This window comes from Methanosarcina sp. Kolksee, assembly GCF_000969945.1.
In the GTDB taxonomy this organism is placed as follows: Archaea; Halobacteriota; Methanosarcinia; order Methanosarcinales; family Methanosarcinaceae; genus Methanosarcina; species Methanosarcina vacuolata.
Genome location: NZ_CP009524.1, coordinates 1384114 through 1614799 on the forward strand (window position 1 = coordinate 1384114; position 230686 = coordinate 1614799).

Annotated in this window: 173 protein-coding genes and 5 pseudogenes (2 of these 178 running past the window's edge); 73 read left to right on the plus strand and 105 right to left on the minus strand. The window is 40.0% G+C overall.

From position 1 onward, the window contains the following. Positions 1-467, minus strand: partial view of a PKD domain-containing protein gene (locus MSKOL_RS05865; RefSeq protein ID WP_052725358.1) — the beginning only. It extends 1114 nt beyond the left edge of the window; 467 of the gene's 1581 nt are visible here — the first part of the coding sequence; it begins with the start codon at positions 465-467; its stop codon lies off the left edge, out of view. A gap of 317 nt (positions 468-784) precedes the next feature. After that, positions 785-904 (minus strand): annotated as a pseudogene (locus tag MSKOL_RS21575) (IS701 family transposase); the annotation flags it as partial. A 434-nt stretch (positions 905-1338) separates the two neighbouring features. On the opposite strand from MSKOL_RS21575, the gene MSKOL_RS19165 reads away from it, so the two are divergent. Then, positions 1339-1515, plus strand: coding sequence for a 4Fe-4S binding protein (locus tag MSKOL_RS19165; protein ID WP_082091042.1), 177 nt, complete (start codon positions 1339-1341; stop codon positions 1513-1515). Positions 1516-1597: 82 nt separating this feature from the next. On the opposite strand, the pseudogene MSKOL_RS05870 reads toward MSKOL_RS19165, so the two are convergent. From MSKOL_RS05870 to ade, 5 genes and pseudogenes are all read right to left on the minus strand, one after another. Further along, positions 1598-1803 (minus strand): annotated as a pseudogene (locus tag MSKOL_RS05870) (IS4 family transposase); the annotation flags it as partial. A 40-nt stretch (positions 1804-1843) separates the two neighbouring features. Further along, on the minus strand, positions 1844-2818 hold the full coding sequence (locus MSKOL_RS05875; RefSeq protein ID WP_048154310.1) for an acyltransferase family protein: 975 nt from the start codon (positions 2816-2818) through the stop codon (positions 1844-1846). A gap of 187 nt (positions 2819-3005) precedes the next feature. After that, the gene (locus MSKOL_RS05880) at positions 3006-3290 is read right to left on the minus strand and encodes a hypothetical protein (RefSeq protein WP_082091043.1); all 285 of its coding nucleotides are present in this window, start codon (positions 3288-3290) and stop codon (positions 3006-3008) included. A 368-nt stretch (positions 3291-3658) separates the two neighbouring features. Next, positions 3659-3919, minus strand: a complete 261-nt coding sequence (locus MSKOL_RS05885) for a hypothetical protein (protein ID WP_048154317.1) — start codon at positions 3917-3919, stop codon at positions 3659-3661. A 121-nt stretch (positions 3920-4040) separates the two neighbouring features. After that, positions 4041-5696 carry an adenine deaminase gene (ade, locus tag MSKOL_RS05890; RefSeq protein ID WP_048154321.1) on the minus strand — a complete coding sequence of 552 codons (1656 nt, stop codon included), beginning with the start codon at positions 5694-5696 and terminating at the stop codon, positions 4041-4043. Positions 5697-5907: 211 nt separating this feature from the next. Here ade and MSKOL_RS19170 point away from each other — a divergent pair, with 211 nt between their 5' ends. After that, positions 5908-6561 (plus strand): NUDIX hydrolase, encoded by a 654-nt coding sequence (locus tag MSKOL_RS19170; RefSeq protein ID WP_231592475.1) that lies wholly within the window; start codon positions 5908-5910, stop codon positions 6559-6561. Here MSKOL_RS19170 and MSKOL_RS05895 read toward each other — a convergent pair. After that, complete coding sequence (locus MSKOL_RS05895) at positions 6476-8848, minus strand: SIR2 family protein (protein WP_048154324.1); 2373 nt, start codon at positions 8846-8848, stop codon at positions 6476-6478. The two genes, MSKOL_RS19170 and MSKOL_RS05895, sit on opposite strands and share 86 nt — an antisense overlap. Positions 8849-9205: 357 nt before the next feature. Between MSKOL_RS05895 and MSKOL_RS18685 the strand changes: the two genes are divergently transcribed. Both MSKOL_RS18685 and MSKOL_RS05905 read left to right on the plus strand, forming a co-directional pair. After that, entirely contained in the window at positions 9206-12430 is a 3225-nt protein-coding gene (locus MSKOL_RS18685; RefSeq protein ID WP_052725359.1) for a RyR domain-containing protein, read from the plus strand. 254 nt (positions 12431-12684) lie between these two features. Next, the gene (locus tag MSKOL_RS05905) at positions 12685-13548 is read left to right on the plus strand and encodes a GNAT family N-acetyltransferase (RefSeq protein ID WP_048154327.1); all 864 of its coding nucleotides are present in this window, start codon (positions 12685-12687) and stop codon (positions 13546-13548) included. A 608-nt stretch (positions 13549-14156) separates the two neighbouring features. On the opposite strand, the gene MSKOL_RS19175 is transcribed toward MSKOL_RS05905, so the two are convergent. The 11 genes from MSKOL_RS19175 to MSKOL_RS05955 all read right to left on the minus strand — a co-directional run bounded on the left by MSKOL_RS19175 (position 14157) and on the right by MSKOL_RS05955 (position 22530). Further along, positions 14157-14294 carry a DNA-directed RNA polymerase subunit P gene (locus tag MSKOL_RS19175; RefSeq protein WP_011021777.1) on the minus strand — a complete coding sequence of 46 codons (138 nt, stop codon included), beginning with the start codon at positions 14292-14294 and terminating at the stop codon, positions 14157-14159. A gap of 20 nt (positions 14295-14314) precedes the next feature. Next, the gene (locus tag MSKOL_RS05910; RefSeq protein ID WP_048119323.1) at positions 14315-14599 is read right to left on the minus strand and encodes a 50S ribosomal protein L37ae; all 285 of its coding nucleotides are present in this window, start codon (positions 14597-14599) and stop codon (positions 14315-14317) included. Between the two features lie 170 nt (positions 14600-14769). Further along, positions 14770-15570 (minus strand): exosome complex protein Rrp42, encoded by an 801-nt coding sequence (rrp42, locus tag MSKOL_RS05915; protein WP_048119328.1) that lies wholly within the window; start codon positions 15568-15570, stop codon positions 14770-14772. Further along, on the minus strand, positions 15554-17083 hold the full coding sequence (rrp41, locus tag MSKOL_RS05920; protein WP_048154330.1) for an exosome complex exonuclease Rrp41: 1530 nt from the start codon (positions 17081-17083) through the stop codon (positions 15554-15556). The genes rrp42 and rrp41 overlap by 17 nt, the downstream gene beginning before the upstream one ends. Before the next feature lie 74 nt (positions 17084-17157). Next, entirely contained in the window at positions 17158-17940 is a 783-nt protein-coding gene (gene rrp4, locus MSKOL_RS05925; protein WP_048154333.1) for an exosome complex RNA-binding protein Rrp4, read from the minus strand. Positions 17941-17951: 11 nt separating this feature from the next. Next, positions 17952-18644 carry a ribosome assembly factor SBDS gene (locus tag MSKOL_RS05930; RefSeq protein ID WP_048119336.1) on the minus strand — a complete coding sequence of 231 codons (693 nt, stop codon included), beginning with the start codon at positions 18642-18644 and terminating at the stop codon, positions 17952-17954. A 78-nt stretch (positions 18645-18722) separates the two neighbouring features. Further along, a complete protein-coding gene (gene psmA, locus MSKOL_RS05935) occupies positions 18723-19472 on the minus strand; it encodes an archaeal proteasome endopeptidase complex subunit alpha (protein ID WP_048119339.1) in 750 nt (249 codons plus the stop codon). A gap of 947 nt (positions 19473-20419) precedes the next feature. Next, entirely contained in the window at positions 20420-20791 is a 372-nt protein-coding gene (locus MSKOL_RS05940) for an Rpp14/Pop5 family protein (protein ID WP_048154336.1), read from the minus strand. Next, positions 20788-21507 (minus strand): ribonuclease P protein component 3, encoded by a 720-nt coding sequence (gene rnp3 / locus MSKOL_RS05945; RefSeq protein ID WP_048154339.1) that lies wholly within the window; start codon positions 21505-21507, stop codon positions 20788-20790. Before rnp3 ends, MSKOL_RS05940 begins: the two co-directional genes overlap by 4 nt. Further along, a complete protein-coding gene (locus MSKOL_RS05950; protein WP_048119347.1) occupies positions 21500-21943 on the minus strand; it encodes an RNA-binding protein in 444 nt (147 codons plus the stop codon). The genes rnp3 and MSKOL_RS05950 overlap by 8 nt, the downstream gene beginning before the upstream one ends. Beyond that, on the minus strand, positions 21940-22530 hold the full coding sequence (locus MSKOL_RS05955) for a 50S ribosomal protein L15e (RefSeq protein WP_197078844.1): 591 nt from the start codon (positions 22528-22530) through the stop codon (positions 21940-21942). The genes MSKOL_RS05950 and MSKOL_RS05955 overlap by 4 nt, the downstream gene beginning before the upstream one ends. 805 nt (positions 22531-23335) lie before the next feature. On the opposite strand from MSKOL_RS05955, the gene MSKOL_RS05960 reads away from it, so the two are divergent. The 3 genes from MSKOL_RS05960 (at position 23336) to MSKOL_RS05970 (ending at position 27460) form a co-directional block, all read left to right on the plus strand. Beyond that, a complete protein-coding gene (locus tag MSKOL_RS05960) occupies positions 23336-25516 on the plus strand; it encodes a PAS domain S-box protein (protein WP_048154342.1) in 2181 nt (726 codons plus the stop codon). 210 nt (positions 25517-25726) lie between these two features. Further along, on the plus strand, positions 25727-26959 hold the full coding sequence (gene hacA / locus MSKOL_RS05965; protein WP_255351994.1) for a homoaconitase large subunit: 1233 nt from the start codon (positions 25727-25729) through the stop codon (positions 26957-26959). Between the two features lie 321 nt (positions 26960-27280). Next, positions 27281-27460 carry a hypothetical protein gene (locus tag MSKOL_RS05970; RefSeq protein ID WP_048119360.1) on the plus strand — a complete coding sequence of 60 codons (180 nt, stop codon included), beginning with the start codon at positions 27281-27283 and terminating at the stop codon, positions 27458-27460. Positions 27461-27728: 268 nt separating this feature from the next. Here MSKOL_RS05970 and MSKOL_RS05975 read toward each other — a convergent pair whose 3' ends face one another. From MSKOL_RS05975 to MSKOL_RS06050, 16 genes are all read right to left on the minus strand, one after another. After that, positions 27729-28727 carry a hypothetical protein gene (locus MSKOL_RS05975; protein ID WP_197078845.1) on the minus strand — a complete coding sequence of 333 codons (999 nt, stop codon included), beginning with the start codon at positions 28725-28727 and terminating at the stop codon, positions 27729-27731. A gap of 206 nt (positions 28728-28933) precedes the next feature. Further along, a complete protein-coding gene (flaJ, locus tag MSKOL_RS05980; RefSeq protein WP_231592477.1) occupies positions 28934-30499 on the minus strand; it encodes an archaellar assembly protein FlaJ in 1566 nt (521 codons plus the stop codon). After that, entirely contained in the window at positions 30496-32310 is a 1815-nt protein-coding gene (locus MSKOL_RS05985; protein WP_052725360.1) for a type II/IV secretion system ATPase subunit, read from the minus strand. The genes flaJ and MSKOL_RS05985 overlap by 4 nt, the downstream gene beginning before the upstream one ends. A gap of 61 nt (positions 32311-32371) precedes the next feature. Further along, a complete protein-coding gene (locus MSKOL_RS05990; RefSeq protein WP_048154351.1) occupies positions 32372-33157 on the minus strand; it encodes an ATPase domain-containing protein in 786 nt (261 codons plus the stop codon). Positions 33158-33326: 169 nt separating this feature from the next. Next, complete coding sequence (locus MSKOL_RS05995; protein WP_231592480.1) at positions 33327-33839, minus strand: hypothetical protein; 513 nt, start codon at positions 33837-33839, stop codon at positions 33327-33329. Continuing rightward, complete coding sequence (locus MSKOL_RS06000) at positions 33836-34504, minus strand: hypothetical protein (RefSeq protein WP_231592482.1); 669 nt, start codon at positions 34502-34504, stop codon at positions 33836-33838. Before MSKOL_RS06000 ends, MSKOL_RS05995 begins: the two co-directional genes overlap by 4 nt. Positions 34505-34666: 162 nt before the next feature. Beyond that, entirely contained in the window at positions 34667-35356 is a 690-nt protein-coding gene (locus MSKOL_RS06005; protein WP_048154354.1) for a hypothetical protein, read from the minus strand. 79 nt (positions 35357-35435) lie between these two features. Beyond that, the gene (locus MSKOL_RS06010) at positions 35436-36026 is read right to left on the minus strand and encodes an archaellin/type IV pilin N-terminal domain-containing protein (protein ID WP_052725361.1); all 591 of its coding nucleotides are present in this window, start codon (positions 36024-36026) and stop codon (positions 35436-35438) included. A gap of 535 nt (positions 36027-36561) precedes the next feature. Next, entirely contained in the window at positions 36562-37818 is a 1257-nt protein-coding gene (hmgA, locus tag MSKOL_RS06015; RefSeq protein WP_048154357.1) for a hydroxymethylglutaryl-CoA reductase (NADPH), read from the minus strand. 989 nt (positions 37819-38807) lie between these two features. Then, entirely contained in the window at positions 38808-39176 is a 369-nt protein-coding gene (locus MSKOL_RS06020; RefSeq protein ID WP_048119379.1) for a DsrE family protein, read from the minus strand. A gap of 792 nt (positions 39177-39968) precedes the next feature. Continuing rightward, on the minus strand, positions 39969-42578 hold the full coding sequence (locus MSKOL_RS06025) for a valine--tRNA ligase (RefSeq protein WP_048154360.1): 2610 nt from the start codon (positions 42576-42578) through the stop codon (positions 39969-39971). Positions 42579-43031: 453 nt separating this feature from the next. Continuing rightward, a complete protein-coding gene (locus tag MSKOL_RS06030) occupies positions 43032-43910 on the minus strand; it encodes an ABC transporter permease (RefSeq protein ID WP_048158185.1) in 879 nt (292 codons plus the stop codon). 14 nt (positions 43911-43924) lie between these two features. Further along, positions 43925-44869 carry an ABC transporter permease gene (locus MSKOL_RS06035; protein WP_048154363.1) on the minus strand — a complete coding sequence of 315 codons (945 nt, stop codon included), beginning with the start codon at positions 44867-44869 and terminating at the stop codon, positions 43925-43927. A gap of 49 nt (positions 44870-44918) precedes the next feature. Beyond that, entirely contained in the window at positions 44919-46469 is a 1551-nt protein-coding gene (locus tag MSKOL_RS06040) for an ABC transporter substrate-binding protein (protein ID WP_048154366.1), read from the minus strand. Positions 46470-46756: 287 nt separating this feature from the next. After that, the gene (locus MSKOL_RS06045) at positions 46757-47671 is read right to left on the minus strand and encodes an ABC transporter ATP-binding protein (protein ID WP_048154369.1); all 915 of its coding nucleotides are present in this window, start codon (positions 47669-47671) and stop codon (positions 46757-46759) included. 36 nt (positions 47672-47707) lie between these two features. Continuing rightward, positions 47708-48646 carry an ABC transporter ATP-binding protein gene (locus MSKOL_RS06050; RefSeq protein WP_082091044.1) on the minus strand — a complete coding sequence of 313 codons (939 nt, stop codon included), beginning with the start codon at positions 48644-48646 and terminating at the stop codon, positions 47708-47710. Between the two features lie 152 nt (positions 48647-48798). Here MSKOL_RS06050 and MSKOL_RS06055 point away from each other — a divergent pair, with 152 nt between their 5' ends. Continuing rightward, complete coding sequence (locus tag MSKOL_RS06055) at positions 48799-49605, plus strand: class I SAM-dependent methyltransferase (RefSeq protein WP_048158187.1); 807 nt, start codon at positions 48799-48801, stop codon at positions 49603-49605. Next, a complete protein-coding gene (locus MSKOL_RS06060; RefSeq protein ID WP_231592485.1) occupies positions 49602-50474 on the plus strand; it encodes a class I SAM-dependent methyltransferase in 873 nt (290 codons plus the stop codon). Before MSKOL_RS06055 ends, MSKOL_RS06060 begins: the two co-directional genes overlap by 4 nt. Positions 50475-50623: 149 nt before the next feature. Here the strand turns inward: MSKOL_RS06060 and MSKOL_RS06065 are convergent, their stop codons facing one another. Together MSKOL_RS06065 and MSKOL_RS06070 are read right to left on the minus strand one after the other, a co-directional pair. After that, the gene (locus tag MSKOL_RS06065; protein WP_048119397.1) at positions 50624-51388 is read right to left on the minus strand and encodes an HAD family hydrolase; all 765 of its coding nucleotides are present in this window, start codon (positions 51386-51388) and stop codon (positions 50624-50626) included. Positions 51389-51419: 31 nt separating this feature from the next. Continuing rightward, the gene (locus MSKOL_RS06070) at positions 51420-52367 is read right to left on the minus strand and encodes a phosphotransferase (protein ID WP_048119400.1); all 948 of its coding nucleotides are present in this window, start codon (positions 52365-52367) and stop codon (positions 51420-51422) included. A 1227-nt stretch (positions 52368-53594) separates the two neighbouring features. On the opposite strand from MSKOL_RS06070, the gene MSKOL_RS06075 reads away from it, so the two are divergent. From MSKOL_RS06075 to MSKOL_RS06085, 3 genes are all read left to right on the plus strand, one after another. Then, positions 53595-54971, plus strand: a complete 1377-nt coding sequence (locus MSKOL_RS06075) for a NosD domain-containing protein (RefSeq protein WP_231592487.1) — start codon at positions 53595-53597, stop codon at positions 54969-54971. A 96-nt stretch (positions 54972-55067) separates the two neighbouring features. After that, positions 55068-55814, plus strand: a complete 747-nt coding sequence (locus MSKOL_RS06080) for a class I SAM-dependent methyltransferase (RefSeq protein ID WP_082091046.1) — start codon at positions 55068-55070, stop codon at positions 55812-55814. Between the two features lie 338 nt (positions 55815-56152). Continuing rightward, entirely contained in the window at positions 56153-56761 is a 609-nt protein-coding gene (locus MSKOL_RS06085) for a tetratricopeptide repeat protein (protein ID WP_231592488.1), read from the plus strand. A gap of 50 nt (positions 56762-56811) precedes the next feature. Here MSKOL_RS06085 and MSKOL_RS06090 read toward each other — a convergent pair whose 3' ends face one another. Continuing rightward, positions 56812-57606, minus strand: coding sequence for an AAA family ATPase (locus MSKOL_RS06090; RefSeq protein ID WP_082091047.1), 795 nt, complete (start codon positions 57604-57606; stop codon positions 56812-56814). 476 nt (positions 57607-58082) lie between these two features. Then, a complete protein-coding gene (locus MSKOL_RS06095) occupies positions 58083-59546 on the minus strand; it encodes an asparagine synthetase B (RefSeq protein WP_048154377.1) in 1464 nt (487 codons plus the stop codon). Between the two features lie 680 nt (positions 59547-60226). On the opposite strand from MSKOL_RS06095, the gene MSKOL_RS06100 reads away from it, so the two are divergent. The 5 genes from MSKOL_RS06100 to MSKOL_RS06120 all read left to right on the plus strand — a co-directional run bounded on the left by MSKOL_RS06100 (position 60227) and on the right by MSKOL_RS06120 (position 66087). Beyond that, positions 60227-61090, plus strand: coding sequence for a nitrilase-related carbon-nitrogen hydrolase (locus MSKOL_RS06100; RefSeq protein WP_048119412.1), 864 nt, complete (start codon positions 60227-60229; stop codon positions 61088-61090). A 761-nt stretch (positions 61091-61851) separates the two neighbouring features. Beyond that, on the plus strand, positions 61852-62340 hold the full coding sequence (locus MSKOL_RS06105; RefSeq protein WP_332310039.1) for a MarR family transcriptional regulator: 489 nt from the start codon (positions 61852-61854) through the stop codon (positions 62338-62340). Positions 62341-62442: 102 nt separating this feature from the next. After that, on the plus strand, positions 62443-62658 hold the full coding sequence (locus tag MSKOL_RS06110; RefSeq protein ID WP_231592490.1) for a hypothetical protein: 216 nt from the start codon (positions 62443-62445) through the stop codon (positions 62656-62658). A 438-nt stretch (positions 62659-63096) separates the two neighbouring features. Continuing rightward, positions 63097-65409: a PGF-pre-PGF domain-containing protein gene (locus MSKOL_RS18690; RefSeq protein WP_052725362.1), complete on the plus strand. Its 2313-nt coding sequence runs from the start codon at positions 63097-63099 to the stop codon at positions 65407-65409. 282 nt (positions 65410-65691) lie between these two features. Continuing rightward, positions 65692-66087 (plus strand): secondary thiamine-phosphate synthase enzyme YjbQ, encoded by a 396-nt coding sequence (locus tag MSKOL_RS06120; protein WP_048119419.1) that lies wholly within the window; start codon positions 65692-65694, stop codon positions 66085-66087. Between the two features lie 174 nt (positions 66088-66261). Here MSKOL_RS06120 and MSKOL_RS06125 read toward each other — a convergent pair whose 3' ends face one another. The 3 genes from MSKOL_RS06125 to MSKOL_RS06135 form a co-directional block, all read right to left on the minus strand. After that, the gene (locus MSKOL_RS06125; RefSeq protein WP_048119422.1) at positions 66262-66759 is read right to left on the minus strand and encodes an inorganic diphosphatase; all 498 of its coding nucleotides are present in this window, start codon (positions 66757-66759) and stop codon (positions 66262-66264) included. Between the two features lie 724 nt (positions 66760-67483). Then, positions 67484-68113, minus strand: a complete 630-nt coding sequence (locus MSKOL_RS06130; RefSeq protein WP_048154382.1) for a hypothetical protein — start codon at positions 68111-68113, stop codon at positions 67484-67486. A gap of 786 nt (positions 68114-68899) precedes the next feature. Further along, a complete protein-coding gene (locus MSKOL_RS06135) occupies positions 68900-70711 on the minus strand; it encodes a KUP/HAK/KT family potassium transporter (RefSeq protein ID WP_048119428.1) in 1812 nt (603 codons plus the stop codon). A gap of 534 nt (positions 70712-71245) precedes the next feature. Here MSKOL_RS06135 and MSKOL_RS06140 point away from each other — a divergent pair. Further along, the gene (locus tag MSKOL_RS06140; RefSeq protein WP_048154385.1) at positions 71246-72703 is read left to right on the plus strand and encodes an MATE family efflux transporter; all 1458 of its coding nucleotides are present in this window, start codon (positions 71246-71248) and stop codon (positions 72701-72703) included. Positions 72704-73169: 466 nt separating this feature from the next. Further along, positions 73170-73490, plus strand: coding sequence for a hypothetical protein (locus tag MSKOL_RS06145; RefSeq protein ID WP_048119434.1), 321 nt, complete (start codon positions 73170-73172; stop codon positions 73488-73490). Positions 73491-73890: 400 nt separating this feature from the next. Here MSKOL_RS06145 and MSKOL_RS06150 read toward each other — a convergent pair whose 3' ends face one another. Continuing rightward, positions 73891-75111, minus strand: a complete 1221-nt coding sequence (locus MSKOL_RS06150; protein ID WP_156150979.1) for a hypothetical protein — start codon at positions 75109-75111, stop codon at positions 73891-73893. A 158-nt stretch (positions 75112-75269) separates the two neighbouring features. Then, positions 75270-76073, minus strand: coding sequence for a PGF-CTERM sorting domain-containing protein (locus MSKOL_RS06155; RefSeq protein WP_048119440.1), 804 nt, complete (start codon positions 76071-76073; stop codon positions 75270-75272). Positions 76074-76592: 519 nt separating this feature from the next. Between MSKOL_RS06155 and MSKOL_RS19855 the strand changes: the two genes are divergently transcribed. After that, the gene (locus MSKOL_RS19855; protein WP_156150980.1) at positions 76593-76781 is read left to right on the plus strand and encodes a hypothetical protein; all 189 of its coding nucleotides are present in this window, start codon (positions 76593-76595) and stop codon (positions 76779-76781) included. Between the two features lie 26 nt (positions 76782-76807). After that, on the plus strand, positions 76808-78070 hold the full coding sequence (locus tag MSKOL_RS06160) for a hypothetical protein (protein WP_048154391.1): 1263 nt from the start codon (positions 76808-76810) through the stop codon (positions 78068-78070). A 164-nt stretch (positions 78071-78234) separates the two neighbouring features. Here the strand turns inward: MSKOL_RS06160 and MSKOL_RS21580 are convergent, their stop codons facing one another. The 4 genes from MSKOL_RS21580 to MSKOL_RS06175 form a co-directional block, all read right to left on the minus strand. Further along, positions 78235-78429 (minus strand): ATP-binding protein, encoded by a 195-nt coding sequence (locus MSKOL_RS21580; RefSeq protein ID WP_369799540.1) that lies wholly within the window; start codon positions 78427-78429, stop codon positions 78235-78237. A gap of 136 nt (positions 78430-78565) precedes the next feature. Further along, positions 78566-79315, minus strand: a complete 750-nt coding sequence (locus tag MSKOL_RS06165) for an MIP/aquaporin family protein (RefSeq protein ID WP_048154394.1) — start codon at positions 79313-79315, stop codon at positions 78566-78568. 364 nt (positions 79316-79679) lie between these two features. Further along, the gene (locus MSKOL_RS06170; protein WP_048154406.1) at positions 79680-81179 is read right to left on the minus strand and encodes a DUF2193 domain-containing protein; all 1500 of its coding nucleotides are present in this window, start codon (positions 81177-81179) and stop codon (positions 79680-79682) included. Between the two features lie 461 nt (positions 81180-81640). After that, positions 81641-82291: a hypothetical protein gene (locus MSKOL_RS06175; protein WP_048158191.1), complete on the minus strand. Its 651-nt coding sequence runs from the start codon at positions 82289-82291 to the stop codon at positions 81641-81643. A gap of 436 nt (positions 82292-82727) precedes the next feature. On the opposite strand from MSKOL_RS06175, the gene MSKOL_RS06180 reads away from it, so the two are divergent. From MSKOL_RS06180 to MSKOL_RS06195, 4 genes are all read left to right on the plus strand, one after another. Continuing rightward, positions 82728-83225, plus strand: a complete 498-nt coding sequence (locus MSKOL_RS06180; RefSeq protein ID WP_048154409.1) for a pyruvoyl-dependent arginine decarboxylase — start codon at positions 82728-82730, stop codon at positions 83223-83225. 503 nt (positions 83226-83728) lie between these two features. Beyond that, on the plus strand, positions 83729-84766 hold the full coding sequence (locus tag MSKOL_RS06185; RefSeq protein ID WP_048154412.1) for a deoxyhypusine synthase: 1038 nt from the start codon (positions 83729-83731) through the stop codon (positions 84764-84766). A gap of 63 nt (positions 84767-84829) precedes the next feature. After that, entirely contained in the window at positions 84830-85351 is a 522-nt protein-coding gene (locus MSKOL_RS06190; RefSeq protein ID WP_048119462.1) for an ArsR family transcriptional regulator, read from the plus strand. Then, complete coding sequence (locus MSKOL_RS06195; RefSeq protein ID WP_197078878.1) at positions 85351-86139, plus strand: MarR family transcriptional regulator; 789 nt, start codon at positions 85351-85353, stop codon at positions 86137-86139. The genes MSKOL_RS06190 and MSKOL_RS06195 overlap by 1 nt, the downstream gene beginning before the upstream one ends. 86 nt (positions 86140-86225) lie before the next feature. Here MSKOL_RS06195 and MSKOL_RS06200 read toward each other — a convergent pair whose 3' ends face one another. Together MSKOL_RS06200 and MSKOL_RS20670 are read right to left on the minus strand one after the other, a co-directional pair. After that, complete coding sequence (locus MSKOL_RS06200; RefSeq protein ID WP_048154415.1) at positions 86226-86489, minus strand: hypothetical protein; 264 nt, start codon at positions 86487-86489, stop codon at positions 86226-86228. Positions 86490-87007: 518 nt separating this feature from the next. Further along, positions 87008-87181, minus strand: coding sequence for a hypothetical protein (locus tag MSKOL_RS20670; protein ID WP_197078846.1), 174 nt, complete (start codon positions 87179-87181; stop codon positions 87008-87010). Positions 87182-87227: 46 nt separating this feature from the next. Here MSKOL_RS20670 and MSKOL_RS06205 point away from each other — a divergent pair, with 46 nt between their 5' ends. Beyond that, the gene (locus MSKOL_RS06205) at positions 87228-87788 is read left to right on the plus strand and encodes a metallophosphoesterase (protein ID WP_048158192.1); all 561 of its coding nucleotides are present in this window, start codon (positions 87228-87230) and stop codon (positions 87786-87788) included. A gap of 150 nt (positions 87789-87938) precedes the next feature. On the opposite strand, the gene MSKOL_RS06210 is transcribed toward MSKOL_RS06205, so the two are convergent. The 11 genes and pseudogenes from MSKOL_RS06210 to MSKOL_RS06255 all read right to left on the minus strand — a co-directional run bounded on the left by MSKOL_RS06210 (position 87939) and on the right by MSKOL_RS06255 (position 99492). Continuing rightward, positions 87939-88160 (minus strand): hypothetical protein, encoded by a 222-nt coding sequence (locus MSKOL_RS06210; RefSeq protein ID WP_048154418.1) that lies wholly within the window; start codon positions 88158-88160, stop codon positions 87939-87941. A gap of 447 nt (positions 88161-88607) precedes the next feature. After that, positions 88608-90050, minus strand: coding sequence for an APC family permease (locus tag MSKOL_RS06215; protein WP_048154421.1), 1443 nt, complete (start codon positions 90048-90050; stop codon positions 88608-88610). A 268-nt stretch (positions 90051-90318) separates the two neighbouring features. Further along, positions 90319-91722 (minus strand): annotated as a pseudogene (gene mtbB, locus MSKOL_RS06220) ([dimethylamine--corrinoid protein] Co-methyltransferase). 89 nt (positions 91723-91811) lie between these two features. Then, a complete protein-coding gene (gene mtbC, locus MSKOL_RS06225) occupies positions 91812-92459 on the minus strand; it encodes a dimethylamine corrinoid protein MtbC (RefSeq protein WP_048154426.1) in 648 nt (215 codons plus the stop codon). 294 nt (positions 92460-92753) lie between these two features. Beyond that, positions 92754-92879, minus strand: a complete 126-nt coding sequence (locus MSKOL_RS21315; protein ID WP_255351971.1) for a hypothetical protein — start codon at positions 92877-92879, stop codon at positions 92754-92756. Between the two features lie 235 nt (positions 92880-93114). Beyond that, positions 93115-93753 (minus strand): GNAT family N-acetyltransferase, encoded by a 639-nt coding sequence (locus MSKOL_RS06230; protein WP_048154429.1) that lies wholly within the window; start codon positions 93751-93753, stop codon positions 93115-93117. A gap of 771 nt (positions 93754-94524) precedes the next feature. Further along, the gene (locus MSKOL_RS06235) at positions 94525-95229 is read right to left on the minus strand and encodes a hypothetical protein (RefSeq protein WP_048154432.1); all 705 of its coding nucleotides are present in this window, start codon (positions 95227-95229) and stop codon (positions 94525-94527) included. Positions 95230-95791: 562 nt separating this feature from the next. Continuing rightward, positions 95792-97420, minus strand: a complete 1629-nt coding sequence (locus MSKOL_RS06240) for an IS1634 family transposase (RefSeq protein ID WP_048154436.1) — start codon at positions 97418-97420, stop codon at positions 95792-95794. 62 nt (positions 97421-97482) lie between these two features. Then, positions 97483-97875 (minus strand): hypothetical protein, encoded by a 393-nt coding sequence (locus MSKOL_RS06245; RefSeq protein WP_048154441.1) that lies wholly within the window; start codon positions 97873-97875, stop codon positions 97483-97485. Positions 97876-98170: 295 nt separating this feature from the next. After that, positions 98171-98608 carry a hypothetical protein gene (locus MSKOL_RS06250; RefSeq protein ID WP_048154445.1) on the minus strand — a complete coding sequence of 146 codons (438 nt, stop codon included), beginning with the start codon at positions 98606-98608 and terminating at the stop codon, positions 98171-98173. Positions 98609-98889: 281 nt separating this feature from the next. Next, positions 98890-99492 carry a pentapeptide repeat-containing protein gene (locus tag MSKOL_RS06255; RefSeq protein ID WP_048154448.1) on the minus strand — a complete coding sequence of 201 codons (603 nt, stop codon included), beginning with the start codon at positions 99490-99492 and terminating at the stop codon, positions 98890-98892. Positions 99493-99731: 239 nt separating this feature from the next. Between MSKOL_RS06255 and MSKOL_RS06260 the strand changes: the two genes are divergently transcribed. Continuing rightward, entirely contained in the window at positions 99732-100373 is a 642-nt protein-coding gene (locus MSKOL_RS06260; RefSeq protein ID WP_048154450.1) for a sugar O-acetyltransferase, read from the plus strand. Between the two features lie 201 nt (positions 100374-100574). Beyond that, positions 100575-100970, plus strand: a complete 396-nt coding sequence (locus tag MSKOL_RS06265) for an SET domain-containing protein (RefSeq protein ID WP_048119519.1) — start codon at positions 100575-100577, stop codon at positions 100968-100970. 197 nt (positions 100971-101167) lie between these two features. Here the strand turns inward: MSKOL_RS06265 and cobN are convergent, their stop codons facing one another. Beyond that, the gene (cobN, locus tag MSKOL_RS06270; protein ID WP_048154454.1) at positions 101168-105826 is read right to left on the minus strand and encodes a cobaltochelatase subunit CobN; all 4659 of its coding nucleotides are present in this window, start codon (positions 105824-105826) and stop codon (positions 101168-101170) included. 1065 nt (positions 105827-106891) lie between these two features. Here cobN and MSKOL_RS06275 point away from each other — a divergent pair. The 5 genes from MSKOL_RS06275 (at position 106892) to MSKOL_RS06295 (ending at position 112710) form a co-directional block, all read left to right on the plus strand. Beyond that, on the plus strand, positions 106892-107587 hold the full coding sequence (locus tag MSKOL_RS06275; RefSeq protein ID WP_048119525.1) for an energy-coupling factor ABC transporter permease: 696 nt from the start codon (positions 106892-106894) through the stop codon (positions 107585-107587). After that, entirely contained in the window at positions 107584-107919 is a 336-nt protein-coding gene (locus tag MSKOL_RS06280; RefSeq protein ID WP_048119528.1) for an energy-coupling factor ABC transporter substrate-binding protein, read from the plus strand. The genes MSKOL_RS06275 and MSKOL_RS06280 overlap by 4 nt, the downstream gene beginning before the upstream one ends. A gap of 1369 nt (positions 107920-109288) precedes the next feature. Next, positions 109289-110431: a cation diffusion facilitator family transporter gene (locus MSKOL_RS06285; RefSeq protein ID WP_048158193.1), complete on the plus strand. Its 1143-nt coding sequence runs from the start codon at positions 109289-109291 to the stop codon at positions 110429-110431. Between the two features lie 123 nt (positions 110432-110554). Then, positions 110555-111337, plus strand: coding sequence for a cobalt ECF transporter T component CbiQ (cbiQ, locus tag MSKOL_RS06290; RefSeq protein WP_048154458.1), 783 nt, complete (start codon positions 110555-110557; stop codon positions 111335-111337). 11 nt (positions 111338-111348) lie between these two features. Beyond that, entirely contained in the window at positions 111349-112710 is a 1362-nt protein-coding gene (locus tag MSKOL_RS06295; protein WP_048119533.1) for an energy-coupling factor ABC transporter ATP-binding protein, read from the plus strand. Between the two features lie 293 nt (positions 112711-113003). On the opposite strand, the gene MSKOL_RS06300 is transcribed toward MSKOL_RS06295, so the two are convergent. Then, positions 113004-113183: an MM0924 family protein gene (locus MSKOL_RS06300; protein WP_048119535.1), complete on the minus strand. Its 180-nt coding sequence runs from the start codon at positions 113181-113183 to the stop codon at positions 113004-113006. A gap of 1129 nt (positions 113184-114312) precedes the next feature. On the opposite strand from MSKOL_RS06300, the gene MSKOL_RS06305 reads away from it, so the two are divergent. The 3 genes from MSKOL_RS06305 (at position 114313) to MSKOL_RS06315 (ending at position 117554) form a co-directional block, all read left to right on the plus strand. Further along, positions 114313-114681, plus strand: coding sequence for a DsrE family protein (locus MSKOL_RS06305; protein ID WP_048154462.1), 369 nt, complete (start codon positions 114313-114315; stop codon positions 114679-114681). Between the two features lie 650 nt (positions 114682-115331). Continuing rightward, complete coding sequence (gene mmrce1 / locus MSKOL_RS06310; protein ID WP_048154465.1) at positions 115332-116207, plus strand: MmRce1 family CPBP family CAAX prenyl protease; 876 nt, start codon at positions 115332-115334, stop codon at positions 116205-116207. Continuing rightward, complete coding sequence (locus MSKOL_RS06315) at positions 116208-117554, plus strand: MFS transporter (RefSeq protein WP_052725363.1); 1347 nt, start codon at positions 116208-116210, stop codon at positions 117552-117554. A 342-nt stretch (positions 117555-117896) separates the two neighbouring features. Here the strand turns inward: MSKOL_RS06315 and MSKOL_RS20970 are convergent, their stop codons facing one another. Next, complete coding sequence (locus MSKOL_RS20970; protein ID WP_231592492.1) at positions 117897-118352, minus strand: hypothetical protein; 456 nt, start codon at positions 118350-118352, stop codon at positions 117897-117899. Between the two features lie 71 nt (positions 118353-118423). Next, positions 118424-118837, minus strand: a complete 414-nt coding sequence (locus MSKOL_RS20975; RefSeq protein WP_231592494.1) for a hypothetical protein — start codon at positions 118835-118837, stop codon at positions 118424-118426. A 690-nt stretch (positions 118838-119527) separates the two neighbouring features. On the opposite strand from MSKOL_RS20975, the gene MSKOL_RS06325 reads away from it, so the two are divergent. Next, complete coding sequence (locus MSKOL_RS06325) at positions 119528-119962, plus strand: GNAT family N-acetyltransferase (protein ID WP_048119547.1); 435 nt, start codon at positions 119528-119530, stop codon at positions 119960-119962. Between the two features lie 183 nt (positions 119963-120145). Here MSKOL_RS06325 and leuS read toward each other — a convergent pair whose 3' ends face one another. The 3 genes from leuS to MSKOL_RS06345 all read right to left on the minus strand — a co-directional run bounded on the left by leuS (position 120146) and on the right by MSKOL_RS06345 (position 126307). Beyond that, on the minus strand, positions 120146-123046 hold the full coding sequence (leuS, locus tag MSKOL_RS06330; RefSeq protein ID WP_048154468.1) for a leucine--tRNA ligase: 2901 nt from the start codon (positions 123044-123046) through the stop codon (positions 120146-120148). A gap of 320 nt (positions 123047-123366) precedes the next feature. Continuing rightward, positions 123367-124584 carry a threonine synthase gene (gene thrC, locus MSKOL_RS06335; protein ID WP_048154470.1) on the minus strand — a complete coding sequence of 406 codons (1218 nt, stop codon included), beginning with the start codon at positions 124582-124584 and terminating at the stop codon, positions 123367-123369. Positions 124585-125431: 847 nt separating this feature from the next. Beyond that, complete coding sequence (locus MSKOL_RS06345; RefSeq protein WP_048154474.1) at positions 125432-126307, minus strand: PAS domain-containing protein; 876 nt, start codon at positions 126305-126307, stop codon at positions 125432-125434. Between the two features lie 97 nt (positions 126308-126404). Between MSKOL_RS06345 and MSKOL_RS19185 the strand changes: the two genes are divergently transcribed. Together MSKOL_RS19185 and anfO are read left to right on the plus strand one after the other, a co-directional pair. Next, the gene (locus tag MSKOL_RS19185) at positions 126405-126872 is read left to right on the plus strand and encodes a DUF2769 domain-containing protein (RefSeq protein WP_231592497.1); all 468 of its coding nucleotides are present in this window, start codon (positions 126405-126407) and stop codon (positions 126870-126872) included. Positions 126873-127560: 688 nt separating this feature from the next. Next, complete coding sequence (anfO, locus tag MSKOL_RS06355) at positions 127561-128190, plus strand: Fe-only nitrogenase accessory protein AnfO (RefSeq protein ID WP_048154476.1); 630 nt, start codon at positions 127561-127563, stop codon at positions 128188-128190. Positions 128191-128833: 643 nt separating this feature from the next. On the opposite strand, the gene MSKOL_RS06360 is transcribed toward anfO, so the two are convergent. Together MSKOL_RS06360 and MSKOL_RS06365 are read right to left on the minus strand one after the other, a co-directional pair. Next, positions 128834-130717, minus strand: a complete 1884-nt coding sequence (locus tag MSKOL_RS06360; RefSeq protein WP_048154479.1) for a hypothetical protein — start codon at positions 130715-130717, stop codon at positions 128834-128836. Positions 130718-130873: 156 nt separating this feature from the next. After that, a complete protein-coding gene (locus tag MSKOL_RS06365) occupies positions 130874-134680 on the minus strand; it encodes a hypothetical protein (protein ID WP_048154481.1) in 3807 nt (1268 codons plus the stop codon). A 747-nt stretch (positions 134681-135427) separates the two neighbouring features. Here MSKOL_RS06365 and MSKOL_RS06370 point away from each other — a divergent pair. Both MSKOL_RS06370 and MSKOL_RS06375 read left to right on the plus strand, forming a co-directional pair. Further along, complete coding sequence (locus MSKOL_RS06370) at positions 135428-135907, plus strand: hypothetical protein (protein ID WP_048154485.1); 480 nt, start codon at positions 135428-135430, stop codon at positions 135905-135907. Positions 135908-136574: 667 nt separating this feature from the next. Further along, positions 136575-137429 carry a PrsW family intramembrane metalloprotease gene (locus MSKOL_RS06375; RefSeq protein ID WP_048119573.1) on the plus strand — a complete coding sequence of 285 codons (855 nt, stop codon included), beginning with the start codon at positions 136575-136577 and terminating at the stop codon, positions 137427-137429. A gap of 380 nt (positions 137430-137809) precedes the next feature. On the opposite strand, the gene MSKOL_RS06380 is transcribed toward MSKOL_RS06375, so the two are convergent. Next, entirely contained in the window at positions 137810-140104 is a 2295-nt protein-coding gene (locus MSKOL_RS06380; RefSeq protein WP_048119575.1) for a CDC48 family AAA ATPase, read from the minus strand. Positions 140105-140860: 756 nt separating this feature from the next. Here MSKOL_RS06380 and MSKOL_RS06385 point away from each other — a divergent pair. The 4 genes from MSKOL_RS06385 to MSKOL_RS06400 all read left to right on the plus strand — a co-directional run bounded on the left by MSKOL_RS06385 (position 140861) and on the right by MSKOL_RS06400 (position 146383). Then, positions 140861-144217: a tetratricopeptide repeat protein gene (locus MSKOL_RS06385; protein WP_048154488.1), complete on the plus strand. Its 3357-nt coding sequence runs from the start codon at positions 140861-140863 to the stop codon at positions 144215-144217. Beyond that, positions 144214-144429 (plus strand): hypothetical protein, encoded by a 216-nt coding sequence (locus MSKOL_RS06390; protein WP_048154491.1) that lies wholly within the window; start codon positions 144214-144216, stop codon positions 144427-144429. The genes MSKOL_RS06385 and MSKOL_RS06390 overlap by 4 nt, the downstream gene beginning before the upstream one ends. Continuing rightward, positions 144426-144887, plus strand: a complete 462-nt coding sequence (locus tag MSKOL_RS06395) for a hypothetical protein (RefSeq protein ID WP_048154496.1) — start codon at positions 144426-144428, stop codon at positions 144885-144887. The genes MSKOL_RS06390 and MSKOL_RS06395 overlap by 4 nt, the downstream gene beginning before the upstream one ends. 140 nt (positions 144888-145027) lie before the next feature. Continuing rightward, positions 145028-146383, plus strand: coding sequence for an APC family permease (locus MSKOL_RS06400; RefSeq protein ID WP_048154497.1), 1356 nt, complete (start codon positions 145028-145030; stop codon positions 146381-146383). Positions 146384-146804: 421 nt separating this feature from the next. Here MSKOL_RS06400 and MSKOL_RS06405 read toward each other — a convergent pair whose 3' ends face one another. The 6 genes from MSKOL_RS06405 to MSKOL_RS06425 form a co-directional block, all read right to left on the minus strand. Further along, positions 146805-147404 (minus strand): O-methyltransferase, encoded by a 600-nt coding sequence (locus tag MSKOL_RS06405; protein ID WP_231592498.1) that lies wholly within the window; start codon positions 147402-147404, stop codon positions 146805-146807. Positions 147405-147851: 447 nt separating this feature from the next. Then, positions 147852-148007 (minus strand): hypothetical protein, encoded by a 156-nt coding sequence (locus tag MSKOL_RS19860; protein ID WP_156150981.1) that lies wholly within the window; start codon positions 148005-148007, stop codon positions 147852-147854. Positions 148008-148028: 21 nt separating this feature from the next. Continuing rightward, positions 148029-150227, minus strand: a complete 2199-nt coding sequence (locus MSKOL_RS06410; protein WP_048154502.1) for a DEAD/DEAH box helicase — start codon at positions 150225-150227, stop codon at positions 148029-148031. 496 nt (positions 150228-150723) lie between these two features. Then, complete coding sequence (locus MSKOL_RS06415; RefSeq protein WP_048154505.1) at positions 150724-152631, minus strand: threonine--tRNA ligase; 1908 nt, start codon at positions 152629-152631, stop codon at positions 150724-150726. A gap of 404 nt (positions 152632-153035) precedes the next feature. Next, positions 153036-154142, minus strand: coding sequence for an AI-2E family transporter (locus MSKOL_RS06420; RefSeq protein WP_048154508.1), 1107 nt, complete (start codon positions 154140-154142; stop codon positions 153036-153038). Positions 154143-154309: 167 nt separating this feature from the next. Next, positions 154310-156520: a phosphoadenosine phosphosulfate reductase family protein gene (locus MSKOL_RS06425; RefSeq protein ID WP_048154510.1), complete on the minus strand. Its 2211-nt coding sequence runs from the start codon at positions 156518-156520 to the stop codon at positions 154310-154312. Positions 156521-156864: 344 nt separating this feature from the next. On the opposite strand from MSKOL_RS06425, the gene MSKOL_RS19865 reads away from it, so the two are divergent. From MSKOL_RS19865 to MSKOL_RS06435, 3 genes are all read left to right on the plus strand, one after another. Next, positions 156865-157035, plus strand: coding sequence for a hypothetical protein (locus MSKOL_RS19865; RefSeq protein ID WP_156150982.1), 171 nt, complete (start codon positions 156865-156867; stop codon positions 157033-157035). 165 nt (positions 157036-157200) lie between these two features. Then, entirely contained in the window at positions 157201-158703 is a 1503-nt protein-coding gene (locus MSKOL_RS06430) for a right-handed parallel beta-helix repeat-containing protein (RefSeq protein ID WP_048154512.1), read from the plus strand. Between the two features lie 547 nt (positions 158704-159250). Beyond that, positions 159251-160072 carry a class I SAM-dependent methyltransferase gene (locus MSKOL_RS06435; protein WP_048154516.1) on the plus strand — a complete coding sequence of 274 codons (822 nt, stop codon included), beginning with the start codon at positions 159251-159253 and terminating at the stop codon, positions 160070-160072. A 333-nt stretch (positions 160073-160405) separates the two neighbouring features. Here the strand turns inward: MSKOL_RS06435 and MSKOL_RS06440 are convergent, their stop codons facing one another. Further along, on the minus strand, positions 160406-160672 hold the full coding sequence (locus tag MSKOL_RS06440) for a hypothetical protein (RefSeq protein ID WP_048123766.1): 267 nt from the start codon (positions 160670-160672) through the stop codon (positions 160406-160408). 417 nt (positions 160673-161089) lie between these two features. Continuing rightward, complete coding sequence (locus MSKOL_RS06445) at positions 161090-161479, minus strand: VOC family protein (RefSeq protein WP_048119611.1); 390 nt, start codon at positions 161477-161479, stop codon at positions 161090-161092. Positions 161480-162481: 1002 nt separating this feature from the next. Between MSKOL_RS06445 and MSKOL_RS20980 the strand changes: the two genes are divergently transcribed. Together MSKOL_RS20980 and MSKOL_RS06455 are read left to right on the plus strand one after the other, a co-directional pair. Beyond that, positions 162482-163159, plus strand: a complete 678-nt coding sequence (locus MSKOL_RS20980) for a hypothetical protein (protein ID WP_052725364.1) — start codon at positions 162482-162484, stop codon at positions 163157-163159. A 295-nt stretch (positions 163160-163454) separates the two neighbouring features. Next, complete coding sequence (locus tag MSKOL_RS06455) at positions 163455-164534, plus strand: cache domain-containing protein (protein ID WP_048154519.1); 1080 nt, start codon at positions 163455-163457, stop codon at positions 164532-164534. Positions 164535-164708: 174 nt separating this feature from the next. Here MSKOL_RS06455 and MSKOL_RS06460 read toward each other — a convergent pair whose 3' ends face one another. Continuing rightward, the gene (locus MSKOL_RS06460; RefSeq protein ID WP_052725365.1) at positions 164709-166367 is read right to left on the minus strand and encodes a PKD domain-containing protein; all 1659 of its coding nucleotides are present in this window, start codon (positions 166365-166367) and stop codon (positions 164709-164711) included. Continuing rightward, entirely contained in the window at positions 166360-167172 is an 813-nt protein-coding gene (locus MSKOL_RS06465) for a hypothetical protein (protein ID WP_048154521.1), read from the minus strand. Before MSKOL_RS06465 ends, MSKOL_RS06460 begins: the two co-directional genes overlap by 8 nt. Before the next feature lie 660 nt (positions 167173-167832). On the opposite strand from MSKOL_RS06465, the gene MSKOL_RS06470 reads away from it, so the two are divergent. Then, positions 167833-168864, plus strand: a complete 1032-nt coding sequence (locus MSKOL_RS06470) for a class I SAM-dependent methyltransferase family protein (RefSeq protein ID WP_048154526.1) — start codon at positions 167833-167835, stop codon at positions 168862-168864. A gap of 115 nt (positions 168865-168979) precedes the next feature. On the opposite strand, the pseudogene MSKOL_RS21585 reads toward MSKOL_RS06470, so the two are convergent. Further along, positions 168980-169472: pseudogene (locus MSKOL_RS21585) on the minus strand (DUF6141 family protein). Positions 169473-170518: 1046 nt separating this feature from the next. On the opposite strand from MSKOL_RS21585, the gene MSKOL_RS19875 reads away from it, so the two are divergent. The 3 genes from MSKOL_RS19875 to MSKOL_RS06490 all read left to right on the plus strand — a co-directional run bounded on the left by MSKOL_RS19875 (position 170519) and on the right by MSKOL_RS06490 (position 172917). After that, positions 170519-170668 carry a hypothetical protein gene (locus MSKOL_RS19875; RefSeq protein WP_156150983.1) on the plus strand — a complete coding sequence of 50 codons (150 nt, stop codon included), beginning with the start codon at positions 170519-170521 and terminating at the stop codon, positions 170666-170668. A 239-nt stretch (positions 170669-170907) separates the two neighbouring features. Then, complete coding sequence (locus tag MSKOL_RS06485; protein ID WP_048119624.1) at positions 170908-171477, plus strand: hypothetical protein; 570 nt, start codon at positions 170908-170910, stop codon at positions 171475-171477. 870 nt (positions 171478-172347) lie between these two features. Further along, the gene (locus MSKOL_RS06490) at positions 172348-172917 is read left to right on the plus strand and encodes a UPF0228 family protein (protein WP_048119627.1); all 570 of its coding nucleotides are present in this window, start codon (positions 172348-172350) and stop codon (positions 172915-172917) included. A 301-nt stretch (positions 172918-173218) separates the two neighbouring features. Here the strand turns inward: MSKOL_RS06490 and MSKOL_RS06495 are convergent, their stop codons facing one another. The 7 genes from MSKOL_RS06495 to MSKOL_RS06530 form a co-directional block, all read right to left on the minus strand. Further along, a complete protein-coding gene (locus MSKOL_RS06495; RefSeq protein WP_197078847.1) occupies positions 173219-173713 on the minus strand; it encodes a DUF6141 family protein in 495 nt (164 codons plus the stop codon). Positions 173714-174228: 515 nt separating this feature from the next. Beyond that, positions 174229-174819, minus strand: a complete 591-nt coding sequence (locus tag MSKOL_RS06500; RefSeq protein WP_082091049.1) for a DUF6141 family protein — start codon at positions 174817-174819, stop codon at positions 174229-174231. A gap of 172 nt (positions 174820-174991) precedes the next feature. Further along, positions 174992-175360, minus strand: a complete 369-nt coding sequence (locus MSKOL_RS06505) for a carboxymuconolactone decarboxylase family protein (RefSeq protein ID WP_082091050.1) — start codon at positions 175358-175360, stop codon at positions 174992-174994. Positions 175361-175589: 229 nt separating this feature from the next. Beyond that, a complete protein-coding gene (locus tag MSKOL_RS06510; RefSeq protein ID WP_048119630.1) occupies positions 175590-176057 on the minus strand; it encodes a DUF2124 family protein in 468 nt (155 codons plus the stop codon). Positions 176058-176304: 247 nt separating this feature from the next. Then, the gene (gene mch / locus MSKOL_RS06515) at positions 176305-177270 is read right to left on the minus strand and encodes a methenyltetrahydromethanopterin cyclohydrolase (protein WP_048154530.1); all 966 of its coding nucleotides are present in this window, start codon (positions 177268-177270) and stop codon (positions 176305-176307) included. 530 nt (positions 177271-177800) lie between these two features. Further along, entirely contained in the window at positions 177801-179006 is a 1206-nt protein-coding gene (locus MSKOL_RS06525) for a peptidase U32 family protein (protein ID WP_048158199.1), read from the minus strand. Positions 179007-179425: 419 nt separating this feature from the next. Continuing rightward, positions 179426-179686, minus strand: coding sequence for a hypothetical protein (locus tag MSKOL_RS06530; RefSeq protein ID WP_048154537.1), 261 nt, complete (start codon positions 179684-179686; stop codon positions 179426-179428). Positions 179687-180216: 530 nt separating this feature from the next. On the opposite strand from MSKOL_RS06530, the gene MSKOL_RS06535 reads away from it, so the two are divergent. The 5 genes from MSKOL_RS06535 (at position 180217) to MSKOL_RS06555 (ending at position 185991) form a co-directional block, all read left to right on the plus strand. After that, on the plus strand, positions 180217-180771 hold the full coding sequence (locus MSKOL_RS06535) for a helix-turn-helix domain-containing protein (protein WP_048154540.1): 555 nt from the start codon (positions 180217-180219) through the stop codon (positions 180769-180771). Between the two features lie 218 nt (positions 180772-180989). Further along, positions 180990-182669 carry an AMP-binding protein gene (locus MSKOL_RS06540; protein WP_048154543.1) on the plus strand — a complete coding sequence of 560 codons (1680 nt, stop codon included), beginning with the start codon at positions 180990-180992 and terminating at the stop codon, positions 182667-182669. 549 nt (positions 182670-183218) lie between these two features. Further along, entirely contained in the window at positions 183219-183467 is a 249-nt protein-coding gene (locus MSKOL_RS06545; protein WP_048116514.1) for a ferredoxin family protein, read from the plus strand. 20 nt (positions 183468-183487) lie between these two features. Then, entirely contained in the window at positions 183488-184543 is a 1056-nt protein-coding gene (locus MSKOL_RS06550) for a 3-methyl-2-oxobutanoate dehydrogenase subunit VorB (RefSeq protein WP_048119643.1), read from the plus strand. A 2-nt stretch (positions 184544-184545) separates the two neighbouring features. Beyond that, positions 184546-185991 (plus strand): 2-oxoacid:acceptor oxidoreductase family protein, encoded by a 1446-nt coding sequence (locus tag MSKOL_RS06555; RefSeq protein ID WP_048119648.1) that lies wholly within the window; start codon positions 184546-184548, stop codon positions 185989-185991. A 2262-nt stretch (positions 185992-188253) separates the two neighbouring features. On the opposite strand, the gene MSKOL_RS06560 is transcribed toward MSKOL_RS06555, so the two are convergent. The 3 genes from MSKOL_RS06560 to MSKOL_RS06570 all read right to left on the minus strand — a co-directional run bounded on the left by MSKOL_RS06560 (position 188254) and on the right by MSKOL_RS06570 (position 192771). Continuing rightward, positions 188254-189426: a type III PLP-dependent enzyme gene (locus tag MSKOL_RS06560; protein WP_048119649.1), complete on the minus strand. Its 1173-nt coding sequence runs from the start codon at positions 189424-189426 to the stop codon at positions 188254-188256. Between the two features lie 526 nt (positions 189427-189952). Next, positions 189953-191221: an APC family permease gene (locus MSKOL_RS06565; RefSeq protein WP_048154546.1), complete on the minus strand. Its 1269-nt coding sequence runs from the start codon at positions 191219-191221 to the stop codon at positions 189953-189955. Between the two features lie 368 nt (positions 191222-191589). Beyond that, entirely contained in the window at positions 191590-192771 is a 1182-nt protein-coding gene (locus MSKOL_RS06570) for an FprA family A-type flavoprotein (protein WP_048158200.1), read from the minus strand. A gap of 458 nt (positions 192772-193229) precedes the next feature. Here MSKOL_RS06570 and MSKOL_RS06575 point away from each other — a divergent pair, with 458 nt between their 5' ends. The 3 genes from MSKOL_RS06575 to MSKOL_RS06585 all read left to right on the plus strand — a co-directional run bounded on the left by MSKOL_RS06575 (position 193230) and on the right by MSKOL_RS06585 (position 196844). Continuing rightward, positions 193230-194750, plus strand: coding sequence for a glutamine synthetase family protein (locus MSKOL_RS06575; protein WP_048154550.1), 1521 nt, complete (start codon positions 193230-193232; stop codon positions 194748-194750). A gap of 560 nt (positions 194751-195310) precedes the next feature. Beyond that, positions 195311-196231 carry a D-aminoacyl-tRNA deacylase gene (locus MSKOL_RS06580; RefSeq protein WP_082091051.1) on the plus strand — a complete coding sequence of 307 codons (921 nt, stop codon included), beginning with the start codon at positions 195311-195313 and terminating at the stop codon, positions 196229-196231. Between the two features lie 250 nt (positions 196232-196481). Next, complete coding sequence (locus tag MSKOL_RS06585) at positions 196482-196844, plus strand: DUF3147 family protein (RefSeq protein ID WP_048154554.1); 363 nt, start codon at positions 196482-196484, stop codon at positions 196842-196844. 468 nt (positions 196845-197312) lie between these two features. On the opposite strand, the gene MSKOL_RS19190 is transcribed toward MSKOL_RS06585, so the two are convergent. Then, positions 197313-197537 (minus strand): hypothetical protein, encoded by a 225-nt coding sequence (locus MSKOL_RS19190; protein ID WP_082091052.1) that lies wholly within the window; start codon positions 197535-197537, stop codon positions 197313-197315. Between MSKOL_RS19190 and MSKOL_RS06590 the strand changes: the two genes are divergently transcribed. Both MSKOL_RS06590 and MSKOL_RS06595 read left to right on the plus strand, forming a co-directional pair. After that, positions 197536-200391, plus strand: a complete 2856-nt coding sequence (locus MSKOL_RS06590; protein WP_231592505.1) for a CheR family methyltransferase — start codon at positions 197536-197538, stop codon at positions 200389-200391. The two genes, MSKOL_RS19190 and MSKOL_RS06590, sit on opposite strands and share 2 nt — an antisense overlap. Positions 200392-201130: 739 nt before the next feature. Beyond that, positions 201131-203161 carry an MEDS domain-containing protein gene (locus tag MSKOL_RS06595; RefSeq protein ID WP_052725367.1) on the plus strand — a complete coding sequence of 677 codons (2031 nt, stop codon included), beginning with the start codon at positions 201131-201133 and terminating at the stop codon, positions 203159-203161. Between the two features lie 1238 nt (positions 203162-204399). Here the strand turns inward: MSKOL_RS06595 and MSKOL_RS06600 are convergent. Continuing rightward, entirely contained in the window at positions 204400-204588 is a 189-nt protein-coding gene (locus tag MSKOL_RS06600) for a DUF2173 family protein (protein ID WP_231592507.1), read from the minus strand. A 422-nt stretch (positions 204589-205010) separates the two neighbouring features. On the opposite strand from MSKOL_RS06600, the gene MSKOL_RS06605 reads away from it, so the two are divergent. From MSKOL_RS06605 to MSKOL_RS06625, 5 genes are all read left to right on the plus strand, one after another. Next, complete coding sequence (locus tag MSKOL_RS06605; protein WP_048119659.1) at positions 205011-205577, plus strand: hypothetical protein; 567 nt, start codon at positions 205011-205013, stop codon at positions 205575-205577. A gap of 491 nt (positions 205578-206068) precedes the next feature. Continuing rightward, positions 206069-206725, plus strand: coding sequence for a hypothetical protein (locus tag MSKOL_RS06610; protein ID WP_048154559.1), 657 nt, complete (start codon positions 206069-206071; stop codon positions 206723-206725). A gap of 24 nt (positions 206726-206749) precedes the next feature. Then, the gene (locus MSKOL_RS06615; protein WP_048154562.1) at positions 206750-207916 is read left to right on the plus strand and encodes a tRNA (guanine(10)-N(2))-dimethyltransferase; all 1167 of its coding nucleotides are present in this window, start codon (positions 206750-206752) and stop codon (positions 207914-207916) included. A 271-nt stretch (positions 207917-208187) separates the two neighbouring features. Beyond that, a complete protein-coding gene (locus MSKOL_RS06620; RefSeq protein WP_048154565.1) occupies positions 208188-208808 on the plus strand; it encodes a MarR family winged helix-turn-helix transcriptional regulator in 621 nt (206 codons plus the stop codon). Between the two features lie 56 nt (positions 208809-208864). Next, the gene (locus MSKOL_RS06625; RefSeq protein WP_048154568.1) at positions 208865-209560 is read left to right on the plus strand and encodes a DUF2110 family protein; all 696 of its coding nucleotides are present in this window, start codon (positions 208865-208867) and stop codon (positions 209558-209560) included. Positions 209561-209733: 173 nt separating this feature from the next. On the opposite strand, the gene MSKOL_RS06630 is transcribed toward MSKOL_RS06625, so the two are convergent. Together MSKOL_RS06630 and MSKOL_RS06635 are read right to left on the minus strand one after the other, a co-directional pair. After that, positions 209734-210471: a V4R domain-containing protein gene (locus tag MSKOL_RS06630; protein WP_048154571.1), complete on the minus strand. Its 738-nt coding sequence runs from the start codon at positions 210469-210471 to the stop codon at positions 209734-209736. 110 nt (positions 210472-210581) lie between these two features. After that, the gene (locus MSKOL_RS06635; RefSeq protein ID WP_048154574.1) at positions 210582-211790 is read right to left on the minus strand and encodes an aspartate aminotransferase family protein; all 1209 of its coding nucleotides are present in this window, start codon (positions 211788-211790) and stop codon (positions 210582-210584) included. A 340-nt stretch (positions 211791-212130) separates the two neighbouring features. On the opposite strand from MSKOL_RS06635, the gene MSKOL_RS06640 reads away from it, so the two are divergent. The 4 genes and pseudogenes from MSKOL_RS06640 (at position 212131) to MSKOL_RS19880 (ending at position 215726) form a co-directional block, all read left to right on the plus strand. Further along, entirely contained in the window at positions 212131-212877 is a 747-nt protein-coding gene (locus tag MSKOL_RS06640) for a transposase (protein ID WP_197078848.1), read from the plus strand. 355 nt (positions 212878-213232) lie between these two features. Beyond that, positions 213233-213724 (plus strand): annotated as a pseudogene (locus MSKOL_RS06645) (IS200/IS605 family accessory protein TnpB-related protein); the annotation flags it as partial. 612 nt (positions 213725-214336) lie between these two features. Continuing rightward, positions 214337-215437 (plus strand): endonuclease/exonuclease/phosphatase family protein, encoded by a 1101-nt coding sequence (locus MSKOL_RS06650; protein ID WP_052725370.1) that lies wholly within the window; start codon positions 214337-214339, stop codon positions 215435-215437. A 124-nt stretch (positions 215438-215561) separates the two neighbouring features. Continuing rightward, on the plus strand, positions 215562-215726 hold the full coding sequence (locus tag MSKOL_RS19880; RefSeq protein WP_156150984.1) for a hypothetical protein: 165 nt from the start codon (positions 215562-215564) through the stop codon (positions 215724-215726). Between the two features lie 14 nt (positions 215727-215740). Here the strand turns inward: MSKOL_RS19880 and MSKOL_RS06655 are convergent, their stop codons facing one another. From MSKOL_RS06655 to MSKOL_RS06695, 9 genes are all read right to left on the minus strand, one after another. Continuing rightward, a complete protein-coding gene (locus MSKOL_RS06655) occupies positions 215741-216856 on the minus strand; it encodes a hypothetical protein (protein ID WP_048154578.1) in 1116 nt (371 codons plus the stop codon). 296 nt (positions 216857-217152) lie between these two features. Continuing rightward, positions 217153-217836 carry a DUF72 domain-containing protein gene (locus MSKOL_RS06660; RefSeq protein ID WP_048154581.1) on the minus strand — a complete coding sequence of 228 codons (684 nt, stop codon included), beginning with the start codon at positions 217834-217836 and terminating at the stop codon, positions 217153-217155. 235 nt (positions 217837-218071) lie between these two features. Continuing rightward, on the minus strand, positions 218072-219124 hold the full coding sequence (locus MSKOL_RS06665; RefSeq protein WP_048154584.1) for a hypothetical protein: 1053 nt from the start codon (positions 219122-219124) through the stop codon (positions 218072-218074). A gap of 165 nt (positions 219125-219289) precedes the next feature. Continuing rightward, positions 219290-219880, minus strand: coding sequence for a M23 family metallopeptidase (locus MSKOL_RS06670; protein WP_048154587.1), 591 nt, complete (start codon positions 219878-219880; stop codon positions 219290-219292). A gap of 173 nt (positions 219881-220053) precedes the next feature. Further along, complete coding sequence (locus tag MSKOL_RS06675; protein ID WP_082091054.1) at positions 220054-222123, minus strand: NosD domain-containing protein; 2070 nt, start codon at positions 222121-222123, stop codon at positions 220054-220056. Between the two features lie 604 nt (positions 222124-222727). Further along, positions 222728-224989, minus strand: coding sequence for a PGF-pre-PGF domain-containing protein (locus tag MSKOL_RS06680; RefSeq protein ID WP_048154589.1), 2262 nt, complete (start codon positions 224987-224989; stop codon positions 222728-222730). Positions 224990-225201: 212 nt separating this feature from the next. Next, positions 225202-228315 carry a right-handed parallel beta-helix repeat-containing protein gene (locus MSKOL_RS06685; RefSeq protein ID WP_048154592.1) on the minus strand — a complete coding sequence of 1038 codons (3114 nt, stop codon included), beginning with the start codon at positions 228313-228315 and terminating at the stop codon, positions 225202-225204. Between the two features lie 671 nt (positions 228316-228986). Next, the gene (locus MSKOL_RS06690) at positions 228987-230573 is read right to left on the minus strand and encodes a histone deacetylase (protein ID WP_048119690.1); all 1587 of its coding nucleotides are present in this window, start codon (positions 230571-230573) and stop codon (positions 228987-228989) included. 2 nt (positions 230574-230575) lie between these two features. Continuing rightward, positions 230576-230686, minus strand: partial view of a hydantoinase/oxoprolinase family protein gene (locus tag MSKOL_RS06695; protein ID WP_048119692.1) — the end only. It continues 1596 nt past the right edge of the window; 111 of the gene's 1707 nt are visible here — the last part of the coding sequence; the start codon falls outside the window, past its right edge; it ends in the stop codon at positions 230576-230578.

Genomic DNA, 230686 nt, shown 5'->3' on the forward strand with positions numbered 1-230686 from the left:
GCGTTTGAAGTTACTGAGTTATTGCTCAGGGTGTTATTTTCTGACTTAGACAGACAGATCCCGATTTTGTTCTCCGATATAATGTTGTTATTTATGATACAGTTTTGAGCACCATTCAGGTAAATTCCACATTTACTGTTGGTTACTGAGAAACCGCTGATTGTCACATTGCTGGCAACTACTTTGAATACGTCACTCTCTTTATCCATTCCGGTAATAACTGTATTGTAAGGAGTTTTTGAGTCCGAGATTATTGTTAGGTTATCCTGATTGATTTGAACGCTTTCATTATATTCTCCGGGCATCACAAAGATAGTATCGCCTGGCAAGGCATTATCTACTGCTTCCTGAATTGATTCTCTTGGGGAAACATAAATATTTTCTGCTGCGCAGGTTTCTGAAATAGGAACCAAAACCAGAAATATTGTAAATAAGCAGACTCGCCTGAGAGTTCGAATTTTTGTCATATTAACCCACACTTCAATCCAGGAATTTACAGAATTATTTTTTAAAAGGATACATATAAAATTGTTGATTAAAAAAAATATTGAAAAATAGAAATTTTAATTAAAAGCTTTTAAAAAAACTTATTTGGAAAAATGAGGCTTTCCAGATTTTTGTGTTCAAACAACCACGTAACTAAAATTCTATAGTTAGATGTAAAATTAAAATCTTGTATAAACTTTCTCTAATTTATGAATTTAGATTACAGGGTCAGGTGTGAACTACCCCTTCCTAAACTCTTCGCAAAGCTCAGAGTTTTGAGGAAGGGGTTTCTTGGTTCATTCATGTCAATGGTTTTTGTTCTAACAAATTTGATGAGATTTGTAGAAGGCCAGGGGGAATTTGAGATGAAATGGCTTAAAAACTGGTCATTGGAACGCTTACAACAGTAGATTGCTATTTTACTCGTATCTTGTAATGTAGAATGATTCTATAAAGAAACAATATAAAGAAACAAATTCGAAGTTTTCGGCTCTTCGTTTTTTTGTGTGGCTATCCTCATAATGTCTTCATAAAAACCAATGCGATCTCGAATTGAAAATCATCATATCCACAGGGAATAACTAAGAGCCTCATTCTGTCCATGTAAGGATATTCTAATTTTATCATTTCCTCACCTGCTGACAGTAGAATATTCGAAGATTAATAAAATGTATAAATTTTTATATTATTAAGTCAGAATAAGGAAATGGGTTTCCGGATATACAAATACCTGATGCCATCTGTGCTTACTGAAAATTTAATTTAGCCTTCAGACTACCAGAACCTACAACTGTCTTTACATAAAATTCAGTGAATGAATTAACATACTGATAAAATAGGGAGTAAAAAGACATGGTAGCAAAAATTAATCCCGAATCCTGCGCTAGTTGTGGAAGCTGTATAGGCGAATGTCCTGCATGTGCAATTTCCCTCAATGACGATGATGTTTCATTTGTGATTGAAGATAAATGCAATGACTGCGGCGTATGTTTAGATGTATGCGTACATGGGGCAATTACCATCATATAAAACTCTAAAAACTTATATGAATGCGTGGGCTACTCTAAAAACAAGCCAAGATCAAGTTGTCGAAGTTAATATATTAACCAACCTGAATGAGAAAATCCTGAAAATTTTCGAGCTTTTTGCTGTGTTTTCTTCCAGGATCTTTTGCAAGCTCCTCTATGCCGTGAATAACACACTGATGAAGAAACTCAACAAGTTCAGGAATGAACCGATAGTACCAGTTGCTGTCGCTTAGGGTTTTATTTGCTTCTTTTTCATATCTCTTTTCAAACCGGTAAGTGTACGCTGCAAGGTCCAGAGGGTTCATTGCCTGCAACGCTAAAAACAAAAACTATCTTTCGTCGGGAAAGTACCCGGATTTTTGCCCTTTTGAAATGATGAGGTAAATAAATAATCCAAGAGACAAGAAAGTTATTGTGTAATATATTGATTTATCTGCATATTTACTTATAAAGTGTTTTGTGGTCAGTATTATCATGTCATGCCAGAGATATATAGACAGGCTATGCACTCCGATAGGTTGTAACAATCTTATTTTTTTAACTTTTAGTTTAACAACATAATTTAATAAGTATTGGGCTAGCGAGATGTTTAATACGATAAAAGATCCTGCCACAACTATCGCAGGCAGTTTGTCAAAAAAATTGAATATATAAATGCAACCGGTAAAAGCCGCAACGGGTAGTATGTGCATTCCACCGAGTTTATTTTGATATTTATTTCCAATATGGCCCAGATAAAAGAATAGGAAATATGCGTAAGTCCTCATATCTCCCAGGTAGTATAAAGGATTAGGTTGATTAGGGCCGGAAATTGGATATTTCCCCAAAAAGAAAAAATAGAGCCACCATAGGGATATGAGGGAACTACCAAGCAGAATGAACCAGTTGGGGGTATGTAGCTTATATGTTATCCACAATATAATTATCATTATAAATAAGGATAAGACATACCATAAATGGAAATACGGCCGAAAAAAAATGTCAATAAGTGTGTTGAATGAAACTGTTCCTGTAATAACAATGTATGTAATTGAAGCAAATAGCCAAGGAGTGAGCATCCTATACTGATATTTTTTATATAGTTTTTTGATAGATACTTGTTTGATCCATTCTTTACGGATTAGAAACCCTGAGACCGATAAAAATAATGGAATGTGACAACCATAGATTATATACCTTACAATGTTGTTGTTCAGGCTGCCGGTGAGAACATGACCGATAATAACAATAATTACAAGAATTCCTTTGAGGATATCTATCCCAGAATAATGCTCTTTAACTGTTATTGTAGGCTCGGCAACCATTTATATATTATCTCCATGTGATCTTATGTATCCTCTTCAAATTGAGCGGAAAGATAGGCCGCAATTCTACCGGCTTCAAGAACCTTCTTCCTGGTAGTTTTTCTACCATGCAAAAAAATACAATCAAGTTTTTGACGCATTTCCTCGTCACTGAATATTTTGTTTTTAAAGAAGAGAGCTTTTCCAGTCAGCTTTTAGAAACATTAAATGTTTTCATCATATCAAATGCTTCAGCATTAAAGCAGTACGTTTTTTCTTTTCCACACAAAAGCACATCTAAAATGGTTTTCCGGTCCTTATCTGGAACTGTAAAATAAGCAGTATAATGAGGATTACAAAGAATCTGAGTATAATAATTGATACCATTGACTCTTGCACCTGTATCATCAATCTGCTGATAAGGCGTAGTTTTAAGACCTTCCAGAAAAATCTCGGTTTTCTCCTGATAAAAGAGATCAATATCTTTTGTCAAGATTCGAGAAATAGTGGCTTTATATATATGAACACCAATATTTTCCAGGAATTCATGTATTTTTGGCTCTGAAACATTAGCAACATGATTAAGAGTTATTATAAGAGACTTGATCCTGGGACCAAATTCACCCTTGATACCTTGTGGTAATTTTCCTGCATATGTTTTGTGCTCAGAAGGAGAATTAAAAATCTCTATCCTGCAGTTGGTGTTTACAGGCTTTATTGATACATCCTGAATTGTTATGTCTCTATAACCTTCAAGATACGCATCACTTGGTAAAATGGATCTATCAACGTTACATGTTTCAGTTTGATGAACCTCTATTTTGTCCAGTTTAGATTTAGACTCTTTATCCTATGTAAGTTTTATATTTTCTCTCTCTTTTTCAGAAGAAATGTCTTCATTCTTTTTGAGCCACGAATCTTAGGTTTGGCTTTTTCACCTTTGAGTAAGTTGATTTCATCTCGAAGCTTCTGGACCTCTGTCTTGAAGAACTCAATTTCTTCATTCTGGGTTTCAATGATAGCAAACAAAATGCGAAAAGCTTTGGCATATCTTTCATCTTTAATTTCATCAAGGTTGATATCCAGTGAAGCAAGCAATTGTTTTAAAGCTTCGAGTTCCATTTTTGTACTCCATAAGATGATAAGGGAAAATAGAACAACTATTATATTTTTGATGCGGTTGAAAACATGTTATTGCTTTTATCCTTACACGTACAATTTGAAGAGGATACCAAAATTTTGCTTATTCACTCACAAAAAGTTCGACAAATTCGAATTTTGTCACATCAAATAGGCCTTTATCTCCCAATTTAAGTTCAGGAATTACCAGAAGCGACATAAATGAAAGTGTCATAAAAGGTGACATAAGCGAGGTTCCCAATTTTTTGGCTTCTTCATTTAACTGCTCGTACCTTGCAGCTACTTCTTTTCCGTCCAGAGTGCTCATGAGGCCTGAAACCTCCAGCGGAAGATCAATAAGATTTTCTTTGGTCCCGACAACGATTCCCCCCTGGTTTTCCACCAGCCTGTTGACAGCTTCAACTATATCTTCGTCCGTTGCTCCGACTGCAATTATATTATGACTATCATGGGCAATGCTGCTTGCAATAGCTCCTTTTTTCAGGCCTATATTTTTAATGAAACCAATCTGAACAGGGTCATCAGCATACCTGCTCAGGACAACCATTTTCAAAATATCCCTTGCCGGGTCTGAAACTAGATTTCCGTTTTCCAGTTTTGGAATAGCCAGTTCCTGGCCTGTGACCAGTTCTCCATCCTGGGCAACTATTACCCGGATTTTTTTCATTTGTCCGCCGTTATTCTCAGAAGCAGGCAAAGCCAGTTTTACATCATCAATTGAGATTTTGCTTCTGTTGAATACGTTTTTTGCAGGAGCTTTGTCAACTGAAAAAAGGACCTTTCCATCATCGTAAACGCAATTTCCGTCTATAAAGGTCTTCAGCACATTGAATGATTTGAGTTCATCTACGATAATAAAATCGGCAGGGCCTCCCTCGCGCAGCAGTCCAACATTAAGACCATAGTGTTCCACAGGATTTATCACTGCTGTCTTTATGAGATTATAGATATCAAGCCCTTTTTCTTGCCCGCGCCTGAGAAGCTTATCGATATGTCCCTCATATATCAGAGTATCAGGATGTGAATCATCGGTGCAGAGCATAACCGATTCGGTATATTCGTCTATCAATTTGTACAGAGTCTCGAAATTCCTGGCTGAACTTCCTTCCCGGATCAGTATTTTCATCCCGAGCTTTATTTTTTCAACCGCTTCTTCATAAGCAAAAGATTCGTGGTCTGTGGAAATTCCTGCGCTAACGTATTTCTGGAGATCGGCTCCCCTCAAACCGGGAGCATGCCCGTCTATATTTTTGCCGTACTTTTTAGCGGATTCCAGTTTGGCTATTACATCAGGGAATTCCAGAACCACCCCAGGGAAGTTCATCATCTCAGAAAGGTAATGAAGATCTTTCCTTGCCAGCAGCCGGTCAACAGCCTCCGCGTCCAGCACCGCTCCTGCGGATTCAAAAGGCGTAGCCGGCACACACGACGGCACTCCAAAAAAGACCTTCAAAGGTACTTTTCTGGCATCCTCAAGCATGTAATCAATGCCTTCTTCTCCCATGACGTTTGCAATCTCATGAGGGTCGCTAACAACTGCAACCGTACCTCTTGCAACCGCCATCCGGGCAAAAACCGAAGGCACGGTCATCGAACTTTCAATATGCACATGGGCATCTACAAGCCCTGGAAGGATATACTGTTCAATATCGTGCTCTTTCTCCTCAATACTGATGATCTTCCCGTTTTCAACGGCAATTTCACCTTTGAACTTCCGCCTGGAAATAGCATCAACAATAATTCCCTGGTATGTTTGCATGGTGATTCATTGCAGCCACAAATTTATAAATTTTTTCAAATAAGCTGATGCTGGACTGTGTCGATGTTTTGAAAATTCTGTAAGAAGACATATAAGGATAAAGCAATGTACCTATTGTAAAAATAAAGATATGTCCAACATCTTTGAGTTTCATCGAATCACATATGAGCAGGAAATTTTAGATAATTATCATACGTGTGAGGATTACTATATGACAAATCTTTTTCTAAGTAACTCCATGAGCATTTATGAAATAGATTCCCTGGCACGTAAATATTGCTCGGAAAAGCAATGGGGAATGGGTACATTTATAGCAGTCTTTGACCCCTCCTTAGGCAACGCTTTGATGGTTAAAACAGGGAAATATGCCATGGATGCCGCTGGAGGTACCCCGTGGAATCTTCCTGGAGGAGAGGTTGAACCAGGTGAATTGCCCAGTCATGCCGCTATACGAGAACTAAAAGAAGAAACTGGTTTATCTTCTCCTTCGGATTTACGTTTTGCTGCCTGGCTAGAAAGACCATATTTTCTATCGCGACATGGAACTACTGGAGAGTTGATAATCTTATTTTGTGGAGTAGATAGAACCAATGGATCTGGACTTCGTCCAGCACCGCCAGAAATAGTGCAGTGTGGATTTTATCACTTCAATTTACGTGAATGGCTTAATGTACCTTCAAAAGGAAGTGGTAACCATCCTCTATCGCCACTTCCTCGACATTGGGTCTATTGGACTTTGATAGCTCAAATGATGCTCAAATATCCGAAAATGTTTCCAATTATCCACGAGTACTCTTCATCTGAGGATATGGCACTTCCTCCAGAGGGATTGGACTATGCAGAGGGATTGAACTATAAATTTTAAAACAACAAATGAGATTATCATCGCCAATGTTCGTAGCGATTTTCTCTCCTTGAGATCCCAAGTTTATAATTCTATTTAGGCTCTCCTGATCATTAATTTCATATGCTTTATCATACGCATCAATGAGCATATCCATTATGTTTTCAAGACGAAGTCGATCGTTTTTGTATTTATCTTGTTCGTCCTCAGACTGGAAAAGTGATTCTATAATATTAAGCAAATTGGACAAACAATTTTGAATTTCCTCTTGATTCTCGGCCAAAGAAAGAAGCTCCTGCCAAACACGAGCCTGTTGATGCGAGTCCTTTTTCTTTGCCCAGTAACCTAAGACTTTTTTGAATTCCTTATTAGCTTTATATGTCTCTCCTTTAAACCCCAGTAGTTGAGCTCTGCGGAAACGAAGTTCAATTTTGTCCCTTGTAGGTTCACCACTGCCAGCTTTTACTTGTTTGAGATAATCTCGAGTTCTACTTGATTCTTCCCATGCTACATCCAACCAGTGATCCCTGACTTTTGATTTGCTGTGGAGTAAACGCAAACGATGAACCAGAAGTAAATTACGTGACGGTTGAAAACAACTGCGTGGGTCTCCAATTCTAGCATGGAGGGCTAAAGCTTCATTCAACGATTTTTCTGCTTCTTGAAACATACTGTCAGTCCTCTCTGCAAGTTGAGAAATTATCAAACCCTGTGCATTGAGAATGGATGCTTTTCTAGCTACATCTCCAGCACGAGATGCGAAATCAGAAGCTTTATAGCAACATTCAATTCCCTTAATTTTATCTTCGAATGTTCCTTTTCGTCCCAATCCATAGACTAACCCTCGGAGGAAAAGTAGATAAGCCATTAATCGAGGATAATCGTAAGCCCTCTTTTGCTTCTGTAATTCAGGCTTTATCGTCACTAATTCTTGTTCAATTTTATCAAGTTCGTCCAGGGCAATGTCAAAATCCCGCTTTATTCGGAGAATGTTTGCCAGTTCAAGATGTGCTTCAACCATTGCCACAAGATCTCCCTGACTCCTAAATTTTCCCATAGCCTTCAGAAGATCTTCTTTGCTAGGTTTTTCCTCATCACTTCTACGAGTGATCGAGTAAGTTGTAGCACGCAATTTTTCTACTTCCGCCTTCTCTTTATCATCTTTAGCGCACTCATCAGCGTATTTTAATTCTAGATCAGCATTTGTTAAGTTACGTACTCTAATCCATAACATTGCTGCACATAGATGACGCTTGAAATCGGTAATATTTTTAACCCAGGAAAGAGAAGACTTTCTTTCACGTTTAAGGTTATTAAAATCTGCTTGAAAACTCTCTAATTTGCTATTCAACTTTAGGTACTCTGGGAACTCATCAGAACTAACTAATTCTTTGAGGATTTTTTTTATGAAGGAACTGCTGTTACCTTCGATAAGAAAAGAGCGTGGCTCTCGTTTTATGAGAACTTCTCTCAATGAAATATCTTCCCATTTTGCAGCCGATAAGTTTTTTGATGCTTCTTTTAACAGATTATTCCTCTGACTCTGATAATCACTGGAACTAGAGGTGTACTTTAACGTAGTCTCAGGTAGAAACTTGAACCAATATACTTTTTGGTCTGAATCTGTCCTTAGCAATTCAGGATGTACACTGAAATGGTCATTTCCGCTGTAACCAAGGAAGATGAAATCTCTTTCTTGCAAGCAAGTAGACAACACTTTTGCTGTGTTTTCACCAAGTCCAAGTCCAACTCTATTAAGAGTAAAACGGATCGATTTATATTTTGACAACCCTGCTTTATTCGGCTCGATAGAACCATGAAGCTTAAATAAGTGTGAGCTAAAGTCTACTGGCTGATTTTTTAAAAAGTTTTGATAGTGTTTCTCATAAAATATTGGCTGACATGCAATTCCTATGTTTTCGCAAGCCTTCTCAATCAATGTGTCAACGTTTGTCGTGAATACACAATGTCCCTTGAGCAAAGCCAAAGCCAAAAAGTAGTGATTAGAGTTAGGTATTCCAGAATCTAATGAGTTATAAAATTTGAGAGAGTTATTGCCGTGTATCTGCTGAATCACCTGAAGCAATACTTCAGGCCTTAATCTGTCGATTATCAAACCAACATCTTCATTGTCCTTATCAGCCCAGGTGGATGGGCCAATACTGCCGAGAAATTGCTTACTGAAGCCTTTAAAATCTTCCAGTCCAGAATTGACAGATATACCCGCACCGACAAAAAACGCTAACTTCTTCTTCGGTGCGGTTATTGCCTCATAAAGTAAATTACTCGGGTCGTTCTCAGAACTCATATCTCATTCCTTCTATCTTACGAAGAGTCACTTAATTTGTGGCAACTGACATAACCTGTTACGCATGTTGAGTCTTAAATTTCAAATATTCCAAACAGAAGCAGGTAATGTTAATGTTTATTGATAAGTTACCTGAAATTAATTTTACATGATGATATAGTTGACTAATTTTCTCAGTTGCGACACAAAATATTTTTTGAGACGACAGCTTTAATTCTATTTTTCCAGTTGAGTACTTAATTGCTTAAAACGAGGTAAACCTCCTTTTCTGTTGAAATTAAAACATAAACTTATTTATTCTTTAAAAACTACGATCAAATATATAAAATAAAGACAGATCAAAAGGAAAAACTTCCGATGACAAAAAAGGAATCTAAAATTGTGGTAGCTGGAGACGTAACTGTTGATTGGTTTATGTATCCTGTCAAAGCCCGTGATAAAGGTGATAACTGGTGTTTACATGACGCATCCCATGCAGATGTACTCCCTGGAGGAGCAGCGTTATTGACCAGTTTTATTAAACAGTTAATTGAAGAAGAGGGAATATTAGCCACCGTGACGGGACCAGAGTTACCAGAAAAAAAGCTACGTAATTTTTCACCGGAAAAAATAATCCATTCAAATGCTATATTGGGTAATTTCAAAACTTCAGGTGATAAAAAGACTGAAGTTTTACGTATAAAAGAGTTATCAGGATATATTGGACCTCAAGAAAACAAACTACCATCGTGGACACCAAGTGTTTCAAATGACGCCAATATAGAGATAGTTATACTTGACGACGCGGGAAATGGATTTCGAGAGATGGAAAAGTTATGGCCTGAAGCCTTAGAGTCTGTCGAGAATCCAATTATTATATATAAAATGAGCCTTCCTCTTCTTAAAGGCAAACTTTGGGAAAAAATATCTGAAAAATATCATGAGAATCTCATTGTAATTATAAATGCGAATGATCTTCGAAAAACGGCTGGAATCCATTTAAGCAAGTCTTTATCATGGGATCGCACTGCTAAAGATTTAGTGTTTGAGCTGCAAAGATCAGATGCACTTAATTCATTGCGTCAATGTCCTTATCTTGTTGTGTCGTTTGGAACTGATGGAGCTATCCTTTATCATAGAAGGAAAAAAGGAGAAGATGAAGCCTTCATTGTATTTGATCCATGCCTCCTTGAGGACTCTTTTGCATCAAATATTGATGGAACCATGATGGGTCTCACGTCGATCTTCACTGCAACATTGGCTAAACAACTGATAAAAGAAGGCATCTGTGGGCTCACAGACGGAATCAAGCAGGGACTTGCTAATTCACGCGCACTCCTTGAAATAGGATACAAAATAAATAATAATTCTAAAAAAATTATAATAAATCCCAAAAACCCTTCTCCCGTATACAAATTTCTTATAGCAAGCTTCTTAAAATTAGATATTTATGAAAATAATCTTAGATATCCATCGTTAAATGAGATTTTGAAAGAGAGTACAAAACATAATTACGCCAGTAGTTCTATCGAACTGCCTACTGATCTTAAAAATGCAGATCCAAAGTTCTGGCGAATTCTTGATAATGAGACTCTCCATATACGACAGCTTGTAGCTAGGGAAATCGTCCTGAAGGGAAATGCTAAAGGATTGGAAAATGTACCTATTTGCAGATTTGGTGAGATTGAAACCATTGACCGCGCCGAAATTGAGAGTTACAGCGCAATTAAGGAACTAATAACTGAATTCCTCTCAAACCCAAACCCCAAAAATCCTCTCTGTTTTGCTGTTTTTGGCCCTCCTGGTTCTGGTAAATCTTTAGGTGTCAAACAAATACTCAAAAGCATTGATCCGAAAGAAAACAGACTCAAAATTATATCATTTAATATCTCCCAATTTGATGATTATCAAGATTTAATCAGTGCATTTCACAAGGTACGAGACATAGCTCTTTCAGACAAGATACCATTTGTGTTTTTCGACGAATTTGATTCTGATAAGGACCGACAATCTCTAGGCTGGCTAAAATACTTTCTGGCTCCTATGCAGGACGGTGAATTCAAAGACGGAGATACAGTACATCCCATTGGAAATGCGATTTTTGTGTTTGCTGGTGGGACGAGATATACTTTTGAGAACTTCGTCCAAAATACTCATGACAACGGCCAGACTACCAATCTTCCACCATCTGATGATGTGAAGGCTGATAAAAACTGTGACCAAAGCGTTGAAAACGAATCTGTGGATAAAGTGTTTAAAGATGCGAAGGGACCCGATTTCGTTAGTAGACTCCGAGGTTTTATAAATGTCATGGGACCTAATCGTCAGCGCACAAAGTATGATGACGATGATACTTTCATTATTCGAAGGGCGAAAGTGTTGAGAGTATTATTGGAGAAAGATCAAACAGCTTCCGGTCTTTTTAACTCAAAAAAGGAAATAAGTATTGATGCAGGCGTCCTGAGAGCAATGCTAAACGTGACTAAGTATAAGCATGGTACTCGTTCCATGACTGCTCTTATTGAAATGAGTCGTCTGGCGGGTAAAAACAGATTCGATCTCTCTGCGCTTCCAGTAAAGAAACAGCTTGACATGCACGTAGACGCTGATGAATTCTTATTTTTGGCGGAAAAAGAACGATATCAATCTATGCTCATATCTCAGGATCTTCCTAATCCCAAAGAGACTTCCTACCTCAAAAGGGAAAGTGAAATTGTCGAATCTGTGGCTTCATCTATGGCAACATTTATTCACGGGAGTTTTGAAGAACTCAAAACTGCTGCTGAAGATATTCCCAATAAACTTTGGGCCATCAATAACGGTATCCGAAAAGTAAGAGGTACGAGTCTGTCTATACCAGATATAACCGGAGAAGAGATTGAAACATTTGCTCGTCTTGAATATGAGCGGTTACGTCGAATTCGAAGATTTGAAGAATTATCGAACGGTAAAGCAAACATGTCTCAGAATAATTCTATTCTGTGGCTGAATGATTTTAATCAACTCGATGACGATGAAAAAGATGAGTATAGACAGCGAGTCTATAAAATTCCTCCTATACTCAAAAAAGCTGGATATGAGATATATCGTTTGAAAAAGGTTGAAGAAATCACCGATCCTAAAGTTGTCGAGCGTCTTGCTCTATTTCATCATACCAAATATGTTGAATATAGAAAGAGTAAAGGGGAAACTTCTGACACGAATCCGTCACTGGTTGAGTTTGATAAATTACCACCAGATATCCGAGAAGCAAATTTTGATAATATAAGAAAGATTCCTGAAAAATTGAGCTGGATTGACTATAAAATACGATACTTTGAATTGGCTAATGAACAAAAAGAGATGACTCTGACGCCAGAAGAAATCAAAAAATTGGCAATAAGGGAACACGATCGCTGGGTCTGGCAAAAGATCATGCAGGGCTGGGTTTATAAAGAAGGCAAAAAGGATTTTGTCAATAAAACCAGCCCATTTATTGTTCCGTGGAACAAGCTTCCAACTGATATCCGAGAAAACGATTTTAATTCTGTTCGCCTTATTCCAGAACTGCTCAAAGAGGCTGGATACGAAGCCTACAAGCCTGATTCCGAGAAAAGCGACTGAAAAATGTTTATCTCCCTGGACCTAATATGAGAATGCAAAAGTATAATGAACTATATTTATAATACAAAAATATAATTAACGCTTGATATAATGTAAAAATATAATTATATTTATATACAATGCAAAAATATAATAACTATGAATATGATACGAAAATATAATAAGATTTAAACATAATACAAATATATAATAAAACATATATACAATACAAAAGTACAATGAGATATATATACAATACAAAAGTACAATAATACATGGAAAAAAGTCATATAGAGATAGAAGGGCTAAAAATCCGGAAAATGAGGCGGGATGAAGCCGAATTCGTGATCCAGATGGAAGCCGGCGAAGGGTGGATCCCTGGTATCCATGACGGGGAAATTTTTTATGAAACAGATCCTGATGGTTTTTTTATTGCAGAGGTTGAAGGAGAACCTGTAGGTTGTGTCTCTGCTGTTGCATATGACGATTACTATGGTTTTCTTGGACTTTATGTGGTTAAACCCGAATTCAGGAATAAAGGAGTAGGTGTTAAATTAACTGAAAAATGTCTGGAGCGTATGGGCAACAGAAATATTGGGCTTGATGCGGTAGTGGAAAACGAAAAGAAGTACCAGAATTTTATGAATTTCAAGTCCTTTTATAGCAACCTTCGCTTTGAGGGAAGAGGTGGAGGCGAAGTTCCGGATGGGCTTGTAAACGTCTCAGACGTGCCATTTGAAAGCCTGCTTGAGTACGACAGGGAAATGTTTCCGGCTCCAAGAGCTACTTTTCTGGAAAACTGGATTAAACAACCTGATTCTTATGCCTTTGCAGCCGTTGAAACAGGAAAGCTGAAAGGATACGGCGTTATAAGGAAATGCCAGATCGGATACAAAATAGGCCCTCTTTTTGCCGATGACCCGATAACAGCGGAGAAAATCTTTCTGGCTCTCAAGGCCTCTATTCCATATGAAGCTGTGTATGTTATAGATGTTCCGGAACCAAATAAAAAAGCACTGGAAATTACCAGAAAATACGGAATGGATGTAGTATTCACAACTATCCGGATGTACAGCCAGGGAGAACCTGGTATAAACCTTGAAAAAGTTTACGGGAGCACGACTCTGGAACTAGGGTGAATGTTTCTAATGTCAACCTGTGAAAAAAATCAAAATTATTTTCCAGGAAACGCACATGAAATTCTTCTAATCACAGGCACAAAGAAATGAAAGTACCTGAAAGAACTTTCATGCCAAATATCCTTATACCTGAGGATATTATGAAAAGGAATTAAAGTCCATGAGATTTACAAGTTTCTAAAAAAAAGTACTAAGCATAGCAACTATTTATTGCTATTACCTGGGATTCTGTTCCAAAATCTAGTGATTTTTGCATTTTTGGATTGAAAATCTGAATTCGCAAGAAGAATCCAGTTATCATCAAAACCAATATTCGATATCTAAAGACTTCAATTCTTAAGTCGTATCACAAGGATTGTGACTAATTACAAGGTCCAATGATTTTGAACTTTACATTCATCACTAGATTTTGGTACTGAGTCTTACCTGGGTAGAAAAAATCAAAACAAAGTCTGATGTATATTCTGTCTGAATATAGAGCGCCTAGTTTTGCCCTACGCATTGAATTCTACGCATCGAATTATTAGATAGGAGGGCTACATTCACAGAAGCCCATTTTTTATCTAATACTTTCCGTTCTACTCGTCAGCCGGGTTAAACCAGCATCCTTACTCGGCTTTAATGCGTTTAATGGTTGTAGGACGCTCTTTTACCAGGATTCTGTGTCCGCAGTACGGACACCTTATACCTGTGTACTCGTAGTCGATTTCCACTTTCTGTTTACATCGAGTGCACTTATAACCCATACAACCACAACCCTAAGATATTACTTTGCCTCAGCAACATTCTTCATCGTCCGCAGCAGAGTCTGGCCAACACTGGTATAGGGAATATAAGTTCCGCCAGCGAAGGTATGTCCGCATTTGCTGCATTTCCAGATGCCGGTCCCAATTCTCTTTACGGTAGGCCTGGCACATTTTGCACATACATGCGGGGCTCGCATGCGTTCTTCCAGGTCTGCAACAAGTTTTCTGTCCTTTCTTCCATATCTGGCACCGAATCTGCCTGCTGACCTGGAAATCCTTCCTTTCTTAGTAAACTTTTTTGCCATCGTTAAAACTCCCTAAAATGAAAACGTTTATAAGTGATTGAATTCAGAACCTGCTGGCCCGCGGGGCAAGTCCCTGAGACCAGATTGCCAGGTTATATAATCACCTCTTGCACGTATACTTAGACCGTAATACTGCATTTAATATTTATATTTAATTAATCCTTGCCTGGTCATTCCTTCTTTACCAGTTCTTCCAGATAAAGTTCCCTGATTTCGGCTGCCTTTTCGCATGCCATATCTATTGCTTCCAGCACCTCAGCCTCTGTGAACGGAACAGGGCCCATTTTTTGCATGCCTGCGATAGACCCATCCAAACTTGAGACCACCGTTAATTTCGTCTCACAAACAGCTTCCTCATCCAGTGACGGATCCACCATAAGCTTTGAGCCTATCTTGGCAAGAGTCACGCCCACAGGCACCTCTTTCATTGCAAGGGGTACATCCGCACCGATTCCCTGCTGCTCGTTAGGGACAATTGTAGTCATAAGGGCTGCAATAGCAGCGAGACAGGCCGCATCAATGACATTTCCGTCATCATTGAGTACATGGACATCTATATAGATGATCCAGACGGATTCTCCAATGCTTATGCAAAGCTTCTTTATATCAATTGCGCCTGATTCCCTGATTCCCCTGTCTACAACCCTTGCCATTTCAATTGCTTCTTCTCTGGGTGGGCCTGGCTCAAACTCTGGGGAAGCAATAGGGTTGAGTTCCAGATTAGTAATAATTACGCCTTCATCGTGAGAGTCCTGAAACGGAGTTCCTGGCTGAAGCTTAACTCCTACAAGAATCTGGGTATCTCCCAGGGTTACCTTTGCCGAGCCCTCGGCTTTCGAGATAACATTCGTTTCGAGCTTGATATCTCTGAAATCTTTAAATCCGCGCCCATCCTGGCGCTTTCCCTTAATCATAAGGTTGTAAATATAATCCTTCTTAAGCGTAGCAATAATTTCACTCATCGGTTTCACCTCTGCTTCCGGATTCAGATGGGTCTTTTACTACCTTCCAGGGCCCTTTGCATTCTTCTTCAGGCTCTTCTTCTACGGGCTGTTCGACAGGAGCCCCTTTCCTGGACTTAGCTTTGGACTCAATCTCTGGTTCGGATTCAAAAGTTTCTTCTGAAGCAGCTTCTTCAATCCCGGTTTCTTCTTCAAGCTGCACTTCTTCTTCAACCTCTGCCTCCTCTTCAAGCTGAGTTTCGGCTTCCTCTTCAGCAAATTCCTCTATCTCGGGCTCGGCTTCGACTTTTTCTCCGGAAACAGTTTCTTCAAACTCAGCTTCCTCTTCTTCACCTTCCTCTTCTTCACCTTCCTCTTCTTCACCTTCCTCTTCTTCACCTTCCTCTTCTTCAACTTCCTCTTCTTCAGCTTCCTCTTCTTCAACTTCCTCTTCTTCAACTTCCTCTTCTTCAACTTCCTCTTCTTCAGCTTCCTCTTCTTCAACTTCCTCTTCTTCAACTTCCTCTTCAGCTTCTTCTTCAGCTTCTTCTTCAGCTTCAATTACTTCTTCTATAGCTTCTCCTTCTATTACTTCAGCCTCGGCATCTTTAATGATCTCTTCAAGCTTCTCGCACTCGGGAGCTTCTTCATTAACAGCACAGGCTTCAACGGTTTCTTCGGAGAGCCCCTCTTCAGGTTCCTCAGCTTCCTCAACAATCTCTTCTACAAATGCTGCTTCGGAAGCATATTCAAGAGAAGGTTCAGTTTCTACAACTTCGAGCTCAGCCTCTTTAGCCTCTTCAGCGGTTTCGACTTCAGGTTCTTCAACAGGAGTCTCAAACTTTTTCCTCAGCACTGACTGCTGAATTTCAAGGATTTCTTTGCAGCCTTTCTTAACAAGCTCGAAGCCTTTTCGAATTTCATCAGGAGTTAGATTACCGTCCATCTGAAGCAGGGTAATTTCTCCATCCTGGGTCATTGCAACAGGAAAATCAGCCTCGCCATAATTGTCCTCTTCTTTATTGAGGTCAAGCACTATCTGCCCGTTGACTTTTCCAAAAGCACAGGAAGTAATCAGGCCTTTCATAGGAATGCCTGCATCTGCAAGCGCTATGCTTGAGGCATTAATTGCTGCTGTCCTTGTCCCTGCATCAGCCTGAAGTACTTCCACAAAAATATCGATTGCAGTTTTCGGGAAAAGCTCTGCCATAATCACCGGTTCAAAAGCTTCCCTGGAAACTTTTGAAATTTCAATGCTCCGTCTGCTGGGTCCGGGTCTGGCGCGGTCTTCAGTGGAAAAAGAAGCCATATTATATTTATAACGGATAACTGCAGTATCTGCGCGCTGTGAACGACGGGGATGAACTTCTCTTGGACCAAACACGCCTACGAGAACTTTGTTCCTTCCCCATTCAAGATAACATGAACCGTCGGCTCGCGAAAGAACGCCGATCTCAATTTTCATGGGCCTGATCTCATCCGCATGCCTCCCGTCAAGGCGCAGCCCATCGTCAGTGATTAATTTTACAGATTTACCACTCATACTTTAATCTCCAAAAAACTCCTAACAACTACTTTACAGAAGCTTCCCTAAAATCTCTCATGCCTATCCAGAACTCAGTTATTTGGATCCAGCAACACATCGATCTTCCTGTAAATCTCTTCGGAATGATCTTCTTTTGGCAACTTTATCTCTTTCTTACCGCTTTTAAAAAACTTGGCGGGCTTTGATTCTTTCTGCTTGCTCCGCTCATTTTTCAAAAAGTTATAGATCCTATCCGTCAATCCGGAACGTTGGGCTTCGGCTTCGATCTTCCGGAGAGCCTTACTTAAAAGCTCTACATCGTCATCCTTTCCATCAATCCATATTCTGCCGTTCTGGCCAACGAAAATGCTGCAGTTTGTTTCTTTCTTCAGCATTGAGATCATGGAACCACCGTGCCCTATCACACGTGGGACTTTCACAGGCTCAACTTCGACGATCTGGCCTGATTTTAGTTTATGGAAGCTTGAATCTCTAAGGGCAAGCTCAACTTTCATGGAATTGTCTACATCTTTTACTCTAAGGATTATAGAGTCACCTACATCCAGAACTTCATGCATCTCCCGGGATTCTATTCTTCTGGGATACTCGGACACATGGAACAGACCGTCATAAGGAGAAGCAATGTCCATTATCCAGTTGGATGGCGTAACCACAATAACGATCCCGATCACCACATCATTTGCGGAAGGGATATAAACTCCCGCAAGAGGGATCACTCCAACTTTATCTTCTTTGAGATTTTCAATACCACAAAATAAAGAATAGATTTTGTCGTTCTTGACATAAGTCCCGTATCCGGCTTTTTTCGAATTCTCGGATATCAGGTCACCAGGGATCACTATTTTTTTATCCATCCAACATCCTCTTATAAAAGTTTAGTTTGAGCCTCTCCCTTCGTAAGATGATTTATAAGAGCGTAAAAATCAGTTTGGACTCCTGCCGGAATTCTTACCACTGCAATCCAGGAGCCGTCACGCTGCCATTCTTCTTTCGTAATGTTTCCTATCTTAGAAATATCTCCGTATGCTTTGGGAGCATATTCGGGAGGGATTTTCACAGCAACATTGACCTCTTCAAAGCGTATAGGTATAAGCGGGCGAATGGCTTTCATTGTGATGTTGACCAGCTGATCCACGCTTTTTAAGGGGTCTATATGCACCTTTGCCTCCTCCATCGCTTTTTCGATCCGTGCGGGAGGATGAGGTGCTTTTGTCTGGGGGTTTATTGCATTCCTGGAAATGGTATAAATAACTTTTTTCTTTTTTTCCTCAAGCATGCGTTTTCTCTGTTCAGCAGTGAGCTGAAGCTCCCCGCTTTTCAGGATCACGGCAGCAATCTGGAAGGGATCCGTTGTCTCAAAAGCATTGAGAATATCGGACTCTGCTGCTCGGTCCCCTCGGTTTGCGTCTTCGAAGATAGTTTCAACCGCCAGAATGTCTTCAAGGCTTACGTCTTCTCCTCGCTTATAGGCCAGAGCTCCTTCGGGCTCGACCAGGACTTCGAAGTGTTTGCTGCCTCTTTTAAGCCGCGCAGTCACTGCCTCGTCCAGGGACACCATTTTCAAATACCTTCTCCAAAATATAATTTTGAGAATCCGAAGATTCTCTGAGTACTCAATCTCAACTATATATAGATTTTATTCTTTGTTCTCAGTTTCCTTGTGTTTTGCAAGGATCTGCTGAACATAATTCTCAACTTCTTCAGGAACTAATTTCCTGAATTTCTTGTCCTGAAGCGACACAATACCTACCTCAAGGGTAGATGCATCGAACTTGCCTTCGGCAGCTCTATAGAGTGCATCCATACCTAGAAGGATGGCCGCATCAATATTCATGTCTTGCCTGTACTCTGCTTCAAAGACCTCAACGACTGCATTTCTGCCTGCGCCTATAGCTGTCGCCTTGTATTCCAGAAGAGCACCGCTCGGGTCAGTCTCAAAGAGCCTTGGCAGGTTGTCATCCACACCTGCAATCAGAAGTGCAGTCCCATATGGGCGAACTCCACCGTATTGGGTGTAGGTTTGCTTGTGGTCGCAGATTTTCTTGGAGATAACCTCCACACCTATGGGTTCATCATAAGAAACCCTGTTAACCTGCGCTTCTACACGAGCTCTGTCAACAAGGGAGCGGGCGTCTGCCACAAGCCCTGAGGTCGCAGCTCCTATGTGGTCGTCAATCTGAAAAATCTTTTCGATTGATTCGGCTTCTACAAGCCTGCTGGTTATTCGCTTGTCAACGAGCAGCACTACCCCGTCAGCTGCCTTGATCCCCACGGCTGTTGTTCCCCTCTTGACCGCTTCGCGGGCATATTCTACCTGAAAAAGTCTTCCATCAGGGCTGAAAACCGTAATTGCCCTGTCATAGCCCATCTGTGGTGCCATCTGCATATTCCGTATCTCCCTTAATTTTTATTGTATATTGTTATTATCTTCCCGGCAAGAAACCGGTCTTTTTTCCTTTAAGGATCTCTGTCCGCAGGCTCGTAGCTAAATCACCGCCCTCCCCAAAAAGGCTTTGGTCAGTGATTGTGAACTGCTGCGAGGATATCCGAAAATTCAGGAGCTTTAAGTCCCCGACCCAGCATTCAGGTAAGGAAACCGACTTTTGATTTCCTATAACGTATTTCTTCCTTATTAGAGTTTTTTACCTTTTATTCGGAACTTCCAATCCTGAAATACTTTTTTCGGACGAAAACTGCGGGAAATTCCCCAGTTACAGGGAATTCAAAGGCACTTCTACCCTGCAAAACTTCTACCATACAAAGTACGTTTTCCAGAATCTGGGTTCGCGCACTTCAGGAGCCTTTTTAATGGTTTTTAAGGTCCAGTTTCAATGTTAACTAAGTCTGCTAATAAAGTGTATTTACTCAGTTATAATGCTTGTGAGACCCGAAATTTTCTGTTGCTTAGAGTCGTATTTTGAGCCCTCTATAAAAGGGTTTTTGCTTCCACCGCTTCATTCTATACAGGGTTTCAATCTACGTTCCAATCAGACTCGTAATTGTATGAATTTTCTTCGGACCAGTTATTTTTTTGTCATATCAATGAACGTTATATTTGTTACGCTAATATACTCATTAATATACTCATTCATCATAGTATATATCAGACAGCGTCCTGATAGTTTATTATAATAGTTTCCTTAAAGCCTCAAAGCCGAAGATTTTCAACCCTGGCACAAAGCCATTAATCGGAAAAGCTGCTTGATTTACTTTCCCTAATCCTGAAAATTTGAAGCTCTCAAATCACCGGGCGTTAACATTCTCCAATTCTAAGTTCAGTTTTTCTGAGCCCTGCAGTTTAGCTTTCCAGAATCTTGCCCAGGTCATTATTCTTCAGATGTTTTGGATTTTCCTGATTTCTGGCTCAAAGGTCGTATTCTGAAGAAATTTCTCGGTTGCCCTTTTAATCGTGCCTGAAGTTCCAAGTATATGCACAGTTGCCCTTTTTCCATTGACCCGTGTGAGAGTTGCCAGGGATGCTCTCGTTTCTTTTACTTTCGTATGAGAGCACTGGATAATACCTTTAGATTCTTCAAAACCGAGCACTTTGATATCACATTCACTTGCAGTAACGTCTCCAAGCAAGGAAGACGCCGAGGACATGACCTCTTTGACCAGGTCACTTCTGCTGACTGGCACTTCGGAAATCAGCTCAAAGGCCAGATAGCGTTTTTTCGTACGAAGCGAAGGAAGAAGGCGTTTCAACAGTAATCTCCCTCCTCAAGCACCTCAATACCTTCTCTAATATAGCCGGGACCAGGGCGGTTCCTTGAGATTATTCTTTCAGGCACAACAGTAATGGCTTCAAGGGCTTCTTCTTCTTCAAGCCCGCAGACTTCAGCCAGAGCAAGGGTCTCCATGGGAGAGCGAAGGTCAAAACAGGACATAGCACCACTTGAAAGAACAAGGGAAACATCGTACTTTCTGGCAAGGTCAAGGTTTGCTCTTAAATCCGATAACAAACGAACGCGCCTTGGCCCTCTTGAATGAAGGAGGGGCCTTATTGTCAGGCCGATTGCGACATCGTTTTCAGCTGCGGCCTTTGCAAGCACCTGGTTTAACCCACTGCTTTTAGCAAAAGCCGGGTGGTTCAGGATATCTACTCTCGGGTTTTCCAGAGCAGCCCTGTTGACGTTTTCTGAACCTCCGTGCACTATCAGGACATCCACGGACTTCCTGAATTTTCCAATAAGCCCGTGAAGTTTCGAGGGATTTTCCTCCACAAGCTCTATTCCCTTGAAAACCTCAAATCCGTTAGTAAAGGGCAATACAGGTTGTGATTGAGGAAGTTTATCAGAATGGTTTGCAAGCGCAATCCCGCTGTACCCTAAATGCCGGGCAAAAGCAGAAAGTTGCTCAACAGTATTTTCTCCATCAGGCACTGCATGAACGCAAAAGTCATAGAATTTAGGTTTACCCAAACAACTCCTCCACAATAGCTCCGGCTTTTTCCCGGTTTTTCGGATAAGTCTCGATCTTGACTTTTGCAGTGATCGCATCCGAGGAATCAGTCAGCCTCACCTGCTGTAAGTATGCAGCCTGCTTGTCAAAGCGGAGATGGAAGACCTGATCGTCGTCCAGCCTCTCGGGCATTTCTTCCCTCAGCTTTGCTACGTCTTCTTCGGAAAAGTTCTCTCGTACGAAGCGGGCAAAACTAAGACAGTCTGCCTTTCTTTTGAGCTGTACGCTCAGGATAGTAATGGGATTTCCATGATGCCCTTCGGCCTGGAGCTCTTCAATCAGTTTGCTTCCTTCCCGGACGCCGGCACCGGATAAAAAAAAGTCCAGAGCCGCACGGACTCTGGATACGTCTTCGGTTGCGTGGGCGATCACACGCAGTATTATGTGATGAATCACTTGCCTCGACTCTGGTTTGCACGGATACTCGGTCTGGTCTTTTCAGTACCTTTTCCGCGTGTAGACATGCCTCTGCCCTTCCGGCCGGCACTGGTCTTACCCCTTGCGGCCCTGTCTCTGACGGAAGGATCGCATACCCAGTTAAGGCTCTTATCGCTCTTTATTACTGGGTGGAAGGGGTCTACAAGAATAACTTCAAACCACTTGTTCTTTCCGTCCTCCCCTACCCAGTAGGAGTTCAGGACTTCAAGGTTCGGGTATTTGCGGTCTGCACGGGCTTCGGCAATTCTCTGAATGCTCATGCCGCCTGTGATCTTGTTTACTCCCATTCTCTGAGTTCTTCTACCTCGGTTGAACCTAGTTTTACCAAGCCCTCCGCGGCGTACTTTTACTCTAGCGACGACAATGCCTTGCTTGGCTTTGTATCCAAGGGAGCGTGCCCTGTCGATTCGAGTTGGTCTTTCTATTCTGGTCACAGATCCCTGCTTTCTCCATACCTGCATGCGCTCCCAGCGGAGGTCATTCACGTAAGTTTCATCAGGGTTTTTCCATGCATCACGTACATATGTATAAAATGATTTTACCAATTTAAACACCAGGTTTCACTTTTGTTTCACGGTTCAGCCCTGCCTGCAGGACCACATTCCAACGGGACCGAATCCCGAAAATGAAACATGCGATAAACTGAACCATTTGATTTAAAGCTTTGCCCGTACAAAGCTCGATTAAGTGAAAAATCCACAAAAAAGAGAAAAATCCACAAAAAAGAGAAAAATCCACAAAAAAGAACGAAATCCACAAAAAAGAACGAAATCCACAAAATAGAGGAAAGAGGGGACATATAGGATCCTCTTCAAATTGTATGGATAAAAGTAAATTTCATGTATTTGCTGGAAATATAGAAATTTAAAAACATAATCAAGTCTGAAAACAACATCAAGCGATGCATCAAACTTTATAACTGTATGATAAAATGGTTATATATTTTTCGGGTTGGAAAATTATCCATTGAATTTGAAGAGGATACAAAAACATAAATTATGGTGAATATAATATAATTACTAAAGTTCCTGGGGAAGTAGGAAAGTAAGAGAATTCGATAAAACTCTCCAATTCATATATTCCTTACAAAATTGGGAGTTAAGGTTGAAAATTCTCTATTGAATTTGAAGAGATACGATTCTTGTAGAAATGAGAGAAATATCGAGACAGGAAATTACCCAATTGTAGAAATAAAAATGGTTTTGATACAATCTGTCATCAAAGTCGAGTTAAATCTATTATATTCAAATAATATTATATATTTATATAGTTGCAGTAGAAACACTTTAACGTTAATGAATCATCGACAGTAGGCATATTGCCTTCCTAGAGAGGAGCCTGAAGGGGCATATGAAACCAAAAACTGAAAAACTTCTAGCAAATAATCCGAATCCTGTGCTTAGTGTCGATAAGGATGGTACTATTCTTTACTCAAATGAAGCTAGTGAACCCTTATTGCAGGAGTGGGGCACGAAAATAGGAGAAAAACTGCCGTCTTCTATCGAAGATTTAGTGCTAAAAACAGTTTTCAGGAATAGTCCGGAAACAAAGGAAGTTAGAGTGGGAAAAAGAGTATACCTGATCAATTTTTACCCTTTCCCGGAAGAAGGGTGTGTCAACGTTTATGGATTTGATATAAGTAACCGTGCGGGCCTTGAAGAAAAACTGTGGGAATGTGAGGAAAAGTACCGCAGCATCGTAGAGACAGCAAACGAGGGTGTCTGGATTACCGACACTGAAGCAGTTACTACTTTTGTGAATCAAAAAATGGCAGAAATGCTCGGGTACACAACGGAAGAAATGATCGGGAAATCAGCCTTTGACTTTATCTATAAAGATGACATGGAAAATTTGCTTATCAGGATAAAATCCTTACAGACAGGCAGCAAAGAAAAAGGGTACGAAATGAAGTTCTGCCGCAAGGATGGCGGTATTGTCTGGTCGTTTGTGAGCTCTACGCCTCTTCTTGACGCAGAGGAAAAACATATCGGTAATATGAATATGCATTCTGATATTACCCAGCGCAAGAAAGCTGAAGAAGAGCTTAAAAGAACAAATGAGAAACTGGAGAAGTGGAACCAGGAAACAATAAACGAACGCCAACGTCTTTATAACGTGCTGGATACGCTGCCGGCAATGATAATCCTATTAACGTCTGACTATCATATCGCCTTTGCCAACCGCAGGTTCCGTAAAAGGTTCGGGGACCCAGGTGGCCGGCATTGCTATGAATATTATTTTGGATTCACCCAGCCGTGTGAATTCTGCGAATCACATAAAGTACTTGAAACCGGTCAACCTCATCATTGGGAGGTAAGCGGGCCGGATGGAAGCTTTTATGATGCCTATAATTTGCCGTTCACTGACGTTGACGGTTCTCCCATGATCCTTGAGATGGACATTGATGTCACCGAGCAAAAAAAAGCAGAAGAAAGACTTCAAGAAAGTGAGGAGAGATACCGCAACATTGTAGAGACAGCAAACGAAGGCATAAGCATAATTGATGCTGAAGAGAGAATTACTTTCGTCAATAAGCAGATTGAAGATATGTTTGGTTACAGTTCAGAAGAACTCGTTGGCAGGCCTATGTGGGACTTTCTCAGTGATGAAAGTAAGGTTACTATCAAACATACTTTAAAAAAAGGATGGGAAAACGTCAATGAGAGTCTTGAAATTCAATTTATGCGTAAAGATGGCTCAGTTATATGGACTCATACAAATTCCAAATCTATTTTTGATAAAGATGGCAAGTTTTTAGGAACTCTGAACCTTCATACTGACATCACCAAGCGAAAGGAAGTTGAAGAAGCTCTCAAAAACTTTGAGATTGCTCGTAAGAAGGAAATCCATCATAGAATCAAGAATAACCTTCAGGTAATCTCATCATTACTGGACCTTCAAGCTGAAAAGTTCAGAAATCGAAAGAATATCAATGAATCGGAAGTCCTGGAAGCCTTCAGGGAGAGCCAGGACCGAGTGATATCAATGGCCCTTATCCATGAAGAACTGTATAGAGGTGAAGAGCTCGATAAACTTAACTTTTCGCTATACATTAAGGAACTCGCTGACGCTCTTTTCTCGACTTACAGACTTGGTAATTTTGATGTCAGCTTAAGTATGGACCTGGAAGAAAATATATTACTTGACATGGACACAGCAGTTCCGTTAGGAATAATTGTCAATGAGCTTGTTTCCAATTCTCTTAAATACGCATTTCTCAACAGGGACAAAGGAGAAATCCAAATCAAGTTTCATAAAGATAATAACAGAGAAAATAGAAGCAACATAGAAGAAAGCAAAAGCGAAGAATATAAGACTACAAGTTTTATATTAACAATTTCCGATAACGGTGTGGGCATTTCTGAAGACCTTGATATCAAAGAACTTGATAGCCTGGGGCTTCAGCTTGTAATTTTCCTTGTCGACCAGCTAGATGGAAAACTTGAACTGAAAAAAGGAAATGGGACAGAGTTCATTATCAGGTTCACTGTAGTAGAAAAAAATAATCATCAGCATCAGCGCCACACTTAAATGAGTAAAGAGTAATTTATTTTGGCTTGTAGAAAACCTATCTAAACCAGCTTCAAGAGGCTGAAAAGATTTAATTTATATTTGTAATATTCGGATTCTATTCTTAATGTTAGATATTTACAGTTATTTCTTTATAGTGGTTCAGGAATCTGAATTTTTCATACTTCATTATCATTTGATTATCAAAAAGGAGACTTACTTTTGGGAACAATTAGTGAAAAAATTTTTTCCCGGGCAGCGGGAGCAGAGGCAAAAGCAAATGATTTTGTCCTTGCAGATATTGATTACGCAATGGCGCATGACGGCACCTCAGTACTTGCAGTTAATGCTTTTAAGGAAATGGAAATGGAGAAGGTCTGGGACCCCTCAAGGATTGTAATTCCTTTCGACCACATCGCGCCTGCAAATAATGAAACATCAGCTACTTTGCAAAAAGAAATAAGGGAATGGGTAAAGGAACAGGGGATTCCGAATTTTTATGAGCTTGGAGAAGGAATCTGTCATCAGGTACTCCCCGAAAATGGATTTGCACTGCCTGGAAAACTGGTTGTGGGCGCTGATTCGCATTCCTGCACCTATGGGGCTTTCGGGGCTTTTGCCACAGGCGTGGGAGCTACCGATATGGCTGAAATTTTTGCTACAGGTAAGCTCTGGTTTAAGGTGCCTGAGAGTTTCAGGTTCACGGTTGAAGGAAGGCTTGGAAAAGGGGTTTATGCAAAAGACCTGACCCTTTACCTTATAGGGAAGACTGGTATCGATGGTGCCACCTATAAGGCTGTAGAGTTTTACGGACAGGCTATCTCCGAATTATCGGTTTCCGGAAGAATGACCCTCTGCAATATGGCAATCGAAATGGGAGCAAAAACAGGGATTGTTCCACCTGACGAGAAAACCTTCGATTTCCTGAAAAATAGGGCAGTTGCTCCCTATGAGCCGGTTTATGCCGACAAGGACGCGGTCTATGTAAAAGAATCTGTCTTCTCTGCCGAGGATATTGAACCTCAGGTAGCCTGCCCGCATCAGGTTGACAATGTAAAACCTGTAGGAGATGTTGCAGGTACCCACGTAGACCAGGTTTTCATAGGGACGTGCACAAATGGCAGACTTGAAGACCTTGAGGTCGCAGCAGCAATTCTTAAAGGAAAAAAGGTTACAGTCAGGACTATTGTAATTCCTGCATCTCGCACGACTCTCCTTGCAGCAATTGAGAACGGAACAATGGAAACTCTGCTCAAAGCAGGCATCACGCTTGCAACCCCTGGATGTGGGCCCTGTCTTGGCGCCCACCAGGGAGTGCTCGGAGAGGGAGAAGTCTGCCTTTCAACCGCAAACCGAAACTTTAAGGGCAGGATGGGAAAAGGTGGTTTTATCTACCTTGCATCCCCTGCAACCGCAGCAGCCTCGGCACTGGCAGGAGAAATTACTGATCCAAGGACAGTTTGAATCTGAGTATTGAATGCCAAAGAATTCGATGTGAGCAGCCGGGCAGAATCGTTTGAAACCTGATACATAGTTCTCAGGATTTTAAACTATCCTGCTTATCAGATTATTTTCTACCTATTCCGGATTTTCTATCTATTCCTGATCTTCTATCTATTCCTGATCTTCTATCTATTATCTCTTAATATCTATTTTCTGTCTTTCCGAGGTATCTGTACAAAAATTCTAATTATATCCAGCGGGCATTTATACCATGAATCGTATATATTTTGGACAGGAGGGAAAACTATTACTGAAGAACTTAGTCACGATAACCTTTCACATTTGATTGAGCACTGGATCGAGCACAACGAAAGCCACATTGAAAGTTTCAAAGAATGGGCTCAGAGAGCCAAAAAAGATGGTTTTCTTGAAGCTTCCGAGGATATCCTTGAAGCTGCCAGTAAAATGGAGGAAGCAAATAAACATCTTAATAAAGCAAAAGAAGGACTTTTCCATAAGTGAAAAAAGCAAGAGCAAACTCTTAAGAACTTCCTTCTAAAGCTGTATCTTAAGAACTATTTCCTTCTAAAGCTGTATCTTAAGAACTGTTTCCTTCTAAAGCTGTATCTTAAGAACTATTCTTTAAGAGCTCTGTGGCAGGATTTTCGCGTGGCGGGATTTCTGTCACTATTTTTGAGTTTCCTGGCATAAAGGTGCTTTCAGGTGCCTTTATTTGTTTATTCCTTTGATTTGAAGAGTTACATGCTTATTTTTATATTTAATCAAACTTTCAGGGCCATGCTTCGGTAAGGATGCCTTTTACTTCCTTTAAATCTGCAATAAGTTCTGAAACACTTGATTCCCCAATATACTTCATGAAATTTTGCTCTTCCTCAGGGCACAGGTCTTCGCTTTCCAGCAACTCTTGAATCAGGTTATTTCCAAAAATGCCAGGAGCAGGGTTTTCACTTTCAGTTTTTCTCTTTTCAGGAATTTTATCTTCTTTATCATTATCTTCTAAAGCAAGTCTTTTATTTTCTCCGTTTTCATAATTTTCTAAATCAGCCTCGACAGTTTCTGGTTTGTCTGTATTTTCCAGAAAAGCAATTTCTTCAGCTTTTTTTCTCATATCATCGAAATCAGCTCTTTCATCGCCTTTCACATCATTTTTTTCGCTGGCAGAATCTGCTTCTTCTTTAACCCCTATCTCTGTTATATTGGCCTCTTCGATTTCAACGGTTTCTTTTGATTCAAGAGATTTATCGGAGCCTTCAACTTTTTTACCTGTTTGGCTATTTATCCTCTCTGAAATTCCGGCATATTCTTTTTGCAAAGAATCAGTTTCAACTTCAAGAGATCTGGATACTTCTTGATGCATATTTCTGCGAAGCGGCGGAAAGATTTCCTCTCTCCAGATAAACTCAGATATTTCTTCTCTTTTTTCGTCTTCGGTTTCTTGACGCTGATCAGTCCGGGACTCAAATTCTTTCTTTTCAATCCGGGATTCAAGTTCTTTCTTTTCAATTCGGGATTCCAATTCTTTCTTTTCAACCCAGGATTCAAGTTCTTTCTTTTCAATCTGGGATTCCAATTCTTTCTTTTCCCTAAACAGTTTCCTGATTTTGATTTCAACCTCCTTTTTACTTTTTATCAAATCCCCAAGTTCCATATCATCTTGGCTCCCAGGCTTAGATATCAAATGCTTCAATTCGTTAACTTTTAGAAATTTGAATCCATTGATTTTTAGATTTTTTAGCCCTTTAATTCTCAAGTTATTTAATGCATCCATTCTGTTACCTCCCACCAACCCTGAATTTTTCTTTTAGCTCTTTTAGTTCAAATTTACATTTAGTTCAAATTTATATTTAGTTCAAATTTATATTTAGTTCAAATTTATATTTAGTTCAAATTTATATTTAGTTCAAATTTACATTTAGTTCAAATTTATATTTAGTTCAAATTTATATTTAGTTCAAATCTACATTTTTCAATTTATCACATCTGAAATGTAAATACCCCTGATACAACTGGCGGGACAATGATCATGCATAGCCCGGAAATTCCTGACATCAAGCCTCCATAGAAAAAGAGCTTACAGTTTCCTCCACCCTCGACAATTTTTACTACAAGAGTATTTGAAATTGTTAGAATAAGCACCACGGAAAGGGTAAATGTGTAAAGCAACGGTATGCTTTCAGTAACATTGAACATGCTCATCCCCATTCCGGAAGCGCCTCCCTGAATCGAAGAATAAGACTCATTCATTCCAGAAACAAGCCCGCTAAATTTGGAAATTATCTCGATTATAAAGATTAGAAGCCCGATCATAACAACATGGAGAGTTATGGCAAGGCCGCGAAAACCGGAACTAACAAGCTGTCTTTTCATCCTGAGAAGTACAATAGAAAGACTTGAGGATGAGACTATTTCTCCTATTTCGGCAGGGTCTCCTCCAAGCTCAACTGCGTCCGTGAAGATCCTTGAGCATCGGTTGATCAGTTCGGAACCTGTTTCTCCTATGAATTTATCCCAGCAGAGCTTCGATTTAAGTCCCAGGGAAAGCCCTGCATGTAATTCTTCAACCCCAGGCCTGAGGCCGCCTATAGTTTCTTTATCAAGGTCCTCCATTGCACTTCTGATAGTAATTCCTGTTGTTCCTGCAAGGGTGCCCAGAGTCTTCACAAATGCAGGAAAACTACTATCCCTTTCATTGACATTTCGGTCGTCTATCATTGCAAAGAAACCTATCGGGAGCGTAAAGAAAGTTATTGCAAGCAAAATATACTGGAGATCTGTACCGATTAGAATGAGAACAACGACCGAAATTGCTCCCAGCGGAAGCAAAATCCGACTCAAAAACCTGATAATTTCCTGTTCCTTTGACCGCCTGCTCAGGGTATGAAGCTTTTTTTCAGCAGGAGCGGCTTTATATATGATAAAAAGCGCAATCCCACAGATAAAAACAGTTAGTAATACAACAAGAAAAGCAATCGTTCCTATATTTGTTATATTATAGATCATGACTGAAACAAGAATTATAGTAACAACAAGGGTTACGGACACCATCAGGGCAGTATATCCATCGGTCCATTTTTTCAGAGATTCGATACTTCTTTCATATTCATTGGAAAATATTTCTTCTCTTGTTAGTTTTTCTTGCTTCAGAAAGTTTTTTTCCGGTTCTCCAGACGAAAGAATATTTGACATTCGTCCAAAAAGTTTTGAAAGGTACTCGTCCTGCAATCGCTGAGAGATATATTTGCAGGCTTTTGCATATGCATAGCCCCATTTTGAGGCAAGGTTATGAATCTGCCTGAAATATTTTGAAGCTTCATACTCTTTCTGAGAGCCTGCATAATCGAAAATCCTGTCTCTTTCAATATCGGCCGTTGAAATCGCTGCCATATAAGTGAGAAGGAAGAGCATATCATCATTGACTCTTTCAACAACCTTTGTGTCCTTCAGTTGCCGTGCAAGATTAAAGTAGCCCTCAAACCCGTGCTGGTCAGCTTCTGCTTTCAGGTAAGCAAGTTTCTCCTCAGGTCTCATGATATTTCTCATGATATTAAACCAGCCTCCTCAATCTGGATCAAAGTATTGAAGAGATCGTAGAAGTTGGTAATTTTCGCCTGATGGATCTTCTTGAGAATTTTTCCTTTCTTTTCAAGTTCGGAATATATTTTTCGGACCTGGTTTTCCGGAATTCCCATACGTGGAGCAATTTTTTGCTCCAGCAAATATGAATTATTTTTTCCCGTAAATTTGAAAGTATCTGTTGCAGGGTCCCACTTAAATATGTCCATGAAATTGAAAGCCTGATTAAAGGAATCATAGCCTACGATTTCGTTTATGCTCAGGACTCTTCTTCCCATCCCTTTTCCAGGGATATTTACCGCGCTCTGGATGATAACCACATTCAGGTTATCTACATAGTTCTTGGGAACATTGATCGGGTCTCCTGTTAGCCTCTGAATGAGTTTTTCGACGGACGCGGCATGGAAAGTAGACATTACAGGGTGCCCTGTTTGCATAGCCTGAAAAGCAATGCTGCCTTCTACTCCACGGATTTCTCCGATTATAATCTCATTCGGGCGCTGGCGAAGGGCAGCTTTTAACAGGTCAAACATCGAGACATCAGACCCGCTATCCTCTCTTGTAGTCCTTGTAACCTCTCTGGTCCAGTTCTTGTGGGGAACCTGCAGTTCCGGCGTGTCTTCAATAGAAACTATTTTTGACTCCGGGGGGAGAAAAGTAGTTATTGCATTCATCATAGTGGTCTTTCCGGAAGCCGTTTCCCCCGAAATAAAGCAGTTCATCCCTGCCCTCAGCATCATCCACATATATGCAGCCATAATGTAGTCAATTGTCCCAAAGTCAATAAGCTCAAGAATAGAAATCGGAGTTCCCATAAATTTCCTTATGGTAAAATTGCTCCCCCTTCTGGATACATCTTCTCCGAACACAATGTTAATCCTTGACCCGTCCGGAAGAGCGGTATCAACTATAGGATCTCGATATGTGATTGGCTTTCCTACCTTCTCGGACATCTGTATTATAAAAGAGTTAAGTTCCTCAGTCTCCTGAAACGTAATTGCTGTTTTAAGGGACGAAAATACCTTATGCTCGACGAAAACCCTCCCAAGCCCACTGCAACTTATATCTTCTATATTTGAGTCCAGCAACAGAGGTTCGAGCATTCCCATTCCGATCTTGTCCCTTATCATAAGATATTTGATAGCTTGAAATTCTTCAGGAGTTACCCGGATGTTTTCCCATTTTTTCATTTTGAAGACTTTACCGGCTTCTTTTAAATTTCCAATCAATCCGAGCCTCAATTTGTCATTTTTCTCTCTCGTGACTGTTTTATTTCCCTCAAGACCTTTACTTTTTTTTTCTGCACTTTCGTTTACGTGTTCTTCTATAATGCAAACCTTTTCAAGGGCCCTTTCCAGAAGTTTTTTCTTTTCTTCCAGGTCCTTAGTATCAACATCCTCATCATGTATAACGTCGATAAGCAGCTTTTCTACAGCCTCAAGTGTGCTGTTCATATCCTGAAAAAGACAGGGTTCTATCGGGATATAGTAATTTCTTATGTCTTCTTTATCAGGATAAATGTGAACAGCAAGTCCCTTTCCAATAGGATAAATTAGGTTTGGGTGTCTGATACCTTTCATAGCTCTTGAGATCTTTAAATGGAACTCCGGGATTTCGACTTGTTCCAGAGGAAGTCGGCATATATAATCAAGAATGTGACTATTTTCTTCCCTGCCCACAAATTCCCGCAATTCTGAAGTAAGTCTCAAACGTACATCCTCTCTGGAGCGCTTTCCATTTACCGGTGCAGGCAACGGGTTAAAAGGTAGAGCGTCCATTTTAAGTCCTCATTCGAGCCTTCTTTCTTAAGAGCATTTTTTCCGGATGTTTTTTCCTCTTTCAGGCTTTGACTTTCGAAACTGGAATTATTTTAAGCCCACACTCACTGTTCACATCAAAACTTAACATGTTTCCAGTAGTTTTTCTGGCACCCCTCAACTTCTGAATTTCCATAGTCTTTATCAGTTTATCTCCGACCTGTTCAATTCTCAGTTCCAGGCATGAATCGCAAACGGATCTTAGTCTGTAAAGCACTTCCTGGGAGAATGCATACCCATGAACACTTATTAAAATAGTCTTTCCTTTATCACAAAGTTTTACACATTCCCTAAAAAAATTCAATAAGGTATTTTCAGAAGTGTTAACCGCTAAAATCGTTAAAGAATCGATCAGGATAAGTTCTTCGTCACAGTCGTTTACGCATTTGAGCATCTTCTCTAGCAGATTATTACTTAGATCGGGATTTTCTTCAACATAGCTTGCATTTATTTCAAAAATCTTTGACCTGCCGATTATGAAATAATCTGATATGTCCTGATTCAGGCTTTCCATATTATTCAACAGGTTTCGGGAGGTTTTTTCTGTCGTCAAAGCTAAAACTTTTTTATCCTGGTTGAGAGCTCCCAACATAATCTGCTGCATGAAAATTGATTTTCCACTACCTTTTGCTCCTTCGAGAAGGCATAAAGAACCTGCGGGTATGCCTCCTTCCAGTTTCTTATCAATTTCCAGATTTCCTGAGGATATGAATTCTAAGGGTTTCTTCTCAGTTTCCGATTTATCTGATACCTCTTCACAAAATGCTTCATTTTCAAGAAATAAAGCCTCTTCCGAACTTACTCCCATACTTTTCCTCTCTCCCTTTTTTCAAAGATCAACTAATTTTTTATCTCCTTAGTTATCTAATTCAACTCATTGACTTAGCCTGAATAATTCTGGCCTATCAAACCAGTTATCTAATTCTGGCATATCAAATTAGTACTCTAAATCTGGCCTATCAAACCAATTCTCTAATTCATGCGTTAAAATATCCTGAAGCCTTTACTCCATTTGGGGCAGCCACCAGCAGCCAGTTTACACTCTTGTTTTCCAGGGAATCTTCGAGCAAAATCTGCAGTTCCATCTCCTCACCCGGATCGAGAATTCCGGGATTTACCAGATCTGGACTTATATTTCCCACAGTCCATTTGTTTTCTAATGCGTCTGAATCTCCCTGGTAAGGAACCCACATGGTTTTTGCAATGCCGGATGTGTTGGAGTACTTCACGATCACGTCCATATAATCATAGTCTCCTACCTTTGTGGAGCCCGTATTATTAAGGGACACGAAAATACCGGCCTCATTTGCAGAGATATTTGTAATTTCGATGTCGGTTTTCATTATCTCATTCTCATTTTCCTGCATTTCCATTACTGAATTTGCAAGAACGTCTGCCATGTAAAACCCCCCGCTTGAGCAGACATAAGATGCCAGGAGGAGAATTGCAACCGAAAGCATTGATGCAATAACCGTTCCGAACCCCATCATGACACCGTAAAATAGGCCTCTTCAGAAACCCCATTGTATGAACTAAATTTAATGAAATACTTCACTCTGCTGACAGGCACATCAACCGGCTTTAATCTGATCTGCAGTGTTTCCCCTTTGTCCCAGTTATCGTCATTGTTTTGCTCTATTGAGTAGTTCCAACAAGGAGCCAGACTTCCATTCTCATCATATGGTATTCTTTCAAATTTCCCGACCTCCCCAAAAAAAAGGTCCGATCTCGGTATCAAACCGGAAGATATCCCCTTAGGTCCCACGTTTTTAACCCATATGTGAACCTCTGAACCATCATCGGCAGTTGTCTCATGTAATATTTCAAAATCGGTCTGGATCTGGTCTCCCATTGCATTAGTACGGCTGATTATAGGGTCTCCTGCAGAAATTACAGACGGGTATACAACTGAAACAAATGAAAATGCACAGATAATGGATGCTATTGTTAGAATCGCAGAGCTTATCGCTTCCCCACTCATTCTTCGACCCCGCCTTACTTTCTGGTTTCCCTTATCAGTTTGAATAAACTCAGGTAAGTTTGAAAAAACATAAACCAATTTGAATGAGCATATAGCAGTTAGATAATAGTGATATCTCAACCTGTTTATGTCAGAAATATCGATTATGCCAGTATCATTGATTCTGTCTGACAATAACGGTTAAATTATACAGTATTTACCTAAGTTTACTGACACTAATTAAATTATACAGTATTTGCCTTAGTTTACTGACACTAATAATGATTAACTAGTATTAATTTGAACATTTGATCTGCTTTTCAGTCAATTTGATGGTTCGTACATCTAGTCGGTTTCTTAGTTCGTACATTTAATTATAGAAAAATCCTGTCTTCCTTTTTTGTCTTCTCTCCAGCCGGAATCTTCGTAAAGAGGCTTTATTCCATTTTTGAATTCTCTTGGGTCGAGAATTGCACTCAATTGCGAAAGCACTGTAATATTATCTTTCATGCTAACCTTATCTTCACATGCAGGCTCTTCAATGGAAAGGTTTGCAATATTTTTGATAACATATCTGGTCTCTTCATAAAGCGGTCCTGTAAGTGAATACAGGTCAAGCAGGACTTCCAAATTGCTGTGCCCAACTGTCCGGATGGCATAATCCACCCAGCGCATGAGCTCGACAAGGGTAAACGTATCGATTTTTCGAGCTGAAATTTCAGGTTCAATAGCCTGCATTTCCTTTGTAGGAGTTTTCTGTTGTGGAATATTTCCTTCGGGAACTTCATCTGGAGAAAGGGTTCTGACCGGTTCCTGGGCACTTTCCTTATTTTTATCATTTTTTTCTTCATCAGCAGGCGGTTGAGTCTCCACTTCTGCCCCTTTTCCTTTTGTTTCAAGCCTTGGAACTCCATTTTTCTTGCCATTGAAAAAGGGATTTTCATTTCTGTTTACAAGGTCCCTTATATCCACGAGTAATTCCTTTATCTCCCCTTTTACGATTTTAAGTTCAGTTTCCATATCTGCTACTCTTTTCTCCAGTTCCATATTAACCACCAAAAGAAAAAATTAATTCTTCAATTTTTGGATAAAAGAAGGGGGAAAGTGCCCCCTAATCCCTTAGGGGTTACTTCAGAACCATAACTGGATCGATCTGTGCCGGAGTTACTCTTGTGATTGGAACAATTGCTCCAACCTTTGGTTTTATCTCCAGACTGAATTCTCTGTTTACTGCCTGATCTTTATTACCCTGCAGCATTGAATCTTCAGGAACTGTGATTACTAATTGAACTTTCTCATGTTGTTCTAGCAACGTGTCGCCATCTCCGCTCCCTATAAATTCCTGACTCCACTCCACATCTGGGTCATATGTACTATTGTCAGCATAACTTACCACTAGCATTCCGACTTTACTGTCATTTCCTATATCCACAGGAGCCTGCCCTGCTGTAAGCTGAAGGGTGACAGTAATATTATCTACTTTTGAATTATCACCACTTCTTGCAATCACATCACCTGCAAGTTCAACTGAAGAAGTAGTCTGTTTCACACCCTCATCGATAGTCTTCTTGGCGGTATCGGAGGTGGTAAATCCTGCCCCGAGCACTACATAAGAAAACACTGCTGCCACAACTACAAAAGCAGTCAGCACAATTGCTGATTCGAGCCCTGTGAAGGCTTTATCATCTTTTCTAAAAATGCTAAAAATTCCTTTCATTCTAGTTCACTCCAAATGTTATTTTTGAATGAAAGTATATAGAGAAATTAAAGGGTCATGTTCTCAGCATATCTATTTCTCAAGTTTACAAATTTTTGATGGGAAACGAGACATTCAGGAGCTGATCCACATGGTTCCCTATTAATTACCCCCATACACATACCCATAAATTTCCAATAGATACTAACATCTTCTGATTTATTAACTTTTCTTAAAAATTGGAAAAGATGGTAAATGAAGATATATTAATAAAGAATTATAGAAAAGCTGTCTACAAATTTGATAATTGTTCTTAAATTTGAAGTTACTCCCAAATTTGAAACTGTTCTGAGAAATATCAAAATCTCCGTAAATCAGTGGAAGTGTACCGAAAACAAGAGAAAAATTTGAGTTTGAGGATTTTATCCCCAAACTCTATCCAACGTTATCATAAGCCTTTTTAAAAAAGGCTTGACCGAAAACCCTGTCGCCATTTGAGTTTGAGAACCTTATCCCCGACCCCTATCCGGCGTGATCAACCGGCGCAACGGTTGCGTTAGAACTTTCCACGACCTAGCTGAGCATGGGCACGGGCAAGATGTCCTGCAGCCTGAGCTCCTATAAGGTTAATTTCTCCTGCAAGCACGGCAGAAGCTACGATTTCCGCAAATTTCTTAGAGTTTACTCCGGGAACGTCACCTGCGCCTGCAACGTCAAGAATGTTCAGGCAATCTCTCTGGGTCCCAAGACCAGTGCCTCCACCAACGGTTCCCACAGGCAGAGCAGGTAGAGTAACAGAGCAGTGAATTTCGTCATATTTCGTAAGCTCCATGCTCGTAATTGCAGTGCTCCCTTCAACAACATGGGCCGCATCCTGTCCGCAGGCCAGATAAATCGCAGCAATAATATTTGCAGCATGGGCATTGAAGCCAAGCGCACCTGCTCTTGCCGAACCAAGCAGGTTTTTGCTGTAGTTTACTTCAAACATGGATTCAGGTGTACATTTCAGGGTCTCCTTGACAATTTCCTTTGGAATCGTAACCTCAGCTACAACGGTTTTTCCTCTTCCGAGAATTGTGCTTATGGAAGCAGGTTTTTTGTCCGTACACATATTTCCTGAAATGGTAATGGAATGTGCACCGAATTCGTCTTCGATAAGGTGCATCACCGCGTCGGTAGCTATAGTCACCATGTTCATGCCCATAGCGTCTTTTGTATCATACGAGAACCTGAGGTGTACATATGTGCCGACTATGAAGGGTTTTACAGAAAGCAATTTTCCAAAACGTGTCGTTTTCTCGGCAGTGGCTTTCATCTTCTCGAAAATCTCAGGACATTTTACCCACTCATAAAATTCTTTAGCTCTGATAACACTCTCAAACTTAAAAACAGGCGCTCTCGTCATTTCGTCTTCAAAGACCCTGACATTGGCTCCTCCTGATTTTGTGATAACCGAACAGCCGCGATTTACGCTGGCAACTAGAGCTCCTTCAGTTGTAGCAAGAGGGATGTAGTACTCGGAATTCGCATATTCGCCATTTACCTTCAAAAGTCCAGCAACTCCGAGAGGAATCTGAACTGCGCCTATCATATTCTCAATATTCTTTTTCGATGCTGCTTCAACATCAATGGAAAAATTCTGGATATGTTCAAACTCAAGTTTTGCAAACTCCTGTATTGCGAGTCGTCTGATTTTTACTGAAGTCACAGAGTCTGCAAACTCCTCAATCTTACGAAGAGCCACATCTCCATCCAGAACCTTTTGTAAAAGAACTTTTTCTTCTTCACTTAATTCATAATCCTGTAAAAACATGAAATCACCTGCTGAAATTTTTTTCTTTTTATTCCTAAAAAATTAATTGACTGAAGGGCTAAAATCTTCAATATTAAATAACCACTTTAAAGTCGTATACTTAGGCTGAAATCTTCAATATTAAATAACCACTTTAAAGTCGTATACTTAGGCTGAAATCTTCAATATTAAATAACCATTTTGAAGTATTATACTTAAGTTGTATACTTTATATTAAAATCCATTTTTACCCTTATTATGTGCACAAACGCTCTCTTGTTTGATTTGCGTTTTTATATTTTTATTCTAATATGTGCATATTGACATATAATTCATTCCTCAATGTGATATTTTCTGTTAGCCCTGAACAGTATAAAAAATAAAGTACATATAAAAAGCTCTATCGGTCTAAACTATATCGAAAAAGATCATGGCATTTTAGAAAATTTAAGATTTACAGAAAAATTCTCAGACCCGGTTACAGCTCCATTAAACCGGAAAAGACGAAAAATTGCAGATTAGCTCTCTCAGAAAATCCCTTGGTTTTCTATGACCTCTAAGTGATTTAAGACAGAAAAACTGCAATTTTAAATCCACCCATTTGTGTAAAGATTAACGCTGTTTACCCCTAACTTAGCCCTCTTGAGAGAACGAAGCGAGCGAAAAGGGCACTGTCCTCCCGAGACAGGACTCGGGTGATGGAACTTGGGTGATGGAACTTGGGTAACAGAACTTGGACCGCAAGAAGAGCACTTTCATCCCGAGATGAAACTGGTGTGGGTAAGTAAAGAGCAAAAGGGATTCTAAAACGGTTAAAATTGAATGAAGTGGAAATTACATATTCTATAAGCCGGTTTCAGGTTTATATTTCGTAGAAGGACAGGTTGGGGGCAGGCTAGAATTATTAGGTTGAAGAAAACCTGACTTAGAAAAAGCTGCAATAAAACACATGTAATTGCTTAAGGCTGTTATTGCTTAAACATCTCATTTAATTTTAGAATTTGTAAGGCTCAGAAAGTAATGATTAACTGGTTTTCTTCAGTGTATCTCAGAAAGAGTTCCGCTACCTCTTTTGAGCAGATAAAGTCGATTCCAGGGATCAATTCTTCTTTTTTAAGCCCGATCATATCCGAGGCAAGCTGACAGCACCGAAACTGCACTCCCATATCTATACATTCCTGTACAGTGTCATCGTACTTGGGCGATCCTCTTATTTTATCTTTCTTTGCAAGTAGCACCCCCATAGGCCCCCACAGAATAACCAGCACGTCGAGCCCTTTACTCCTGTAGTACTTCGCAAACTTGAGAGTTTCCTTAGGGCTGGTGCTTTCGTACACCATATTTTTTAGCAGCAATAATACTTTTTTGACTTTTGTCATAAAAACTCCAGGTTTGAATAATACATTTCTGAAACAGATTACCTGGATGTATATAAAGTTTCACATTGAAAACTTGCATAAAATAATTCTATTTCTCTTTATATTAACTGGCAAAATTTAGATACTTATACATGATTAACTAACTCGATTGCAACATAAAATAATATATCCACTTCAACACTTTTAATCTAACCTGAACTTTTGTTGTAACAAAAATTTTTAAAGTTTATGGCTAATTGTGAATGCCCATATTTGAGAGTTCGGCTTGGTAGAAATCCTCAATTTAAGCTGGACATCTTTGGATTTGTTCGTAATATTATACACTGTGAGTCTATTTTTCATCTTTGAAAATGATATTTTAGAATGAGAAAAAATCTGAGAAAATCAGTTGAACAGCCGGCGTGCAGAATTAAGGCCGAAATTTGAATTAAGTAATTGTCACATAAAGATGAAATTAGTAGGCAGAGTTTTCATAAACTCAATCTTTAATTGGTGACGTTGATCTTAAAAATCAAGGAGCCAAATCAAAACCTGCGCATAGAAAACCTGCGCATAGAAAACCTGTGTATAGAAAACCTGTGCAGAGTCTATTCTATGATAACTCATAAAGAAGGAGTTTGAGTTAAGGGAATCGAACCGGAGGATATCCTGTCTTCAGTTTTTCATACCCCCGGCTTTTCGTACCCCCAGCTTTTCATGCCCCAGATTATCATACCTCAGCTATTAGTAAAAAGCTGGAAATAATAAGCATCGTCCGAATACCGAAGTTTTCATAAAAAGGTAAGCAAAAGCTTACCTTACGATTACAACAACCGCACCTCTGACTTCGATCACATCAACTTCCCTGCCGCCGGAAATCACTTCTTTCTTTATCTCTACGGCTTCGGGCTCGAGCTCGATCGGTTTGTCGTCTACATTAACGGTTATTTTTCCTGAGGCTGCCTGGGATTCAATTGCAGCAGGACTTTCAGCCTTGAGAGCTTTCACGATAGCACCTGCATCTTTTCTGAATCTGGGGCCCAGGATACCCATATTGGGCTTAACTTCTACTGGTACGTATTCAAAGGAAGGAGCCCCTTTCATCAACTCAACTTTCGAGTTTGTGGCACCTGCGAGATCTCCTGTGTCAATATTTGTATTGTATATCTCAAGCTTTTTCAGGGGAGCGTTAAGTGCCATTCCCAGTTCGGACTTGTATCTGCGGACCTCACCTGTGATCTCTTTAATCAATTCACCTGCAGCTTCAGCTTCTTCATTTATGAAGCTTTCATCAACTGCTGGCCAGGCCTGTTCATGGACGCTTTCGTCACTAAACCTGGAGTACAGCTCTTCTGCAAAGAAGGGTATAAAAGGCGCAAGCAGAAGCGAGAGCGTTTTTATTGTCCTGTAGAGCACATACTGAGCTGCTCTTCTGCCTTCGGGCTCATCGCCATAAAGCCTGCCTTTTACGAGCTCCAGATAGTTGTCAGCAAGAACTTCCCAGGCAAAACCTCTTATGGCCTTGAAAGTAGAATCAAACTGGTAATCATCAAGCTCCTTTGTTGCGGTATCTACAAGCCTGTTGAGTTTACTCAGCAGCCACCTGTCAATTATAAGGAGGGAGTCAGTCGGGAATTTGTCAGCATCATCCTGTCCGAAGTCTTTCAAGTGAGACATTGAGAATCGGTAGATACTCCACAGTTTCTGAAGGAAACGAGAAGCTGAAACCACATCTTTCCAGCGGAACATTACATCCGAACCTGTGGAGCCACCAACTGCGCCCCACTGCCTGAAAGCATCGGCGCTGTACTGTGTGGTTACTTCTTCAGGAGAGATAACGTTTCCAAGGGACTTGCTCATCTTATGTCCGTCAGGCCCGAGCACCATACCATTAATCACTATAGAGTCCCAGGGTCTCTTGCCTTCAAGAGCCAGGCTCCGCAGGATTGTGTAAAAGGCCCAGGTCCTGATGATATCGTGACCCTGTGGACGGATCTGCGCAGGCAGGCGGAGTTCGTGCTCGCTTTCCCAGCCCGTGACGTGTAATGCAGTGATAGAGGAGTCCATCCAGGTGTCGAGGACATCGGTTTCAGGCTCAAACTCGGTTGATCCGCAGGCGCAGGCTTTCTTTGGGACAGCCTCATTCGGGTCAATAGGAAGCCAGCTTTCTTCTGCAACCATTACTTCCCCGCACTTCTTGCAGTACCAGATTGGTATTGGGGTTGCAAAGATCCTCTGTCTGGAGATGCACCAGTCCCATTCCATTGTGCCTGTCCAGTTCTGAAGCCTGACTTTCATGTATTCAGGATACCATTTGATCTCATCTGCAGCTTTCAGGATGCCGTCGTTGTCGATCTTTACGAACCACTGGGGCTCCGAAAGAATTTCAATCGGGGTGTCACAGCGCCAGCAGAGCCCGACATTCTGCTCAAGAGATTTCTGGTCATAGAGGAAACCTGCAGCTTTCAGGTCTGCAATGACAGCTTCCCTGCACTCGGCAATGTTCAGGCCTTCATACTTGCCTGCCGCTTTTGTCATCTTGCCCTGTTTGTCGATGGCCTTTATGAGGGGAAGTTCGTATTTCACCCACCAGCGTACGTCCTGCTTATCCCCAAAAGTACAGATCATTACGGCGCCTGTACCGAATTCAGGCTCAACATCCTCATCGGCAATTAGAGTCACTTTCTGGCCAAAGAGCGGGACTGTAATTTCCTGACCTACATACTGGCTGTAACGCTTGTCTTCAGGGTTTACTGCAACTGCAACACAGGCTGCCATAAGTTCCGGCCTGGTGGTTGCAATATCTACCTTGTCGAAATGGACGAAGTTAAGCTTTGTTTGCCTTGTTTCATACTCGACTTCTGCAAAAGCAATGGCAGTTTCGCAGCGGGGGCACCAGTTGACAGGATGTTCTTCATGATAGATATAATCATGATTATACATCCTGACAAAGGATTTCTGCGTTTTTACGAAGTATGAAGGGTCCATAGTAATAAATTCGTTACTCCAATCTACGGAAAAGCCCAGGCGCAGCATTGTTTTGCGCATCTTATCGATATTTCCTGTAGTCAGTTCCCTGCACATCTTGCGGAACTCGGCCCGTGGGACCTGGTTTTTCGTTATTTTATGAATTTCTTCAACCTTGACTTCGGTTGGCAGGCCGTGACAGTCCCAGCCCTGTGGGAACATTACATTGTACCCGCGCATACGTTTGTATCGGGCAACAAAGTCGATATAGCACCAGTTAAGCGCGTTTCCGATATGGAAATTACCTGTAGGATAAGGAGGTGGGGTGTCGATAATATATTGGGGACGGGGGTCTTCTCCCCAGTTGAAATGGTACATGGAGAGGTCCCACTTCTCCATCCACTTTTCCTCAACCTCACTTGCATTATACTCTTTTGGGATTTCTGATTCTGTCATAAAGACACTCCATGATTGGGAAATAGTGTAAGAATTCTTGGGGTTTAGAGTGCTTGCGATTATTTAAATATATCTGGTTTTGGATAGAGTGGAGATTTCTTACTTTTTAATGCCTATCCAGTATTTTACAGGAATATACTTTTTGATTTTGCTGATTGCATTTTTATCCGAAAAAACAAATTTGTCAGAGTACAATAAGATATCAATGTATAAAGGTGGCTAATTATTCAAAGTGGCTAATTACTCTGAAACTTTTTGCAAGTACTGGATACTGCAAAAGAACCGGATACTGCAAATATTTTTTCCTATTTTGTTTTTATACATTAATTGGAAAAGCCATAATCATCATAATTTTGGGCAAAAAATAATTTTTAGAGGTTGAAATGCTGTCGCTAGGATAAAAACGAATTTTTAGAGGTTGAACTTTTCGTTTTTATTTCCTTTGCCTTCCAGTTAAAATTCTATCGTATCAGACCGGGGATCTGTAATAGATCTCAGTTCGGAACCGATGAGATTTACTGCAAGAACAAACAGCATGATCATGCTTCCTGAAGATAAAGCCATCATAGGTGCAGTCTGAAGGTATACAAGTCCATCTTTCAGTATTGTTCCCAGTTCCGGGGTAGGAGGCTGAATCCCAAGCCCTAAAAATCCAAGCCCGGAAATTGAAATAATCTTGGACCCCAATCCAAGCGTTGCGATCTCAATAATAGGTCCATAACTGTTGGGAAGAATGTGGCGGAAAAGAATGTATTTATCAGATGCTCCAATTGCCCTGGCTGCCTCAACGAACCCGCTATTTTTCAGCGACAGAGTGGATCCCCTGATTAATCGTGCATACTTTGCCCAGCCAGGAATGGAAAGTGATAGAATAATTCCTGCAGGACTTGGGCCTACAACTCCCACAATCGCAATTGAAAGAACTATACTGGGGAAAGCAAGAAAGATATCTGCCAATCGCATCAAGAAAGCATCGCACCTGCTGAAATAACCTGCATACATTCCTATGACAATTCCTGCAGGCACGATAATTAGAGTTGAAATAACGGCAATGAAGAATGAAGTCTGTGCACCATATAATATACGGCTTAAAATACACCTTCCAAACTGGTCCGTCCCAAGGGGAAAAGATGCTGATGGAGGAGATAACTTTTCTTCAAGATGCATCTCTGCAGGGTCATGCGGGGAAATCACCGGAGCCATTAAAGCCATCACGGAGATAAGAATAAACAGCAGGGCTCCTATTGTAAGCGTTATATTGCTCCGCAAAACTCCCCATACTCTTTTCATTTCGGAAACTGCCAGTTTTTCATCAAAGTATGAGTGTTCCATATATATTCTCCTCATTATTCTCCCTGAGCCCGGACTGATGGGTCAAGATAAAACTGAACAAGGTCGACAAAGAGATTAATAAGCACTACAATCACCGCGAAGGTGAGCATACATCCCTGCATCACCATGATGTCCATCGAAGAAACAGAGTTAACAAGAAGTCTCCCAAGTCCTGGCAGTGCAAAAATACTTTCAATGGTAACTGCCCCTCCGAAAATCCATCCGAACTGGGTTCCCATGTATATAATGACCGGGAGAAGTGCATTCCTTAGGGCGTGTCGTTGAATAATTTTTCTGCGGTTGAGCCCCTTTGCACGTGCTGTCCTTATATAATCCTGCTCAAGCGTTTCAATCATACTTGTCCTCATGATACGCGCTGTAATTGCAATAAGGCCAACCGAAAGGGTAAGGGACGGTAGGATGAAATATTCTATTCCTCCTGTTCCTGCAACCGGAAAGATGCCAAGATGGATACCTCCGATGAGCATAAAGACTATAGCAATAAAATACTCAGGACTCGAGAGGCAGACTATTGAAGTAAGCCTGCAGAGATGATCTACAGGACCGTTCTGTCTCAGAGCTGCTGCAATTCCAAGCGGGATAGCTATGATAGCCGAGAATAACATTGAGAGAGAGGCTAGATAGAAGGTCGTTGGCAGAGCATATCTGATCTCTTCAAGAGTGCTCCTTTTTGTCTGATAGGAATATCCCAGGTCTCCATGCACAACCCTTGAAATCCATTTTAGATAGCTAACATACCAGGGGTCGTCAAGCCCCATCTCTTTATGAAGTATGGCTACTGCCTCTTTAGGTGGACTTTCGGTACCAAGAGTAGCTCTGAGCGTAATTTCAGCTGGGTCCCCTGGTGAAAGAGAAATTACTGTAAAAGTGATGAGAGATATCCCTACCATGACCTGTATCATTTGAAACAGACGGTTCAGTATAATTCTACGTATCATTCTTACTCAAACTCTTTTAAATGAAAAAGTGGTGGGTAGAATACCCACATCAGGAAATTGAAACATTCTGAAGGTCGAAAGAGCACTCTGTAGGATGGAGACGATATCCCTTTATGTTCGAAGTTGTGACGTCGATATTAACGTAGTAGTTAAGATACGCAACCGGCGCTTCTTCGACAACAATTGCCTGAACTTCATCATAGAGTTTTTTTCTGGCAGCTTCATCGGAAGTGGTTCTGGCCTGCTCAATCAACTGATCTACAGTATCGTTGTGCCAGCGATATGCTCCCCAACCGTCGATTGATGTGCCACTTGAATGATAGTCCGTCATCATTATCTCATCAGGATCAGGTACGAAAAATAGTCCCCTTCCTACGAGGTAAATATCAAAATCTCCTTTATTCCTCTGGGTATTTGCGGCATCGGTATTGAGGACCTTAAGTTCTGTCTCTATGCCTACTTTCTTAAGCTGCTGCTGGATCACCTCAGCGATCGACGGCAGTTCTGCTCTTTCAGAATAAGTAACTAATGTAATCTTCATAGGCTTGCCGTTTTTATCACGGGTCCCATCACCATCCGAGTCGGTCCATCCTGCTTCATCAAGGAGTGTTTTTGCTTTATCCACGTCGTAAGTATAAGGGGCAATATCCTTGTTTGCCCAGTAAAACTGAGGAGGGAAAAGTCCTGATGCTGTGGTTCCGTATCCGTAAAGGACAGAATTCACTATTGCTTCCCGATCTATAGCATAATTAACAGCCTGACGTACCTTTTTATCGTTGAAGGGTTCCTTTTCTGTATTGAACGTTATCATCCTTACACGAGCAATCGGCTCTTCAAGGACCGTATAATCAGCCTTTTCTGTATATTTGTCAGCAACATCAGGAGAAAGAATCATTGCTATCTGAATGTCCTTACTGTCAAGGAGCATCTTTCTTGTAAGTACTTCAGGAATTATCCGGTATACCACCTTATCAACTGAAGCAACGTGTCCCCAGTAATTGGGATTCTTAACAATGACAATTTCTTCTTCCGGTTTCCAGGATTCAAAGATGAAAGGCCCTGTGCCGATAGGCTTTGTGACATTTCCGCTTGCATCATAAGATCCGGGGGCAAGAGCAGCACTTTCTCCTTTGGAAAGATAAGCAGGAAGTGCAGGGAAAGTTGAATTAAGGTTGATTACTAATGTCAGGTCATCAGGAACCTCAATTGATGTTACAGGAATTTTTCCGAATGTTGATGCCGACTGGATAAAGGACCTTTCAAGAGATTTTTTCATTATTTCGGCTGTGAAAGGTGTCCCATCATGGAATAGAACGCCCTCTCTCAATTTGAATGTCCATTTTTTTCCATCATTGGAGACTTCCCATGATTTTGCAAGATTTGGGATAATCTTTCCTTCATAATCAACTCCTACGAGAGTTTCTACGTACCCGAGCCTTTGAGGAACAGTCCCCGATATGTGAGGATCAATAGAGGTGGGACTCCATTGGCCTGAGATGGACAATGTTTGATTATCTCCTTTTTGTTCTTTGTCTGTACAGCCGGCTCCCAGGACAACGAGAACCAGTAAAATAAAGAGAATTCCCTCTTTTCTTTTCATATTTACCAATCACACCTGATACTGTTATGTATCAACATCAAACTCCACAAAAATTTACATATATAGAAAACTCTGGAGTTATCATCTTAATTTTGGGTAACCTGGTGGGACAATCCAGGATGATTTGTTGGACAATCCAGGATGATTTGTTGAACAATCCAGGATAATTTGTTGAACAATCCAGGATGATTTGTTGGACAATCCAGGATAATTTATTGGGGGAAGCACCCTGGAATTGTGGTTGTACCGCTAAAACCTATTAGGGGATATCGAGAGTGTACGATTAATCAAGTAGGCGAAAAATTATGGCAACGCACCCGTCTATCTTCGTATTCCATCATTTCAGGGCTGTGAAGGCATTTTTCTGTCTTTTTCGGGCAGAATTGATAATATACGCATGAACCTGGAACCTTTGTCCCTTGAGGTTCAGATGGTGGCAAGGAATCGGAATCAGAGATTGATGTGATTCTGCGGGTAAATGGGTGGTATGGCCTGTCCAGAATATCCTTCCCCTCTTCTACTATCTGCCCGGCAAACATTACAGCAGTCCTGTCACCAATAGCGTGTGCAAGCCCCTGGTCGTGAGTAATGAAGAGAAGGGCACATCCGAGGTCTTGCTGGAGTGTTTTCAGGAGGTGTATAATAGATGCCTGGGTAGACACGTCGAGCATTGAAGTCGGTTCGTCACATATGAGAAGTGAAGGCTCAAGTGCGATAGCACGAGCAATAACAGCACGTTGCAGTTCTCCACCGCTGAGCTGGTGAGGATATCTGGCTGCCTGCTCAGGTTCGAGCCCAACGAGCCTAAGAAGCCTTTTTAGATCTTCTTCCATCGGCCTTCCGCGCAACGACTCAGGATGTATGCGGAAAGGTTCGCAGATTGAGTAAGCTATCGTCCACCTGGGGTCCAGGGAGCTTTCAGGCTGTTGAGGTACAATTTGAATTTTTTTCCGGATAGAACGGAGCTCTTTCTCTTTCATCCCCGTAAGAGCCTGGCCCTCAAAGAATATCTCTCCCCGTGTTGGAGGAATAAGCAAGAGAAGCAGTCTTGAGAGAGTAGACTTTCCACATCCGCTTTCTCCTACAAGAGTAAGGGTTTCTCCTGCTTCTATCCTGATATTTACATTGTCAACAGCGATGATCCTGTTTTTTCCTGGGGAATTGGGAGCGAATATCTTGGTCAGGCCTCTTCCTTCAATCATGCGACTTTCTCCCTTCAATCATGCGCTTTCTTCCCTTCAATCATACAGCCAGCACCTGACAGCCGACCCTTCCAGAAGATGAATTAGAGGAGGTTCGACCCTGCACTTTTCTATTGCAGATGTGCATCGAAACCGGAATTTGCAGCCTCCATCGTTTTCTTCTGAATCTCCTGTTCCGGATGGTATAGGGTGAAGACCGTTTTCAGGGAGCGAACGAAGTAGCCCTCTGGAATAAGGATGCAGTGGCCCGTCAAAAAACTCCCGCCTCCCTCTGATTTCCACTATCCTCCCGGAATACATAACTGCAATCCTGTCCGCGAGGTTTTTGGCAAATGGGAGATCGTGTGTGATGATAATCAGAGTAATTCCTTCATCACGTAAAATCCGAAGAAGGTAGGTGATAGCCTGCTTATTCATTATGTCTATACCCTTTGTAGGTTCGTCTGCAATAAGCACTTCCGGGTGGCCTGAAATTCCCATAGCTACAAGTGAGCGTTGAAGCATTCCACCACTGAATGAATAAGGATAGGAGTCTATTCTTTCCTCTGGGGGAGCTATTCTGATAAATTGGAGAAGTTCAAGGACCTTCTTTCTAATTTTATTTTTATCCTTTTCTATATGGAGAGAGATCGGTTCTCCAATCTGTTTCCCCACAGTCATAGAAGGATTCATTGCTCCTGTAGGGTTCTGAGGAACCCATGCAATCTTTCTGCCGCGGATCATTTCAAGTTCAGTTTCAGAAAGGGTTAGAAGATCCTCTCCATGATATCGTATAACTCCGTTTACAGTGCAATTTGCAGGCAACAGCCCTAGTAGCGCCAGACCCAGTACCGATTTTCCGCTACCGCTCTCTCCTATAACTGCAAGTGTCTCGGACTGTTCGATGTTAATGTCAACCCCATCAACTGCCCGGATGACGGTGCTTGAAACGGGAAAATGTACATACAGCTGTTGAACATCAAGAATCATGGTCATCTTGCTACATCTGCGTATCTTTTGTTATGACAATTACAGGGTGTATGTTGTTACTATTTATATTTCTTTTCATATATTTCACTATAATAAACAAATAAGTTATTATATCTTAATACTAATTTTTAGTTAATTAACATTTTTGAAGGAATAATATGGTTATGCAGATCGATTGGGAGACAGCCTGGGCTGCAGGCATCGATGAGATGAATAGGCTTTCTACCACAAACTACTGGAATCAAAGGGCAGAGGATTATTCTGATATGGTACTGGCAAGTGACTGTAATCATGGACGGAATATTCTCAACCTGTTTGAAAAGGAAGGGCTGCTGCAGAAGGATTGGCATATTTTAGATATCGCATCAGGCCCAGGAGCAATAACGATACCATTTGCAGAGAGGGTATGCCGGGTGACCGCTGTCGAGCCTGCGGAGAAGATGGCAGCAGCATTGATATCATATGCGCAGAACAGAGGGATTTCCAATGTTGAGGTAATCCTTAAGACCTGGCAGGAAGTGGATGAGGCAGCTTATCCGAAAAACTATGATCTGGTTATCTGCTGTCATGCGCTCTGGCAATTTTCGGACATCCTTTCGCAGATCCGACGGATGGAAGCAGTATCCAGAGGGTATTGTTGTCTTGCTCATGGATTTGAAGCTCCTTCAGAGACCCTCAAACTAATGGAAGCTCTTGGGATCAATGAGGGTGAATTTGATCAGTTTATCACAGTTTTCAATATTCTCAATGATTCTGGAGTGTACCCGAACGTTGATGTGATCGATTACACACTTAATCGGTCGGTTACCTCGGCAGTTACTTCGGTTGAGAAACTTGTTGAGAAACATCGGCCTCTGGACTCTAGGGACAGAGAGATTATTCAGGAATACGTGCACAATCACGCTAATGAGGGCATGTATCAGGTTAGAGGCAGGATGGGTTTACTATGGTGGAAGGTAGCATGACTTCCGGCTCACTTACAGCTCCTGTAGACTGGGTCAGATGCTGGGAAGACAGTTATGATACCCGGTCTAAAATTATGTTCAGGGACTATGAACTAAATGACTGGAATGAAAGGGCAGAGGATTATTCAGAATCCAGGCGGACAAATAATTACGAGTTCGGAGAGTCAGTATACTCTACACTTGCCCTACATGGAGTTGTTTCTCCTCGTTCAAGGGTCCTTGAAGTTGGTGCAGGTCCGGGAACGTTTGTAATACCCTTTGCAAAGAAAGTTGATCATATAACTGCTATTGAGCCTGCAGAGGGAATGATCCATATGATCTCTCAAAATGCTGTGGAAGCCGGAGTGGATAACTATGATATTATCCCAAAAATCTGGCAGGATGTGAACATCGAAGATATCAGGGGACGGTATGACCTTACTATCACTTCAACAGTCATATGGATGTTTCGTGACATTATGACCCAGATAAGCCGGATGGAAGAGGTTACACAGGGGCACTGCTGTGTGGTTTGTGGGGTAGGCACAGGGCAGACATTTGAAGCCGAACTCTGGAAGAAAATCATGGGTAATACACCTCATCCTCAGTACCCGGAATACCCTTTGATCTATAATCTCCTTTACACGTGTGGAAGAGTCCCTCATGTTAGGTTTATCAATTATACAAGTCTGAGGTCACCTGAGAACATGCTCAGAATGTACAGGGTTTTCTACTCAATCTACACAGAGGTCACACCTGAAGTTGAGGAGACTATTCGAGAGGCACTGTATCGTGACTCCGGAGAAGGTCCATGTGTCAGGAAATACCGCTCCGCTGTGGTCTGGTGGAATCCGTCTGTTCGAAGAAAAGAGTTTACAGGTATTGCCTGAGGATTTCTGGCAGTTTACATAAAAAGTGTGAAGGATAAAAAATGTGCAGGAAGAAAAATAAGAGAACAGTAAATATGAATGATTGGGAGAATCACTGAGCGAATCTTCTTCCCAATATTACTTTTTTAAAGACAGAAAATTTTATGGAATCAATCTGTCAATCCGAATTGCTCCCAGGCTTCTTTAATATTCATGGTGCGCATTCCCAGTTTTTTTGCAGGCGCTAGCTCGTTTTCGTCAGAGTCTCCTATTGACATGACACATTTTGGTTCGAGTTCAAGGCCCATCCTTTTGAGCGCAGTCATAAAAAGCCTGAGGTCAGGTTTTTTATACCCTACATCCGATGAGAATATAACAAAGTCAAAATAATCGTGGAGCCCGAGAAACCTGAGTTCCAGTTCAGAAAAAACTCTTTGCCCATTGGAGATTACACATTTGGGAATGTTTATGCAATGTTCAATCAGTTTGATGCTCTGAGGGAAAGCCCGGAGTTTCCTTATAGAAGCTGCCCGAAAGACCCTTGAAGCTTCTACTCCCAGGCTGTTTTCGTCAATATTCCAGACCGAATTTTCCCGGCAGATCTCTGCAAAGATTTCCTCTACCTTGATCTCTGGGTACACTTCCCTGGAAATCTCCATTTTCTGTCTGACCTTAAACATGTACGTATCCCAAAGCTTTTCGGGCTCGATTTTCACTCCCTGATAGGCAAGCCATGCGCTCAGTACTTTATATGTCTCCAGGCTATGCTCGTCAGTATGAATGTCAATAAGGGTCTCATAGCAGTCAAAGATAACCCCTTTTATATGGCAGCTCTCAAATGCCTCCTCTCCCTTTGCAAGAGAATGACTAAGAAATGTAACTTCATCCTTGCTTACCTCAGGTCCGTAATTCTCCGATATGTTCTTTCCTCCCATATCCCTTTTGCTTAAGTTTCTACTTCATGTTTTATCTGTAATTAATTGCCTTTAAACATTCACATGCTTCTCTAATGAGATAATTTCTATAGTCGCTCTGGTGGAGTCTTGCCGAGCGAAGGAGCCCTATACTCATGAAAAAAGGCAAAGTTCTGGTAATATAGTAAAAATCTTTTTCATTGCTGCTGTATTCCCAGAGGAAATTTCCGATATACGGTTCAGCTTTCTCTCCTCCCCCCATATGCAGCTCGAACTCGTTTTTAAGTTCTGCAGCTAGAATTCCGAGATCTCTTACAGGATGTGCCTCAAACCAGGAGCTTTCAAAATCAAGGGCATAAGGTTTGTCTTTGCAGAAAATATAATTGGAAAGGTTTACATCCCTGTGAACCATGCATCCGTATTCCCTGTCTAGCAGGGGGCTATACCACCATTCTCCAAGTAATTTATTGAAAGTTTCTCTAGTGTCATGGTCCAGTTTCAGATGGCCCAGGACATCATGATAATTTCTGAATTCATTTTCCTTATTATAGGAAGATTTTGTGTTATCATGTAGCTGTCGGAGCATATGCGCAACTGCAGCAAGCCTCTCATATCGCTTTTCTTCGTGCCTGATACACCAGCCCAGAGATTTTCCAGGTATATGTTCCGTTACAAGGACGCAATTGAACTTCTTATTGATTGCAAGAGGTCTTGCAACATTTATTACCGACGCAGCCTTTCTAAGGTTCCGGTACTCATTCATCATGCCTTTATATGGATTATAATCTTTCAACTGACCAGTAGGTTCGGCAAAAAACTTTGCCATAACGCTGAAGTGTTCACTCTTGAACTGGTACCTGCAGACCGTATGGGAAGAGTTGTATTTAAAAACATTAACAGAGCAATTTTTATTCCGTAGCCTATCCCCAACAACTTCTTCAACAAGCCAGTCCCTAAAAGGATCACCAGGGTTTAAAGTATTAACATGGCGGGATGCCAATTCAAATTACCCCCACTTATCCATAAATACTTCACAATTGTATCTTTTCTTCGCGATGTGCTCTTATATCCAGGTATATTTTTGTTAGAGAGCAGATGCCAGCTTTATTTTTGATATTCTGTAATAATGACAATAGTATACTATATTTGGATAAACAATATACTGATATATATTATATTGTTGTTGGTGTTTAAATATAAGGATCTTATCCGCTCTCAAGTTCGGGCTCGCCTACATCAAACCATTTGTTGTATTCTCTTTCCTCTCAGTAGCTCCTGTAGAGCGAGTCACTCAGGAATACTCAAAAAATGCACATGAAATTCTTCGAATAACATGCACAAAAAATAAAAGAACTCTCTCCCTACCTTTTTTACCCTTCAACTTCGTCATTATCTTGGGCAGGAAGGTTGTACTTATTTTGGTTCTTGAAGCCGTCAAAAAACTGGCCAGTGAATTGCCATCAAAGGCTCAAACGTGACTTTGATCACGGATGCCAAATCGCCTTCGAGACAATCACACTGCCTATACAAAATATGGGGTAATGTAAATTGGTGGGAATAATTAACAAACCTATATTCGGCATGTTGACATTTCATTTTTGATCATTTTTACTAATGGCGATTTTGAAATGATGACCCTTTATTCAGTCGAATAACCCGCTAGCTTGCTGGGGGGCGCACCAGCGCAACTTTGCTTTTGTCATTTATCACTCAATATCATCAAGTTTAGCGTACACTTACATCGTATTTTTATTTTTAATTTGTGTTGAACTAAACCCAGCATATTTATATTACTTTATACATTATTCCCCCTGTTCTGGCAATTTGGATGAAATATTCTATAAAGATAAAGCAAATTGTATGCATAAACGCATGTGGGTTTCTGTATATTTTTTAATAAGGATCGAGTAAAGCAATCTTATACGCTATTGTAAAAGGACTTACTTTAGATAACAACAGAATTCACTTTAGATAACAACAGAATTCACTTTAGATAACAACAGAATTCACTTTAGATAACAACATAACCCACTTTAGATAACAACATAACTCACTTTAGATAACAAAAAACTCACTTTAGATAACAAAAAACTCACTTTATATAAATAAGAGCATTTACACGGATAATTATCCGTGACTTAGACAGCCACTTAAGCAAATTTGATTAGAAAATTTCATCTTTTTTTGAGTGGATGGAGGGATTAGAATAAGTAAATTAATTACCTTGTTGTTAGTTTTTTTTATCCTGATATTAAGCTCTGGTATTGGAACTGCAAATGAAATCTTTGTCAAGTCAGGAGAGTCCATACAGGCTGCTGTAAACAGTGCGGTTTCAGGTGATGTGATAATTGTAAAGCCTGGAACCTATACCGAGAACATAAATGTAACCGTACATAACCTGGTAATAAAATCAGAGTCCGGAAATCCTGTAAATACAATAATAATGGCTAAAAACCCGGCCTTAGATGTGTTCAATGTAGAGTCAGACAAGGTTACGATTAGCGGGTTTAAAATAATGGAGGCACATAAAGACCATGCAGGGGTCTATATGTATAAGTGCAAAAACTGCACCATTGAGAACAGTAGATTGCTGAATAATACTGTTGGAGTGTACCTGGAGAATTCGGATTATAATCTAATTCTCAATAACCTGATTGGAAAAGGAGATAAGGGAGTTGTCGCTCAGCAGTCTAACTATAACACAATCTCCGGAAACCGAGCTTCAAAAAACAGGTACGGATTCTATGTTCCAAATTCTGAGGGGAATGTAATCTCAAATAATACGCTCTCTGAAAACAAAGATTATGGGCTCGTGCTTTCAACTGGAGTAGGCAATACCCTCTCAGAAAATAATGCTTCAGATAACGGTAGAGGCATTTACCTGGGCAATTCGGATAACAATAAGATCTCAGGAAATACTATCACTTCAAATGAGGTTTTTGGGCTTTTTATCTGTCCTAAAAGTGACAAGAATAGTGTTCTTAATAACTACTTCAATAATACTGTCAATGCCGTACCTAATAACGGAACCGACAACATATACTATATAGAAAAAACCCCGGGAACTAACATTGTTGGTGGATCTTATCTTGCAGGAAACTACTGGTCACAACCCAATGGACTGGGCCCCTCGGAAATCACGCCTGATACAGATGGGGATGGCATTGCTGATAAGGTCTACAAGATTGAAAACAGTGATTACGTCGATCGCATGCCTCTTGTAGCCGCTAAAGTAAAGAATCCGATTCTTCCTGTTGCAAATTTCAGTACCAATGTAACTAGTGGTCACCCTCCTCTTTCAGTCCAGTTTACCGATCTTTCGACAAATGAAAGCGAAAGAAAATGGGATTTTGAAAGTGATGAAAATATTGATTCGACGGACGAAAACCCGGTTCATACATTTACAGAGCCTGGGGCCTATACCGTTAATCTTACCGCAAGCAACGAAAACGGAACTGCTTCAAAAAGTTACATAATAGTTGTTCTTGAGGGAAGCGATACTCAAGATACCGAGCTGAATAAAATTACGAGTTTACCTGGTTTTGAATTGATTTATGGAATTTTCGGTTTTCTTGCGGTCTTCCTGTATAGAAAAAGAGGATAAATTCTGAAGATGAAAAAGGCTAAGGAAACTTAAGGAATCAAGAAAAAACATGAGTCATTGAAGGGAGTGGGGATTTAATGGGGTTATGGGGATTTAATGGGGTTATGGGAGAGCTTTGACAGGTATGCAGAAGAATATGATGTCTGGTATGAGAAATATAAGCCTGCATATGAATCCGAACTTCTTGCCCTGAGAACTTTTCTAGCCGAAAATCCCGAGAAATTAAAAGCTCTTGAAATTGGAGCTGGTACAGGTAGGTTCGCTTCGGCTCTTGGGGTTGGACTCGGGCTTGAACCGGCAAGAGCTATGGCAATACTTGCAAAGCAACGCAGGCTGGAAGTCATGCTTGGAGTTTCTGAGTTTCTGCCCTTTAAAAGAGAGAAACTTGATCTTGTTTTAATCGTTACCACACTTGCTTTTTTTAAAAATCCGAACCAGGCACTCAGGGGAGCTCTGAGGGTATTGAAACCAGGCGGGCAAATACTAGCCGGAATCCTTGATAGGGATAGCCCACAGGGCCGCTGTCTCGAATCCGGAACTAAAAAAGGCAGTTTTTCTTCGAAAGCGCATTTTTTTTCGACAGCAGAGTTATCGACATACTTACTGGAAGTCGGTTTTGAAACTCTTGAAGTTTGCCAGACCCTTTTCAGGCAGCCTGAAAAAATTGAAAGTATTGAGTTTCCGGAAGAAGAACATGGGAAGGGAAGATTTGTAGTGCTTTCTGCCAAAAAACCTGTTCAAGTACAGAAAACCTGTTCAAGTACAAAAAACCTGTTCAAGTACAGAAAACCTGTTCAAGAACATGAAAATCAAAAACTAATTCATCAGTCATTCAAAAACTAATTCATTGGGCATCGGTTAAGAAATAATTTCGGCTCTTCGTTGTTTTGTGTGGCTATCCTCATAATGTTTTCATAAAAACCAATGCGATCTCGAATTGAAAATCATCTTACCCACAGGGAATGACGAAGAACCAAAAATAGATTGTATTCCTCCATCTGAGCTTAAGAATCGGCTGTACTTCTTCAGTTACAGGTAGCTTTTTTATATTAGGGAAAATTCGAATCAGAAAAAGTATATCTCATTGAAAACAAAAAATGCAAAATACCAGTTTTAGCTCTGGTTCCATGCGTGAAATGTAAAAACAACCAGGTGTGGTAAAAACCCGAAAGGGGTCCGGAATGAGCTTTCACTGGAAAAGCGAGGATTCCTATATGACAGAAGAAAATGTGAGTGAAAAGATGGATAAAGCAAAGCAAAAGGAGTCGCAAGCGGCAGAAAAAACCGAAGAACCAGAGGATCTCAGGCAGCTCCTTGTCAAAGCTGGTGAGATTGGCAGTTACGAAGACAAACTCAGGCTGTACGATAAAGCCTTAACTCTGGACCCTTTGTTTCTCGATGCCTGGATCCAGAAAGGTTTCGCCCTGGACAGGATGGGGAAATCAAAGGAAGCTCTTGACTGCTATGACAGGGCTCTTGAAATCGATCCTGAAAATCTGGGGATCAGGTGCCTCAAGGGTTTTGCCTTTAACAATCTGAACGAATTTGAGAAATCTATTGAATCTTATGATGAGGTTCTGAAAGTAAATCCTGAAGATGTATTTTCTTTATGTCAGAAAGGTTCAGCTCTGGAAAGCCTTGGAAGATATGGGGAAGCTATGAAGTGTTATGACAACGCGCTTGATATCGATCCGACTGATGTTCTTATCAGAGAAAAGAAATTGAGGCTTCTGGAAGTTATTTATAAAAAAGGAACTTTAACTGACTCTCCGGACAGCAGCTTCAATTGAATTAAGAACTTTTGAAATATGAGAAGAAAATGAGGGCCGGCAAGCAGCCTTTACTTTTTGCTCTTGCTAGCTTCCTCTTCTTTCCTGATCTCTTCAACAACTTCCATCAGTTTTTCCTTAATTTTTGCTATAGCGTCAACAGCTTCGCCGCCTACCTCAATAGGAGCCCGTTTCTCCAGGTCGGCCTGCATTAACATGGTGTCAAAGGGAATTTCTCCAAGTACCTGGATGCCCATCTCTTCAAGTTTATCGTTAACTTTTCCCGAGCCTCCTTTATTAATTACGGCAGCAAGGTGTTTTATCCCTATTTCGGAAGACAGCTTTTTTATTCTCTCAGCCGTTTCAAGCGATCTTGCTCCAGGCTCAACTACAACGATCATGAGGTCCATTCCTCTTGTAGTGCCCCTTCCGAGATGTTCAATTCCGGCTTCCATATCAAGGATTACTGCACTCTTTTCCTTGAGCATAAGGTGCCTGAGAAGAGCCCTCAGGAAAGCCGAGGCAGGACACATGCATCCGCTTCCTCCGCGGTCTACGGTTCCCATGACAAGCATTCTAACTCCATCGGGCCCTATAACTCCGTACTTACTCGCAATATCATCGACTTTAGGGTTGTAGATGAAAGCTCCACCTTCGGCGCCTGCCCTTTCCTGAATCAGGTCTTTGAATTCTGTCAGGGGCTTTGGGGGATTTTCGACCCCAAGCGAAGATGCCAGGTTCATATCCGGGTCTGCATCTATTGCCAGTACCTCGTATCCGTCCCTTGCAAGCAGTCTGGCCAGAGTGCCTGAAAGAGTTGTTTTTCCAACGCCGCCTTTTCCGGTAATTGCTATTTTTATGAAGATTCCCCCTGAACATTAATTTAGATTTAAATGTTTTAGATTAATTGTTAATTCAGGTTAATTGTTAATTCAGGTTAATTGTTAATTCAGGTTAATTGTTGATTCAGGTTAATTGTTGATTCAGGTTAATTGTTGATTCAGGTTAATTGTTGATTCAGGTTAATTGTTGATTCAGGTTAATTGTTGATTCAGGTTAATTGTTGATTCAGGTTAATTGTTGATTCAGATTAACTATAGTGGTTTTCTAAGCAGGGATATAGTCATCAAGCTGTTTATACTTGTTTATTTATCTCTGGCTTCATCCCGTTATTCCTTAGAGAGTATTATTTAAAGTCTTTTCGTTTTATATGAATCAAAAAGATATTTAAAAATAGTTAAAAGTTATTTTGATAAATTATAAAGACCACATTTATCAGGTAAAAAATTAATTATCCTATTCAGTGGGCCTATTCAGTAGGCCTATTCAGCAGGGAACTCCTTTACCTGAATATGAAATCGAATCCCTCGTCTTCAGCAACCTGTTTCAGGTACTTTTCGATATGGTTTCCTTCCTTTTTTGAAAATCCTGCCTCGCGGGCAAGCCTGTCAAGTATTTTTTGAACTCCTGTCCCATACTGGATTGCTTTCTTTTCTTTCCAGAGAAGTTCCGATGGTAGCAAACTGTCTGCTGCTTTTCTCAGGATATATTTTCTTATATACAGGCTATCTCTTTTAAGGACTTTAAGTTCAGGGCTGATTGCAAGTCCTGTTTTTATTACCTCTTTATCCAGAAAAGGCACCCTGAGCTCCACAGAGTTGGCCATGGTAACCATATCGTCCCTCTCAAGGTTTATAGTTGAAATGTTTTTAAGGTCTGAGTAGATCGCTCTGTCAAGTACCTCGGGACCCTGCTCAAGGAAACCTTCGTGCCTGCTGTAACCTCCAAAAAGTTCGTCTGCGCCCTGACCCGTGAGAAGGACTCGTTTACCATCTTCTTTTGCAGTTTTCGCTACAAAATAGAGTGGAAGCCCGATTGCAATTTTCATAGGGTCAGTCGATTCCGTCGAATAGATCACATCCGGGATTGCAGCTTTTATTTCTTCAGGAGAAAGGAGATGGGTCTTGAGGGAATCACTCATGCCAGCAATTTCAGCCGCAAGCTGAGCCTGGGCAAGGTCATGGGAATTTGGAAGCCCAACGGCATAAAGAGAAATTGAGGGATCAATGTTTTTTGCAAGGGCAGCTAAAAAGGTACTGTCAATACCACCTGAAAACGCAATTCCTGCGGTTTTTGTAAGCCTTATCTCTACAGCTTTTTCAAGGGCCGTCCTCAGGCGGGAAGCAGCTTCGTGCTCTTCTGAGATTCTTTCTTGCGGAGGCTCAATTGTAAGGGATTTTTCTTCAAGCCCCCCATTTCTTATATTGAAAGCCATGACTCTGCCAGGCGGGAAGAGTTTTATCTGGTTTCCCTGGAAAAAAGCTTTTTTTTCGGAAGCAAAAGCAATTTTAGGCTTTTCTGCTCCTTTTTCTAGAGAATAAAAAAGAGGTTTGACTCCTACAGGGTCTCTGGCGAGTACAAGTTCGTTATCCAGGGCATAAGCCAGAGCGTAATCTCCATTTACTCTGGAAAGTACGGAAAAGATCGCATTTGTAGGCGTTTCTCCTTCCTTTATCTTTGTTTCTATGAGGGCAAAAAGTAATTCAGTGTCTGAATCAGTTTTTATGCCCTGTTCAGCTGCAAGTTCCCTGAAATTGAAAATTTCTCCATTGAGTACCAGAGCCCCTTTTCCAACCAGAGGCTGGGGCATGTCGCCTGTTATTTTAAGCAAGGTATTTCCTATACTCAGTCCTTTAGCCTCATAGGTTCCACAAGCATCAGGCCCTCTATGCTCCAGGGCTGCAAGCATTCTTTTTGTTTCTTCATTTGTATCAGGAGTTCCTGCTGCTCCTGCTATTCCGCACATGTTTACTCCTTTTTTCGTTATCTTCGGTGTATACACGCGCTCTATCTCTATTTATCATTTTTCCATATTAAAAAGGACATACTAATCCGAAGCGGTAAAAACTGTGAATTTAGGAATGACAAAAAATTTACAAATTATTTAGCATGAAAATGCTGCTATCTGCAAGCATTTTCATTGGTTGTGCATGTTATTCGAAGAGTATCATGTACGTTTTCTAAAAAAGCTTTTTAGGATACTTCACACAAAAAAACATGCCGTATCATATTTTATATACAAAGATTGTGTCTGAGTTCCATTCACAATATAAATATAGCTAAAATATAAATTGGTTACTTAACAAAGGTTATTGGGAAAGTTTTCCATCCCCGCAGCAAGTTGCAGGATATTTAACTGAAATATAAGTATTGATTCAAAAAGTAAGGAAGAAATAAGATCCCTAACTGATGACCAATGAATTGAAATTCACTTTTTTCAATTCGTCTCTTCAAATTCATAGTCTCTTCAAATTCATAGTCTCTTCAAATTCATAGTCTCTTAAATTCATAGTCTCTTCAAATTCATAGTCTCTTCAAATTCATAGTCTCTTCAAATTCATAGTCTCTTCAAATTCATATTATTTACTTGAAATTTTACTTCAAAGGATTCAAGCCGTTTGCTAACGGTTAGCTGGTGTTTATGACATGAAAGTTGCCTGTATACAGATGGACGTGCTGCAATGCAGAAAACAGGAAAACCTTGAGAAAGCTCTGCATATGGCCCTTAAAGCTGTAAGAAAAGGAGCCGAACTTATTGTTTTACCCGAGGTCTTCTCAACAGGGTTTTGCTACGAGTATCTTGACCATGCAGCAGAGACCTTGCCTTCTCCTCTCCTTGAAAACCTGGCCTGTTTTTCCGAGGCCAATGACTGTATTATCATGGGCTCAGTAATTGAAAAAGTCGCTTCGGAAGAGACTTCTAACAGTGGAACACCTGCGGATTTTGAAAATTCTACTCTTTCGGATTCCAGTAATTCCCCATTTTACTACAATCTCGGCTTTTGCTTTGAGTCAGGAACCCTTGCAGGTAGTTACCGGAAAACTCATCCTTTCAAAAACGAAAACAACTATTTCTCAAAAGGCGACTCTATAGAGCCCATTTCTCTTAAAAAGCAAAACCTGAAAATCGGTTTTGAGATCTGCTATGAACTCCGCTTTCCCGAGGTTGCAAGAAAACTTTCCCTTGCCGGTTCTGACCTGCTTGTGACCACAGCCGCATTCCCCAATCCAAGGTCTGAACACTGGAATATTCTCGCAAAGGCCAGGGCGATTGAAAACCAGATCCCACATATTGCCTGTAACAGGATAGGTTCTGCTCCTGACTGCAGTTATTTCGGCAACTCCATGATAATCGATGCCTGGGGTGAGGTAAAAGCTGATGCCGGCAATAAAGAATGCGTAATAGTGCATGACCTTGACCTGTCCAGGAAGAATGAAGTTCGTAAAATGATTCCCGTTTTTGAGAATCGGAGAATTGAGCTTTATTCTGAAGATCTAAAGATTATTTAATTTTCTTTCGATAATAATTTCTGTAACTGTATTACTTACTCATCTTAACGGAAATTGGTTCATCCTAATTGGTTGAATCTTATTTTTCAATTTTGGTAGAGTCTTAGTTGTTAATTTCTCTTATTGACAGCTAAAGTTTTTAACTTCACTGATCTGTTAATTTTCACTTTCCTTTGTAAACTATCAATCAGATAACATCATGTCCAACCAGGGGTTTCTTTCATTATGTCCAATTCAATGGAAATTTCATCACCATTTTTAAACTCTTCAGAATACTTCTTGTTTAAGAAAACAGGTAGTTCCAAACGTTATTAAGAGTAAGATTTATAGTTATCATTGTTATGCCGTAACATTATTACATAATTACAGAATTATAAATTTATGTAGTGATTGTTACACTTATTATCACTAGATTTTGTAACTGAGTCTTTTTTACAATTAACTAATGGAACACAGGAATAAATTTGATAGTATAAGGGCGGCTGATGCTTAAATATACAATAATTGCAAAATCATAAAATATAAATAAACCCAGTTCCTTTTTAGTTTGAAATCTAACAGTAAGATACCAAATAGTAAGATTAAAAACAGCCATTCGGATGATAGAGATATTAAAATCCAGTCAAACTCAAGAAAATAAGTAAAGACCATTAGAACCAGCAGATTCAACTAAGAAACACCTCGCAAACAAATCTACTGGATAAAAAAATGTCTCGTAAAAGACCTCTAATGGTTACTATCCTGCCTTTATCATCCGAATTATGACTGCAAAATTCCTTACTGTGATAACAATGAAGGAAGAAAAGATAAAAGAAACAGTAAAACTCCAGTTTGAGATAATTAATCTGTTTCAAAAAAATTTTGCTAAAATATTTCACAAAGCAGGGGACATTCCGTATAGCCTCAATAAAAATCAGAATCGAGCAATTATGATTATTGGGTCAACAGACAATATTATGCCTACAACCCTGGGAAAATGCCTTGATCTTCAGAAGGGAAGCTTGACAAGTATGATCGATGCTCTGGAAAGAGAAGGGCTTGTCTACAGGAAAAAAGACCCCCAGGACCGGAGAAAAAACCTTATTTCTCTCACCGAAAAGGGAAATGCTTACAGGGAATGGTTCATAGGAAAACTTGAAGAAAATGTCTCCGATATTCTCAGAAGGCTGGATGAAGAAGACATCCTTGCATATAAGGAGAGCCTGCAAATAATGTTTACAACGCTGAAGAAGCTTGATGATACTGCCTGAACAAAAATACTGCTGAAGGGGGGCAATGGAAATCAAATTCTCAAACTCAAGAAGCTGGGGTTTACAGAAAATACAGCAAAAATTTATGCCGGATTCCTGAGTTTGAATGAAACTACTGCCAAGGAAATCCATGAATTTACCAGTGCCAAGACTAAAAATCTATCCTTAAGGTTTTACAAGACTGTGCTGGGGGCAATAAGGCCGAAAAAATATGTGAAAGTTAAAAAACTCCTGCTTTTTTTTAGAAGCATAGGCCCGAAGCAGTTGGCCGAAAGGCTCAAAGCTGAACTCTTTCTGTCTCTTAACGACTCTTTATGAAAACTTAACGGACCTCAATTCTACAAAGACTCAAAAACTTCCTTATATAGGCCAGGGACCTGTTTTTAAATCTCCAAAGGTGTGGAAGCTTTATAATAAAGAGAAGTGAAACTGTTGGATATATACAGTACGCGCCAGAGGAACTACATTTGTAACTATATTTTAATAAGGTAAAAGTTACTTACACTTTTATTAAGAAAGCCAGTTCTATAAAGGAAAATATAGATATTTGATGAATAGGATACTGGATAAATCCGACTGGATGACTATAAATGCAAAGTCAATATATTTAATTTTATATCTATAACTGGGTACTGGTACTCCGTTTTCATTCAAATTGAGTTATGCCTTTAAAAGTTCAGTTGAGTCGTTGCGTTACTCTAATAATAAAATGCAGATAGTACAACTAAGTTAGTAAAGTACGGGCACTGAGCAAAAATGAAGATAAATAAACATCAATTTATAGCCATACTCCTTGTAGCTATCTTAATAGCATTTATACCCCTTGCATCAGCAGCTCCTGCAGGAACATCTGAGTCCACAGTAGTAGCAGCCGCAAAAAGCTGGATTGGAGTTAAATCCGTACATGGCGGCAACAGCCGATCGGGCATTGATTGTTCTCACTTAGTGTATCAAGTATACAAGCAAGCCGGAGCCAAAGACATTGTATTTCAAACTGTTCCTAATATGAAAAAAAATGCATATTATGTTACTACAGATTCTCCGACGCCTGGTGATGTAATTTTTTGGAAAAAAGACATTACTGAAAACAACAGGAATTACTGGCTTATCAGCCATGTAGGAATATACATAGGGAATGGGCAATTCATCGATACATCTTTTGATACAAAAACCGTTACCACAGAAAGTATTAGTGGCGTGTATCAAGAAGGATTGCCGTACTATGCTAGATGGGACCCCGGTGGAAGCGATGATACAGATAACGATGAAACTCCTGATGATAACGATGTAAATCCGCCGGTTGCTGCATTTTCTATGTCCACTACATCGGGACAAGCTCCATTGAATGTAGTATTTACTGACAAAAGTACAGACGCAACTTCCTGGTCCTGGAGTTTTGGAGACGGAAGTACTTCAGCAGAGAAAAACCCAAATCATACATACTCTGAAGCTGGAGACTATAGTGTTGTCCTGACTGTAAACAATGAAAAGGGCTCAAGTTCAGATACTCAAAAAGTAGTTGTTCAGAGTGAACCAACTCCAGAAATAATTCTTCCTGTAGCGGACTTTGATGCAGATAACACAAGTGGCTCTGCTCCTCTTTCTGTTCAATTTACAGATTTATCGCAAAATGCAAATGGGTGGGACTGGAATTTTGGAGACGGAGATACCTCAACTGAGCAAAATCCAGCTTATACCTATGGTTCAGCCGGAAACTATACTGTTGTCCTGACCGCAAATAATGAAAATGGTTCGAGCTCGAAATCTCTAAATATAACTGTTGAGGAAGAACCGGGTCAAGAAGAAATCCTTCCTGTAGCGGACTTTGATGCAGATACCACGAGCGGCTCTGCACGTCTCTCTGTTCAATTTACAGATCTGTCGCAAAATGCAAACGAATGGTACTGGAACTTTGGAGACGGAACTAATTCAACCGAGCAAAATCCAATGCACACTTATTCCTCTCCCGGAAACTATGATGTCAACCTGACAGTAGTTAATGAAAACAAAACGGCCTCAGAAATCAATACAATAAATGTACTGGAAGAAAGCAATTCCAGCGACAGTAACAGCGATAGTGATAGCAACAGTGAAAGCGATAGTGACAGTGATAGTGACAGTGACAGTAGCAGTGGTAGCAGTAGTGGAGGACACAGCCACAAGAGCGGAAGTAGCAGTGGTGGCGTTGGCGGGTCTCCTGAACCAGCGAAGAACGTCCAGGTAAAAGAGGTTTTACAGACTTTTATTGCCAGTGGAAGGGATGTGGATTTTAATTTTACAAATAATGCAACCTGTGTTGAATCGATAACATTCAGGTCAACAAAAACCGTTGGAAAGACCACTACAATAGTAGAGGAACTGAAAAATAAGTCAAGCCTGGTTTCCAAGCTTCCTGAAGGTATCGTCTACAAGTCATTCAATATATGGGTTGGAAACGGTGGTTATGGCACCTCAAAGAATATTGAGAGTCCATCTGTCAATTTTAAAGTTAATACCTCATGGGTAGACGAGAACAACATAAACAGGTCCTCGATTATACTTGATTGGTACGATGACGAGAAAAAAGAATGGACGGAACTGCCAGTAAGTCTAACAGGTGAAGATGATCAGTTCTTGCATTTCACAGCAAACGTACCTGGCTACTCGTCCTTCGCAATAACAGGCACAAAAAACGAAGGCAACACAATAGCTGCAGAACCTGCTCAAAAAGCCACAAATAATACTACAGGCAGCAATGCAGGTATTAATGCAATTAGTAGTACAAGCAATAATGTAAGCAGCAATGTAAGTAACAATGCAAGCATAAATGCAAGCATCAATGCAATTAGTAGTACAATCAGTAATACAATCAGTAATGCAATTAGTAGTACAATCAGCAATGCAATTAATAGTACAATCAGTAATGCAATTAATAGTACAATCAGTCATGTAATTAGCAGTACAGGCAGCAATGCAAGTACTATTGAAAATAAGGTAGCTGAAGTAAGTAAAAGCATTCCTGGATTTAGTATGATCAGTGGCATTGTATGTCTATTATGTGTTTTCCTGTATAGAAATAAGGGAAAATAAAGCAGTGTGAACTGTAGTAAGGCGGTGAGGGTTATTAATCCAACCAGGCAATCAAGTATATCTGCCTTTTATGGTCAAATTTGAAAAATTACCCTCCTGATTACTTTTTTAGATTCCCATCTTTTTTGAGTTTTATTTTCCGGAGTACTTATTGAGTATTATTTTTCAGGATACTATTTTTTCCGTATCATATCCAGCTTTCTGAATATATTGCGTTGAATCAATGCATTTTTAGTAAGAAAAGACTGAAATATAATCTGGAAAGCTTTAGAGGTAAAGACTTTGCAACTCAAAATTGAGACGTCCAAACGTATTGAACTGGTTGATATCACTTCGCAAGTTCAGGAAGAAGTAATGAAATGCGAAATAACTGAAGGCATATGCCTTATCAGTACACGACATACTACCGCAGGCATCATAATAAACGAGAACGAAAGCGGGCTGAAAGAGGATATTCTGGATCTTTTAAATAAGCTTGTTCCTGCCGGCGCAGGTTACAGGCATGACCGTATAGATAACAATGCAGATTCCCATCTCAAAGCAGTACTGCTTGGAGCAAGCGAAGCCCTGCCTGTTTCGGCAGGAAAGCTTGAGCTTGGGACGTGGCAGAGAATCTTTTTTGCCGAAATGGATGGGCCGAGAAGCAGGACAGTTAATGTTACGCTTTTAAAGGCTTAACACAATGACGAATAAACTTAGAATCGGTAAAAAACTGAAAACGGATCAAAAATAAAGTGAGGATTCAAAAATCAAGTAACTTCGTCAACTATTTTTCTTCACCTTTCTACAAGGAAGACCCCGAATCACATGAACTGCAATTAATAACAATGGTTTTCCTGCTTTTCGTCTGCTTTATATTTTCTGCTCAGCGTATCGATCTTTAGCTTCCTGAAGTACAGTAATTGCTGTTTCGAGGCTTTTCCAACCTATAACTTTCACTTGTTTTTTATCTAAATTCTTATAAGTTTGGAAAAAGTGAGTGATTTCTTTAAATAAATGAGGCGGAACCTGGTCAACCGACTCAATATAATTCCACATTGGATCATTTTTTGGAACGCATAGGATTTTCTGATCTCTTCCTTTATAATCTTCCATGTCAAATAATGCTACAAGATATACATCGATTACACAGCCCGGAAATGTGGGTTCCCAGGTTAAAACCATAGCATCTAAAGGGTCGCCATCAAGGGACAGAGTATCGGGGAAAAAACCATAATCCGAAGGATATACCATTGAAGAAGAAAGCATTCTGTCGAATTTAATCAGTCTCTTTTCTTTATCATATTCGAATTTGTTCCGGTTCCCTTTTGGAATTTCAACGATTACACTTTCGACCTGTCTTTCAGTCATATCAACACTTCCAACTATTTATTGCTTCCAGATACTCCCCTAAAAAAACTTCCAATTGTGTTTATGAATTAATGTACCTGCTGGAAAATTGACAAAGCTATTTTGAATCCATCCACCTAAAAACATATCTCAAGGTAGCACTTATGAAACCACCTCTACCTATAGTAACGTCTGTAATTGTTGCAACAAAAAACTTCATTATACCTCATTGGGTAGTTGCATTATTTAGCCTCGTGACTATACCAGAATAGTATACACATTAAAACCTCAATACTCGATGTAGAAGCCATCAACATAAATGGTTTAGACTATAAAGTACAGGCGGATCTCATCACCAATCGGTTACCTCTTTCCTTACATTAAATAAATAGTTTACTCAAGAGCCTCATCTAGCGAAGTATAATTATTATCATCTTTGATTTCTGTCTGTTTCATCCTTTGATTTCTGTCTGTTTCATCCCTTGCAATCAACCCATAAAATCCGGCATTTTACCGGCTGATAGAGAAAGGCGATTGCCGGAATTAGCTTCTGTTCTGAGGGTTTGAATGTGGTTGAGAGTAAGTGTACCCCATGAATAGATTGTTCTGAAACGCCATGCTTACAGGGTTAATTGCCTGTTTTAGCCGGGATTCTGCGCCCTTTTGGTGTAAATTTAAATAGATCTATTATGGAGAATTTCGATAAATCCTTCAAAGAATACCCATGAAAGGTTTATCGAAATTCTCAGAAACCAATTATTTTATAGATTGTAATCAGGCTCAGAGATAGAGATATAATAAAATTAATTGCTCCACTAAATGAAAATTTTCTAAAGCCCGTTCTGATACTCCTGAATAAAATGCCAGCAAACATGACTATAAGAGATATTATCAGTAAGGGCCGGTAGGAAGGTTGTTCGGATGGAGTTATCATTCCTGAGACTATTTTGACATCTGTTTGAAAATCAGCGTTACTTATTTTGATATGATATATCCCTGATGCTTTCGGCATAAATGAAAAGAAATCGATGGTTTGTTGTGTCGTAGCTTCTTTTTGTGTTCCAGTCTCATCAGATGGAGCAGGAGTAAAGCTTTTTTCCCAGAAAAGCTCTTTTTTTTGCGGATCAACTAAAGATATATTCAGCAATTCGGAATTTAAATCCCTTTCTTCTGTTTTGAATACAACAGTTACTTTTTCATTTTCAGTTAATAATATATTGGCTTCAAGGTCTTTTGATGGCCCTATTGACTCGTTTAAAATATTATCGCCCGAGATATATTCTGCCACAAAAGGAAGGGTAATTAACAAAAAAAAATTTATTAAGGCAACTAGCCAAATAATCCTGATAATGTAAGTAAATATGTTATCTGACATTTTACCCGCCTGTTTACCTTTAATAGAGCTTAAAGATTCATACAGAAATAATTCATTATGTCTGTTTCAGGTTGATTTTTTTGCAGACAATACAGCCATTACGAAAATCTATCCACACAATCCTATTACCATAAATAATAGAATAGTATTGGTGGTGATCTGAGTTTCAGCATTAAAATAGTGTAATAGTATAAGATACTTTGTAACATTATAATACGATTTTATAATTATTTTCAAAGGGTATTTTGGAGAGCCACAACTATTAGATCTTTACAGGCTGTCTGACAATTTAGGAACGATAATCAAAGTTGCGCTGGCGCACCCCGCTGCAAGCAATGGGGTATGTTCGCGCCACTGCTCGGAATTTCGTTAAAGGAAATAATAAGCCTAAACGGTTTAGTTTGAGCAGAAGTTAACAACTGAAAAATGGAATTGATATATAATATAATTATCAACGGTTGCCGGGGAAGTTTACATTCACGCAGCAAGCTAGTATCTAAGCAATTTAGTTATGGATCATTATAATTAAGAACGGGACTACAGATGAAGTATTGTCTATGTATTGAAGTATCATAACTAAGTTGCCATGATACTAGCGGGGTATTCGACTTAAATAAAACCTGTAGAAAAAACAAAGAGAATCATGAAACTAAGGTTTCTGGTTACTACCCCAGTCTCATGCGGACAAGACATATTCTCGTCTTAAATCCAGGTTGAAAGCCCGGAATGTACATGTCCATTTTTAATTCGTTTTTAATCCATTTTTAATCTGTTTTTAATCCGTTTTTACATTTCGAACCTTGTCATAACTCCATGTAGTTCATCAGTAGGGAGCTTGTAAAACTGGACAAATGATGGAGATATCTTTTTAATTATGGAAAAGACTCTCCAAATTATATTGTTAGTAAAGATATCTTCTACTCCGTAGAAAATAGTTTTTTCACCAACGCCCTGATCTTTAAGAATCTGTTCAACATCAACAATCTCCATATATCCCGCTCGTATTTCCAAAATTTTTAACCCTTTTGCCGGTTCTTTTGTGAACGAGCTTTCTATTCCGAAAGGACTGTCAGACTTAATAATGGAGATAAAAATGTTATTTTCGTAAATGATGTTGTTTCTAAACATTACATGGGAAATATACTGGGGAATTCTTTCGATGTCGCGTGTAAAGAAAAGGGCAGTACCCATGATTTTGTTTTGAGTAGCATATACCTGATTGTATTTTTCAAGAAAGTCCTTGGACTTCATGAGCTTCATCAACTTATACAGCTTCTTTTGTCCCGACGTATATATAAGTATGAGGGAGAGGATGAACATTGCTATGATGACTGACCAGTAGCCTCCGTGAGGGATTTTATAGCTATTTGAGAGAAGGAACACTATATCAATAAACGTTATAAATAGCGAAAGAAGAGCTTTGGTTCTGTTTTTTCTGTGATAAAATATCGAAGTCATCATTATGCCTGTAATAGACATAGTCCCTGTAACCGCCAGGCCGTATGCAGCTGCAAGTCTGCTCGATTCTCTGAATATAAGCATCATAAATAATACAGAAACGAGGAGTAACCAGTTTACGGTACTTATGTAAATTTGGGACTTCAACAAACCGGAGGTATAATCAATCTTTAACATTGGAATTATCCGGGTTGTTATTCCCTGATATACTATAGAGAACATTCCACTGATCATAGCCTGAGAAGCGATAATTGTAGCTACGACACTGAGGAGAAGGAATGGGATATAAAGTATGTTTGCCTGCTGATTTATCATCTCATACAAAAAATTTGTCGAACCCGGGTTTCGGATAAGAAATGCACCCTGCCCGAGATAATTCAAAACCAGTGCTACAAATACGAATCTCCAGGCTTTTAAGATTGGTTCTCTTCCCAGGTGTCCCATATCGGCATATAATGCTTCACCTCCTGTAGCACACAGGATGACTTCGGAGAGTACAAAAAATCCTATAATTCCATTGTCCATAAGGAACCTGATGGCATAATAAGGGTTGATGGCTTTAAGTACTTCCGGGGTGTAAAAAATAGAGGCAATACCTGAGAACCCAATGGCTGCAAACCATAAAATCATTACAGGCCCAAAAACCCATGTAATTTTTTCTATTCCTTTGCTCTGAACTGAAAAAAGTCCTATTGCAATTACAGCAGAAATAAGTATGATAGTGCCCTGACCTATATTTTCAAACTGAGGAATGATTCGCAAGCCTTCGACCGCGCTCAGAATACTTATTGCAGGGGTAATTACTCCATCTCCCATAAGGAAAGACGTTCCTATATAAGCTAACAATGTGACCAGAGCTACATTCCTACTTGACTTGAGCAGAGGGACGAGTATTTCTTTTAAGACTATTGTACCTCCTTCCCCTTTTTTACCCAAGCTCATTGCAAGCCAGGCATATTCCATAGTCACAAGTACTATAAGTGTCCAGATAATTAACGACAAAACTCCTATTATGTGAGTGTGCGTAGGTCTTGTTAGAAGGAAAATAACGGTTAAAGTATAAATTGGACTTGTCCCAATATCTCCAAAAACAAGCCCCATAGACTTTACTACTTCTTTGAACTCTGACTTGGAAAACATAATATTCACCTTTTTTGTTCCAGAAATTTGCACAAAGATACAATTTGAAATAAAAGTTCCATGCGTTAAGCCCTAAGACTATTAATCGTGATTTCTTCTATCCTGTAAGAAAAAGGAAACTGATTAATTTTAAAACTTTGACTTCCAAATATTACTGTTTTCATATTGTTTTCATCTCTATATGTAGTCAATAAGCCTAACAGTAAATAGAGGTTCAATAAAAGATGGTTCTGAGTATTACTTTTTTATATATAAAGCTCATGACCCTCTCCATATAAATGAAGATTTCACATCTCAGGCCTTGTTATAACTCAGGGAAGTTCTTCAGTATGGAGTCTATATAACTGAACAAAAGAAAGTGACAGTTTTTTTAATCCATCATGATCTAAGAAAAAATTTGTTCCATTATATCCCACCTGGATAATAAGTAAAAAGGGTCCGGCACGTAAGGAAGCATTAAAGGCAGAAGAGAGCAGAAAAGAACCAGCAAAGTACACTTGATTTTAAAGGCAAGGGGAAAAACGGCGGGAGAGAATGAGCAGTGGATCAGTAATCAGAAGCGAGGATGCCGACGAACAATCATGGGACAGGCGGGGAGAAAAAGAAGGAGTTCTTCAAAAAAGTACAGAAGGAGTGAATATTCTCCTCGGTGACCCCCGAAAAGCCGTTGTCAAGCTCTCAATTCCCATAATAGTTGCCATGTCTGTCCAGACCATATACAGCTTTACTGATACCTTCTGGGTTTCCGGGCTTGGAGCTGATGCCCTGGCTGCTGTTGGATTTGCTTTTCCGTTTTATGTAATCCAGATGGCGCTTACTGGCGGGTTAGGGGTTGGAGGAGGAGCTGCAATTTCTCGGCGCATAGGAGCCAGGGACAAAACAGGCGCAGATAATGTTGCAGTTCATGCTTTCGTGATAATGCTTATTCTCACAGTTGTTCTTACTGTTCTTGGACTTGCGCTTATAAAGGATCTTTTCATGTACAGCGGAGCCGGAAAAACAACCGAGCTCGGAGTTCAGTATGCCAGGGTGATTTTTGCAGGCAGTTTTGTTTTTTTCTTTACAAATATTGCGAATTCTATCCTGAGGAGTGAAGGAGATTCAAAAAGAGCTATGAGATCCATGGTTCTTGGTTCAGTCCTTAATGTAGTGCTTGACCCTATTTTTATATACACTCTGGGTCTTGGGGTTGCAGGGGCAGCCTTAGCTACAGTTATTTCTTTTGCCAGTTCGGGACTGCTGATGCTCTACTGGTTTTTTATTAAAAAAGATACCTATGTTTCTTTCAGATTTCGTTCTTTTAAATTCGACAAATCAATCATCATGGATATTTTCCGAGTAGGAATTCCCTCGTCTATAGAACAGTTTGCTCTGGCACTGACCGCCCTTATAATGAACTTTGTTATAGCAACCGTTGGCAGTACGGATGGAGTGGCAGTTTACTCCACAGCCTGGAGAGTGACAAGTATTGCAGTTGCTCCCCTCATAGGAATTTCAATTGCTTTAGTCTCGATCAGTGGGGCTGCCTTTGGGGAGAAAAACTTTAAAAAAGCACAGAATACCCTTATCTATGCAATTGAAGTTGGTTTTCTCGTAGAAACGATAATTGCCGTTGTAGTATATCTTTTTGCTTCAGATATTACTGCTGTCTTTACACATACCGAAAACGCAGCCCGTATAGCTCCTGAACTGACAAGTCTCCTTAAAATTATGACTTTTTTCTATCCAGTCGTCACCTTTGGAATGCTCTCAGGTTCTCTTTTCCAGGGTGCAGGAAAAGGCACAAGCGCCCTTGCTGCTACCCTTCTGCGGAGCCTTGTTATGACTCTTTTCTTTTCCTTACTTTTTGCTTTCGGATTTGGCTGGGGCCTGCCTGGGGTATGGTGGGGATTGGTTGTGGGTACAGTGATTGGGTCAATGATTGCTTTTGTTTGGGTGTGGATGTACTTGAAATGTATGATCAAAGAGGGGGCAATGGGAGGAAAGTGCTGAATGGAAAATTATGCATATTCCTGCGTGAAGTTATGCTCGTAAGCAAATATTCCCAAAATGCGACTTTTCTATGTAAAGTTTCATGATGATAAATGGGGAGTTAGCTCAATATATCTCGATATGTTGATCTATTAACGAGTTTTTCTTTTCCCATGAAAGGTATTTGTAGGGATCTATCTATATAAAGAATTTAACCCGTTTATGGTTCTTATAAATGGTCGTTTATGGGAACCTGCAGGAGATTTAACGCCGTGAAGTTTCTGAGGAAATACACAAATTTTGTTTGATCTTGTGTATTTTCAGGAGTTCTGCCGCAGATATTGTAAAAAACTTGACTAATTATTGAGAAATGAACAGGTTTTAGGCTAAAACTCGTGCATCTTTTGGATCGAAATCTTTTGGAATAAGACAACTTTACAAAATATAACAAATGATTTAAATAAAACCAGTTAATACTTAATTACATATGCCCTCTGTAAATAGTGATCTTTCAAAAAGAATTAATGAAAACGATTTTTTAGATTACAAATTACATGATGAATATGAAAAAAGAATATTTGAATTTGAACTTTTAAACTACAAACTTGACTTATTTCTATATACATTTGTTGTTGCTCTATCCATTGTTTTTGTTTTTTTAAGTATTTTCTCATTTTTTTGGTTAAAAGAGAATTTAATTCCAATAATCGCGACAACCATTATTTTCGGATATATTGCTGTTTATACAACTTTACTAATAAGAAAGAAAAAAAGAAAGTTCAAATTTTTCTTGGTGAAAGAGCAGTAATGGGTATTGCAACAGTTAATTCTTTTTGGCAAATACATAGGTTTTAATGTAAAACCTGTGTATGCAGGAAATTGAATAATAGAGATTTTTAATCTAGATTCCTGCAAAAAAAGGAAAATTTTTAAGCACCAACTTGATTGCAAAAGGTGGCAGTGTCTCAAATTTGCTGTAAATTTGAAGTCAAGTTTTTGCGTACTATGCCGATAATTGATCTGTCAACATAGAATTTTCTACTCAATAACTTCTTAAAATTCATGATTTTACCGAAAAATTGAGGCTCTTCGTTGTTTTGTGTGGATATCCTTGTAATGTCTTCATAAAAACCAATGCGATCTCGAATTGAAAATCGTCTTATCCACAGGGAATGACGAAGAGCCAAAATTGAAACACTGCCTTTTACTTAACGTCTTTTTAAGATAAATGCCACTAATAATGCAAGTACCAGGCTCGTCAGTCTAAATCCAGGTAGAGATTCTTCTTCTATAGGAGACGATTTTTTTTCGACCTTTATAGGTAGATTAAGCGTATAATCTTCGGCGTTTTCAGTATCTTCCCCGAAATAATAAACAACCCTTCCCTCAACATTAAAGTCTCCGGGCTGGTTGGTTTCAATCCTTACTTCAATGTCCCTTCCCTGTCCGGGTTCAAGCTCGTAGGTTGTCGTATACTGTCCTGCGCCAGATTGGACAAACTCCGAGGAAGAAACACTCATTCCTGAGGGTGGAATTATTATGACCTGGACGTGCATAACAGGTTTTGTGATAAGATTAACGGCTGAAAGCTTAAGCAGAATGTCTTCTCCAGAAACAACCCTGGTCTTTTCACCGTGAAGATTGACACTTGCAGAGGGCTGTGCAGCAGATTTTGAATTTTCAGTTGATTCTGAACTTTCCAAAGCCTCTTTTTTTACAGATTCAGATTGTACATATGTGTTATTCTCTATTATAGTGTACTCTGAATGTTCTATATGATACGAATTTCCTGTACGATGTGAAGAATCGTTCTCTGTATCCTCTGCGACTTCTATCTCTCCTGAAGTTTGGTTTTCCGTACCTTCGGTTCCTACTTCCTCATCACCTGAAGACTGATTTTCCTGGTTCTCGGAAGATATCGTTTCGTTATTTTCCGAAGAATTTGTTTCGGTTTCATTATCAGGTTCTATTATTGTATTTCCCGAGGAATTTGTTTCGGTTTCATTATCAGGTTCTATTTTTGTATTTTCCGAGGAATTTGCTTCGGTCTCATTTTCAGGTTCTATTTTTGTATTTTCCGATGAAGTTGCTTCGGTTTCATTATCAGATTCTATTTTTGTATTTTCCGATGAATTTGTTTCGGTTTCATTATCAGATTCTATTTTTGTATTTTCAGGGGGCTGAGTTCCTTCACTTTCAGTCTCATCATTTCCTGAACTTTGCATGTCTGCATATTCTGAGGACTGTGACTGCTCTTCGGAATTTTGTGCCTCCTCTGAAGGCTGTTCTTCTTCATAAACCTCTATTTTGTTCTCGTAAGAATCTGCCGAAGCCTCAGATGAAGCATATACACACGAAACGCTACTTACCAGGAAACAACCAATTAAAAGATAAACTATTAGAGTTTTTAAAATAGCCCTCTCAGACATTTTACCACCTTTTTTTGGGCTGCCATCTGTAGTAACCATGAGAAGCTTAAGTAAAAAGCTTCTCTTGGTTACGGATGCCTTTCTTAATTATAAAATTTAAAAAAGGAAAAATGTATATATTTTTCCCGCAATTGCATTTAAATGCTTTTTAACCTGATTTACTTCCTCTTAACAGCATAAACCCCTAACAGGCCTATAGCTGCAATTAATATTCCAAATCCTGGGGCGCTAATTGAGCCCTCTCCTTCAGCTTTTACTCCTTCGGTATTTCCAGCTTCGGATCCTTCACTCTCACTGGAGCTGGTAGCCTCTTCGGTATTTTCGGAAGCTTCCTTGACTTCAAAGGGATGGCTGAGCGAAAGCGGGTTGAAATTGTCCTTATTGTCTCCAGGCCAGTAGAGGCCGCTGAAATGTACCGTATAGGTGCCTACTTTGTCTCCCTTGAGATTTATAGAGATTGTCCGGGACTTTCCTGGGGGTACGGAAAATGTTCCATAAGCCGTACCTGCTGCACCACTCTGAGCAAACTCCTGTCCATATACATGGATTCCAGAAGGTACGCTAACCCTTGCATCTACATTAAGAGTTATATCATTGAGAGATGGGTTATCAATATAGAGTTCAACAAGGCCATCTTCGTCTTTGGTTATTACATCATTAACTGGCCTCAGTACAACAGTTGGGCCCACCCTGAACTTCTGTTCTGCCACAGGAGTTTTTGTTACAGGTTCGGTCTGGTTTGTGGACTCATTCTGGTTTGCAGACTCGTTCTGGTTTATGTTACATGTCTTATTCTGTGATGTGGATTGATTAGCAGATTTATTGACGGATTCGTTGGTCTGTATAATCTTTGATGTTGTTTCACTTACTACTGGGTTATCGGCTGCACCAGCAACAGCAATTGATAATACAGCCCCGGAAATAAAGATCAACATCAGTATCATAGGCAAATATTTTTTCAATTTTGATACCTCCTTCCAGAGGGTATTAAATTACCTGTACAATAGCTTTTTGAAATAATTTTTTCTAAAATTCTCAGTATTGATCTTCACAGAGCAAAGTTTACTTCAAATCAATATTTTCCGGCATGTAATGAGCACCTTTGTTTAATTTACTTTCGGCTTTTTTGATAATATCCTGAGTATTCTATTAAACTTTTAAAATAAGTTTAGATTATAAAATATGATTTAATATGGCAATATTACTTTTCGTGCCAATTAATGGGGTCATTGGTGTTTATTTATATTTTACTTGGGTATTTTAGTATGTGCCTTTTCCGGAGATACTTGTACATGTCTCTTTTTCTGCAGTATTTGTGCGCTTGTCTCTCCTGTGTTTCTGCAAATATTACTTACTTATGCACAAATGTAAACATTCAACTAAAATTTAGCTAAAATCTCAAACCACAAATCTTATCTGTGTAAAATTATATAACTAATTAAGTAATATTTTATAACTGATGTGTGTAATTTGAAAAAAGAATGGCTGTGTTCTGGCTTTATATGCCGTACCTGGCGATAAACGATCCCTACGTTATTGTATCTCCAGGTTTTGGTTTTAGCCTTATGGGCTTTCTTCTTGCTGTTTTACGCTACCGCAATTTGAAGTCAAAAATGAAAATTAGTCCGCTGCGTTTCACAAAAATATGGATTCTCGAGTCTAGAGCCTAACTCGAGAGTTTCACAAAGGTGAAAAGATGAAGACCCAAGTAGCATCATTAACTATCAACCCTGAGAATAAAACCGAGACCCTGTTTGCTCAATCTGATAAGCTGGGGATTTTTTTCCATAATCCTGTTTCGTTCCAAGTACCAGATATGTACTCTCCACTGGTGAAAAGCAATAGAGTTGGCCTTGTCCGCGGTGACGTGGCAGAGTATAAGCTTAAGATAAAGGTCGGATTTGGAAAGTATGATTACATTGTACTCACCAACTATGTAAAAGAAAAGATCGCCTGGAGCACAGTTCAAAATAAAAATTTAATAATCTTTCCAGGGCAGGCTTTGACTGAAAGTTTCTATTCCGATATGGCGATATACTATGCTCAGCAAGGATACAGTACATACATTCTGGATCGAAGAGAGACAAATGTTCCGATAAATGAGACCGATTTCAGTTACATGGAAAACTGGACCATTGACAGTTACTTGAATGATACATACAACGGCATCGCTGTGTCAAGAATTCATACAGCTTTCCTGAGTGATAAAGCAGTAGAGGACATCGAGGTTACGGCAATTGGCCACAGTCATGGGGCTTTGATCCTTACTGCTTACGGTGCTAGCAAATACAATGACCTTGTTTTAGGTTCGGTTAACAGAATGGTGCCTGTTGATATCGTTATTAAGTACGAGCCTAAACATTCTGAGTTAATAAGATCTCAGGTACAGGAATTTGACACAATCTCCAGATGTTTGGAAAAAAGGGCATATAACAGCAACAATATGGCTTTCATGATGCAGATAGCCAATCTGGCTTTAACCGATCCTGACCAAGAATCTGTTTTTCAACCTGACCTTACAAACAGACAATTTTTCCGGCTTATGGCTACCCAGACTCATGCATTCAATGCATATCCCTATACTCCGAATTATCACTACTGGAGCGGAGATCTGGACGGCCTTTATTACGTTGACGAAAACAGGCTACTTAACTTGACCTTAACCGGAGGGGCTGTTCCTTACGCACCTAAGCACCTGGATCTTTATATGGCCGGATTGATGGGGAATGTGGAAGGCTATGAAATTGACTTTTCAAGAATAAGCTCCCCTGTTCTTTATATTGGGCTTGGGGGAGGTTTCAGTGACTATGGTTCCTGGTGGTACAAAAACGAAGTCGGAAAAATTAATGATAAGGTTACTTCCATGAGCTGGAAGAACCAGGGCCACGGTAGCATAGCCCTTGATTATAACTCTCGCGAGTTATGGACACTTATACACGACTGGATAATGAGCAATTAGTTCTGGGAATTAGGGACACAATCTCATAATCCTGGTGCATCGGTTCTCAAATAAGTACATAATAAGAAAATAATTACGGCTTACGACTCAAATATTATTTTAGAGTCATATTCTAAAAATTCATTCTGACCTGGAAACTAATGTCCTCAGGCTGTTTTTTAGCATTACAGCAGTTGCAAAAATACCTCCAAATTTGGGAAAAATTCATAGACGTTCTCCCATTCTCCATAGGATTTATTCGATGTTAAGATCGTTGAACTCTTTTCATAACGTATTGAAATTAGCTGAAATAAACAGTGAGCTCCTACTTTGTCAAATGGGAGATATTTGAAAAACGTATGCTTTGAAATTAGTGACAGATATGGAACACCTTATAAGAAAACCGTTTGCAGGAAAGACAGAAAAAATTGTGCTGGAAGAAAAACAAGTCACTTTTGACTTAATCATTATTACAAGGTTTGCACCCAGTTCTAAATTTATACAACAATCTGTATCTTAATCTGCCTTTTTTGGTTCGGCTACAAAATCATAAAGAAACGCTGCGACCAGTGCTCCCGCTATGGGACCTATGATATAAATCGGGAACTGAGCCCATAGATTAGCTCCACCCAGCAAGGATTCAGCAAGATAAGGGCCGAAGGTGCGGGCTGGGTTCAGAGAAGAACCTGTAATGTTGCCTACAACAATCACATCCGCCGCTACCACAAGCCCTATTGCAAGCCCCGCAAATCCAGGGGTAGCCCTTCGGTCCACGGCTGTACCCATAATGGTAAGCATAAGGAAAAAGGTACACACAGCTTCGCAGAAGATTGCCTGCCCATAACCTACTCCGTAGAACATGGACGTGGCCCCTAGACCTGTATCAACAGCCCTCATCCCCAGGATCGCTACAAGAGAAAAGGACGCAAGGCTTGCACCTATAAGCTGAGCGATAATATACGCAGGGAGGTCTTTTGTGGGAAAGCGGCCTGTGGCCCAGAGAGCAAGACTTACCGCAGGGTTGATGTGGGTACCTGAAATGTGGCCGAAAGCATAGACCATGGAGGTGATTGCAATTGCAAAAGACATTCCTATGGCAAACCAGGCCGCAATGTCAATTCCTATGTTAAACTGGTTTCCGGGAAAAGCCTCCCAACCCTCCATAAGAAGCACGGTCGTTACCACCGAACCAGTACCCAGGAACACCAGGACATAAGTCCCTATTAATTCCGCAAGCGCACGTTTCATGAGGTTTGTTACTGCCATATCAAGCTCCTCAATAATAGGTTTGGGACAAAGGGAACTGTAAGGAGGGCTGTACTATATTCATTTACGTAAAAAATTACACTTGAAATTGAGATGAAATTGAGATTACTCATTTCCTGATCCGAAGCATTGTGTTTCCAGTTTTTTATGAGAACCCAGGTGTAAATAGTTGTGTTCAAGACTATAGAAAGGGTCTGCGTGGAAGACTTCTTCTCGGTTACCCTTTACCCCAGCCTTTACTCCACTTCCCTTTACTCCAGCTACCTTTTACTCCAGCTATCCTTTACCCCAGCTATCCTTTACATTCTCTTTGCTTTACCCCAGCTACCCTTTACATTCCCTTTGTCGTTATGGTCAAACTCCGTTAAACTGCCTCTGACCAGTTGCAGTAGTTGCACTTGTAGTCAAAATAGTTCGCCGAACAGAACTTGCAGACCCTTGCCGGAGAATGTGCCTTCTGCTTGTGCAGTGCGATGATATTTGTCATAAGCGTTGCAGTCACAGGCTCACTTGTCAGGAGGCAGGGGAAATCAGCCAGGCGCATGAGAGCCGAGAAACGGACAGTGATTGCACAGGCCGGATAGGTGTAACGCTGAGGGTTTTGCAGGACCTCGTTCCTTTCAATGGGACTCAGGTCGATAGGCACACCCTGTACAATGCACCCGGCCCCCCTTGGAATATGGTCAATGATTCGTTCACCCTTTTCAATCATGTCAATGAAATCCACGTTATGCAGCTCAGCTGCCGCCCCACGTCTCGGGTTGGTCAGCACAAGGTTGTGGAAGCGTTTGACCAGCAGGTCAAGCACCATCATGGTGGTAAACCCGTCCATCCAGAGGATTCTGGTGACTGCAGCGGCTGTTGCGTCCGTACCGATGGTCAAGGGTGAGTATTCGTCCCTGAACTTGCCTTTTGCCCTGTTCATGGTACTTTCAAGCACGTCTGTTACAGCATTGATAACTGCCAGCACGACGTCGTCTTTTGTCATATTGTACATAGACTGGGAAATGTGGTGGGCTACGTCACCTACGCCATAAGCAGGTACTGTCACAATATTCCCGTAGAAAACATCGGCATTCATGGCATCCTTTACGGTTTTTCGTATCCTCTGCTTATATGTCTCCATATATTTTCTGGTGTCAAAGGACGTATGCCCTGCTTCTTCCATGAGTTTTACCTGAGCATCCACCGGGGACTCGTAGACCATCTTGAGCATGTCAATTTCTTCTTTTATGGCTTCCGAAGGAGTTTTTCCGTCTTCAACCGCTGTCTGGAACTTCGCCCCAACACCATAGGACGTGTTCATACCCCAGGACTTTGAAGACAGGATCGTCCGCTTGTGCTCCACAGGGATGTCCATTTTCTGGAGGATCCTGTTTACGACATTACTCGTGCTTCCGGGCACAAAGGCAAAGTCTACTACACAGGTCGGACCGTAAAAGCCTCCGTACCGGCGAATTGATTCTTTTCCTATCAGGGCTTCGGATTTTCCGATTTCCTCAACGAACTTCATGACCGATTCATGGAAAGCCGGGTCTTCCTCATAGAGAATTTCGAGGATAGGAGGGGTCTGGTAATGCTCTACAAAAGGATCATCTTCAGGCCTGACCGTGTCCGTAAGGCTCGTAAGAGTTTCATAGTGGGTGTTTACAGAATTGATGTGCAGGTCGAAGACCTCCTTACACTGCTCTCCAACCGGCTTCATTTTGTTTACTGCGTCTACGTAGGGTTTTGCATCTTTTATCTTGAACTCAGTGCCCCGCTTTTTATTAATCACTCCCACTACGGCTTTCTGGGCACTTACAGCCTCGTCTGCCATCTTATTATACATTTCCTGAACGTCAACTCTAACTTCCGTTATCATATTCACTCCCCAAAATCACTTTAAAGCTGCCAGGAAATCCGCGAGGGATTCTTAAAACCCTTAAATCCAGGAATTCAGACCTTAAAAACCTGATAACTTAAATCCAATATCGAGATTCAATAGAAATAAGTCCCCCATAATCGAGATTCAATAGAAATAAGTCCCCCATAATAAAAACCAGAGATACCCAATCCAGATAATTTCTGTTATTAATCTTCTGGATTCTGCAGCTACTTATATATTCTCATTTTTATACTATGATTCTTTTTTATTCTATAAATAGTTTGATTTAAAGAGTAAAGCCTGGTTTAAAGATTCAGAAACTGATTCAAAAGTCTAAATTTGAGAACTATTGTTAAAGGGTTAGAGTTGAAATACTCAGATATTGGCTTTTAATGCTCAGGGATTGGCTTTTAATGCTCAGGGATTGGCTTTTGGAGAAAAAAGAAACAGAAAAACCATCAGGGGAGCAGAGTAGTTTGTTTACTCTTTGCTACCAGGCCGTCAAGGTCAAGCCTCTGTTTTATCAGCCCTGCAAGGACTTCATTAGCAAGCCTGATTACTTCGTCCTTGTTTTCCCGCATTTCGTATGCAGGGTCATCGGAAGGGATCTCAATTTTCGTTATATCGGCTCTGGCTTTTTTCAAATGTGCTTCCTGAGCTTCACAGACTATGCTGGGTTTTTCCAGGTACTGCTCAAGATGTTTTTGAGTAATTCCTATAAGCTTCAATTCCCTGCGGAAACAGGGCCTTTCAAACAGTCTGGAGACCACATATACTCCCACAGGAATTCTGAAATCCAGGTTGATTTTAAGAAGCTGGGACCTGAGAATAGAATAAATTTCTTCCGGATCTGAAAGTTCAGGAGATCTGGGTTCTTTTCTTTTTTCGGATAAAGGCTCTGTGGCTTTTTCAGGCAGGGCATAAATCTTCGAAGGGGGAACTTCAGTTTCTTCCAGAATATCAAGGTCTCTGAGCGCCCTGAGATAGCCTGTAAGGACCAGGCGGTGCTCATCCATACCTATGGTTTTCAGTTCTCTGGAAAGCCCGCTGATTGAGAGCTTCTTGCCTTCAAGTAGTTCCAGGAGTTTGGGGTGAAGTTTTTCATCCATCTGTACCGACATCATGTTTTATTGTTGTTAATTGATTCTTCAGGACTCCAGCCGGAAAAACATTGTTTTTCAGATCCGCCGGGCAAAAGAGCCCGTATTTTCCCGAATATTTGAAAAGACCTGACCTTTTTCTATCTATGAGAGGAGTAAGCAAGAAAATTGCAGGGAGTAATACACGATGTAACTATCCTGCATAATATAAAGCTTATGAGAGAGCCTGTAGGGAAGAAGTATAGAAAATATAGGGAAGAAATTGGCAAATTTATGTAAAAAGATCTGTTAAACTCTCAAACGAATATTTAAGAAAATTTAATTTGAGAAAAATATTGAGAAAATAAGAATTGAGCTTTTCCCGGCAGAATTGAAGGGCAACGCTTAAAAATAATAATTGCCATCTGGATTAGGCTTAAATTGATTATTTCACAAGGCTGCAAAGATGATTACGAAATTAATTCCCAAAAAAGTATTTTTTACAAGTGGAGTTGGTACACACCCCGAAAATCTTGAATCATTTGAAGTTGCACTCAGGGATGCAGGTATTGAGAAATTTAATCTTGTAACTGTAAGTTCTATCCTGCCCCCTAACTGTGAGATCGTATCCAGAGAGGAGGGACTCAAAGAGTTAAGTCCCGGAGAGATCGTATTTTGCGTAATGTCCAGGATTTCTTCCAATGAGCCAAGAAGGACACTCAGTACATCGGTTGGTTGTGCACTCCCACAAAGCATAAACAAGCACGGTTACATCTCAGAATATCACGCCTATGGAGAAACCGCTCAGGACGTTGGGGAACGTTCCGAGAAACTTGCAAGAAGCATGTACAGCACCTGGACAAACGAATATCCTCTCAAAACTCTCAGTTTTCCCAGGTCATCTTCTGTAGATGAACATGGAGACTGGATGACCGTGATATCCGCAGCAGTCTTTACTATCTGAACATTTGACAGTATGCCTGTAATAATTTCTTAGATTGTTTACGAACTCCGCTCTGAAAATTAAAATATACTCCCCACGATGTCAATTTCACATTCTTTGATCCTGATTCAAACCCTGCAAATTAGTTTTCCTGAAAAAGATTCATCTCTCATGATATCGTCATGGGAAGAAGCCGCATATATTGATATTTAATAAAATAATATAATTATATAGCGTTATTTGTATATCTTGCCGCCTGTCGCCAAATGTCTTCAGGTATTATAGTCACGCCTGTAATTGTTGCAACAAAAAATTTCATTGTACCTCATTGGACAGTTGCATTATTTAGGTATGATAAAAATATAACTTCAAATTTGCAGTTCAGAAATTTATCCGTAATTTCAGTATCTCAATAATGATTCTTGGCAATAAATGCCTTGATATTATACTTGAATCATTCCTTAGCTTCGTGACTATAGAACTCACATGCAAAACTATCTTTATCTGTTTATTAGGAGACTGGTATGCATCTTAATGTGTTCACAGATAACCCAACCGTTCCGATAGATGTAAAGGACAGGTCTGTAAGCGAATTAATGGAAGGAATGCTTAAGACAGGCTTCCAGGGAAGAAAGCTAGCTGAATCTGTCCAGGCCTGGCATAACATGCTAAAAGAAAAGAATATGACTGTGCTGATGGGACTGTCTGGGGCTATGGTCCCTGCTGGCATGCGTAGGGTTATTTCTTATATGATCCGGGAGAGGATGATAGACTGTCTTGTAAGCACAGGAGCAAACCTTTTCCATGATTCACACGAAGCGCTCGGCAAGAAACATTATGTGGGTTCACATCTGGCTGACGATGAAGACCTCTTTGAGCACGGTGTTGACAGGATCTATGATGTTTTTGCGGTTGAAGAAGAGTTCAGAACCGCAGATAACCTTATTGCGGATTTTGCAGAAGAAATTGGGGAAATTTCCTGTTCCTCAAGGGAGTTCATGTACCTGCTCGGAAAGGAACTGACAAGGCGCGGAGCGGCCGAGGATTCTATAGTCGTAAGTGCATACAGGCACAATATTCCTATCTTCGTTCCTGCACTTTCGGATAGTTCAATAGGAATCGGGTTAACCATTGCAAGAAGAAGAGGATTGAAACTTGAGATTGACCAGATAAAAGACGTTGATGAGGTCACTCAGATTATAGAAAAATCAGGTAAAACAGGAGTTGTATACGTTGGAGGTGGAGTCCCTAAAAATTTTATCCAGCAAACCGAAGTAATAGCTTCTATTCTTGGAACGCAAGTCGGAGGGCATGATTATGCAATTCAGTACACTACTGATGCTCCTCACTGGGGAGGACTTTCAGGCTGCACTTTCGATGAAGCCGTTTCCTGGGGAAAAATTGCAGTTCAGGCAAAAAAAGTGCAGGTCTTCGTGGATGCTACTATTGCTCTCCCTATTGTAGCCCATGCACTTCATGAAAAATGCCGCGAACTGAAAAGAAATGCCCCGACATTTAACTGGGAAAGGCCTGAAGGGCTTGATATTGATTACAGAGAGTAATCAAATTACGAATCTTTATTATATTTGAAAGCTTATAATGTAAGACGAGAAGGAGAGGAGTAAATGGGTAAAAGAACTCGAATAATTAACGATCCTTCCTATTTAGTACCATTGCTCAGGACTTTTGGGTCAAGAACTCACAAAAAGATATTTGATGCACTTTCAAACAAATGGATGACAAGAGCAGAGATAGATGAATTCATGGGCGCAGACTCATCAAAAAGCCTCCATATCCTGAAAAAAGCCGGGCTACTGGAGAGCCAATGGAGAGTTCCAGAGGCAGGGCAAAAACCTTCCAAAGAATACCATAGTTCCTATTCCAAGGTTCAGGTTAATTTCCAGTGTTCTTTTGAGGATTTGAGTGATATCATCATGCTGACCTTCAAGCCATACGAGGAGGTCAAAGATGCAATGGAAGAACTGGAAAAGCTGGTAGAAGAAGGAAATACCTCCATGAGCAGCCTCACACGGACGCTTAATAGAAATCCGTTTTATATTTGCGCTGTCGCCCGTAGATCTGAAAGGCTTTCTGTGATGGGGCAACGGTTAAAAGTAATTGAAGATGTAGAGGAGAACTACGATTGATGATTAAAATCCTCCAGACTAAAAGCGGAGTAACCAAGTTTCAGGTCCTTATCGAAATTGCAGCCCATCAGCCGAATGTAAGACAAAAAGAAATTGCCGCAAAGATAGGAATAACTCCTCAGGCCGTTTCCGAATATATCAAAGAACTTGTAAATGACGGGCTGATAGTTACTGAGGGCCGGGTTCGCTATAGGATTACAAAAGAAGGTGTAGAATGGGTCCTTGATAATGCCACGGAAATGAAGCAGTACGCCCGCTTTGTCATGGAGGACATAATCAACCATATCTCAACCTGGACAGCGATTGCAAAAGAGGATGTAAAGGAAGACCAGCAGGTATACCTGAAAATGGAAGGTGGACTCCTTTACGTCAGCAGCATGGAAAAAACAGGAGCATCAGGCAATGTAATTTCCGACGCATCTGCCGGGGAAGATGTAGGAGTAACGAGCCTGCGAGGCCTGATCGACCTGGAAAATGCTACAATTACAATCTGCAAGGTCCCGAGGATCGAGCGTGGAGGCTCAAGAAAGGTAGATATTGAACGCCTGAGGGCCCTGACAAGTTCAAAATCCTATATAGCAGCTATAGGCGTGGAAGCACTTATCGCTCTGCGCAAGCTCAACATAGCCCCTAATGTTATGTTCGGAAGTAACGAATCAGTTATTGAGGCTGCATATCACGGCTTATCATCCCTTGTAGTCTCAGTAGATGAGCAGGTTCCTTCCCTTCTTAACAGGCTGGAAACTGAAAATCTTGAGTACGAACTCGTAGACCTGACTCTCGAGTAATTTCTAATTTTTAAGTCAAAATTGCGCTGGCGCACCCCGCTGCAAACCTAGCGGGGTATTTGACTGAAATAAATGCACTGCTTTCCTTATTTCTCATTTTTTTTCGTTAACTTATCTAACAGTTCAGAGCCTGGTGCCTCTCCAGTTAAAAGAATAATTGCAATAAGGATAATTGCCATTGTTATAAGAATAGCATATCTAGTTAGGCTCTCTTCAGAATAATACATACCGACAAGCGGAGCAATAATTATGAATGCAATAGTTACCAACCAGCCTTCTAAGCTAGCCGGGCTAACGCCCCAACCAATATGCCTTTTATGAAACCATGCTTTTTTGGTAAGTCTTTTCATGCTTTGCCTCCATTTGTTTTTGTTTCAATCCTTGTTTTCATGTATCTTGCCCGCGAATAACTTTCAATATATTATAGGAATAATTCAAATATAATATCAAGGGTTTTCGTTGCCAAAGATGATTATTTGGGGAAATAGAATTATAGATTAACTCGCAAACTGATAATTTGGAGTTCTATTTTTATATTCCTAAACATGAATGAAATGCCTGAACAGGAAAAAATGATTTTTACCCCTGATCTTTTGTGTCAAAGATATTTTTATGAATTGACTTTATAAGATTTAAAAATATTTAGGTTTACTTGAGTGGAATATGCAAAAGTAAGAAATTAATATATACTGGAAGAATTACCAGAGTAAATGATAAACAGCTTTCAAGTTTTTAAAAATCTGGATGGTCCATATTTATTCAACTATATTTTAAAACACCACTCAAATAAAGAGACCATCAATATTATAAAACTCCTCAAAAATGAGGAACATATATACTCGCTTTATCTTGAAGTATCAGGTTTCGATCAAATTTTTTTTGAAAATGTTTGCGTTGCAACCCTTGACCACGCCGCTGTCAGGGCCTTTTCGGTCAAGCCTTTTTTCAAAAGGGTTGCGGTCAAGCCTTTTTTCAAAAGGGTTGCGGTCAAACCGTTTTTCAAAAGGGTTGCGGTCAAACTGTTTTTCAAAAGGCTTACCATAGATTTATCTCAAAATAATATATTTCATATAATCAGGAGATTTTCCATGAAGCTGATTGTACTTTCCGATACTCATCTGAAAACTGGAGTAATTCCCCAGCAACTTCAACCACTCCTGGACGAATGCGACCTAATAGTCCATGCAGGGGATTTCAGTACTGTAAAAGCCTATAATGCCTTCAACGCCAGCGGCAAATTAAAGGCCGTTTTTGGAAATGATGACACTTCCGAACTCAAAAAGCTCCTTCCAGAAAGGCTGAAATTCGAGGTTGAAGGTGTAAAAATCGGAGTTGTACACGAAGGAGGGCTTTCGGTTAACGATACAACTGCACAGGGTTACCTGGCAAAAGAAATGGATGTAGACATTCTGATTTTCGGTCACCTGCACAGACCTTTGATAGAGAAAAGAGATGTTGTGCTTGTTTGTCCAGGCTCTCCTACCAAACCCAGGATGTCAAACCCAAGTGTTGTAGAACTTATAATAGAAAAAGGAAGCATTAATGGCAGGATAATTACTCTTGAAGGAGGTACCTGCGATTACATAAAGTTCCGGGATTCCCTGGAGAAAAGCAAGCAGGAAAAAAACCGAAACAAGAAAAAGGCTTGAACATCTCTGAAACTGGCAGGGATAGAACGAAGGTAATCACAATATGGACTACCCTGTAGGACAACCCTGAGCAGGGGCTTATTTACTGCTTGAAATCAGGCATATGCCCTGCTAACCAGGGTTAGGATATTTAATTTTAGCAAGCGCGGTTTACAGTGTTTCCAGTTTGAACATGGCACCTGTGCCCTGAAGACTCAGATACACCTTGTCCCCAAATTCGAGAATTTTCTCGACATTGACACTGCTATTCCAGTTATATACAAAATCGTAGCTGCCCTTCACGGGCTCGAATCCCAGAGACATTAGCCGTTGGTTTACTTCTGACGGACGGGTCCCTTCACTGCTGAACCAGACCAGAAGATAGGTTTTCACAGGATCATCTCACTTATCAGTTTAGTTATTTACTCCTAAGTTTCATTTAAACACAAGTTACTCATTTTATACCATGTCTCGTTTATTTATGTATATTTTGCCTCTTCTGGCTCTGAGACCATTGACAATATCAATATTTGCATAATATAACAGAAGTTAAAAATTAAATAGAAAAGTTGCAAAATGACTCTTCGCTATTCTATATGGATAAGACGATTTTCAATTCAAGACCACATTGGTTATTATAAGGAAATTATGAAGATATCCACACAAAACAACGAAGAGCCACATTTAGAAGCTAAATGCAAGTTACCCACTCGAAATAGTGAAGAGCCAGTGGCTCTTCGTTTCAGAACTCATTATTCTATGATATTTATTGACTCACGAACTTAAGCGTTTTCCGGAAAAGGGAAAAGGTGGAAATTTTCGGAATTTATCTTTGTACCTTTATATTATGGACTCGCTTGATAGGGAATTGTCCTTCTCCAAAGTTGTCCTGTTCTGATTCTGAGAATAGTACCAGAGCGGGAGATAAAGAGCAAGCACCACGAAGCCAACTATCGTTGAAGTCCAGCCTAACTCAAGGCTGTTCAGGTATATTATCCCAATAAGACACAGAGGCAGGTTAAAAAGCCCAAAGAAAAGGGCTACATGTCTCCAGCCGTTTGGAGCTTTGAACGGTCTTTCAAGCTTCGAGAACCTCGGATCAGTTTTTGCCTTAACATATGCGAGCAGACTTATCCCATTGGCACAGACATAACCTATTGCCGAAGCTGCAACTATAGCTGCAGGAGTTCCCAGGCAGATGAAACCCATATTCAAGAGGGCAATGACAATCATTGCATTGACTGGAGTTCCATGTGCATTCATTTTTCCAAAGAACCCTGGCAGATTTCCTTCTTCAGCCATGGAATACATAGCTCTCGAAGCTCCGAGGAAGGCAGTCTGGATAATTAGAACCATTGCCGCAATCAACATGAAGATAGTCAGAGACCCGCCTATGGGACCAAGAGTCATCTGGGCTATAGGCAGCATCGGAGAAACCGGTTCGGACAGAATTCCTTCAATTCCCAGAGCTCCTGTACAGGCTGCCTGGACGAGAATGAAGGTCACAAGGCAGATCGCACCGCAGATAAAGAGGGCTTTTGGGACATCCGATTTTGGCTGTTTATATTCGGGCCCGTAGATCGCTGCGGTTTCCCAGGCGCAGGCACTCCACTGGGCCATCGCAAAAAGCCCGAGCAGGATCAGGATATGCTGGATGTCCCAGCTCCAATCTGTGGGAAGCCAGGCACCGGTAATATTACTGAACTCAAAGTGCCCGGTTACGAAAGGTGCAAGGGCAATAATGATAAGTGGGGCAAGCGAAAGCACGGCAAGAATGTACCCGAGCGTTGCTCCGCCGGCAAGCCCACGATAGTTGACCAGGATCAGAAGCACGAATACGACTGCGCCGGATGCAAGGTAAACAACAAGGTCAGGCACGCCTGCAAGTGCAGGGACCAGGCCTTTAAGATAGCTCCCTATCAGGATTGAGTAAATTGCAAGGACCGGATTCCAGGCAAACCAGTAACTCCAGGCGCTGAAACCTCCAAGCAGTTTGCTAAGGTCATACCGGTTGTTTGCATTCCCCGTAAAAACACTCTGGGCGTACCCTGGAAGCCCGGATGCTTTCGGGAACATCGTAGCAAGTTCTCCGTAAGCAAAATTTTGCATGAAACCCTGAAAGACAGATAACGCCCAGATAATGATTGCAAAGGCCCAGACATAATTTGCAAAATAGCCTATTGAAGGCAGGATCAGCACAGGAACCCCCAGGGCAATTGCAAGACCCTGCTTCCAATCAATTGTTCGCTGGAGCCCTTCGTTTTCACTTTTTTCGTCACTCATCTTCAAGCACACTCCTATAATTACTATAGATGGAAATTGACGATTCGCACAGCTCTTGCAGCACAAATCGACTCATAAAAGCCTGCAAATGGAAAAAGTGGAAAATCCGAAAAATTAAGCTTTTCTCAAGATATTTTCAAGCGATATCTTCCAGAAATATCGCCAAGAAGCATTATCAGGAAATATCCTGAGAAAGATCTACAGGAGATCTGTATCAGCTTCTTCATATCTTTTTGGTTATTTCGGAGTTTTTCTTTACGCTATCTCTTTACGCTATCTGCTTTCTGAAGAGGTTACAGGAATTAATCTTAATATCGAGCAACTTTTCGATGTTCATTTTTGCAGCAATACCTTTTGCAGCGCCTGGCACTGACGTTATAACTCCAATGTCGAGTTCTTCACGCAGCTCACGCATAACGTGCTCGTCTACAAGATCCATCTTGTCGACCCCGAGTTTCTTTGCAACGTATTCTTTTGCCTCTCCTATGCGCATATTCTTTGAGAACTCCATCCTTGCAACAAGGTCTCCTGAAGCCCTAATTCCAGTCATACCTGAAGCCATTATGTGGGAAATCGGCATACCCATTGGGTCACCGACTCCGATCTATATGCCGTCGACGCCTGCAATTTCGACCATCGCCTTGCTTGCTCTGGTAACTGCATCAATAGGGGGAGTTTCAAGCATCGGAATTCCGCCAACTCCCATACCCATATTTACATGACAGGGAATTGGAGAAGCTCCTACTGCAGCCTTGATGAAAGTAACTGCACGAGCAAGGTTCCAGGCTGAGGTCTTGCTGGTGTTGGTATTTACCACAGGCCCGAAAACGTTTGCTCCAGCTTTTGCAACAAGCGGAGCCTGCTGATGAGGCCAGAGGCCTGCAAGGGTAACGCCATCATACTGAAGGTTTCCGTGCATACCAAGTACGCATTCGCCGGCCATGCCTGCTTCAATATACATATCAGGGAACTCTTTTCTAAGAGCCTCGATTGCATGGAGTGTACCATACATGTCACCGTCGCCTGCTGCACCGGTTGTGTCGAAGTTGACCCCATCGGCACCGGAGGCAAAGAGTTTCTGCATGACCCAGACCGTGTCTCTTGTCAGGTGTTCGGCAGCATGTTCCATTGATTCCCAGGCTTCCTGGATTTTGAAAGCCTTCATAAGGTCGCCAGGGTTCTCAAAAGGTCCATCAGGTGTATAATAAAGTCCCATATTGGGCATTGCACCATAAAACAGCGGGATGACCATGTTCTGCTGGCAGACTTCCATTGCCTGGCATTCATTTGCTACGACAGGTTTTACCGGCTTGAAACTGTAATCAATGTGCCCGAGTTCCATTGTGTCAGCACCAAAAGCACGCTCGTGCATCATGCAGCCTACAAGGCGACTGGAAGGAATACCGACACCACTGTTGCCCTGGTCACCGTCAAGCCTGATTGTGCCGATATCGTGCGTTACTGGGACTTCCATTCCCTGTTCGACACTTACAGCCTTGCCGGGCATTATAAGGATCTCTGCAAGCTTGTCCATTTCATTGGCGCTCAGAGTAGGGATTTCACCAAGATCGGCAGCATTTGCAGTTCCGGCTTCAATCTCTGCAATTATCTTTTCTTTGGTAAGGTAGACACGTTTACCGTCTCCCATACGCAAAGCGTGTTCAGTTGCCATTTTTATCCTCCATAAATTCAACTTAATTTAGACCAACAGATATTCTTGATAATTGGGATTCAGAGTATTGGGATTCAGAGTATTGGGGTTCAGAGTAGCATTATTTCCTTTGCTTTTGCGACAGCTTCGCTTGCGTTTTCAGCATAGCAATCTGCGCCGATTTTGTCAGCCCAGGCCTGGGTTGCAGGGGCTCCGCCTACCATAACTTTTACTTTGTCCCTGAGTCCTTCTTCTTTGAGGAGTTCAATTACAGACTTCTGCCCCTGAAGGGTTGTGGTCATAAGGGCGGAAATTCCAATCATATTGGCATTGACTTCCTTTGCTTTTTCGATGAAGTTCCTGACCGGAACATCACGGCCAATGTCGTATACTTCAAAACCAGAAGACTGGAGCATCGTGGACACTATGGACTTTCCGATATCGTGAACGTCGCCTTCGACCGTACCGTTTACGATAACCCCGAGTTTCTTGCTCTCTGTCCCTGCCGGAAGCTCAGCTTCAAGCACTTTGACCCCTGCTGTCATTGCATCAGCAGCTATCATTACATGGGGCAGGAAAAGTTTCCCTCTCTCAAAAAGAATTCCTACCTGGTTCATGCCTGCTGAAAGACCTTTGTCAATGATCTCAGCAGGTTCCATGACCTTTTTTGCTTTTTCGACAGCTGCAAGAACTGCATCTTTTTTACAGGAGATAACTGCATCAGAAAGCTCCTGAATAAGTTCTTCTTTAGTTGCCATTTTTTGTACCTCCATGACTGCCAGAAATTCCCTTAGTATTTGAAGAGAAAACTGAATCTGGCACTCTAATTGGATATTAATATATAAGTCCTGAATTATTTAGCCCAACCTGTAGAGTTTTTTCAAAAAAGGCGGGAACTTGAGTACTGCATGTGCATTTGAAAAGCCAGTATGCTATGACACCCCCGATGGACATAGCTCAAGTCATGAGATTTTTCAATGGTATTGAAAATTTCAACGGGATTTTGTAGAACTAAATTTCAAGTGCAGTTAATGACTGAAGTAAAAAGACATTTAGAACTTAAAACCTGTAAATTCGATATCTATGTAAAGCTTGGAAAGATAGATCAGTAAAATATGTGTCATTTTTGGTATCATATTTCCGTTGATCTGGAATTCATATGCTACCTTCTCTTCCATTTTTTAAATGTTCTTGGTGCTCTTTAAATGCTCTTGATGCAAGCCGAAAAATTCCAGCAGGCTATTAATGGTTGAAAGACTGGAAGGCCAAATATGGAGGATTCAAATTTACTCCAGAATGTACAGAGTAATTTTTCCCCTAAAAACACTCGATAGACAGTCTCATATCTGCGTTTCTTATATTTTTTGCGTTCGATGGAGAAGCAATTTTTAGATGACAATTTTTAGATTAATGTTACTTCAGGTATGACCTTACCGCAATTGAGAATATCTCCTGGGAAGGGGTGTATCCTTTTTCTTTATGTTCAAATTTTTTGTCGTATTCTTCTGCATCGATTTCATTAATTTCCAATACCGGACTGTATTTATACTTCCAGTTATGCCCTTTCAAAGATCCTTCTTTTAATTCTAAAGCGAGCATTCCATAAGGGTATTCGCCATTCAGATCACTAATATTGAAGTCTTTGCTGCTTTTAAAACCGTGCTTGCAATAGTTATGGGGGTCGCCGAATATAACAATTACATTTATTCCATCGTTTTTAGCAATATCAATTGTGTGGTGAATTAATGCACCTCCTACGCCTTTCCGCTGATATTTCGGTAATACACTTATGGGGCCAAAACTTGCAATTTCCATCTGACCGCCATCTTCCGAATACAACCAGGCTCTGGTGTACATAATGTTACCAATTATTTCACCATTACATTCTGCAACAAAATCAAGTTTCTTAATAAAATCAGGGTGATCTCTCATGATATGTACCAAATAATGTTCATTACAGCCAGGTACATAGAGGTTCCAAAATGCTTCTCTCGTTACGTTTTCGACTTGATTGAAGTCCTCTACTTTTTCATTGCGAATTGTAATATCCATGATAAATTCCTTTCTATTGTTTTATTCGGTATATCTGGTTAGTATTAATTACGGCAATTCAATGATATTAAATATTAGCATATTGGGCTTTATATCGTTTTAAAGCAATGGTTTTTACCTGAAATTACTGTATTTTTTCCTTTTATCTCAATAAATAGTCCTCAATTACAACTCTACTTAAGCAAAAATCATGTGGGTTTACAAAAAACAGCTTTATACGATGTAATATAGACACTTTGCAGCTGTACAAGATGAGCAGATTACGTAACTTAATGAAATTACACAGAAACAGGCTGTTCATATTCAGAGCTTAATTCACGAAAACAGGATGTTGAATGCTAAGCTTTTACCTGATGTCACAGAGAATCAGAAACCCTGGTAGAAAATTTAGTGATAATTATAAGTTCAATACCATACAAGTTTTGAATAAAAACAAAATAGTCATTTATTTCTTTTTATCAAATACTTCCAGATAATACACCCTACATTCGGCAGCAAGCACATCCCAGCATTTAAATATCTTTAATTGTTATTTTTTGTAGGTTCAGTTAAAACCAGTATCATACGGACTATGTATATGGCAGGGTTTGTCTTTTGTCTCAATTACTATAAATATATATTAATTGTGTTATGGTTAACATTTAGTAATTTTTGATTTAAATTGAATTTCAAAAGTTCTGAAAAAAACGATATCAATAGAAAAATTGAATGGATTTTTATGTCGACCTGCCGAAAGCAGGATACACTTAAAAGCGAAAGGAGAAAAATGAATTATTTTTTGTTATCATTATATATTTTTATTTCCTCTGCAAGATTTTTAACTTCTATTACTAGATCATTCAAATCAAATTTCTTAGTATAGTTTAACTGCTTAATTGCATACAAATCAATTATTTGAGAAGTTTTAATTTCGCGTTTAGTTGTACTGTTCACATATGAAATCTCAACTTCATATTTTAATGGAAGTCCTTTTTTAAAATATTCAACCGAGTTGCCAAGTACCGTTTTTATTACATATTCAGGATGCATTGATTTAATACCCTCTTTTATGAAAGTTGCATCATTGATGTTAAAATCATTTGTATACTCCACAGAACTAGATAAATCTGGAGTAAATTTAATTTTCACATCCTCGGCTATTGATTTTCCGATATTTTTCACAATCAGATATATCATTGTATCATAAGGTATGGGAACTTCACAGTAAACTATAATGTAAGGGGCATTTTCTTGTTCTCTTGCTTCTTTCATCTCTTTTAATGTATCTTCAGAAGTCTTTGCAGTGTCTCGAGTTGCAGACGTCATTTCCCATGTTTTTATTACATACACAACTAAACAAATTAAGGTAAGAATCTGAACAAGGAATAGAATAATCTGAACATCAAATAGGATAATATCCCGGGTTTGAGAATATTCTGTAGAATTATTAGTAAGTGCTGCATAATAGTATAATATCCTTGAATTAATATTGTCCATTTAAGCGTAAAATGAAACGAAGATATATAAATTTCTCTAAAATTGGTTCTGTCAAGTTGAAGAGGACTGAATCAACAATGCTTGTTTAAGTAGGCAGCTAATACCAATGTCCTAATTTTTTTTATATGTTATATACACCATTTATGTGATTTTTTCCAAGTTAACTTCTACATTTTTCTGATCTCTCCGCAGTATACTTTTATGAACAGATCTATTCTCAAACTATAGGAACATGCAAGTTTTGACCGATCACCACTCGGTTAAATGTCTAAAACATAGGAAAATAAGCCCAAAAGCGAAGCGTTTTTGAACTGGGTAAGGATTATGGAGAGCTTCTTATAATCAAATACAGGAGCTTAGAATAAGCCGTCCTTTACTCTCAAGTTAAGCCAGGGTTTACTCACAGATATTTTGAAATCTTAGACGGCTTTTTCCTTTTTTACATGCATGTCTTTTCGAGTTCAGCACCCATTTTTTTTAGCAGAGTGTCTCTTACATATTTTACTGTAAGCAGCAACACAATTAAGGATATTTCAAACCTAGCTTCGGCAGGTTAACGCAACTAGAGATATATATTTTCATATTCCTCCCCCATGAGCCTCAATATTTTCCAGTGAATTTCTTCCATATTCAGTATTTCTGACTTTGCTTTCCCTTTTTTCTGCGTTATAAGTTCTGTAATTCCCTGAAACTTGAAAAATATCCATCTCATTGTTGGTTTTTTTGTTGGTTTCCCTTTTTGATCTGGAACCGTTTCATTTTCTTCTTCTAACTTTGTCCTTAATTTCCATTCTGCAATTGCATAAATCATTAAGCAGAGAACCATTATCATTGTCAACGCTTCAATTCTTGATTTATTCTTGAGATACACCTTCGATATGCTAAAGGTATCACTTTTCAAAAATCTGAATCCTTTTTCTACTTTATCCTGTCCTTTGTAATACTTCAGCATCTCTTCAGGAGAAAGACGGATATCATTACTTGCAAGAATGAAAAGTCCCATTTTTTCCATTTCTTTTAAAACAAAAGCATCATTAACCTTTATAATTCCATCAATCCTGTAACATGTCTTCAATTTTTCATCTTTAGAAATTCTGCCTCTTTTACCTGGTTCCCGTTTTTTAATGGTTTTCAAATCTACTTTTTCAAAAAGAACAGAAGGGAAATCTGCAATCCATTTTTCTGCTGCTTTTAATGCATCTTCTTCACAGAAAAAGTCATCTCCTGCCAGTTTTTTAAGCGACTTTTCTGCTTTTTCAAGCTCTTTTTCAAGCTTTCTTCTGAGAGTCACCTCTTTTTTTTCTTTCATTTTATGGGAGAGTAACAAAACCCACTTTTGTTTAACTCCACCATATTCCACAAAGGTTTGATAAAATAAGTATCTCGCGTCGCTTTTCAACGTTTTCAGGTTTAGATTTGCATTTAGCAGTTCCTTTGCCTCATTAATTGTTGCAGGAACACGACTGATCCAGAATGACTTTCCTATGTTCTTGATATTATTGTCAGTGTAAAAAGAACTATCAGCTACATAGTACACTTTGCTTTCAGGGTTTAAAGCTGATTTGAGAGACTTGATTGCTTCCAGAATTGTGCTTTTGTCTGAAGCATTTCCTGAATGGGTGTTCATGAAAAGTGGTATCCCATGCTGATTAACAATCAAACTCAAAACAAATTGTTTGAGGTCCCATCTTCCGTTTTTGGGAATTCCGAAAGTAATATCAATAGACTCAGTTTCTTCATCTTCATAATCGCCATAAACGCTGACACTTGTAGTGTCAGCGTGTAAACAATGGACAGGAATAGGTAGACGAGCCATAATGTGAAGAGTGATTTCAGTAAACAGTTTTGTAGGACCATACTTTACGATTCTGTCAAGAGTTTCTCCAATAGCATATTGATTCAGGTCTTCTCGTGTGACGCTGTCTCCAAAAAGTCTTCCTATAGAAATAGTCCTGAAATAATCAGGAAAAAGATACAGACGTTGCCCTATGAAACCAAGACCATTGAGTACCATGGCAAGGATACAAACGGAGTGAGGAACTTTGTGATCTCGTTCTTTAGGAAGTTTCTCATCGATCAATTTGTCAACTTCAAGCTCTCGGAAAACTCCAGCAATGAGACCAAGGTGACCTAAGAAGCTTGTACGTTTTATTGAGGATTCAACTCTTCTACTGTTGTTTTTATCTGCCATGGAAGATCAAGAAAAGAGATAGGAAAATTAATTATATTAAATTATATGTTTACCTGCCGAAGCTAGGTTTCAAAGATTGTGTTGGATTCTGGGAAGAATATAAGTGAAATTGACATCATGAGAACAAGTAATCCTAATGTAAACCATTTAACTAATCTAATTGGCCACTTTGACTGATTATTGGAATCTATATTTTTTGTTTTATTGTGCATCCACATTCCTACAATAATAGACAATGTAAAGGAAATACTGGCTAGAAATAATAGTACTTTTATTAATAAATCTATACCAAGTGATGAACCGTCTGAATATTCGTTAAAATTGATTGTTTTGATTATGTATACTGCAACAAACAGTAGTAATAAAGATAACCAGATAATTTGTATTATAATACCTTTTATAGAGCATGATGATGGTTCAATTTTATTATAATTCTGAAGACTTTCAGTATCCAATTAATCACCTATCTCAAAACTTAACGATTAACCTTAAACATGTCTTCCTAAATTTATCTTTTGATTTTAACCAATTTTTCCTGAAGATTTACTGAACTCGATTATTCCATATACAATAGGAATGTAATCGTTTTCATTGATTGCCATCAGGTTAAATATCTAAAACTTAATAAAATAAGCACAAACGGGAAGCGTTTATGAACTGAAACAGATTGTGTGAAGCTTCTTATAATCAAATACAGAAGCTTAAATAAGCCGTTCTTTACTCTCAAGTTATCTCAAGTTAAACCAGTATTTACTCCAGATTTTTTGAAATCTTTCCTATTAATTGTTTTCCTGCATATGTCAATGCAATTAAGTATACATCAAAGAGGCGGTCAAGTTCTGGGAAAAACATACGTGGAATTAATATCATGAGAATAAAAAGTCCTAATATAATCCACTTAACTGTATTCATCATCTCCTTTGAATAATTATATGGATAAGCACTTTTTATTTTATAACACGTCCATATGCCTTGAAGAATTGAAACTATAAAGAAAAATGAAGCTAAAAATAATGCCGCTTTTATTAATGAACCTTCATCGTATTCATTAAAGTCGATTATTTCGATCTCATATACTGCAAACCATAGTAATAATACAGAGAGTGCGAGAATTTGGATTATTCTATCTTTTATAGAATATGAAGACGGTTCAATTTTATTATAAGTCCGAAGACTTTCAGTACTCATTCAATCACCGATCTCAAAACTTAACGATTAACCTTAAACACGTCTTCCTAAATTTATCTTTTGATTTTAACCAATTTTTATTGAAGATTAACTGAACTCGATCATTCCATCTCCAATAGGAATTAAGAGTTATCACCGATTAAGAAAATTAGTTAGAGCAAAAAAAGCATAGAATGCAGAAGCAAAACTAAAAGCATAAGGAAGACACGATTTTGCCATAAACAATTTTCAGATCTACTTTGTTTAGTTCTGTATACAGTACCCGCTAAGATACAATTAGTTTACACAATTTTGATTCCCAGAATCCGCGCAAGTTCTATTGCTTGCTCTGCATTGACTATAGCCCCTCTGAGTTCCTTGCATGTATCGGATACTGCAATCCCGTCAATGATACAATCCGTTAAATCAATGTCTTTGAGTAAGGCTTTAAAGAAATCTGCTCCTGTGAAATTAACCGCTTTCAGCCTGGGCTTCTTTAGCCGAATCTCGGATAAGAAGGCTTCCGTGAAATTGCAGTCACGAATGGTGCAGTTTTCCAGTACAGAACTTGAAAAATCCGCATATCGAAAGGAATCGTCCGTTAAAAAGGTTTCTTTCATGCAGCTCTTGCTGAAGTTACCGCCATCGCCCTTGCACTTTAACATTTTGGAGCCTTTCCAGTAGCTGTCCATAAATCTGCAATTCGCAAAATTGCAGTTATCAAACACCGAATTGTAAAAGAGGGTTTTTGAAAAATCACAATTTTTGAACTGGCATTGTATAAACTGTACCGACTCGAATTCTATCTTTGCGATATCGACGTCCGAAAGCGTCTCGCCTTCAAAGTGTGTGTTTTCTATATAATTGTCATCGGATTTTGCGGCTATAATTCTGCTTTCCAACATGCTTCCGTCTCCATATATTGATGTTTCCAGATGGTTATACTATAAGAGTTAGGAATAAAAGACTCAGAGTTAGGAATAAAAGACCCTAAATAATATTAACAAATTCAACTGGTAAAATAGTATTTTCTGACTTCACATTTATTATTTATATAACACACAGATAAATGGAAATTTTGTGATTTCTCGATCGAAGTTACAATCTCAAAACTCAGTATTTGAAGGATGGAGGAAACTCTCAGATGAGAGAAGAAGAAAAGATATTTTCGGGCAAAATGTTTGATTCGCGCAATAAAGAACTGAGAGACATCAAGCATAAGGCGCACACTGCATGTCAAAGATACAATGCAATGGACGAATATGATCCCGAACGTTTGCCAATTATCAGGGAATTTATTGGCGGCATCGGCAAGAAATATTATTTTCAGGGACCTATTCAGTTCAATTACGGCTGTCACACCTTTATTGGAGAAAACTTTGTTGCGAATTTCAATCTGATGGTGATGGATGACGCACGTATTTATATTGGCGACAATGTATGCTTCGGGCCGAATGTTTCGTTAATGGCCACTTCTCATCCCCTGATTGCCCGGGAACGTATGGGAACAGACGAAAACGGGAACACGATAATGGCCGAATACGCCGAAGAAATCCATATCGGCAACAACGTGTGGATCGCATGTAATGTTGTTGTACTGGGCGGCGTACATATAGGAAACAATGTGGTAATCGGTGCCGGTAGCGTCGTAACAAAAGATATTCCGGATAACCATCTTGCTTTTGGCAACCCTTGCCGTCCGGTTCGTCTAATCACCGAAGACGACAGTAAAAAGCATTTGATTTTAGAAGAAGATCTCAAGCATTTCGGATATAACGTTAAATAATTGAGGTCAAATTAAGGTCAAATTAAGATCAAATCAAGGTCAAATAGGTCAAAGTATACCTGAATTTCATAAAAGCGGAAATGAAAAGAGCATCATTAGACATTAAACTAGGCAAGTCCGGTATTAAGAAACATGCCTTGGTTTTTATAATGCTGCCATTATTATCGAAATACTCAAATATTTAAATTCACATTTTTCTTTATGCTGTTAATAAAAACAAAAATCGGGCCAAGTAAGATAAACGGTATTGGTCTTTTCGCTAATCAATTTATTCCAAAAGGAACTGTAATATGGAAATTTCACTCTGGATATGATATCAAAATTGATAAAAATGAACTTGCTAAACTGTCGGAGATAACGAAAGACTGTTTTTTGAAATACGCATATCTTAATCCGGATACAGATAAATACATTCTATGTCTTGATGATGCTCGTTATTTTAATCACTCCGATGACCCTAACTGCATAGATGAATCTCCCATAGAAGAGAACGAAGGAATAACTTTCGCTGCAAGAGATATACAATCAGGCGAAGAGCTTACTTCTGACTACAGAAAATATGATGCAGATTATGACTACAAAATGAGTATCCCTTGATTTTGAATTTGATGACTAAATAGCGTGCCAATCTTTCAATAAATTCAAAGTCAAATTTTTGAGTACTGTAATATAAAAGAAAAGAGCATCAAAAGAAAGCTCTCTTCTTTCAATATTCTTCAAATACTCTTTCAATATTCTTCAAATACTCTTTCAACATTCTTCAAATACTCTTTCAATATTCTTCCTATATATTTTTACATTTTCTTTTTATAGAACCCGAAATAGATTCCACCAATGGCTGCTACCACGAAGAGCATTCCAAAAATATCAGAACCCGAGAATGAGAAACCATTATCCTCTGGCTCGTCTGCGGAATCTTTCTGCATCTCATAGCCTTCAACATAATCCGGGTCAGCAGTTGATTTCGAGACCTCGGGTGCAGGTTCGGGAGAATCGATTCCATATCCTGCATCGCTCTCTACAACAGTCTGATTGTTGCTCTCCGTACTCCGAATTACAGGCGTTGAACTTCCTTTATTGCCACTACTACTGTGTTTTTCACCACTGCTGCTTTGTTTTTCAGTTTCTTCCTGTTCAAGGGATTCCTGCGTAGCATTTTCTATTGCTTCGCTAAAACCTGGGACCGAGACCATGCCTGATACATAGCTGTTGAGAAGGGGATTTCCGCATGTATGATGGCAGCAGGTAACTCCATCTTCGACTACGGAGTCTTCATATTCCGTAGCAAGGCTTTCGAGTACCTCATCAGAGGCATCCCAGTTGCCTTTGCGGGCGGTCTCCAGCATCCGGGCTGTCATGGACTGGTAAGCATAAGGATTATTCTGCTTAATCCAGTCGCTTAGTTCCTGGTCCGCCACGTATGTCTTATACACCTGGTTCCACATGTCATCACTGATCAAATCCGGGTTCGTAGCTTCCCAGCCCCATAAGTTCTCAACGAAATCCGACATTTCCCTGGCTCCTGCATAACCGCTTCCCTGCATACCTTCAATCCACTTTGAATTGAAATATCTGGAGTAGGTTTCCCTCGTAAGAAACTTTTCCAGGGTTTCGGTTTTCTCGTCCCCGTTTGTCAGCATGTTCGTGATATATGAATCAGGGTACTCTCCCCCCGAAACGGAACTGATCGCAAGATTCAGTCCTCCCAGGTACTGGAAGAAATCATCATTGTCCAGAGTCCCGTAGAGGTTTGTGCTCCGGCTGTGCACTGTAGCTTCAACCCCTTCAAGGTTCTTTTCGAAAAGCTCCTTCAGGTCTTCGCCCCATACGTCTTCTCCATAGGCGTTGCACATCTTGTTGATGTAAAGCTCTGCAAGCGCGTCGTTGCTTTCCCAGGTATCACTTGAAGAGATCGCATTGGGAAGGCCTGTGCCGTAGGCGCCGTCCGAAGACCCGAAAATCCTGAGCAGGGCAAGGTCCAGAGCTTCACTTTCATTAAGAGAACCGTCACTCGTCAAAGAAGATTTCAGTGCATCAGCATTTTCCCTGACATAATTGGGAGAGTCTTCCTGGGCATAAGCCAGTTTTACGGCCTTGTCCAGCAGGCGGACCTTGTCAGGGTACATGTCCCTGTAGAGTCCGGAGATCTGCACTACCACATCAATTCTTGGCCTGCCCAGAGTCTCCATGGGAATAGCCTCCACATCAACTACTCTGCCGCTGTTCCATACAGGCTTGACCCCGAGCAGGTAGAGGATCTCAGATTCCATAACTCCCTCATGCCTTGTTGTTTCCCCTGCCCAGAGGACATACGCCACCTTTTTCGGATAAGTTCCGTGCTCGGCAACATAAGCTTCAAGCATCTGGTCAGCCATCTCCTGCCCTAAAGTCCAGGCAGCTTCTGTCGGCACTATCCTCTGGTCAAAAGCATAGAAGTTTCTTCCAGAAGGCAGAGTTTCAGGATTTCGAACAGGGTCGCCTCCGAGGTTTCCGGGGATAAACTTGCCGTCCAAGGCATTGAGGACCTGATCGATTTCCTCTTCCCCGAGAGACAGGTTTGCAGCATATTCTTTTGCACTGGAAAGGAAAGTACCGACAGTTTCATTGTTTTTCCCGAGTACCTTCTTCTGAGCGGCTGTGGAATTTACTCCGTGATTAAGGACAAGGTCAAGCAGATAAAGCTGGGACCCTTCGGTTTTATTGAATTCATTAACCGAATCAGCAAAGTCAGCTCCAAGCATTGAATTTACCATACCTGCAAGCTGCTCTCCTTTCGGGCTTGTACCAAGGACATGCAGCCCGTAAGGCATGGACTGACTCTTATACTCGTCCAGAAGATCTTCAAGCCCCTCCAGGAAAGTTGTATTAAAGTAAGTCTCGTTGTTTTCTGCCTCTGTCATATTGAATTCTTCATCCAGGGAAAGAGACTGAGTCAGGTTTAAAATTTCAGACCTGTGAGCCGCTTTAAGGGATGCGTCTGCCTCGGCCTGTTCATAGTTCTGGATAGCTTCGCTCAGATTTGAATAATTTCCATAGCTCCCTGCTGAAATAATCGGGGGTACAAGATGATCAACAATGACTGCTCCTCCTCTGCGCTTTGCCTCATTTCCTTCCCCAAGCCCGTCCATGACATAAGGATAAATCACGGGCTTATCACCTATCATCAGGGAAGGCCAGTCATACCGAGAGAGCCCGAACTCTTTTCCAGGTAGCCATTCCTGAGTCCCATGCCTGCCGAAGTGAACAAGGGCATCACTGCTGAACCCTCCTTCCTCCTCGGAATGCTGGAGCCAGAGGTAGAAAGCAATGTACTGGTGGTGAGGAGGTAAATCATTGTCGTGATAGAGAGCCTCGTTATCATCAAGCCAGCCTCTTGAAGGCTGTGGAGCCAGAATCACATTCTTCCCGACCTCGATCCTGGGAATCACAAGGTATTTTCCAGTCTCGTTTTCCCATACCATAATCTTTCCAGGTGCAGGGCCCCACTGGTCAATGACCTCCTGCTGCCTCTCTTCAGGGAGTTCCGAGAACCATTTCTCATAGGTACTTTCTGGGAGGAGAACGACTTTGCCGGTATCAACCATTTTCTGGAGTTCCCCAGGCGCCCAGGTCCCTATGTTTATACCCTGGGTAAGCATCAAATTCAGGAGTTCAGTTTCGTTTAAGGTCTGGTTTTCATTCAGGGCATATCCGTCTTTAGCCATAGCGCCAAGAAGGTTGGACAAACTTGGAATGACATCGAGATAAGAAGCCCCTATGTTATCCTTCCCTCCTCCGTGATTATAATAGATTATAGCAACTTTTTTGTCCGACTCCGGAATTTCACTGAGGTTCACCCAGCTCTCCACACGGTCAACGAGCCAGTCTACCTGGTAATCTATGGAAACCGAAGTTTCAGTCTCAGTTTCGGAATCTACTTCCGTTGCAGCCATTATTACCGGGTCAATAGCTCCCCAGAGTTCCTGCAAATCGAGCTTCATCATCTTATCCGAAGGAAGCGGCCTGCTGCTGGCTTCGTACTCGGTCCTGTTCATGTAATTATCAACAATGCCGTTGATTACAGGCACATCGAGCTCTTCGGCATCAAACTTGTTGCCAAAGTACGTAAACGAAATAATTGCATCCACAAGGACCTCATCCCCCTGCTTGAAAAAGTCGCCGGAGGAAAGATTATCAGATCCGTATGTGGCAATGACATTGTAGCCTTTTGCTTCCAGTTTTGAGATCAGGGCATCAATTGGCTCAATCTGGAAGGGGAAATAGCTCTGGTACATGGTAATTGCAATTGTAGGCTTTGCAGGGTCGTATACATGCCCTCCGTCGCTTCTGTTTGAATACCAGGCAAGATAGGTATCCAGAGAATCGGTAAAGTAACCTGTCATGTTCGTGTGGTATATCGCCCTTTCTGGAAGCGTATGCGGATCCTCATATATCAGGTCAGACCTGCCACAGCAGTCACTGGCGATGCAGAATATAAGATTTTTCAGGTTTTCCTGGTCGTAAGCCCCATTAAGCCAGTAGTTGTTCAGTTTTTCCCTGTAGCTTTCAATCTGGTCTTCAGGAAGAGGGATGCTCTCATTCAGAAGGGTATCGTCATCAATAACCACACACCCGTTGGCAATTGCACTGTCCACAGTCGGTGTGAGCTTCTGGGCCGTCGAAGGACTGAGCATGTTGATGTATATTATGTCCATTGTACTCAGGTCAACGTCATTTTCCATCACGTAGTCAGCCATAAAACAGCTAAGAGTAAGGTTCAGGCTGTTGTTACTGTTTATCTCTCCCGCCAGGTTTTTGAGTGGGAGCTCATGGCTCCTGTATCCGGTCACAATGGCAATGTTCAGGTGCTGGCTGCTGCCGGAATTACTCTGAGTTTCGCTGGAATTATCCTGAATCTGGCTGGAATTACTCTGAGTTTCGCTGGAATTATCCTGAATCTGGCTGGAATTACTCTGAGTTTCACTGGAATTATCCTGAGTTTCTGTTCCAGCTTCCTTTAACAAAAGAACGTTTGTGGAACCCAGAGGGATAGGGTCGTCATTCATCTGTTTCTGGCGGGTGAGTCCACTGATTCTGGCACTGCCAGACAGACCAGCCTCACTGACAGGCAGGTCAAGAAGGGCCTGAGACTCATTTTCATCGATATTCCTGCTTGAGGTATCAAGATTCACTATAAGGTCCGTTCCGTTTTGAACCTGAATTTGTTCATCGGCACGGCGCCATTTGTCCTCGTTGTAAAGAGCTACAAGCGTATAGTTTCCGTCGGGAATGTCGGAAAGCAGGTAATTGCCTTCAGCATCGCTGGTTGTGCTGGCAACGAGTTCATACTGAAGATCTCCGCTTCCAGCCGCCGGAGAAATCGAAAACAACGTTAAAAGCATAAAAAATGCCAGTATTGAAACCTTAGTTTTTTTGTTCAAAAGGTTCGTTTCTTTATTCAATTGTTCATTCATAATTCCTGCTCCAGAAATAATCGATTTTTCCTCACTCCAAAAAATAATTGATTTTTCGCGCTGCGAGGATATTATTAAATAATCTTGAGACTGCGCGCTACTTGCAAGAAATCCCTTATTCTTTCACTTTTAAATTCTTCATTAACAGACATGAAAAATCAGATCAATAAGAACGAGAAATCGCATAGTGCACAGATAAATAAAGTAAACTTTACTTATCACTCCAAAGAAAAACATCATCAAATATCCTTAATCAAAAGGTATTTTAAAGAAAAATAATCTCACAAATTTTAAGTTACTCACCTCAGTAACGTAAATTATTACGTAATTTCAGCTCAATTTTAGTTTACTTGTATAAAAGACTAAGATTTTAGGTAATAGTTGTTATCCAGAAAGGTAACTTATAAAGGAAAAGTGCAAATTACGGCATAAAATGCTATTAATTGAACCTGTTCATTGGACCTATTAACCGAAATGTGAATTGACTTGCTAATCAACTTGCTAATTGACTTGCTAGTTGACTTGCTAATCGACTTGCTAATCAACTTGATACTCGACTTGCTACTCTACTTGCGAATCAACTTGCTAGTTGACTTGCTAATCAACTTGATAATCGACTTGCTACTCGACTTAATACTCGACTTGATACTCGACTTGATAACCGAACCTGTTAACAGAACACGAATAAATTTAGTAGATTTACATATTTTCTGAATTCAAACTTTTCTTTTGGAAATTGTGATAAATATTACCACTATGATTTTGCAATAACATGGACACGACTAACAGATCCTGGTTGCATAAATTGAAAAAAGCAAAAATATTTTTTAAGTGTATATGACTATTAATTCAAGTTATCTTGTTTTGCTCTAATTTTCTATCATCTTGAAACCATTCTTACATTTTAATTAATCTTAGGGGCGTTCACGCTCTTGTTTTTCCATTACCGTAACTTATATATATAAAACAACGCAATTTAACTTGTCTTAACTTCAATAATATTTACTTGTGTGACTTTTCATGTTTAAATGACTATTATTATATTTACTGTTTAATGGTGATCCAATGCATATAATGGAAGGATTTTTACCTGCTATTTGGTGTATAGTTTGGTTTGCAATATCAATACCAGTTGTTGCATTAGGTGTTTACAAACTAAATAAGTTAGTGAAAGAAAAACGTGAAATTTTACCTTTGCTTGCCGTCGCAGGTGCATTTGTTTTCGTACTTTCTTCACTGAAAATGCCTTCGGTTACCGGAAGCTGTTCTCACCCTACAGGAACAGGCATAGGTGCGATCATGTTTGGGCCTGCTATTACTGCAGTTCTCTCAACAATTGTGCTTATCTATCAAGCTCTCTTCCTGGCACATGGCGGTCTGACCACCCTTGGAGCCAATGTATTCTCTATGGGCATTGTGGGTCCTGTTGTGGCTTATTGTGTGTATAAAGCAGGCATGAAAGCCAATCTTAATTTATATCTTGTCGTATTTCTCGCTGCAGCCTTTGGGGACTGGGCTACTTATGTAACTACCTCTGTAGAACTTGCCCTGGCTTTTCCGGCAGCTTCCGGCGGATTCCTTGCTTCATTTACTAAGTTTGCGACTATTTTTGCAGTAACTCAGGTGCCCCTTGCAATCATGGAAGGTGCCGTAAGTGCCTTGCTCTTCAAGTATGTTGTTAATGTCAAAAGTGACATCCTTGTGGAAATGAAAATTATTGAAGATAAAGTTGTGAAAAAGTTGAGGGGGACTTCTGCATGAGCAGAAAGCTGGAAATTATAGTACTTGCCATTTTCCTGATCTTTGCGGCGCAGTTCATTTATATGTCTTCAACTACGGATGCTGAGTACGGAGGAGCTGACGGGCAAGCCGAAAACGCAATTAATGATATTACTGGCGGGACCTATAAACCAATTGCAGAACCTATTTGGGAGCCTCCAAGCGGGGAAATCGAAAGCCTCCTTTTCGGTCTTCAAGCAGCCATAGGTGCAGGAATTCTCGGATACTTCTTTGGTTATTACAGGGCTAAGAACAACTATGAAAAAAAAATCGGGTTCAAAACCGGAAGTGAACCTGAAAAGCAATCTCTATAAAAACATCTTCTGTACATTTTAAAAACATCTTCTGTACATTTTTCTTTGCCATATTCTTTTTCCTTCCTTCTAAGAAGGAAAGTTTTTCTCTTCCAGTTTTTAATATTCAGTTAATGGGCTTGAGTTATTGAAAACCGCAAGCAAAAGAAGTTCTATTTTTCTCAAATTAGGGAGATTTACTATTTTTTCGGAATTGATCAATAATTTCCGGACACAAACCAAACATTTTTAATCTATTTTAATTTTTAACGTATTTTGTCAACTTTGGCAAAACCTCGTATGTAATAATTGCCTCAAGCGGATTGTGATTATACGCAACTCCACAGCTCAATAAGTCTTTTGTTTCCAAATAGATACAGCTTCATCCATCTTCAGTTACGTGAAGAATCGTGATAAATTGCGTCCGTTTCACAGCATTTATCTAATGTTTTAACAAATTGTTAGATAGAACAAGGTATCGATTTCATGCAAACAGGCTAAAATTTAAGTCTGACTTCTAATGTAAAGTCGATAGCTTTCAGGCAAGAAAGTTTCTTAACCGATGGTCAATGGATACATCTTTGCCTTTGTAATTTTGAGTTTTCCTGCGGAGTATTTGCATATAGTTTTCCAAACAGATTTCTGAAACTCTTTTTCCCCAGTCCTGATTTCTGCAAAAATTGATTATATATAAAAGTTTTTGTTTAGGGGAGTCGGAATGGAAATTTTATGAAAATTTGGCAGGAAAACACAAATTTAATTGTATTCTCTGTTCTTCCGTTTAGTTATTATTTTGCATGTATATGTTTTTCAGATATCATCATACTACTTAATAATTCATTATTACTTGTTTTCATTAGATAATTAATTGTCTGAATTCCTCATAAATTTGTATTATATTGTGAGAATTTGTAATAATGAGATTTTGATATTTATTGAAAATTCGAATTTTTCGTTGCACTAAAAGATTGAAGCATTATATGAGTTCGTCAGTCCATACGAAAAATCAGTATCAATGACTATTGTCAATACACGGGAATATCCCATCTCTAATTTTCAGTAATAAATATCTAATTTTTTGCTTCTTTCGGGAAGGTTAGCTACAAACTGATCGTGATGGAAAGCTCCTTTATATAACATTTCTCCAAAAAAACGTATGAATCCCAGCATAAAAAAATATTTTCTAAAGATAAATACCTATTTATAAAACGGCCTCCAAGTGTTCTTATTGAGCTCATACCGTTGATCAAAATTTGCTCTTTGAATTTCGTCCTTTCGGTAACCAATTGAGTCTCTTGTCATGAAAGAGCAATTCTGGAAATTTCTGATTATCAGGAATGAAATGGGCTTCAAGATATACTCTATAATAAAAATACTTATGAGGTCAGTTATGTCTGAAAAGCATTCTAATCCTTATCCCAATAGAGAGGAGGACGGTTCCGAACAGTTCCATGAGAATATCCGCAAAAAAGGATTTTTCAATTTTCTCTCCAGTTTTCACGTTAATTCTCATGACCACTCCAGTACTCACGCCCATACGCACTCCCACAAGCACAGCCATACACATGGAACTGTTGACCCTTCCGTAATTGCTACCAGTAAAGGGCTCTGGGTTGTCAAATGGTCATTTATAGGATTGATGATCACAGCTGTCCTGCAGATTATCATCGTTTATATGTCAGGCAGTGTTGCCCTTCTTGCCGACACCATCCATAACTTCGGGGATGCATCGACTGCAATTCCTCTTGCAATAGCTTTTTCCCTGGCTGGAAGAAAACCAAGCAAACGCTTCTCCTACGGGTATGGTAGAGTAGAGGATCTTGCAGGCGTGATCATCGTTTTCCTTATCCTTTTCAGTGCGATTGTAGCAGGATATGAATCTGTAAATCGCTTATTTAACCCGCAGCCTATAGATCATTTGCAGGCTGTGGTTGCTGCTGGAATTATAGGCTGTATCGGAAACGAGGTTGTGGCCCAGTTCCGGATGAAGATCGGGAAAGAAATAGGTAGTGCAGCTCTTATTGCTGACGGCTACCACGCCAGGGTAGATGGATTTACCAGCCTTGCAGTCCTTATCGGAGCTGCAGGAGTCTGGCTAGGATACCCGATAATTGATCCTCTTATTGGTATGCTAATCACAGTAACAATCCTGAAAATAGTCCTTGACACAAGCAAACTCGTGTTTACTCGCCTTCTTGACGGTGTTGAACCTGAAATCATTGATAAGGTAAAGAATATTGCTGAGAGTGTTGAAGGCGTTTATGAAGTTACTGACCTTAGAGTCCGCTGGATCGGGCACCGACTCCATGCAGAGATCAATGCTTCGGTTTCCCCGTCTCTTTCTATAGAAGAGGGGCATGAAATTGCTAACGCGATAAGAGAAAAGCTTCTGGAGAACTTTTCCAATCTTTCCGGAACAACTATTCATGTAGATCCACTTACAGCCTCAGGGGAAAGCTGTCATTGCGGACATGAAAATTCGGAAAAAATACATGGGAAACAAAAGAATATTTTAGTTGCTTATCCCCAATAAGATCCCCTGAGATGCAGGTTTAAATAATCAGGTTTCTTGATCACCATAACCATTATATAATAACCATCATATAGAACAAAACTCAACTCAACTTGATTTACTTTTATTTGAGAGGATCCCCTAATGACCAATATCCTTGACGATTATGCCCTAATGAGCCCCCTCAGGCACCGAAACAACTGGTTAAAATTGGCGATAGTATTATTCGGCCTACTCGCGGGAGTTTCAGCCACGTCCCCTATTCCTCCTATTTTTATAGCATTGTGTATGAGTTTTGCAACAGTGGCTTTTGGCAAGGCGCCTCTTAAAACTTATTTCAAGCTCTTGCTGGCTCCTCTGGGCTTTGCTATTGCAGGTATTATTATTATTGTCTTCTTTTCCGGGTCGGGGCCTGAATTGTTGTCATTCAAATTTCTCGGTTATCCTCTCTCTGTAAGAACAGATGGACTTGAGCTTGCCATGCTGGTACTTGCAAGATCAATAAGTGGGATGTGCTGTCTTTATTTCCTCGCGCTGACAACCCCCATGATCGAACTTTTTGCCGTGCTCAAAGCTGCCAGGCTTCCGGAATCTCTTATAGAACTTTCAATGCTTATATACAGGTACATCTTTGTTTTCCTTGACATGGCTCTTTGCATAAGGTATGCTCAGACTGTAAGACTCGGGTACTCAAACTTCAAGCGTTCTATAAATTCTCTTGGAATGCTTGCAAGCACTCTCTTCATCCGTTCCTGGGAACAGGGAGACAAGCTCTTTCTGGCAATGAATTCCAGGTGCTATGACGGAAAAATGACTCTTTTTGAGGTTAAGAGGCCGGTAAAGGCAACAGAATTACTTTTAACCTCTGCTTACTTTATTTCAACTCTTGCACTGTTTTATTTTACAAAAAACATATCCATTTTTTGAGGTAATAGATCATGATCATTCTTGAGACCAGGGACCTTAAATATACATACCCTGACGGAACTGTAGCTATTCAGGACCTGAACATTGAAATCAAAAAAGGAAAAAAGGTAGCTTTCGTAGGGCAAAACGGCTCCGGAAAGTCCACGCTTTTTCTTTTACTTAACGGGACCTTAAAACCAGCTGAAGGTGATGTCTTTTTTCATGGAGTTCCTTTTAAGTACGATTCAAAATCCCTCAGGGAAATCCGAAAATCCATAGGAATTGTTTTTCAGAATTCCGATGACCAGATCTTTGCCCCTACAGTGTACCAGGATGTAGCTTTCGGGCCGGCAAACCTGGGTTATTCAAAAGAAAGAGTTGATACCTGTGTACAGCAAGCCCTTGAACAGGTGGGACTCTCCCGTTTAAAAGATAAGCCGCCTCATCACCTCAGTGGAGGACAGAAAAAAAGGGTTGCAATTGCCGGGATTATGGCAATGGAGCCTGAAGTGATTATCCTTGACGAACCGCTCTCGAATCTTGACCCTGTAGGAGCGGATGAAATCATGGATTTGCTTAACGAATTTAACCAGTTCGGGAGCACCATTATTATCTCTACTCATGATGTGGATTTAGCATACCGCTGGTCTGATTACGTGTTCCTGCTGTCAAACAGCAAAATTATAGGACAGGGCACTCCGGCAGAAGTTTTCAAAGATTTTGACCTCCTCAAAAAAACCGGGCTCAGACAGCCTACTACTCTTGAGATCTATCATGAAATCGAAAGACGAGGGCTTGCATCTGGAGGAAATTCCCCAAAAACCATCCCTGACCTTGTCAATACCCTAAAACCTATTGACCTTATATGGGTTGATGTTCCTCCGGGAATCAAAGAAGGAGATAGCCTGAACTTAGGGATCATGTACGGACAGTATGCGACTCAGTCCCCTTACGAAGCTGTTAACGCTACCGTGCTGCATATCCATCCAGACGGAAGGGCTATTGTTGAGTTAAAGCGTAAAGGGATCAAAGCCGGCGGAGTCCTGATTTATGACACTGATAATTATTCTCTGCCAGAAGTAAAACAAATACTTAAGGAAGGAGAAATTGTCTTTGTCGGAGCAATGGGTAAAAAAAGTAAAATTCTTGCTGAGCATGATGGAATCAGGTTGGATGTTTCCTCAGGCGTTATAGACAAAACTATCCTGACGGCCCTTTGTGGAAAACGTTGCCTTATCCTTACGGCTGGAGGGATGGTTGACCATGCCCTTAAGAGAATAAAGGAGTATGTGGAGACAAGCGGGATAGAGTTTACTGTTGGAGTTGTTAACAGGGAAGAAGATTATCAGTGGATCGGAGAGACTAAGGACAGCCCTGAAACGTTTGAGGTATGATTACAAAATAGAACTTGTAGTTAGAACCCAAATAAAGTAGAATAAACGTTCCTATTAATTTACCGGTAGTTCTCTATTATCTGGTTTATATTATTCCCAGGCTCATAAAGTAGTTTCCAGGACCTTTTTGTCTGAACCTCGGTGCAACTGGAGCTGACTTTCGCTCCTTGCATAAAAACGCAAGTATTTGTTATACTGAATATTTAATCATGGCAATATCAACCATATAACACTGGATGACCAATAAAAAAGAAGGACATAAAAATAAAAAGTCTTTATATTTCTTTATATGTTTACTGAGGCCACAGGGCGATTATTTTATCTATAGCTACATGGGTATACTTTCCGTCGTTTTTGAGGGTGAGAACATTATCGGCACAGGCTTCTATGGTTCCCTTGAAAATATCTGGTCCACCGCAGTAAACGTCTACAGCCTTGTTAAGGTAATGTTCCACTATAAAGCATTGATACATTTTGTTTCCTCCATTTTCTTATTATTATCTGCTGTAATTTCGACAATACATTGGCTAATCTGCATTGTCTGTTTACTAATTGTGCATCTATGCGTAATAAATGTATTTAAAAATTAAATTTGATTTTTAAAGGTGCAAGTCTGTTGATATTTGAAATAAAGTTAGTTTTTTCGTCCATTGAATATTCATTCTAAGATTCCCGCTTTACCAGGATAATTTATGACATTTTTCATCAAATTTTCTTGTTTTAGAAGAGCGCAAAAGATGGGTTTATCTGGAACGTTATTATCCTCATTGTAGAAAACCAATCTAAAATTATACTTTTCAATTAGCTAGGACCTATTATTGAGATCTCTATATTGCTTTTGTGTCTACTTGCATTGACGGTGTCTACTTGCATTGACTGTATCTACTTGCATTGACTGTATCTACTTGCATTGACATATACCGTGTATGATGAGCTCTTGTTTAATGATTTAACATGAAAATGCTGCCATCTGCAAGCATTTTCATTGGTTGTGCATGTTATTCAAAGAATATCATGTTCGTTTAGCTTTTGTTTTGTGAGTTTGATCAAGTATCTGTTACCTTTAAAGCTCAAACTTGTTATCAGTTTTGTTAAATTTATATAAAGAGACTAAGATAATAAGGGATTGGAAGTAAATGTATTGGCCAGTTTAATTACTTGTGACTACTGAGAAACGAAGGAAACAAAAATTAAGCTTAAACTTCCCGAATACCTCCTGAATAAATACCTCCTGAATAGATACATGTTAATCCCAACTGAAAAAATAGAGTACAACTACCGCTTCAAAAACTTATCTGGAAGGTACTGAGAAATCAGCATCAACGGCATAAACCAGAAGTATTACCAGGAGAAAAACGTTCCAGAACTTTTTCTCAAGCATCGAAAAAACATTGAAACAGAAAAGAACAAAAGTTGGAGCCTCTATACGAGGTTCAAAATCTCTTCATATTCCTCCATTTTTTTCCTGAAGATGGTTAGCCGTCGTTTCAAGGACGTTTGAATTTCCTTCCTGAAAACACAGGTTTAATCCAATGATGGAAAAGAAAAATTTTTGTTTTCGTTTAATATAACTATCCGGTATCAATTTAGACCTGGAGTTCTATGGCAAAAGTCGAAAAGGTATTATTACTACTTAAAAATATGGTGTATGAAAGCACCAGCCCGCAGGAAACTCTCAAATTTGCAAAGTATTACCGGAGTAAGGGATTCAAAGTACTGGTGATTCTCTGGGGACCTATGGGAGTGCTGCTTGCAAAAAAAGATAAAAACCGAGGGTCACCAAAATATGATTCTACTGTTCAGGAATGCATCGACATGGGAGTAGAGTTTAAATGCTGCCAGCTTGCCTCTGATATGATTGGGCTTAAGAAAGAAGAAGTGATCCCTGGAATCGAATTTATCTGTTCAAAAGAAGTGGCTGAACTCTTTTTGAGATACACAGAAGAAAACCAGCTAATTATTACCTTATAAGCCTTAGATTCCCCAAAAAGCTGCGGGATGTCTTAAAGTCGCTTCATGAATCAGATAATAAATTCTTGGCCAGTGGTTTTAATTATAAATGTATTGTCAATTTTTTCTACCTATCTATTTTTTGTCAGTTCGTCAGGATTTCGGGTATGCATTATTACCACTTTGTTGAGGGATATAATAGTGTGCGAGATCTGAGACATATTGCGTTTTTTATAAAAATGAACGACCTGAAAGCAGTTCGCATATTATTAGTTAGTTGATGTTGTTTCCAAAACACTTTTAGTGGTGCATCATGCTTTTTGTGCAATTAAATAAGGTTAATAGCAAGCTTGATGCACGAAACATAAGAAGTTTTTTTAATTATGTTTAATCAGAGGTTTTTTTCATTATGTTTAATCAGAAGCTGCTTTTATTACGTCCAATCAGAGCCTGCTTTTTTACATTTCATCCTCACGTTTCATAAAATAATATACTCACCAGATAAAAAAATGTATATATTATGAACAATGCAATAAATTAACAAAATTTGCTATATTTTTTGTCGAAGATAACAAAATTAAGAATAGTTTGTTACTTTTGGCTGTCGAGACTGCGTTGAGTTGAAAAATAAAAACTATGCCATGAAATTTAAAATTTGGAGGAATAGATAGATGGTCCTTAACTACAGATACAAGCCCCAGGTCTATTTTGCTGCGACCTTTATCGTAACTTATGCTTTCTGGTTTGCAGGAGCATATCTAAGTTTTCAGGATGAAAAAAATGGACTTTATATGTTATTTATGCTTATTGGATTGATAGTGCCTTTTATAATCTCGTTTTTTATGATTTTTACGTCAAAAAATTCGGATTTAAAAAAGGATTTTATTAACAGGCTTATCAACCTCAGGCTAATAAGGCCAGGAATGCTTCCACTATTTTTCTTGATAATGCCTCTAGCTGTTCTCGTATCTATCTTCATTTCGCTTTCGTTTGGAGGATCAGTTTCGCAGTTTCAACTTGCTGATGGTTTCTCTTTCTCGACAGGGTCTGTACCTACGTTGGTTTTTCTTATGCTTGCCGCATGTTTTGAAGAGCTCGGATGGAGGGGATATGCATTTGACAGTTTGCAGAGCCGGCACACCTACTTCATGGCATCAATAATTTTCAGTATACTATGGTCTCTCTGGCACTTTCCTCTGATATTTGTCAATAACTTCTATCAGTATGAAATTTATCATGAAAACATATGGTATGCAGTGAACTTTTTTGTCGGCATTATCCCTATGGGAGTATTTGTCAGCTGGATATGCATTAAAAATGGAAAAAGTATTCCTGCAGCAATTCTCTTTCACTTTATCATAAATATCTGCCAGGAAGCACTGAATATGACTCAGACGACCAAGTGCATTGAGACTCTGGTTATTACTGTAATTATTGCTATTATTATTGTATTAGACAAAGAGATGTTTTTTTCAAAAGTAAGCCCTATTCCTGAGACTCAAAATCTCGCTCCTGGAACTCAAAATCCGGTTTCTGAGGCTCACTAAATGACAGACGAATCCGAAAAAATGACGGTTGAACAAAAAAATCTTTATTCCAGATTCCTGTTTATCTGGTTTGGACAATTTATATCAGTAATAGGCACCGGGCTTACTGTTTTCTCCTTAGGGGTATACGTATATCAGCAAACAAATACTGCTTCTAGCTATGTTTTTATACTAATGTGTGTCTTTTTACCGCCCTTTCTGCTAAAGCCCTATGGGGGTATACTGGCAGACCGTTACGACAGACGTTTAATGATGATTTTAGGAGACTTAGGAGCAACTCTTGGGCTTCTTTTCATATTCTTTATGATGCTAAAAGGAAACATTCAACTCTGGCAAATTTACTTTGGAATTGCAACAAGTTCTGTTTTTTCGGCTTTTCAGGAACCAGCCTATAAAGCTTTAATTACTGACCTCTTACCTGAAGCTCAATATGCCAGAGCAAGTGGGCTGGTGCAGCTAGCAAGTTCTGCTCAATATTTAATTTCTCCTTTTTTAGCCGGAGTTTTGTTAACAATAATTGATATTAAATTTATATTCTTAATCGATACCACCACTCTCTTAATTTCCAGTTCTATTGTCATCTGGATAAGAAATATTTCAGGCAAGGTAAAAATAGACCAGCATAAACAAAATATCATAGCAGACCTTAAAGAGGGAATGAAAGAGTTCTCTAATAATAGAGGCGTAGTTAATCTGGTTATTATTACCATGATCACACTTTTTTTTGTCGGATTGCTTCAGTCTCTTTTTATTCCACTGCTGCTGAGCTTAACAACAGTAAAAACAGTGGGGATCTCTCAATCAATATGTGCTTCAGGCATACTAATCGGAAGCCTGTTTATTGGAGTATTTGGCAGCAAGAACAGGTATGTAAAAACATTATCGATTTCTTTGTTCCTGTCAGGTATATTTTTTGCAAACTTAGGACTTTCAAAGAATATCATATTTGTTACTCTAGCAGGATTCATGTTTTTTGCCACTTTGCCTTTTATTAACACCTCTATTGAGGTCTTAATTCGAAAAAATATTGACAATAGAAAACAAGGGCGCGTATGGTCTCTCATTTCCATGATTACTTATCTTGGTTCCATAATGGCTTTTGCAGTTGCAGGTTTTTTAGCCGATAAAATTTTCAACCCTCTTTTAGAGGTGGATGGTCTACTGGTTGAAACGGCAGGTCTTATTGCTGGAACCGGAGAAAACAGGGGGATTGCCCTTATGTTTATAATCTCCGGATTAATGATATCCATGATTGCTTTATTGATCTGGCAAAACGAGAAAATAAAAAAATTAGAATATATTGAAAGTCAGGATCAAGGCATGAACCTATCCTTTCAGCCAGGCTGATAAATTAATGGGCATTCACACTTGTTTATCAAGAAAAATATTCATGAGAAATGCTTCCGGACTCTATGAAAATTTTCCGGCCCATAGGAACCATTTCACTCAAACTTCAATAATGACCTCCTGCCTGTTTATGCTGCGGACTTGCAAGAACGATCCAGTATAGCAGATAATGTTATAATGACCCAAAAAAACCTGTAATTTTCTTCTTTTAGGGGGATCAATGACGGAAATCCTCACAAATGGTAGAAATTTTATTAAAAGTACCCGCATGATTTTTTAATAAATACAAAATCTGTAAATTTTACTGCGGAAAATGCGTTACAAGTCTCAGTTACCAAACTATCAAATTATCTTGTCCAGCATTCCAGTAATAAGCTGTAAGTCAATTCCTGTTCCACTGATTAGTAAGCGTTCTTTTTTATTGCCAAGTAACTTCTGTGTCCAGTCAACGAAGCCACCGTCTACAAGTTCTATACCTTCAACAGTAATCTTGAAATTAATACCTTGATAGTAACTGTTTTCAGTTTCTTCTACATTCATTATAAAATCAGTATATGGATATATCTCGCGAAGATGGCAATGAATTCTATCAATAAATCCAATTTTATCAGTATAGCCATTTCTTACGTTCAGAGTTACTGTGAGTTTATGCCCTAATTTCTCTTCGAAATAGTTTATATAAAACTGCATATGTCTGGCTATTGCATCCTTTTCAAAACCATAAGACCCTGTGTTTTTGCCAGAACTAACAATAGTAAACAAGCTAAAATGAGGAACAAATTCGTCAGTCTTATACATTTGTCCGCGAGTAACTCTGCAGGTTGCGGATAAATGGACAGGACTTTTTGTGTTATCAATGGTTTTATTCTTTATTCCATTTGCAAGGTATATGGGAGCATATTGGTGCTGTCTGCAATTAGCTCCAATCCTCTTGTTGCGGAGATAACATTGTTTTGATCAACTTTAGCTATAACAGAACAGCTCCCCAAAAGGCTTGCAGGAGAAAGTAAAACTGATATAAACCCTGAGGCTTCTGCCATTTCGAGCATCATAATTTCTACTTTCTTGACTTTAATGGGATTAAGTTCAGAAGGCTTTACAAATCTGTTGGATTCATACTTGCTTAATATATCACTCGGAGTATTTTTATTCGTCATTTCTTTTGAAAGGACAAGCAAAAATGTGGTGATTTCAGACTGTGACAGCCTGGTTGTAAGTTCATTAATTAAGTTTTTGTTGCCTGCTTTTTCAAGTACATTTTCAATTATATTTTGCTGTTTCATTATCACTCCACTCTAATTTCTTTTTTGTTTATTGAGAGGCATTGTCGGGTCAGTTGAAGAACACTTTCGAATATCTGGATTTTATCGACTTTAGGGATCAGTGGAACTGTTTATCCAACCATCCAGCATTTTTTCCATCCACACGTTTCTATCCACTTGTTTCTATCCACTTGTTTCTATCCACTTGTTTTCTATCCACTCGTTTTCCCTATTTTTTACAGGCAGTCTAAACCTAATTACCGCTTACTACCAACAGTAATAGAAATTTTTGTTGACTTATCAGAAGCCCATAACCTATAATTGGAACTGAAAATCCTTATAGAGAATAACCGTCTCTAAGAGAGTGTCTTAAAGTGAATAGTGCCATATGAAACGGCGTTCCATGACCTGGGTAGACGATATTTATCTTCATGCTTTCCATTTTTTAATACTGAGAGCTCATCCCATAACCAATTTTATTTTCACATAAAAAGAGTTTCAGAACCATTTCCATGATCCAAACCTCGATTGTTCATTAAACATTTGAAATTCAGAGAAGCAATTTTAAGTTTTGGGATGAGCTCTGATACTAAAATACGTAGAACACCGATAATGGAGCATCTCTAACTGCCTTTTTTATACTCTTATGGATTTAAGTAAGGTTATCGTAAAACAAAAGTTTTTGTGGTTGCAAAATCGGAGGATGGATAGATGAGTGCTGAGATCTATGAAGTTGTATTAAGTGATTTTGATGAGATTATCGAGCTTCTTAAGCAACTTTGGCCCGACAAAACATTGAACTGCAATGCATTAATGAAAATAATTTCCAATGGCATTGAATCTAAAGATAGTATCTATCTATGTGCTAAAGTTAATGATAAGGTAGTCGGGTTCTGTTCTTTGATAATTAGAGAGAGTCTCTGGCAGGAAGATCTAGTAGGACATATAAATGAATTGATAATCGACAAATCATTTAGACGCATGAATCTTGGCACTGAGTTATTAGACACTGCTATTGCTGCCGCAAAGAAAAAAGGATGCAAACTAATCGAACTCGATTCGGCATTTCACCGTGAAGATGCACATAAATTCTATGAAAATATCGGCTTCACAAAGAGGGCATATCTTTTTTCAAAAGAAATATAACCCAAAGTCTCCTGGTATGACACTAAAGAGCACAAAGATAAACGTGCAAAAACTACTAAAAAAAGAAAAAAGGAAAGTAGATGCGGTGCACATTTTCTCAGTGCTTTTCGCATCTTTTATGGTTGTAAAGGTTTTTTGGTTTTAGATAAAGCAGTTTGATCAAATTCTCCTATTTATCGACTTTTACTCTTTCTTTTTTCCTTCAATGTAAATTGCTGGCCTGAGAGGTTCAGCAAACCTTGACTTCTTTTCAGGGTCAAAGGCAGGAGAATCCGCACTGTGGACTTCAACAGGACAGCCAATCTCTTTTTCCAGGAAGGAAACCGACTCTTTCAAGAGAGCCTGTTCATCAATATCAGGGCCTGTAAGGATTTCATACCTGTCTGAGCTTCCGCTTTTGAACTCCGGAACGATTTTCTGTACGAACTTCGGGATCTCCTTGCCGAAGCGTTTGAAGTCGGGGTTTGCCATCAGCTTTTTAATAAGGGTACCTACTTCGAGAGAGCATTCAAGCTGCATCTCGCAGGCGCACCTTATCGCTTCGGCTTTCCAGGCAGGAGCCGTGTAGAGGTGGACCTTCTGCGGGGTCATCTTTGTTACCCTTATAATCTCCTCAATGTCTTCCAGAGTTCCCTTTATCGTTTCTTCTGCAAGCTCCGCACCGTCATCTATCAGATCTTCATTATATAGCGGGTACTGGGCAAGAGAGACCGGGTCCTTATGCCCCATTGCTTCCCATATTTCCTCACATAGATGCGGGGTAAAAGGAGACATAAGCCTGACCCAGTTATCCAGCACATAGTAGAGCAGGGTCTCCCCTCCCCTTCTCTGGTACCACTTAATATCGTTTTGCAGCAGGAAGAAAGAGTTCTGGATTGCTTCCCTTGTCTGGATAGAGTAAAGGGCTGCATTTGTATCCCGGATATAGTTCTGTATCCTCGAGAGTATCCAGCGGTCGATCTGCTTTAGCTCGGTGCTCAGATCTGCACGTTTTCCACTTTCTATGACATTCTTTGCAAAAGAATAAAATCTGTCCACCTGCCTTCTGGCAGACTCGATACCTGTTTTCTGCCAGTCTGCATCCTGTGTCTGTTCGGCTGTTGAAAGGATATACATTCTTGTTATATCCGCTCCGTAAGTGCTTACTGCGCTTTCCATTGTCAGGATCGGGCCTTTGGACTTGCTCATTTTCTGTCCCTCAAGAGAGACAAAGCCGTTTACTGCAAGAGCTTTAGGCCACTTTTCCTCTTCAAAGAGGGCTACATGGTGGAATAGGAAAAAGAGCAGGTGGTTCGGGACAAGGTCTTTGCCTGAAGAACGCAGGTCAACAGGATACCAGTAATTGAAATGCCTGCGGATCTCTTCAAGAAGCTCAGGACTGAGGCCAGTATCCGCACTGGCTGCTGCCAGATCACCCTTTCCAAGCAGGACGTAGTCGAAGAATGACAGGGTAAGGTTTTCTATCTTCAGTTCTCCACTTTCGATAAACCTGACAATAATATAATAGCTCATGTAAATTGTCGAATCCCCAAGGGATTCAATCAGCCATTCCTTATCAAAGGGAAGGTGAGTTCCAAGGCCTTTTCTACGGGCGCAGGCTTTATCCTTAAGCCAGTCAATCTTGTTTTCAAACTCGACCCTGTACTCTTCGGGAATAACTCGCATCTGGTCCAGGCAATTATAGACCTTTGCTTTCCATTCGGGATTTGAATAATTAAGGAACCACTGGCCTTTGACCATGTTTACTACACAGGAAGTGCCGCAGCGGCAGACAACAGGTTCACTGAATTCGTAAAAGATCTCCCCGGCGTTTGAACTGATGAAGTCTTTTGTAAGGATATCCTTGATTTTGGAGACAGCCTGTCCTTCGTATTTTCCTGTAAGCTCTTTAAGTACTCCACCGTGGAACTCCCTTCTGTATACAATCTTTGTAGCTTCCTCGGCTTTCGGGTCTTTCTGGCTTGTAATTCCCATGCTTTCAACGATTTCCTTTGCAGGGAATTCTCCAAATTCAGGCACCTTGATAAGGGAAATCAGTTTGATTTTCCTGAGGTCTTCGGTTATCCCGTACTCGCTCAGGTCAACATCATAAAGGTCGCGAAGGGCCAGGTAGTCAAAAGGCGCGTGGGCAGGCACGCTCATGACTATTCCACTTCCGTTTTCAGGCCTGACAAAGGATGCAGGAAGGGAAATTACTTCGTCATCTGTAACCGGGTTTGTGAGTTTTATTCCTATTATGGATTTTGCAGGCATGTCTTCAATATACTCGACTGTCCGGTCCGTAAAAGTCAGTTTTCTGAAAGCTTCTTTGCTGACAACCCAGAACTCCTCATTTCCGTCCAGTGTGACCTTTGCTTTTACATAAGTCACATCAGGGTTGACCCACAGGTTAGTTACACCGTACGTTGTTTCCGGCCTGAGAGTTGCACAGGGCAGGACCATGTCTTTATACCGGAACTTGATCAGCGTATATTCTACAATGGTAGCTTCTTCCCCATGCAGAATATCGTGGTCCTCTACAGGGTTATTGTCGTTCGGGCACCATTTTACCGGATGGGAGCCTTTTACGATCAGACCTTTCTCCTCAAGCCGGATATACTGCCATTCTATGAATTTCTTATATGTCGGGTCAGTCGTTGTAAACTTACGTCTCCAGTCAATGGAGTACCCGATATTACGCATAGCTTTTTCTGATTCGAGCTTGAAATAATCAACAATTTTTTCAGGTGTATCAAGCGTAGGCAGGATGTCTCCGGGAATCCCATGAAGGCGTTCATAAACATCCATGGTCTGAGGGTCCCGATTTGCAATCAGTTCGGCAAGACCCACAATGGGTGTACCTGTCACATGAAAGCCCATAGGGTAAAGCACGTTATACCCGAGCATCCGCTTATGCCTTGCAACAACATCCCCTATGGTAAAAGTCCGGGTATGCCCTGCATGCAGGTTCCCGTTCAGGTAGGGGTAAGGGATGGTTATAAAAAATTTTTCTCGCTTATCGGGCTCGGCCTGGAAAATCTGGCTCTCATTCCACTTTTTTTGCCATTTCTTTTCGATCTCGTGAGGCTTATAATCCTGCTCCATTCATGTTCACGCCCATTGATTATTCTTATATTGAAAAAATTTGATAAACCGTCTAAATTTGATATTACCAAAAGAATTTGATCCGATTAAATTTGATATTACCAAAAGAATTTGATAAACCGTCTAAATTTGATATTACCAAAAGAATTTGATAAACCGTCTGAATCTGAATAACAGTAAGAGGTTTCTGGAAGTTATAACCTCTCCCAGTAAACCATGAAGGATTGAAGGAGCCGGATTCCGGTCAAGTCAATCTTTCTACTATCATCTTCTACGATTATTTTTCCACTATTATTCCTAATGTTAGCGGTTTTCAGATCTTATTCTGCCTTTCCAAAGATAGCTTTCCGGATGGCTTCTATATTTGCATCCACAACAGTAGGCTTTTCGCAGACGTCAATTACAGTCTGCGGGTCTTTAAGCAGGTGTCCCGTAGTAATACAGACAACGGTCTCGTCTCTGCTTATAACACCCATATCAACAAGTTTCTTAAGCCCTGCAACCGAAGCTGCACTTGCAGGTTCGACACCTATTCCTTCAAGCCTTGCAAGGTCTTTCTGGGCTGCAAGGATTTCTTCATCAGTTACGGATTCTGCAGTCCCACCGGATTCCCTGATGGCAGCAAGGGCCTTTTTCGCGTTAACAGGGTTTCCTATCCTGATTGCTGTTGCAACGGTTTCGGGGTTTTCCTCTGGAGTTATTTCAGGAGCCCCACTCTTTATGGCATTTACAATCGGGCAGGAGCCTGCGGCCTGAATCCCGGTCATCTTCGGGAGCGAATCCGTTATGCCAAGCTTCTTAAACTCCCTGAAACCTTTCCAGATAGCTGTAATATTTCCTGCATTTCCTACGGGCAGGACAACTCTGTCAGGTACTTTGAAACCGAGCTGGTCTGCAATCTCAAAACCGATAGTTTTCTGACCTTCCAGCCTGTAGGGGTTGATCGAGTTTAAGAGATAGATTTTTTCCTGGGAGCAAAGAGTACGTACAAGGGCAAGCGCATCGTCAAAATTTCCGCGAATGCTGAGGACCTTTGCTCCGTGCATAAGGGCCTGGGCTACTTTTCCAAGAGCGACTTTTCCTGCAGGCAAAAGTACTATTACCGGAATCCCGGCTTTTGCCCCATAGATTGCAAGGGCTGCCGAAGTGTTTCCTGTAGATGCGCAGGCAACGGTATTCATGCCAAGTTCAAGTGCTTTTGTAACTCCTACAGTCATACCCCTGTCCTTAAAAGAGCCCGTCGGGTTCATACCTTCATGCTTTACGTAAAGCTCTTTAATTCCAATTTTTTCAGCCAGACGGTCGCATTTGTAGAGGGGAGTTCCGCCTTCCCTGATAGTTACAGGCTCTCTTTCAATAGGAAGAAGTTTTGCGTACTTCCAGACCGAAGGGCATTCGGTCTTAAGTTTTTCCATGTCAATTTTTATTGAGGAATAGTCATAAATTACATCAAGCAGCCCATCACATTTGCTGCATGTATAGATTACTTCGTCTTTGGAATACTCTGCACCGCATTCGATACATTTAAGATGATACATTAAATTACTCCTGTTTATGATAATTTTTCCTGTGTATGGTATTTTGAATAATTCGGATGCCTGCTTTATGCTTCGTCCGTTTCAGGTTAGTACAACCTGGAATTTATTTCAGTATAATCTGGATTTCGGATTTGTGTAATATTTGTGTAATATTATAGTTCAATTAGTATAATATTATAGTTTAATAATATTTTGTATCCTTTATACTCTACTTGCTTTTAAATTATACTGTTTTTTGAAATTGTACGGTTTTCAGGCTTTATACTTTATAATAGTTCCGTAACAGCAGCCATATAAAGCATACTCAATCCCACGGGAATTCAGCAACTCTGGAAAGTACTTGGGTTTTTTATCTACTTTATATATATTTATATAACTAAACTGGGCCTGAAAGATAAAAAAAGGTATCCTCTTCAAATACAATGGAGTTTTTTCAACTCGAAAAATGTGCAGCAATTTTATCATACAGTTATAAAGTTTAATCCATTGCTTGAAGTCGTTTTTGAAACTTAAATCTATTTTTAAATTTTCAGCAAATACATGAAATTTACTTTTACTCATGAAATTCCGAAAATAATTAAAATCACTTCATTGGTCATCGGTTAAGGAATTTTCTTGCCAAAAAACTATCAAGTTTTCATTAGAAACCGGCTTTAAATTTTCGCTTCTTTGCATAAAATATATAACCTGTTACAGCCCGCTACTATTAAACTATTTAACAAACGTCATGGGAAGGGACGTAGTTTTCACAATCCCTTACTTAACCAAAAACGCATGAAAATCACTTCAATTCCGATCCTTAAAGCCTGAAGATTGCTTCTTATCTTTCCTGATTTCAATCTAAAGGTCAGGTTCTTTTTACATTTCGGGTTATATCTTCTATAATGCCCTGGAAATGAGTAACTTCTCCTTCCTCATTGCGCTGGATAAAGGTTTTCTCGTCAATCCAGCGGACGTCAGCAGTCTGAGTAAGAATCCGGTACTGGCGGTTGAATTCCTTTCCCCCTTCTTCACAATTTTCCTCAAGTTCAAGTTCCACAAGGAGCAGGTCTTCGGGATGGATTATCTTCCCGTAAAGGATTTTTCCGGAAAGAAAGTCATCTGGAGCGTACCCAAACTGCCTGACATTCTCAGACACATATAACGTAGGCCAGTATTTTTCAGCTTTCCAGAGAAACACTACCATCGGGCTATTGTTAATTACGGTTTCAAGGACCTTTTGCCGCTCAAGGAGAGCTTTTTGTTTTTCCATGAGGGCTTTCTGGCTTTGAAGAGCATCCTTCAGAGCCTTTTCATTTTTAATCTCCTGAGTAACGTCCCTGACTATTCCCTGAAAATTCACTACATTTCCATTTTCATCACGCTGGATAAAGGTCTTTTCTTCTACCCATCGGACTTCCCCCTTTCCGGTAAGAATCCTGTACCGCTGTACAAAGCTTTCATTTCCGGCCTCACAGCATCGGGTAAGTTCCTTTCTAACCTTATCTATATCTTCGGAGTGGACTATGTCTGCATACACCATCCTTCCTGTAAGGAAATCTTCTGCGCTGTATTCAAGCTGGGTTACGTTTTCCGAAACGTACCTGGCAGGCCATTTTTTATCCGGAGCCCAGAGAAAAGCCATAACAGGACTGTTATTAATTACGGTTTCCAGAACTTGCTGTCTTTCCAGTGCTTCACCAAGAATCAGTTCGTCGCTTTCAGCTAGTTGATTGAATCCCATAGCTACTACCTCTCCACCAACCCTTCTGGATACAAAATCTTTTTACCGCCTCAGGTAATATACACTTTTCAAATCCTTAAGCAATATATAATATATTTTGACATCTTATAAATCATGTCTTTCTGCACACAGGAGGAATGTTCTGAGTTCCAGACTCGCAGCAGGAAATAAAGAAGATACCTGGAAAAAGGAAAAATCCGGGGAGAAAACATCTGACATTGTACAGCAGACCAGGGAAGAATTTGGAAGATACTTCGGGATCTGCGGCTCATACCATAACCTTAAAGCCTGCACCTGCAAAAACTGTCCTTCTTATTCAGGCGGTGCAGGGATGTTTTGCTCCAGGGGCAAACATCTGGAACAGGGAAAAAAACTGGGCTGCCTCTGTGAAACCTGCGAACTTTTCAGGAAATTCCGATTTGAAGGGGAATACTTCTGCCTGAATGCCGAAAAACTTGAACTATCCGAAGAAAAACCTGAATTTCTCCTGAATAACTGCGGAAAATCTCCTGAATCCAGTGGAAAGACCAGGTTCTGTGTACTGGGAGAATTAATAAGTAAATAATGGACTCAAAGTTAAATAACCTCAAAGTTAAACGAATTCAAAGTCACCGAAACCTGGATAACCCTGGTTTTTTCCTGAAATTTAAATTAAAGTCACTGATGCTCTCTTATTATAACGATTACAGATTTAAGATTTTTTATTCACAGGATTTGGGGTTTTTATTCGGAAAATTGTATTTGTTTTTCTAACTTGGAACCTATCACAAAGATTTCGATAAACAGACTTTGTATTTTCATGTGGTTTCCAGTTCTATGCAGCTTTCCATTCCCGATTGCAATATCCTTTGGCGGAGTTAATCTGTTCCGGCTTTAATCTGTTCCGGCTTTAATCTGTTCTGGCTTTAATCTGTTCTGGCTTTAATCTGTTCTGGCTTTAATCTGTTCTGGCTTTAATCTGTTCTAGCTTTAATCTGTTCTTGTTTTCTTTGTTTATAGTCAATGTTTTTCTTTCCGGAAATCTCACAGTTCATTATTTCTCTAAAACAGATAGTCGGCGCGTTCCGATAAAATATGAAAGGATCATTGTTCGCCTGATAAAATGGACTGAAAGCGCGTCCACAAACGATATATCACAGGTTGCTAAATGAGTCCAGCAGAGCTTATATAAATCGAGTAATAATCAAATGGTAAGCAATTGTTTTAATCACATTCCGAATCTCATAAATTTCAACACGATAGGAGGACGCGCCTTGAAAATAGCAGTTGTGGAAAACGAGAACCAGAAAGCGAGTTCAATATTCGAACCAGGATTCATTGCAATATATGAGGAAGACGGCGGGGAATGGAAAGTTCTGACCCGGTTTGAAAATCAAGTTTGCAACGCGAAAGGCATGGCTGCGGTACGCACGGCTGTAGCGGATACAATAAAACAGCTTGGCGACGTAAAAGCAATTGTTGCAAGTGAAATCCCAGGGATAGCGTCCGGGACTTTTCAAGCAGCGAGATTTGACATATTCATTGTGGAAGGTAATGTGCCGGATCTTCTTGATTCAATCAAAAAAGAAATGCTTGAAACAATTGAAGAACGCCAGAAAGAACCGCCAAAATTTGACATCATGCAATTTCTGGAACCCGGTGTGAATAAAGGTGATTTTTCGATTAATATAGAAGACGTCATGTTTAAAAATCCAGACTTGACTTCAAAGAAAATTCTGATTCCCTATCTGGAAAATGGAGAATTTAACAGACTGGACGTCATTTGTGGTCATATTCCGAAGTGGTTTATCACAAATTTAGGCGCCATGGGGTTTGAATATGAAATCGTGACCGATTTGCCGAATAGAAAAACTGTTAGAGTAATGCGCATGCAAACTCCATAAAAGACAAGACTGTCTTATAGTGAGTAATAGCGGGAATTGGTTTTCGTCTTTCAAGAACCAAAATCCTAAAACCCTATAATTCCAAGAGATCTAAAAGTAACCAATGAACAGCCTCTAACAACAATAGTCTCTAACAACTAAAGATTAAATGGCTTTAGGATGATCTCATTTAGAAAATAGATCGTAAAAAAAGAAATAAAAAAATGTCTCTTAATTAAAGAATTAATCCCTTTGGAATCATACCCTTTACCATTACCTAATATTCGTAGGACTTACGCAGTTGAACTGAAAAATTAACAGCGTTGAACCGTTAAATGTCTAAAACGTGACTATAATCAACAGTCTTTGCCTTAATTGATTTTGTTCCTCAAGTGCGTAAGTCCTAATTCGGAGTATCGTATCCCATTTGATTTCTTATCATAGCATTTTCATGTTTGATTCATTGATCTTTTTTGACTGGTGTCAGTTTTGTCTCCAAAAGTCTCTTCTTCAGCTTCTTCTTTGATTTCTGCTTCTATTATTTTGTCTATAACTTTCCCCTCTTCTACTTCGGTCCCGGCTTCTTTAATTAGATCTTCAAGCTCCTAGCACTCGGGAATTACTTCATTAATAGCACGGGCTTCAGCAGTTTCCTCGGAGACCTTTACTTAAAGCTCCTCACTTTCTCAATAATCTCTATTGGAAGGTTCTTTATTGGAAGGTTCTTTATTGGAAGGTTCTTTATTGGAAGGTTCTTTATTGGAAGGGATTTAGATCCTCTTTCATCTATTGGGGAGGTAATCTGATCTTTTTTTGAGACGATCTCATTGTCCGTGTCTGATGGTAAGCCTTCAGTTTTATATGTTATATCAAAAAGCAGATTCTGGAAGTCGTCGAACTCCGGGTTTTTAAAAGCAAAGACACCTCCAGCGGGCAGTACAAACCGGTTCCCCAGTGGTGCAAACAAATTTAACAAATCATTGACTTCTTTTTCATATTGAGATTTAATCCAGGTTGCGTTGTTTTCCAGACCTTTAACATTTCTTTCTAACAAAGCCTGGTCAATATCTCCCCAAAAATTACCATCATGATTGATAACTGTTTCTTTGAAACTTATGGACGGCTTCAGTTCGATAACACCCTGTGTCCCGCATGTGACATCGATAGTTCCTTCCCATCCCACTTTGGCGCTTAATGACATCCTTTCATTAGTGAAACCCAGCGGGTGGCATAGGAATTCATGATGGACATAAAATTCACCATTGAGTTTGATTGGTAACGTGTTACTACTGGTTGATTCTCCGAGCTCTACGGTAAACCAGAATTTATTAGTAATCCAGTGGTCGACCTCGATTGGGACGTTTTTAACTACCGCCCATACTTCAACATCTTTTGCGTTCCAATTAAAAGTTTTGTCATATGTATATTTCCATCTGGAGCTACCTTTTTCGGGGGACTCGGTCAAAGTCCACTCGAGTCCTGATTTCTTAATCAATATTGAGTCGTCTCCTTTTCGCTCGCCAGTGATATAATGGCCAAGTGCTTCCTGCAATTTAGGCAGGATGAATTCTCCAAAGAAAAGACTCTTAGCAAGGACAAATCTACCGTCGTACTCGTTACTGCTCACCCAATTGTTATTGAAATTAGGCTTTGTAGGATATGGAAGAGGTTTCTTAACAGTATCAGTAGTCAAAAGAAAGTTCAATGTGCTTTGTGACCGTTTAGATTCATCCTCTTCAAAAAATATCCAGTAGGTTCCCCCAGTGGGTGTAAATGTCGGTGGAATAGATGGATCCGAATCAGGTGTTTTCTCTTCAATCGAGTAACCCAATACAAAAGGATGGTCTGTTTCCGCCAGATCCCTGAAGTATTTGGTTAGACCTGTCTGGAATGAAATCAAATCATCTTCTGTAAAATCCTCTGAGAGAGTTATTTTGCTCTCCACTTCATCATAGTTGGCAATGTTTGCGTTCTGAAAGTCCATTAACAGGTGACGGATAGTGAAACATTCATCATTGAATTTGTGTAACATGTTTTTGACCACATCCGGCACTGCAATACTGTTCTGAATGTGGTCTTGTTCGATCTGGGCAAAGTTGACGTCAACGTCAAATACGTACTTCCAGTCACTGATTGTGACAGAGTCTTTGTCTTCACCTACTCCATAAGTAAGGGTACCCTCTGGAATGTTAAGAGCCAGCTTAACCTGGAAGTTCGGCGCCTTACTGGTTCCCAGGATCACCTCAGGTGCATCCATCTCTCCCTCGAACGAATAGTTAAGTGTAAACCTTCCATGTTTTAATGTGTATTCCCATTTCATTTTTCTACATTCTTCATCTAAAAGGTCCCAGAGCAACAAAAGCTGCAGATTGATAGTATCCTGAGTAATGGCTGCGACCATGTCGTAGCCAGTGATACAGTTTCCAGGACTCTTGCTTGAAGAAACCGCCTGCATCGAATATATTTTATTGTTAGTAATTGATTGTTTACTTATTGTTTTACTGGAAAGGCCAGAAACACCCATTACATCTAATCTTTGTTCACTCATTTCTTTTTACCTCCTTAGATAAATATTTTTCAACAAATTAGCACAAATGTGTCTACTATTGCGTCAACAGTAAAATGTAGTATCAAATCAATTGTAATTATTCGCAAGCGTTGAATCTTTGAAGATTGACGCAACACTACAATCTTACGTGTTAACTCATTCTGATATGCAAATAGCTACAGTTCTGCCACCGCGTATCGTCGTCGCTAATAAACCTTCTATGATTGAGACAACTGCGAAAATCGCACCAGATTCTTTGTCCGGATCGAGAGTCGCCACTGCATTTAACATGCCACCATGAGAGCGCACAAAAGTTTCAGCAAAAGTTGCTACGTTAAGTAAAATTTCCCCAGCATTTGGACCTTCAGTAACTTGGTCTATCAATTTGTTTATCAATATCATTAATCCCAGAATACCACTGATTGGCAAACAAATAAAATTCCATACCTCAACTCCTTTCTTCACTCCTTCATTATCTCCAGGTGTAGTTACTTTGATGAAACTGCCAAGGAAAATCGCAATAGAAGTACCCCAGCTAAGATTGTAAAGATCGTCTTCCAAACTCCTTTTTAGTTTAAATGGGAAAGTAACAGCTATTTTAACAAGCGAAAGTAAAAAATTAATATATTCCAAAGGTTTGGGGAGTTTCTCCATTGAATATTTGATGGAGCGTAAAAATAAGGCATAGGCATCAGCAAAAAAGTAAGCTGCATAACCTACATATTTGTATATTTTTACTCCCGTTCTATCATTAATCTCAGTTAAAGCAATATCAATCGCCTGCGACTTTCTCTCAACTGGTGATTCTGTCATGTTAATAATTTTTTCCTCATCTAAGGCAATATTAACTGCCTTCAACCTTGTAGAAACTGGTAAGTCTGTAACTTCAGTAACTTCGTCCCCAGATAAAGTAATATCAACTGCCTTCGACCTTGTCGCGATTGTTGTCGTTGTTAGCTGTGTTGAATCATCGCTAAGAGCATCGAATAACTCCTGATATCCCATTTTTTCCAGGTTGCCAGACCCTCTTTGATAAGGGCTGCGTCCAGTTAGCACCTTGTAGAGCATGGTAACCGGAATGGAAAGCATAAGGGAAACCACATCCAGCAATGAGAAGTCATCACCACCACTTATGAATTTGTAGAATGCAGAAAGGACAGGAATATGTAATGTAGAGTTAACGATTTCTTTAATTAGCGAAAATGCGCTTTCAAGAACTTTCAAGAGACCGCTTATGGTCGTACGAGCCAAGCCTATAACTTGTTTGAGCATATCTTTACTCAGTTTGGTGAAACATTCACCTATTGTCAGGTTATTAGTGGTGAACAGATCATAGATATCTCTGGTGAAGGTACAAACTATATTTGCTATGTCTTCACCTAATGGATAGACCACCTGAGTAAAGAAAACTGTTAGTGGATCCGTGTTACTGCTGACAGAAAAATCTGAATTAGACGATGCCTCCATGCTCTGCATAATATGGTAGTTTGCAAAATTACCAGGAGCGGAATCCAAAAAGTCTTGGGCACCCGAGTAGGAATCACAGAACTTCTTTCCTTCACTAAGCAAATTCAGAGAGCTTACTTCACTTGGAATTGGTCCAATCTTGTCGATTTCTTTTTCGATTTCGTCAAAAAAATTGTTGACAATAGTCTCAGCATCACCTATTTTGTGTTTGGCAAGTTCGAGTGTTTGATTGGTCACATTAACGATAATTTTCTTAGTCAGAATGATGTCATCCCAATCAAACATGAAACCGAGCCACTTGACGAGATCCTCAAAGAAAACCTTAATTTTCTGAAACACCCAGCTGATAATGTTCATCGCAATTTCTACTGTTTCGATGGCAAATTTAAGGAGTTTACCACCAACTTCAACAACAAACTCGAATACGCCCTCAGCCACCTGAACAATAAATCCTCCCACTTTTTCTATGCCGCTCTCAAGTGCTTTGAGCACATCACCGGCAACGCTCTGAATGGCATTTCCTATATCACCGATATCCAAAGCCAGGGCCTGAGCTGGTGAACTACCAAGCAGTTCAGGACTAACTGAGTCAAGCTTGAAGCTACTATTAACGATGGTTTTGCGTGCATCCCTACCTTCGTAATAGGTCACATTATCATCATCAAAACGCATACCCCAGAAGTAATCACCCTTAGTATTCGAGGCAGAGAGCAGATTTCGACTACTTCCTGTCGGATCGCGTAAGAGTGCCGCAAAGGTAGTAGGTTTTGAAGGGTCACCTGTTCCGCCGCTTACAGATCTGCTGGCGCTATCCTGAGGTAACGTGTTGGCAATATCTGTGAGTTTTTTGATTGCACTAGCTGCACTATCAACTGATTCTTTGCTTACGGAATCTGAAACCAGCTTATTCCCATCAGCTAGAACCACAGCCCGCAACTCGTCACCAGACTGTATCCTGGATAACGTATTGCGCACCTTGGTAGCTGGGTCAATATCAACCACACTTTTCAACCATTCAGCACTCAACTCGAAAACTGGAGTTGAGATGGTTGAAACTCTATTAATGATGGTGATGTTTCCTGCCAGATCTGGCTTGAGGGTGATTTGATTTTTGGCATTACCCAATAAAGTGTGAGCCTTCCCGTTCACTTTGAGGTATGTCCAGGCTGACGACTTTAGATTCAGCTCGATATCAGTCACGGGAACTCCAGAAGCTTGATCGCGGAAAGACATATGTGTTGTATAACAGTCGAAGCTGAGCGTATTTTCAGTGTCGTAAAGTGGAATATTAGTCTCGTACCACTGAGTATTTTCTGGGTCCTGCCACAGGTAAATTAGGTGATTAGTGTTGCTGACCATGAACAGCTGATTAGCTTTGTAATAACGGTTACGTAACGCTGCAGTCTGGGAAACATCTCTACAAATTTGCAGAACTGGCTGCCATGTAGTCTGAGAAGAGAAAGGTGACACTGTCATCCCTAACATCCCATCACTGTTGACCATCCAGAGTGTTACAGACTTATCATCCTGACGAGCGAGCAATGTTTGAACCGTAGGAGTTATGTCCTTCTCTGCAATCGTGATGGGTTTGGTGGCACCTTTACGAAAGAGATAAACTCCCTCGCCTGCTGCGTAGACATTATCATTACTGCTGCCACTTGGCAGGACGGCAAAGCTGTTGATCTTGCTGCCGAAGGGCTGTTGAAAAAAAATCGAGAATGTCTTACCATTAAATCGTTTAATTGGAAAGGATGTAAATTGCAACGATTGCCCATATATAGTGTCATAAAGAGAGTAGACACCTGGATATCCACGTTGTTTGCCAAGCGCTAGAGAATGAATTTTGATCGCGTTTTCTGGGATTGTGAGATGTTCCCATATCTCACTTTCCTCAAGATTGGTATTGAGTCGATAATATTCAGCTTGGTTATCTTTCTCAATTGCTACCACAGCAAGTACAGAGGACGTGGTTGAAGAGGAATCTTCTCCCATGTAGATCTTTGTCATTCTTGATCCAGATACCTGGAAAGGTCGAACGTGCCAGTACTGAGCAAAATTGTCCCACTGAATAGTTGTGTCAGATTTCAACAATTGTGAGGAGACATACATTGTTGTCTTGCTCGCGTTCGATGAAGATGAAACTGAGCAGGCTAATACGATTGGTCCAGAACTCATCTGAACCATCTCAAATGCAACTACATTCCCGGGCTTTTCGTCTTCCACCTTTGGCGTAATATCGTTCTGCTTCCAGCCAGTTTTGCTTCCTGAATCACGAGTGATTGCATAAAGCCGCTTATCGGATCCAACCGACACAATGATTGGTTCACCTTCACTATCCTGGGCTACACAAAAAGAGTTTTCAATGCTTACTGGCGAACCAGCTTCGTAATTTTTCATCAAATCTGAAGAGACAGTGAGCATAATTGGTTGTTTATCTGATCCTGATTCGGGCATTAACAGGATCTTTGAGTTTTCGATTTTTTGGCTTACAGTCATATAATACCTTCCAAGCTACATTACTATCCATTTACAAATTATCTTGAAACTGAAAAGCGATCACATTTTCTAAAATATGTATATAAGTCTCTAGAAAATGCAGTACACAGACAACTGCAATTTCACAAACGACTGAATTCCAAACTTTACAATTTATAAGCATCAATATAATTTGTACTACCAAAGCCTCTAACAATTAACACTTTAATTGACTTAATAAAAAATTGATTACTAAGCACACTAATTTCAATTTGCTGCGTTTCTTAATATCTACTCTAATTTGTCCCCATTTTTTCCCAATATTACTGGAAAATCAACTATATGTCCGTAAAAAACACTATATTCCTTCGATTGTAGAACTAATCCCACAGGGTTTATGCGAGTATAGTAGATTTTTCCAACGGCAAGCAATTGTTCTAGTCACATTTGACATATTATAAATTTTAACAAATTAGAAGGAAGTACCTTAAAAATCAAAGTTGTAGAAAACGAGAATCAGAAAGCGAGAATCAGAAAGCGAGTTCAATATTCGAATCAGGATTCATTGCAATATATGAGGAAGACGGCGGGGAAGTTACAGATTTAGGCACCATGGGGTTTGAATATGAAATCGTGAACGATTTGCCGAATAGAAAAACTGTTAGAGTAGTGAGCATGCAAACTACATCCTCGAAATAAGGCCACAGCTTTTTGGAAAAATCAGAATATAGGTAAACCTTATTACCGTTTAAGGAAAGTAATGGTATAATGGACGGAAGGGGAGCAGAAAGAGGACCTCTGCAACTGGACATTGGCATAGTTGTATCAGGGCTTGGAGGAAACTCCAATCAGGAAAGGGACCAATTCAATGGGCTTGTTTCCTTTTTTGGCGTTGATTTTGGACTATATATCGGGCCATCATATAATCCGTTTCGGACTATAGGACCAAGTATCGGCATCGGTGTGGTTATAGGGTCTAATGGTTTTCTGGCTGCAAAATTAGGCATCCATTTCAGAAGAGCATTCGGTTTAGCTATGTTGTTTCCTATAGTTCCTATTTATGGTGTTACTGGATCAAGCTTGTTAGCTGCGCTGCCTATTTCAGAAGGAGCTAAAGTTGCAGCAACTATTCCATTACTGTTAGTGCCGGCAGCAGTCGTATACCAGGGAAACCTCAAAGAATTACGTAGGCGCGGAATAGAAACTTTAACGGAATTAAGAACACATCTGCCAGGAAAAAAATATTAATTCATAAAATTAAACCTGTATCTATTAAACCTGAATCTGTTAAACCTTAGTCTGTTAAATCTGAATCTGTTAAACCTGAATCTATTAAACCTTAGTCTGTTAAACTTAAATCTGTTAAACCTGAATCTGTTAAACCTGAGTCTGCTAAACCTGTATCTATTAAACCTGGGTCCGGAAATAATGCCTGTGAAACTTTCTCAAGCCATATCTTTAGAAATCTTCTTACTTTCCCAGGGACTGACTCTTTAGCAAGTTTCTGGAAATCACAGGTTCGGGTGGTTAAAGATTATCCTGACAGAGCAAAGATCTCTATTGTTGCCATTAAACCAGTTATCTTTCAAGGATCTGGCTATACTTTACTGCACTGGGTCACTCCTCTTCACGATTTTAATAAAATTTGCTGGGTACCGCTATCGGAGGGTTAACATTAAAAGCTACATCTTAATGGTATTTTATCACATGGGGAAAAGATGTTTTGGAGAACAGGCTATAAAGGGCAGACAGAAAACGGGCTGCTTAGTCACGAAAGCAATTTGAATTCGCAGCGGCACTTTGAATGTGGTTACTGAAAATTTCAGGAGCCCAATTAGCCTTTGATAACAGACCTTGAAAACAGCAGGATCTGGATGTCGCAGAATAAGATTAACAAATTAAACAGGAGGACATTATGGACAGTACGACGGAAGTTCAGCCGCCTGTGCCAGTGGTCCGACGAAATGAATGGTTAAAAGTTTTAATCACAGCAGTAGTCTTCTACATTCTCTTACTGGTGACCTTGCTGCTGACGAAGAACTCAAACCTTTTTCCAACCCTGGCAATGGTCGGCAGCTTTATGGTCCCTGTCGCTTATGTAGCTTTCATATACGAGCGAAGGCACCTCAGCCGCCTGACAATGCCAACGGTCTCCCTGGCTTTTATATATGGCGGGCTGCTGGGCATCATTGCTGCTGCTCTTTTAGAGCCATTTTTTATCAGTCAGCTAGATCTCAGGGCAATTTTAAGAGTAGGATTCATCGAAGAGTTTGCTAAAATCCTGGGAGTGCTGGTGATTGCACGCCGCAGACGGCATGACTCGGAAATGGATGGATTGATTCTGGGTGCGGCAGCGGGAATGGGGTTTGCAGCCCTGGAAAGTAATGGTTACGCCTTTACGGCCCTCCTGGAAAGTCATGGGAGCATTTCGGCAACAGTGGAGGTGACCTTAATCCGGGGTCTGCTTTCTCCATTGGGACACGGAACCTGGACAGCTATTTTAGCCAGTGTACTGTTCAGGGAAAGCAAGAGCTGCAACTTCCGCATTAACTGGAAGGTAATTAATGCTTATCTGCTCGTTTCCATTCTACATTCAATGTGGGACGGGCTGCCTCTTGTCGTTTCTTCTATCTTTGGCCAGGGGTTAGGCGTGTTAATTGCGTGGGGTGCGATTGGTGCTGCTGGATTGTTTATCCTCTGGAGACGCTGGCAAGAAGCGATCAGGTTACAAATGGTTTTGCCGTCAGAAATCGAGGAAATGTGTACCTAAAAAGAATAGAAATGTGTACCTAAAAAGAATACTACGTGTAACCTCAAGCCCGGACTGATGTAAGTTCGGATGAACTTCGGGACACCGAAAAGCGGTAGGAGGAGCATGAGATAATCAATTGACAACTTCAGATATTGACAAAAAAGCAGTTATTGGTGTGATAGGCTCCGGGGTCATGTGAAGCTTTTTTTCTACCCAATAACTTCTTGAGATTTGTGATTTTGCAAAAAAGTGTCGCACTGCCGCCACTTGTCGAAAAAGGCTCTATTTTCAACCTACACCACTGGAGGTAGCTGGGATCAGGATGTTAATAAAAAAGTAGAGAAGAGAAAGGAAAACAGGAAAAAGGAAAAAAGAAGGCCAAACTTCCTGTCTCGCACTCAGATATAAAATGGAGTCTCTATTTCTTTTGACTGCCGTTTTCTCAGACCACTCTGTACAGCCTGGTAATATTTCATGGTATCAGGAGTGACCGAAGGCCCGGTTTCAGCAATCGCTTGAAGGAAATGTTTCTGCTTTACTTCTTTAGCGTGAAGGTCTTCGCGAAGTGCGTCTCTTCCTGCCTTTTTACATACGGCTGCAATATCAGCACCTGTATACTGGTCGGTCATGGATACGAGTTTGTCAATATCAACATCCTCTGAAAGCGACATTTTCGCGGTATGAACCTTAAATATTTCCTTACGAGCTCCCGCGTCCGGAACGGGAACTAAAATTAACTCATCAAAACGTCCAGGCCTTAGAAGAGCCGGATCTATAATATCAGGACGGTTAGTTGCACCTATTACCACTACAGCTCTGAGTTCTTCAAGCCCATCCATCTCGGAAAGGAGCTGATTAAGGATTCTAGCTGTAACCTGTGGCTCACTTACGGAAGCCCCGCGAACAGGTGCAAGAGAGTCAAGTTCGTCCAGGAAGATAATAGATGGAGCGACCTGCCTTGCCCGTGTAAAAACCTCAGCAATCCTTTTTTCGGACTCTCCGTACCACTTGGAAAGCAGATCGCTTCCTTTTGCGGTAATGAAGTTAGCTTCGGACTCATGGGCAATGGCTTTTGCAAGGAGAGTCTTTCCAGTACCCGGAGGACCATATAAAAGCACTCCTTTGGGAGCTTCAACTCCTATATCCCTGTACGATTCCGGACTTTTGAGGGGCCACTCTACGGCCTCCTTCAGAAGTTGTTTTACTCCTTCCAGGCCGCCAACATCTTCCCAGCTCACGTTAGGAATTTCGATAAGGATTTCTCTTATAGCAGACGGCTGGACATCTTTAAGGGCATTTTCAAAATCTTCCCTTGTGACCCGAAGTGTGTCAAGGATTTCGCTTGGAATTTCAGGTTCATTGAGGTTAATCTTCGGGAGAATCCGCCTCAAGGAACTCATTGCAGCTTCCCGGCAAAGCGCAGCAATGTCAGCTCCCACAAACCCATATGTTATCTGAGCGAAGTCCATGAGATTTACGTTTTCGGCAAGAGGCATACCTCTCGTATGAATCTGGAAAATCTCAAGCCTTCCTTCGGTGTCCGGAACCCTTAATTCAATCTCTCTGTCAAATCGACCAGGACGGCGGAGTGCCATATCAATTGCTTCAGGGCGGTTGGTTGACCCTATCACAATCACGTTCTTTCGCTCTTTAAGCCCGTCCATCAGGGAGAGGAGTTGAGCTACAACTCTCCTTTCGACTTCTCCAGTCACCTCAGCCCTCTTAGGTGCGATGGAGTCTATTTCATCAAGGAAAATGATTGCAGGAGCGTTTTTCTCTGCTTCTTCAAAGACGTCTCTGATCCCTTTTTCTGATTCCCCATAATACTTGGACATAATTTCCGGACCATTGACTGAGATAAAGTAAGCATCAGTTTCGTTTGCAACTGCTTTTGCGAGCATTGTCTTGCCTGTTCCAGGCGGCCCGTAAAGCAGTACTCCTTTTGGAGCGTCAATTCCTAGCCTATCAAAAAGTTCAGGATGCTTCAAAGGCAGCTCTATCATTTCCCTTATTTTAGTGATAGCCTCTTTAACCCCACCCAGGTCCTCATACATAACAGTAGGAACATTCTGTTCCGGAGTTATCTCTGCAGCTTCGTGTAAAAGCTCAACTTCTGTCATATCTGTAATCTTTACTATCCCGGACGGGGAAGTGGAGACCACCTGTAACTTTATTTCTCCCAGCCCAAATGACTGCTCCATACCTGGACCAAAAAAGTCCTGAAAGAAATCCTCGAACATGATTCCTTTACCGAAAGTCTCTCTTTCCCGGGACCGCCTCAAGCTTGTGGTGGAAATAAAATCTCCCCTGGAAACCGTACGGTTCATGAATACGGCTTTAAGAGTTTCACTTGGGGCATAGATCTGCATGCCCTTAGCCACAGGCGCGAGGGTTACACTCCTTGCTTCTTTCCAGTCGGCTTTGCGAATATCCACATACTCCCCTATGCTGGTTTTTGCATTTGTGCGGATAAGTCCGTCCATGCGGATAATATCCAGGCCCGAATCGCTGGGATATGGACGTCCCACCAGGGCTGAAGTCGATTTTCCTCCTCTTATTTCCACGACGTCAAAGGGCTTGAGGTCCAGCTTTTCCCTGAAACTATCATCTATCCGGACAATTCCTTTTCCGACATCTCTTTGATCAGCTTCTGCGACTTTTAGTTTTGCAGTTATCTTTTCTCTGTCAGCCAAATAATAACCCCCATTTCCATATTAGAACTTACACTTATTTAAAAAGACAACGTAGTAATTTTCAAGATAATGTAGAACTCTTAATTTCTTCTTTTTTTCAAAAACTCATCTAAGCAGCCACAGCCTTATCAATGAAGGAACCTCTCTCTGTTTCCTAAATTTTATAATGTAGTTTTTACGAAAATTTCTTTTAGAAGATCGAGACAGTAACCTTCTGCCTGCTTTCCTTCAACAAACCCGATAAAGTCTTTTTATTTGCAAGATAACCGATACCTGTCATTTCTGGTTTCCCATCCTCTATTTTATACTATATTAATAGTTATATAAAAAAGAATTTAATTAAAATATTAGACATGGCTTCATGCGTCTTCGGTTAAGTGAGGAATCATGACAAATTGCAGCAATGTCTCAACATTTGTAATATATTTCAATGAGTTGTTAGCTGAAAAGGGTCTCGATTTCATGTAAAAAAGCCAAAATTTAAGGACGGCTTCTAATGCAAAATCGATAGCTTTCAGGTAAGAAAATTCCTTAACCGACGACCAATGAAAATGATTCTTTTGAGGCTGAAATTAGATTGCACCAACTTTAATCAAAATAGATTTGAATTTTCGTGAGTTTTATGTGAGCCTTGATACCTTTAAAGCTGTACTTCTGTTTTTTAATTCATATTTTTAAGTCTTAAATATTATTTTTATTGATATATACACTTTAAATTTATTAATTATGAAATCCAAATAACAATCGGTGATTTTTTTGGAATACTCTTCTCTTGATTTTCAGATTACCCGATCCCCTGAAGCTTCTCCCTATACATATCGTGCCTCGATTCTGAATGATGGAAATGTTGTAGCGAGCAACGATTTTGAACTCAGGCCAGACCTGAAACTCTTTCAGATGCTTAAAAGTATAGAGAAAAAAGTTACAGAAAGCCCTGAAGAGCCAAAGAAGCATAAAGAAAAGGCAGAGACACAGGAAGAAAAGGATAGAGAAGAGCCGCATGTTGAATTTGGGAAAATGCTTTACAGTATGGTATTTTCCGGTCAACTAGGCGAGTATTTCAACAAATCCATCCAGGAAGTCCAGGAGAATGGCAGTGGACTCAGGATTTCACTCAGGTTTGGAGAAGATGTTCCGGAAATTTCAGCGCTGCCCTGGGAATACCTGCACGACGACGAAGATTTTCTGATTCGAAGAAGAAACATCCTTATTTCAAGGCTGCCAGCAGGCGTGAAGAAGAAAAAGCTTGAACCTCTTGATTCCGTACTCAGGATGCTGGTAATAATTTCCGGTCCTGATGACCCCAGGATTTCGCCTTTGAACACGGAAAAAGAACAGGAAATTATCCTTGAAGCCGTGGACAAACTTCAAAGAGATCAGAAAATAAAAGTGGACTTTACTGAAGATGCAACCTTTGAAAATGTCGAAGGTTACCTTAACGAACAAGATTATCATATTATCCATTTCACAGGCCACGGGATCAGCATAGATGGCAAAGGTAATCTTGTTTTTGAAAACGAAGACCAGAAAGCAAGGCTTATTGACAACAAAACCCTTTCAGACCTTTTTTCCGAACGAGGCATCCGGCTTGTTGTGCTCAGTTCCTGCGAATCAGCTAAAGGCTCGAATAAAGAAGCTTTTGGGGATCTGGCCAGTATGCTTTCCAAAAGAGGGATTCCTGCTGTTGTGGCAATGCAATATTCTGTACTTGATGATGTAGCCACAAAGTTTGCGTACAATTTTTATAGAGCAATTGCAAGTGGAAAACCTGTTGACCTTGCTTTAAAAGAAGCAAGACTCGTGATGAAGAACTTAGAAAATGGTAATGGACTCGACTTTGCAACTCCGGTACTTTATCTTTCAGACTGCAACTGCGTTAATGTAGGGAATTTAAAACCGGAACCTTCTGAATTCGTTTTCAAACCTATGATGCTGCCGGATTTGCAGGTCATGGAAAAAGGTTTTGTTGCCAGGAGAAAAGAACTCAGGCTTCTTGAAAAAGGCTTCAAATCCGACGTAAAACGAGCTGCAATTATCCACGGCTTTGGAGGGATTGGAAAAACAGTACTTGCAACTCGATTTGCGCTGAAAATGGGCTATTACTTCGAAGGCACTCTGGGAATAAAATTTACTCCTACAACCAGACCGGAAGATATCCTGAACAAATTCAACAGTTTTTTGCTGATGAAAGGAAGACCTGAACTGAACCAAATCCTTAACCAGCAGTTTCCTCTTGAAGTCAAAACTACTTTACTGGTCGAAATCTTGAAGCAGATAAGGTTACTGGTCATTTTCGATAACTTTGAAGATTGCCTGAACGAAGAAAGGAACGACATAGAAAACCCCGAACTTAAAGCGTTCATCCAGCAACTCCTTAACAACACAACCAGAAACACAAAATTCCTCATAACAACTCGCTACGACTTTGATCCCTTAGATGGCAGGCTTGCTGCCGGAATCGAACACATTTCTCTTCCAGAACTCCATTTCCCCCAGACAAACTGGCTTATGAACAATTTTACGGAGCTGGCATATCTGGGAATTCAAAAGAAAAAGAAAATCTACGATGTCATAGGTGGCCACCCCTGGACGATAGGCCAGTTTGCTGTACTTGCTTCCAGTCAGGGAGTAGATGATCTTTTATTAGAGCTTGAACCTCTCCAAAAAAAGCTTATTGAGTTTACCTTGCTGGAAAAGTCTTTTTCAAAACTGAATCAAGAAGCAAAAAAACTGCTCCTCAGTGCTTCAATCTTCGAAGAAGCAGTTCCTGTTGAAGCATTATCATGGATTATAGGAAATGAGAAAGATCAAAGTCTTTCTGTTGGAGAATCTTTAAATAAACTCTTCCAATGGGGTCTCATTTCAAAAGAACAGGAGTACGATAAGGGTGTTTACTCGGAACACACAATTGTAAAAGATTTTGCACTCAAAAAACTGGAAAAAAACGGACTGGATAAAAAAGAGCTTCTTATCAGGGCTGCTAGATACTATGAGAATCTGGTCGCTCAGAATAGAAATCTCTGGGATCATCTGAGAGCAAGAGATTACTACTACCAGGCGGAAGATTGGGAAAGTGCAAACGAAGTTGTAGAAAGTACAATAGAATATCTGATCCGATGGGGGCATATTGAACTTGCAATGAACCTGTTAAATGAATCTATTAACACAACATCAGGAGATACAAAAACAAATGCTGAGTTCAACCTTGCAAGGATTTACTGCTTTCTAGGAGATTTAAACACAACATTAAAAATATGTAACAATGTGAAATATAGATATGAGCAAAAGATGGATAATAAAGGAGTTGCGGTTGCACTTCACGCAATTGGAATCATTCATCAGCATCAGGGCGACTACGAAGAAGCAATGAAAAATTATAGACAATCTATGGAAATTGAAAAAGAACTAGGGGACAAAAGTGGAATTGCAAAAACACTGCACCAGCTTGGAAATATTCATCAGCTTCAGGGAAAATACGACGAAGCAGTGAAAGATTATAACCAGTCTCTGAAAATTGGAGAAGAATTGGGGGATAAAAGTGTAATTGCATACTCACTGCACTCACTTGGAATGATCCATCATCGTCAGGGAAATTACGGAAAAGCAGTGAGAAATTACAACCAGTCCCTGAAGATAAAAGAAGATTTAGGAGACGAAGGTGGAATTGCATATACACTACATCAACTTGGAATGATTAATCAGGATCAGGGAAATTACGAAGAAGCCGTGAATAATTATAATCAGTCCCTGAAAATTGAAGAAGAACTAGGGGACAAAAGCGGAGTTGCAAAAACACTTCACCAGCTTGGAACAGTTCACTATCAACAGGGGAACTGCGAAGAAGCCGTGAAAAGCTATAATCAGTCCCTGAAAATGAAAGAAGAGCTGGGGGACAAAGATGGAATTGCAGTAACACTACATGAACTTGGAATAATAAACGAAGACGAAAAAGAATATCTTATTGCTCTCAGAAATTATTTAATCTCTGTCTCACTCTTTGAGCAATTGAATTCTCCTAATAAGGAGATTGTAGCAAGATCCCTTGCAAGATTGCGAAATAAAATGGGGGAAGAAGAATTTGATGCTGAACTTGAAAAGCTGGTGAATGAATGACTTCTGAACTCATCAAATGTCCTCACTGCGGGTATAAATATTACACCGATGTAGAAAAAATTGTGGAAGACGGGAACACTGTTGCAGTACGCTTTGGTTCATCTGATGTTAAAAAATTATTCAGCCGAAGGACTCCAAAAAGCATGTTTATAGATCTTACCTGTCCCAATTCTAATTGTAAAAAAGCATTCGAGTGGGAAGTAAAGGTATGACGACTGAAGGAGAAGTTGAAAGCGGGGCTGGTGAGAGAAATATTCCTTTAGTTCCCGTTGAGCCCAATCCTTTCTGGAAGAAGAACGCTGAAAAGCTTGTTGGGGAATCTATTTCAGTTGTGGAAGATACGGCAAAACAGTTTGTTGTCGTTACAGGACTGCTTCAAGGGATCTATTTTCACGCTATTGCATTTTCAGATATGAAGGGAGCAGAAGGATATTCGATTTTGGTCTATCTGGCTCCGCTTGTGCTGTGGTTACTGAGTTTGATTTTTGCGGTTATGGTGCTCTTCAGGAAAAGGTATGAGATTAATATAAATTCGACCAGGGACTCAAAGGAAAAATTTGAGGATATGGTGAAAATTAAGTACCGGTACATACGGATTTCGGGGTTTTTGCTGATTCTTAGTTTCGTGGCGCTTGCAATTGCTTTTTTGCATTACCTGAGTATATTTTAATTATTTTTCGATGTTTTAGTCTTTTTCTTCTACTGAGAGATTTAGGACAAATATATTTAGCATGTGTTTTAATTATCTGAAAGCCTGTTTGCGAACAAATAAATATACAAAACCTTTTACAGGTAGCCTAAGAGATAAAAATGACTGAACTTAAGAAAACGATTTCCTTCACTCGGGGCATGGGGCTTGCAATCTGCATGCTTATAGGCACAGGCATTCTTGCACTGCCAGGCTTAGCACTTGATGCAGGCACTGTCTATGAAGCAATCCTCGGCTGGTTCCTTATAGCAATTGTCGCAGTCCCTCTCATCGAAGTCTGCTCCAGCCTTGGCCTCAAATTTCCTTCAACAGCCGGACTTGCAGGTTATGCTGAAAAGGCTGTCGGGCCCTGGGGAGGATATGCGGTTTCCTACCTTGTGGGAGGCTCTTTCTTTTTCGGGCTTCCTGCAGTTGCTCTTATAGGCAGCGAATATATGAAGCATCTTTTTCAGTTGTCAGACACAGGAGCAGCCCTTTTTGCGGTTTTGCTTGTAACCATGATGTTTCTTTCGAACATGGCAGGGATGAGGGTTATCTCTCTAATCAATTACGCATCTCTGGCTGTCCTTTTTCTGCTAATAGGCATGCTTATTGCCTTTAACCTTGATTTTCTGGATTCGGGCCTCGGGATTGCCAGCGGAGCAATTAGTGGTAACGTGCATATAGACCTGCATAACATCTGGAAAGTTGCAGCCCTCCTTTTCTGGGCTTTTATCGGCTGGGAAAACCTTTCTTTTTCCCTGGGGGAAATAAAAGACCCTGAAAAAAATGTACCTCGCCTTTACTGGCTCAGTTTTGCCCTTGTAACCTTAATTTACCTTTTGCTTGCCTTAATCAGCGCGGGAGCCAGTGTTTCAGGTGCTTCTCTTCAGGGAGCATCCGGGCTTTCCGGCCTCGTGCTTTTTACGCCCGGAGGAAAACTGCTTATCTGGCTCATGATAGTGGTTATTTCAGCAAATGCCTGTTCCTGGAACTTCACTGCAAGCCGCTTGCTGTACGCCGGGGGCAGGAAAGGAATTTTTCCTGAGGTCTTCGGAAGGCTTTCAAAAAGGAATATCCCTGTATCCAGCCTGGTTGGGCTGTATGCACTTTCAATTTTCCTGGTTTTCGGAAGTTATCTCTTCAAAATTCCGGTATCAACCATGATGCTGTTCGTAAGCCAGAACTACGTTTTCCTCTACGCTTTCATTATAATTGCATACTGGAAAACCGAAAACGGCTGGAAGAGATGGATTTTTTCGGCTCTTTCACTCGTGTCCCTGAGTTTTTTGGTCTCAGGGTTTACCTGGAAAGTTGCTTATCCGATCTTTTTGATAGGTTTTGGATATTACAGGTTTCTCAGGAGTACGGATAAAATTTCTACATCCAGACTGCCTGCATCCAAACTGTCTGCATCCAGAAATGAAATTGCGCACTGTGAAGACGTTCAGGAAATCTCTAGTTTGGTCAAGCACTGAATGATAGGTACTGACGTTAGGTACTGACGTTAAGTACTGAACATTAAGTACTGAACATTAAGTACTGAATAATTTGGGGACCTTAAAAATTGTTTGAGATAACCAGTTGTTTAATAACCAGTTGTTTAAACGCTTTATTCTTGGAAAAATAATTAATTTTAATTTTCCCATCAAAAATACACCCTATTTTTGCCTAAAAATGGATTTTACTCAATTTAAACTCCATTTTGCTAAATTACTATCCTTCTTCCTATCCAGCTTTTCTGTGATGTTGTTCAATCAATTCGGCTCATTATCCAACTCTAATATTTCACCTGTAAAATGCAGAATTCTGGTATAGCTATATAAATCAATCTTGGCTCTTCATTATTTTGTGTGAATATCCTCATAAATTATAGACTGCTCGTCATCTTTGGTAAACTCATTTTTTCCGACAAACCAGCTCACCATTTTTAAGTGGGATAAGTACTGCATCGACTCGGTGGTCATTATACACACAGTCAAGAAACGGCTTGAGCGTATCAGCGTGGCTTATCACATTGTCAGCTATCAATATGCCACCTCTAACCATTTTAGGTATGATTTCCTCATAACAGTTAAGATAATACTCTTTCTCGCAATCTAAGAAACAAAAGGATATTCCAGAATATTGGCTTATTAAGTATCCAGCATCTCCATGTACGAGTTCTACGATGTCCTCCAGTCCAGCTTTTGAGAAGGTTTCACGTGCCAATTTCACTTTCTCTTCCAGTATTTCGAAAGTGATTAATTTACGATTTGTTTCTATACAAGCGAGTGCAAGCCACATGGATGAATAACCTGCACTTGTACCTATCTCCATAGCTATCCCGTCAGGGGAAACGGCTAGCATGAGTGCAATAAACTCGCCGGTTTCAGGTGGGATCTGTCTTAGCCTTTGTGATTTCGGTGTTCCATCAGTTCTATCTTCTTTATCGATAAGCTCAAGGTAATTCATTCGTTCCTTCATAAGGTCAGGTATTTCATGGAACATAGTCGTCATCTTACTATCAGTTTTTAATTTTTTATAAATCGTTGTCTATATAAAGCTTTTCAAAAAGATAGTAATGCCATAATTAGAAAGTTACAAGAATCCAGGTTCAGTTATTTAAGGCGTTATTTTTTCAAAAGTTAAAATTCTTTAAAATTAAGGTTATTGAACTTGTTTTTCACCATATTATATTCGGTGTTTAAAAGGAAAAACGATAAAACCCTAAATATCGAATTAGAGACAATTGATTCTTTAGTCGTCCAGTATTGCATGGTTGAAATTATCCTGATTAAATATTCAGTATGACAAATGGTTGCGTTTTTGTGCAAGGAATGCAAATAAGCTCCATTTGCACTGAGTTTCAAAACAAAAAGGACCTGAAAACTACTTTACGAGCATTTGAAAATAATATCAACCAGATAACAGGGAACAACCGGTTTCCGGGGTCAAATTAAGTATTTATCCGGCTGGCGAGCCGATTCTGTCCTGCAAGGCGAAGAAGAGAAAAACAAAAGATTCCTGCTTCTTGATGGTCTCTTGATGATCTCTTGATGTTCTCTTGGTGCTTTGAATAATCTCAATCACCGGGTCAGAAAACATCAGTGTGGAAGCCATCAGTTGTCAGGAAACCTCATGTTATTTTTGCCGGATAATATTTTTGACCCGCCTGTCCCATTCCGTAGACTCAAAAAGCTCCTTCAGTTCAGGAGAATCATCTATAAAACAGAAACCCCAGTAAACCGCAGGCAGGAACTCCCTTTTCCAGCGCTCTTTTTTCTTCTTGTCGAGGAACTGGTAGGTTTCCGAAGACGAGAGGCGGCTTACGAACCCCAGCACTTTTACAAGTTCAGGGATAGTCTTCTGAGCCGAACCGAGCTTCAGGCATTTAAGCCTGAGGTTATCTATCTTTCGGAAATCGGGATCGAAGTTCAGAGCTTTTAAAATCTGGTTTTTCTCAGGCATCGAGAGGTGCCCACCGTTATACTTGAGGGAGTTCAGGGCCTGAAGTTTCAGCAGCCATTCTACTTCCCCGAAAACCTTGGGTTTATGCTGCCTTGAAACATCCCCTAGCCTGCGGTCTTCATAAGCTTCTCTCTTGAGCCTATTTATATTGCCTGCAAGCTCTGCAAGCTCTTCTGCATCCCTGAATTCTCTGACCCGAAATCTCAGGGTAGCTCGCATAAGTTCCCGCTTTTCCCGCTCAAAAGCTCCTATGTCCTTTTCCTCGGTCAGTGCGAGCAGACGCGAAAAATACTTTGCCCTTATGGACGTCGGAGGAAGCCTTACCGGGATTTCACGAAACTGAGCCACTTTTCTGTTTCCTTTCCCTTTTCCCTTTCCTTGAAAGCCAAGTTCTACTTTCTTAATCTCTATCTTTCCTTCCTCGATTGCTCTTGCTGCATCGCCCTCTGAGAAAAGTTCTTCAAGGCGGATCTCGGGCTGGAGCATTTGCACCTGGTCAACCTTTTCCCCGGAAAAAACGCCTTCTCCAAAGCGCTGGTAGAGAGAGTCAATGCTATCCGAAATCTCAAAAATATTGCCCTGTTGCTTTCCTGAGACTGAAGAAAGCCTTGTCACCCTTCCGACCTGCTGTTCAAAGAGCCGCATACTCAGGGTAGGACGCAGCAAAACAAGGGCTTCAAGTCCCGGGAAATCAAAACCTTCAATCAGCATGCCTACGGTGCACAGCACATAAGGAGGCTTTCCCATTTCTCTGAAAGCTGCAAGAATGTCACTTTGTTCATTTTTAGACAGCTCCGAGCTTATAAAAACCGTATCCCGAAACTCGCCTTCAGGAGTATAATTCTCAAAATTTAAGGGCAGGATAGGCTCAGGATCCTTTTCGGATTCCGGAACTGAAATTTCCCCATTGAAAACCGAGGAGGTAAGCTTTGCATGGAAAGCATTAATTTCCTCACCTTCAGCCCCTACGCCATAGACACGCTTCCTCACAGGGGCGCAAAAGACGAGTGTTTTTGCATGCTTGTGTTTTATCAGAGAATCGTACACATTTTTTGCAAGCTGAGTTCTTCGAATTACCTTTTTCAACTTGTCAGGAGTACTGCAGTCAAGGAAAAGGTCCTGCTTATCAAGTTCATCAAGCCCTCTTTCAAAATCAAAGATTTCAAAGATATCCTCAGAACTCTCGGCAATCGTGTACTTAAGTGGGGCAAGTTCGTTGTCCAGGATGCATTCAGGAAGGGTTTTTGCGTATACCTCCCTCATATCCCCTGCAATTTCATCCACGAACTTGACATTCCCGACAACTCCCTGGAATGGAGTTGCAGTCATTCCCAGGATTTTTGTCCTGTCCCCCAATTCATTGAGAAAATCGTTTCCTCGATTGTTAATGAAATTGTGGATCTCATCCACTATTGCAAGGTCGGCAAGTTCAAGAATCAGGTTCTTGATCTCAGAGCTCTGTTTTCCAAGTACGGTCTGAAGCGAGGCAAAAAGAACAAAACCTTTATCCTTTTCCTTCCCAAAAAACCTCAAAGTTTCAGCAAGTTCTTTTCGGTCCACCTTATGTTCGGACGAGAGAAGTGCGCTGTTGGGAAAAAGGGGACGTTTTTTCTTCCTGTCATAATAGGTCTGGCTAAGAAGAGGATTATTTCTCGAGACAAGGAAAAGCACAACTTTTCCTTCGTCGTAGTACTTCTTCATTATATGTTTCGAAAGAAAGGTTTTACCCCAGCCTGTAGGAACCTTGATGTAGCCTCTCTGATTGTTTTGGAGATATTTTAGAATATCCTCAAAAATTTTCTTTTTATCTTTTCTCAAGGGCTCAAGCTCGACGGTTTCCATACTGACTGCGGTCTCATTTGAAATTGTCATCAGTTACGCTGTCCTTAAACTTGTCAATGTAAAAATTTGATATCAAAACCAGAAAGTTCCTTACAAAGGGTTTCTGGGAAACTGGTATAACCTATAAAAGGAAATTCTGCATGTAATTATAAACTCAATAAGAAGTAACTCCCCATAAATTACAAATAATTAGTAAAAATTCCATTTAGTAAAAATTTCATTCCAAAATGCTTAGATCGGGATCTTTTCGTCCAGAAACGGAGAAAAACAAACCTATAACTACTTTTATTTAAAAGGAATCCTCTTTCAATAATAAGAATTACGTCAATATATATGTTATGCTAAAAAGCCAGAAGAAACAGGCAAACAGGTAATTTTTGTTTCCTCTGGCAGTTTCCGAAAACTTATTTGGAAGGGTTCAGAACATTTTAACATATTTATTTTTTTAACATATTTATTTTTTTAGAACATATTTATTTTTTTAGAAGAGTCTATACAATATTAAGTTCATAAAATCTTAATACGTTTAAACGAACTTTGGCCTTTCAGAAAGATATTTTGATAGGGGCAGTTTTCTGTATGGTTTTCCTGCAATTTCACCTTTAATCCGGGCATTAAGTTCTTCCGTAGTAATTTGAACTTTTTTAGGTTTGTTCTGTTCGGATTCAGCCCGAATGGTTACATTAATGGTGTTATCCTCGACTTCTTTATCTCCAATAACAACCACGTAAGGGATCCATTCCCTGCCTGCTTCCCTCACTTTCTTTCCTATTGACAGGTCGCGGTCGTCAATGTCAACCCTGCAGTCCAGCTTCTGTGCAATCTCTTCGGCAAAAGCGACGTGTTTTTCTGAGATTGGCACAATCCTGACCTGGGTAGGAGAAAGCCACACTGGCAGCATAGGAACCTTTCCTTCTTCGGTTTCCATTGCAGCTTTTTCGAGAAGGGCGTAAATGCAGCGTTCGATTGCCCCGCTTGGAGAGCAGTGAAGTACGGTAGGCCTTTCCAGTTTGCCGTCAGCGTTTACATAAGAAATGTCATACCTTTCGGCGTTTTCGACATCAATCTGAACCGTGGAAAGTGCACTTGCCTTCGCAAGAGCGTCTACGAAGTTAAACTCGAATTTGAGCACGAAATAGAAGAAGCGGGTGTCCCACATTTCAACAAGCACAGGTTTGTCGACGGTCCTTGCCATATTGACTACAAGCTCTTTATTCGACTCGTAAAAGTCCCTGGTAAAGCGGATGGCTACTTCATAATCCTTAATATGGATTCCTACATTTTCAAGCACATCAATGCAGAGGTCATACTGTTTTTTGAACTGGTCTACAGCCTGGTCCATGTCCTCGCAAAGGCTGTGCATATCAGGCATGGTAAAAGCCCTGAGCCTTCTCAAGCCCACAAGTTCTCCCCGCTGTTCCTTTCTGAAACTGTAGCGGGTCATTTCGATCATCCGAAGAGGCAGGTTCCTGTAGGAAATCGTCATGTCATGGTTCATAAGGAACTGCCCGAAACAGGCTGCAAAACGCAGGAACATCTGCCTCTTGTCTGACTCAATGGAGTACTGCCTTGCAGGGAACCTGTCCAGATATTTCTTAAGAGTCGGATGGTTCATGTCATACATGATAGGAGTTTCAACTTCCATTGCCCCAAAGTCGGTTGCGATATCAAGCACATAATTCTCAAGAAGGGATTTTATAAGCCTCCCTTTCGGATAATAACGCATGTTTCCTGAATCAGACCCTGGTTCATAGTCTGCAAGCTCAAGCCTCCGCATAAGCTCCACATGAGGAGGAGCACGCTCAACAGCTCTGCTCTTGGAAATTTCGTAGTTTACAAACTGCTGGAGTTTGGGATAAGGCGTAAGGTCGAAATTCTCAACTTCGTGAAGTTCTCCATCAGGAGTAAGGATGCGCCAGTAAGACTTTGCCGTACCTTCGGCTTTAAGGGCTTCGGAAACAACCTCTTCTTTTGCCCCGGTTGCTTCTACTTTGCCTGCTGATTTTTGAGTTCCTTCAGGGCGTATGCTCCTTGAGAGTTCGGAAAGCGGGTGCCCTTTACAGCTGATACTAAAAGCTTTATACCACCCGAAAGGAGCACGTTTGACCTCGTATTTTCCTGAGAGCGCAGTCTCTATGCCTTTGAGTACCTTTACTGCAACTTTCGGAGAAGAAAGGTCAGAACTTAGATGAGCATAAGGATAGAGCATTATACGGTCGGTTTTGACCTGGGTAGCTACCTTTTCAAGTTCGGAAACCGCCTTTTCTATAGTTTCCTCAGGATTTGCCTCATCTACACTTTCAACAGCCATAAAAGCGGTAAGTGCTTCCTCAAGCCTGCCGGACTTTAAGGACTCTTCAATTTTTTCAGCAACTGGAGTTTGTTTTTTGGTTTCGTATTCAATATAATCAGAGTGAATGAGCAATAACTGCATTCTATCACCTATGTTCGATTTATTCGGTGTGGAAGTTTGTTCCGAATTTATTTCGGTTTGAGTTTTGTCCCGAATTTGTTTCGGTTTGAGTTTTGTCCCGAATTTATTTCGGTTTTTAATTTTTCCCTAACTAGCTTCAGTTTTCAATTTATCCCGAACTAGCCTCGGTTTGGAATTTATCCCGAACTGTTTTCTTTTGAATCAAATAGTTGATTTATATAAGACTAACTGAGGTCTGTACCGTCAGTAGATCTTGATTAAAGGGGTAAAGAAGAATATATGACAGTCCTAATATCCTTCAACGATATAAAATAATCCCTTTCGACTGATACTTTTGAGCATATAATGGAAAACTTCAGGATTTCAGATGTTTTTCGGTACATTTTCTGAATTTTACTCAGGAATTACTTTTCCGAGTCAGCCTTACTTGGGTGTCCCACTTTCTTGAGGTCTGTGCAGGTCTCGACAATTTCGGGATGGGTGTGGTCCTGATAAACCCTGTAAGCCGCAACCAGAGCCCCGAGAAGAATAGGGGCTGCAAAAAATCCTGCAATTCCTCCGACAAAAGCCCCGCCAAGGAAGGCAAGCATAAGCAGCATCGGGTGAATCTTGGATTGCAGGCTGGTCAGATAGGGCCTGAGAATCAGCTCTGGGGGACCGTAGATAATAAGAGAGGATACTGTAAAGAAAACGGCTGCACTTTTAAACCCCAACTCAAAATATCGCATTAAAGCCAGAGGCACCAGCACCATGTACCCAGCAAAAAGAGGAACTATTGAAGCTATGAAGATAAGGGTCGCCAGGGCGAGCACATGGGAAAAACCAAAAGAGTAGAAAACAATAACCGAGGTTACGCTGACTATTAGAGCAGAATAGGCATTGCCTATGAAAATTCCTTTAAGGATCATGTCAAGATGATGCGCGTAACGGTTTACAACTTCTTTGTACTCTTTTGGTATCACGCCAAGAAATGCGCAGTAAAGCCGATCCCCATCAGCGAGTATAAAATAGCAGAAAATGATTGAGATTAAAAAATTAATGACAAATAGACCGATACTCTGGGCATATGAAAGAAGCCCTATACTGCCTACTGCAGGGAGTAACGAGGTAAAGAGGTCCCAGATGGCAGAATTAATACTTTCTATGATTCTATCCGGAACGTTCAGAGAGTTTATGAAATCCAGAATCACTGCCGCAACTGCCGTCTTATGTCCAATAATCCAGGAAACCTGGTTAAGGATCTCAACAATACCTGCCCCTACAATAAACACTATAGGGATGAATATGCACAGACTGGCAATAAGAGCTCCTATTTTTCTGTGCTTTTTGAATTTTACCCGGATAGGCCTGGCAATGTAAGCAAAGACTATGCCCAGTACGATTCCATCTGCGAGGGGCAGCAGAATTAGAAACGCAAAGTACAGAAGCAACGCTACCGCCAGTGCTGCTCCTATTTTCCATCGGCTGGCTATGATCTGACTTACTCCGTCAGGGTTTTGGCTCAATTTCATTTTTTAGTTTCCGTTTGAGTAAATGAATTATACACAGGTTTAAATCAAGTTTGTGGGAATATGATAAAAATGTGAGATCTAAACTTAATTAAAAAGTGTAATATCTAAATATATTTAGAAACTATTTAAAAATATCACAGAGATGTGAAATTCGGATTTCTGATGAATCACACCTTTAACTTTTGATTCAGATCAGGTACAAGTTTATCAAAATATCTGGTTACCACACAGGACTCTGTACATTTTCCACATCTGATACAGGCTTCGTTTACATGCGGCGTTTTTTCTTCGAGAGAAGCCGCCCCGACCGGACAGGCTTTTACACAAATCCCGCATCCGGTACAGCGGGAAAGCCTTGTAAACTGCTTTGCAGCTTCTTTAAAAAGTGAAATCGCTTTTTCCTTTGTTTCCGAACTTGCAAGCAGATTCCCGTTCGAAAAAAACTTTACAGTTCCGGTCCCGGTTTTGACCAGCAACATCCCGAGGTCTTCCGCATAAACCGTGTTTCCGAGGACATTGATAAAACCTGCAGCTTCGTTTTCCCTGATACCTTTCACAGCTGCTTCTATTGAATAGCCGCCTGCCCGGCAGGGAGAAATTCCTGACACGACTTCAATTTCAAAGTCTTCAGTTTTTTCTCTGGCAAGCACGGAGATCCCTAACTCTTCGGCCAGTTTTAGCATCTTGGGAGGCAGTTCTTTCCAGCGCCAGAACCCATGCTCTACGAATTTTTCGGAAAGCCCTCTGGACTTTGCCCATTTCATCAGAAAAGCGTTCCACTTCGCATACATTTCAGGGTGCAGGTCTTTCACCCTGGCGTACTCGGCAGCGAGGGCGGATGGGCAAAGCCAGCAGCCTACCCTTTCAAAGCCAAGGTCATAGAGAGGATTGTAGGAAAGTTGTCTCCAGTGTATGTAAAGCCACACCTCAATTGCCTTCCAATCCCTTATGGGAAAGATGTTGAGCTGGGCAGGGACAAAAGGATTCGTCTCACTTGCTGCAATCCTTGCCCTTGAGAAAGATTCGTGCTTGCGCTTGCCATCAATTGTGAGATAAGCCACGCCGCCAATAGTCCCTTCTTGAGAAGATGCTTCTTTTCCTGTCTCGAAATCCCCTGCTGATGCCAGCTTGCAGACCTTACAGCACCAGCGGAAATCCTTTGCAGGAGGCCCGAATTTTCCGACCTGCTCTCGAAAAGCGGAACCTGCATTTGCTTCGAGGAGTGGAATTTCCTTTTCCCGGCAAAAGTTTCGTACAAACTCGATAGTTTCCGGAAACTCAATCCCGGTGTTCAGGAAGAAAGCTTTTAGCTCCCTTTGCTTAAGGGAAGACCGCGCCAGGTCAAGCACCACAAGACTGTCTTTACCGCCGCTGAAAGAGACATAGACAGGTAGCTTTCGGTATTCTTTCCTGGAAATAATTCCGCGAATAGTATTGATTGCGTTCTTCCCAAGCGCCTGGAGATGCTTTTTGTTTGCTTCTATGCATGCCGCAAGATCAGGAGTCTCAGGGCGAAGCGACGCTTCACTGCTGTCAACCTTCCTGATCCTGAGAACTTTTGTTTCGGCTCCGGTGGAAAGTTTCAATTCAGTCCGGTTCTCGGGCTCAGGCAGGTTTTTCAGGTCCGAAAAGTCCGCGCCGTCAATATAAGAAACCCCATAACCTGTCAGGCTGCCTGCAGTAACAAGGACAAAGTCTCCTGTTTTTATATTGCTGTCAAATGCTTCAATAGATTCTACTGTGACACTTTTTCCGTTAAGGTGCCGATTTGTTTTCTTAAGCTTGACTTTCCTGTCTCTGGCATGTTTAAGGAGAATTTTTGCACCCTGGAGGGAAGGTTCAAAACTGTAATCCATTTTTGAAAGCTCAAACCGGAGAATTCCGAAAATAAAACCATCTACGAGTACCTCATCAGTTTTGTCTTCTCCTGGAATTTTGTTTAGAAGAATGAGCTTATCTCCAAGGGGATTGCAACCAAAAGCTGAGTGAAGCTGCCTGTCTATGACTTCTCGCTCGTAAGGAGAACAAAAACGGACGTCAGCAGGTTGGGAGAGCTGAAGGACTTCTCCTTTGCTGCCGCATATTCCACATTCTTCCCCTATCAGAGGAAGGTTACATTTTCCGCACCAGAAAATTTTATCGTCTTCATACTCGAAACGTGGAGAGGACTTTTTCTTTGTAAAAGTTATCACTTCTGACGGCTTTTCAAATCCAGAGCTCTTCCTTGCAGAGGTTTTTTCTTTAAAGTTCATAGACTTATTTTTTGTCCCTTTTCCAAGGGTTTGCGAACCTTTTCTGTCTTGGCTGCTTCTATCTGGACTGTTTCTTATATGTTTTTGCGAGCTGGAAGGCTGGTGTTTTTCTTTTTTCTGATGCATGGGTGCCCTGACCGATAGTTCGAAGAAATGATTAAGACCTTATTGTTCAATTTTCTGCAAGGATGAGTTTATCGATATATCAATATTTTGAAAGAAAGGAATATCCAATGAAAGAAAACTTGATAATACTGTTTGTGCTCCTTTAATATTAAGTTGGTTATATAATTAACCTAATACATTAGTGTCTCAAATTAGCTTTTAAAATCTCTAATCTAATTTGATACCCACTTCTTTAAAAGTATCTCCCAGACGAATTCTTGCTTTCAACTTTATTTTATATTTCTGTCAACGCCAGGTTAAGACGCTTCGCTTTTTATCTTTATATTTCACCAGGTTAATGTCCAGTGAAGCCAGCTATTGTATTAAAGCTTCAAGTTTCATTTCCTACTCCAAAATATGATGAGGAAAGCTCAAAAATGGAACAACTATTGTATTTTTTTGTGGTTGAAACTCCATTAAATTTGAAGAGGATACAAATGGCATTAAAAAACAACAACATCAGACATAATCCTTGAATTGGTTTATTCCCCACACGAGGGAGAAGTTAAGGTTATAAGACTTAAGCGGTTGAATCATTTTTTATAAAGTATTTTAAAATAATATTCGCTATATAATAAGTGTTAGTTAAAAATAAATGATTCAACTAATATAAATTACATAAGTTTGGGGTGGGGAGTAAAATGACTGGAAGGTGTCTCAGGTATATACGGCAGAACTGGACAGAAACAAGATTTTACATTACAATTTTCATTCTCTTGATTATACTGGATTTAATAATTGTTTACATATTAATACAGTCCAGATCTCCGCCTACACCATCAAATACCTCTTCACTTACACCATCAAATACCTCTTCACTTACGCCATCAAATGTGACTGTATGGGTAACTGGCGATAGGAGTGGGAACTTCACCTGCGATGGGAGCAATGATCAGGTGGAAATAAATCAAGCTTTTGCATATGTTGCAGAAAACCCGCAGTTCACAACCGTTCATTTGAAAGGGCCGAACACATACCTTATATCAGATACTATTTTCATCGGAAATAATACTACCCTGGAAGGAGACCCTACAGCCGTAATTAAACTTATAGACAGGGCAGACTGGCCAGTATTTAAGCCCCTTATAACGCAGATTAACAGTACCGAAATACATGGGGTTACTATAAAAGGATTTGAAATCGACGGAAATCACGACAACAATCTGGATAAGCCGAAAGGGTATGGATATTACAACATGATTCATTTCCGCAACTCCAGAGACCTTCAAATTCATAATATGTATATGCACGATGGGCATGGAGAGGCGTTGAAAGTAGACAATAGTTCCAATATCAAGTTTTACAATAACAGTGTATATAAAATGGGGCATAACGGGCTTTTTGCCGAAAACTGCCAGAATGTAGAGGGCTGGAATAATAACATAACAGTCAGGACTGACTGCGGTCTTAGATCAAGGAATTCTAACCACGTAAAATTCCATGATAACCTTATAGATTCCTTTTACCACTGGAGTGCGGGCGGACCTGGAATTCTGATTGAGAAAACAACAGCTGTCGTTAACGACGTAGAAGTATACAATAATACTATTCAGAATACTTATGGACCTGGAATCTGGTTGATAGGCTGTTGTAGGTCTTATCCAAGAGATGAGGCTAAAAATGTATACATTCATCACAATATTTTATACAAAACCGGCACTAATCCTAATATTGACTGGGTAGGGGGTATAGTGACAAGCGGATTTTACGATACCCTCATTGAAAACAATACCTTTGATGGGGTATATCATGGTGCAATTATTCAGATGTACCCTACAGGTACTCACATTTATCCCACATATAATAACTCAGGCCACATTGACCTTTCACCTAAAGGTACAGGATATACAACAACTGCTCGCAATAATATTATCGCAAATACCAAACAACGCAAAAAAGATCCAGATGGAACCGGGTATGGAGTAACTAATTATTTGCCTGAAACACATACCATTACGCTTGAAAATAACTGTCTGTACAATAACTATGCAGGTAACTATATGAACTGCACGTCAACCACTGATATCTATGTAGATCCTGTACATTTAAACCAGAACATTGGAGCCGGATATTTTTCAGAAGAGTTTCAAGAATCAATTAACCAGACCATGATAAATTCCATTTTAATAAAACGATGCTCATAATGCGCCTGCAGTTATATTGGCTTTTGCAGTTATATTGGCTTCTGCAGTTATATTGATCAGTGGGAGCTTGCTTAATGCAAAGTTCACTTAGAAAAACCTGACCTCTTACAAAAAGTAAGAAATATATATAACTTTTGCCGCGGTTAATATGAATAAGTTCATTCAATTTCATACTCCTGCTTAAAAAAAAAAGTTTTGTAGTTTTTCCTGTAGAGTAGTGGGCTAACTCCTTTACCTTTAAGAACAAGAGAAACTTTAAGTCGTACTGATAGTGATTTTTTTCTCCTAGATTTCTGAGAAGAATAGATTAAACAGCTTTGAAATAAGCTTAACCGTTGAAACGAAACTGTTGAAACGAAACCGTTGAAACGAAACCGTTGAAACGAAACCGTTGAAACGAAACTGTAAACTTAAAAACTAACGCCAAAGATGACTTTTCACAGACAAATGAGTTTGCATAAGGGGAAATCTCAATAATGAAACCTCAACGACATTTTGAATATATACAAATTTCAGCAAAAAAACAGGTTTCAGAAGGTGAATGAAAATGAGTGAAATTGACTGGGAGTCCCAGGAGGGTGCCGAAAGGTATGACCGGAATTGCGATCATCAGTTCCAGAAAGGCAAAGCACTGATAGAAATGATGGGAATAAAAAAAGGGGATTCAGTGCTTGATGTCGGCTGCGGGACAGGGCAGCAGGCTGTGAATGTTCTGGGAATCATAGGGTCGGCTGGTCAGCTCACGGGTATTGATCCTTCATCTTATCGTATTGAACTTGCACGGAAGAAATTTAGCAGAGACTCCACCAGCAACATCCGTTTTTTTGTAGGACAGGCTGAGGACCTCAGTTTCGTGCCTGACAATTCAATCGATCATGCATATTTCTGTTCCTCATTCCACTGGGTTGACGACAAGAAAACTGCCCTATGTGAGATATACCGGGTCCTCCGGCCGGGAGGCAGGGTGGGAATGACCACACTTGACAGAAACAGCTCCAGCACCATGAAGACACTTGCAGATCCTATTCTTGCAAAATATCACATTGAAAGGAATCAGGAATTGCATAGAAGGATGAAAAAGGTTACTGCAACAGAACTCCGGGATCTCCTGTCGGACGCAGGTTTTGACAGTATATCAATCGAGCCAAGGGATATCCCCTGGAAGTATGGTTCTCCTGAAGAGTTTCTGAAGCACCTGGAAGAAAAAGACAGCCCTGAGTGCCTGCTGAAGGACATCCCTTCCGAGATAAGAGAGAAGATCAGACAGGAGATCACTGAAGAATTCAGGAAAGCAAAAGTTTCGGAAATTGCCGGTTATGGGAATGTTACACTGTTTGCAACTGCAACAAAAACGAAAGAGGGGCTGTAAAACCAAAGAATGAGGAGGATGTGAAATCAAAGGATATGAATAATTTTAAGATTCCGATATGCTGGCAAATATTTTTGATAGGGGTCGAAATGTAAAAGTAAATACGGTACTGTTTAAATAAAAATATTAAATTGAAGAACCAGCTACATCAAACCCTTTTTCAAATCCTTCTCCGTCCCCCAAACGAAAAATAAGCCTGTTTACCAGCAGGGGGAAAGAAGAGGAAAAAGATTCCCTTGTTTCAAGTTTCTCCTCAAAGCCGATAAAGAGCAGCTCAAGCAGTATTTCATTTTTGACTTCTTTTTTGTCAGATTTCAGTGATACAGTTACGGCTCAAACAAACTCCTTATATAAATCACATCTCATGCAGTCAGCACAATGGTTACCTTCTCTATCTTTACTTCTACGGAGCTCGGCTGCAGCTTGCACCATTTCTGCGCGGGTCTTGTCGTGAAGGTCTTCCAGTACTTTAAATCTTCTCGATTTAAGCTCATAGCAGTTCGGATTTTTAGCAATTTCAAGATCAAGATTTCTCAGTTTCAAAGCGACATCAACAATATACTTACTCTGGTCAACAATGTGCTCATCTATAACGCTCATATAGTTTCTCCACTCTATGAAATAACTCTTTGAAAATAAAGACTCAACGGTCTGCCATTTCTAGCTATTTTCTGTCAGTGCTCCCATATGGGTATTCAAGTTCGTTCTATCTTTTCGCCGCGTTATTTATCTCATAGGTTATTAATTATTCTATAAATAAAATATATAAGAGTTTCTGATCAAAGTGACAGGAATTATAACAACTTTTGATTAAGAGAAAGAATACAAAACAAAAAAATTAATTAATTAATCCTTATACAGAGCATACCCTGAACGAACATGAGACTCTTTGAATAACATGCACAACCAATGAAAGTGCTTGCAGATGGCAGCATTTTCATGCTAATGAAGTGAAAAACAGAACATAAGTAAAGTACGGCAAACCGGGACAGTATGAAAAATATAGGAAAAAAGAGCTTATCTAACACTCGGGTCCGACTGCATTATCCCGAATATGTTCCTCTCGGTGTCGAGGCAATACGCGTACCAGCCGACTCCACGTATTGGTCTTTTTTCCATAGTGATTTTTCCACCGTGCTTTTGTATCCTGTTCAGGTATTCATCAATATCCGGGACGTCTATTGTGCAGATATAGGTACTTATCGGCGTATTCGCCTTTGGTTCCATTCCTTGCCTTTTCATAAGGCCGCCGTCGATTCCTGGCTCATTTTCCTTGCCGGTGATTACATTCCAGTATTCCATTGAACTTTCCGATCTCTCGATTTTCCAGCCGAATACATCCTGATAGAATTTCTTAGCCCTCGCAATGTCTCCTGCATATATCTCAAAATGAATTACTCCTGGCATGAGAATTACCTCCTGTTTTAATTAGATAATTTGGACGATATTCATATATTAATTTCATTGGTCATCGGTTAAGGAATTTTTACTCTTATGCAATCAATTTTGGAACACTATAACTATTTCATTAATATATTTGATTTCTTGATTTGTAAACCTTTTTCGATTAACATGTGGACCCAACGCCTGACTTTTATATCTAGTGCATCGATTCCAAAGTATGTCAGAAATGAATTTTTTGAAAACCACGGAAAGCGCGGAAGACACAGAAATCAGTAGTAAAGGCGTGTTTCTTCCGTGCTTTCCGTGTTTTCCGTGGTTGTAATATCCAGATCGAATCACTATGCGACAGGCTGCGTTTTCCGTGTTACAAAATTCCATGTGACTTTAAAATAATATTTGCGTTATAAACTGTATCTGTTTTCTTATTATGTGTGTATTTGAGAATCGATATACTAGACATTAGAGTCTCAAAAGTTAAATTCACTCGCAGTTTTTTCTTAAGAGTTACGTAGTTGACTCCTAGCATATTGTTTTTTCCAAACATTCAAATATCTAAATTAATTTAACGTGTATTTGGGATTCCTTAAGTATTCTGTCACTGCCACTCTTATTAAATGGAGCATTAGCTACGTTTGGGTAATATCTAGCAGCTTCAGTGCAGCTAAAAACGTTGGAAGCTGCGATGAAGAAATCAATGTAGTCAATAGCATTACACTTATGTGGGTTTATATCCATAACTCTGCAAGTTTTTAAAGAAACACAAATTTATAAGTATATTTATAAAAATATCAAGTTTTCGGCATTTTAACTGCATAAGTCCTAAATTTAATAGTTTGCACAGAAAGTTTATAAAAAGTGCCTTGAAAGTAATGTGCAGAGTTTAAATGCGTCTGTCAAACTAAACTTGAAACCCACAATGCCCAGAGGCAAGAAATGATAGCTTTGAGAGTACTTGAGGTTTGTTTATTCCTGCCTCTTGAATAAAAGAAAAGAGGTAAAGAGTAGATGATAATAAATAAAAAATTTGGAATAAGTGCAATATTTGCAACAATATTACTAGCAGTCATCCTGCCAGCGTCGATAGCAAGTGCACAAGAAAATGAGACCACACAAGAAAATATGACTATGGAGCTTACCTTTGGCCCGGAAACTTTTGATAAACTGAAAAATGATCCGTATTGCGTTGCTGCATATGGAAGCATACCTGATTTTACGACTTCGGAGGAGAGATATCAATGGATTGACACTCTCAGTAACATACTGGACAATTTATATAATGCAAGTTTTATGCAAGACCAGGAAAATTTGAAGTATTTTGATCCATTTGGCCCTGTTAAAACTTCTGGTGTAACCTTTGATGGTGTTATAGAGATAAGTGTTAACAATAGTTCAGAAGTTGATGAGCCTTTGTTGGACGAATTCTATCAGCTTATTGACACAAAAGCAAACAGTATGGGGGTTAAAGAAGTTCCTGTCGTGTTCATGCGCGAAGATAACCTACCTCTAGATAATCTTGAACCTCCAAGCTCGACGGAGAATTATGAAAACTCTGTTAATGATAGTATTTCTAACACAAGCGACTCGAATGAGACTAAATCGAATAAGGTTAGCTCAACTCCAGGTTTCGAATTATTGGGGAGCCTGGTTTGCCTATACGGTGGCTGGAAGCTCAGAAAAAAGTAAAGTAAAGTAAAAAGTGAAGTAAAGTGAAGTATCGAGTGTTAACAGATTACTATCTCTGTTAACTCTCTTTTGCTAACGCCGATATAACAAGTACGGAGTTTACTGTTGATCAAAAACTTTCAAAAATAAAAAATGAATTTCCCTGCGTATTGAGTTCAAGACTTCTTTTTTGTTTATAATCAAAATGAAAAAATAAAATAATACTTCAGATAATTATCCAGAAAAACTATACCGAACACCGGCAAACCTTCCTTCAGTAACAGAGAAGATTTAAGCCAGAACAGCAGGGAAACTCATGGATTTAATAAAAATTGCCTGTATTATGCTTGCAGTTGCGTTCTTTCTGGGAATCCTTACCAGTGGAGATAAGGATGAAACACCAGCAATCTCAACTGAACTTGAAAATGAAACCGTAAATTCGAATGCCAGCGGAGTAGCTGGAATGGCACAGGCTGAAGAAAAAACTGCAATTTCCGAACCTGCAATTTCCGAACCTGCAATTTCCGAACCTACTGTTTCCGAACCTGCAATTTCCGAACCTGCTGTTTCGGTTCCCGCACCAGATCCCGTTATTCTGGAAAAAGGAGAGAGTCAGCTGGCAGGAGAAAGGAAAAATATCGAAAGCAAGGTAAGAGCTACAGTCCGACTCATTGAAGCCCAGGGAGAACAACTGTTTCCCTCAATGCGTAAAGAAGGCTCTCCCTGGTTCCAGGACAATTTCTGCATTTTTGTCTGGACCGAAAATGGGACCCAGGTCGTTTGCCCTTCGAATCAAAGCCTTGAAGGCAAAGATATGAAAGGGCTTGTAGATGCCGACGGCAAGCCCATTGGAGAATTCTTCATCGAAACAGCCAAGAGCAAAAAAGGTGAGGGCTGGATAGAGTACAACTGGAAGGAAAACAATTCCGAGCCTTTCCGCAAGTGTACTTTCGTCAAAAAGGCTTCTTATGGAGAAAAAACCTACCTTGTAGGCGCTGATCTCTACCTGGAGAATTATATCGTTTGCAGGAATCTTGAAGGGTGCAAGTATACTGAAGAACCCGGAAAGCTTCAAACTTCTGAACTCTTTAATCCCCTAAATCTCAACAGAAACCTCGACATTAACTGCAGCATTGCCCATTCCATTGTAGAACCCGGAAAAAATGTTGCACCCCATATGGTAAAAAATCCGGAAATCCATTATATCCTTGAAGGACAGGGCCTGCTTTATATTGATGGAATCCCGATTGAGATACATCCAGACCAGCTTATATACATCCCAGCAGGTTCGGTACAGGATACATATAATACCGGAAATACAACGCTAAGATTTCTGATCATAGACCAGCCTGCGAAGTCAGAGAATAGTACAGAGATGCTCGAATTAAATAGATAAAATGGACTAAAAAATAGATAGAAACAGGGAAAAGAAAGGAACCGAAAAAATTAAAAGATCATACACTTTCAAATATTCTTGACTCTCTAATAGTCTTGACTCTGCGAAATCATTTCAGGATACAACAGTGTTGTATCAATTACATAAACTGTATTACTACCTCGGGCGCTAACATTATGCACAACGAACTGTTATTGTGGCAGATGTTGAATTCGTACCGTTTTTATTGGTCACGGTCAGGTTAACGGTATGATTTCCTGCTTTAAAGTAAATATTCACTGGATTTTTCTCGGTTGAAATTGTTTCGTCTCCAAAGTCCCATTTCCATTCCTCAGGGGTTCCTGTGCTATTGTCAGTAAACTGTACTTTCAATGGAATACTTCCTGAAGTTGGGGATGCCGAAAAAATAGCAACCGGTACAACCAGTTTCTCAGGAACTGGTTCTACTTTGATATAGTTTTCTTTTGTTGTCTTATTACTACCTGCCGCATTTATCACTGTAAGTGCCACTGTATAATTCCCAGGTGTTGAATACTCGTGGATTGGATTATCTACTATTGAGTGTGTTCTATCTCCGAAGTTCCAGTTCCATTCAGTTGCATTTTGCGAGAGAGCGATAAACTGAACTGTAAGAGGGGCAGGACCCTCAATTAAATTACTGGTAAAGTTTGCAACAGGAAGAATTTTTGGATTGTGGTCGTGATCTTTTTTTCCCAGAGCCACTATTGTGGCAAACTTTGAATCGGTTTCGTTTTCATTTGTTACGGTTAGATTAACATTATATGTTCCTGCTGGGAAGTAAACATGCACTGGGCTCTGATCGCTTGAACTGGTCCCGTCTCCAAAGTCCCAATTCCATCCAGTCGCATTTTGCGAGAAATCGGTAAACTGAACTGTAAGAGGAACATGGCCTCTGGTAACATTACTGGTGAAGTTTGCAACCGTTTTTCCGGTTACTTTCATATAATTTTCTTTTGTTGTCGTATTACTGCCTGCTGCATTGCTTGCTGTAAATGTCACAGTATACATTCCAGCTTTTGAATACTGATGTTCTGGATTTTGCTGCGTTGAAGCTTTTCCGTCTCCAAAGCTCCAGTTCCATTTAGTGGGGATTTCTGTGCTTTTGTCAGTAAATTTAACGCTTAATGGAGCTTTTCCTGATGTGACATTGCTGCTGAAATTTGCTACAGGAGTCTGCAAAGTTTTATTTACGGATATATTTTCTTTTGTTGTCGTATTACTACCTGCTACATTGCTCGCTGTAAGTGTCACCGTATAATTTCCAGCTTTTGAATACTTATGGGTTAGATTCTGCTCGGTGGAAGTATTGTTGTCTCCAAAGTCCCATTCCCAGGAAGTAGGATGATAGCTTGAGATGTCATTAAACTGGATTGTTAAAGGGGCATTAGGAACAGAGGTAGTGAAGTTTGCAACAGGTGGTTTTAGAAAAAGTATAGCCAGTAGCGCAACACTTGCTACAGCCAGAATGATGCTTATAACAACCTGCGGGCTCAGGGTTGTTGCCAGGTTTTCAGAAGTACATTTAGAAACCAATTCTGTTCTTTTCTTCCAGAAGCCTGGGCTCTTTTTCGGCGGAATATCACTTACCGATTTTATAGTATTTTCCAGAGCATCCTTGAAATAGGGATCATCAGCAAAATATTGTTCAAGCTGATCATCCGACATATTTACAATTCTGTCCTCGAGGAGTTTTTTCTGTTTTTCTGGCAGGTTTTTAATCAATTTCTTAGTTGATTCCTTTACTACCTTGCTGACAGAACCCTGGGTGAAGTCTTTTACACTGGACTTTACATCCCTTTTAATGTCACTCATGATCAGCCTTCTTGTCTCCGGTTTTATCGTCAATCGTTTTGCAGATCCTTTTCTCGCAAGCTTTCAGTTTTTCATTCAGATCTTTATTGAACTCATCCTGCAGGCAGTCGAAAAAGTTTGTGAAGATTACATCCGCAGGGAGAGTTTTCTTAATTCCACTACAGGCATTGCCAATGCAATCTTTGAACTTTTCTATAGATTCATCAACACGATTTTTGTTGTCGGTCTTACTGTCAATCGCTTTGCAGGCCCTGCCCTCGCAAGCTTCCAGACTTTTATCCAGACCTTTCTTAAACTCATCCTGTATACAGTCAAAAAAACGATAGAATGCCATATTTGTCGAGAATTGTTTTTTCATACTCCCACAGGCACTCCCAATGCACTCCCTGATCTTTTCAATAGATATATCCACACGATACATTAATTTGAGTGCAGACGCTTCCTCCAGTTCACAATCCGAGTTTTTTATTCTTTCTACTGCCTTATCACATGCCTCCTCCATTTTTTTCTTAAAAGAAGGGCCGATCTTTTCTCGGTACTCATTGCCAACCGCCTGCCTGTACGTGATCTGTATAGTTTTCTCTGAGGCGGTTTCGAAGGAGTTTTCCAGGATCTCTACCATGCCTTTAATATCAATGTTATCAAAGCCCGAAGTCCTGCATTCCTTAATGCCAGCTATGAAGCCCTGCTTAATGCCACCTATAAGCCCTTCGTTGAAACCTTCGGCTATGCCTTCTTGAATTTCTTCAACCATGGCTTCGTAACTGCTGCAGTAATCGTTAAGAGGAGTCTCGATTTCAGTCAAACTGTAATCCCACATTAGAAAATTATGATTATAAAGTAGACATGTAAGGAGGATGCGACAATTTCTCAAAATCAAAATTCTGATACATATTTAAAAATTACCATTTATAATAAATTTTTCGAAAAATGTTGGGATATTCAAGAACCCTGGTACATTAAAAATATCGATTTAATGCAGCGAGCTCATTCCAAAACCAATTTTATTCCCACATCAATAAGAGTTTCAGAATTATTTTTCAGGATCAGAAGCTCTTATTGATAATCCAGAATACGATATTCAGAGAAGCAATTTTGCTTTTTGGGACCAGCTCCTTAATAATTTTCCACACTCACATATGAACACGGAACCTCCTCCTTCCAACATATATCTTAAAAACAACCTGTGGTTCCGAAGTATCTCAACACTTATACATAAACTGGTCATAGGAGTTTTCATCGCCCTATTGCTCGCTCCAGAGAGTCAAAAAGGATAATGTCCTCTAACCTGATACTTCACAGGTTAAGATATATCGATATTTTGAGACTGCTTATACTTTTTTATTAATTTAATTTTTGAATATGTAGTGTATGCTTGAAGTCAATTGCTATTGATCAAACAACCTGCCTATATAAAGTTCAGACAAAAAAACATTAATTCTATGTATGCTATCCTTCAATTCCAATGTACAGAATGATAAGGACTGCCCCGGAAAAAGGAGAAGAGTTAAGGAAAAAAGCAATTCAAGGGGGATTTCTGGATACTTCAAGAAAGATTCGAAAAGTCAGGACTGAAGAAGGTAATTTTCTGGAAATCCCGGTTACGGAGTCTGCATACGACAGTGTGGACAGTTTTCTGGTTCTTGAACAGGAAAATCCGGAATTCCTTGAAAAGCCCAACTCTCTCAAGGATTCCCTTAAAGGTTTTCTTTCCGAAACTGAACTTGCATCTGTCCCGTCAGGCTGGCAGGTCCTGGGAGACATAATAATAGTTTTCATCCCTGAAATCCTGGAAGATAAAAAAACGAGAATAGCTGAGTCTTTACTTTCTATGTACCCAAAGTGCAGGACCGTTGTAAGGGATTTTGGAATTGAAGGGCAGTTCCGCCAGCCAAAAAGAGAACTCCTTCTCGGCAGCGAAACCGAAACCATCCACAAGGAACATGGCTGCTTTTTTAAGCAGGACGTAACAAAGGTAATGTACTCCAAAGGCAACCTTGAAGAGAGAAAGAGGATGAGCCAGCTCGGAGAAGGAGAAGTTATAGTGGATATGTTTGCGGGAATAGGGTACTTCTCAATTCCTATGGCTGTGCATTCCAGGCCAAAAAAAATTGTTGGGATAGAAATTAATCCTGAGTCTTTTGCCTATCTTAAGGAAAACATCAGATTAAATAAGGTAGAGGATATCTTTATCCCAATCTGTGGGGACTGCTCAAAGTTTGCTCCTGAAGGAACAGCCGACCGCGTGCTTATGGGATATGTGGGAACAACACACCACTATCTTGAACCGGCTATAAAGGCTCTGAAAAAAAGCGGGGGAATTCTGCACTATCACGAAACAGTCCCGGAAAGTCTTGCTAGAACCAGACCCCAGGAAAGGATAGAAAAAGCTGCCTGTGCCCTTGGAAAGAAGGTTGAGATTCTGGAAACCCACAGGATAAAAAAGTACTCTCCTGGTGTCCTGCATGTGGTTGTGGACGCACGGATATTCGAATAAAAATTTGAAATTTCGCTTTTAATTCTGTACCAAAAGGAAATATCAAAGCGGTAATTATTAAAGCAGCAACTTGCAAAGCAGTACTCACAGACAGAAGTTCTCAAAGCGGGAATTCTCAATATTGTGCTGTAGCCTGCTTGATTGCGCTACAGAGTTCTTCAGGTTTCCTGGAGCTCAGAAGCATTCTTTCCCCTGAAATAAGTTTGAGGATTACAACTGGGCTAACTTTTTTAGAAGATTGTGACACATCAGATTCTTTTTCAGTGAGGGGGTCATAAACCTTAATTTTGCAGTCCTCCACTACATGTAAAGGAATCTTTTTGGAGGACAGATTCAGGGGGACCAGGCGAACGTATATTCCATCACTTCTCACTTCAGTTATATGCTTTGTACAGTACAACATAAAAGGGAAATAACCCGAAGACGATCCAGAGAGCAAACAGGTATGTTCCAGGGATGTTATCGATTCCGGCAGGTCTTCCAAAAATAAGGCTATGGATTTCAATATACCAGAGCAGAAGCGCAGGATAAAGGACCGAAATCAGGAAAAAATTGTTCCGCAAATCCTGTACTTCCCTAAAAATTACGTCTGCTTTTGGCTGTTCCACAAACTTCCTTCCTTGATACGTGCCTAATTTATTTGTGTTTTAATTGGAGACTCACTTTAAATTGCCTTGCTGACAGGCATCTCAATAGTGCTGAAATTTATCTTACGGTTACTAATTGAACTGCATATAGTGTTCGTACACACAACCAAATTCTTTTCCATGCGTCTTCGGTTAAGTGAAGAATCGTAATAAATTGCGTCAATTTCCTCAACATCTGTTAAATATTTTAATAAATTATGAGCTGGAACAGGGTATCGATTTCATGTAAAGAGGCAAAGATTTAAAGCAGGCTTCCAGTGCTAAATCGATAGCTTTCAGGTAAGAAAATTCCTTAACCGATGACCAATGAATTCTTTTCCATTTTTATAGTATTATTTAGATACCAGTATACCAATTCAGTATTGGAGCAGGGGTATGTAGTAGAAAATGTTCCTGATTTTCTCTATAAAAACTGAGTAATAAACCTTCCAAAAAAAATGGAAAATTGTACATATTTTTTAATTTAAAAATTTGAAAATAATATGAGTGTGAAAAAACGACAAATATTGTTAAAAATCAAAAAAAATGAAGAAAAGTAGTCCGTGAGATGATAAAGAACAGATCAGATTAATAAAAGTTGGGCTGGCGGGTTCTGTCAAGTTGACGGATGCTGGGCGCTTTATAGGCTCAACTGTATCTGGACAAACTCCTTAACACCTGTAGACTTGACAGTACCTAAATTACATTACGCGTTATCTTTTATATTAATTTTTGAATATGAGTCGCGACATATACTTAAATAAATAATTTATGACCAAATCATCAAACAGTAAAAATATTAAAAAGTAATTTCAGGCACAAAATTTGTTTAAGAATCACACAGTTAGAGAAATTGGCCGGAAAAGTTATAAAGAGTTAAGTAAGAGAAGTTTATGGAGTTCAGGTGACCTGGAAAGTACTTTTGAATTCCATAAACACGCCTTAAGAAGCATTATCAAGTTAGCTTAGCTTATATTTAAGCTTGATTGATTCTGCCTCCTGAGTTAAAAGATACAGGAGTAGTATGAATGACAATGAAAAGAAAATTTGTAGTAGGAATTCTACTTTTTGTTATGTGTATGATTCTTCTGCCCTCTGTAAGTGCACAAGAATCATCAAAAATAAGTGAGAAGCCTTCTGAATCTGACTTTCCGCAGATGTCCATTCAATTTTCATAATTTTTCTTGCTATCGTTTTTTCTGAAAATTACCCTGCTTATTCAAGCTTCATTGAAAGATTCTAACCTCTATTTCCGGAAGTTTCAGTTGAGATAATAATTGTAAATTATTGAACAGATGCACAAAAACGATAGCCGAAAAAATGTTCTTTTTTTCAAGACATCTGCGGAAGGTCGGCTGAATTTGAACAAGGTCTAATAAATACACTAAATTCTAACACCGAACTATCTACAGATAATGTGATTGCGAACTATTGTAAAGCAAATAAAGACAAAATTCCAAAAAACAGTTTATTAAGTAACGATTCAAGTAGTTATCAACTAAAAGATGGATCAAATATAACTTTCACAAAGGATGGCTATATTGTAATTGATAGCTTGAAAGAAGAAGCAAACAAATATAACACTCAATCGAGTAATAAAAACAATGTAATGAATCCACAATGGGTAGTTCCTCCAGCTTATACTGATCCGATAAAATATAGCGTGAGCTGGTATAATTATCTAGGCTGGAAATTATTTACAGTCTACACAAAAGGGTATTTTGGGTATGATTATAATACTGTTGAGGCTTATCACATAGACTCCTGGTACTCAAAATATATAGTTTTCAATCCATGGGAGGTTTCGAACTGGCATGAGGGTGCAAGACAAACTTCTTCTACTACTGCAGAGGTTTATTGTGATGGGCGTTTCAGTTGGGGATATACAATTTCTGGGAACACTATAAAAGTACAAGATAAATATATAGAGCTAGATATGTCTTGTAACAAATATGGACAAGTTACTAAAAGTTACATTGATAATTAATTGAGCGTTATTAAAAATCTAGAAAGAATTGGTTAGTAAAACAGTTACTAAAAGATTTTAATGCAATATCCTTAATATTTTTTTGAATATTGAGACTCTGGTCCAAAATCCAGTGATTTTTGCATTTTTTGATTGAAAATCTGAATTAGCAAGAAAAATTCGGTTTTCACTAAAATCAATATTCGGTATCTAAAGACGTCAATCCCTAAGTTGTATTACAAGGATTGTGACCAATTACAAAATCTAGTGATTTTGAATTTTACATTCATCACTAGATTTTGGTACTGAGTCAATATTGAGGATATTTTATTTTTTAGAATATAAATGGTATTGAAGCTTTTAGTCAAATAGATTCATGTGCGTTTATAAAGTAAATATATAACGTTCACTCAAATATTATCTGTAATACAGTACTTAATGAGTCTATTTCGAAAAATAAGTTTGTTTGGTGTCACTAGAGTAGGGGACTACAAGCAAACCAATATATGAGGAGCCTATCCCAAAAGTTACTTTACTCTTAATCATTGGGAATTCTCAGAATTATTTTCATGATCATAAGCTTGATTGATTATTCAAAATACAAGGTCTATGAAGCAAATTTCAAGTTTTGGGATGAACTCGATTTCATGCATCTTCGGTTAAGTAAAGAACTGTGGCAAATTGCTTCAGTTCCCTCAACATTCGTTAAATATTTTAATTTATTATGAACTGGAACAGGATATTGATTTTCAAAAAAATACTGCGGAATGTGGGATTAATGTATATGATTTAAATTACAGGGTATTTTTATAGCTCTAAAAAGATGTGTAGAGACCAAGACATATCTTCTTAAAAGTAAACTAATCCTTATTATAGGGGTGTATTTTTTTCATGACACAAAAATTAATATATAAGATATTATTTACCTTTGCTTTTATTATTATTTTGATTTTCGGAATAAAATTATTATTTACACCAACGTTTGTTGCTACGGATACACCAGGTCATGAATCATATGTGTCTAGCTTAATTATTCAATTCAAAGATGGCATTACTGAACAGGAATCAAGAGAAATTCTTGAAAATTACAATTTGACTATGTATAAACTAGATTACAATGTTCATGATATGGACAAATATTACATAACAGTCAATAAAGATGAAGCGACACAAATAAAATATGAGTTGAGAAAAGAAAAAAATTGGATAGGAGTTACTCCTGATGTCGAAAAAGGAAATTATTGCATGATTTCAATATCTGAACAAGCTATTCAAGATAAAAATTTTATTGAAATGCTAAACAAACGTAATCTTCAGGTGAAAAAGTTCTTCTGGTGCCGTGTTATTTTCACAGATCACACTAAAAATGGGATTTCTCAGGAAAATGCAAATGAATTAAGAAGCAGGCTTGAAAAAGACGAGAATATTTTCACTGTATTCGTTGAACATGTTGAATCATAAATATTTAAAAATCGATGCAATTCGGGCTCTATAATAGTCGTCTTAATCATTATACGGACTATAGTAGCTTATATTAATGTTTAACTTGACTCTGTCAAATTCTGTAGTCCTTACTAAACGTCGATAACTTTCCAGCCATCCAAGTACATTCTACTATCCATCTGTAAGGAAGTACTTAAAAGCCTTTGACATCATTAATATGCTTAACTCTGGACAACAGGAATTCTCAAAGCGGAAATTATTAAAGCAGAAATTCTCAAAGCAGTAATCGCAAAGACAGAAACTCGCAAAGCAGGAATTCTCAGTATTCTGCTGTAGCCTGCTTGATTGCGCTACAGAGTTCTTCAGGTTTCCTGGAGCTAAGAAGCATTCGTTCTCCTGAAATTAGTTTGAGGATTACAACCGGGCTAACTTTTTTGGAAGACTGTGACACATCAGATTCTTTTCCAGTGAGAGGGTCATAAACCTTAATTTTGCAGTCCTCCACTACATATAAAGGGATCTTCTTGGAGGATAGATTAAGGGGTACCAGGCGAACGTATATTCCATCACTTCGTACTTCAGTTATGTGCTTTGTACAGTAAAACATAAGAGGGAAAAATAACCCGAAGACAACCCAGAGCGCAAACAGATATGTTCCAGGGATATTCTTAATTCCGACAGGTCTTCCAAAAATCAGGCTATGGATTTCGATATACCAGAGAAGGAGTGCAGGATAAAGGACCGAAACCAGGAAGAAATTGTTCCGCAGATCCTGTACTTCCCTAAAAATCACATCTGCTTTTGGCTTTTCCACAAAATCCCTTCTTTGAAACCTGTCTGATTCATTTTTGTTTTAACTGGAGACTTAATTTTTAGATTGCCTGGCTGACAGAAATCCCGATATTGCTGAAATTTATATTACAGCTACTAATTGGCTACTAATTGAACTGCATATGGTGTTTATACACCCGACCGAATTCTCTTCCGTTTAATAAGTATCATTTAGATACCAGCATACCGACTCAGTATTGGAGTAGGGGTATGTAGTAGAAAATATTCCTGATTTTCTCTATAAAAACTGAGTAATAAACCTTCCGAAAAAAATTAAAAATTGTATACATTTTTTAATTTAAAAATTTGAGAATAATAAAAGTGTAAAAAAACGACGGTATCTTTTAAAAATCAAAAATTATACAGAAAAATAGTCCAAAAGACGATAACGAAAAAAGTGAATTAATAAAAGATTACTTTCTAACGCTCTTTTTCAGGAATTTTTTAGTACTCTTTATAGCGCTACATTTAACTTTTTGATGCTCTGTGCCATATCTATTACTTTTCAATAGACCTTCTAATAGCTTCTGAGAGTTTTTCCGGGGTCTGGGACCCAATCATTAGCTTTTTCACTTTTTTCCCATCTGCAAATTCGAAAAGTACACCCCTGTTACCGGCCATATTATAGGCATTTCCCTTTATTCCGTAGCGAATACCCCAGCCTCCATAATCTCTGACAGGGTTATAGGTTAGGACTTTGTAATTTTGAATACTCTCAAATGGAAATCTTTTGAATGATAGATGAAAAGGGTAAACGCGAACATATAGCCCGTCCTTTCTGACCTCAGTAACCAGCTTCATGGAATAAAATAAAATAGGAAAAAGAATCCCGAATAATAGAAGTAAAAGAAACATCATCCAGTCAGGAGCCGGGTTATTTCCAAAAGGCTTTCCAAGTAAGAGCTGCTTATAAGCCCCATACCATGAAAGAACAACGGGGATCGCAATAATGAGCCAGATCCAGATCTGGTTCATTTTTTGAACTTCTCTAAAAAGAACTTGAGAATTCACTTGCTTTGGATTATTCATTTGCTTTTGACCAATTTGCTTTTGACCATTCAATTTTCTATCTACATCTACAAAATCCATTTTTTACTAGGTCTCTAAATTATGTAAAATGCATTGTTGGTCTCATAAAACTTGTATGAGATAGGAGTTTCTTAGGTTTGAGATCAGGCTATTCTAATATATAACATCACAAAAGTAAAATCTGCAGAAAAATTAAAGAAAAAAATAATTAAATAAGTGCGTTTTTATGAAATTAATAATCTAATCTATCCATCTCTTTAATTATTGCTTCACTGAAATCCGTAAAGTGCTGGATTCCCCCTGTCCAGGCAGCAAGCATCATGGCATCATTGATCTCGGTTCTTATGGCTCCGAATTTATGAAGTCTTTCGAGGATTTTGACCGCGCTCTGGGTGTTGTTGGTTGAGCAGGCTATAGCAAAGACTATTAAATGCTTATTTTTCATAGAAAGCCCGCCTTCCCTTTCACTCCAGATAGCTTTATAAAAGCCTGCTATCCCTTCAGCGAAATCTTCGTTTATCTGTCCGGCATATTCAATAGACCTGGGCATAAACCCTTTTAATTCCCTTACTTCTTTAGCCGCTTTTTCCATAATTATCATATGTCATAAGTCAGGATCGGATATAATTCTATCTTACTAGAAAATTTACAGAATTGGGTAAATAAAAAGGTAAAGAAGAATCAAAAAGAGTAAGGAAATGTAAAAAAAGTAAAATAATATAAAAATAACATAAAGAAATAATTACAGTAAAGAAATGCAAAAAGAAGTAAAAAGGGTATTTTTTTGCCTGGAAGTCTCAAGAATTCCTGAAAATAGACTTCAGAATCTTTCAGACTTGCAGTACCTCAACTGCCAGGTCGGCATTGATGATATACTCAAAATTTATTATTTCGTCCCATTTCTGCTGCATGAATGCGGACTGGAAGCAAACTCCAATAATTTTTCCATTCTCAGAGCCTTCAAGGATTTTACTGGCAATTTCTTTTGCTTTTTCAGGGCTAATCCCTATCTTTGGCATCGAAAGCCCTCCAAGCAGGACAACAACATCAGCGTGTTTATCCGTAAGATCTCCAAGTTGCATGCCTTCATGATCCATGTAGATAGACCTGGCTTTCTCAAAATCATTGCTGGAAACAAAAGCAAGTTCCCGGTCCCGGACTACAAAACCGATAAGTTCGGCAAAAGGTGTGCAGAACCCCGGAGTTCCCACAAAAGTAATCTTTTTTGCGCCTTCGACAAGGCCCCTGAAGCTGTTCAGGATGCCTCCTACTCCCTTTGAAGTGTTTATTATTGGCACTGAATTCTCTCCTTAAGGTTTCAGTAAAATTTTACTTCTGAACAATTCTTCATAATATCTCGTCATGACATTTCTTTGTAGCATTATATTTTTACAGTAGGATTGGAGACATTTACTTAAATAGGTGATGTTAACAGCGTTTATAAGGGAGGAATCGGGAAAAAAATCACAATTTTCACCAGGAACAATAAATATAAAATTAAAAAAGTTGAATAAAATAAAAAAGAATTAAAATGACTTTTACCCTTTAAACCTGCCTGACCCCGAAGGACTGAAGCAGGATTTCCGGATAGAGCCCGCCGCTGGAAATTGTTTTTGTACTCTTAAGGTCATTTACCGTAAGCCTGGCAGGGGCGAACATGCCTGCGTCAACCTTAAAGAAGTCAAAGTTTGCTTCTTTGAAGGTCTGGTAGAAAGGCTTTCCAAAGTCTCGGGAGGTTGTGGAAGGCACTTTCTTTACGAATTCCTCAAGTTCGGCCAGTTCCCCGTCGAAGCGGACTGTATAGTTGGTTTCGCCACAGTAGATCACACAATCATTGGTCGAGCCCATGCACTGTACATCATTTCCGACAACAGGAGCAATTGGGGCAACTCCGTATCCGCTTTTAATGCAGTTGATGTCAAAACCAACGGACTCAAATTTATGGATTCCGGTTTCTACAACGCGGGCAGAGATCTGGACAGAACCAGCAATAGAGGCAGTAGGAGCAACAGCAATCATTACGTTTTCAGGGTCTACGCTGCAATGTTTTGCAATATATTCCACAACTTTCTCATCAGGGAGTTTATCGGATTCCAGGACCAGGACTGCGGCTTCGAAGTCGTCCTCATACCCGATTTCCTCGTAGAGCTCTTTCGGCTTTAAGCCAAGGGCACGTGCAGGACCCGAACCCATTCCGAAATAATTGCCTACAGAAATTCTCCAGCCTGCATACTGGGAAGCCATACAGGCAATTACTGGATTGTCTGTTGCTACCTGAATGGCAGGCCATTTGAGGCCTTTCAGGTCAAAAGTAGTATATTTAAGATCAGCGAGATCGGCCAGACAGAGCCTTGCCAGGTACATTCCAGCTTCATATCCGCCCTCTGCGTTAACTCCACAGTCAATAACCGTAGCCCCGTTATTTAGTTTGAGTACTTCAGTTTTCAGGTCTTCGCTCCAGTCGAGCATCTCTTCGATAACGTTTGATCCCAATTCGTTGACGCTTATCAAGGTATCACCTTTACTACTGGCTCCGGGATAAACAGAAAATATTTTCTCACATAGCGAGGAAGTAAGTTCTTATCTGCATTTATTGCGGAGCAGAACACTGTTTATCAGTCAGAGAAGTGCTTATAAAGAACATTGTTTGTAAAGAATAATTTCAATCAGGGTTACTATCTATCAGAGGATCGGAAATTAATCAGGGGAGTTTACCCGGATGAAGGTCCAGCCCATTGATCAGAGTTAACAGACAAGATTATTTATCGATAAAAGGTATCCAGCTGATTGAGAATATTACCGGAATAAGATAGAGTAATTTTTTCTTGCAATTGCCTTTTTCCTGTAATTGCCTTTTCCTGCAATTGCCTTTTCCTGCAGTTTCCTTTTTCCTGTAATTTTTTTCTTTCCTGTAATTCTTTTCTTTCCTGTGATTTGCTACCCGTATAGGAAGAATCCAATATATAGATACTGTTTTATTATTTTAACTGAGAAATTTATACCCTTAAACACATATCTTTAAACACAATACATTAACTCATTTATTTCAATTGTATCATGAAAACACGGTCGTTTTTCCTGACTTGTCCTTCAACCGCAAGGCCAATCGTATCTCCTTTTTCAGCTCTTTCAACAGGTTCGCCATTTTTCTTAATGGAATGGACTTGCTGCCTCAAATAAGTCGTATTTCCCTCTATTACGATCTCGTCTCCAACCGAAATCCCTTCTTCGAGAAGCCTGACTGCTGCAGCTTGCTGTTTTGTATAATAATTCTCAATTATTCCCACAGCCCTGCGTTGCTTTTCCGAGGCATTCATATCTTTTTCGGGAGAAAAGCCCTCAAGACCAGGAGCCCCAAAGTAAAAGCCAGTTGAAAATCCTCTGTTATAGACCGAAGCAAGTTTACGTCTCCAGGTCTCTATTTTCTCAGGAGTGTAGTTTCCTTCTATGCAGGCATCGATAGCCTCTCTGTAGCAGCGGGAAACCATTTCAAGGTATCCAGGGTCCCGCAGTCTCCCTTCCACCTTAAAGGCAGATATCCCCGCTTCGAGAAGTTCTGGGATATGCCCTATCATACAGAGGTCTTTTGCACTTAGAAGGTACTTTCCAAGGCTTGCAGCAACAATCCCGTTTTCTCCATGAAGTTCCCATTCCCAGCGGCAGGGCTGAGTGCATTCTCCGCAATTTCCGGATTTCCCAAGTACGTAAGCTGACAGATGGCATCGGCCTGAGACTGCCATACACATGGCACCATGGACGAAAGTCTCGATTTCTACCTCAGTCTGCTGGCATATCTTCCTTATTTCTTCAAGGGAAAGCTCTCTTGAAAGTACAATCCTTTCGGCCCCAAGGTTTCGGTAGAAATTTGCAGTTTCATGGTTGGTAATGTTTGCCTGCGTGGAGATGTGAATTCTAAGCCCGGCTTTTCGTGCCCTGAGAATTACAGCAGGGTCCCAGGCAATAACTGCGTCTACTCCTGCATTCGAAGCTGCAGCTATTACATCTGATGCATCTCCGAGCCTTTCTTCATTTACTGTTGAATTTACAGCCAGATAGGCCTTGAGCCCTCTGGTTTTTACCTCATGGACAAAATCGTCAAGAGTCTCCAGGGTGATTTCTTTTGCTTTTGCTCTCAGGCTAAGCCTGTCGGTTGAAAAGTAAACAGCATCGGCATATCCTGAGCAGGCCTTAAGCCCTGAAATATTCCTGACTCCTACAAGGAGTTCAGGTTTTGAACTTTTACGCATGAGAACAAAAAACACATATCTTTCATTTAAAATATTTTATCGCTCCGCAATATTTTATCTCTCCGTTCAGTTAAAAAAATATTATAATACAATGTTAACTTATGATAGTTAATTGTAAGATTTGCCGGTTGACAGATAACTTTATATAAGTGAAGAGCGTTTTTCAAAATGGGGATTAAGTAAATTTGAAGAAGTAGTTTTTGCTAATAAACAAAAGCAAGAATAAATTACTGTTACTATAATTGAATACGGGGGATAAAATGGAACACGAACTCGAAGAAGTTGAGAGAGATTACATAGAATTCAGAAAAGAAATGGGAGAAGAATAAGCTTAAAGGAAGAATAAGCTTAAGGGAAGAATAAGCTTAAGGGAAGAATAATAAGTTTTGAAATTTGGTGAAAACAGGACGGATAAAAAATTAAGTATCCTCTTCAAATTGAGTGGAAATTGAGGGATTTCCACTCAATGAGCTTTTTTTTCTAATGGGTTGAGCCAGAGATGGCATCTCGAATTTGTTGGGGACTCTATCACATATGTACTGATATGCACTTATCCCCAGTTTCTTTGCTGTCTGAACAATCGTCATAAATATGTCATTTGCCTTTGTTCTTTTCTTTGTTCTGGTTTGAAGGCTCACATCTCTTAGCATGAAAATGCTGCCATCTGCAAGCACTTTCATTGGTTGTGCGTGTTATTCAAAGAATATCATGTTCTTTTTTTCTGACCCTTAGGATATGCATCACTGGATAAAATGGATCTATTAATTTTACATGTTTCAATTCGATGAACCTCTATTTGTTCAGTTTAGATTTCGGCTCTTTCTCCTATGAAAACTGAATTTTTCTTCTCTCTTCAGAAGAAATGTCTTCGTTCTTATTAGAGCCACGGATCTCAGGTTTGGTGTGTCACCTTTGAAGAGGATACCTTGTACAATTTGAAGAGGATACCTTTCATTTGTTTGTGCATGTTATTCGAAGAATTTTATGTGTGTTTTTAAAGCTGCATGTTTGAATCTGCCAGGATTCGGTTCTTCTAGAGGTTTCTTACAAAAATAAGACTGTAGGAACTGAATGATAACGTATATTAATTATAATTTTCAATGGATCTGGAAGAAAAAAACTGTAAAGCAGGTATAAAAGTTGCAAAGCCAAAGGTTTTTAAGCAGATATTAGTTAATTCTTGAAAAATTCAGCTGGAGGATACGTAATTATGCAGGAAAAAATAAAAGAAATTGCAGATAGAGTACGTGAACTGCGTGAACTTTCGGATTTCACGGTCAAAGACATGGCAGAATATCTGCAGGTATCCGATGAGATTTATGGAAAATACGAAGATGGAACTGAGGATATTCCGGCAAGTATACTTTTTGAAATTGCACACAAGCTGCGTGTAGACATGGCCACTCTCCTTACAGGGGAAGAGCCGCGCATGAATATCTTTACAGTTACACGGGATGGAAAAGGAGTCAACGTTGAGAGGAGGAAGCAGTATAAGTACCAGAACCTGGCTGAAAAATTCATTCATAAAAAGGCTGAATTTTTTGTAGTTACAGTTGAACCCAAAACACATGGGGAAAAACCTGATACAAATTCCCACCCAGGCCAGGAATTTAACTATGTGCTGGAAGGAAGCCTGAAGGTCTATATTCACAATAATGAAATTATTCTGAATGAAGGGGACTCAATTTATTTTGACTCCACTTATGAACACGCTATGGAAGCCCTGGAAGGAAAGTCGGCCAGGTTCCTGGCAGTTATACTGTAATAGTCCAATTCGTTAATGCATCTCGGTTTGATGTTATTCGATTAAATTGAACTCAGTGAATTCGATTAGAACAAATACATGATTTAAATTAACATGACTTGGTTTCAAACCTGATAAGAAATCCAAGATCCAGGCTAAAACCTTGAAATTCAAATGAGATGTGTAGCCTTCATAAATTTATATGATATATAAATAAATTAAGAAAACGGGTGTTCAGAATGACTTCTTTGCTCAGCCAATTTGTTTCCAAAACCGACTTTGAATCCTATGATGACTTTGAGAAAAATTTCAAAATCCTTGTTCCTGAAAACTTCAACTTTGCCTATGATGTAGTCGATGCCTATGCAAGAGATTCCCCTGAGAAGATCGCAATGATCTGGTGTGACGATAATGGGGAAGAGAAAATCTTTACTTTCAAAGACTTGAAGTACTACAGCGACAAAACTGCAAATTTCTTTGCAAAGCACGGGATAGGTAAAGGCGACTATGTAATGCTCACCTTAAAGAGCCGGTATGAGTTCTGGTACTGTATTATTGCACTGCATAAACTGGGAGCCATTGCTGTACCTGCAACACATATGCTCAAGACACGAGACATTGTATACCGGATTAAAAAAGCCGGATTGAAGATGATCGTCTGCATATCGGAAAACGAAGTTCCCGAACAGATAGACGAAGCCCACTCCGAATGCGGAAATATCCCGCTCAAAAAAGCAGTCGTTGGAGAATATACAGGGGAGGGCTGGATTGATTTCAGGAAAGAACTCGAAGAAGCCTCCCCTGATTTTGAACGGCCTTCGGGCGAGGCTGCTACGAAAAATAGCGATATTTCTCTCGTTTATTTCTCCTCAGGAACAGCGAGCTTCCCTAAAATGGTGGAACACGATTTCACCTATCCTCTCGGGCATATTCTCACCGCAAAGTACTGGCAGAACGTGAAAGATGACGGGCTGCATTATACGGTTGCAGACAGCGGATGGGGAAAATGCGTATGGGGAAAACTCTATGGGCAGTGGATAGCCGGTTGTGCGGTCTTTGTCTATGACTATGATCGGTTTGAAGCCAAAAATATGCTTGAAAAAGCCACGAAATACGGGGTTACAACCTTCTGCGCTCCGCCAACCATCTACCGTTTCCTGATCAAGGAAGATCTCTCAAAGTATAATTTCAGTACCGTGAAATATGCGGTCGTTGCAGGCGAACCTCTTAACCCTGAGGTATATAACAGGTTCCTCGAATTTACAGGAATAAAGCTTATGGAAGGTTTCGGGCAGACCGAAACCGTTGTAACTATCGCAACGTACCCCTGGATGGAACCAAAACCCGGATCCATCGGGAAGCCGTCTCCGGGCTTTAAAATTGAACTGATGGACAGGGACGGCAGACTTTGTGAGGTCGGAGAAGAAGGAGAACTCGTAATCAACACAAAGGAAAACAAGCCTGTCGGACTCTTCGTCCACTATGGGAAAGATCCTGAGAAAACTAAGGAAGCATGGCACGATGGCTACTACCATACAGGAGATATGGCCTGGATGGATGAAGATGGCTACCTTTGGTTTGTGGGAAGAGCTGATGATATCATAAAGACCTCAGGATATAAAGTCGGACCTTTTGAAGTGGAAAGCGCCCTTATCCAGCACCCTGCAGTACTTGAATGCGCAATTACAGGTGCTCCTGATCCTATAAGGGGCCAGATTATCAAGGCAACCGTTGTGCTCACAAAAGGATACGCACCTGGAGAAGAGCTTAAAAAAGAGCTTCAGAATCACGTAAAAAGTGTCACAGCTCCCTACAAGTATCCGCGCATAATAGAGTTTGTGGACGAGCTTCCAAAGACCATTAGCGGAAAAATTCGCAGGGTCGAGATCCGGGATAAGGACCAGAATGAACTAAACTAAATATATTATTTGAAAAATCGGATACTATAAAATGCAAATAATAGAAAAGCAAATAAAACCTGATAAAGTAGACAAAACCTGATAAAGTAGACAAAACCTGATAAAGTAGACAAAATCTGATAAAGTAGACAAAATCTGATAAAGTAGACAAAATCTGATAAAGTAGACAAAATCTGATAAAGTAGACAAAGCCTGTTTTGATCCGGAAGCCGATAAGCTTCGGGTCAAAACAAAGAAGGAAAAAAGGAAAGAAATAAGTACCTTAAACTTTCTGGAAAGTTTGCTCTAAAAAGATTTGGTTCTGAATCCACTTTATAGTTTTATCTTAATTTTCTACTTACTCACTGTCTAATAAATTATGCAATTTACAACGTAAGAAAACTATGGAAATCTAAGGCTCTTCTTTCTGTCAAAAACAGGTTAAATTAAACAGGGACTGGATAAGTCCGGGAAGAATCAAAAATTCCGGATTCCCTAAATCCAGGAATGGGCTTGAAACCTGAGAAGAGTCCAAAGAGAACTGAAAAGTGAACAAAAAGAGGATTTCATATGTCAAAGGATGATAAAAAAGAACCATACCCTGTAATTAATACTCTGGAGTGTAAGGCCTGCGGACGTTGCCTTCTAGCCTGCCCTAAAGGCGTACTTTCCATGAGTGAAAACCTGAATGCCCGGGGATACCATTATGTGGAATACAAAGGGGAGGGCTGCTCAGGCTGTGCAAGCTGCTATTATACATGCCCTGAACCGCTTGCAATCGAGATTCATATTCCCCTTAAAGAAGAGGAAGACAGGTAAGGCAGGAAAGGAGGAAAAATATGGCAACACAACTAATAAAAGGTAACTCTGCAATAATTGTCGGTGCACTATATGCCGGATGTGACTGTTTCTTTGGATATCCTATAACTCCGGCAAGTGAGATTCTACATGATGCATCCAAATATTTGCCAAAAATAGGCCGGAAATTCGTCCAGGCCGAATCCGAAGAGGCGGCGATCAACATGGTCTACGGAGGAGCATCGGCAGGGCACAGGGTCATGACATCATCTTCAGGCCCTGGAATTAGTCTGATGCAAGAAGGAATTTCCTACCTTGCTGGCTCTGAACTTCCCTGCGTGATTGTAGACATTATGCGGGCAGGACCAGGCCTTGGAAATATAGGGCCGGAACAGGGAGATTATAACCAGGTAGTAAAAGGCGGAGGGCACGGGAACTACAAAAATATCGTGCTTGCCCCGAACTCAGTGCAGGAAATGTGCGACTTTACTATGAAAGCTTTTGAGCTTTCTTTTAAGTACAGGAACCCAGCTGTAGTGCTTGCAGACGGGGTACTAGGGCAGATGATCGAGTCACTCGAATTCCCGAAGCAAGCTATTGTTCCTGAGATTGATACAACCTGGGCGGTCAACGGTACAGCTGAAACCAGGCCTAACCTGATAACCTCTATTTTCCTGGATTTCGATCAACTTGGAAAGTTCAATGAAAAACTGCAGGTAAAGTACGAGCTCATAAGGCAGAATGAAATCGATTACGAAGAGTACCTTACAGATGATGCTTCAATTGTCCTTGTTTCTTATGGGATCAGCAGCCGGATTTGCAGGTCAGCCGTGGATCTTGCAAGGCAGGAAGGCATTAAAGTCGGGCTTTTCAGGCCTAAAACTCTCTTCCCGTTCCCCGAGGCGCAGTTGAAAGCTCTGGCAGATAAGGGCTGCTCCTTTATTTCCGTGGAAATGAGCAATGGGCAGATGATATATGATGTCAGGCTTGCAATCAACTGTTCACAGCCTGTAGAGCTTGTAAATCGTATGGGAGGAAACCTGATGACCCTTGACCAGATTATGGACAAAATCAGGAAAATGGCAGGGGAGGCGTGAAAATGGCAGCAGAAATCATTAACGGAGAAAAAGTAATAGGAAGGCCAAAAGCACTGTACGCGGACTATCCTCGCAAAGGATCAGTAGCCTCGACAGCCACTCACTACTGCCCCGGCTGCGGACATGGGGTTCTGCATAAGCTTATTGCCGAAGCAATTGACGATCTCGGGATTCAGGACAGAACTGTTATGATAAGTCCTGTGGGCTGTGCTGTCTTTGCTTACTATTATTTTGATGCAGGTAACATCCAGGTCGCTCACGGACGTGCGCCTGCGGTTGGGACAGGAGTTTCCAGAGCTGAAGAAAATGCTGTAGTTATTTCCTATCAGGGAGATGGAGACCTTGCATCCATTGGTCTGAACGAGACTCTCCAGGCTGCAAACAGAGGTGAAAAACTTGCAGTCTTTTTCGTAAACAACACTGTTTACGGGATGACAGGCGGACAGATGGCACCTACAACCCTTGTGGGCGAAAAGACTACAACATGCCCGGAAGGCCGTGACCCTCGTTTTGCAGGTTATCCCCTCCACATCTGCGAACTTCTTAACAACCTTAAAGCTCCGGTTTTTATTGAAAGGGTTTCAGTTTCGGATATCTCCCACATAAGGAAAGCCAGAAAAGCCGTGCATAAGGCGCTTGAAATCCAGCGCGACGGAAAAGGATATGCTTTTGTTGAAGTCCTTGCCGCCTGCCCGACTAACCTCAAGATGAATGCGGAGCAGGCTATCAATTTCATAAATGAGGAGATGGAAAAGGAGTTCCCAGTCCAGAACTTCAGGGATAACTCCAAAGAAGTCGAACCTCTGCACCGTGGAGTCAGTGACTTTACAACCGAAGCTCTTGAGAAGCTTTACGGAATTGAAGCTGGTGCCGAAGAAAAACCTGCCAGAAAGGATTTTGCCCCGATCCAGACCAAGATTGCTGGTTTTGGAGGGCAGGGTGTCCTCAGCATGGGACTAATCCTTGCGCAGGCCGGAGTTAAGGCAAATCTCAATGCCTCCTGGTTCCCGTCCTATGGCCCTGAACAGAGAGGTGGGACCTCTAATTGCTCGGTCGTGATTTCAGGCCAGCCTATAGGCTCTCCTACGGTCTACACTCCGGACATCCTGATAGCTATGAATCGTCCTTCCCTTGAAAAGTTTGAAAGGGTAGTACGAGAAGGAGGATTTATCCTTTACGATTCGTCCATTGGCGAAGTCGAAACGCCTGCACATGTAAAAGCCGTTGCTGTTCCTGCAACTGAAAAAGCCAAGGAAGCAGGTTCTGAGAAAGCTGCCAATTCCTTCATGCTTGGAGTCCTTATGGGCCTTAATGCAACCGGCCTGAGTGAAGAAGTCTTCAAGGAGGCTCTTGCCGAAAACTTCGCGGGGAAAACCAAAATTATTGAGTTTAACCAGATGGTTCTCGAAGCTGGAGCACAATGGGCAAGAGAAAATGTTAAGTTCTAAGGACTTTACGATTTGAAAAAAAACAAGTTTCGAGGACATTCAAATTGCATAAAAGCAGGTGGAGAAGATCTTTCTCTACCTGCTGGTATGTTATAGCGATTTTCAATTGTAATTTTCAATTGTAATTTTGGTTCTCAAGTGTAAGTCCTATAATCTTCAAGTAATTATTAAGTAACTTTCTAAGTAACTTTCTAGTGATTTATCGGTAGTCTTTAAACGATTTCGTCCTCTTTAACTGTCAAGCATCCCATGTTATTCTTTTCGGGGCTATTTTTCAGGTTGTCCTGCACAGAAAAAGTTACTCTGGCGAAGCATACACTTCTAAGAAACTCGACAGAGAAGCCTAATTGATCTCAAAACAGATATTCAGCATATGCATCATCTTAAAAACAATCATAAACTTTATTAAAGCTGAGTACATTGTAAGAATAAGGGAGTATTTTATAAATTGGTTTTAAATGTATTTGCTAAAAGTTAATAAAAACTTAAAAGCAGTATATTGGAAAAACATTTAATTAGAAAATATTTTATTGGAAAAGCATTTCATTGATCTAAAACTAGTTGGCAGGGATTGAGCCCCTATTCTCTAATCCCTACCTGCGATCCAACCCGAGATTAAGAGGAAACCCTTACTCTTAATCTCACATCGAAGTAGATGGTAGGTCGAGTCCCTATTCTCGGATCCCTACCTGCGATCCAACCCAGAGATTGAGAGGAAACCCTATTACTCTCAACCATCTCATTTTATAATGACATGAGTGATATATATCATAACCGACCCAAAAAACAATTTGTGATTTTAATTTTGCTTGGGCTAATTATTTTTTATATCCACGAAATTTTCAATGACATTAAAAATTTTGCAGGTATTAATTCAGTTGAACCTTTGCAAATATCATCATATTAAGTAATAAATAAGTGTAAGTATTGTCTTATTAAAACATACTGACTAAGTTTTTCATATTACTGACTAAGATCAAAATGATCTGAAAAAAGACTATAAGTATTAATAACCTATCCAAAAAGTAGTTGCCTGCTATACTTTTTATAATACGCAATATGCAAAATCGGAACGGATGCCCGGATATTTAAACCTATTGTAACTTTTTGATGTGCATAAAAGAAGGAATTCTTTTATTATCAGAGGTAATTGTCGGACAGCTTATAAAGACTTTGGGATTTAACTTCGTTCTTTAAAAACCTGCTTTTCTCGTATAGGAGTCTGGTGCATCTAACTTCATGCATAACCTGCCCAAAAGTAGAAGAAATTTATAAACATAATGTTGAGGTAGAGCTGAACGAAAACAAAAAGAGGATTTACTCTTCACGGCAATTAATGGAGATAGTGCTTACATAATAAATAAATAAATAAATAAATAAATAAATAAATAAATAAATAAATAAATAAATAAATAAATATACTTAGGAACGGTCATAAGGTTTATTAGAAATAAGGACATTATGAAAAATAACAAATAGCTTTATAAATTAATTCAAAAGTAGATGGTAGGGTTACCGAGTCCCTATTCCCGGATCCCTACCTGCGATCCAACCCAAAGATTAAGAGGAAACCCTATTACTCTTAATCTATAATCTTATAGTAGCGTGGAAATATATATCATAACCGACCAAAAAAACAGTTCGGATTCTGAATTTTCAAACAGCTCTTGTATTTGTTTGGCTGTGTAATTTTTAATGATCTTCAAATATTTGATCAAAACATAAAATTTGATGCATTAAATTGGCAGTAAGGCAGTAAATGCCATAAAAATTTCTTTTTTGAAAATTCTCGAGCCCCTTCATGCAATTCAATCCGGGAATTAAGAGTCCTCTATATTCTTAATCTGCATTTACTTTTATAAGCACATGGACATTAGAGTCATAACCGACTTGAACAAAGACAACATAACTATAGAGAATATCTAAGTCCAGAAAAAGTAGCTTTAGTCCTTAGTAGCTTTAGTCCTTAGTACTTTAGTCCTTAGTAGCTTTAGTCCTTAGTAGCTTTAGTCCTTAGTAGCTTTAGTCCTTAGTAGCTTTAGTCCTTCGTTTTCTGTTAGTTATAGGCAAATAGCACTAATTTAGGAACCATACCTCTTGACCTGCAACCTTTATGGTTGATCACGCCGCAGAGTTAGCCATCTTGAGCGGAGAAAAAGGGAACTCGAAAGAGCCGTATGTTGACTGCATAAAAGGGTGGAGACCTGGGTCATTCAAGCCCTTCAGTGCTCCACTCTTTTAAATTATACTTTTAGTAGGTTTTCAAAGAAGATAAGCCTTGAGTGGGGGGAAACCGTTAAAACACACAGAACTGTAGCTCTGGGTATAGGCGCCTGTCGTAAAGATGTATACGCGGTTTCCTTCGCGCATTGTATGAGGGAACGTATACTTGTGATGCTCATACAGGATATCCATGCTATCACAGGTCGGACCTGCAAGAATTACTTCTTCAGCACAACCTTTTTTGTCGCAGAAAATGGGGTATTTGATGCACTCATCAAGAGTTTCTATAAGGCCCCCGAATTTGCCAATGTCAAGATAAACCCATTTATACTGGTTGAACCTGGCTTTTTTGGAGATCATTACAACTTCGCTTACTATTATACCGGCATTGGCAACCAGGGAGCGCCCCGGTTCTATGATAATTTCAGGCAGCTCTTCTCCAAAGTCCTCATGTAAAAAGCGGCGGATTTCTCCAGCATAGGTCTCAAGCTCATGAGCCTGAGCCTGGTATTTTGCAGGAAAACCTCCCCCAAGGTTTATCATTTTCAGATTTATGCCTTTTTCAGCTACTGCCTCAAAAAGATACTTACATTTGGAAATGGCATTATCCCACTGGCCAATGTCCCTCTGCTGGGAACCAACATGAAAAGAAAGACCATAAGGCTCAAGCCCTAACTTTTCAGCCTTCAGAATGAGCTTATATATCAGGTCAGGGTGCGAACCGAACTTCTTAGAGAGAGGCCAGTCAGCCCCGTCGCTTTCAGTAAGAATACGGAAAAATACTCTGGAACCTGGGGCTTTTCTAGCTAACTTTTTCAGATCGCTATCTGAGTCGGTAACGTAAAGCCTCACTCCTTTTTCATATGCGTATTCTATATCTTTCTCTTTTTTGATTGTATTGCCGTAACTGATCCTTTCAGGTTCTACCCCAAGCCTGAGAAGCTGATCAAGTTCATAAACCGTTGCTACATCAAAATTTGAGCCTTTACTCTTCAGGGCAAGCACAACCTCATCCATAGGGTTAGCCTTTACAGCATAGTGAATTTTTGCAAAGGGCATGTGCTCTACAAGCTCGTCGTAGCTTTGCTCTATCTTCTGCAGGTCAACAGTTAAAAATGGGGTTTCTTTATCCCGGGAGAACTTTTTGATTCGGTTAAACTCGTCTCTTGAAACGAAATCCTCCAACGGGAACACATAGTGCTCTTTTCTCATATCTACTCCCTTTTAAAATTAAAACTGATATATGCTCAGACTATGTACTTACTAGTTAATAATTTTTAGTATCTTGATAATTTATAATGATTATTCAGTTTATAATCAATTATTTTGATAACGAACGAAATAAAGCGATTCAAATAGGATTTTATGTATATAAAACTAATTCTCGGTGAATATTAAGACATGAAAATAACTGAAATCAATAAATATTTAATAAAAATTGTCATATCATAATAAAATATCCAATTAAACCCTATTTTTTCATTAAAGGCACCAGAAATCCGTTTATCTCTGAAGGAGATACGAGAAATCTTCGATATTCTCAGAATCTTCAAGAACGATTTTTGTCCAAAAAAGAAACATTATGGATTTAAAAGAAAATAGGAGTTTAATTAAACGATTTAACGGTTATAAAACCTTTTTTTATCTATATTATCTGGAAGTAACTCATTTTAATCCATTTTACAAAAGTTCATATTCGAAAAGTTTATAAATAAATTCAAAGTGTTCCAGACAGGTTTTATCTGGTTCTGAACAGCACTACCAGTATCCCGATTCCTGCAAACATAAGACCGTAAGTTATAACTTCCAAACTTAGCTGAAAAAAAAGAAATACGGTAGAAAGAGCTCCAAGAAAAGGCAGCAAGGGAAAACGGCCAATATTCAGGGGAACCTTAAAAGGGCGATTTCTTCCGGGGTCTGTATAACGGAGCTTTATCAGAGAGAGGTTGACCATAAAAAAGACAATAAAAATCATAAAATTAGAAATATTTGCTACGATCGCAACATCTTTGAATAGCACAAACAGGGCTGAGAACAAGGTAACTCCTAAAATTGCAACCCACGGAGTCTGGTAACTGGGGTGTATTCGGGAGAATATTTCCGGAAGTGACCCTGAATCTGCCATACCATATACAATCCTTGACCCTCCAAGCATTACCACAAGTACAGTGTTCATAGTAGAAAAAAGGGCTATCCAGGACATAAGGACAAAAGCTTCATTCCCCAGAGAAACAGCCACAACATCTGCAAGGGGAACCCCTGAAAGTCCGAGAACCCGAAAGTCAAGCACACTTACGGCAGTTATCGCCACGCACATGTACAGGAAAACCGTGAAAAATATCGCAATAAGCATGGCTTTTGGAGTTGTCTTTTCGGCTTCTTTTGTTTCCTGGGATAATCTTACGATATCCTCAAAACCTAGAAATGCAAAAAAAATCAGAGTTGAAGCCTCAAATATTCCTGCCAGGCCCGGAGTATCTAGGTAATTTACCGTTCCAAGGTAAGGAAGGCCTGTATAGATTACAATTAGAAGCCCTGACACTTCTATAAGAGTTATTAGAATAGATAGCCGGGCAGATTCCTTGACCCCATAAACCATGATAAGACTGAGAACGATAAAAAGGCCCAGGGTCCCTGTTAAATATCCATTCCCGGAAAGGCTGCTGAAATACCTGCCAAACCCGAGGGCAACTGCAGAACTTGTTATTACTACAAAATATATGACAAGCAGTCCCACAAACAGGCCAATGCGTTCTCCAAAAGCTCTTCTCACGAATCCATACTCTGCTCCAGCCTTTGGGAACATAGAACTGAGTTCCATATAGCTGAAGGCAGAAAGTGTGGCCGTTGCTCCGGAAAACAGAAAAGAAAACCAGACCATATTTCCTGCAAGCCCTGCAGCTTTTCCCATAAGTACGTAGATTCCGGCCCCGAGGATATTGCCAATTCCTACCAGAGTGATCTCCAGCAGATTCAGTTCTCTTTTCAGTCCCGACTCCCCTTTCATAATAAAATCCCGCATCAAAACTTGAAAAATTCAAAAACAAAATCATAAAAGTATTAGTGATAAAAATGGAACCTCAATCTGTCAGAAAGACTATCTTATGAGAAGCTGTGATTACTTTCCATTAATCGGCTCCTTTCCACTCACTGGCTCTCAAAAATTCTCTTTTCGAGAATGTGGAAGTTTTACCATTAAATAGCTCCACGGAAAGTTGCTGAAAAAAGCTAAATAAGGCCCCAGGATAGACTAGCCGGATTTTACCGGTCTGAGAGATACCTTACACGCACGCTTAAAATAAAAATTTTCAGGTTTGAATTTACACATTTTCAGGTTTGTGTGCACATTTTCAACTTTACGTACATATTTTCAGGTTACGCTTTCATTTTTTTGGCGAGCTCTCGGCCGATTTCCTCAACCTTTTTCAAATCTTCTTCACTGGGTTTGCCCTTCACCTGAAGCGTTCCTATAATTTCCATCTTTGAGGGAACCAGAATATCTCCTGCTTGCTTCAGAGCGCCTCCACCCCAGCCGAAAGACCCAAGTATAACCCCATATTTTGCAGGCGGCTTGAGAGCTTTTACCAGGTAAGTGCCGTAAAGGGCAAGAGGATGCATGCCTGCAAGGACAGTTGGAGCTCCAATGATAACAGCGCGGGAATCAACCAGTTCTCTTGCAATATCTCCTGTATCCGCAACTTCAAGGTCATAGATTCTGACATCTACACCTTCTTTCAGTAAGGTTTCTGCGATTGTCCTGACCATCAGTTTTGTGGAGCCCCACATACTAACATAGACAATCAGGGCTTTATTATCGGTCTTCCCTGCAGTCCACTTTGCGTAGGGCTCAAGTATACGCTGAGGGTTTTTATAGATAGGCCCGTGGCTCGGCGCAATAATTGCGATATCAAGATCCTTAATTTTTTCAAGAGCCTTTGCCCCCATATTTCCAAAAGGCATCATGATTTCCCCATAATAGCGTTTTGCAAGAGGAATAAGGTCTTCCAGATCTTCGTCGTAAACGCCCTGTGCTGTGTGAGCTCCGAAGAAATCACATGGGAAAAGTACTTTGTCTTCAGGCAGATATGTGAACATAGTTTCAGGCCAGTGGAGCCAGGGAGCTTCAATAAAGCGCAGATTTTTTCCTCCCAAATCAATAACATCTCCATCGGCAACAACTTTAATCCGGGCGTCTGGCAGGTCATGGTAAAGGCGTGCCATTTTCACACCTCTCTCAGTCGTAACAAGCACTGAGCCTGGAGCCCTATCCATAATATAACGAATTGCACTGGAATGGTCGGGTTCGGCATGGTTCATAATCAGGTAGTCCAGTTTTTCCAGGCTGGAAACCAGGTTTATCTTATCTTCGAACTCCCCTTCAAAACCAGGATTTACGGTATCAATAAGCGCTGTTTTTTCTTCTCCTTTCACAAGATAAGCGTTGTAACTTGTCCCCTGAGGCAGCGGGACCAGAGCATCAAACATTCTACGGTTCCAATCTTTTGCCCCAACCCAGAATACATCTCTGGCAATTTCAGGAACACTGTAAATCTCCATATTTTTTACCTCCACTTCCCCAATGCAGTAAAGCGACTCAAAATAAGATTCAGACAAAGCCGTCTGCATCTATCATTCCGACAACTGGACTCATTTAGTGATTAATTTAATGACTATATTGTATTTGTCCGATATATTTATTAGGCAAAACCCTTAACTAATAAAACCCTGGATTTCAACTGACTTTTAACTTGGTAAGGGAAAGCTAACTTTAAAAAAATTAAACTGAGGCCGCGCAGCCTTCTCTTTTTTATAGTATTTTTTCAAAAAAATAAAAAAATGAAAAACTTTATATAGACAGCAGTAAGTTATCTTCTTCCTAGCAGGCAAGAGTTAACCAAATTATGGCCGATGTGGCAATCCGTGAGCCTGAAAAATATTTGGTATTGAAATGAGGCTTTAATACCTAGAATATTACAGTTATCTAGAATATTGCAGTTAAAAAAGAAGGGATAATTATGAAAGCATCATCCGTAGAATTGAATCCTAATAAACTGGTACAGTACCTCAACAAACCAGCAAGCGAATTCACCAAAGAAGATATTATAAAGTTCATAAAGGAAAACGGCATTAAGATGCTGACTTTCCGTTATATTGGTGGAGATGGAAGACTCAAATCTCTCGCCTTTGTGATCAGAGACGAAGAACATCTTGACAACTTGCTTTCCGCTGGTGAGAGAGTCGATGGATCAAGCCTTTTTACATACATCGAAGCAGACTCAAGCGATCTCTATATCCTTCCTAAATACAGGACTGCCTTCGTGAATCCTTTTGAAGAAATCCCAACCCTGGATATCCTCTGTTCCTACTTCGACAAGGATGGAAGCCCTCTTGCAAGCTCTTCCGAAACCGTCATGAAGAAGGCTGGCCAGGTCTTGATCGAGAAGACAGGCTATGAACTTCAGTCAATGGGTGAACTCGAATACTACATCATTGCCAACAAAGAAGATGTCAATATGGCTTTCCCAGCCGTTGACCAGAGAGGATACCACGAGTCCAATCCCTTCACCAAATTCGACCAGCTCAGAAAGGAAGCAATGCTGTACATCTCCGAAGCTGGCGGAAAAATCAAGTACGGCCACTCTGAAGTCGGAAACTTTACTGACGACAAATACTACTACGAGCAGAACGAAATCGAATTTGAGACTGACTCACTTGAGAACACTGTCGACCGTCTGCTTATCGCAAAGTGGATGCTCAGGATGCTTGCCGACCAGTACGGTGTAATTGTAAGCTTTGCTCCGAAGATTACTGTCGGAAAAGCCGGGAGCGGTCTGCACGTCCATATGAAGCTCCTGAAGGACGGAAAGAGCGTTATGGTCGAGAATGGCGGAGTTAGTGACACTGCAAAAACTGCAATAGCTGGTCTTCTTGACATTGCAGCAGGAATTACTGCTTTTGGAAACAGAATTCCTACATCCTACCTGCGTCTTGTACCTCACCAGGAAGCTCCTACCAACATCTGCTGGGGAGACAGGAACCGCTCTGCTCTGATCCGTGTGCCTCTTGGCTGGTTCGCTGAAGAATCCAGCAAGATGGTAGCTATCGCCAACCCGAACTATAATGAAGAGTTCAAGAGCCACAGCTACAAGTCTACCTTTGAATTCCGTGCAGCAGACCCCTCAGCTGACCTTTACCTCTTGATGGCAGCCTTTGCTGTAGGTATCCGCCACGGCTTTGAAATGAACAACGCTCTTGATGTTGCAAAGAAGCTCTACATCGATGTCAACATTTTCAAGGACGAACACAAGGACAGACTTGCCCAGCTTGAGCACCTGCCTGCTTCCTGCTACGAGTCCGCTCAGGCCCTGAAAGGACTGAAAGATATCTTCATGGAATACGATGTCTTCTCCGAAGGTATGATCAACGACACCGTAAACTACCTTGAAGGCCTTGACGACAACAATCTCAGTGAGAGACTCTACGGCAAGAACGAAGAAATCAGGAAACTTGTGGACTCTTACATCCACGTTGGATAATCCTGTTTCAGCACTTCAAACGACTTTTTATATAGAAAAACGCAGACTCCTGCTTCTTAGGGAGCAGGGTTCTGCCAATAATATTTTTCTGAAATATTTCTGAAAGTACTCTTCTGTAAGGTTTTCTAAAAGAAGTATGCTTTTTGCTGCTTTTACCTTAGTTACCTTTCGCTTGCGGTTCATGCTGTTTTTTACTTCAGATATCTTTTTACTCTTCACTGGAGGTTTTTTACTTTAGATCTCTTTTTACTCTTAACTTAGGTTTTTTACCTCAGATCTTACCCCGGTTCTTAATATAGGGACTTTCTTTTCCGTTTTTTTCATATGATTTTCTCTATTTTTTTCATATGATTTTCTCGATTTTTTTCATATGATTTTCTCGATTTTTTTCTCGGTTTTTTTTCTCGGTTTTCTTTCGGGCTTTATCGATTCTAATTTTTCAAGGTAACACTTCATAGCCTATTCAGGTCTACACCCAGACTGCGATACGGGGTTGGCTTTATCTATCTTAACGAAATCTATAGGAGACGTAAAGTAATAAGGACTTGAATTGATCAGAAATGAAAGAAAACAGCAATCCAGAAAATTCCGGGAGCCAGGAAAAAAACCTCCTTGAAGACCCGATCCCAAAAATAACAATCATTTGTTCTGCCTCCGATCTTGCCAGCCAGAACATTAAGACCCACCTTTTAAACCTCATGGAATGGAACCTCCTTGAGCTTCCTGAAAACTCCGGATTCTCTGCGGCCAGGGAGTCTCAGGACGGAAAATTCAGGCTTATTGATATCGAGGAAATGCATGTCTTCCAGGACGGACTCGACAGGAAACTCGAAAATGCAGGGTTGCCAGCTTCCCTTATAATTTTCGCATCCAAACACCGGAGCAAAGAGGAGATTTCTTCCCTTACCGTACACTGTACAGGGAACCCCTCAGACGATGCAAGGCTTGGAGGCTGCCCGAAGTCTCTTGCAGTCTCTTCTCCGGCTGCCATGAAGTCCATCCTTATGGAAATGAAGCGCCTGGCTGAGCAAAAAGACCTGAAGTACGATGTTACCCTTGAAGTGACCCACCACGGGCCGACTGAGCTTTTAGTTCCCTCGCTTTATGCTGAAATAGGAAGCACCGAAGTGCAGTGGAAAGATCCTGAAGCAGGAGAGGTTGCTGCAAAAGCCATCCTTTCAGTCTCCCTTGAAAAAGTGCCAGTTGCCATCGGTTTTGGAGGTGGGCATTATGCCATGCGCCAGACCGGACTTTTGTTTGAAACCGGGATATCTTTTGGACACAATTTTCCCAAGTACAAGCTTGAATTTGTGGATGAAGCCCTGATCAAACAAGCAATTGAAAAATCAAAGGCTGATTTTGCTTATTTTGACCGGAAATCCATGAAAAGCGGAGAAAGGAAAAAGATTTCCGAAATCCTTGAGAAGCTGGGGCTCAGTGTCCTTAAAGAATCCGAGATCAGGGAAAAATATGGAAATTAACGTTAAAGCAAAGTTTAAAACAAGTATAATTCTTCAGAAAAGTTGTATTACGACATAAAAAGCTGTATTACTGCATAAAAAGCTGTATTACTGCATAAAAAGCTGTATTACTGCATAAAAAGCTGTATTACTGCATAAAAAGCTGTATTACTGCATAAAAAGCTGTATTACTGCATAAAAAGCTGTATTATTACATAAAAAGTTTTATTACTGCATATATAGAGCGTTCCAGTACACAGAAAGGGATACAATGCTGAACATAGAGCTACTTCCGGTTCTTCTCCGCTTTCTTTTTGGAGGAAGCGCTGTTGCGATTTCCGCAATTGTTGCAAAGAAATTCGGAGGCAGATTGGGGGGAGTTTTTGCAGCTTTCCCGGCAGTATATCTGGCAGCAATTCTGGGCCTGAGTATAGATTATAAAGGAAGCGAACTGCTCCTGATCTCAGAACAGCTTTCTAAAGGTGCACTTGTGGGAATGCTGGCAGATATTTGCTGTGCTCTTGCTGCAAGTTATTTGATTCTCAGGTCTGGGTGGAAAAAAGGGCTGGTTTACTCGCTTCTCCTCTGGGCCGTGCTTGCTCCTGCAATCTACTTATTGTGGTTCAGATTCTGAAAAAATCTTTGGTCAAGCTTTCTTTTAGAAAGGTTGTGGGCAAGCTTTTCTTCCTTTTTACAGACAATTAAATGAGCCATCCAGACGAACCTGTTGTGACTTCCTGTATCTTTACAACAGTTATATCTTTGTAACATTCATTATTGACTTTCAGACAGGTTCTTCGAATTCTCTGACAATTTAGCGAAGATAGTGTAATGATAAGTATCACTTACCTCTAGCTTATATTTGTTGAGCAGGTAATCTTTACATATTCATTTTATTCATCTATCACCTGCATTGTTTTGGGCATACTCTTGCGACATAAAGACACAGAAAATATCTGCGATCTCCTGCTATTGAGTTTATCTATATTTCACAATTAAAATTGGCAACAATGTCCGATGATGATCAAGTATATTTCTGAACAACGTTTTAAAAGAACATGCATAACTTAGGAGATTCTGGTAAGGAAAAATACCCTGTGATTTAAGAGGGATGTGATAACACGGACAAGGAGAAGGAGCCCACAGGCAAAGAGGAAATACAAAGGTCAAAAAAAGAAAAGCCGCAAGCTATAGAAAAAATCTCAACTGGGGAAAATTCTGTTCTGGATATATCTCTGGATAAGTCTCCAAAAAAGGACTTTCCAATTGTAGGCATTGGGGCATCGGCTGGTGGGCTAGCTGCATTCGAAGCCTTCTTTTCAGCCATGCCCTCAGACACCTATCCCGGAGTGGCTTTTGTCCTGATACAGCACCTGGATCCTAATTATAAAAGCATTCTTTCCGACCTGATCAGGAGCTTTACCAGGATGCCTGTATACGAAGTTACAAATTGGATAAATATTGAGCCGAACTGTGTTTATATCATCCCGCCTAACCGCGATATGGTTCTTCGGGATGGCGTGCTCCAGTTGATAGAGCCATCCCAGCCGCGTGGTCGTCGCCTGCCGATTGATATATTTTTCAGCTCTCTGGCCCAGGACAAAAAAGAAAAGGCTATTGGTATTGTCCTCTCGGGTACCGGTAGCGACGGCACAAAAGGGGTGCAGGCTATCAAGGCTGAGGGAGGAATGGTAATGGCACAGGCCCCCGAGTCCAGCGAATACAACAATATGCCTCTTAGTGCTATTGCTACAGGTCAGGTGGATTACGTCCTGAAGCCTGAAGAGATGCCTGCACAGCTCATTAATTATATTGCCTATGTATTCGGTAAAACACGCCAGGTAACCTCAAAATTTGAATGCCTAATGAAAAATATATTCAATTTTCTTCACATCAAGACTGGTCATGACTTTTCTCACTACAAATACGGTACCATCAATCGGCGCGTTGAACGGCGCATGGCTATCCGAAATATTGAAAATGTAGATGAGTATGTGCGTTATTTAGAGCAAAAGCCTGCTGAGGTGGAAGCTCTCTTTCATGACCTTTTAATCGGCGTCACCAGTTTCTTCCGTAATCCTGAAGCTTATGAAGCACTCCAGGAACAGGTTATCCCGTGTCTCTTTGTCGGCAAGTACCCCGAGTCATCAATACGTATCTGGGTGCCCGGATGTTCCACAGGTGAAGAGGCATATTCCATAGCCATTTTACTCCAGGAACAGATGGATAACTTTGACCAAAATTTCAAGGTGCAAATTTTCGCCACTGATATTGACAGTAAGGCTATTGAAAAGGCCCGTAGCGGTCTCTATCCAGCCAATATTGCCGCTGATATGTCCTCTGAAAGGCTTAAGCGTTTCTTCACTCTGGATTCAGACGGCTACTACCATATTCATCATAATATCCGTGAAATGGTTATTTTTTCCGAACAGGATATCATTAAGGATCCTCCATTTTCTAAGCTTGACCTCATCAGTTGTCGCAACTTGCTGATCTATATGGACAAAGAACTGCAGAAGAAACTAATTCCCCTCTTCCACTACGCTTTGAACCCTGGTGGATTTCTCTTTCTTGGTCCTTCCGAAAATGTGGGCGAGTTCATAAATCTTTTTGACACACTGGACCGCAAGTCAAAACTCTATATTAAAAAAGGAGGTCATAGCAGTGAGTATTTCCTTTCCATAGGGACTTTTATTTCACCATCGATGAAAAGCGAAGCCAGAAAACCTTCAGGCAACGTTCCTGTCGAAATCAGACCTAAACTGCGAGAGCTGACCGAGCACGCAATGCTGCAATATTATGCCCCTGCCAGTGTTTTGATCGACGAACACGGTAATATCCTGTATATTTATGGCCGTACTGGCATGTACCTTGAACCAGCTTCGGGTGAAATCGGCATGAACATCTTGAGTATGGCTCGAGAGGGATTAAGATCAGAACTGACTACGGCCCTGCACAGAGCCGTCATAAATAAAGCGCCAGTGTTTCATCCCAGAGTGCGAGTTAAAACCAACGGCAATTTCACTACAATTAATCTGGCGGTAAGACCTGTAGAGCGAAACCATGATACAACCACCTGGCTAAACTTATTCCTGGTCACTTTTGAGGAAACGCTGGAGTTGGAGCAGATCGAAACCGAAGAGGCTATCTCTACAGATGCTGGCGAAAAAGCCTGTGAAACGGATGTGGATGTGCGAATCTTAAAGCTAAAAAAGGAGTTACAAGCCAAGGAAGAAAGCCTCAAAGCTTCCAATGAGGAACTGACAACTTCCAATGAAGAACTTAAATCTGCCAACGAAGAGATGCAGTCAGTCAATGAGGAACTACAGTCCACAAACGAGGAACTGGAGACCTCAAGGGAGGAACTGCAATCCGTAAATGAAGAACTGGGCACGGTTAATATCGAACTGCAAAACAGGGTAGCTGAACTGTCTCAAGCCAATAACGACATGAACAACCTGCTGGCTGGAACAGGCATCGGCACTATCTTTGTGGACCATCAACTACGTATCATGCGCTTCACTCCTCCAGTTACACGTTTGATAAATCTGATCCCATCAGACATTGGAAGGCCGGTTGGACATATTGTCTCAAATCTTCTGGGCTATGACCGCCTGGTAGAGGACATAAAAGAGGTGCTGGACAGCCTGATACCCAAAGATATTGAGGTCCAGACTAAGGAGAATACCTGGTATTTGCTGGGCATCCGGCCTTATCGCACTCTTGAAAACACTATTGAAGGAGCGGTAATTACTTTTACGGATATTACCGAGATGAAACGGGTGAGGCTTAAGGAGTCTGAAACTATGTGCCGCCTGGTTGCAGTAGCGCACGATGCAAGCGATGCTATAACGTTGCAGGACATGGAAGGCAACATCTTGGCCTGGAACCCAAAGGCAGAGAGTATTTATGGCTGGAGTGAAGCCGAAGCACTCTCAATGAATGTTAGCAGCATGATCCCGGAAGGTCGGAAAACAGAAGAGCTACTTATAGTGAAAAAGCTTAGCCGGGCTGAGGTCCTTGAACCTTACCGCACCCAAAGAATTACCAAGGATGGCAGGATAGTGGATGTATGGCTGACCGCCACTTCACTGGTAAACGAAGCAGGTGAAGTATATGCTATTGCAACCACGGAGCGGGAAATCAAATTAGAAGATAATGAGAAGAAGAGCCCGAAATAAAAGGACTTTCCAGATCATGAGGTCTCAAAACTCGACCTATTTCTACAATTGATAATTTGTATTGTTGATTTTGGATTTAGATCATAATTTATTCTGAAATTAAGGAATACATTTACCTTGAAGTCGAATATATATCCAACTGTAGAGTCAACTGTAGTTTTGAGACTGCTTGAGATGATACATTTGTATAGGCTCAAGGAAGATCCCTTGATAAAAATCACTCGATCCTTGATAAAAATCACTCGATCCTTGATAAAAATCACTCGATCCTTGATAAAAATCACTCGATATCAGAAAATTTTGAGTCGCTGCCTCTTCAAAGAAAGTATTAATATAGAATAATATTAAAGTAAATTAATGAATTAAGTTATTTTATAAGACCAGATAAGAATCATCTTGCTCAGTAGATACGCGTTAATTTTTATTATTCAATTTATATATAAAACACGATTGTTGGAGTCAGTCTCGATTAAATCTGAAAAAAATTAACAGAACATATGTTTACGAGAACTAAATCTGTTCTTGTGCTTAACATTTTTCAGTAATTAACTTCAGGGTTTAAATACTATAGCTGAAATTGTGAAAAATAAGAAGATTGGGGCGCGTATAGTCATGCCTGTAATTGTTGCAACAACAAACTTCATTGCGCCTCATTGGGCAATTGCATTATTTAGCCTCGTGACTAGATTGAGATAAGAAACATTTGCCTTTACATTCTTCTATTTGGAGGAAAGTTGGAGTGAAAGAAAGCCTGAGGAAATCTGGCATTGATATTATTGGAGATGTACCCTGGGGTACACATATTTGTCAATTCTATCAAACAAAAGAAGATTTAATAGATACACTGGTTCCTTACTTCAAGACAGGACTGAATAATAACGAGTTTTGCTTGTGGATTCTGTCAGAGCCCCTGAAAGTAAAAGATGCAAAAGAATTCCTGAGAATGGCTGTTCCTTATATTGATAGTTATTTGGATAAAGGACAGATACAAATTATTCCTTACAGTCGGTTTTATGCAGAAAAGGGCGTTTTTGATTCGGAGAGAGTCTTAAGCAGTCTTGTTGAAAAACTCAACCAGGCCCTGGCAAGTGGATACGATGGATTGAGGTTGAGTGGAAATGCTTTGTGGCTGGATAAAGAGAATTGGAGTGATTTTGTTAACTATGAGATAAAACTGGACAGTGCCACAGGCAATTATCAGATGATCGCGCTCTGTACCTATTTTCTTGACAAGTTCGATGCAACCAAAATCATCGAGGTGGCTATTAACCACCAGTTTGTGTTAATCAAGAGGGACGGAAAATTGGAACAGATAAAAAATTCCAGGCGTGAAAAAGAAGAAGAAAAAATCAGGAGTTTAGCAGATATTGTGGAGTCCTCAAATGATGCTATTTTAACTATCTCGCTTGATGGTACTATTACCAGCTGGAACAAAGGTGCAGAGCAAACTTATGGTTATTCAGCTAAAGAAATTATTGGGAAACCCATATCTATCCTTGAACCGCCCATCTTAGTTGAGGAGACAGAAGAATTAATTGAACTGTTTAAACAGGGAGACAAAATCCACAATTATGAGACTTTGCGGTTAAGAGAAGACGGCAGGATAATAAACGTTTCAGTAACTTTTTCTCCGATTTTTGACGCCTTTAAAAAGCTGGTTTCTATCTCAGTTATCTCCAGAGATATGACCAGAAGTAAAAGAGTCGAAGAAAAACTCCGGAAAAGTGAAGAAAGATACAGAATCGCTACAGAGCAGACAGGGCAAGTGGTATATGAATATGATTTAAGAACAGATAAGAGTAGCTGGGCAGGTGCTATAGAAGAAGTTACAGGGTATAGCCTTGAAGAGTTTCAGAGTTTTGGAAAGAAAGTATGGCTTAAAAATATCCATCTGACAGATATGAGTAGTGGGGATGAAAAGTTTCAGAGTGCAAGAAAGACCGGAGGTAGATTTAAGGAAGAATTAAGATTGAGAAAAAAAGATGGAAGTTGCATTTATATAGAAAATAACGGAGTCTGGCTTACAGGTTATGATAGCCAGCCTTGTGAAGCTATAGGAGTATTGAAAGACATTACTGAAAGAAAAAAGACAGAAAATTTCCTTAAAAGTATAGAAACTGCCCGTAAGAAGGAAATCCATCACAGGATAAAGAATAACCTTCAGGTAATTTCTTCTCTTCTCGATCTTCAGGCTGATAAGTTCAATGATACGAAAGTTGTTGAAGCTTTCAGGGAAAGCCAGAATAGAGTATTATCTATGGCTCTCATCCACGAAGAGCTGCACGAAGGCATGGGAAGCGATGTACTGAACTCTTCTAAATATCTAGAGAGGCTTGTTGAGAACATTTTCCAGACGTACAGATCTAAAAATGCCGATATTATATTGAACATGGATCTGGAAGAAAATATTTTCTTTGATATGGATACTGTAGTTCCGTTAGGGCTAATCGTCAATGAACTCGTTTCAAATTCTCTTAAACATGCATTTGTCGACAGAGATAACGGGCAGATTCAAATTGAACTTTGTAAAGGAGAATCAATCGGATGTAAAGACAATACAGCAGGAAGCAAACAAGAGGAATTTCACGGTACCAGTTTTATCCTGATAGTCTCAGACAATGGAGTAGGTATACCTGGAGATTTTGATCTGGAGAATCCTGCTAGCCTTGGCATGCAACTGGTAAACACTCTCATAGACCAGTTAGAAGGCAAACTTGAACTAAAAAAAGGCAATGGGACGGAATTTACTATAAAATTTAGAGTGATGTAAAAAAGTATAAATGTAACAAAAAATTGTATGCAGGTTACTGGTTTTAGTTTTTTATAAGAAATAGTTATGTGTGTAGGTTACTGGTTTTAGTTTTTAATGAAAAATAGTCATGTGTGCAGGTTACTGGTTTTAGTTTTTAATGAAAAATAGTCATGTGTGCAGGTTACTGGTTTTAGTTTTTAATGAAAAATAGTCATGTGTGCAGGTTACTGGTTTTAGTTTTTAATGAAAAATAGTCATGTGTGCAGGTTACTGGTTTTAGTTTTTAATAAGAAATAGTTATGTGTGCAGGTTACTGGTTTTAGTTTTTAATAAAAAATAGCTATCACCAATTATTATCTCCCGCATGTACCCGACAGGGACTTTCTCCTCCATATGCAGTGACGCCTTGCTAGATGGTATGTTTAGGACTTACGCAGTTGAACTGAAAAATCAACAGCATCAGATCGTTAACTGTCTAAACCGTAACTTTAATCCGCAGTCTTTGGCGTAATTGATTTTGTTCCTTAACTTCATAAGTCCTAAAAACTGATTCAGTCGACAGCAACCACCGGATGCAACAAAAGTAAAGTAGATGAAACAAAAGGGAAATGTAAGCATGAAAATATTACTAATTAACGTTTAAATTAAAGTTTAACGAAAAGAGGTTACCAAAAGAATAGTCAGAAGAGTTATCAAAAGAATTGTCAAAAATCATATAATAAAAAGCCTTTTAAACTTATAAAGTGATCCATAAGGCCTGGTCCAATTTTAATGTAGTTTAGTTCTGTACTCAGTTAAGTTAGTACTTATTTAAGTTACCTTATTTAAGTTACCTTAGTTAAGTTATCTTAGTCAAGTTACCTTAGTTAAGTTACCTTAGTTAAGTTACCTTATTCAAGTTACCTTATTCAAGTTACATACTTTCTTTGTACGTCTTCTTTATACATCGGGACTTGACCCTATGGACCAATTATTACTATGTAAGTAATGGTATATAAGTAATGGTATAATAAAAGACAATATACTTTTTTTAGCTGTGTTGCAAGAAAGGTATAACCTAATTTAGAGGCTTGAATTAAGGCTTTGGGCAAAATACAGGCAAACTATTTAAAAGGGTTACAGATACAGTCGACAAACTGCCCATAATGCAGGCAGATCTGCCTGATTAATGAAATAATTACCTGATCCCATTGCCTAATCCTATTGCCTAACCATATTACCTGACTCGGGCTGGCCAGCCAGGTTTTGTTCAAGCGTTAACATATTCCCAGGGCTGTAAAGAGCTTCTTTAAATCTGCCTTTGACTTCTCAACAAAAATTCCTCTCGTTCCCGAGATCATAACGGTCCAGTCGCCGCCGCTGTACATCCAGTTCTGCTGAGGTACCCAGTTCATCTTGTAGAGTTGCGTGTAAGCACTGGCCAGAGCATCAAATATCAGGTTCACGGTTCCACAGAACTTGGCAGTTATCTCGCCATCTCTTTTGGCATCGCATCCCTTGACTTATTAGATAAAAATGTGATGGACCAGAAAATAATAAAAAGTCTCAAAAATATATAAATATGCACAAATACTTTAAAAAATAGAAATGGAAGTAGAAAATACATTTATAAGTACGGACTATCCTAAAAAAGAATAATAAGATTTGAAATTCCCTTAAGAACAAACTGTAACAATAAAAACACTGAGTCCTCAAAAGGTCAATAAAGGTTAAATTAAGATTAAACAAAAACCAACATAGGTGTTAATAAGGGTCAATAAAATCTAAATGGTTAAGCTTTAAATTGAATATCAGCTTAAAATTACATAGATTTTGATTTGATCTGTTGATTTCCTAAATTTCACAATCGTAAGATGTGAGGAATAAGATGAAAACAAAAATACTTGTGCTGCTTCTTATATTCGGCGCCGTTTTACTTTCAGGATGCACAGGGAATGAACAACCCTCAACAGAGGAAAATGCAACCCCGGAGGGAACCGTAACTCCTGTGGAAAATACAACTGTTGTAGATACACCGGAAGAAAATGTAACCACTGAAGAAAACGCAACCCCTGAAGAAAACCTAACCCCTGAAGAAAACCTAACCTCGGAAGAAAACCTAACCTCGGAAGAAAGCGTAACTTCGGGAGACAATGGAAGACTTAATATCTCATCTTCTGAAATTAAAGACACTCCATATGTGTTAAGACTGATCAATAACAGAATAAGTTCCTCAAGTCTTGAAATAAAAAAGGGAGAATCAGTTTCCTGGGTAAATATGGAAGACAGCCCAAAAAGGGTCCTTACCCTCGTGAGTGAAGAAAAGATTTTCAATGATACAAGACTTTCGTACAAACGTACTTTTACATATACCTTCAACGAGACAGGGGACTACAAATTCAGTGTTGTCGGCCAGTCCAGAATGAATGTCACCGTTAGTGTTGATGAACCCTGATAAATAGTTTCTAAAAATTAAAGAGTTGAAAGTTCAGGGAATATCAAGCTTGATGAATGTTCTAACTATTTGCAGGAAAGGCCAATAAAATTTTGGCCAATAAAATTTCCTGGCAATCTATTTTTGAAGCTTTTTAAATCAGGACATCTCTGGGCAAACATACATCTTAATTTGCTTCTCCTTAAGTATGCATGTTCTTTTCTAAGGCTTTCTGAGGCCTTTAGAACTACGTTCCTAAACAACATATAAAGTAACATTAAAATTCGTTCCTGATTACTAAAATTCGCCACTTATTACTGAAATTATCTGATTATTACTAAAATTAGTTCCTTATTATATGATCCAGATCAGCGCTTATCATCCGAAATTCACGCCTTCGCTTCAAAAATAACTCCGGCTGAAAGAACTGTTCTAAGAAAGCATTATTATTTATAAATGGCTTATATTAAACTGGGAATACAAAAGGTAGATTAGTAATAAGGGGAAGGGGATTGGAAACAAAAAAAATAATTTTACTCCTGATAGCCCTATCAGTAATAATATCAGGCTGCCTGAGCTCGGAAGACGAAAAGGATAATGGGAAAAAAGACCGAGAGGCAAGCGGCAGTTCAGGAGGTTCGCAAAGACAAAGAGAAGTGAGAACGCCCGTAGGAATGCAGGAAGAAACGTGGACGCCGGAAAAAACGGAAACTGAAGGGGAAATGTGGACACCGGAAAAAACGGAAACACAGGAAGAACTGGGAACTCAGGAAGAAACGGGAACACAGGTAGATTTAGGCACGCCAGAAGAAGCGGAAATTTCCGGAACGATTAATGAACCTGAGATGGAGCAAACAGAAGCCTGGACCGGGGAAAGGGGGCAAGCTGGATCCATCCAGCCCGGTGAAACCGTACCGACATCACACCTTGTAAGGCTTAAGAATTATCTTATGATTCCTTCAAGCCTGAAAATCAATATCGGAGATACAGTTGTTTGGAGAAATTACCAGGAGTCCAGTGTGCTTACCCTGACCAGCAAGGAGCGCCTTTTCGAGGACCAAAGGCTTGTATATGGAAATACTCTGGAGTATACGTTCAATGAGTCAGGAAGCTACAATTTCAGTGTAAAAGGATATCCTAAAATGCAGACGACCATCACTGTAAAATAAGATCCCAAAGTATAGCAGTTTCAAATGACATATAAAACTATAGTCGAAGGCACAACAAAGGTTTCAGTTCCGGTACCGCCTCCGGATGCAACCTTCCCTCCCTCGGCAGCTCCGGTTTTTTACAATCCGGAGATGGAGCTTAACCGCGATATTAATGTTGCAGCTACGGCTGCATTTGTGAAAAGGCTTCTTTCGAGAAAAGAGCTTCTCAGGGAAGAAGTCCGCTATGTGGACGCTTTTTCAGCGTCAGGGATAAGGGGGCTTCGGATTGCAGGCGAAGTAGGGATCCACGCGACTATGAATGACTGGAGTCCCGAAGCGTTTGAACTTATAAAGGAAAATATCAAAATTAACGGGCTTGAGGAAAAAACCCTGGCTACCCGCAAGAGTGCAAATGTGCTGCTTCACGAGCAAAAATACCATATCGTGGACATTGACCCTTTTGGTACTCCTTCACCCTTCCTGGACGCAGCATCAGCCTCGGTCAGGAGTATGCTGTCGGTTACAGCAACAGATACTGCTCCCTTATGCGGGGCCCACCTGAAAGCCGGGATACGGAAATATGCGGCTGTACCCCTTAATACGGAATATCACAGTGAAATGGGGCTTCGAGTCCTCCTGGGGGCGTGTGCCAGAGAGCTTGCAAAGCATGAAAAAGGAATGTCACCTCTGCTTTCCCATGTGACGCGCCATTATGTTCGCGCATACCTCGACGTTCTCCCTGGAACAAAACAAACTGACCGAACTCTAAAGTCAATAGGCTTCAGTATTCATTGTCCGAAATGCGGGTTTAGAGGGCCTGTATACGGACTTGCAGTACATATCGAGAAAGAATGCCCTGTTTGTGGGGCTTCCACACAAATTGCAGGCCCTCTATGGCTTGGGCCATTCAGGGAGCAGGCATTCTGTGATGAGGTCATTTCCGAACTTGAAGTGCATCCTCTAAACACAAAAGATAAAGCAAAAAAAATAATTACTTTCTGCAGGGACGAACTCGATACCCCGATGTTCTATGACCAGCATGTTATCTGTAAAGAACTTGGAGCTTCTGCAACCGGGATAGAAATCCTGATAGTAGCCCTTAAAGCCCACGGATTTGAAGCATCAAGGACTCATTTCAGCGGTACTTCATTCCGAACCGATGCGCATATTACAGAAATTAAGGAAATAATCAGGGCGCTTTCAGAGTGAGTTCCTCAGATAAAAATGCAGAGGTAAAAGTAAAGGTTAGGAATTGTCTCAGTATTATCCACTGAAGGATCCCAGTATTATATAAACCACTGAAGAATCCCTGTATTATATAAACCACTGAAGAATCCCTGTATTATATAAACCACTGAAGAATCCCAGTGTTATATAAACCACTGAAGAATCCCAGTATTATATAAACCATTGAAGAATACTTAAAGTGCTTTGACTCAGACCTAGAAGTAACCCGCTAGAGAAATTCCAATGTGATATTATGTCCGACGAAAATCCAGAAAAGTTATTTTTGCAGGAAAAACCCACTCGTGCGCTGCTGTTTATAGGCTCAATGGGTAAGACCTATGCGTCTGTCATTTCTAAAGAGATAGACTCCACCTTTGCCCATACAACAAGGATCCTCGCGAAAATGGAACAGTGCGGACTTATAAGATTCACATTCGAGGGGCGGATAAAGTTTGTCGAACTTACAGAATACGGAAGAGAGGTCGAAGCTGCTCTTAAAGAGTTCAGGGATTTAATTGAAGAGGAGCCTTTGAAGGATAATAAAGAGGAGTCCCTGAATACTGGTCCTGAAGGGGAAGAAGCTGCAGAAAAGGAAGGCGGTAAAGAGCCTGAACAGGCAGAAGAGCTTGATCCTCTGAATGCCGAAATTTTTGAGAAAATCCAAAAACTCAGGAACAAAATCGAAAGTATCCATAGGGACGCAATCAAGCAGGGAGATAGTAAGGATACAATTTCCCGGAAACTTGGCCCTTATAGCAGGGACATTAAAAAACTCCAGAATCAGATTGAAAGGGCAGAAAGCCCCATTAATGAGACTGTAATCTCAGCTCTGGAAGAAAGTGAAAAGCTTCTGGAAGCTTACCTCAGGAGCTGAGGAATTATTCAGTTCCCGGTAAAAACAAAGCAGAAGAGAAAATTGGTAGGAAAAATATGATAAAAGTTGTAACCCTCCAGCATATTTACGGAAAGAACCGGGAAAGAATGGCTGGGCTTTTGAAAACTCTGGTCGAGAATGAATTGAAAGACCTTGAAGTAAAAATTGCGATTTCTATTACCCCTGAAAACTGGGTTGAGTTCACCCTTGAAGGCGAGGATGAGGAAGTGTCTGCGAATCTGCTGGCCACCAGATATGGGACGCCTGCAAAAAAAGCTGAACCCGGAAAGGTGTATCTGGGTTTTCTCCAGGCTTTCGGAGAGGACGCTTTTCTGGTCAATATCGGGGTACCTGTAAAAGTTGAAACTGAAGAACTGAAAGCTCTGGGCAGCGGGAAGTCAAAACAGCTTGCCTCGAGATTCGGCCTTATCCCCCATTTGCCGGTTGAGATTGAGGTTATTAAGGCTAATAAGAATTTAAAAGCTCGTCTCACCAAAAAGCAGCTTGATATCTGGTGGGGCTGGAAAAAAGCAGCTACTGATAGGGTAACTGTTAACGGGGCAACCCGCTCGGAAATCAAAAGCGCGATTAAAAAGACAGGGCATGGAAGGGACATTTATGAAATCGAGCGCCTTGGGTTGCTGGAACATGCAATCGTCTGCCGGGAAAACACCGACGGGCCTGGTATAGTTGCAGCAATAGGGCCTCGCCTGAAATCCGAGATGGGAGTCGTAATCGGTGACGCTCGCTGAAAGCTGCACCCTGATAGGGAACATATAACGGGGGAAATAGGCTGAAGCCCGAAAAAAAGAGATGCCCTGAGTAAAATTTTATAAGCCAGTTAGTTTTGAGAATAGAAGGACACTTGAAATCCAGAGTTATTAATAATAATTCATATGTAATACGGTCTGTGCGGTAAAGGAATTTATACTGTTATCTTAAAAAGGCAGTGTTTATGTCCTGATCCGTAACACTCGGTCTCGGTAACTCTGTAGTCCTTCTCGAGTTTTCCTTTGAGAATTCCCTCAATAATACCTTCCGTTAAGGTGCAAAAAGGTTTTCCTATTATCGGTGTTGATCTGGCTTTGAAATTGTCTTCAATCTGAAGAGCAGGAGGGTCCACAAGTACTGTAACCCTGCACTTCCCCTGGAATTCCAGAAAATCCCCTATTTCCCTCAGGAGTTCTTCAGGAGTCTCGGATTCAAAAATGTGGGAAACAGATCTTCCGAGATCGGTTCCTATTATTTTTACAACAGGGGTATTATCAATCCCATATGCTTCAAAGCCAAAGTAAAGCGCGTGGAGCAGGATTTCTGTGAAGCAGGACCTATTGTTTCCGCATGCAGGAACCTTTTCCAGTAAACTTCTGTAATGCTCTGTGAAAGGCTCCTGAGAACAGCCCATGTAGCGGGAAGTGAGAGAAAAAATTTTTCGGCGGCGATCTACCGGGTCAAAGTTTTCTTCCACAAGCTCGCATGACCTTAGATTGTTGAGGTGTACGGAAATAGTTGATTTGGCTTTTGCTGTAAATTTTACGATTTCATCAAACGACCTGGGTTCTTCCCTGAGCAAGTTAAGGATCTGGAGTTTAACAGGACTGCCTATTGCTACCAGTCCGTTATCATTATAAAAAAACTCGGTTTTACTCTCAGGTTTTGCCATAATATCTTTAGATAAGTTGCATTTAGAATATATAAATCGTTCGCACGCTCACGAATAATTTCACATTATAAATATATTTATTAATTTATAATAAATTTGGTTTGTATAAACTAACAGAAGGTAAGGTTAGTTTTCTTAATCACGTCCTCGATAATTAAAAGACCTTTCTCTAATTCTTCCTTCTTGATATTTAGTGCGGGAAATATCCTGATTCCATTACCCTGAGTTTGAGTGACAAATAAACCTCTTACCAAACACTCATTTTTGACATTTGAAGCGATGTCTTCGCTCTGGAATTCGACCATAATAAGAAGCCCTTTTCCCCGTATGTCGGCAATTACATTCTCATAAATTTTTGGCCATAAATTCATTTTTTCCAGGGCAAAAGCGCCCATTTCTTTCACATTTTGGGAAATGTTGTTATCTATAAGGTATTTTATCACTGCGTAGGAAACGGCACAACCAAGAGGGTTACCACAGTATGTACCTCCGTGGTCTCCGATCTCGAGTTTCTTTGCAACGGCTTCAGACAAAGCAAAAGCACCAAATGGGAAACCACCTGCAATTCCTTTTGCCATTGTCATAAAGTCTGCTTTTGCACCACAGGAACTTGTAACAAAAGTTGGCCCTGTTCTGAAAAATCCGGTTTGGATCTCATCCACGATCAACAAGCTGCCATTCTTATTACACAGGTTGCTTACCTCTTTCAGGTATCCTTCAGAAGGTATGTGAACCCCACCTTCTCCCTGAATAGGTTCAAGAATTACTGCAGCAACATTCTCGTCCAGAGAACGTTTCATAGCCTCCAGGTCATCATAGGGAACGAACCGATAATTAGGCATCAGAGGACTATACCTATCCCTATGCTTGGCCTGACCTGTGGCCGATGTTGTACTTATCGTACGTCCGTGGAAACTTTGATCTGTAGAAATTATGTCGGGCCTGCCTGTTACTTTTCGAGCAAGTTTAATGGCAGCGTCATTTGCTTCGGCTCCGCTATTTGTGAAGAATACTCTTGTAAGATTAGAAGGTAGAATTTCTGTAAGTAAGGACAGTAGGCGTGCACGTGCAGGAGAATATGTAAGTCCCGAATTGGGGTTTTGAATTATCTTTTTTCCCTGATCAATCAGGGCTTCAGTGATAACCGGGTTTGCATGACCAATACATGTTACACCCCAACCTGCTGTGAAATCAATATACATCTTTCCTTCTTCATCCCATACATAAACTCCATCTCCTTTTTCAATTGAGATTTTCTGCTTCACGAAGAAAGGCGGAAGACACTTATCTTCTATTTCGAATGTTGTCTTGCTTGACATTATAAATCATTTCCTCTATAGCTAACCGGAAGAAATTTGAGGGTAGCACCTGGGCACTGCTTATCTTAGACCAGCTGTCCGGTATCGCTGAATTCAATTGAAGCTATTCTACTTTATCTCACGAAGGCGAGAAGACTCCCTCCTCGGTAGATCCGGTTTTACCGGATCGGACAGGTGGGAGATGAGAGCCGTCAACTTCGCCAAAATAAGTTAAGCGATTTGTTAGTATTATATACCTATAAAAAATTGTGTATACATAATGCTTTGTATTACAAATAACCTGAGATTAAATAAGAAACAATATGAAGCTCTGAAAACACTTAGTAGAGCCTCCAAAAACATGTATAATTTAGGGTTGTATAATACGAGACAGTATTTTTTTCAGAATAACAAATTTTTGAAATATCCTGATAACTATCATCTTTGTAAAGAAGATGAAAATTACAAATTAATGCAGGCTGCTACAGCTCAACAGTCGCTTAAATTTGTGGAAAGAGGAATGAGAAGTTGGTTTGGACTTCTTAAACTGTATAAAAATGGACAATTGGAAGATAAACCTAACCTCCCTCACTATCTTGACAAAGAAGGATATTTCCCTATAGCATATCCAAAAAACGCTTTTTCTTTTAAGAATGGAAAAGTTAGACTAGGAATTTCTCTTGAATTTTCAAGAAGATTTCCTAATGCGAAAAAACTATTAACTTTTTCATTACCAAAAATCTTGAAAAATAAACTATCGTATATTCAGGAAATACATGTACTTCCTATGTATGATGGAAAATATTTCAAGATTAAATATTGTTATGAGGAAAAACCTGAACCTGCTAATCTTGATTACTCTCAGTATCTTGGCATTGATCTTGGAGTTTCTAATTTTGCAACATTTGTAGATACGATTGGGACTGCCGAAATCATTGATGGCAAGTATATTAAATCTCTTAACCAATGGCATAATAAAGAAAATGCTAGGCTACAAAGTATTAAAGATAAACAGGCAATTGATAAAATAACTAACAAGCAAATTCGTTTACTTACTAAAACCGGAGTTTCTAAAATGTTAAAAAATAAAGGCTCTTGGCTACGATAATTTAAAGTCTAACAAAAAATTAATTAAGTTGCAGACCTCGCCTTATTCAAGTCTTGTTGTCGCCTAATATTGAATTGGTTTTCTGAGACCGTAATCGTTATTTATGTGATTTGTTATCTTCTTATAAGGAAGGTACCCGTTTTACTGCGTTTTATTTTAATTATTATTTTTTAGACTCTACAATTGGAGAAGTCTTCAATTTTCACTATACTGACTATAACTAAATCAGTTCAATATATATCTATTTTGTATTAAACATTTTGGAACTGCTTGCCAACATAATTACTTTTTTATTAGACCCTACAAAAAAAGTGCCTCTTGATATGGTTTCATGTATGAAAGTATAAACTCCGGTAAAAGAGCAAACAAAATTAATGAACTTATGAATAGAACTGTTAACTATCTGGTTAAACATTGTCTTAAAAACAATATAGGTAATATTCTGATTGGAGAATTAAAGGAAATAAAACAGAATATTAATCATGGCAGAAAAAATAACCAGAACTTTGTTCAGATTCCTTTTGATAAGTTCAAAGCTAAATTAGAAAGTAAATGTAATTTCTATGGAATAAAATACCAACTTGTTAATGAAGCATATACCAGTAAAACAGATGCTCTTGCTCTTGATGAAATCATAAAACAACCTTATGGTGATTCAAGAAGAATCAAGAGAGGATTGTATAAAAGTATTACTGGTCAACTAATTAATGCAGATATTAATGGAGCAATTAATATACTCCGAAAAGTAGCTGGTGATTCTGTTCTTGAACAGATAATCAGTAGTGGTCTTGTCAACAGACCTGGAAGAATCAAATTAGCGTTTGAAACTTTTAAATTAAATTGTTAACCTTGTGAGGGAAGCAAGCCCCTTCCTCAGGAGTTTTGGCGAAGCCGGAACGAACAGGGAGGGGTAGTTGACCAATCTGTTGATCTTTGAAAGTCGAACTTATTAATAATGTCTTCAGGTTCTTCTTTGTTTTGTGTGGATATCCTCATAATATTCTCATAAAAACCAATGCTTTCTTGAATTGAAAATCATCTTATCAACACGGAATAGCGAAGAGCCAGTTTATAGTTTACTTCATGCGTCTTCGGTTAAGTGAGAAATAGTGATAAATTGTCTTCAATTCCACAACATTTGTCAAATGTTATACTATTGTCAAATGTTATAATAGATAGTGAGATGGAACATGGTATTGATTTCATGTAAATATGCCGAAATTTAAGGCAGACTTTTAATGTAAAATCGATAACTTTCAGGTCAGAAAATTCCTTAGCCGATGACCTATGATATAAGTTCTGGTAATATAAACCTCTATTTTTATCTAATATTATACATCATATATATGTATAAATCTGTAAAGTATAAAACCAGAGTTATTTCTTTTTAAATGCTGTTTTTCAAATATTGCCCGGAAATTTCAGTTAAGGTGCTCAAAGCCTGAATAAGAGGTGAACCATGAATTTTAAAGGACATCACAAATTTTTAATTTGTCTTGCAGCAATTTTCGTATTTTTGCCAGGATGTATAGACTCTACTGAGCAAATGAATGCCGACTCTGCAGAAAATTCGGACTCAGGATCTTTATCAGGAGTTTCAGATGCAGCGAAAAATCCATCCCAGTCATCTGAGGGTTCAAGCAGGGGTACCAATGCCGAAGCTGAGGGTTCAAGCGAGGTTGCCTCGTATGCCGACGAAACCGTTACAGAAAACCAATCAGGGTTGGTTGAGGTAAATGGAACTTCGTTATCACCTAATGCTCATGGTTCCCAGGAAGAAAAACTCAGGGTTGGGGCTTTCAATATTCAGGTCTTTGGGGTCAAAAAAGCTTCAAATTCCAGGATAACGAATACGCTTGCAGAAATTCTCCGCACTTACGATATTGTTGCAGTACAGGAAATCAGGGACAGTTCCCAGACTGCTCTTCCTGCGCTGATAAAGGTTGTGAACAGTGAAGGGGATAATTATTCTTATGTCATTAGCGAGAGGCTTGGAAGGACTTCTAGCAAAGAGCAGTATGCATATATTTATGACTGTGACAGGGTAAAGCTGGAAGGTGATCCCTATACTTATTCCGAACCCGAAGGAACTGATCCTTTCCACAGGCAGCCTTATATAGCAACCTTTGAGGATAAGAACGAAACCTTCAGTCTTGTCCTGATAACTGTTCACACCGACCCGGACGAAGCCACCGAAGAAATCAATTCTCTTTCAACTGTTCTTGATAGTACCAGACAAACCTTCCCTGAAGAAGATAATTTCGTTATTATGGGTGACCTGAATGCGGACGGCTCTTATTTTGACGAGGATAAAGCAAATGCCCTGATCTGTGACGAGTATTGCTGGCTGATAGACAACAGTATGGACACTACAACCGGAGACACGAACTGCACCTATGACAGAATAATAATTACCGAAGATATGGAACCTCATTTTACAGGGAACAGCGGCGTGTTCAGATATGACCTTGAATATAACCTGACTTCAGAAGAAACGGATGCTGTTTCGGATCACTATCCAGTTTATGCGGAATTTGTTTTCGATTCTACGGAGGCCTGACAGGATCTATCGGATCGGATTCTAAGAATTACTTTCATCTGAGAATTACTTTTTATCTCTACGGCTCTCTGCCGCCTTAAGCTAAAAAACGGCATGTTCCTCTCAGCACAGTATCAACTCCCTGGTGCAGTTTCAACTCACAGAACTCATGCTTGAAATCGGAGTATTCGAAAAAGATACGTCAAACTGTACTGAAAATCAAAAGCCGAGATATCCGGAAACTAAGAAAGTCAAAAGTCCGGAAAATAAAAAGTTAAAGTATCTGGAAAGGAAAATAACGCAGGACTGACTGAGTTTTTTCTTTTACCAGACAGTGTTGTTTTTCAGAGTTGCGAGAATGTTTGTGAACTCGTTGCTGAACCTGCAATTGCCAAAGTCCGGAGAATTCAGAATGTTCTTTTTTATTTCCTGCAGTCCGATCAGGAGATTTATATCGTCGCTGTATTCAAATCCTCCATCGGATGCCGTGATGTTATCAGCAAGGACGTCAAGAAGCCTTGGGTCAAGATCATTTGTAATATATGTGTCCAGAATCAGAAGATCCGAAATTCTCTTGTAGAAGTCAATGAGCTCCTGGTAACCGGGTATCGCGTAGGCTTTTGCCATCTTTTTTTGCCTGTTCAGGTAAATCAGGTAACGGGAGATTGTGCTTATAACATTCTCGATACCCTCTTTTTTAGGGAACGCGATTGGGAACCTTTTCAGCATTTGTGAATTAAGTTTGCCTCTGCTCTGCACCTCTTTGCGTCTCCAGACCTCAGGAAAAGCCTTTGCTATTGAAGAGTTGAGTACAGCCGTAACATAATGGTAGAGTGTGGGGTCTCCGAGAACAACACCTACACCGTTTGCAAAAACATGCTTTCCGGTAGGATCATATGAGGCCTGAATGCGGGAGTTGCTGGTAATGATGATTTTAGGTGTGTTTATATACCGCAGGAAACTTTCATTTTCGAAACGGTAATCAGCCGAAATGAGTTCCTGTGTTTTGGCCTCAGACTGCTGTTTGATTTCCATTGACTGCTGTTTGATTTCCATTAGCTGTTTATAAGCTGCAGGAAATTTTGCTTTCAGTTCCTCGGGCTGGAATATCCTGTATTCTTTCCTTATGTTATTGTCAAGGATTTCATAAGGCACCATAAACTGGTACTGAGTTGACTGAACCGCAAATTCATTCGAAACGGAATCATCTACATAAGGGTATATGAGTTCTTTTTCCATACCCGCCTGTTCTATACTCACATTTATCTGAGAGTCTTTGCAGACGCAGGATGCATCTGTACAGTTCTCGCTTGAAAGGCCAGCTTTTTGTAAAAAATCGTTTGTGGGGAGTACACCTTCAAAAACTTCTATTGAAATGTCTTCCAGGGTTCTAGGGATTTTGCTCAGCCTTTCTACAATATAGTCCTTACTCCAGAACATATATTTCACTTCTTTTTTATATATACAGGGAATTCTGGGTAAATGGTTTCTTTGTTGTGGGTTGGGTTCTCAAAAATTCGTTTTTGATTTTGAAGCACCTGATTGTTAACTCCTCAGAATCTCCATACTAAACTTTGAATATACCTCTTAATATAATAATTTATTCATAATAAAGGTTAACAAATGAAACCTAACTTTTTAAGTTGACATATAAAAGTGAGAACTAAAGCCATTGAGTAAGATCAGTACATTCAGGAAAAGACAGGTTTTTTAAAATAAAGGAAATAATTACAGGTTTACAAACTTGAAAAAACTCTCAATGCCTTTCTTGCATTATCCAGCATATTATGGTCGTTATTGAAATAAATGTAGGTCTTCTCAGGCCCGAATTCACGGATTTCCCTGATAGTTTCGCTAATTTCCGCCTGAGAATAATCATAACTGTACCAGCCTTCTCTTCCGTGCATTCTCATATACACGGTTTTTCCGGGGAAGATGCGGTTTTTGTAGTCAGGTGAGTCAACGGACACAAGGGTCACTTTTCTCATAAGCTCTTCACACGCCTCATCATTTCCCAGCAGGGCTTTATTCCTGATCTCCAGGGCAAACCGTTTTCCAAGTTTTGCGGTTTCTGCAAACCTGAGTGCCCTTTCGACATCATCAAACTTTGGAGGCACCTGAAATAAGTAAAAATCAATGAGATGGTCCATGGGTCGGAAAAGCTCAAGAAAATTTCCCAGAGTTTCCAGGGAACTTTCACTGAGTTGTCGCCAGTGGGTTATAGACCTGTGCACTTTTATGCTCCATCGGAGTTCAGTCCCCTTCCTGTTCCAGCCTTCAACCTGCTCAGGCGAGGGAAACCTGTAATAACTGGCATTAAGTTCAACACTGTTCAGCCCGGAGTTCTGGATAAACCAATCAAGGTTCTTCTTTTTGTTCCAATCATAATACCAGCCGCTTGTACCCACAAATACCTCCATAAAGTCCCCTTTTATACATCGGTCTGATAGCAGATCTATTTTTGGTTTATTCCTGCTTATAAGCGAAAAAGCTGGTGAGCGAAAAACTGCTGCCGGATTGCAGAAACTTAAGAGAAAAAATTGGTGCAAGATTGCATAAACTTAAGAGAAAAAATTGGTACAAGATTGCAGGCACTTGAACACGAATTTGCCTATGATACCATTTTTACTGAGTCATCATTAAAGCAAGTTTTTATCAGATAACATAGAACATATTCAATACACCATGGCATGTGCAGGTAGTAGCAACGAAAAAAGTCCTGTCCTCAAGTTTTTCAAACCTCTTCTCGCTTCTGTTTTCTTCAATGGATCTTAAAAACTCAAGGATCTCCAGCAGGTTCTGCTTGAACTCCTTTCCTTTAAGCCCTCCTATTCCCGGTTTCATCTGATAGCTCTCAAAGACCCAGCCTGGAAGATGCTGAAGAAGTTTTCGTGCATATTCAGTAATGGTTTCTGGCTTTTTACGTCCAAAGGTGGGGCAGCGGTCTTTTGGGCCCGGACAGCCGTCAGGGCAGATTTCTCCTTCCCTGGCATAAGAGAGAAACAACATGCCATATTCAGGGTAACGTCCTGCGATTACATCATCAGGAAAGGAAGTTGCAAGCTTTTCAAAAAAAGACATGAGCCTTTCGTCTTCAGGTCGGATAAATAGCTCGGTTACAGGGCTATCTTCCATCTGGCTTTTTTCCAGAATCTCTTCAGTATTTTCTTCTTTCTCGGGCTTCAGAGGAAGTTTTAGAAGATCGGAGAGCAGATATGCAGCCGCATGGCAGGGAACAGCAGGGATAATGTATTCAGGGATGCCGAGACTTAGAAGAAAAGGAATGTTGTCAAGATCCATTTTATAAAAGTAGGCTTCTATCTCATTGTTTTCCAACTTGTTTTCTACCTTGTTTTCTTTATCTTTCCTTTCGTTTTCTTCTCTTTCTTTATCTTCTCTTTCGTTTTCTCCTGCTGCGCTGAAGGATTTGAATGCTTCATCCTGAAATGACTCTGAAGCTTTGTTTTTCAAGAGATTTACCAGCTCGTCTTTAGTTTTAGTGATGTTTGACTTCCTGGAAGCAGGCGCATTTTCATCCTTATCGATAACGAGCACGAAGGGGAACCTGTTTTTCCGGGCGTAATCAAGGAAATCAGTGCCGATTTTTCCTCCTCCGAGGACGAGGTAATAGTTTTTGATTACGTGAATTTTCTCAAGGTGATTTATTTTTTCGTCAACTTGAGACGCTTTATATTCCATACTTTCCATAAGACACCAACCAGATAAGTTAAGGCGGCAGTAAGCTGTGAGGTTTTCTTATTTTTCGTGCGTGAAGATTACTCCTGGTTACAGATACACAAGTAAAATTACAGTACAATTACAGAATAATTAGTATAATTACAGAGATTATAAATATTACAGATATCACAGATATTACAGATCTAATTGTTCAAGGTATCCGGTAGGATCAATCAGGTTTTCAGGCATTTCTTCTGCAAACCAGTTACCTCCAAGATAATTTTTGTGAATGGTAATGGGTTCACTCCTCCAGACTTCAAAATGTAGCATACTTGGATTTTTGTTTTTCAGATTCTGGATGTAAAGCGGGCAGAAACCATCGATTTTTTCGGAGTTAAGAACCATTCCAACATGTCCTATCAAGTTTCCTGCTTCTATTTTGTCTCCTTTTCTTACGGTAAAGTCTGCAAGTTCTCCGTATTTGCAGAACAGTCCGTTGCTATGTTCGATAATCACGTAATAAGTCGGGTTCCAGTAAGGCAATATTTCAGGCGAAGTCATCAGACCGGTTTCTTTGACAATTCCTCCTTCAATCGAAACTACCTCCGTATTTTCAGGGGCATACAGATCAACCCCACAGTGATGTCGGTCACCTCTGTTTTCCCAGAAGGAGCCGTTTTCTCCTTTTTGCGGAACATGTACCTTTTTGAGGTTTGTGTTCTCAATGTCTACTTTTTCCGGCGCTGTATTTTCTTGAACCTTTATGTTTAGAGGCCAGATTCTCATGGAGTTTCAGTGTACATGAAAAGTATAAAAGCTTTTTTTGCTTTGAGATTGGCGTTTATGCGAGTGAAAAATTAAGAAAAATAGTAAAAATAGAATGAAGGATCAAGCCCTCATCCTATAGTTTTAGCCTGCTGCTTTTATCCTTAGGGCTCTGTAAGGTTCCTTCAATCAAGTTACTCGGCGTCTTCCGTTGTTTCATCGATACTGGTTTCTATTTCACCATCATCGGCTGATTCTGTATTATTTGTTTCTATTTCACCATCATCGGCTGATTCTGTATTATTTGTTTCTGACTCGTTTACTTCCGTCTGATTTTCTGACTCATTTACTTCCGTCTGACTTTCTGACTCATTTGCTTCCGTCTGATTTTCTGACTCATTTACTTCCGTCTGACTTTCTGACTCATTTACTTCCGTCTGACTTTCTGTTCCGGTATTGCTGGTATTGAAAGCTGTCGGAGGCATCACAGATTGTTCTGGCTCAAAGCCGCCTACGAGAGGCAGGAAATCCGAATAGTTATTGCCCTGTAGCTCATACGCAGTATCAGCAATTCCGTCCCCGTCTGCATCGGTTGCGGTCTGCGAGAAACCGGTGCCGTCAGGTTTTGCCCAGAAATTGCCCCCTATATAAGGTCCGCCAACGATGTTGGTACCGGCAGTTTTTGTAATGTTCAAGCTATTTCCTTCACTGCCGTCCTTAATATTTGAGTTAAAGACATTGTTCAGGTAATTATCAAAAATGATATTGCCGTTACTTGTAGAGCTCATGAAAATACCTGAAATACTGTTCAAAGTAATTATATTTCTTGAGACAACATTATTCTGGCAGGTGCTCAGGTGAATCCCACGGCCGCTGTTGGAAGCCTCATTTCCGGAAATGTTGTTGCCTGTACTGTATGACAACAGGATTGCATATTCCCTGTTACCCAGAACCGTATTGTTCAGGATATTGTTTCTGCCGGAGGATATCAGGTAAATACCTCTGCTGTTGCCTGAAGCTGTATTGTTATCTAAGGTATTGGTGCTTGAGTTGCTAAGATAAACCCCGTGAACTCCGTTCGAGTTCAGGATATTGTTCATAAAGTTGTTATTCGTGGAATTAACAAGTACGATACCGTGGTTAACACTTGTACTTGCTGTATTGTTTAATAGTGTATTCCACTGCGAGCGTATGACATAAAATCCATACCTGTTGTTTAAAGCCGTGTTATTTGATACCAGGTTGTAACCTGAATTCCGCAGGCTAATTGCCCTTCCGCCTTCCCGAACACTATTATTAAGAATAACGGTATTATTGGATAATTCCAGGTCTATTCCCAGGCTGTTATTTAACAACAGATTTTTATCGACGGTACAGTTAACAGAGTTCAGTAAAGAAATCCCTGAAGCATTATTGTTCGATACCTCATTTCCTGAGATATTGCTATTCATTCCTGATGAAATCCGTATCCCTTCCCGGTTGTTTAAAGCCAGATTATTCAAAACCGTGCTCTCGCCGGATCTTAACAGGAAAATGCCACGGATACTGTTTACCGCTTTGTTGTTTGCAATGCTGCTGTTACCTGAGTCTGAGAAATAGACACCGTAAATTAAGTTTGAATCTGCGGTGTTTCCGGTAAGGTTATTACTACCTGAACTCGCTATGTAGATACCGTAACCGTTGTTTGCATTTGCGGTGTTGTTTTCCAGCCTATTATTGTTGCAGCTTTCCAGAACAATACCGTGGTTAGAGTTCATGTTTGCCGAGTTTTCAGAAAGTTCATTTCCTTCGGAAGCAGTCAGGTAAATTCCAAACCTCTCGCCTGAAACATCGTTATTTATTATTTTGTTATAGTGTGACCTCTCAACATTAATTGCTCGCTTACCCTGTGCCACCGTATTGTTGAGGACACTATTGTACATTGAATTCTTTAGATATACTCCAAGGGCGTTATCAGTGATTTTATTATTATAAACTGTACAGTTAAGAGCCCCCGATAGGATGATTCCTGCCTTGTCAATTCCGGCTCCTTTAATACTTACTCCCATGATTCTTATGTTATCGGCGTCTACAAAGAATACATCTGAAGCGTTATTACTTGCTGTAATTATGGTGTCTTCAGGATTCCCAGACTCTGACCTTATTACGAGATTGTCCTTTGTTATCACGATATTTTCGTTATAATTTCCGGGGCTGATGACTATTTCATCTCCAGAAGTCGCATTATTTACTGCGGACTGTATTGATTCTCCTGGCTGAACCATGACCTCAATCGCAGTACCGATACTCGAGCTAAATACAAAAAGAAGAATAGCTACTGCTAAAGTTGCAAATTTGTTTATTTAAATCCCCCACTTTTTATTTATATTATTATTTAATTTTGTATTAATAAATCTGATTTTAAACATTAATTGATATAAGTTTATTGGATCAGAATAATATCAAAATAAAGAGATAAAAATAGAGAGTAAAAGACGATCAATAGGCATCTCAGAGAATTAAATCAAAGATTTTTTTCTTTTCTTGTGTGGCAGAGCAATTTTCTGGAAAATCCGAGAGGTTCTCCGCTTCACGTAAAAAATAAACCTAATACACGAAAAGGACTGCTCAAACTCGATGAACCAAGAAAGGCAAATAAAAAACAAGTAGAAAGGAAAATTGAGCAATAAAAAGAGTAAAAAAGAAAATATGAAAAAAAGGAAGAATAAATAGAAAATAGGGAAAAAAAGAAGAGTAAAAAAAATAAAAAATGAACGAATTTTTAATAAGAAAATAGGGAAATAAGGAAGAGTAAAAAAGAAAATGGAGAAATAAGAAAGAGCAAAAAGAAGAATTTTGATCCTTATTTCTCTTTATTTAGTCGTTCTTTTATTTTCTTCTATGCAGGAATACCATAACAAGGCAAGCCACTACATAGAGCGCTTCAAATCCAGGTATGCTTGTGGTTTTATTCTTTCCTTCTTCCTGTTCGGTTTTTTGCTCAGTTTCCGTTTCCGATGCTGTACTATTTTGATCAAGTTTCGAAGTATCAGTTGAAGGCTTTGCTTCAGCTACTTTTTCTACCGCTTTTCCTGTTATTGCAAAGAACGAGAAGCCCGGTGTTTCTGCCGTGAAGTACAGGTATTTACTATCTTCCTTTAATAATTTCACGGGTAGCTGTGACCATTTCTTGTCGTTGTACCTGTTTAGAGTAATTGAGCTCTGGTCGATCTTCTTATCCTGCAGCCAGGACTTTTCAACCTTGAAGCACACTACAGGGTTTTCAATGTTCTTTTCTGTTGCAAACCCGCTGTTTCCAACCCAGAGGTTGAAATACTTATAGACTTCTCCCGAATCCAGGACTGAAACCAGAGTCGATTTTGCTTTGAGCTGCTCGGCAATGGTTGTTATCTTGCCTGCGGTCTTCTTTGCATCAAAGCTCACATACGCAACACAGGTTGCGTTCTTTGTGAAATCAAACAATACAGGCTTTCCGTTTGTAACTCGTGCCTGGGAAAGTTCTTTTACCTGGACATTAGTTTGAGGTTCAGGGGAACCGCCTGCTCCACCGCCTCCACCGCTGCTGTGATGGCTGCTTCCACCACTTGAGCTACTTTCTTCTGTAGTAACAGTTATTGTGGCAGTTTTTGCGGGGGAAGTACCATTTTCATTTATCGCAGTTAAGCTAACAGGATAGGTACCAGGATTAGTGAACACATAAACAAAGCTTGCATTTGTAGATTCCACAGTTCCGTCATTGCCTATATCCCAGTTCCTTGAGGTTGCATTTTGTGATTTGTCAGTGAACAGGACTGAAAGGGGAGAATATCCGCTCGTTACATTGGTACTGAAGTCTGCAACAGGATAAATTATAAACTTAGTGACAATTATATCCCGAGTTTTTGAGTCTGTGCCGTTCTCGTTGCTTACTGTAAGTTTAGCAGTATAATTTCCTGGCTCCTGATATACATAGACAAAGCTTTTACTGGTGTTGTCTACGGTTCCATCATTGTTAATGTCCCAGCTTCTTGAGACTGCATTTTCTGAAAGGTCCGTAAACTGAACCGTAAGAGGCGCATAACCGCTGGTTACACTGGTGCTGAAATTTGCAACCGGCAAGACTGGCTGCTGTGGGTTGGAAACAGGTACCAGAGGCAGGTAATCTATAACGTAATTTTTGCTGTCAATATATGAGGAATCGGCAATTCCGTCTCCATTGGCATCGGTTGCAGTCTGCGAAAATCCAGTACCGTCAGGCTTTGCCCAGAAATTACCTCCGATGTACTTTCCGCCGACAATATTTCTGCCAGAAGTCATTTCTATGTTCCACGTAGTGTCTCTGGTGTTGATATCTGCATTAAGGACGTTATTCACATAATTGTTGAAAACAAGATTTCTGTGGCAGGCCGGACACTCATAAAAGCCAGATACGTTATTAAAAGCAACAATGTTTCCAGAAACTGTGTTATCACCGGAAGAATCCAGAAAGATACCCCTGCTGGTTTCATTAGCTGTGTTCCCGGAAATTTCGTTATCGTTAGAATATGAAATCCACATTCCAAATTCGACATTATTCGATACATTATTACCTGAAATTGTGCTTTTGTTCGAGTTTATATGATTAATCCCTCTTTCATTCAAATTTACATTGTTGTTTAAGAGCTTATTTCCTTCAGAATTCACGAGCTGAATCCCATACATTTTATTTGAGTTTACTTGATTTTCCGAGATATTGTTGTTGTTCGAACTACTGAGAGATATCCCATGCTTATTGTCCGAAAGCTCATTATTAATAATTGTGCAGCCACTGCATCTAACCAGATAGATTCCTGTTTCTCCAGATTCAATCCTGAACCCGCTAATTGTCGTATTAATTGCTGCAACGTTGAATACACTTGTATTTGGGACGGCTTTAATTATTGTATTTTCAGGCTTCCCGGATTCCGATCTTATTACCAGACTTTGTGTGGTTACTTTGATGTTCTCATTATATGTTCCGGGTTTGACGATTATCACATCGCCCGAAGCCGCATTATTCACTGCGGTCTGTATTGAATCCGTTGAATTAACGGAGATCTCCTTAGCCGCCGCAATTCCCGAGACTAACACAAAAATTAGCATGACCATTAGCAGGATGATTAATTTTCTCATTTTCATTCCCCAATATAAATGTCAAAGTCTAATGAAATTTTTTAATAAGTTAAAAAATAGGCACAATCAATATAAATATATTGATTCAGTAAACAATATTTGTAAGTAAACTGGAGAAAAAAAGGAAAATAAAAAACAAAAAGAAAATGGAGAAATAAGAAAGAGCAAAAAGAAAAATTTTGATCCTTATTTCTCTTTATTTAGTCGTTCTTTTATTTTCTTCTATGCAGGAATGCCATAACAAGGCAAGCCACTACATAGAGCGCTTCAAATCCAGGTATGCTTGTGGTTTTATTCTTTCCTTCTTCCTGTTCGGTTTTTTGCTCAGGTTCCGTTTCCGATGCTGTACTATTTTGATCAAGTTTCGAAGTATTGGTTGAAGGCTTTGCTTCAGCTACTTTTTCTACCGCTTTTCCTGTTATTGCAAAGAACGAGAAGCCCGGTGTTTCTGCCGTGAAGTACAGGTATTTACTATCTTCCTTTAATAATTTCACGGGTAGCTGTGACCATTTCTTGTCGTTGTACCTGTTTAGAGTAATTGAGCTCTGGTCGATCTTCTTATCCTGCAGCCAGGACTTTTCAACCTTGAAGCACACTACAGGGTTTTCAATGTTCTTTTCTGTTGCAAACCCGCTGTTTCCAACCCAGAGGTTGAAATACTTATAGACTTCTCCCGAATCCAGGACTGAAACCAGAGTTGATTTTGCTTTGAGCTGCTCGGCAATGGTTGTTATCTTGCCTGCGGTCTTCTTTGCATCAAAGCTCACATACGCAACACAGGTTGCGTTCTTTGTGAAATCAAACAATACAGGCTTTCCGTTTGTAACTCGTGCCTGGGAAAGTTCCTTGACTTGAACATTAGTTTGAGGTTCAGGGGAACCGCCTGCTCCACCGCCTCCACCGTTGCTGTGATGGCTGCCTCCACCGCTTGAGCTACTTTCTTCTGTAGTAACAGTTATTGTGGCAGTTTTTGAGGGGGAAGTACCATTTTCATTTATCGCAGTTAAGCTAACAGGATAGGTACCAGGATTAGTGAACACATAAACAAAGCTTGCATTTGTAGATTCCACAGTTCCGTCATTGCCAATGTCCCAATTCCTTGAGGTTGCATTTTGTGATTTGTCAGTGAACAGGACTGAAAGGGGAGCATATCCGCTTGTTACATTGGCACTGAAGTCCGCAACAGGATAAATTATAAACTTAGTGACAATTATATCCCGAGTTTTTGAGTCTGTGCCGTTCTCGTTGCTTACTGTAAGTTTAGCAGTATAATTTCCTGGCTCCTGATATACATAGATAAAGCTTTTATTGGTGTTGTCTACGGTTCCATCATTGTTAATGTCCCAGCTTCTAGAGACTGCGTTTTGTGATAGATCAGTAAACTGAACCGTAAGAGGCGCATAACCGCTGGTTACACTGGTGCTGAAATCAGCAGTTGGAACAACAGGGTCAGGGACATCTATGAGGGGTAAATTATCAGTAACGTTATCTGTGGTAAATGGCAAATCTGCAAACCCGTCATTGTCTGCATCAGGTGTGATCTGGGAATGTCCTGTACCATCAGGTTTTGCCCAGAAATTGCCTCCTAGATATGAACCACCCATAATGTTTCTGCCCTTAGTTTCTGCTAAATTCCAGATACATCTTGCATTTCTAACGTTGGTATTTACAGCATTATTGAAGTTATTATTATAAATGAGGTTATTGTAGCTCCTGGCACACAGGAAAATACCATAATTAATATTCCAGGTAACAGTATTGCCTGAAACGTTATTGCTTTCAGAAGAGTTGAGAGAAATTCCTCTGCTGCTGTTAAAGGCTGTGTTCGCGGAGATAATATTATTGTTGCAGAGTGAGACGAAGATCCCATACTCACGGTTATCCACGACTGAATTGTTAAAAATCGTGCTCAAATTTGAGGTCAACAGGTTAATTCCCAACTCATTACGCTGCACTGTATTGCTGCTCACGTTGCTGTTACCGGAGTTAACAAGGTATATACCGTTCTTATTTGAACCTACAATATTACCTATAACATTATTATCGCTTGAATTTTCCAGAAGAATTCCATAGCCTTTATTTGAATTCACAGTATTGCCTGAAAGTATATTATTTCTTGATAAAGCGTCAAGGGAAATTCCATCGTCGTTTTGGGAAACTTTGTTATTGGACACATCGTTTTTAAATGAAGACCCCAGCGCGATACCATAATTATTGTTTAAGTTTGCTTCATTGTTGTCGATAATATTATTATTGGCATTATACGCAAGAACAATACCATTGGTATTCGAATTTGCTTTATTGGCTGAAAGCTTGTTTTCGCTTGATGTCAAGGTTAAGTAAAAGCCCCTGGTATTATTGTAAGCGTTATTGTTGACCAAGTTATTGTTGTCAGAATATCTCAGAGCTATCCCGTAAGGACTGTCTGAAACTGTATTGCTTTGCAGGTTATTATTGCTAGAGTTATCAAAAAAGATAGCATGGTCACTGGTCAAAGCTACTTTGTTACCAGAGAGTGTACATCCAGAGGACCATTCAAGGTCGATTCCGTTAGTGCCGCTTGATATGGTGTTATTTTTCAGTTCAGTGTTGCTTGAATATCTGAGATAAATCCCTAATTTCCCATTTGAACTTGCAGCGTTATTTTTCAGGGTATTGTCTTTTGAAGTTTGAATAACTATACCGTGGTCTGCACACTGGCTTACAGTGTTTCCTGAGATATTATGCCCTTCAGAGATAGTAGTATAAATTCCATATCTCTGCTTTGAAACCAGGTTGCCCGAAACAGTGGTATAGTTAGAGCCTTCAATATTTATTCCCCTCCCAGCTCCAGCAATAGTATCTTTTGTAAATATATTATTGCGAATTGTATTATAGTTGGAGGCAGCCTTAAGTTGTACTCCAAGGGCATCGTTAAGAAATACGTTATTTTCAATAGTACAGTGATGACTTCCAACCATATTGATACCAGCCGTATCGTTTGCTACGGCTCCTCTGATCGTAAATCCTTTGATTGTGATATTTTCTCCATAAGTCACAGAGATTACATTTTTGTCTGTAGAATTGGAGGCTATTATTGTGTCTGTAGTATTCCCTGATGCTGACATGAGCACCAGATTCTTTAGTCCTATTTTGTATATGTTAATATTCTCATAATAGGTTCCTGGGTATACTATAATCGTATCGCCTGAATTTGCACTGCTTACTGCGGCCTGAATCGAATCTCCCGGGTGAACCTCAGCCGCTGCCCCGATACCGGAACTTAGCGTTAATATTAAAAATGTTAGTAATAAAAGCTTTATTCTGTTTATTTCAAATCCCTCCATACAGATAAAATAAGTTAAAAATATTACTTTCTTAAATTAATTAGAAACTAATTGTAAGTATAATATAAACATATCGGTTTTGATTACTATATTCATAAAATATATTATACTTGAAAGCCACAAAGTAATGTCATAGCTTACCGGAATTGTCTCTTAATTTCTACCCTTTGCCCTTTTATTCTCCGATATCTGCTTCCAATTATATTAAGCTGAGAATAAGTTAACACTGACTACATATTACATTTCTTGCCCTTGCTTAAATATTAAAATTCACGATAAGACATAAATTTTCAGCTACTTTCCAGCCAGACGATCCAGGTTTTTACTATCTGATGAAAGCCTGCTAAGAACCTGGTTATTTTGATAACTAAGAGTAAAATTAATATATTTAATAAGTGCCTCTAAAAAACAATGATATCTCTAGAAAAAATATTATAAAAAATATGTATGAATTCCAACAAACTACTTCAAAAAATATATGAAGCTATATACAAGTAACAAAAATAAATAAGCAGAAATAACAACAAAAAAGGAAACTGAAAAAGGAAAAAGAAACTGAAAAAGGAAAAGGAAAAGGGAAACGGAAACGGAAGAAAGAAAAGAGAAAAAAGAAAAAAAGCCTTTATAACTTTTAATACCTCATTTTCTAGCTAAAAAGCAATTTTCCTACCTTAATAAACCGTTTCCTTCTTTGTACTTGTGTTATATGTCCTGTATTCATCCTGTTTTTTATCCTGCAGGTAGATGTATCCATATTCCGGATGAATTAGCCTTTTCCTGTACTCTTCCCTGGCTTCAGCCTGGCAGTTCTCACAGGCGTAGATCGGAATCGAAATCCCGAATATCCTGGGATTGCCTATGCCTCCATGAGCGTTGGAGTCAATGGTTTTATAGCCCTGACAGTCAGGGCACATCCGGATGGATTCTTCCTGGAATTCCTGAATCATATCCGTGTCGTAAAAGATCTGTTTTTTTCGACGGTAGAAGTCTCCGTGTTTTGCCACCTCAGCCTCTACAAGCCTGTCCCTGTTTTTCCAGTTTTCAAGCTGGGTTGCAACTATTTCTTCCAGAGTTTTTCTATCCCTTGAAGCCTGGACAAACATGCCTGGCTTGAAGTCGGGTTCCCTTACGCAGGAATAATCAAGCCCTGCCATTGCAAGGATTATACCTGTATTCACATAAGGCAGTGCACTCTGGATTGCGTAACCTCCTTCAAGCACGGCCATATCAGGGGCAAGTTTTTCATTCAATTTTGCGTAGCCCTGTGCGGAAAAGCGCATATTTGCTAGAGGGTCGGTGTAGTGGTTATCCTGCCCCGCAGAGTTCAGGACAAGCTCAGGTTTGAAGTCCTTAAGAATAGGAAGCACAAGGGAATCGAGCACGTAAAGTATGCCTTCATCAGGTGTCCCTGGCGGCAGGGGAATATTGATCGTCCTCCCAAGAGCTTTTGGGCCCCCCAGTTCACTCATAAAGCCAGAACCAGGGTAAAGAGTCCTTCCGTCCTGGTGGAAGGAAATAAAAAGCACATCAGGATCATTATAGAAAATATCCTGAGTCCCATCCCCATGATGCACATCGGTATCCACAATCGCAATCTTGCGGATCCCGTATGTTTTTCTCAGATACTCGACAAGGATAGCTTCATTATTGATATTACAAAATCCCCGGTTTCCATGTGCAACTGTCATTGCATGGTGGCCAGGCGGGCGGATAAGCGCAAAAGCATTTTTGACCTCTGCCTTCATCAGGGCGTCCCCGAGCACCAGGCAACTACCTGCTGCGATCAGGTGAGGAGTTGTAGCCTGTGCTTTTACATCAGGCACACAGAAATGAACTCTGGCAATATCCCTGTATTCTGCAAGGCGAGGTTTATATTCGGCTATTTCTGGCAGGTCCATCAGGCCTTCTTCAAAGATCTGGTCTCTGGTATAAAGAAGGCGCTCTTCTCTTTCGGGATGGGTTGGTGAAATAGCCCAGTCAAAGGCAGGGAAGAAGATAAGGCCTGTCTTCTTGGCCTTAGTGCGGTCTGCCGGGGATAATGGTCCTTTTTTCGCTTCCAGCCCGGTCTTTTTCAGTTCCATTGTATTTCCCTCCTTTCCCTCGGATATTTCAAGCTCGTTTTCTTTATTTTCTATCGTCTGCATCTCTTCTTTCTCTGCCTTATCTTTATTCTCTGCCTGCTCTTTTTCCTCTTCTGCTGGAGTTGTTCCTGAGCCAGTCTTCAGTACATCCTTGAGTCTTCCAAACCCCAGTTTCATGCTTATTCCCTCCTTTTCCATTCCGGTATCAGGCCTGCAGGAATCTGCATGTTTACGTCAAAAAGCCGCCCTGTAGTATACCAGCCATTGACGACATTGAAGACTTCACTATT

Excerpts from the sequence above, each read along its gene's own strand:
- MSKOL_RS06095 (WP_048154377.1), bottom strand. The coding sequence starts at position 59,546 with ATGTGCGGAATAGCAGGAGCAGCAGGAACTCCTGATACAAATGAAGAA.
- MSKOL_RS06045 (WP_048154369.1), bottom strand. The coding sequence starts at position 47,671 with ATGATTGAAGGAAGAGGCCTGACCAAGATATTCGCTCCCAATTCCCCA.
- MSKOL_RS06280 (WP_048119528.1), top strand. The coding sequence starts at position 107,584 with ATGAGCAGAAAGCTGGAAATTATAGTACTTGCCATTTTCCTGATCTTT.
- MSKOL_RS06415 (WP_048154505.1), bottom strand. The coding sequence starts at position 152,631 with ATGCAGTTATTGCTCATTCACTCTGATTATATTGAATACGAAACCAAA.
- MSKOL_RS06150 (WP_156150979.1), bottom strand. The coding sequence starts at position 75,111 with ATGTCTGAGAGGGCTATTTTAAAAACTCTAATAGTTTATCTTTTAATT.
- hmgA (WP_048154357.1), bottom strand. The coding sequence starts at position 37,818 with ATGTTTTTACAGGATTATGAATTAAGTGAAGAAGAAAAAGTTCTTTTA.
- leuS (WP_048154468.1), bottom strand. The coding sequence starts at position 123,046 with ATGGAGCAGGATTATAAGCCTCACGAGATCGAAAAGAAATGGCAAAAA.
- MSKOL_RS06035 (WP_048154363.1), bottom strand. The coding sequence starts at position 44,869 with ATGATACGTAGAATTATACTGAACCGTCTGTTTCAAATGATACAGGTC.
- MSKOL_RS06670 (WP_048154587.1), bottom strand. The coding sequence starts at position 219,880 with ATGAGAATCTGGCCTCTAAACATAAAGGTTCAAGAAAATACAGCGCCG.
- MSKOL_RS06205 (WP_048158192.1), top strand. The coding sequence starts at position 87,228 with ATGAAGCTGATTGTACTTTCCGATACTCATCTGAAAACTGGAGTAATT.
- MSKOL_RS06630 (WP_048154571.1), bottom strand. The coding sequence starts at position 210,471 with ATGGCAAAACCTGAGAGTAAAACCGAGTTTTTTTATAATGATAACGGA.
- MSKOL_RS19190 (WP_082091052.1), bottom strand. The coding sequence starts at position 197,537 with ATGGCTGAAAAGAAGGCTTCGAATGCAGCTAGCCCACCAGCCGATGCC.
- MSKOL_RS06255 (WP_048154448.1), bottom strand. The coding sequence starts at position 99,492 with ATGTTGGAAAGCAGAATTATAGCCGCAAAATCCGATGACAATTATATA.
- MSKOL_RS20980 (WP_052725364.1), top strand. The coding sequence starts at position 162,482 with ATGATAATAAATAAAAAATTTGGAATAAGTGCAATATTTGCAACAATA.
- MSKOL_RS06585 (WP_048154554.1), top strand. The coding sequence starts at position 196,482 with ATGCTGAACATAGAGCTACTTCCGGTTCTTCTCCGCTTTCTTTTTGGA.
- MSKOL_RS06470 (WP_048154526.1), top strand. The coding sequence starts at position 167,833 with ATGTACAGAATGATAAGGACTGCCCCGGAAAAAGGAGAAGAGTTAAGG.
- MSKOL_RS06530 (WP_048154537.1), bottom strand. The coding sequence starts at position 179,686 with ATGAAAGTGCTTGCAGATGGCAGCATTTTCATGCTAAGAGATGTGAGC.
- MSKOL_RS06455 (WP_048154519.1), top strand. The coding sequence starts at position 163,455 with ATGGATTTAATAAAAATTGCCTGTATTATGCTTGCAGTTGCGTTCTTT.
- MSKOL_RS18685 (WP_052725359.1), top strand. The coding sequence starts at position 9,206 with ATGACAAAAAAGGAATCTAAAATTGTGGTAGCTGGAGACGTAACTGTT.
- MSKOL_RS06650 (WP_052725370.1), top strand. The coding sequence starts at position 214,337 with ATGAATTTTAAAGGACATCACAAATTTTTAATTTGTCTTGCAGCAATT.
- mmrce1 (WP_048154465.1), top strand. The coding sequence starts at position 115,332 with ATGGTCCTTAACTACAGATACAAGCCCCAGGTCTATTTTGCTGCGACC.
- MSKOL_RS20975 (WP_231592494.1), bottom strand. The coding sequence starts at position 118,837 with ATGAAACAGCAAAATATAATTGAAAATGTACTTGAAAAAGCAGGCAAC.
- MSKOL_RS06680 (WP_048154589.1), bottom strand. The coding sequence starts at position 224,989 with ATGAGAAAATTAATCATCCTGCTAATGGTCATGCTAATTTTTGTGTTA.
- MSKOL_RS06145 (WP_048119434.1), top strand. The coding sequence starts at position 73,170 with ATGCCCTCTGTAAATAGTGATCTTTCAAAAAGAATTAATGAAAACGAT.
- MSKOL_RS06080 (WP_082091046.1), top strand. The coding sequence starts at position 55,068 with ATGGGGTTATGGGAGAGCTTTGACAGGTATGCAGAAGAATATGATGTC.
- MSKOL_RS06525 (WP_048158199.1), bottom strand. The coding sequence starts at position 179,006 with ATGCGTAAAAGTTCAAAACCTGAACTCCTTGTAGGAGTCAGGAATATT.
- psmA (WP_048119339.1), bottom strand. The coding sequence starts at position 19,472 with ATGCAGATGGCACCACAGATGGGCTATGACAGGGCAATTACGGTTTTC.
- MSKOL_RS06635 (WP_048154574.1), bottom strand. The coding sequence starts at position 211,790 with ATGTCAAGCAAGACAACATTCGAAATAGAAGATAAGTGTCTTCCGCCT.
- MSKOL_RS06020 (WP_048119379.1), bottom strand. The coding sequence starts at position 39,176 with ATGACAAAAGTCAAAAAAGTATTATTGCTGCTAAAAAATATGGTGTAC.
- thrC (WP_048154470.1), bottom strand. The coding sequence starts at position 124,584 with ATGTATCATCTTAAATGTATCGAATGCGGTGCAGAGTATTCCAAAGAC.
- MSKOL_RS06240 (WP_048154436.1), bottom strand. The coding sequence starts at position 97,420 with ATGGCAGATAAAAACAACAGTAGAAGAGTTGAATCCTCAATAAAACGT.
- MSKOL_RS06010 (WP_052725361.1), bottom strand. The coding sequence starts at position 36,026 with ATGAAAGGAATTTTTAGCATTTTTAGAAAAGATGATAAAGCCTTCACA.
- MSKOL_RS06215 (WP_048154421.1), bottom strand. The coding sequence starts at position 90,050 with ATGAGTGACGAAAAAAGTGAAAACGAAGGGCTCCAGCGAACAATTGAT.
- MSKOL_RS06550 (WP_048119643.1), top strand. The coding sequence starts at position 183,488 with ATGGCAACACAACTAATAAAAGGTAACTCTGCAATAATTGTCGGTGCA.
- MSKOL_RS06410 (WP_048154502.1), bottom strand. The coding sequence starts at position 150,227 with ATGACAATTTCAAATGAGACCGCAGTCAGTATGGAAACCGTCGAGCTT.
- MSKOL_RS06440 (WP_048123766.1), bottom strand. The coding sequence starts at position 160,672 with ATGAGCGTTATAGATGAGCACATTGTTGACCAGAGTAAGTATATTGTT.
- MSKOL_RS05990 (WP_048154351.1), bottom strand. The coding sequence starts at position 33,157 with ATGGGAGTAAGTTCGGAAGAGGCTTTATTTCTTGAAAATGAAGCATTT.
- MSKOL_RS06165 (WP_048154394.1), bottom strand. The coding sequence starts at position 79,315 with ATGGCAGTAACAAACCTCATGAAACGTGCGCTTGCGGAATTAATAGGG.
- MSKOL_RS06590 (WP_231592505.1), top strand. The coding sequence starts at position 197,536 with ATGCCCTCAGACACCTATCCCGGAGTGGCTTTTGTCCTGATACAGCAC.
- MSKOL_RS06260 (WP_048154450.1), top strand. The coding sequence starts at position 99,732 with ATGAGAGAAGAAGAAAAGATATTTTCGGGCAAAATGTTTGATTCGCGC.
- MSKOL_RS06665 (WP_048154584.1), bottom strand. The coding sequence starts at position 219,124 with ATGGAAAGTATGGAATATAAAGCGTCTCAAGTTGACGAAAAAATAAAT.
- MSKOL_RS06685 (WP_048154592.1), bottom strand. The coding sequence starts at position 228,315 with ATGGAGGGATTTGAAATAAACAGAATAAAGCTTTTATTACTAACATTT.
- MSKOL_RS06130 (WP_048154382.1), bottom strand. The coding sequence starts at position 68,113 with ATGTCAGATAACATATTTACTTACATTATCAGGATTATTTGGCTAGTT.
- MSKOL_RS06235 (WP_048154432.1), bottom strand. The coding sequence starts at position 95,229 with ATGGACAATATTAATTCAAGGATATTATACTATTATGCAGCACTTACT.
- MSKOL_RS06615 (WP_048154562.1), top strand. The coding sequence starts at position 206,750 with ATGACATATAAAACTATAGTCGAAGGCACAACAAAGGTTTCAGTTCCG.
- MSKOL_RS06005 (WP_048154354.1), bottom strand. The coding sequence starts at position 35,356 with ATGGAACTGGAGAAAAGAGTAGCAGATATGGAAACTGAACTTAAAATC.
- MSKOL_RS06535 (WP_048154540.1), top strand. The coding sequence starts at position 180,217 with ATGCAGGAAAAAATAAAAGAAATTGCAGATAGAGTACGTGAACTGCGT.
- MSKOL_RS21315 (WP_255351971.1), bottom strand. The coding sequence starts at position 92,879 with ATGGAAGAGAAGGTAGCATATGAATTCCAGATCAACGGAAATATGATA.
- MSKOL_RS06125 (WP_048119422.1), bottom strand. The coding sequence starts at position 66,759 with ATGACTGAAAGACAGGTCGAAAGTGTAATCGTTGAAATTCCAAAAGGG.
- MSKOL_RS05905 (WP_048154327.1), top strand. The coding sequence starts at position 12,685 with ATGGAAAAAAGTCATATAGAGATAGAAGGGCTAAAAATCCGGAAAATG.
- MSKOL_RS20970 (WP_231592492.1), bottom strand. The coding sequence starts at position 118,352 with ATGTATAAGACTGACGAATTTGTTCCTCATTTTAGCTTGTTTACTATT.
- MSKOL_RS06500 (WP_082091049.1), bottom strand. The coding sequence starts at position 174,819 with ATGGATTTTGTAGATGTAGATAGAAAATTGAATGGTCAAAAGCAAATT.
- MSKOL_RS06570 (WP_048158200.1), bottom strand. The coding sequence starts at position 192,771 with ATGGAGATTTACAGTGTTCCTGAAATTGCCAGAGATGTATTCTGGGTT.
- MSKOL_RS19175 (WP_011021777.1), bottom strand. The coding sequence starts at position 14,294 with ATGGGTTATAAGTGCACTCGATGTAAACAGAAAGTGGAAATCGACTAC.
- MSKOL_RS06435 (WP_048154516.1), top strand. The coding sequence starts at position 159,251 with ATGAGTGAAATTGACTGGGAGTCCCAGGAGGGTGCCGAAAGGTATGAC.
- MSKOL_RS20670 (WP_197078846.1), bottom strand. The coding sequence starts at position 87,181 with ATGGTAAGCCTTTTGAAAAACAGTTTGACCGCAACCCTTTTGAAAAAC.
- MSKOL_RS06660 (WP_048154581.1), bottom strand. The coding sequence starts at position 217,836 with ATGGAGGTATTTGTGGGTACAAGCGGCTGGTATTATGATTGGAACAAA.
- cobN (WP_048154454.1), bottom strand. The coding sequence starts at position 105,826 with ATGAATGAACAATTGAATAAAGAAACGAACCTTTTGAACAAAAAAACT.
- MSKOL_RS06360 (WP_048154479.1), bottom strand. The coding sequence starts at position 130,717 with ATGAGTGAACAAAGATTAGATGTAATGGGTGTTTCTGGCCTTTCCAGT.
- MSKOL_RS06100 (WP_048119412.1), top strand. The coding sequence starts at position 60,227 with ATGAAAGTTGCCTGTATACAGATGGACGTGCTGCAATGCAGAAAACAG.
- MSKOL_RS05895 (WP_048154324.1), bottom strand. The coding sequence starts at position 8,848 with ATGAGTTCTGAGAACGACCCGAGTAATTTACTTTATGAGGCAATAACC.
- MSKOL_RS06185 (WP_048154412.1), top strand. The coding sequence starts at position 83,729 with ATGCATCTTAATGTGTTCACAGATAACCCAACCGTTCCGATAGATGTA.
- MSKOL_RS06405 (WP_231592498.1), bottom strand. The coding sequence starts at position 147,404 with ATGACGACTATGTTCCATGAAATACCTGACCTTATGAAGGAACGAATG.
- MSKOL_RS19855 (WP_156150980.1), top strand. The coding sequence starts at position 76,593 with ATGGCTGTGTTCTGGCTTTATATGCCGTACCTGGCGATAAACGATCCC.
- MSKOL_RS06180 (WP_048154409.1), top strand. The coding sequence starts at position 82,728 with ATGATTACGAAATTAATTCCCAAAAAAGTATTTTTTACAAGTGGAGTT.
- MSKOL_RS06295 (WP_048119533.1), top strand. The coding sequence starts at position 111,349 with ATGATCATTCTTGAGACCAGGGACCTTAAATATACATACCCTGACGGA.
- MSKOL_RS06300 (WP_048119535.1), bottom strand. The coding sequence starts at position 113,183 with ATGTATCAATGCTTTATAGTGGAACATTACCTTAACAAGGCTGTAGAC.
- MSKOL_RS06445 (WP_048119611.1), bottom strand. The coding sequence starts at position 161,479 with ATGCCAGGAGTAATTCATTTTGAGATATATGCAGGAGACATTGCGAGG.
- MSKOL_RS06040 (WP_048154366.1), bottom strand. The coding sequence starts at position 46,469 with ATGAAAAGAAAAGAGGGAATTCTCTTTATTTTACTGGTTCTCGTTGTC.
- MSKOL_RS06365 (WP_048154481.1), bottom strand. The coding sequence starts at position 134,680 with ATGACTGTAAGCCAAAAAATCGAAAACTCAAAGATCCTGTTAATGCCC.
- MSKOL_RS06545 (WP_048116514.1), top strand. The coding sequence starts at position 183,219 with ATGTCAAAGGATGATAAAAAAGAACCATACCCTGTAATTAATACTCTG.
- MSKOL_RS06540 (WP_048154543.1), top strand. The coding sequence starts at position 180,990 with ATGACTTCTTTGCTCAGCCAATTTGTTTCCAAAACCGACTTTGAATCC.
- MSKOL_RS06325 (WP_048119547.1), top strand. The coding sequence starts at position 119,528 with ATGAGTGCTGAGATCTATGAAGTTGTATTAAGTGATTTTGATGAGATT.
- MSKOL_RS06555 (WP_048119648.1), top strand. The coding sequence starts at position 184,546 with ATGGCAGCAGAAATCATTAACGGAGAAAAAGTAATAGGAAGGCCAAAA.
- MSKOL_RS18690 (WP_052725362.1), top strand. The coding sequence starts at position 63,097 with ATGAAGATAAATAAACATCAATTTATAGCCATACTCCTTGTAGCTATC.
- MSKOL_RS06305 (WP_048154462.1), top strand. The coding sequence starts at position 114,313 with ATGGCAAAAGTCGAAAAGGTATTATTACTACTTAAAAATATGGTGTAT.
- MSKOL_RS05975 (WP_197078845.1), bottom strand. The coding sequence starts at position 28,727 with ATGGATGCATTAAATAACTTGAGAATTAAAGGGCTAAAAAATCTAAAA.
- MSKOL_RS06230 (WP_048154429.1), bottom strand. The coding sequence starts at position 93,753 with ATGGATATTACAATTCGCAATGAAAAAGTAGAGGACTTCAATCAAGTC.
- MSKOL_RS06315 (WP_052725363.1), top strand. The coding sequence starts at position 116,208 with ATGACAGACGAATCCGAAAAAATGACGGTTGAACAAAAAAATCTTTAT.
- MSKOL_RS06250 (WP_048154445.1), bottom strand. The coding sequence starts at position 98,608 with ATGAGTACTGAAAGTCTTCGGACTTATAATAAAATTGAACCGTCTTCA.
- MSKOL_RS06490 (WP_048119627.1), top strand. The coding sequence starts at position 172,348 with ATGACACAAAAATTAATATATAAGATATTATTTACCTTTGCTTTTATT.
- MSKOL_RS06140 (WP_048154385.1), top strand. The coding sequence starts at position 71,246 with ATGAGCAGTGGATCAGTAATCAGAAGCGAGGATGCCGACGAACAATCA.
- flaJ (WP_231592477.1), bottom strand. The coding sequence starts at position 30,499 with ATGAGAAATATCATGAGACCTGAGGAGAAACTTGCTTACCTGAAAGCA.
- cbiQ (WP_048154458.1), top strand. The coding sequence starts at position 110,555 with ATGACCAATATCCTTGACGATTATGCCCTAATGAGCCCCCTCAGGCAC.
- MSKOL_RS06025 (WP_048154360.1), bottom strand. The coding sequence starts at position 42,578 with ATGACAGAATCAGAAATCCCAAAAGAGTATAATGCAAGTGAGGTTGAG.
- MSKOL_RS06175 (WP_048158191.1), bottom strand. The coding sequence starts at position 82,291 with ATGGATGAAAAACTTCACCCCAAACTCCTGGAACTACTTGAAGGCAAG.
- MSKOL_RS06275 (WP_048119525.1), top strand. The coding sequence starts at position 106,892 with ATGCATATAATGGAAGGATTTTTACCTGCTATTTGGTGTATAGTTTGG.
- MSKOL_RS06345 (WP_048154474.1), bottom strand. The coding sequence starts at position 126,307 with ATGGGATTCAATCAACTAGCTGAAAGCGACGAACTGATTCTTGGTGAA.
- MSKOL_RS06430 (WP_048154512.1), top strand. The coding sequence starts at position 157,201 with ATGACTGGAAGGTGTCTCAGGTATATACGGCAGAACTGGACAGAAACA.
- MSKOL_RS06675 (WP_082091054.1), bottom strand. The coding sequence starts at position 222,123 with ATGGTTCAGCCAGGAGAATCAATACAGTCCGCAGTAAATAATGCGACT.
- MSKOL_RS06160 (WP_048154391.1), top strand. The coding sequence starts at position 76,808 with ATGAAGACCCAAGTAGCATCATTAACTATCAACCCTGAGAATAAAACC.
- MSKOL_RS06055 (WP_048158187.1), top strand. The coding sequence starts at position 48,799 with ATGGTTATGCAGATCGATTGGGAGACAGCCTGGGCTGCAGGCATCGAT.
- MSKOL_RS06505 (WP_082091050.1), bottom strand. The coding sequence starts at position 175,360 with ATGATAATTATGGAAAAAGCGGCTAAAGAAGTAAGGGAATTAAAAGGG.
- MSKOL_RS06390 (WP_048154491.1), top strand. The coding sequence starts at position 144,214 with ATGACTTCTGAACTCATCAAATGTCCTCACTGCGGGTATAAATATTAC.
- MSKOL_RS06265 (WP_048119519.1), top strand. The coding sequence starts at position 100,575 with ATGCTGTTAATAAAAACAAAAATCGGGCCAAGTAAGATAAACGGTATT.
- MSKOL_RS06170 (WP_048154406.1), bottom strand. The coding sequence starts at position 81,179 with ATGATAACGGAAGTTAGAGTTGACGTTCAGGAAATGTATAATAAGATG.
- MSKOL_RS19875 (WP_156150983.1), top strand. The coding sequence starts at position 170,519 with ATGACAATGAAAAGAAAATTTGTAGTAGGAATTCTACTTTTTGTTATG.
- MSKOL_RS06395 (WP_048154496.1), top strand. The coding sequence starts at position 144,426 with ATGACGACTGAAGGAGAAGTTGAAAGCGGGGCTGGTGAGAGAAATATT.
- rrp41 (WP_048154330.1), bottom strand. The coding sequence starts at position 17,083 with ATGAGTGGTAAATCTGTAAAATTAATCACTGACGATGGGCTGCGCCTT.
- MSKOL_RS05995 (WP_231592480.1), bottom strand. The coding sequence starts at position 33,839 with ATGATGGGGTTCGGAACGGTTATTGCATCAATGCTTTCGGTTGCAATT.
- MSKOL_RS06375 (WP_048119573.1), top strand. The coding sequence starts at position 136,575 with ATGGACAGTACGACGGAAGTTCAGCCGCCTGTGCCAGTGGTCCGACGA.
- MSKOL_RS06285 (WP_048158193.1), top strand. The coding sequence starts at position 109,289 with ATGTCTGAAAAGCATTCTAATCCTTATCCCAATAGAGAGGAGGACGGT.
- MSKOL_RS05985 (WP_052725360.1), bottom strand. The coding sequence starts at position 32,310 with ATGGACGCTCTACCTTTTAACCCGTTGCCTGCACCGGTAAATGGAAAG.
- MSKOL_RS06605 (WP_048119659.1), top strand. The coding sequence starts at position 205,011 with ATGAAAACAAAAATACTTGTGCTGCTTCTTATATTCGGCGCCGTTTTA.
- MSKOL_RS06195 (WP_197078878.1), top strand. The coding sequence starts at position 85,351 with ATGATTAAAATCCTCCAGACTAAAAGCGGAGTAACCAAGTTTCAGGTC.
- MSKOL_RS06640 (WP_197078848.1), top strand. The coding sequence starts at position 212,131 with ATGTATAATTTAGGGTTGTATAATACGAGACAGTATTTTTTTCAGAAT.
- MSKOL_RS19860 (WP_156150981.1), bottom strand. The coding sequence starts at position 148,007 with ATGGCTTCCACACTGATGTTTTCTGACCCGGTGATTGAGATTATTCAA.
- MSKOL_RS06690 (WP_048119690.1), bottom strand. The coding sequence starts at position 230,573 with ATGAAACTGGGGTTTGGAAGACTCAAGGATGTACTGAAGACTGGCTCA.
- MSKOL_RS06190 (WP_048119462.1), top strand. The coding sequence starts at position 84,830 with ATGGGTAAAAGAACTCGAATAATTAACGATCCTTCCTATTTAGTACCA.
- MSKOL_RS06460 (WP_052725365.1), bottom strand. The coding sequence starts at position 166,367 with ATGAGTGACATTAAAAGGGATGTAAAGTCCAGTGTAAAAGACTTCACC.
- MSKOL_RS05960 (WP_048154342.1), top strand. The coding sequence starts at position 23,336 with ATGAAACCAAAAACTGAAAAACTTCTAGCAAATAATCCGAATCCTGTG.
- MSKOL_RS06050 (WP_082091044.1), bottom strand. The coding sequence starts at position 48,646 with ATGACCATGATTCTTGATGTTCAACAGCTGTATGTACATTTTCCCGTT.
- MSKOL_RS06425 (WP_048154510.1), bottom strand. The coding sequence starts at position 156,520 with ATGCATCAGAAAAAAGAAAAACACCAGCCTTCCAGCTCGCAAAAACAT.
- MSKOL_RS05930 (WP_048119336.1), bottom strand. The coding sequence starts at position 18,644 with ATGGTGTCCCTGGACGAGGCAGTGACTGCGCGGCTTAAAAGAGGCAGC.
- MSKOL_RS06575 (WP_048154550.1), top strand. The coding sequence starts at position 193,230 with ATGAAAGCATCATCCGTAGAATTGAATCCTAATAAACTGGTACAGTAC.
- MSKOL_RS06105 (WP_332310039.1), top strand. The coding sequence starts at position 61,852 with ATGACTGCAAAATTCCTTACTGTGATAACAATGAAGGAAGAAAAGATA.
- ade (WP_048154321.1), bottom strand. The coding sequence starts at position 5,696 with ATGCAAACATACCAGGGAATTATTGTTGATGCTATTTCCAGGCGGAAG.
- MSKOL_RS06560 (WP_048119649.1), bottom strand. The coding sequence starts at position 189,426 with ATGAGAAAAGAGCACTATGTGTTCCCGTTGGAGGATTTCGTTTCAAGA.
- MSKOL_RS05885 (WP_048154317.1), bottom strand. The coding sequence starts at position 3,919 with ATGGAACTCGAAGCTTTAAAACAATTGCTTGCTTCACTGGATATCAAC.
- MSKOL_RS06370 (WP_048154485.1), top strand. The coding sequence starts at position 135,428 with ATGGACGGAAGGGGAGCAGAAAGAGGACCTCTGCAACTGGACATTGGC.
- MSKOL_RS06655 (WP_048154578.1), bottom strand. The coding sequence starts at position 216,856 with ATGTTCTGGAGTAAGGACTATATTGTAGAAAGGCTGAGCAAAATCCCT.
- mtbC (WP_048154426.1), bottom strand. The coding sequence starts at position 92,459 with ATGGCAACTAAAGAAGAACTTATTCAGGAGCTTTCTGATGCAGTTATC.
- MSKOL_RS19165 (WP_082091042.1), top strand. The coding sequence starts at position 1,339 with ATGGTAGCAAAAATTAATCCCGAATCCTGCGCTAGTTGTGGAAGCTGT.
- MSKOL_RS06030 (WP_048158185.1), bottom strand. The coding sequence starts at position 43,910 with ATGGAACACTCATACTTTGATGAAAAACTGGCAGTTTCCGAAATGAAA.
- MSKOL_RS06135 (WP_048119428.1), bottom strand. The coding sequence starts at position 70,711 with ATGTTTTCCAAGTCAGAGTTCAAAGAAGTAGTAAAGTCTATGGGGCTT.
- MSKOL_RS06420 (WP_048154508.1), bottom strand. The coding sequence starts at position 154,142 with ATGAAATTGAGCCAAAACCCTGACGGAGTAAGTCAGATCATAGCCAGC.
- MSKOL_RS06060 (WP_231592485.1), top strand. The coding sequence starts at position 49,602 with ATGACTTCCGGCTCACTTACAGCTCCTGTAGACTGGGTCAGATGCTGG.
- MSKOL_RS06400 (WP_048154497.1), top strand. The coding sequence starts at position 145,028 with ATGACTGAACTTAAGAAAACGATTTCCTTCACTCGGGGCATGGGGCTT.
- MSKOL_RS05910 (WP_048119323.1), bottom strand. The coding sequence starts at position 14,599 with ATGGCAAAAAAGTTTACTAAGAAAGGAAGGATTTCCAGGTCAGCAGGC.
- rrp4 (WP_048154333.1), bottom strand. The coding sequence starts at position 17,940 with ATGGATAAAAAAATAGTGATCCCTGGTGACCTGATATCCGAGAATTCG.
- MSKOL_RS06085 (WP_231592488.1), top strand. The coding sequence starts at position 56,153 with ATGAGCTTTCACTGGAAAAGCGAGGATTCCTATATGACAGAAGAAAAT.
- MSKOL_RS06620 (WP_048154565.1), top strand. The coding sequence starts at position 208,188 with ATGTCCGACGAAAATCCAGAAAAGTTATTTTTGCAGGAAAAACCCACT.
- MSKOL_RS19170 (WP_231592475.1), top strand. The coding sequence starts at position 5,908 with ATGACAAATCTTTTTCTAAGTAACTCCATGAGCATTTATGAAATAGAT.
- MSKOL_RS06565 (WP_048154546.1), bottom strand. The coding sequence starts at position 191,221 with ATGAAAGGGGAGTCGGGACTGAAAAGAGAACTGAATCTGCTGGAGATC.
- MSKOL_RS06200 (WP_048154415.1), bottom strand. The coding sequence starts at position 86,489 with ATGAAAAGACTTACCAAAAAAGCATGGTTTCATAAAAGGCATATTGGT.
- MSKOL_RS06065 (WP_048119397.1), bottom strand. The coding sequence starts at position 51,388 with ATGGGAGGAAAGAACATATCGGAGAATTACGGACCTGAGGTAAGCAAG.
- MSKOL_RS06580 (WP_082091051.1), top strand. The coding sequence starts at position 195,311 with ATGAAAGAAAACAGCAATCCAGAAAATTCCGGGAGCCAGGAAAAAAAC.
- MSKOL_RS05875 (WP_048154310.1), bottom strand. The coding sequence starts at position 2,818 with ATGGTTGCCGAGCCTACAATAACAGTTAAAGAGCATTATTCTGGGATA.
- MSKOL_RS06625 (WP_048154568.1), top strand. The coding sequence starts at position 208,865 with ATGATAAAAGTTGTAACCCTCCAGCATATTTACGGAAAGAACCGGGAA.